This is a genomic window from Paenibacillus sp. 1781tsa1, assembly GCF_024159265.1.
In the GTDB taxonomy this organism is placed as follows: domain Bacteria; phylum Bacillota; class Bacilli; order Paenibacillales; family Paenibacillaceae; genus Paenibacillus.
The window spans coordinates 5,594,130-5,824,815 of record NZ_JAMYWY010000001.1 but is presented as its reverse complement, the minus strand read 5'-3'; the positions used below and the strand labels follow the sequence as shown (position 1 = coordinate 5,824,815).

Annotated in this window: 205 protein-coding genes, 4 pseudogenes, 1 riboswitch and 1 other annotated feature (2 of these 211 only partly in view); of the genes and pseudogenes, 163 read left to right on the top strand and 46 right to left on the bottom strand. The window is 46.8% G+C overall.

Annotated elements, in window-relative coordinates:
- The 10 genes and pseudogenes from NKT06_RS26190 to NKT06_RS26140 all read left to right on the top strand — a co-directional run.
- Window positions 1-211, top strand: the 3' end of a protein-coding gene (locus NKT06_RS26190; RefSeq protein WP_253440749.1) for a hypothetical protein. The gene continues 494 nt to the left of window position 1, outside the view; the window shows 211 of its 705 coding nt (coding positions 495-705); its start codon lies off the left edge, out of view; the stop codon is at window positions 209-211.
- Between the two features lie 88 nt (window positions 212-299).
- A pseudogene (locus NKT06_RS32020) lies at window positions 300-1,161 on the top strand (DUF5704 domain-containing protein); the annotation flags it as partial.
- Window positions 1,162-1,206: 45 nt separating this feature from the next.
- A pseudogene (locus tag NKT06_RS26180) lies at window positions 1,207-3,018 on the top strand (DUF5704 domain-containing protein); the annotation flags it as partial.
- Between the two features lie 176 nt (window positions 3,019-3,194).
- Window positions 3,195-3,476 carry a hypothetical protein gene (locus NKT06_RS26175; protein WP_253440743.1) on the top strand — a complete coding sequence of 94 codons (282 nt, stop codon included), beginning with the start codon at window positions 3,195-3,197 and terminating at the stop codon, window positions 3,474-3,476.
- A gap of 21 nt (window positions 3,477-3,497) precedes the next feature.
- A complete protein-coding gene (locus NKT06_RS26170) occupies window positions 3,498-4,793 on the top strand; it encodes a Tle-like phospholipase domain-containing protein (RefSeq protein WP_253440741.1) in 1,296 nt (431 codons plus the stop codon).
- Window positions 4,794-4,883: 90 nt separating this feature from the next.
- The gene (locus NKT06_RS26165) at window positions 4,884-6,200 is read left to right on the top strand and encodes an S-layer homology domain-containing protein (protein ID WP_253440739.1); all 1,317 of its coding nucleotides are present in this window, start codon (window positions 4,884-4,886) and stop codon (window positions 6,198-6,200) included.
- Window positions 6,201-7,081: 881 nt separating this feature from the next.
- Window positions 7,082-9,572, top strand: a pseudogene (locus NKT06_RS26155) (DUF5704 domain-containing protein); the annotation flags it as partial.
- Between the two features lie 170 nt (window positions 9,573-9,742).
- On the top strand, window positions 9,743-10,024 hold the full coding sequence (locus NKT06_RS26150; RefSeq protein ID WP_253440733.1) for a hypothetical protein: 282 nt from the start codon (window positions 9,743-9,745) through the stop codon (window positions 10,022-10,024).
- A gap of 78 nt (window positions 10,025-10,102) precedes the next feature.
- Window positions 10,103-11,416, top strand: coding sequence for a Tle-like phospholipase domain-containing protein (locus NKT06_RS26145; RefSeq protein ID WP_253440731.1), 1,314 nt, complete (start codon window positions 10,103-10,105; stop codon window positions 11,414-11,416).
- Between the two features lie 31 nt (window positions 11,417-11,447).
- Entirely contained in the window at window positions 11,448-11,723 is a 276-nt protein-coding gene (locus tag NKT06_RS26140; protein ID WP_253440729.1) for a hypothetical protein, read from the top strand.
- A gap of 821 nt (window positions 11,724-12,544) precedes the next feature.
- Here NKT06_RS26140 and NKT06_RS26135 read toward each other — a convergent pair.
- Window positions 12,545-12,865 (bottom strand): winged helix-turn-helix transcriptional regulator, encoded by a 321-nt coding sequence (locus NKT06_RS26135; protein ID WP_036605715.1) that lies wholly within the window; start codon window positions 12,863-12,865, stop codon window positions 12,545-12,547.
- A gap of 415 nt (window positions 12,866-13,280) precedes the next feature.
- Here NKT06_RS26135 and zwf point away from each other — a divergent pair, with 415 nt between their 5' ends.
- The 4 genes from zwf to yunB all read left to right on the top strand — a co-directional run bounded on the left by zwf (window position 13,281) and on the right by yunB (window position 18,040).
- Window positions 13,281-14,735, top strand: a complete 1,455-nt coding sequence (gene zwf / locus NKT06_RS26130) for a glucose-6-phosphate dehydrogenase (RefSeq protein WP_253440728.1) — start codon at window positions 13,281-13,283, stop codon at window positions 14,733-14,735.
- A gap of 537 nt (window positions 14,736-15,272) precedes the next feature.
- Window positions 15,273-16,166 (top strand): phosphogluconate dehydrogenase (NAD(+)-dependent, decarboxylating), encoded by an 894-nt coding sequence (gnd, locus tag NKT06_RS26125; protein ID WP_062838007.1) that lies wholly within the window; start codon window positions 15,273-15,275, stop codon window positions 16,164-16,166.
- Between the two features lie 86 nt (window positions 16,167-16,252).
- The gene (gene fsa, locus NKT06_RS26120; RefSeq protein ID WP_036605718.1) at window positions 16,253-16,897 is read left to right on the top strand and encodes a fructose-6-phosphate aldolase; all 645 of its coding nucleotides are present in this window, start codon (window positions 16,253-16,255) and stop codon (window positions 16,895-16,897) included.
- A gap of 261 nt (window positions 16,898-17,158) precedes the next feature.
- Window positions 17,159-18,040 carry a sporulation protein YunB gene (gene yunB / locus NKT06_RS26115; RefSeq protein WP_253440727.1) on the top strand — a complete coding sequence of 294 codons (882 nt, stop codon included), beginning with the start codon at window positions 17,159-17,161 and terminating at the stop codon, window positions 18,038-18,040.
- 175 nt (window positions 18,041-18,215) lie between these two features.
- Here yunB and NKT06_RS26110 read toward each other — a convergent pair whose 3' ends face one another.
- The gene (locus tag NKT06_RS26110; RefSeq protein WP_367399876.1) at window positions 18,216-19,286 is read right to left on the bottom strand and encodes a M23 family metallopeptidase; all 1,071 of its coding nucleotides are present in this window, start codon (window positions 19,284-19,286) and stop codon (window positions 18,216-18,218) included.
- A 241-nt stretch (window positions 19,287-19,527) separates the two neighbouring features.
- Between NKT06_RS26110 and lipA the strand changes: the two genes are divergently transcribed.
- Both lipA and NKT06_RS26100 read left to right on the top strand, forming a co-directional pair.
- On the top strand, window positions 19,528-20,427 hold the full coding sequence (lipA, locus tag NKT06_RS26105; RefSeq protein WP_253440726.1) for a lipoyl synthase: 900 nt from the start codon (window positions 19,528-19,530) through the stop codon (window positions 20,425-20,427).
- A gap of 14 nt (window positions 20,428-20,441) precedes the next feature.
- Window positions 20,442-20,861: a YutD family protein gene (locus NKT06_RS26100; RefSeq protein ID WP_253440725.1), complete on the top strand. Its 420-nt coding sequence runs from the start codon at window positions 20,442-20,444 to the stop codon at window positions 20,859-20,861.
- A 28-nt stretch (window positions 20,862-20,889) separates the two neighbouring features.
- On the opposite strand, the gene NKT06_RS26095 is transcribed toward NKT06_RS26100, so the two are convergent.
- Both NKT06_RS26095 and ylbJ read right to left on the bottom strand, forming a co-directional pair.
- Complete coding sequence (locus NKT06_RS26095) at window positions 20,890-21,693, bottom strand: NAD kinase (protein ID WP_036673293.1); 804 nt, start codon at window positions 21,691-21,693, stop codon at window positions 20,890-20,892.
- Between the two features lie 104 nt (window positions 21,694-21,797).
- On the bottom strand, window positions 21,798-23,051 hold the full coding sequence (ylbJ, locus tag NKT06_RS26090; protein ID WP_253440724.1) for a sporulation integral membrane protein YlbJ: 1,254 nt from the start codon (window positions 23,049-23,051) through the stop codon (window positions 21,798-21,800).
- 152 nt (window positions 23,052-23,203) lie between these two features.
- Here ylbJ and NKT06_RS26085 point away from each other — a divergent pair, with 152 nt between their 5' ends.
- The 3 genes from NKT06_RS26085 (at window position 23,204) to NKT06_RS26075 (ending at window position 24,765) form a co-directional block, all read left to right on the top strand.
- Window positions 23,204-23,368 (top strand): hypothetical protein, encoded by a 165-nt coding sequence (locus NKT06_RS26085; protein WP_253440723.1) that lies wholly within the window; start codon window positions 23,204-23,206, stop codon window positions 23,366-23,368.
- 244 nt (window positions 23,369-23,612) lie between these two features.
- The gene (locus NKT06_RS26080; protein WP_253440722.1) at window positions 23,613-23,990 is read left to right on the top strand and encodes a globin domain-containing protein; all 378 of its coding nucleotides are present in this window, start codon (window positions 23,613-23,615) and stop codon (window positions 23,988-23,990) included.
- A 43-nt stretch (window positions 23,991-24,033) separates the two neighbouring features.
- A complete protein-coding gene (locus tag NKT06_RS26075; protein ID WP_253440720.1) occupies window positions 24,034-24,765 on the top strand; it encodes a DUF2225 domain-containing protein in 732 nt (243 codons plus the stop codon).
- 12 nt (window positions 24,766-24,777) lie between these two features.
- Here NKT06_RS26075 and NKT06_RS26070 read toward each other — a convergent pair whose 3' ends face one another.
- Together NKT06_RS26070 and NKT06_RS26065 are read right to left on the bottom strand one after the other, a co-directional pair.
- Window positions 24,778-25,011 (bottom strand): hypothetical protein, encoded by a 234-nt coding sequence (locus NKT06_RS26070; protein ID WP_110002373.1) that lies wholly within the window; start codon window positions 25,009-25,011, stop codon window positions 24,778-24,780.
- Window positions 25,008-25,178 carry a YycC family protein gene (locus tag NKT06_RS26065; protein WP_074096390.1) on the bottom strand — a complete coding sequence of 57 codons (171 nt, stop codon included), beginning with the start codon at window positions 25,176-25,178 and terminating at the stop codon, window positions 25,008-25,010. The genes NKT06_RS26070 and NKT06_RS26065 overlap by 4 nt, the downstream gene beginning before the upstream one ends.
- Window positions 25,179-25,517: 339 nt before the next feature.
- On the opposite strand from NKT06_RS26065, the gene NKT06_RS26060 reads away from it, so the two are divergent.
- Both NKT06_RS26060 and NKT06_RS26055 read left to right on the top strand, forming a co-directional pair.
- Window positions 25,518-27,314 (top strand): M3 family oligoendopeptidase, encoded by a 1,797-nt coding sequence (locus NKT06_RS26060; protein ID WP_253440718.1) that lies wholly within the window; start codon window positions 25,518-25,520, stop codon window positions 27,312-27,314.
- Window positions 27,315-27,601: 287 nt separating this feature from the next.
- Window positions 27,602-28,015, top strand: coding sequence for an O-methyltransferase (locus tag NKT06_RS26055; RefSeq protein ID WP_253442809.1), 414 nt, complete (start codon window positions 27,602-27,604; stop codon window positions 28,013-28,015).
- A gap of 78 nt (window positions 28,016-28,093) precedes the next feature.
- Here the strand turns inward: NKT06_RS26055 and NKT06_RS26050 are convergent, their stop codons facing one another.
- Together NKT06_RS26050 and NKT06_RS26045 are read right to left on the bottom strand one after the other, a co-directional pair.
- Complete coding sequence (locus NKT06_RS26050; protein ID WP_017692382.1) at window positions 28,094-28,327, bottom strand: alpha/beta-type small acid-soluble spore protein; 234 nt, start codon at window positions 28,325-28,327, stop codon at window positions 28,094-28,096.
- A gap of 204 nt (window positions 28,328-28,531) precedes the next feature.
- Window positions 28,532-29,506: an aldose 1-epimerase gene (locus tag NKT06_RS26045; RefSeq protein WP_253440717.1), complete on the bottom strand. Its 975-nt coding sequence runs from the start codon at window positions 29,504-29,506 to the stop codon at window positions 28,532-28,534.
- Window positions 29,507-29,750: 244 nt separating this feature from the next.
- Window positions 29,751-30,018, top strand: a binding site (T-box leader).
- Between the two features lie 74 nt (window positions 30,019-30,092).
- Here NKT06_RS26045 and trpS point away from each other — a divergent pair.
- Window positions 30,093-31,085, top strand: a complete 993-nt coding sequence (gene trpS, locus NKT06_RS26040; RefSeq protein WP_210109824.1) for a tryptophan--tRNA ligase — start codon at window positions 30,093-30,095, stop codon at window positions 31,083-31,085.
- A 115-nt stretch (window positions 31,086-31,200) separates the two neighbouring features.
- Here trpS and NKT06_RS26035 read toward each other — a convergent pair whose 3' ends face one another.
- Complete coding sequence (locus NKT06_RS26035) at window positions 31,201-31,401, bottom strand: hypothetical protein (RefSeq protein ID WP_253440716.1); 201 nt, start codon at window positions 31,399-31,401, stop codon at window positions 31,201-31,203.
- Window positions 31,402-31,522: 121 nt separating this feature from the next.
- Between NKT06_RS26035 and NKT06_RS26030 the strand changes: the two genes are divergently transcribed.
- Entirely contained in the window at window positions 31,523-31,741 is a 219-nt protein-coding gene (locus tag NKT06_RS26030; protein ID WP_017692386.1) for an alpha/beta-type small acid-soluble spore protein, read from the top strand.
- A 116-nt stretch (window positions 31,742-31,857) separates the two neighbouring features.
- Here the strand turns inward: NKT06_RS26030 and NKT06_RS26025 are convergent, their stop codons facing one another.
- Window positions 31,858-32,838, bottom strand: a complete 981-nt coding sequence (locus NKT06_RS26025) for a metal-dependent hydrolase (RefSeq protein WP_253440715.1) — start codon at window positions 32,836-32,838, stop codon at window positions 31,858-31,860.
- A 423-nt stretch (window positions 32,839-33,261) separates the two neighbouring features.
- Here NKT06_RS26025 and NKT06_RS26020 point away from each other — a divergent pair, with 423 nt between their 5' ends.
- The gene (locus NKT06_RS26020) at window positions 33,262-33,873 is read left to right on the top strand and encodes an SCO family protein (RefSeq protein WP_192135858.1); all 612 of its coding nucleotides are present in this window, start codon (window positions 33,262-33,264) and stop codon (window positions 33,871-33,873) included.
- A 67-nt stretch (window positions 33,874-33,940) separates the two neighbouring features.
- Here NKT06_RS26020 and NKT06_RS26015 read toward each other — a convergent pair whose 3' ends face one another.
- Window positions 33,941-34,288, bottom strand: coding sequence for a toprim domain-containing protein (locus tag NKT06_RS26015; protein ID WP_062837991.1), 348 nt, complete (start codon window positions 34,286-34,288; stop codon window positions 33,941-33,943).
- A 532-nt stretch (window positions 34,289-34,820) separates the two neighbouring features.
- The gene (locus NKT06_RS26010; protein ID WP_253440714.1) at window positions 34,821-35,996 is read right to left on the bottom strand and encodes an MFS transporter; all 1,176 of its coding nucleotides are present in this window, start codon (window positions 35,994-35,996) and stop codon (window positions 34,821-34,823) included.
- Window positions 35,997-36,184: 188 nt separating this feature from the next.
- Between NKT06_RS26010 and NKT06_RS26005 the strand changes: the two genes are divergently transcribed.
- From NKT06_RS26005 to NKT06_RS25970, 8 genes are all read left to right on the top strand, one after another.
- Window positions 36,185-36,667 (top strand): ATPase, encoded by a 483-nt coding sequence (locus NKT06_RS26005; protein WP_253440713.1) that lies wholly within the window; start codon window positions 36,185-36,187, stop codon window positions 36,665-36,667.
- A gap of 69 nt (window positions 36,668-36,736) precedes the next feature.
- Window positions 36,737-37,831, top strand: coding sequence for a transglutaminase domain-containing protein (locus NKT06_RS26000; RefSeq protein WP_301290460.1), 1,095 nt, complete (start codon window positions 36,737-36,739; stop codon window positions 37,829-37,831).
- A 105-nt stretch (window positions 37,832-37,936) separates the two neighbouring features.
- Complete coding sequence (locus NKT06_RS25995; RefSeq protein WP_253440711.1) at window positions 37,937-39,973, top strand: peptidoglycan D,D-transpeptidase FtsI family protein; 2,037 nt, start codon at window positions 37,937-37,939, stop codon at window positions 39,971-39,973.
- Window positions 39,974-40,342: 369 nt separating this feature from the next.
- The gene (locus NKT06_RS25990; protein WP_483311598.1) at window positions 40,343-42,319 is read left to right on the top strand and encodes a peptidoglycan D,D-transpeptidase FtsI family protein; all 1,977 of its coding nucleotides are present in this window, start codon (window positions 40,343-40,345) and stop codon (window positions 42,317-42,319) included.
- A 664-nt stretch (window positions 42,320-42,983) separates the two neighbouring features.
- Window positions 42,984-43,619, top strand: coding sequence for a helix-turn-helix domain-containing protein (locus NKT06_RS25985; RefSeq protein WP_253440710.1), 636 nt, complete (start codon window positions 42,984-42,986; stop codon window positions 43,617-43,619).
- 672 nt (window positions 43,620-44,291) lie between these two features.
- The gene (locus tag NKT06_RS25980; RefSeq protein ID WP_253440708.1) at window positions 44,292-44,873 is read left to right on the top strand and encodes an NPCBM/NEW2 domain-containing protein; all 582 of its coding nucleotides are present in this window, start codon (window positions 44,292-44,294) and stop codon (window positions 44,871-44,873) included.
- A 375-nt stretch (window positions 44,874-45,248) separates the two neighbouring features.
- Window positions 45,249-45,644, top strand: coding sequence for a hypothetical protein (locus NKT06_RS25975; RefSeq protein WP_253440706.1), 396 nt, complete (start codon window positions 45,249-45,251; stop codon window positions 45,642-45,644).
- Entirely contained in the window at window positions 45,644-48,793 is a 3,150-nt protein-coding gene (locus NKT06_RS25970; protein WP_253440704.1) for an S-layer homology domain-containing protein, read from the top strand. Before NKT06_RS25975 ends, NKT06_RS25970 begins: the two co-directional genes overlap by 1 nt.
- 287 nt (window positions 48,794-49,080) lie before the next feature.
- Here the strand turns inward: NKT06_RS25970 and NKT06_RS25965 are convergent, their stop codons facing one another.
- Together NKT06_RS25965 and NKT06_RS25960 are read right to left on the bottom strand one after the other, a co-directional pair.
- Entirely contained in the window at window positions 49,081-49,575 is a 495-nt protein-coding gene (locus NKT06_RS25965; protein ID WP_253440702.1) for a hypothetical protein, read from the bottom strand.
- A gap of 1,014 nt (window positions 49,576-50,589) precedes the next feature.
- Complete coding sequence (locus tag NKT06_RS25960) at window positions 50,590-52,257, bottom strand: SMEK domain-containing protein (RefSeq protein ID WP_253440700.1); 1,668 nt, start codon at window positions 52,255-52,257, stop codon at window positions 50,590-50,592.
- A gap of 103 nt (window positions 52,258-52,360) precedes the next feature.
- On the opposite strand from NKT06_RS25960, the gene NKT06_RS25955 reads away from it, so the two are divergent.
- The 9 genes from NKT06_RS25955 to NKT06_RS25915 all read left to right on the top strand — a co-directional run bounded on the left by NKT06_RS25955 (window position 52,361) and on the right by NKT06_RS25915 (window position 61,560).
- Window positions 52,361-53,305 carry a metal ABC transporter solute-binding protein, Zn/Mn family gene (locus NKT06_RS25955; protein ID WP_301290458.1) on the top strand — a complete coding sequence of 315 codons (945 nt, stop codon included), beginning with the start codon at window positions 52,361-52,363 and terminating at the stop codon, window positions 53,303-53,305.
- A gap of 31 nt (window positions 53,306-53,336) precedes the next feature.
- Window positions 53,337-54,158, top strand: a complete 822-nt coding sequence (locus NKT06_RS25950; RefSeq protein WP_253440698.1) for a metal ABC transporter ATP-binding protein — start codon at window positions 53,337-53,339, stop codon at window positions 54,156-54,158.
- Window positions 54,159-54,160: 2 nt separating this feature from the next.
- Entirely contained in the window at window positions 54,161-55,120 is a 960-nt protein-coding gene (locus tag NKT06_RS25945) for a metal ABC transporter permease (RefSeq protein ID WP_091037906.1), read from the top strand.
- On the top strand, window positions 55,120-55,992 hold the full coding sequence (locus tag NKT06_RS25940) for a metal ABC transporter permease (protein WP_047841304.1): 873 nt from the start codon (window positions 55,120-55,122) through the stop codon (window positions 55,990-55,992). Before NKT06_RS25945 ends, NKT06_RS25940 begins: the two co-directional genes overlap by 1 nt.
- 243 nt (window positions 55,993-56,235) lie before the next feature.
- Window positions 56,236-56,745: a hypothetical protein gene (locus tag NKT06_RS25935; protein ID WP_253440696.1), complete on the top strand. Its 510-nt coding sequence runs from the start codon at window positions 56,236-56,238 to the stop codon at window positions 56,743-56,745.
- Window positions 56,746-56,764: 19 nt separating this feature from the next.
- Window positions 56,765-58,126, top strand: a complete 1,362-nt coding sequence (locus NKT06_RS25930) for a S1 family peptidase (protein WP_253440694.1) — start codon at window positions 56,765-56,767, stop codon at window positions 58,124-58,126.
- 499 nt (window positions 58,127-58,625) lie between these two features.
- Window positions 58,626-59,375, top strand: coding sequence for a Cof-type HAD-IIB family hydrolase (locus NKT06_RS25925; RefSeq protein WP_091020802.1), 750 nt, complete (start codon window positions 58,626-58,628; stop codon window positions 59,373-59,375).
- A gap of 54 nt (window positions 59,376-59,429) precedes the next feature.
- On the top strand, window positions 59,430-59,870 hold the full coding sequence (locus tag NKT06_RS25920; protein WP_047841365.1) for a DUF456 domain-containing protein: 441 nt from the start codon (window positions 59,430-59,432) through the stop codon (window positions 59,868-59,870).
- A gap of 61 nt (window positions 59,871-59,931) precedes the next feature.
- Window positions 59,932-61,560, top strand: coding sequence for a putative polysaccharide biosynthesis protein (locus NKT06_RS25915; RefSeq protein ID WP_253440692.1), 1,629 nt, complete (start codon window positions 59,932-59,934; stop codon window positions 61,558-61,560).
- A gap of 201 nt (window positions 61,561-61,761) precedes the next feature.
- On the opposite strand, the gene NKT06_RS25910 is transcribed toward NKT06_RS25915, so the two are convergent.
- Window positions 61,762-63,048 (bottom strand): DUF2515 family protein, encoded by a 1,287-nt coding sequence (locus NKT06_RS25910; protein WP_253440690.1) that lies wholly within the window; start codon window positions 63,046-63,048, stop codon window positions 61,762-61,764.
- Window positions 63,049-63,190: 142 nt separating this feature from the next.
- On the opposite strand from NKT06_RS25910, the gene NKT06_RS25905 reads away from it, so the two are divergent.
- The 6 genes from NKT06_RS25905 (at window position 63,191) to NKT06_RS25880 (ending at window position 68,698) form a co-directional block, all read left to right on the top strand.
- Window positions 63,191-63,535, top strand: a complete 345-nt coding sequence (locus NKT06_RS25905; RefSeq protein ID WP_017692403.1) for a thioredoxin family protein — start codon at window positions 63,191-63,193, stop codon at window positions 63,533-63,535.
- 301 nt (window positions 63,536-63,836) lie between these two features.
- On the top strand, window positions 63,837-64,775 hold the full coding sequence (locus NKT06_RS25900) for a COX15/CtaA family protein (protein WP_253440688.1): 939 nt from the start codon (window positions 63,837-63,839) through the stop codon (window positions 64,773-64,775).
- A gap of 191 nt (window positions 64,776-64,966) precedes the next feature.
- A complete protein-coding gene (locus NKT06_RS25895; RefSeq protein WP_253440686.1) occupies window positions 64,967-65,683 on the top strand; it encodes a Cthe_2314 family HEPN domain-containing protein in 717 nt (238 codons plus the stop codon).
- Window positions 65,684-65,821: 138 nt separating this feature from the next.
- Window positions 65,822-65,963, top strand: a riboswitch (SAM riboswitch).
- Between the two features lie 125 nt (window positions 65,964-66,088).
- Window positions 66,089-67,123, top strand: coding sequence for a methionine ABC transporter ATP-binding protein (locus NKT06_RS25890; RefSeq protein WP_253440685.1), 1,035 nt, complete (start codon window positions 66,089-66,091; stop codon window positions 67,121-67,123).
- The gene (locus NKT06_RS25885) at window positions 67,124-67,783 is read left to right on the top strand and encodes a methionine ABC transporter permease (RefSeq protein WP_253440684.1); all 660 of its coding nucleotides are present in this window, start codon (window positions 67,124-67,126) and stop codon (window positions 67,781-67,783) included.
- Between the two features lie 75 nt (window positions 67,784-67,858).
- Window positions 67,859-68,698, top strand: coding sequence for a MetQ/NlpA family ABC transporter substrate-binding protein (locus NKT06_RS25880; RefSeq protein ID WP_253440683.1), 840 nt, complete (start codon window positions 67,859-67,861; stop codon window positions 68,696-68,698).
- 374 nt (window positions 68,699-69,072) lie between these two features.
- On the opposite strand, the gene NKT06_RS25875 is transcribed toward NKT06_RS25880, so the two are convergent.
- Window positions 69,073-70,071, bottom strand: coding sequence for a DUF2167 domain-containing protein (locus tag NKT06_RS25875; RefSeq protein WP_253440682.1), 999 nt, complete (start codon window positions 70,069-70,071; stop codon window positions 69,073-69,075).
- A gap of 173 nt (window positions 70,072-70,244) precedes the next feature.
- Between NKT06_RS25875 and NKT06_RS25870 the strand changes: the two genes are divergently transcribed.
- On the top strand, window positions 70,245-71,024 hold the full coding sequence (locus tag NKT06_RS25870; protein ID WP_253440681.1) for an SDR family oxidoreductase: 780 nt from the start codon (window positions 70,245-70,247) through the stop codon (window positions 71,022-71,024).
- A gap of 146 nt (window positions 71,025-71,170) precedes the next feature.
- Here NKT06_RS25870 and NKT06_RS25865 read toward each other — a convergent pair whose 3' ends face one another.
- On the bottom strand, window positions 71,171-71,416 hold the full coding sequence (locus tag NKT06_RS25865; RefSeq protein WP_062837977.1) for a NifU family protein: 246 nt from the start codon (window positions 71,414-71,416) through the stop codon (window positions 71,171-71,173).
- Window positions 71,417-71,496: 80 nt separating this feature from the next.
- On the opposite strand from NKT06_RS25865, the gene NKT06_RS25860 reads away from it, so the two are divergent.
- On the top strand, window positions 71,497-71,751 hold the full coding sequence (locus NKT06_RS25860; RefSeq protein ID WP_036605750.1) for a YuzB family protein: 255 nt from the start codon (window positions 71,497-71,499) through the stop codon (window positions 71,749-71,751).
- Here NKT06_RS25860 and NKT06_RS25855 read toward each other — a convergent pair.
- A complete protein-coding gene (locus NKT06_RS25855) occupies window positions 71,748-72,809 on the bottom strand; it encodes an NAD(P)/FAD-dependent oxidoreductase (RefSeq protein WP_253440680.1) in 1,062 nt (353 codons plus the stop codon). The two genes, NKT06_RS25860 and NKT06_RS25855, sit on opposite strands and share 4 nt — an antisense overlap.
- A 242-nt stretch (window positions 72,810-73,051) precedes the next feature.
- On the bottom strand, window positions 73,052-74,158 hold the full coding sequence (gene mqnE / locus NKT06_RS25850; RefSeq protein WP_091020813.1) for an aminofutalosine synthase MqnE: 1,107 nt from the start codon (window positions 74,156-74,158) through the stop codon (window positions 73,052-73,054).
- 668 nt (window positions 74,159-74,826) lie between these two features.
- Between mqnE and NKT06_RS25845 the strand changes: the two genes are divergently transcribed.
- The 5 genes from NKT06_RS25845 to NKT06_RS25825 all read left to right on the top strand — a co-directional run bounded on the left by NKT06_RS25845 (window position 74,827) and on the right by NKT06_RS25825 (window position 79,594).
- Window positions 74,827-75,183, top strand: a complete 357-nt coding sequence (locus tag NKT06_RS25845) for a HesB/IscA family protein (protein ID WP_253440679.1) — start codon at window positions 74,827-74,829, stop codon at window positions 75,181-75,183.
- A gap of 219 nt (window positions 75,184-75,402) precedes the next feature.
- The gene (locus NKT06_RS25840; RefSeq protein ID WP_253440678.1) at window positions 75,403-76,443 is read left to right on the top strand and encodes a tyrosine-type recombinase/integrase; all 1,041 of its coding nucleotides are present in this window, start codon (window positions 75,403-75,405) and stop codon (window positions 76,441-76,443) included.
- 77 nt (window positions 76,444-76,520) lie between these two features.
- Window positions 76,521-77,399 (top strand): tyrosine-type recombinase/integrase, encoded by an 879-nt coding sequence (locus NKT06_RS25835; protein ID WP_253440677.1) that lies wholly within the window; start codon window positions 76,521-76,523, stop codon window positions 77,397-77,399.
- Window positions 77,400-77,525: 126 nt separating this feature from the next.
- Window positions 77,526-78,134 carry a hypothetical protein gene (locus NKT06_RS25830; RefSeq protein WP_253440675.1) on the top strand — a complete coding sequence of 203 codons (609 nt, stop codon included), beginning with the start codon at window positions 77,526-77,528 and terminating at the stop codon, window positions 78,132-78,134.
- Window positions 78,135-78,298: 164 nt separating this feature from the next.
- Entirely contained in the window at window positions 78,299-79,594 is a 1,296-nt protein-coding gene (locus NKT06_RS25825; protein WP_253440673.1) for a V-type ATP synthase subunit I domain-containing protein, read from the top strand.
- A 176-nt stretch (window positions 79,595-79,770) separates the two neighbouring features.
- Here the strand turns inward: NKT06_RS25825 and NKT06_RS25820 are convergent, their stop codons facing one another.
- Entirely contained in the window at window positions 79,771-79,983 is a 213-nt protein-coding gene (locus NKT06_RS25820; protein WP_253440672.1) for a helix-turn-helix domain-containing protein, read from the bottom strand.
- Window positions 79,984-80,173: 190 nt separating this feature from the next.
- Here NKT06_RS25820 and NKT06_RS25815 point away from each other — a divergent pair, with 190 nt between their 5' ends.
- The 19 genes from NKT06_RS25815 (at window position 80,174) to NKT06_RS25730 (ending at window position 90,871) form a co-directional block, all read left to right on the top strand.
- Window positions 80,174-80,458 carry a hypothetical protein gene (locus NKT06_RS25815; RefSeq protein ID WP_253440669.1) on the top strand — a complete coding sequence of 95 codons (285 nt, stop codon included), beginning with the start codon at window positions 80,174-80,176 and terminating at the stop codon, window positions 80,456-80,458.
- Window position 80,459: 1 nt separating this feature from the next.
- On the top strand, window positions 80,460-80,915 hold the full coding sequence (locus NKT06_RS25810) for a hypothetical protein (protein WP_253440666.1): 456 nt from the start codon (window positions 80,460-80,462) through the stop codon (window positions 80,913-80,915).
- Window positions 80,881-81,012 carry a hypothetical protein gene (locus NKT06_RS31765; RefSeq protein ID WP_301290143.1) on the top strand — a complete coding sequence of 44 codons (132 nt, stop codon included), beginning with the start codon at window positions 80,881-80,883 and terminating at the stop codon, window positions 81,010-81,012. Before NKT06_RS25810 ends, NKT06_RS31765 begins: the two co-directional genes overlap by 35 nt.
- Window positions 81,012-81,371, top strand: coding sequence for a hypothetical protein (locus NKT06_RS25805; RefSeq protein ID WP_253440664.1), 360 nt, complete (start codon window positions 81,012-81,014; stop codon window positions 81,369-81,371). Before NKT06_RS31765 ends, NKT06_RS25805 begins: the two co-directional genes overlap by 1 nt.
- A 1,214-nt stretch (window positions 81,372-82,585) precedes the next feature.
- Window positions 82,586-82,969, top strand: a complete 384-nt coding sequence (locus tag NKT06_RS25800; RefSeq protein WP_253440662.1) for a hypothetical protein — start codon at window positions 82,586-82,588, stop codon at window positions 82,967-82,969.
- Window positions 82,966-83,400 (top strand): hypothetical protein, encoded by a 435-nt coding sequence (locus NKT06_RS25795; RefSeq protein ID WP_253440660.1) that lies wholly within the window; start codon window positions 82,966-82,968, stop codon window positions 83,398-83,400. Before NKT06_RS25800 ends, NKT06_RS25795 begins: the two co-directional genes overlap by 4 nt.
- A gap of 245 nt (window positions 83,401-83,645) precedes the next feature.
- Window positions 83,646-84,605 (top strand): hypothetical protein, encoded by a 960-nt coding sequence (locus NKT06_RS25790; RefSeq protein WP_253440658.1) that lies wholly within the window; start codon window positions 83,646-83,648, stop codon window positions 84,603-84,605.
- Between the two features lie 79 nt (window positions 84,606-84,684).
- The gene (locus NKT06_RS25785; protein WP_253440657.1) at window positions 84,685-84,909 is read left to right on the top strand and encodes a helix-turn-helix transcriptional regulator; all 225 of its coding nucleotides are present in this window, start codon (window positions 84,685-84,687) and stop codon (window positions 84,907-84,909) included.
- Between the two features lie 435 nt (window positions 84,910-85,344).
- On the top strand, window positions 85,345-85,650 hold the full coding sequence (locus tag NKT06_RS25780) for a hypothetical protein (protein WP_253440655.1): 306 nt from the start codon (window positions 85,345-85,347) through the stop codon (window positions 85,648-85,650).
- Window positions 85,647-86,003 (top strand): hypothetical protein, encoded by a 357-nt coding sequence (locus NKT06_RS25775; RefSeq protein ID WP_253440653.1) that lies wholly within the window; start codon window positions 85,647-85,649, stop codon window positions 86,001-86,003. The genes NKT06_RS25780 and NKT06_RS25775 overlap by 4 nt, the downstream gene beginning before the upstream one ends.
- Window positions 86,003-86,329, top strand: coding sequence for a cold-shock protein (locus NKT06_RS25770; protein ID WP_253440651.1), 327 nt, complete (start codon window positions 86,003-86,005; stop codon window positions 86,327-86,329). Before NKT06_RS25775 ends, NKT06_RS25770 begins: the two co-directional genes overlap by 1 nt.
- The gene (locus NKT06_RS25765) at window positions 86,326-86,775 is read left to right on the top strand and encodes a hypothetical protein (RefSeq protein ID WP_253440649.1); all 450 of its coding nucleotides are present in this window, start codon (window positions 86,326-86,328) and stop codon (window positions 86,773-86,775) included. The genes NKT06_RS25770 and NKT06_RS25765 overlap by 4 nt, the downstream gene beginning before the upstream one ends.
- Window positions 86,768-87,388 (top strand): hypothetical protein, encoded by a 621-nt coding sequence (locus tag NKT06_RS25760; protein WP_253440647.1) that lies wholly within the window; start codon window positions 86,768-86,770, stop codon window positions 87,386-87,388. The genes NKT06_RS25765 and NKT06_RS25760 overlap by 8 nt, the downstream gene beginning before the upstream one ends.
- A gap of 12 nt (window positions 87,389-87,400) precedes the next feature.
- Complete coding sequence (locus NKT06_RS25755; protein WP_253440646.1) at window positions 87,401-87,853, top strand: hypothetical protein; 453 nt, start codon at window positions 87,401-87,403, stop codon at window positions 87,851-87,853.
- The gene (locus tag NKT06_RS25750) at window positions 87,846-88,322 is read left to right on the top strand and encodes a hypothetical protein (RefSeq protein WP_253440644.1); all 477 of its coding nucleotides are present in this window, start codon (window positions 87,846-87,848) and stop codon (window positions 88,320-88,322) included. The genes NKT06_RS25755 and NKT06_RS25750 overlap by 8 nt, the downstream gene beginning before the upstream one ends.
- 43 nt (window positions 88,323-88,365) lie before the next feature.
- On the top strand, window positions 88,366-88,686 hold the full coding sequence (locus NKT06_RS25745; RefSeq protein ID WP_253440642.1) for a hypothetical protein: 321 nt from the start codon (window positions 88,366-88,368) through the stop codon (window positions 88,684-88,686).
- Entirely contained in the window at window positions 88,676-90,136 is a 1,461-nt protein-coding gene (locus NKT06_RS25740) for a tape measure protein (RefSeq protein WP_253440640.1), read from the top strand. The genes NKT06_RS25745 and NKT06_RS25740 overlap by 11 nt, the downstream gene beginning before the upstream one ends.
- Window positions 90,137-90,204: 68 nt before the next feature.
- Window positions 90,205-90,594: a phBC6A51 family helix-turn-helix protein gene (locus tag NKT06_RS25735; protein ID WP_253440638.1), complete on the top strand. Its 390-nt coding sequence runs from the start codon at window positions 90,205-90,207 to the stop codon at window positions 90,592-90,594.
- Entirely contained in the window at window positions 90,581-90,871 is a 291-nt protein-coding gene (locus tag NKT06_RS25730) for a phBC6A51 family helix-turn-helix protein (protein ID WP_253440637.1), read from the top strand. Before NKT06_RS25735 ends, NKT06_RS25730 begins: the two co-directional genes overlap by 14 nt.
- A gap of 695 nt (window positions 90,872-91,566) precedes the next feature.
- Here NKT06_RS25730 and NKT06_RS31975 read toward each other — a convergent pair.
- Entirely contained in the window at window positions 91,567-91,653 is an 87-nt protein-coding gene (locus NKT06_RS31975; RefSeq protein WP_367399904.1) for a putative holin-like toxin, read from the bottom strand.
- A 704-nt stretch (window positions 91,654-92,357) separates the two neighbouring features.
- Here NKT06_RS31975 and NKT06_RS25725 point away from each other — a divergent pair.
- The 6 genes and pseudogenes from NKT06_RS25725 to rarD form a co-directional block, all read left to right on the top strand.
- Window positions 92,358-92,453 (top strand): annotated as a pseudogene (locus NKT06_RS25725) (iron-sulfur cluster assembly accessory protein); the annotation flags it as partial.
- A 225-nt stretch (window positions 92,454-92,678) separates the two neighbouring features.
- Window positions 92,679-93,320 carry an NAD(P)-dependent oxidoreductase gene (locus tag NKT06_RS25720; RefSeq protein ID WP_253442806.1) on the top strand — a complete coding sequence of 214 codons (642 nt, stop codon included), beginning with the start codon at window positions 92,679-92,681 and terminating at the stop codon, window positions 93,318-93,320.
- 254 nt (window positions 93,321-93,574) lie between these two features.
- Complete coding sequence (locus tag NKT06_RS25715) at window positions 93,575-93,970, top strand: hypothetical protein (protein ID WP_253440635.1); 396 nt, start codon at window positions 93,575-93,577, stop codon at window positions 93,968-93,970.
- A 158-nt stretch (window positions 93,971-94,128) separates the two neighbouring features.
- Window positions 94,129-94,650: a hypothetical protein gene (locus NKT06_RS25710; RefSeq protein ID WP_253440634.1), complete on the top strand. Its 522-nt coding sequence runs from the start codon at window positions 94,129-94,131 to the stop codon at window positions 94,648-94,650.
- A 103-nt stretch (window positions 94,651-94,753) separates the two neighbouring features.
- On the top strand, window positions 94,754-95,332 hold the full coding sequence (locus NKT06_RS25705) for a hypothetical protein (RefSeq protein WP_253440633.1): 579 nt from the start codon (window positions 94,754-94,756) through the stop codon (window positions 95,330-95,332).
- Between the two features lie 149 nt (window positions 95,333-95,481).
- On the top strand, window positions 95,482-96,360 hold the full coding sequence (gene rarD, locus NKT06_RS25700) for an EamA family transporter RarD (RefSeq protein ID WP_253440632.1): 879 nt from the start codon (window positions 95,482-95,484) through the stop codon (window positions 96,358-96,360).
- A gap of 535 nt (window positions 96,361-96,895) precedes the next feature.
- Here the strand turns inward: rarD and NKT06_RS25695 are convergent.
- The 3 genes from NKT06_RS25695 to NKT06_RS25685 form a co-directional block, all read right to left on the bottom strand.
- Window positions 96,896-97,351, bottom strand: coding sequence for a hypothetical protein (locus NKT06_RS25695; RefSeq protein ID WP_253440631.1), 456 nt, complete (start codon window positions 97,349-97,351; stop codon window positions 96,896-96,898).
- A 685-nt stretch (window positions 97,352-98,036) separates the two neighbouring features.
- Window positions 98,037-99,086 carry a glycoside hydrolase family 53 protein gene (locus NKT06_RS25690; protein WP_421891712.1) on the bottom strand — a complete coding sequence of 350 codons (1,050 nt, stop codon included), beginning with the start codon at window positions 99,084-99,086 and terminating at the stop codon, window positions 98,037-98,039.
- Between the two features lie 347 nt (window positions 99,087-99,433).
- A complete protein-coding gene (locus tag NKT06_RS25685) occupies window positions 99,434-99,661 on the bottom strand; it encodes a hypothetical protein (protein WP_017692425.1) in 228 nt (75 codons plus the stop codon).
- Window positions 99,662-99,909: 248 nt separating this feature from the next.
- Between NKT06_RS25685 and ppk1 the strand changes: the two genes are divergently transcribed.
- On the top strand, window positions 99,910-101,991 hold the full coding sequence (gene ppk1, locus NKT06_RS25680) for a polyphosphate kinase 1 (RefSeq protein WP_253440630.1): 2,082 nt from the start codon (window positions 99,910-99,912) through the stop codon (window positions 101,989-101,991).
- Here ppk1 and NKT06_RS25675 read toward each other — a convergent pair.
- Together NKT06_RS25675 and NKT06_RS25670 are read right to left on the bottom strand one after the other, a co-directional pair.
- Complete coding sequence (locus NKT06_RS25675; RefSeq protein WP_253440629.1) at window positions 101,951-103,480, bottom strand: Ppx/GppA phosphatase family protein; 1,530 nt, start codon at window positions 103,478-103,480, stop codon at window positions 101,951-101,953. The two genes, ppk1 and NKT06_RS25675, sit on opposite strands and share 41 nt — an antisense overlap.
- Window positions 103,481-103,506: 26 nt before the next feature.
- Complete coding sequence (locus tag NKT06_RS25670; protein ID WP_062837940.1) at window positions 103,507-103,761, bottom strand: hypothetical protein; 255 nt, start codon at window positions 103,759-103,761, stop codon at window positions 103,507-103,509.
- A 237-nt stretch (window positions 103,762-103,998) separates the two neighbouring features.
- Between NKT06_RS25670 and NKT06_RS25665 the strand changes: the two genes are divergently transcribed.
- Window positions 103,999-104,658, top strand: a complete 660-nt coding sequence (locus NKT06_RS25665; RefSeq protein WP_253440628.1) for a YheC/YheD family protein — start codon at window positions 103,999-104,001, stop codon at window positions 104,656-104,658.
- A gap of 355 nt (window positions 104,659-105,013) precedes the next feature.
- A complete protein-coding gene (gene sda, locus NKT06_RS25660) occupies window positions 105,014-105,157 on the top strand; it encodes a sporulation histidine kinase inhibitor Sda (RefSeq protein WP_017692430.1) in 144 nt (47 codons plus the stop codon).
- Window positions 105,158-105,178: 21 nt separating this feature from the next.
- Here the strand turns inward: sda and NKT06_RS25655 are convergent, their stop codons facing one another.
- Complete coding sequence (locus NKT06_RS25655; protein ID WP_253440626.1) at window positions 105,179-105,430, bottom strand: hypothetical protein; 252 nt, start codon at window positions 105,428-105,430, stop codon at window positions 105,179-105,181.
- 75 nt (window positions 105,431-105,505) lie between these two features.
- Window positions 105,506-106,480 (bottom strand): NAD(P)/FAD-dependent oxidoreductase, encoded by a 975-nt coding sequence (locus tag NKT06_RS25650; RefSeq protein WP_253442802.1) that lies wholly within the window; start codon window positions 106,478-106,480, stop codon window positions 105,506-105,508.
- 565 nt (window positions 106,481-107,045) lie between these two features.
- On the opposite strand from NKT06_RS25650, the gene NKT06_RS25645 reads away from it, so the two are divergent.
- Entirely contained in the window at window positions 107,046-108,239 is a 1,194-nt protein-coding gene (locus NKT06_RS25645; protein WP_036605766.1) for an NAD(P)/FAD-dependent oxidoreductase, read from the top strand.
- On the top strand, window positions 108,236-108,490 hold the full coding sequence (locus tag NKT06_RS25640) for a hypothetical protein (protein ID WP_036673350.1): 255 nt from the start codon (window positions 108,236-108,238) through the stop codon (window positions 108,488-108,490). The genes NKT06_RS25645 and NKT06_RS25640 overlap by 4 nt, the downstream gene beginning before the upstream one ends.
- A gap of 330 nt (window positions 108,491-108,820) precedes the next feature.
- On the opposite strand, the gene hemQ is transcribed toward NKT06_RS25640, so the two are convergent.
- The gene (gene hemQ, locus NKT06_RS25635; RefSeq protein WP_253440625.1) at window positions 108,821-109,567 is read right to left on the bottom strand and encodes a hydrogen peroxide-dependent heme synthase; all 747 of its coding nucleotides are present in this window, start codon (window positions 109,565-109,567) and stop codon (window positions 108,821-108,823) included.
- Window positions 109,568-110,018: 451 nt separating this feature from the next.
- Between hemQ and NKT06_RS25630 the strand changes: the two genes are divergently transcribed.
- Together NKT06_RS25630 and NKT06_RS25625 are read left to right on the top strand one after the other, a co-directional pair.
- Window positions 110,019-110,312 (top strand): YuiB family protein, encoded by a 294-nt coding sequence (locus NKT06_RS25630; RefSeq protein WP_017692435.1) that lies wholly within the window; start codon window positions 110,019-110,021, stop codon window positions 110,310-110,312.
- 383 nt (window positions 110,313-110,695) lie between these two features.
- Window positions 110,696-112,231: a replication initiation and membrane attachment family protein gene (locus NKT06_RS25625; RefSeq protein WP_253440624.1), complete on the top strand. Its 1,536-nt coding sequence runs from the start codon at window positions 110,696-110,698 to the stop codon at window positions 112,229-112,231.
- Window positions 112,232-112,350: 119 nt separating this feature from the next.
- Here NKT06_RS25625 and NKT06_RS25620 read toward each other — a convergent pair whose 3' ends face one another.
- The 4 genes from NKT06_RS25620 to NKT06_RS25605 form a co-directional block, all read right to left on the bottom strand.
- A complete protein-coding gene (locus tag NKT06_RS25620; protein WP_253440623.1) occupies window positions 112,351-112,896 on the bottom strand; it encodes a GerMN domain-containing protein in 546 nt (181 codons plus the stop codon).
- A 31-nt stretch (window positions 112,897-112,927) separates the two neighbouring features.
- Window positions 112,928-114,316, bottom strand: coding sequence for an N-acetylmuramoyl-L-alanine amidase family protein (locus NKT06_RS25615; protein WP_253440622.1), 1,389 nt, complete (start codon window positions 114,314-114,316; stop codon window positions 112,928-112,930).
- Between the two features lie 228 nt (window positions 114,317-114,544).
- Window positions 114,545-115,351: a hypothetical protein gene (locus NKT06_RS25610; protein WP_253440621.1), complete on the bottom strand. Its 807-nt coding sequence runs from the start codon at window positions 115,349-115,351 to the stop codon at window positions 114,545-114,547.
- A 316-nt stretch (window positions 115,352-115,667) separates the two neighbouring features.
- Window positions 115,668-118,484, bottom strand: coding sequence for an endo-beta-N-acetylglucosaminidase (locus tag NKT06_RS25605; protein ID WP_253440620.1), 2,817 nt, complete (start codon window positions 118,482-118,484; stop codon window positions 115,668-115,670).
- 399 nt (window positions 118,485-118,883) lie between these two features.
- Here NKT06_RS25605 and NKT06_RS25600 point away from each other — a divergent pair, with 399 nt between their 5' ends.
- The 11 genes from NKT06_RS25600 (at window position 118,884) to dnaI (ending at window position 140,296) form a co-directional block, all read left to right on the top strand.
- Window positions 118,884-120,713 (top strand): sensor histidine kinase, encoded by a 1,830-nt coding sequence (locus tag NKT06_RS25600; protein ID WP_483311597.1) that lies wholly within the window; start codon window positions 118,884-118,886, stop codon window positions 120,711-120,713.
- Window position 120,714: 1 nt separating this feature from the next.
- Window positions 120,715-122,235 (top strand): response regulator transcription factor, encoded by a 1,521-nt coding sequence (locus NKT06_RS25595; protein WP_253440619.1) that lies wholly within the window; start codon window positions 120,715-120,717, stop codon window positions 122,233-122,235.
- Window positions 122,236-122,515: 280 nt separating this feature from the next.
- Window positions 122,516-123,988, top strand: coding sequence for an ABC transporter substrate-binding protein (locus NKT06_RS25590; RefSeq protein WP_253440618.1), 1,473 nt, complete (start codon window positions 122,516-122,518; stop codon window positions 123,986-123,988).
- 77 nt (window positions 123,989-124,065) lie between these two features.
- Window positions 124,066-124,995 carry an ABC transporter permease gene (locus NKT06_RS25585; protein ID WP_253440616.1) on the top strand — a complete coding sequence of 310 codons (930 nt, stop codon included), beginning with the start codon at window positions 124,066-124,068 and terminating at the stop codon, window positions 124,993-124,995.
- Window positions 124,996-125,018: 23 nt separating this feature from the next.
- Entirely contained in the window at window positions 125,019-125,939 is a 921-nt protein-coding gene (locus NKT06_RS25580; protein ID WP_253440614.1) for a carbohydrate ABC transporter permease, read from the top strand.
- Between the two features lie 36 nt (window positions 125,940-125,975).
- Window positions 125,976-128,330, top strand: a complete 2,355-nt coding sequence (locus tag NKT06_RS25575) for a glycoside hydrolase family 3 N-terminal domain-containing protein (RefSeq protein WP_253442798.1) — start codon at window positions 125,976-125,978, stop codon at window positions 128,328-128,330.
- Between the two features lie 4 nt (window positions 128,331-128,334).
- Window positions 128,335-131,550, top strand: coding sequence for an alpha-mannosidase (locus tag NKT06_RS25570; RefSeq protein ID WP_253440613.1), 3,216 nt, complete (start codon window positions 128,335-128,337; stop codon window positions 131,548-131,550).
- A 255-nt stretch (window positions 131,551-131,805) separates the two neighbouring features.
- The gene (locus NKT06_RS25565; protein ID WP_253440611.1) at window positions 131,806-133,125 is read left to right on the top strand and encodes a glycoside hydrolase family 125 protein; all 1,320 of its coding nucleotides are present in this window, start codon (window positions 131,806-131,808) and stop codon (window positions 133,123-133,125) included.
- Complete coding sequence (locus NKT06_RS25560; RefSeq protein ID WP_253440608.1) at window positions 133,122-136,301, top strand: beta-galactosidase; 3,180 nt, start codon at window positions 133,122-133,124, stop codon at window positions 136,299-136,301. The genes NKT06_RS25565 and NKT06_RS25560 overlap by 4 nt, the downstream gene beginning before the upstream one ends.
- Window positions 136,298-139,093, top strand: coding sequence for an alpha-mannosidase (locus NKT06_RS25555; RefSeq protein ID WP_253440606.1), 2,796 nt, complete (start codon window positions 136,298-136,300; stop codon window positions 139,091-139,093). Before NKT06_RS25560 ends, NKT06_RS25555 begins: the two co-directional genes overlap by 4 nt.
- A gap of 252 nt (window positions 139,094-139,345) precedes the next feature.
- Complete coding sequence (dnaI, locus tag NKT06_RS25550) at window positions 139,346-140,296, top strand: primosomal protein DnaI (RefSeq protein ID WP_253440604.1); 951 nt, start codon at window positions 139,346-139,348, stop codon at window positions 140,294-140,296.
- A gap of 125 nt (window positions 140,297-140,421) precedes the next feature.
- Here the strand turns inward: dnaI and NKT06_RS25545 are convergent, their stop codons facing one another.
- Window positions 140,422-140,577 carry a hypothetical protein gene (locus NKT06_RS25545; protein ID WP_017692450.1) on the bottom strand — a complete coding sequence of 52 codons (156 nt, stop codon included), beginning with the start codon at window positions 140,575-140,577 and terminating at the stop codon, window positions 140,422-140,424.
- 265 nt (window positions 140,578-140,842) lie between these two features.
- On the opposite strand from NKT06_RS25545, the gene trxA reads away from it, so the two are divergent.
- A complete protein-coding gene (trxA, locus tag NKT06_RS25540) occupies window positions 140,843-141,160 on the top strand; it encodes a thioredoxin (RefSeq protein WP_036605788.1) in 318 nt (105 codons plus the stop codon).
- A gap of 510 nt (window positions 141,161-141,670) precedes the next feature.
- Window positions 141,671-143,758, top strand: a complete 2,088-nt coding sequence (gene uvrC / locus NKT06_RS25535; protein WP_253440602.1) for an excinuclease ABC subunit UvrC — start codon at window positions 141,671-141,673, stop codon at window positions 143,756-143,758.
- On the opposite strand, the gene NKT06_RS25530 is transcribed toward uvrC, so the two are convergent.
- Window positions 143,727-145,424, bottom strand: a complete 1,698-nt coding sequence (locus NKT06_RS25530) for a CPBP family intramembrane glutamic endopeptidase (RefSeq protein WP_253440601.1) — start codon at window positions 145,422-145,424, stop codon at window positions 143,727-143,729. The genes uvrC and NKT06_RS25530 overlap by 32 nt on opposite strands.
- 444 nt (window positions 145,425-145,868) lie before the next feature.
- On the opposite strand from NKT06_RS25530, the gene NKT06_RS25525 reads away from it, so the two are divergent.
- Window positions 145,869-147,188, top strand: a complete 1,320-nt coding sequence (locus NKT06_RS25525) for a TrkH family potassium uptake protein (protein WP_301290456.1) — start codon at window positions 145,869-145,871, stop codon at window positions 147,186-147,188.
- A 49-nt stretch (window positions 147,189-147,237) separates the two neighbouring features.
- Window positions 147,238-147,909, top strand: coding sequence for a potassium channel family protein (locus NKT06_RS25520; protein ID WP_091020848.1), 672 nt, complete (start codon window positions 147,238-147,240; stop codon window positions 147,907-147,909).
- Between the two features lie 59 nt (window positions 147,910-147,968).
- Here NKT06_RS25520 and NKT06_RS25515 read toward each other — a convergent pair whose 3' ends face one another.
- The gene (locus NKT06_RS25515; protein ID WP_253440599.1) at window positions 147,969-148,892 is read right to left on the bottom strand and encodes a LysR family transcriptional regulator; all 924 of its coding nucleotides are present in this window, start codon (window positions 148,890-148,892) and stop codon (window positions 147,969-147,971) included.
- 295 nt (window positions 148,893-149,187) lie between these two features.
- Between NKT06_RS25515 and NKT06_RS25510 the strand changes: the two genes are divergently transcribed.
- The 6 genes from NKT06_RS25510 to NKT06_RS25485 all read left to right on the top strand — a co-directional run bounded on the left by NKT06_RS25510 (window position 149,188) and on the right by NKT06_RS25485 (window position 155,565).
- Entirely contained in the window at window positions 149,188-149,856 is a 669-nt protein-coding gene (locus tag NKT06_RS25510; protein ID WP_253440598.1) for a succinate dehydrogenase cytochrome b558 subunit, read from the top strand.
- A gap of 43 nt (window positions 149,857-149,899) precedes the next feature.
- Window positions 149,900-151,642 carry a succinate dehydrogenase flavoprotein subunit gene (sdhA, locus tag NKT06_RS25505; RefSeq protein WP_253440597.1) on the top strand — a complete coding sequence of 581 codons (1,743 nt, stop codon included), beginning with the start codon at window positions 149,900-149,902 and terminating at the stop codon, window positions 151,640-151,642.
- Between the two features lie 419 nt (window positions 151,643-152,061).
- Window positions 152,062-152,826, top strand: coding sequence for a succinate dehydrogenase iron-sulfur subunit (gene sdhB / locus NKT06_RS25500; RefSeq protein ID WP_253440596.1), 765 nt, complete (start codon window positions 152,062-152,064; stop codon window positions 152,824-152,826).
- Between the two features lie 175 nt (window positions 152,827-153,001).
- Window positions 153,002-153,976: a metallophosphoesterase gene (locus tag NKT06_RS25495; RefSeq protein ID WP_253440594.1), complete on the top strand. Its 975-nt coding sequence runs from the start codon at window positions 153,002-153,004 to the stop codon at window positions 153,974-153,976.
- 57 nt (window positions 153,977-154,033) lie between these two features.
- On the top strand, window positions 154,034-154,765 hold the full coding sequence (locus NKT06_RS25490) for a metallophosphoesterase family protein (RefSeq protein ID WP_253440592.1): 732 nt from the start codon (window positions 154,034-154,036) through the stop codon (window positions 154,763-154,765).
- Window positions 154,766-154,932: 167 nt separating this feature from the next.
- Window positions 154,933-155,565, top strand: a complete 633-nt coding sequence (locus tag NKT06_RS25485) for a GNAT family N-acetyltransferase (protein WP_253440590.1) — start codon at window positions 154,933-154,935, stop codon at window positions 155,563-155,565.
- A gap of 448 nt (window positions 155,566-156,013) precedes the next feature.
- Here the strand turns inward: NKT06_RS25485 and NKT06_RS25480 are convergent, their stop codons facing one another.
- On the bottom strand, window positions 156,014-156,823 hold the full coding sequence (locus NKT06_RS25480) for a histidinol-phosphatase (protein WP_253440588.1): 810 nt from the start codon (window positions 156,821-156,823) through the stop codon (window positions 156,014-156,016).
- A 30-nt stretch (window positions 156,824-156,853) separates the two neighbouring features.
- A complete protein-coding gene (locus NKT06_RS25475) occupies window positions 156,854-157,756 on the bottom strand; it encodes a LysR family transcriptional regulator (protein ID WP_036605798.1) in 903 nt (300 codons plus the stop codon).
- Between the two features lie 456 nt (window positions 157,757-158,212).
- Here NKT06_RS25475 and NKT06_RS25470 point away from each other — a divergent pair, with 456 nt between their 5' ends.
- The 5 genes from NKT06_RS25470 to NKT06_RS25450 all read left to right on the top strand — a co-directional run bounded on the left by NKT06_RS25470 (window position 158,213) and on the right by NKT06_RS25450 (window position 163,270).
- The gene (locus tag NKT06_RS25470) at window positions 158,213-158,671 is read left to right on the top strand and encodes a chemotaxis protein CheX (protein WP_036605799.1); all 459 of its coding nucleotides are present in this window, start codon (window positions 158,213-158,215) and stop codon (window positions 158,669-158,671) included.
- A gap of 56 nt (window positions 158,672-158,727) precedes the next feature.
- Complete coding sequence (locus tag NKT06_RS25465; protein ID WP_253440586.1) at window positions 158,728-159,501, top strand: SDR family NAD(P)-dependent oxidoreductase; 774 nt, start codon at window positions 158,728-158,730, stop codon at window positions 159,499-159,501.
- Between the two features lie 395 nt (window positions 159,502-159,896).
- Window positions 159,897-161,270, top strand: coding sequence for a DEAD/DEAH box helicase (locus NKT06_RS25460; protein ID WP_253440584.1), 1,374 nt, complete (start codon window positions 159,897-159,899; stop codon window positions 161,268-161,270).
- 27 nt (window positions 161,271-161,297) lie between these two features.
- Window positions 161,298-162,050: an ABC transporter ATP-binding protein gene (locus tag NKT06_RS25455; RefSeq protein ID WP_253440582.1), complete on the top strand. Its 753-nt coding sequence runs from the start codon at window positions 161,298-161,300 to the stop codon at window positions 162,048-162,050.
- Between the two features lie 2 nt (window positions 162,051-162,052).
- A complete protein-coding gene (locus NKT06_RS25450) occupies window positions 162,053-163,270 on the top strand; it encodes an ABC transporter permease (RefSeq protein WP_253440580.1) in 1,218 nt (405 codons plus the stop codon).
- 167 nt (window positions 163,271-163,437) lie between these two features.
- On the opposite strand, the gene NKT06_RS25445 is transcribed toward NKT06_RS25450, so the two are convergent.
- The 3 genes from NKT06_RS25445 to NKT06_RS25435 all read right to left on the bottom strand — a co-directional run bounded on the left by NKT06_RS25445 (window position 163,438) and on the right by NKT06_RS25435 (window position 165,921).
- Window positions 163,438-163,563, bottom strand: a complete 126-nt coding sequence (locus tag NKT06_RS25445; protein ID WP_206759599.1) for a YjcZ family sporulation protein — start codon at window positions 163,561-163,563, stop codon at window positions 163,438-163,440.
- Window positions 163,564-163,826: 263 nt separating this feature from the next.
- A complete protein-coding gene (locus NKT06_RS25440; protein WP_215075721.1) occupies window positions 163,827-165,125 on the bottom strand; it encodes an aminotransferase class I/II-fold pyridoxal phosphate-dependent enzyme in 1,299 nt (432 codons plus the stop codon).
- Between the two features lie 178 nt (window positions 165,126-165,303).
- Window positions 165,304-165,921 carry a pyridoxamine 5'-phosphate oxidase family protein gene (locus NKT06_RS25435; RefSeq protein ID WP_253440578.1) on the bottom strand — a complete coding sequence of 206 codons (618 nt, stop codon included), beginning with the start codon at window positions 165,919-165,921 and terminating at the stop codon, window positions 165,304-165,306.
- A 128-nt stretch (window positions 165,922-166,049) separates the two neighbouring features.
- On the opposite strand from NKT06_RS25435, the gene pdxR reads away from it, so the two are divergent.
- Together pdxR and NKT06_RS25425 are read left to right on the top strand one after the other, a co-directional pair.
- A complete protein-coding gene (gene pdxR, locus NKT06_RS25430) occupies window positions 166,050-167,534 on the top strand; it encodes a MocR-like pyridoxine biosynthesis transcription factor PdxR (RefSeq protein WP_367399875.1) in 1,485 nt (494 codons plus the stop codon).
- Window positions 167,535-167,712: 178 nt separating this feature from the next.
- Window positions 167,713-168,498 carry an AraC family transcriptional regulator gene (locus NKT06_RS25425; RefSeq protein WP_105601246.1) on the top strand — a complete coding sequence of 262 codons (786 nt, stop codon included), beginning with the start codon at window positions 167,713-167,715 and terminating at the stop codon, window positions 168,496-168,498.
- A gap of 348 nt (window positions 168,499-168,846) precedes the next feature.
- Here the strand turns inward: NKT06_RS25425 and asd are convergent, their stop codons facing one another.
- A complete protein-coding gene (gene asd, locus NKT06_RS25420; RefSeq protein WP_253440576.1) occupies window positions 168,847-169,638 on the bottom strand; it encodes an archaetidylserine decarboxylase in 792 nt (263 codons plus the stop codon).
- Window positions 169,639-169,723: 85 nt separating this feature from the next.
- Window positions 169,724-170,851, bottom strand: a complete 1,128-nt coding sequence (locus NKT06_RS25415) for a YheC/YheD family endospore coat-associated protein (RefSeq protein WP_253440574.1) — start codon at window positions 170,849-170,851, stop codon at window positions 169,724-169,726.
- Window positions 170,852-171,369: 518 nt separating this feature from the next.
- Here NKT06_RS25415 and NKT06_RS25410 point away from each other — a divergent pair.
- The gene (locus NKT06_RS25410; RefSeq protein ID WP_253440572.1) at window positions 171,370-176,592 is read left to right on the top strand and encodes a WIAG-tail domain; all 5,223 of its coding nucleotides are present in this window, start codon (window positions 171,370-171,372) and stop codon (window positions 176,590-176,592) included.
- A gap of 172 nt (window positions 176,593-176,764) precedes the next feature.
- Here the strand turns inward: NKT06_RS25410 and NKT06_RS25405 are convergent, their stop codons facing one another.
- Window positions 176,765-178,330: a M4 family metallopeptidase gene (locus NKT06_RS25405; protein WP_253440570.1), complete on the bottom strand. Its 1,566-nt coding sequence runs from the start codon at window positions 178,328-178,330 to the stop codon at window positions 176,765-176,767.
- Window positions 178,331-179,098: 768 nt separating this feature from the next.
- Here NKT06_RS25405 and NKT06_RS25400 point away from each other — a divergent pair.
- The 27 genes from NKT06_RS25400 to rpsN all read left to right on the top strand — a co-directional run bounded on the left by NKT06_RS25400 (window position 179,099) and on the right by rpsN (window position 209,640).
- Window positions 179,099-180,055, top strand: coding sequence for a glycosyltransferase family 2 protein (locus tag NKT06_RS25400; protein ID WP_253440567.1), 957 nt, complete (start codon window positions 179,099-179,101; stop codon window positions 180,053-180,055).
- 41 nt (window positions 180,056-180,096) lie between these two features.
- Window positions 180,097-181,212: a glycosyltransferase family A protein gene (locus tag NKT06_RS25395; protein ID WP_253440565.1), complete on the top strand. Its 1,116-nt coding sequence runs from the start codon at window positions 180,097-180,099 to the stop codon at window positions 181,210-181,212.
- A complete protein-coding gene (locus NKT06_RS25390) occupies window positions 181,209-181,982 on the top strand; it encodes a glycosyltransferase family 2 protein (RefSeq protein WP_253440563.1) in 774 nt (257 codons plus the stop codon). The genes NKT06_RS25395 and NKT06_RS25390 overlap by 4 nt, the downstream gene beginning before the upstream one ends.
- Complete coding sequence (locus tag NKT06_RS25385; protein WP_253440561.1) at window positions 181,979-182,710, top strand: sugar phosphate nucleotidyltransferase; 732 nt, start codon at window positions 181,979-181,981, stop codon at window positions 182,708-182,710. Before NKT06_RS25390 ends, NKT06_RS25385 begins: the two co-directional genes overlap by 4 nt.
- 704 nt (window positions 182,711-183,414) lie before the next feature.
- Window positions 183,415-184,254, top strand: coding sequence for a GT-D fold domain-containing protein (locus NKT06_RS25380; protein WP_253440559.1), 840 nt, complete (start codon window positions 183,415-183,417; stop codon window positions 184,252-184,254).
- A 66-nt stretch (window positions 184,255-184,320) separates the two neighbouring features.
- The gene (locus tag NKT06_RS25375; protein ID WP_253440557.1) at window positions 184,321-186,045 is read left to right on the top strand and encodes a glycosyltransferase family 2 protein; all 1,725 of its coding nucleotides are present in this window, start codon (window positions 184,321-184,323) and stop codon (window positions 186,043-186,045) included.
- A 352-nt stretch (window positions 186,046-186,397) separates the two neighbouring features.
- Window positions 186,398-186,676, top strand: a complete 279-nt coding sequence (locus NKT06_RS25370; RefSeq protein ID WP_253440555.1) for a glutaredoxin family protein — start codon at window positions 186,398-186,400, stop codon at window positions 186,674-186,676.
- A 323-nt stretch (window positions 186,677-186,999) separates the two neighbouring features.
- Complete coding sequence (locus NKT06_RS25365) at window positions 187,000-188,343, top strand: LLM class flavin-dependent oxidoreductase (protein WP_253440552.1); 1,344 nt, start codon at window positions 187,000-187,002, stop codon at window positions 188,341-188,343.
- 211 nt (window positions 188,344-188,554) lie between these two features.
- A complete protein-coding gene (locus tag NKT06_RS25360; protein WP_253440550.1) occupies window positions 188,555-190,201 on the top strand; it encodes an ABC transporter substrate-binding protein in 1,647 nt (548 codons plus the stop codon).
- A 261-nt stretch (window positions 190,202-190,462) separates the two neighbouring features.
- Complete coding sequence (locus tag NKT06_RS25355) at window positions 190,463-191,395, top strand: ABC transporter permease (protein WP_036605816.1); 933 nt, start codon at window positions 190,463-190,465, stop codon at window positions 191,393-191,395.
- Window positions 191,396-191,455: 60 nt separating this feature from the next.
- On the top strand, window positions 191,456-192,373 hold the full coding sequence (locus NKT06_RS25350; protein ID WP_091037784.1) for an ABC transporter permease: 918 nt from the start codon (window positions 191,456-191,458) through the stop codon (window positions 192,371-192,373).
- A 25-nt stretch (window positions 192,374-192,398) separates the two neighbouring features.
- Window positions 192,399-192,947 carry an NADPH-dependent FMN reductase gene (gene ssuE, locus NKT06_RS25345; RefSeq protein WP_036605818.1) on the top strand — a complete coding sequence of 183 codons (549 nt, stop codon included), beginning with the start codon at window positions 192,399-192,401 and terminating at the stop codon, window positions 192,945-192,947.
- 69 nt (window positions 192,948-193,016) lie between these two features.
- Window positions 193,017-193,889 (top strand): LysR family transcriptional regulator, encoded by an 873-nt coding sequence (locus tag NKT06_RS25340; protein WP_253440548.1) that lies wholly within the window; start codon window positions 193,017-193,019, stop codon window positions 193,887-193,889.
- Between the two features lie 142 nt (window positions 193,890-194,031).
- Entirely contained in the window at window positions 194,032-195,093 is a 1,062-nt protein-coding gene (locus tag NKT06_RS25335) for an LLM class flavin-dependent oxidoreductase (protein ID WP_253440547.1), read from the top strand.
- A 38-nt stretch (window positions 195,094-195,131) separates the two neighbouring features.
- Window positions 195,132-196,343 carry an amidohydrolase gene (locus NKT06_RS25330; RefSeq protein ID WP_253440545.1) on the top strand — a complete coding sequence of 404 codons (1,212 nt, stop codon included), beginning with the start codon at window positions 195,132-195,134 and terminating at the stop codon, window positions 196,341-196,343.
- Between the two features lie 338 nt (window positions 196,344-196,681).
- Complete coding sequence (locus tag NKT06_RS25325) at window positions 196,682-197,542, top strand: histidine racemase CntK family protein (RefSeq protein WP_253440543.1); 861 nt, start codon at window positions 196,682-196,684, stop codon at window positions 197,540-197,542.
- Window positions 197,543-197,585: 43 nt separating this feature from the next.
- A complete protein-coding gene (locus NKT06_RS25320; RefSeq protein ID WP_253440541.1) occupies window positions 197,586-198,542 on the top strand; it encodes an SAM-dependent methyltransferase in 957 nt (318 codons plus the stop codon).
- 75 nt (window positions 198,543-198,617) lie between these two features.
- The gene (locus NKT06_RS25315; protein ID WP_253440539.1) at window positions 198,618-199,919 is read left to right on the top strand and encodes an opine metallophore biosynthesis dehydrogenase; all 1,302 of its coding nucleotides are present in this window, start codon (window positions 198,618-198,620) and stop codon (window positions 199,917-199,919) included.
- Window positions 199,920-200,134: 215 nt separating this feature from the next.
- A complete protein-coding gene (cntA, locus tag NKT06_RS25310) occupies window positions 200,135-201,763 on the top strand; it encodes a staphylopine-dependent metal ABC transporter substrate-binding lipoprotein (RefSeq protein ID WP_253440537.1) in 1,629 nt (542 codons plus the stop codon).
- A 13-nt stretch (window positions 201,764-201,776) separates the two neighbouring features.
- Window positions 201,777-202,709 carry a nickel/cobalt ABC transporter permease gene (gene opp1B / locus NKT06_RS25305; RefSeq protein WP_253440535.1) on the top strand — a complete coding sequence of 311 codons (933 nt, stop codon included), beginning with the start codon at window positions 201,777-201,779 and terminating at the stop codon, window positions 202,707-202,709.
- Window positions 202,709-203,605 carry a staphylopine uptake ABC transporter permease subunit CntC gene (cntC, locus tag NKT06_RS25300; protein ID WP_253440533.1) on the top strand — a complete coding sequence of 299 codons (897 nt, stop codon included), beginning with the start codon at window positions 202,709-202,711 and terminating at the stop codon, window positions 203,603-203,605. Before opp1B ends, cntC begins: the two co-directional genes overlap by 1 nt.
- Window positions 203,586-204,395, top strand: a complete 810-nt coding sequence (cntD, locus tag NKT06_RS25295; RefSeq protein WP_253440531.1) for a staphylopine uptake ABC transporter ATP-binding protein CntD — start codon at window positions 203,586-203,588, stop codon at window positions 204,393-204,395. The genes cntC and cntD overlap by 20 nt, the downstream gene beginning before the upstream one ends.
- A complete protein-coding gene (locus NKT06_RS25290; RefSeq protein ID WP_253440529.1) occupies window positions 204,396-205,148 on the top strand; it encodes an ABC transporter ATP-binding protein in 753 nt (250 codons plus the stop codon). It abuts the gene before it with no gap.
- Window positions 205,149-205,162: 14 nt separating this feature from the next.
- Window positions 205,163-206,356, top strand: coding sequence for a staphylopine family metallophore export MFS transporter CntE (cntE, locus tag NKT06_RS25285; RefSeq protein WP_253440526.1), 1,194 nt, complete (start codon window positions 205,163-205,165; stop codon window positions 206,354-206,356).
- A 41-nt stretch (window positions 206,357-206,397) separates the two neighbouring features.
- Window positions 206,398-207,618, top strand: a complete 1,221-nt coding sequence (cntE, locus tag NKT06_RS25280; RefSeq protein ID WP_253442795.1) for a staphylopine family metallophore export MFS transporter CntE — start codon at window positions 206,398-206,400, stop codon at window positions 207,616-207,618.
- A 436-nt stretch (window positions 207,619-208,054) separates the two neighbouring features.
- Window positions 208,055-209,251, top strand: coding sequence for a GTP-binding protein (locus NKT06_RS25275; protein ID WP_253440524.1), 1,197 nt, complete (start codon window positions 208,055-208,057; stop codon window positions 209,249-209,251).
- Between the two features lie 119 nt (window positions 209,252-209,370).
- Window positions 209,371-209,640, top strand: coding sequence for a 30S ribosomal protein S14 (gene rpsN, locus NKT06_RS25270; RefSeq protein WP_253440522.1), 270 nt, complete (start codon window positions 209,371-209,373; stop codon window positions 209,638-209,640).
- Window positions 209,641-209,827: 187 nt separating this feature from the next.
- On the opposite strand, the gene NKT06_RS25265 is transcribed toward rpsN, so the two are convergent.
- A complete protein-coding gene (locus NKT06_RS25265) occupies window positions 209,828-210,685 on the bottom strand; it encodes a helix-turn-helix transcriptional regulator (RefSeq protein ID WP_253440520.1) in 858 nt (285 codons plus the stop codon).
- A gap of 175 nt (window positions 210,686-210,860) precedes the next feature.
- Between NKT06_RS25265 and NKT06_RS25260 the strand changes: the two genes are divergently transcribed.
- On the top strand, window positions 210,861-212,933 hold the full coding sequence (locus NKT06_RS25260) for a beta-galactosidase (protein ID WP_253440518.1): 2,073 nt from the start codon (window positions 210,861-210,863) through the stop codon (window positions 212,931-212,933).
- A 141-nt stretch (window positions 212,934-213,074) separates the two neighbouring features.
- Here the strand turns inward: NKT06_RS25260 and NKT06_RS25255 are convergent, their stop codons facing one another.
- The gene (locus tag NKT06_RS25255; protein ID WP_253440516.1) at window positions 213,075-214,118 is read right to left on the bottom strand and encodes a substrate-binding domain-containing protein; all 1,044 of its coding nucleotides are present in this window, start codon (window positions 214,116-214,118) and stop codon (window positions 213,075-213,077) included.
- A 238-nt stretch (window positions 214,119-214,356) separates the two neighbouring features.
- Here NKT06_RS25255 and modA point away from each other — a divergent pair, with 238 nt between their 5' ends.
- From modA to NKT06_RS25155, 20 genes are all read left to right on the top strand, one after another.
- Window positions 214,357-215,229 carry a molybdate ABC transporter substrate-binding protein gene (gene modA, locus NKT06_RS25250; protein ID WP_253440515.1) on the top strand — a complete coding sequence of 291 codons (873 nt, stop codon included), beginning with the start codon at window positions 214,357-214,359 and terminating at the stop codon, window positions 215,227-215,229.
- Complete coding sequence (modB, locus tag NKT06_RS25245; protein WP_253440512.1) at window positions 215,226-215,912, top strand: molybdate ABC transporter permease subunit; 687 nt, start codon at window positions 215,226-215,228, stop codon at window positions 215,910-215,912. The genes modA and modB overlap by 4 nt, the downstream gene beginning before the upstream one ends.
- 271 nt (window positions 215,913-216,183) lie before the next feature.
- Window positions 216,184-216,516, top strand: a complete 333-nt coding sequence (locus NKT06_RS25240; RefSeq protein ID WP_253440509.1) for a hypothetical protein — start codon at window positions 216,184-216,186, stop codon at window positions 216,514-216,516.
- A gap of 298 nt (window positions 216,517-216,814) precedes the next feature.
- Window positions 216,815-217,654 (top strand): transporter substrate-binding domain-containing protein, encoded by an 840-nt coding sequence (locus tag NKT06_RS25235; RefSeq protein ID WP_253440506.1) that lies wholly within the window; start codon window positions 216,815-216,817, stop codon window positions 217,652-217,654.
- 23 nt (window positions 217,655-217,677) lie between these two features.
- Entirely contained in the window at window positions 217,678-218,421 is a 744-nt protein-coding gene (locus tag NKT06_RS25230; protein ID WP_253440503.1) for an amino acid ABC transporter permease, read from the top strand.
- Window positions 218,422-218,425: 4 nt separating this feature from the next.
- On the top strand, window positions 218,426-219,136 hold the full coding sequence (locus NKT06_RS25225) for an amino acid ABC transporter permease (protein ID WP_036673453.1): 711 nt from the start codon (window positions 218,426-218,428) through the stop codon (window positions 219,134-219,136).
- Complete coding sequence (locus NKT06_RS25220; protein ID WP_076319760.1) at window positions 219,133-219,885, top strand: amino acid ABC transporter ATP-binding protein; 753 nt, start codon at window positions 219,133-219,135, stop codon at window positions 219,883-219,885. The genes NKT06_RS25225 and NKT06_RS25220 overlap by 4 nt, the downstream gene beginning before the upstream one ends.
- A 121-nt stretch (window positions 219,886-220,006) precedes the next feature.
- Entirely contained in the window at window positions 220,007-220,294 is a 288-nt protein-coding gene (locus tag NKT06_RS25215) for a nucleoside-diphosphate sugar epimerase (protein ID WP_253440501.1), read from the top strand.
- Window positions 220,295-220,317: 23 nt separating this feature from the next.
- Entirely contained in the window at window positions 220,318-220,659 is a 342-nt protein-coding gene (locus tag NKT06_RS25210) for an alpha-helical endospore appendage domain-containing protein (RefSeq protein ID WP_017692510.1), read from the top strand.
- Window positions 220,656-220,952: a hypothetical protein gene (locus tag NKT06_RS25205; protein WP_253440498.1), complete on the top strand. Its 297-nt coding sequence runs from the start codon at window positions 220,656-220,658 to the stop codon at window positions 220,950-220,952. Before NKT06_RS25210 ends, NKT06_RS25205 begins: the two co-directional genes overlap by 4 nt.
- A gap of 4 nt (window positions 220,953-220,956) precedes the next feature.
- Window positions 220,957-221,298, top strand: a complete 342-nt coding sequence (locus NKT06_RS25200) for a hypothetical protein (protein WP_253440495.1) — start codon at window positions 220,957-220,959, stop codon at window positions 221,296-221,298.
- A 421-nt stretch (window positions 221,299-221,719) separates the two neighbouring features.
- Window positions 221,720-222,814 carry a CgeB family protein gene (locus tag NKT06_RS25195; RefSeq protein ID WP_253440492.1) on the top strand — a complete coding sequence of 365 codons (1,095 nt, stop codon included), beginning with the start codon at window positions 221,720-221,722 and terminating at the stop codon, window positions 222,812-222,814.
- 60 nt (window positions 222,815-222,874) lie between these two features.
- Window positions 222,875-224,014, top strand: a complete 1,140-nt coding sequence (locus NKT06_RS25190; protein WP_253440489.1) for a CgeB family protein — start codon at window positions 222,875-222,877, stop codon at window positions 224,012-224,014.
- A gap of 66 nt (window positions 224,015-224,080) precedes the next feature.
- On the top strand, window positions 224,081-225,706 hold the full coding sequence (locus NKT06_RS25185; RefSeq protein WP_253440486.1) for a glycosyltransferase family 4 protein: 1,626 nt from the start codon (window positions 224,081-224,083) through the stop codon (window positions 225,704-225,706).
- 14 nt (window positions 225,707-225,720) lie between these two features.
- Entirely contained in the window at window positions 225,721-226,812 is a 1,092-nt protein-coding gene (wecB, locus tag NKT06_RS25180; RefSeq protein WP_253442794.1) for a non-hydrolyzing UDP-N-acetylglucosamine 2-epimerase, read from the top strand.
- Window positions 226,805-227,791 (top strand): polysaccharide biosynthesis protein, encoded by a 987-nt coding sequence (locus NKT06_RS25175; RefSeq protein WP_253440484.1) that lies wholly within the window; start codon window positions 226,805-226,807, stop codon window positions 227,789-227,791. Before wecB ends, NKT06_RS25175 begins: the two co-directional genes overlap by 8 nt.
- Window positions 227,788-228,615 (top strand): dTDP-4-dehydrorhamnose reductase family protein, encoded by an 828-nt coding sequence (locus NKT06_RS25170; RefSeq protein ID WP_253440481.1) that lies wholly within the window; start codon window positions 227,788-227,790, stop codon window positions 228,613-228,615. Before NKT06_RS25175 ends, NKT06_RS25170 begins: the two co-directional genes overlap by 4 nt.
- Window positions 228,597-229,538: an NAD-dependent epimerase/dehydratase family protein gene (locus tag NKT06_RS25165; protein WP_253440478.1), complete on the top strand. Its 942-nt coding sequence runs from the start codon at window positions 228,597-228,599 to the stop codon at window positions 229,536-229,538. Before NKT06_RS25170 ends, NKT06_RS25165 begins: the two co-directional genes overlap by 19 nt.
- Window positions 229,535-230,251, top strand: coding sequence for a glycosyltransferase (locus NKT06_RS25160; protein WP_253440476.1), 717 nt, complete (start codon window positions 229,535-229,537; stop codon window positions 230,249-230,251). The genes NKT06_RS25165 and NKT06_RS25160 overlap by 4 nt, the downstream gene beginning before the upstream one ends.
- Window positions 230,252-230,453: 202 nt before the next feature.
- Window positions 230,454-230,686 carry the start of a glycosyltransferase gene (locus NKT06_RS25155; RefSeq protein ID WP_253440473.1) on the top strand. Its footprint extends 484 nt past the window's final position, so only the first 233 of its 717 coding nucleotides appear in the window; the start codon lies at window positions 230,454-230,456; its stop codon lies off the right edge, out of view.

Below are 230,686 nucleotides of genomic sequence, written 5' to 3'. Positions count from 1 at the left end.
GACAACGGAATTCCAAGGCAAAAAATCTCTTATTACCAAACTCGAACTGGATCCTACAAAAACAGTGGTAACCTTAACTTCGGATACAGGAAAAAAAGATTCGGATTTATACGTGCAGGAATACACAAAAGATTATGGGAAAAATCCCAGTGGAAAAATCAAGTACAGTACCTTATATTTAACGCCTTTTAAATATAACATGGCGAAGTAAGTGGACGGAGCAGAAAAAAATTCGACTTACAGGTACTCAGCGATTAAAAAAAGATGAAGAAGCCAATCTCAAAGGTGAAGTGGCTACGATGAGTCATGGAGCTAAGCAATTTGGCAACTGGGTAGATATCTCCACTCGTTCGGGTGTGGAATGGAAATCAGATCAGGAAGGTATCGTTGAAGTGAACCCAAGTGGAAAGATTAAAGGCGTAAGCCCGGGAACCGCTACAATTTCTGTTCGTTGGAAAAGCGACGATTCATATAAATACGATCTTATAGCTTACTTAAAAGTCACGGTGGGTGATGGGACAGCCCCACCAGGGGGAGTCGCAGGCTGTACATATACCATTAATCCACCGAATGAGGTAGCTGCACCCGAAACTGCGTTTATGGAACCTGGTGCCCAAGGGCATATTCTGGCGGATGATCCAACGAACGGCATTCATTTTGATGCCACGCGCGGGATTCCGACGTCGGAGCACCTGTATGCCAATACGTGGGCGATGAATTATCTGTTCCAGCATACCTTTGGCAAACAGCAAGGCACGATTACCTATGATTGTACCGCGGACCTTACGTATGCCCGGACCTGGAAAGTGAAGCAGCCTGACCTGCCGGGACCGAATGGCACGTCTATCCCGCAACCCGATACCGAGGATTCGGATACAGTTGATGTGACGTACAGGTTCAGCTTTGACCGAAACTATAGCTACTGGAAAATTAATAACGTTGAACTGTATTCGATCGAACAGGCTAAAATGGAAAACTATGCTGTTCCCGGATGGAAGTCGAATTACACTCTGGCCTCAGGGATATACACCGCCGGAGCTAGAGATGGAACATGACGAAGATGTGGAGATTCATGTCATGCCGCAGGAAACGGGTGAGATCAGCTACGTTCCCGAGGTGTTGGCGAGCTCTGGGTATACACCCTTACCCGTACCGAATGATGAGGGATTATTAAAAGGTATAGCGGAGGGTCAGACGGGGCCACCCGATGTGAAAAATGATGCATTGGACTTTACCTGGGAGGGTTCAACGACAAACGTCATGGATGGCAGCACGGTGGTTGAAAATGGACCGGATCCGACGCAAATCCCGGCACCAACGAAGATCGGCTCGTATAAAAATACCGGGGAGCAGGTGCTGTATGAAGATCAGCTGTTGATTCCCCAGACACTCTTGAATAAAGCGGATACGGACTCCACAGGGGAGATTCAGTATGCCCTCCATCCAACCACCTTGGGAGGCAGCGGAGGAAAAACCTTTCCAGTCGATCCGATCAACACCGTCACCGTCCATACACCAGTGGTGAACTACTCGCTTGTCTCGGATGATCAGCCCCATAACCAGAAAACGGTGCCGAACATGAACCGGTCGGCGCTCATTTTGGAGCGACCATTCACGGTTCGCATCCCGACCAGCGGACAACATCTGGATGCAGGGTCCTACCCGGGATATGGCGATCGAGATTACGCTAAATATTATCGGGTTAAACAAGTCCGGTTTCCATTTGATGTGTACAGTGCCGACCGAACGCAGTTCTATCCAAGGAATACATGGATTGATGTTCAGGTCCCGGTACTGGATACCACCTTCTATCTACCCGTGTGGGTAGATGAGGGAGACTACCAGGTGCAATTCCGGAATATCGCTGAAAATGCTCCGTCGCATTTTAGTACCGAGCCGGAGATTGATGCCCAGCCCGATGCCAACACAGACCTGTACTACCACGCCGCTTCGGACGAAGTATCTGTGGAGGTCATTGGGCGACTATACGACTTTGAGATTACCGATATTGCCGATTATAACTGGGAGCTGGTCTTCCGCCGTTTCAAAAATAGCTTGGCGCCGACCTGGATCAGTTACTGGAGCGGCACGCAGGATATCGATGGGGACAAGCGGGGGAACAAACCCCAGTTTACCGTCCCGATTCGCCCGGGCAGTCACCCCCTGCAAGGGTATCAGAATGTGGCGGTGAAGACGGGATACCACTTCAAGTTTGATTTTAAAACGAAAGGCAACATGTTTGGTCCACGAGACGGCATTCGTCTCACCCCAACCTTTGATTTTGTGAGTAAGGATGGCCGTACGCGTATGCCCGTGGATCTGTATTACTCCACCAATCAGCGGAACTTTATTCGCATCGGTTCGACAGAAGATCAAGTGAAGCGGTTCGTGATTTTAAATGATCGGCTACGTCAAGTTCCTTCCGAACAACTACGAGATACAGCGACGTACAAATACAACCGATATGGTGAAATCCATCCGGGAATGATGAGTGAACGAGCGTATCAGGAGTATTACCGAGACAAGTTCACGAAAATGAAAACTCCGGTAGGTGGATACAGCCTACTCTTGATGCCAGAACAACTGCGAACATTTATCGGTCCGAAAACGAATATTCCCACCACCGCCAGCGCAGATGTCCTGCGTGCGAATGCAGCCATTCAACAGTGGTACGGGGAATACAGTCTACCTGCCGAGCCCTATGTGGTGCAAGCGGGAACAAACTTGGCGGAGTATGGGCGTACGCATGGCGGATTGGATGCTAAATCGCCAATCTTCTTGAAGGATGGGTATATCGTGGTGAACTTCAACTTCGAATCGATCCGTGAAGGAAATCTGGCGGCACCACATCTGCAATATATCCATGCTCCGCTGATGAACCAATGGTTGATGGAAGGATTTCAGCGTCAGGTAGAGGATAGCTACGGAAACAGCTTTACGTTGCGGGACGGAGACGTGGTCTTTTACCATGCCGATCGCTCTAGCCGTGATGATTTCAGTGCGCAGGTACCGCATTAAAGAACACACAAGTTAGTTTTATTGATTAGATCCTGATAGAAGAAATCCTTTTACCAGAGTGTTTCTTCTATCTATTTGCAAATAGATTGATAAAGTGAGGGATGGTTGTGTCCCGGATGATAAAGATAATTACATTTACCATAATGATAGTTTTCATTTTAGGAGGGTGTTCAAGAGTGGATACAAAAGATAAAGAAATTATAGACCGTTCGAGGGCCACTGCTATTCAGTATTTAAAAGAAACATATGACTTGGATGTGACAATTACTAGGGAACAAATGCAACCTAAAATGGCAATGAGTTGGGTTACTTTTTATGGCTATGTTTCTCAACATGAAGAACAATCTTTTAATGTTTCCATTAATTATGAAGAAAACAGAGCGGAGTCATTTAGTTTTAGCCCAGAATTAGAAAATTTTTTGTTAAATGAAGGTTACGATCCATACAAATTGGAATGACAATGAAAGGTGGACATTTTAATGAATAAAGAGAGTTCAAATAATAGAGAGATTACTGATCTTGTTTATAAGAAAATGTCGCAAGAAGCGTATAAGGATTATGAAACTGGTAAGAAAATAGGCGTTCTCCCTGGTTGGGAAGTACTAGATCAAAAACATAATTCATCGGGTATGGATGCTGTTACTTTTTATAATCCTGAAACTAAACAAGCCGTCATTGCTTTCCGGGGAACCGAGGGGAGTGCTCCTCTGGAGAGGGCGTACCCTGATCTTAAAACGGACGTTCTAAATATTGGTCTACCGGAAATAAAAGCTACGTTCGATAGAAAATATAATCCATGGCCTGAATCCTGGGGGGGAGTTATTCAGGGTACTGAAGATGCACTAGGGATTACGTGGCTTAACAATTTAATGGGAGATACTCGAAAGAGAATGAGTAAAGATATCGGACCCGATAATCAGTTATACGAAGCGGAAGATTATGTGAAGGAGTTGCAGGGCAAGTATCCGGATGCAGACTTCACACTCACGGGGCATTCACTAGGTGGGGCTAATGCACAATATGCAGCAGTGTATACGGGATTAGATGCTGTCACGTTTAGTGCACCAACCGTCGTGGCATCATTAACACCAGAAATGCGCAGGAAAGCAGAAGAAGGGGCTTTCGATGGTCAGGTGACCAACTTCATTCATCCTGGGGATTTCATTGCAAGTGGTATGCTTGGAGGGTATGAGAGGCATGTGGGCTCAACCCTTGTGATTGATAAAAATTATGACGATTTTAATGCAAGTTACGGTGCTGTGGATAAAATAAAGGATACACTGGGTGGTCCTGGATATCACGATATGAAACATTATAGCTTCGATGAAGATGGATATATCGATAATACGTTGTATGATGAAATTACGGGAGAACAAGTGAGTTACTCTCCTCGGAAACCTTCGGATCATAACATCCTGGATCATGCACGTGAAGCGTGGGATACCCTATCCAAAGGTTTCAAGTCTGTGGTTAACGTTGTAGGTGGGTACTCGGCAGGAACCATCGAGTTAACGCCAGAGGAACTGAAGGAGATTGCAGGGAAATGGAGTCGCCAAGCACAGGATATGAGCCGTACCTTCGAGCGAATCCAACGGAACTTTTTTGAGTACACCGAGAGCAGTCATAGTCAGCGGCTTGTGCCAATTGTATGGGATCTTCAGATGAGTATTAAGCAGTTAGATGAATGGCATCTGGAACATACCACTGATCTTGTAGATTATATCCAGAACAAGGCAGATCTATTTATCCAGGCCGATAGCGGTGTGGGAATTTAGTAGTTCTAAAGTTTATTTATAGCATATGTGACAGCAAGAAATTACATATTGAAGAAATTAACTATTGTTATAGAAATGAGGACAACACAGATGAAAAAGAAAGTAATTGTCTTGAGTACGATAATAGCCCTTTTAGCAGCGACAGTTCAGGTTCATGCGGAAACATCAATTTCCTTGGATGGTAGCTTAAATAGCAAGCCATTGAATTCAAATACAGATCGTGACGCGAGACAAAAAATATCATTCAAGGATATTCAAGGGCATTGGGCAGTATCCAGTATTCAGGCGGCGCTGGATAAAGGGATTGTTAGTGGTTATCCCAATGGCATGTTTTATCCGGAAAATAAAGTAACGCGTGCAGAGTTTCTAAAGCTCATAGTTAGTTCACTGGGCTATGAGGTAGAGCCTACAAAGTCCAGTGTGCAGTGGTATGATACATACGTCACATCTGCTAAAGTCAATCATTTGTATGTTGAATCCGATTTTCCATCCTCAGATTGGTCTAAACCCATGACGCGCATGGAAATGGTACACGTGGCGGCACGGGCCATTGGGAAGATTGGTACAGATGATTATGATTTTCTATATCTTGCTGTAAAAAATGGGTTACTTTCGGGTACGGGAAACGGAAAGCTCGATCCCGAGGGTACAACCACTCGTGCTCAAGCGTTAACCGTTGTAGACCGAATTGGTAAAGTGCGAAGTGGACAGACACTGAAAGTAGATACAGTGGCTTTAAAGAATGCAGAAAAAGCGAAGAATGCGGAGCGCGATCCGTGGGGACGTGTCATTCGAACCACCAATTTGCCTAGAAATGCAAAAGACTTCCCGTATATTTTGGAGGACTATCCGAACGAGATGTATGAGATGAAGCCCAATATTATTGTGGATACAACTTCTGCTCAACTAGCCAAGATGGATAGAAACTTTAACAACAAGGCTCTAATGGATCAATGGAAACAAACAACGGAGAATTACTATAACTTAATGCTTAACGTAGACTACAGAACAATTGATGAAGAATGGGCCAATACATTATTTACATATCACAATCAGGCTTTCAGGGTGGTACTTGCGGATATGAGACGATATGTGAAGTGGGTTAAGGAAAACAAAATCATCATGACAGGGTCTTTGGTAGCAGAACCTTCTATGGTGACTGATGCGGATAAGTTAGCTGGTTATTTTATTCGAACTAAGTTTAGTTTTGAGATCAAATCTTACATTAAATACGAAAACATCATATTTGATGAACGTTTCATAGATGCTGATACCTTTAAAAAAGGAAAAAAATATGCAGGATATGCAGATATTCCGTTATCTACGAATTCAAATACGTATGATTTGAAGGTCAGTGGCATGGCTACATTATTTAGTGACAACTCTATAGTACGTGAAGTGAAATGAAGAAGCTTCTCAAGAGATTCGTCTTATGTTTTTTGATGGTTTCATTAATAATAGAATTACTGGTTGTGTTCAGTATCAAACCTGTAGCATATGCTGCAGATGATATTCAATTTGAGCCGTCAGGTTCAATTAAATTTAGTACAACCTCAACAGGAGCAACCACATCCATTCGGTATAAAACGGTCGGATTCACAATAGCTCGTAATGCAAGATGCACCTCAACCAATTGTGCCCCTCAACAAGGGGGGCCGCATGGTGTAGTCAGAATTACTCAGGTAGGAGAAGTACATAATACTAATGGAACGGTTACTACATATTTCAATATTCCTGTTAATCAAGTGAATGATGCTTTAGAAGCTGCTGGACTCGAGAAGATAACCAATGGTGGACAGATTTGGTTAAGCTCTATATTTCATGTTATTAACGGATCCAGACCTAATACGGATTTCGTGACTCTTCAGAGTATAAAGAATGCTGAAAGTTGGGCTGACCCAAGTAAGTTCAGACAGTACTATGATATTCCTGTAAAAGTGAATGGATTCTATCCAGTTACCAAGATATATCGAACTAGTGAAGGGACAGAGATGTATTCTGCAAAAGTAGAGAGCGACATTGAAGATGTAGATAAAAATTGGCCAGTAGGTAAACCAGTAGATACAGTAATGTTAGATAAAACTTATCCGTTTCAAGGTGATACCTATAAGCTAGTGAAGTCGTATGTTCAGTCTAAACGGAAGTTAAATGAACAGAATTTTGTACAAACGGGTGATCCAGAGAGAAATGCAAAGTTATCAGAAAGAAATTTTACAAATTATCTTGGAGGTACGAATGTAGTAGGTGTATATCGTAAAGTAACGACAGTTATTCCTGATGATCCTATCCCAGACGGGAGGGCAGTCTGCAAACCTACCATCAATCCCCCGAATGAAGTAGCTTCACCACAAACTTCATTTATGGATCCGGGGGCCCAAGGGCATATTCTGGCGGATGACCCAACCAACGGCATTCATTTTGATGCCACGCGGGGGATCCCGACTTCGGAGCACCTGTATGCCAATACGTGGGCGATGAATTATCTGTTCCAGCATACCTTTGGCAAACAGAAAGGGACGATTACCTATGATTGTACCGCAGATATTACCTATGCCCGTAATTGGAAGGTTAAACAACCAGCTCTACCGGGCCCTAATGGCACAACAATTCCGCAACCAGATACTCAAGGTTCCGATGAATATCCACACCAGTACAAGTTCAGCTTTGAGAGGAATTACAGCTATTGGAAGATCAATAACGTGGAACTGTATTCCATTGATCAGGCGGAGATGGAGAATTATGCTCTCCCTGATGGTGGTCGGATCACGCTCTGGCCTCAGGGGTATACACCGCCCGACCTGGAGATGGAGCATGATGAGGAGGTGGAGATTCATGTGATGCCGCAGGAAACGGGGGAAATTAGCTTCATTCCCGACGTGGTGGCAGGCGATGGATATGATCCGCCTGAAGTACCGGATGATACAGAGCTGCTTAAACGCATAGCTGAGGGTCAAACGGGCCCGCCTGATGTGAAGAATGATGCACTTGACTTTACGTGGGAAGGTTTAACCACGAAGGTAATGGATGGCAGCACTGTCGTTTGAAAATGGACCGGATCCGACGCAAATCCCAGCACCGACCAAGATCGGTTCGTATAAAAACACCGGAGAGCAGGTGTTGTACGCAGATCAGCTGTTAATCCCCCAGGACCGCTTGAACAGGGCGAATACAGAGTCGACGGGGGAGATTGAGTATGCGCTTCATCCTACAACCTTGGGAGGTAGCGAAGGAAGGACTTTTCCGATCAATTCCATCAACACCGTCACCGTCCATACGCCAGTGGTGAACTACTCGCTCGTATCAGATGATCAGCCGCATAACCAGAAAACGGTGCCGAACAAGAGTCGGTCTGCGCTCATTTTGGAGCGGCCGTTCACGGTTCGCATCCCGACCAGCGGACAACATCTGGATGCGGGGGCCTACCCGGGATATGGCGATCGGGATTACGCTAAATATTATCGGATCAAACAAGTCCGGTTTCCATTTGACGTGTACAGTGCTGACCGAACGCAATTTTATCCGCGAAATACGTGGATCGATATCCAAGTACCGGTACTGGATACGACCTTCTATCTGCCCGTGTGGGTAGATGAAGGAGACTACCAGGTGGAATTCAGGAATATTGCTGAAAATGCCCCGTCGCATTTCAGTACCGAGCCGGAGATCGACGCCCAGCCCGATGCCAACACAAACCTGTACTACCACGCCGCTTCGGACGAAGTATCTGTGGAGGTCATTGGGCGACTATATGACTTTGAGATTACCGATATCGCCGACTATAACTGGGAGCTGGTCTTCCGCCGTTTCAAAAATAGTCTTGCGCCGACCTGGATCACTTACTGGACCGGCACGCAGGGTATCGACGGAGACAAGCGGGGCAACAAACCCCAGTTTACCGTCCCGATTCGTCCGGGCAGTCACCCCCTGCAAGGGTATCAGAATGTGGCGGTGAAAACGGGATATCACTTCAAGTTTGATTTTAAAACGAAAGGCAACATGTTTGGCCCACGAGATGGCATTCGTCTCACGCCAACCTTTGATTTTGTGAGTAAGGATGGAAGTACACGTGTGCCGGTGGATCTGTATTACTCCACCAACCAGCGCAACTTTATTCGCATCGGTTCGACAGAAGATCAAGTGAAGCGGTTCGTGATTTTGAACGATCGGCTACGTCAAGTTCCGTCCGAACAACTACGAGATACAGCGACGTACAAATACAACCGATATGGTGAAATCCATCCGGGGATGATGAGTGAACGAGCCTATCAAGAGTACTATCGAGACAAATTCACGAAAATGAAAACTCCGGTAGGCGGATATAGCCTACTGCTTATGCCAGAGCAATTGCGAACGTTTATTGGTCCGAAAACGAATATTCCAACGACCGCCAGCGCCGATGTCCTGCGTGCGAATGCAGCCATTCAACAATGGTACGGGGAATACAGTCTACCCGCCGAGCCCTATGTGGTTCAAGCGGGAACAAACTTGGCGGAGTATGGACGTACGCATGGCGGATTGGATGCTAAATCGCCAATCTTCTTGAAGGATGGGTATATCGTGGTGAACTTTAACTTCGAGTCCATTCGAGAGGGAAATCTGGCGGCACCGCATCTGCAATATATCCATGCCCCGCTGATGAATCAATGGTTGCTGGAAGGGTTCCAGCGTGAGGTAGAGGATAGCTATGGGAATAGCTTTACGTTGCGGGACGGAGACGTGGTCTTTTACCATGCCGATCGCTCCAGCCGGGATGATTTCAGTGCGCAGGTACCGCATTAAGGTAATATTAAATAGTGAAATGATCGAAGAAAGCTATTTATCGAGCATTCTTCGATCTGCTTCGCAATAATACAACGATAAAGTGAGGGATGGTCATGTCCCGGATAATTAAGAGTGTCGTATTTGTCACAATAATCTTTGGGATATTAGGATTAGGAGGGTGTTCAGGAGTGAATAAAGAAGATCGGGATCAAGAAATTATAGACCGCTCGGAAGCAGTTGCTATTCAATTTCTAAAAGATTCTTACAATTTGGAGGTAACCATAACAAGGAGACAGTTGCTCCCTAAAATGGCTATAGCCCGCGTGACAATATATGGTTATGTAACAGGACATAAAGATCAGCATTTTAATGTCTCAGTAAATTATGAATCTAATGTAGCGGAATTGCTCTCGTTCAGCAAAGAATTTCATAATATGCTTAAGATACGGGGATTCGACCCCTATAACTGAGATGTTTTATTTTTTTATTAAGTTAGGGGTAAGGGGAAGTGACTATGAGTCTATTCAATTTGGGGGTCGGCTTTAAGAATGAGTAAGGATGGTAGTGGAAAAAGTAAAATAGAGCTAACGGATCAGGTTTATCAGAAAATGTCTGAAGCAGCTTATAGTGATTATGTAACAGGAGAAGAAATTAGAATACTCCCTGGATGGGAAGTACTAGATCAGAAGCATAACACATCAGGAATGGATGCTGTTACTTTTTATAATCCTGAAACCAAACAAGCCGTCATTGCTTTCCGGGGAACCGAGGGAAGTGCTCCTCTGGAGAGGGCGTACCCTGATCTAAAAACTGATGTTCTAAATATTGGTCTACCCGAAATAAAAGCCACGTTCGATAGAAAATACAATCCATGGCCTGAATCCTGGGGGGGAGTTATTCAGGGCACCGAAGATGCACTAGGGATTACGTGGCTTAATAATCTCATGGGAGATACTCGAAAGAGAATGAGTAAAGATATTGGACCAGATAATCAGTTATATGAAGCGGAAGATTATGTGAAGGAGCTGCAGGGCAAGTATCCTGATGCAGACTTCACACTTACGGGCCATTCCCTTGGCGGTGCCAATGCGCAATATGCAGCGGTGTATACGGGACTCGATGCTGTCACGTTTAGTGCACCAACCGTTGTGGCCGCGTTGACGCCAGAGATGAGAAGGAAAGCCGAGGAAGGGGAGTTTGATGGACAAGTAACCAATTTCATACATCCTGGCGATGGTATTGCGAGCGGTCTCTTTGAGGGGTATGAGCGGCATGTGGGATCTACGCTTCTTATTAATTCAAATTATGCAGATGCGAATAAGAACTATGGGATGAATGTTTGGGCCAAGGTTAAGGATACATTATTTGAGGATGGTCCTGGATATCACGATATGAAACATTACAGTTTCGATGAGGATGGATATATCGACAATACATTGTATGATGAAATTACGGGTGAACGAGTGAGTTACTCTCCGCGAAAACCTTCGGATCATAACATCCTGGATCATACACGTGAAGCATGGGATACCCTATCCAAAGGTTTCAAGTCTGTGGTTAACGTTGTAGGTGGGTACTCGGCAGGAACCATTGAGTTAACGCCAGAGGAACTGAAGGAGATCGCAGGGAAATGGAGTCGCCAAGCGCAGGATATGAGCCGTACCTTTGAGCGAATCCAACGGAACTTTTTTGAGTACACCGAGAGCAGTCACAGTCAGCGGCTTGTGCCAATTGTATGGGATCTTCAGATGAGTATTAAGCAGTTAGATGAATGGCATCTGGAACATACATCAGATCTTGTAGATTATATCCAGAACAAGGCTGATCTATTTATCCAGGCCGATAGTGGAACAGTAGCTTAACGAACATGTGTAGAAAGGCAGGAAGATGTAAATGAGTGGAAGCAGTATAGCCATGGATTTGGATCAGTTATTACAGGCAGAACAAGAGTTGGATCTTATCCTTAGCGAATTAAGAGAAAACGAGAGAGAAGCACGAGGATTGTATGAGAAGCTAAATACCTGGAAGGGACAATCAGCAGATAAACTTCGAATCAAGGTGGAAGTGTTCTTCTATCAGTTGGATACTCGGACACAGTTACTACTCAAACAAAAACAGGAAATGTTAGATGCCATCAAGAGGATAAAGGATGCTGATGGAAATTATTGATTGTGTATTGAGATTTTAATTTTACATAAAAATCAGTTTTTTTATAAGAAATTGGCTAAAACTTAAAATAATAATCTAATCCAAAATAATAAGTTATTATTATGAATATCTAAAAAAGCCACCTTACGTAATAATGAGGTGGTATCTTTTTGTGCTTCATTTGTTGAGTCTATAACTCCCTAAACCAATAGACCCGATGCTTCCATCCAATTAAATTTGAGATCAATTCCAGATAATAATAATCCCTCTGGTGATGACCAACAGAAAGAGGGATCAAAATTAAGTGCTACTAAAATTAGCGGACTTACGCCATTTGTAGTATAGGAAAAGATGATGAAATGAATTAAAAAACATTTCAAATATGACCTCGAATTAGATTAAATGGCAGTAGATGTTCACTTATCCAAATCGTATGATTTCCGCATTTTTTGCCAAGAGACAGGTAACGGCATTTCGGAATATGTAACAGCTTGAAGCTTGAAATCAGCCTATTTGTTGCCTGATACAACTACGCTTTCGGTGAAGAGATAGGCAGGCGTGTCGGTTCCAAAATGGATCGTATTGCATCTAGTTATTTCCCCAATGAGCGGGGATGACCCCGCTACAGTATCAGCAACAATTTAAATGAAACAGTTAGCTTGAATTTGGATTGCAAAAAAAATAGCGTTATTACGTGTCTCAATATAATTAGTATTCACCATTTGAATTGAAAAAATCCCGGATGCGGATTGCACTAGCCAGTTGCTAAATGCGATACTCCACCTCCGGGATTGCACATCGGGACCTTCAAGTTATATAAACAATATGGATTTCTCAAAAGGTTATAGCCACTTATCAGCCCAACGTTCCACAGCGCTTAGTGCTCTCCCTAGTTCCGTGCCTTTTCGTGACAACATATATTCAGTCCGAACTGGACGTTCCGTGACCACATGACGAACCACGAGTCCTTCTTCCTCCAATTCCTTCATTCGCTCATTTAACACACGTTTGCTCAAGTCAGGGATATAAGCGTGAATCTCACTGAAGCGTTTGGGCTCCTCCATCAATGCATGAATAATGAGGGCTACCCATTTTCGGCCAATGATCTGATAAGATTGTTCCACTTTTGTGCATATTTGCTTGGCATTCTCATCATCGCTCATGATTGTACTCCTTTGATTTAGTATTGCCTGTAATATCATTAGTATACTTATTGTAACCTACTTGTCCACAGGCCATATGTGTAAAATGTCACATACCAATTGTTCTTAATCTTACCACATAAAGCGTTATCATCAAATAAAAAGCCTATAAACACTGGAGTTCACAGGTTCGACACGATTATTGACGAATTGTGACGACAGGTGTAATATGGGTAACGTTAATTCAAATGGTTACAATTTATAACCTAAATACAGGTTGTGGAGAGAAGGAATGTTCCATGGTTAAATTCAGGTGTGTTATATAAACGGAGGCAAGGCGGGGAACACACCCACTTATTCCGTCTTTTGTCATGCTTGGATTTGAACATTTTGCAACATCATATACTATACTGCACAGATCACAGGAGGCACTCCAATGGATGCAATGACATTTGTCCTGTTCGGGGCAACAGGCGATTTAGCCAAACGTAAGATTTACCCTGCATTATATAACTTGTACATGGATCAGAAAATGCCGAAATCCTTCTCCGTTATTGGTTTGGGACGGCGTGAATTGTCGGATGCGGACTTTCAGGCAAATGTAGAAAAGTCACTTCATGAATTCTCTCGTCAGACCCCTGAAGAAGCATCTCAGGTTCGTGATTTCATTGGCGCTTTCCGTTATTGTTCTTTAAATAATACGAAGCTTGAAGATTACACCAAATTGTTGGAACTCGTTCAACAGCGTGAACAAGAGCTTAACATTCCCGAAAATCGCATGTTCTACATGTCGGTGGCACCGGAATTCTTTGAGCCGATCGCATTGAACATTCAAGAAAGTGGCTTGGGTAACACCAAAGGCTGGAAAAAACTGATTATCGAAAAACCTTTCGGACACGATCTGCAATCGGCTCGTGATCTGAACGAGAAACTGAGCAATACCTTTGCGGAAGAAGAGATCTATCGCATTGACCATTTCCTTGGTAAACCAATGGTTCAAAATATTGAGACGCTTACCTATGCGAATCCGGTAATTCAGGCCTTGTGGTCTAACCGTTATATTGCCAACGTACAGATTACGGCAAGTGAGACGGTGGGTGTTGAAGAACGTGCTGCGTATTACGACCAAAGTGGTGCGCTTCGTGACATGTTCCAAAACCATATGCTCCAGTTGCTTATGATGATTGGTTTGCATCTGCCAAAACGTTGCACACCGGAAGAAATTCAATTCAAAAAACAAAAAATTGCTGAAGCGCTTCGTCCTTTGACGAAAGAAAATATTGCCTCTGAAGTTGTTCGTGCGCAATATGCAGCAGGTGAATTGCAAGGTTCCTCGGTTGTTGGATATTTGGACGAGCCTGGCATCCCTGCCGGATCTCAGAACGAGACCTATGTTGCCGCAAGACTGTGGATCGATGATCCATTCTGGAGCGAGGTACCATTTTATATCCGTACAGGTAAACGTCTGGCTGAGAAATCCACGAGAATCGTGGTTGAATTCAAATCGCCACTCAAAACGGGTCATGAATCCGAGAACACAACGGAACCTAACCTGCTTACGATTGAAATTGGTCCGGGAGAAAGTATTTCCCTTCAATTAAATGCGAAGAATCCATTGAACCATGGTGAAGTGGAACCGATGCATATGACCTTCAACTCAGGCAAACGTAACATCCCTGAAGCGTACGAGAATCTGATCTTTGACGCTATGCGTGGTGATTCCACCTTCTTCGCTCACTGGAACGAAGTGGAGCTGGCATGGCAGTGGGTTCAACCGATTCAGGAAGCATTCGAAGCTGGCAGCGTGCCACTGGATACGTACAGTGCAGGTTCGCATGGACCAGATTCAGCAGATCGCCTGACAGCCGAAGATGGCTACCGTTGGTGGTAAGTGAAATCGAAAAAGTGAGCACAGAGATAAGAGCGGTATAATCCGTTCTGGTCACGAATGAACATTTTGCACAACCCATATGCGTCTTCCAAGTCAGCAGGATACAGAACGACATGTTTCTATTCGCCTAGAGCGTTTATACTTGGGAGCGAACTGGATCGATGAAGCAAAATGCGGATATATATGAAGTATTTTTTACGAATTATACCGTTCCAATTTTGCATAAGCCCTTCCGGTTATGTGGCCGGAAGGCCGTGAAAATTTTTGAATATAGATTAGCTGCTCAGTTTTGAAAATGGGTTGGCTTAAACGCTGAGAATGTAGTGTAGGGGACGAAATCGATTCTGTAGAAGCAAAGCGTTCGCCTTTATCCCCGGATTTTCTCCTATATAGGAGATTCAAAAAAAATCTGGGGATAACAGCGATCAAAAGAACGATTCGTTACCGGAACGGTTACTTCGCCAAACGTTAAGCACTTATTTTTAATATTGAGCGCACATGAAATTTAAACAATGTTCATAACAGGAGGATTTTAAAATGAAACTTGGACTAGTCGGATTAGGAAAAATGGGATTGAACCTGGGTAGAAACTTGATTGATCACAAACATGAAGTGGTTGCTTTTGACCTGAACGCTGAAGCAGTAAATGAAATGAAAGAATACGGCGCTGAAGGCGTATCTTCTTACGCAGAGATGGTGGCTTCGCTCGAATCCCCACGTGTATTGTGGATCATGGTTCCTCACAACGTGGTAGATGCTGTATTGGCTGAAGTTAGCCCATTGTTGTCCAAAGGCGACATCATTATCGAAGCGGGTAACTCCCACTACAAAGAATCCATCCGTCGCTACGAAGAGATGAAAACCAAAGGCATTCACTACATGGATGCAGGTACATCTGGCGGTATGGAAGGCGCACGTAATGGAGCATGTTATATGATCGGTGGAGACCCTGAAGCTTGGGCCATCGTTGAACCGGCATTCAAAGATACTTCCGTAGAGAACGGCTACCTGTATGCTGGTAAAGCGGGCAGCGGTCACTTCCTGAAAATGGTCCACAATGGTATCGAGTACGGTATGATGGCATCCATCGGTGAAGGTTTTGACGTATTGGAGAAAAGTGGATTTGATTTCGACTTCGAACAAGTAGCACGCGTATGGAACAACGGTTCTGTTATCCGCTCTTGGTTGATGGAGCTGACAGAACGTGCCTTCTCCAAAGATGCGAACCTTGATGAAATTAAAGGCGTAATGCACTCTTCCGGTGAAGGACGTTGGACGGTAGAAACGGCGTTTGACCTTCAAACCGCTACACCGGTTATCGCTTTGTCCTTGCTGATGCGTTATCGTTCCCTGGAGACAGACACATTTACAGGTAAAGTGGTAGCGGCATTGCGTAATGAATTTGGCGGTCACGCTGTAGAGAAAAATTAATTTTATATATAACTGTTAACATATGATGGACATCGGGTAATAACTTATATCGTGTTTACGAATTCATCAAGTGGAGGGAACATATCATGAAATTTTTCTTGGATACAGGGAATGTGGAAGAAATCAAACGGATCGAACGTCTGGGTCTGGTAGATGGAGTCACGACTAACCCGTCTTTGATTGCCAAAGAAGGTCGCGTATTTAAAGAAGTCATTCAGGAGATCTGTGGCGTTGTTAAAGGCCCGGTCAGTGCTGAAGTTATCGGTCTCAAAGCCGAAGATATGTTGAAGGAAGCTTATGAAATTGCAGAATGGGCACCGAATGTAGTTATTAAACTGCCGATGACCGAAGATGGGCTGTATGCTTGCCATGAGTTAACGCAAAAAGGGATCAAAACCAATGTAACGCTGATCTTCTCCGCAGCACAGGGTTTGATGGCAGCGAAAGCTGGTGCAACTTATATCAGTCCATTCGTTGGGCGTCTGGATGATATTGCGGTGGATGGTATGAAACTGATTCGTGATCTGCGTCTTATTCTGGACATGTATGATCTGCCTTCCGAGATTATCGCAGCAAGCATTCGCAATATCAAACATGTCGAAGATGCAGCCCTTTCCGGTGCGCACATTGCCACCATTCCAGGTTCGCTTCTGCCGACACTTTGGAAGCACCCACTGACAGACAGCGGGATTGAACGTTTCCTGAAAGACTGGGAATCTGTTCCGAAATAAATGGCTACCAGTGCTCAAGTCTTTGGGCGGTCTGAACATAAAACCTTTCGCTTTGCAGAGGAATCTGCGGGCGAAAGGTTTTTTTATCTCGGTTTACATAGTTTCCGATTACCGATTAGGTTAGCCAATGAGGAGTACTTGTCCCTTTAATGTTATTGTTACTTTCTGTCCAGTGTCCACGTACTGTCCTTCTTTTTCGGGACAACAGTGCATAAGGTTAACTATAGCCTATAGCTCATCCCGCAGGGGAGGGACACTTCGATGATGAGAAGAAAATGGCGAAGCCGGAAACGCCGTAAGCCGCCAAGCGGCAAGCGCAAAATGTGGTTGATCATTTTATTGGTCACTGCGTTTTGTTTGATGCAGGGCTTTGCTTATGTGGATAAGAAAATGAAGCCCCCCATCATGCACTTGGCCAAGATCAGAGTGAAGCAAATTGCGACCGAAGCGATCAACAAGGCGATTACAGCACAGGTTGCAGATGGCAAAACCAACGAAGGATTGATTGATTGGAAGACGGATACCGCCGGGAAAGTGTCCGGTTTCATGCTGAACTACAATGAGCATATGCGAATCACCGCAAGTACGATGAACATTGTGCAATCCACACTGCAGAATGTACACATGTTAAAAGAAAAAATTCCACTGGGGCAGGCACTGGGGAGTCCGGTGATGGCTTCATTTGGCCCGAGTATACCGGTTCGTATTGAGCCCCAAGGCGCTGTCAAAGTGGACCTGAACACCCGTCAGCAAAATGCGGGTATTAACATGATTTTGGTGGAAGTGTACATTCACATCATTGCTGAGGTCGCCGTCGTGGTGCCCTTCGACATGGAGCCCGAAACGGTCGATACGGAAATCCCGATTTCCTACCTTCTGGTTGTCGGGGATGTGCCGATGTATTATTACGATAATCAGGGCAAGCCGGTAGGCAGTAACGGAAGTAATGCCCCAGCTATTGCGCTGCCATCAGGTCATACGGGTGTTTCAAGCGGTAATGGAGTGACTACGAATCCCCCTAGCCAGAACCAGCAACAGACCCCGTCAGACCATTTGCAAGGGAACGAGCTTGAACAATTTGAGCCGGATGATCTTCCTGATGTGAATGGGGGCTTGCAGTCTAACAAGGATACGCAGCCGTGATACACAAATTTTAAATGCAAAGCAAAGAAAGGGGCCTCTATTAAAGAGGACCCTTTTTCGAATGCTTATCGTACTCTCAGCCGAAGAAAATCGACTTAATCCCGCCAGTTTACAGGTTTGGATCAAGACTGAGGTGTACTCCGAATTCCTTCCGCATATCGTGCTTATCCTCGTCTCACTTACTTTTCTTGTTCTTTTGTTTGCGTTCATCCTGTTCCCAATGTTTCAGCTGTGGATAAGGATCGAACGACCATTCGTGCAGTCCGCTGTCCCGGTAGATCCCATAGTGCAGATGCGGAGGGAATTTGCCCTGTGTCCCAGGTTTACCGTAACCCGAACTGCCAACCCAACCCACAACCTGACCAGGAATAACAACTTCACCGATGCGTGCACTTTTGTCAAAACCCGAGAGATGGGCGTAATAGTGATAATGATTGTTCAAATCCCGGATACCGATGCGCCAGCCGCCAAACGGATTCCAGCCTTTAATCTCCACGACCCCATAACAGGTGCTGCGTACCGGCAGACCATGTGGAGCGAAGATGTCTGTTCCCTCATGAATGCGATAACCGCCCCAGCTTCTTTTCGTCCCCCAGGTGCTGCGATAGGAGTAATTGGTTCCGAGCGGAACCGGGAAGGCATGTCCAAACAGATCCAGATTGTCAAAATGCTCATATAACTTCGCGAATTGCTGTATCCGTTGCACAGCACGGGAGTTGTGATAATATTCCCACAAGGCAATGTTGAAGTCCTCTTGCTTGTTTCCGTAACCTTGAATAACAGAAGCCATGCTGTACAGCACATCCTGATCATTGTTGGCATCCGCAATACCGTCTCCTGATCCATCACGTCCATATCCTTTGAAAAAAAGAATGGATTCCGGATGTTGATCCGTCTCATCAGGATTTAGCCATCCTCTCCAGGCTGGAGGAGTCATGAAGATACCTGTAAGCCGCTCTGGATGCTTGCGATCCTTTGGATGTGCGCGAGTAATCGTTCGTTCATACTGATCAATTGCGGCTAGCCTGTACCAGGGAATCTGAGTCATCTGACCGATGGTCTCATATAAATGGCGACGTGCAGCGAAAATTTCTGCAGGCTTTAACTCGGCAGCCTGTGGTTTGGGAGCGGCCCCGACAGGTTCACTGTAAACGTCAACAGATAAACATGGGAGAAGCAGCGTACCTGCAAGTAATGTTTTGATCCAAAATCGGTACGTGTGCCTGGAGGTCAAGCGTTGTTGCACTGGGAAGCAGCCCCTTTCCAATAGAATGATACAAGGTACCCGATGAACCAAGCTAAAGGTTAGCGTTCTTCAAAAGTCCTCATTTTATCCATGTAAGCACTTGGGATGAATCGAATGCAGCAAATTGTCCATATCAGGCATGAATGCAGAAGATGTGACAAATGGGGGTTTTTCCAACGCTTTCATGGTATAATATGTTCCGAGCAACAGCCTAACTTCAGTTAGAAAGAAGGTTTATGCATTGGCTAAACGTGTTAAAGAACCGAAGCCGGATTGGATTCGGATCAAATTGACAACCGGCGATAACTATCAGGAAATGAAAACGATGATGCGTTCCAAAACGCTGCATACGGTATGTGAGGAAGCGCGGTGTCCGAATATCTATGAATGCTGGGCCAATCGAACGGCCACTTTTATGATTTTGGGCGATATTTGCACAAGGGCATGCCGTTTTTGCGCGGTGAATACAGGCTTGCCAACGGAGCTTGATTTGCAGGAACCAGAACGTGTGGCGGAAGCAGCAGAGCAGATGAATCTGCAACACTGCGTCATTACAAGTGTAGCCCGTGATGATCTGAAGGATGGAGGAGCTACGATTTTTGCAGAGACGGTGAAGGCCGTACGGCGGCGGCTGCCATTGTGCAGCGTTGAAGTGCTCATTCCAGACTTTCTGGGCGATCGGGAATCTTTGCAGATTGTAATGGATGCCAAACCGGACATTCTGAATCACAATATTGAGACGGTTGAGCGGTTGTCAGACAAAGTGCGTGCCAAGGCAAAATACAAACGTTCACTGGAATTGCTTGCTCGTGCCAAAGAAATGCAACCTAACATCCCAACGAAATCAAGCATTATGCTTGGTGTAGGTGAGGAATATAATGAAATTTTATCAACAATGGATGATCTTCGTGCGGTGGACTGTGATATTATGACGATTGGTCAATATTTGCAGCCATCGGAGAAACATCTGTATGTTGAAAAGTATTATCCGCCAGAGGAGTTCGCTGCATTGAAACAGGAAGGATTAAAACGTGGGTTCAGCCACGTCGAGTCCGGCCCGATGGTACGCAGCTCCTACCATGCGCATGAACAGGTGAAATCGGCTACCAAACATGCTGAACAGGCGGCAACACACGCGTGATGGAGGATACCGGATTGGAAGAAGAAAAAAGCGCAGAACAGATTCAGGACCAACTCCAGGAGCAAATCCAGGAGCCAGTTCAGGAATCGGTTGTTGAAACGGTTGAAGAAAAGCCCAAAGAACCGGTCATTGTACAGATCGGCGGCAAAAATTATGAAATCGTCCAGAACCATAAAGAAGGCTGGAATCCAGAAGTCTTCCGTGATCGTTACAGTGAGGTGCTGGAGCGTTATGATTATATTATCGGAGACTGGGGTTATAGCCAGTTAAGGTTAAAAGGTTTTTACCGTGATAACCATCCAAAAGCGACAAAGGATTCCACGATCGCCAGTATGGTGGATTATATTAATGAATATTGTAACTTTGGCTGTGCGTATTTTGTGCTTCAGAAGAGCAAAGATCAGCCTCAAGCCAAAGCAAAAAGCGGTTCCTGAGAAGGACCGCTTTTTTGGTGTGTTTATTTTAGTCAAGAAATGCTGTGCGAACCCGATTCCAGAATGGATATGGACGGAAACGCGCGAAACTGACCTTGTGACTGGATACCTGACAACGGACGGATATCAGATCCTCCACCATCACATTCACATGATCAATGGTCATCAGTAAGCGCTGATCCTTGCGGGAGAAAATATCACAATGATGATGCTTGGGCAAAATAACCGGTGAACCAAGTGTCCGATAGACCCGGTTATTAATTGAAGCAATCTCCGCAATCTGAATGGCCTCGATGGTCGGATGAACCATGGCACCGCCAAGGGCCTTGTTGTATGCCGTGCTGCCTGAAGGCGTGGATACACAGATTCCATCTCCACGGAACATCTCGAATGTCACATCGTTAATATCGACCTGGGCTACGACGGTACCGTCCACACCTTTTAACGTAAATTCATTAAGGGCGATGTAAGAGGAATTCCCCGACTTTTTCCGAATCTCAAGCTCCAATAGCGGATATTGAACAATGCGTGGTTTGAGACGCTCCGGATCTCCCTTGCCACTCATCAGCCTGACTAATTCCCGTAATTCTTCTTTCTTCCAATCGGCATAAAAGCCGAGATGGCCTGTATGAACCCCAACAAAAGCAATATCCGGAATACGGTCGATGAAATTGTGAAATGCCTGCAGCATCGTACCATCGCCCCCGATGGAGATGACAATCTCCGGCGATTCTGCATCCAGCTTGAACCCTTCTTCCTTCGCCAGCGCATGAAACTGCTGACTGAGATCAATCGATAACTGGTCTCCGCGGTCTTGAACATAGTATCTCAAGATGAAAGCTCCTTTGTGGTCATTATACTACCGATGATAATCAATTCCGCGGAAGAACACAACGTTTGGATGCATATTCAGTTAAATATAGATGAATGATTGACTTATTTTTTGACATGTCGTCCAGGCTTGAGAATGGAACTTAATATCGCAAGAAATAACATCAACACAATGAGGCTCACAAAAATAATGATTCCTGTCAAGAAGATCAGTCCCCAGTCCGGTGTATACGTCGAAAAGGATGGGATGAAACCTGGCTCCATGAGAACGGGTGAAGCGGAACGCCCCATCATGGGGGTCCATAATAGCAGGACCAACACAGGTGCGATTAGCGCATGAATCGCTCTGGCAAATAAAAAGGGACCGTATCTCATGGGTGTGCTGCTAAGAATACTCATAATCTGTGCATGGACGGATAATCCGCCCCAGGAGAGAACAAAGGCTGCTGCCGCCACTTTATATACAAGTGGAATGGAAGTGCTGACACCTCCGGCCTCTTTGGCCCCCAGTGTGACTTCAAATAACCCCCCGACCAAGCTAGGAGATAAGGATGGAGGAAGTCCGCTATGTCGAAGCAATTGCTCGGTTATCCCGTATAATCCGCCAAGCCAACCGGTCTGTACAAGCAACTCCATCATGACCGAGAAGAATACAACCAGCCCTCCTACGATAATAATAAGGCGAAGGGATGAGGAGACTGCCTGGCGCAGCAGTTCACCGAATGCCCGTCCGTCAGCTTTTCTTGCCTCATGCATTGCATAGATGGCCCGGACCAGTCTGTTTCTAGGTATTTCCTCCGATGGAGATGCAGAAGAGATGTCTGGCTGTGAGCCTTTCGCTGTACCCCCGTGAAAACGCATGAGCATACCCACCAGAAAAGCTGCAGCGTAATGACTTGCAACCAATAACGGAGCAATGGCGACATTATGGAAGAACCCAACCGATACAGCTCCAATCATGAAGATCGGATCGGATGATGTGGTGAAGGCAACGAGCCGTTCTCCTTCTTCCCGGGTAACCAGCTTTTGTTCCCATAACTGGGCGGTCAGTTTCGCTCCTGTAGGATAACCGGATGCACAGCTCACGGCAAATACAAAACCACCGCTTCCGGGAACACGAAACAATGGACGCATTAGTGGATTCAGCAAGGTACCTAGAAAATGAACAATGCCAAAACCGAGCAGCAGCTCGGACAGCACCAAAAAAGGAAAAAGGGAGGGAAACAATACGTCCCACCAGATGGACAATCCGCGTACACCTGCATGCCAGGTTTCCGCTGGATACAAGACCATTAACACACAAAGGATCAGGAGAGCGAGTGTGACCAGGACATGGGTGAGTCGTTGTGAAGCAGCCATGAATTCTTCTCCTTTACTTTTGGAATGGTCGGTGTGCGGAAGTCTGTGATGCTATTGCCATCAATATATGAAAAAAAGTGGACAAACAGTACAAAATTATACGTAGAAAGCGCTTGCAAAAGTGGCTGTGTTTTTGAGTGATGTGTGCTAAAATGAGAAAAACGCCTGAACGTCACCTAATTGTCTCCAAGGTGGAATTCAAATCGGATGGAGTGATGATCATGAGTCTTGTCACCGGAATCCTGGTCTGTGCTTTTGTATATGTGATACGTGCCTCGCTGGTACGCTCTGAGGAAGAGGACTGGCGGAGTTATTAATGGAATATCTAGTGCGCCAACCTATGTGGTTGGCGCTTTTTTTGTGTTAGGTTTCGAATAAGGTCCTATATACAGATGGCAGGTTATGCGTCCTGATGATTACATGTTATATAGGACTTTTTGGTTTTTTTTGATAGAATGGAGATAAAGGCTTTTGTGGCCTGGATATTGTTACTGTTTTCACAATGTTCACGGAACGTGTAATATATGGCAAAATTCGACATCAGAAAGGGGAATCAGACGAATGAATCCCAGTTTGAGTATTTATGACAATCTTGGCGGTGAGAAAGGTGTTCGCGCACTGGTCGAGGCCTTCTATCCAATCGTTCAGCAGAACGGGCTACTGGCTCCGCTTTTCCCGGAAGATATTCAGCCGGTCATCGACAAGCAGTATATGTTTTTGTCTCAGTTTTTTGGAGGACCAGGGCTGTTTTCCGAGGCGTTTGGACATCCGATGATGCGTGCCCGTCATATGCATTTTGAAGTGACGGTTGAACGGGCTGAGGCTTGGCTTGCATGTATGGATCAAGCCTTAACTCAGATCGGTGTGGAGGAGCCCTTGCACTCGTTTATCCTGCAGCGTTTATCCGGGCCAGCACATCATTTTGTGAATACACCGTAGTTCCGAATATGATTATAAGTGTACGGGAGAGGGATGGAAGAGATTGGAATTAGAGCCGCTATATAAGGTGAAAGTGACTTGTCATTATTGCGAAACCGAGTATGACACTTCACGGGTAAGACCGAGTTTAAAAAGGCCATACCGGACAGATTCAGATTTTTGTGCTTACTACAAGCTGGAGAATCCGGATTTTTATGTGGTTCGCATCTGTCCACAGTGCGGGTTTGCCTCCACGGAGAACGCAACGGAGCATTTAAATGATGCTCAACGCAAGGCTTTTAAGGAACAGATCGGTAATCGCTGGGTAAAACGTGACTATAGCGGAGCTCGGACACTGGACCAGGCGCTGGCTACGTACAAGCTTGCTTTGCTGTGCGCACAGGTTATTCAGGAGAAAGACCGTGTCGTCGCTGGTCTGTTACATCATATAGCTTGGTTGTATCGTTATATGGAGGACCATGCACAGGAACATCGTTTTCTCGAATTTAGCCTTGAAGCTTATGTGAAGGTGTTCGAACGGGAGGGAACGGGTGGCAATGAAGCCAAACTGTTGTATTTGCTCGGGGAATTGAACCGCAGGGTAGGACGGTTTAATGAAGCAGTGCAATGGTTCAGCAAGGTCATTCATGACAAGCGGATCACCGATGCGGCCATGATTCGTGCTTCAAGGGAACAGTGGGCCGTGCTGCGTGAACAGATGATCTCCGGTAAGATGGAGTTGCCTGAAGAGATGCTTGAAGTAGACAAAGAGGCTGCGAAGCGCAGCCCCCTCTAGGTTGATCTTACATTAGTTACGGACAGGACGGCTGGATAACAAATAGTCGCTGTCATTGTCGATCACGGTCATGCTGGTATTACAGCAAGGAAAGACGAGTAATTTCTTTTTCCCTTCGCGGATGCGCACAAGCTCTTTCGGTTTGAGGGGGAGCAGTACGTTGTTTGCATGACAGTAGGGACATTGCTGTACATAGATGTCTCCCATCACAATATCGTAAGGCCAGCTGTTCTCAAAGGGAATCATTCTTGTTCGCCTTCTGGTGCGGAAGGTTTGGAGGTTTCTTGTTTGGCGAGTTCCGCAATTTTCTGCATCAGGATATGTTGGGGCATGTGCATCAGGTGTTCCAAAGGTACGCCCAAGGACTCTGCTAATTTGACGGCTGTATCAGCCGATACTTGTAAAGGTTTCATACGTTTACCTCCTGAAAGTTACTATGAATACATGTTCAAAAAGTCTGGTTTTCAGTACCGAGAAGATGGAATGAAGCTAGAAATGGAGTAGCGGAGCGTAGGCAAACTACGTGAGCAACTACATTGTTTCCAAAGGAAACAACCTTCGTAAGCATCCGCTTATTTCGGCTGAATTTCATATTCGATGCTGATGATGCCGTTAGGCATGATTCGTAATCAAAAGTGGACTTTTTGAACAACCTCTGTAGCTATTTCTCTAGTATAGAGATATGGCACGCATAAAACCAGTTTTTAATTCATTCCTAACCATCCAATTTATAGAGAGAGGTGCCTTATTAAATGAAAACGCCATTACACCCCGTATGGGATCTGGAGTCCATTTTTAGTGGAGGTTCTTCCTCCGAGACATTCGCTGCGTATCTGATTGAACTGGAAGAGGATGTACGTAAACTGCAACTTCTGTTGAACGAAACACCTGCACCGACTTCATTAGAAGAGACGACAGCGTTTGATCCCATTTTGGAACTGCTGCAAAGCTGTTATGTCCGCATATCGGAAGGGTCTGCGTTTGTATCCTGCCTCTCATCGCAAAACCAGAAGGACAAGAAGGCAACCCAGCTTCAGGGGGCCATCAGTTCTATTGCTGCGATGCTGAACGGCAGCAAATCGAAGTTCGATAATACACTCAGTCAGACGTCAGATTCGGTGTGGGACGCTTGGATTGCTCGGGAGGATATTCAGCCGCTTGCTTTTGTACTGAATGAGAGTCGCACGTTGGCTCGTGAGAAGCTGTCGCCAGAACTTGAAGGCCTTGCACTGGATCTGGGTGTGGATGGTTACCATGGTTGGGGCAAATTCTATAACACGATTGTCAGCAAGGTGAACATTCCATTTGAGCAAAATGGGGAAACGGTCATGCTGTCGGCAGGACAAGCTGCCAACAAGCTGAGCGATAGTGATCGGAATGTACGCGAGACGGTATTCGCAAATTGGGAACAGGCTTGGACGGATGTCGAAGATTTCTGTGCAGACACGCTGAACCACCTCGCGGGATTCCGTCTGAAGTTATATGAGAAACGTGGCTGGGATGATATCCTCAAGGAACCTCTGGCCATCAACCGGATGTCACGTCAGACACTGGATACGATGTGGGATGTAATTAATGGTGCCAAACCTGCACTTGTTCAATATCTGGAGCGCAAGGCAGAACTGCTGGGGGTAGACAAGCTCAGTTGGAGCGATGTAGACGCACCTGTAGGTAAGTCGAGTGGCAAAATCACTTACGATGAGGCAGCCATCAATATTGTTGAACAGTTTGCCAAGTTCAGTCCTAAACTCTCCTCGTTTGCAGAGATGGCTTTTGAGAAACGCTGGATCGAAGCAGAAGACCGCCCAGGCAAGCGTCCAGGTGGATTCTGTACGTCTTTGCCACTTAGCAAAGCAACCCGAATTTTCATGACCTTCTCCGGGACACCATCTAATGTGTCGACTCTTGCGCATGAACTTGGTCATGGATATCATCAACACATTATGGAAGAGTTGCCTGCGTTGAATCAACGTTACGCCATGAATGTGGCTGAGACAGCTTCCACGTTTGCTGAATTGATTGTAGCAGATGCCCTTGTGCAGGCGGCAACAGATGAGCAAGAGAAGCTGGCTTTGCTGGAAGACAAGATACAGCGAAGTGTGGCTTTCTTCATGAATATCCATGCCCGGTTCCTGTTTGAGAATCGTTTCTATGAACAACGCAAAAAAGGTCTGGTAAACGCGGATGAACTATCCAAATTAATGGTGGATGCTCAGCAGGAAGCGTTCTGTGGTGCACTTGCTTCAGATCATCCGCATTTCTGGGCATCCAAGCTGCATTTCTATCTGACAGGTGTGCCATTCTACAACTTCCCATACACGTTTGGGTACATGTTCAGTGCAGGAATCTATGCGAGAGCACAGCAAGAAGGAACAGCATTTGCAGATAAATACGATGATTTGTTACGGGATACAGGGCGTATGACGGTCGAAGAACTTGCTCAGAAACATCTGGGTACGGACCTGACACAACCGGAATTCTGGCAAAATGCTGCGGACTTGGTTATTGCCGATATTGAGCAGTTTTTGCAGATGACAGCAACCAAATAATAGGTTGAACTTAATATTATGAATATATATGAAAGGCTGCAATTCCGTGTTAACAGACACGGGATTACAGCCTCTTTTGGTTCGCAGTCCAAACTTTTGATAATTAAATATTTTGTCGCAAATGAGCGAAATAACTCACTTTAAGGAAGGAGAATGGCAATTAATTATGCAAATTATAGTTAAAAATACCCAAGTTTTCCGTTGTTTGTTGAACATGCGCAAATGATGTCATATAATGAGTCGTAAGTCCTTGATGAATAGGACTATAAGCATGTAGGAGGAGTGTTATTATGAAAATTGAACAGCTTTCATTAGCACGTCAGTTAGATTTGGTATTTAAAGAGCTTGATCATGAGTTGTCAGGGTTAGATTCAGGGGTAGTTTTTGTGCAAATACGAAACAACGTAATTGGGAAGTTCGGTATTCGACATAATCCGATAACTGGACGGGATGGGCAGATGGATGTGGAAGAAGGGGGACTAAACGAAATCCAGAGAACTTCTTTTCGGGCGATGGCACTAGAAACTTTGAAATTCAAACGCAATTGGACACATGGCGAAATATCGTACGACTTCACAGTAAGACAAGGTATGATTCTGGTAGATGCAACAATGGAGTCCAATTACAATATGGCGAGCCTCATGATTCGTTACCCTAGAACCAATACATACAAGGATTCAGATATGGAGTCGACCTCATAATTTGTTGCACAAGAGAAAGCGGCACTTCCGAAGAAGGCCGCTTTTGGATTCTGCTTAGCTCAAGCAATAATTACGAGCTTACGAACGACCCGATAATTGCTGCTCAGCGATTTGCACCAGACGTTTAGTGATGTATCCACCCAGAGAACCTGTCTCACGGGAAGTATAGTTACCGTAGTAACCATCTTGTGGAATAGTTACACCCAGCTCTTGTGCAGCTTCAATTTTCAATTGTTGCAATGCTGCAGTTGCTTGGGGAACGACCAGGTTGTTGGAGCGGCTGCCGCTACCTTGGTTTTGACCTCCGTACATATGTGTCACCTCCTTATGGGTTGGTGATGTTAGTATGGTTAGAGAATAAGGAAATATACATGATATGGCGTAAGGAAATATATGGTTAATTATCAGCGCACAGATCACATAAAAAAGCCGACCCAATGCGGGTCGGCAAGTTGTATATGGTATCAAAATAGTTGGTGATATGCGTAAAAGCAAAATAGGAGATGATCAGCTCGTTTAGTCTGTAGGAGGTATAACCTCAATACGTGTAAATAACTCAACAGGCTGTTCCGGTTCCAAGCGAATCAACCCGGTTTGTTCATCCGATAAAGCCAAATTAGGTGCATCCGGGAGCCACGTGTACGGTTCAATGCACAAGAACTGATCGGATTCACCTTTGGTAAAGAGAACCCAGTGTTTGAAAAATGCTTCATCTGCTGAATATTTCAGCGTATATCCATCTTGCCTCCGTAAGTAAGCCGTAGCCGGTTCACCTTCGGTAGCTTTCAACAGGGTATCCCAGTTACGTCCCTGCAAGTTGATGCCTTCGTTAAGAGCAGACCATTCACCCAGGGATTCCAGTTCACCTGTTGGTAGTTGTTCTTCATTCTGTCCGTATATTCCGGAAACAGGCAGTTGCAGTGTCCAGTCGGCAGGTTTGCCGTCTAACAAAAACCATGTATGATAGCCCATCCCAAAAGGAGCAGGCGTTGAGCTCAGATTGGTGACTCGCAGACGCTGGCTAAATACAGCGTTTTGCAGACTGAACGTCATCTCAAGTTTCAGAGGAATCGGGAATTGAGCCATCCAGTGTTCTTCATTTTCAGTCAATAATTCGGTCGTAATTGCACATCCGTCTTCATCTTCCTCGATATCACTGACACACCAGGATTGGGTACGGTGGAGACCGTGAATATGGTTGTCATTCGCCGTGTTCTGATCGAACTGGTAACGGACACCTTCATATTCGAATTGTCCCCGATGAATGCGTCCTGGTGGAATCAGGAGAGGAACGCCAAAATGGTACGGCTTCTGCAGATAAAAGGCAAGATCGTCTTCATCCGGACGGCGGACGATATCCCTGTCCTGCACTAAATCGCGAATAGAAATAATATTATTTCCAAGACGCGGCAGCAGGGTGATTTCCAATTCACGGCTATGTAGGATATACGTGTCGTAACCATTCCATTGGCCTTTGGTCACTTGTTTCATATCGATGCTCCTTTTCCCACTTGAAATCTGTCTGCAAGCAGTTGTAATGATTGTACTGCTGCAGGCGTGTCATTGTGTACATGCCAGCTATTTCCTGCGCTGCTTCTTGTGAAGCAGGCATGTGAATAAGCAATTCCATCATAACAGATTTCAGTGTCTCGGGTAAAAAAGTTCAACTCATTTTGACATTCGCGCCTGTGCGCATTAAGATGGAACTCTGAAAGAATTATTCAAATTGAATGATATGAAATCGATGACAGGGATAAGTAGGCCAAGAGAATTCTCCTCAGAAAGCCGGTGGTTGATGCGAACCGGTGTGAACTCTTTACCGAATGGACCCTTGAGTGTGGATTTGAACAGGTTAAGCCAGAGACGGGCGTGCCTCACTAGAGTCTGCCGTATAATCCACGTTACGGAACAATGAAGGCATTTCTTCAGCTTGACTTGATTGAGGGTCAGGGGCAATGGGAGAAAAGCGAATAAGGGTGGCACCACGGTCTCACGTCCCTTGCGGATGTGGGGCCTTTTTGCGTTCGCAGAGAATGACAGGATCTTTTTATATACAATCAGGGAGGCGTTATGTGCAATGAAAACAGTACTTTCAGGTATTCAACCAAGTGGTAAGCTCACATTGGGCAACTATATTGGTGCAATCAAAAATTTTGTGAAACTCCAGCATGACTATCAATGTCATTTCATGGTGGTTGATCTTCATGCCATCACCGTGGCTCAGGAGCCAGCAGCATTGCGTGAACAGTCAGAAGCGGTAGCTGCGCTGTTTATTGCAGCAGGTATCGATCCTTCGAAATCTAACGTATTTCTACAATCCCATGTACCGCAGCATGCCGAATTGGGCTGGTTGATGACAACGCTGACCTCCATGGGTGAGCTTGAACGCATGACTCAGTTTAAGGATAAATCATCCGGTAAAGATTCCGTGGGTGCCGGACTGTTCGTGTATCCATCATTAATGGCGGCTGATATTTTGTTATACAATGCTGATCTTGTACCCGTAGGTGAGGATCAGAAGCAGCATCTGGAGCTGACACGTGATCTGGCAGGACGTTTTAACCATCGTTATGGGGAGTACTTCACGATTCCAGATCCATATATCCCACAGGTAGGTGCACGGGTAATGTCTCTTGACGATGCCTCTTCGAAGATGAGTAAAAGTAACCCTAACGCTGGCAGCTATATTGCCCTGTTGGATCCGCCGGATGTCATTCGCAAAAAAATCAGCCGTGCCACTACAGATTCGGGACGTGAAGTCGTATATGATCCGGCAAACAAACCGGAAGTTAGCAATCTGATGAGTATCTACGCTGAATGTGCGGGTATGACGCTTAAAGAAGTAGCTGAGCGTTATGAAGGCAAGATGTACGGTCCGTTCAAAAAAGAACTGGCTGAAGTGGTTGTGTCTGTTATTGAACCGCTGCAACAACGTTATAATGAGATTCGCGAGTCTGGCGAATTGGCCGATGTTCTGGAGACGTCAGCTCGTCGTGCAGAAGAGGTTGCTTCTCAAACGTTGAGTGCCGTGAAAGAACGTATGGGGTTTGTTCCTAGACGTAAACTGTAGTGCTGCTGAACAAAATTATAGTTAAAGAAATGAATAGTTAACATAAATAAAGAGGAGCCCTATTAAGGGCTCCTCTTTATTTATACGTTCAAACTTGCGTTAGAAAATGACCTGCTCAAGAAGTGGGCTCTGAAGTAGCCGAGCGAACTTCCTGACGTTCTTTTTTGGCACGAATTACAAAGCCCCAGCCAATGTTGGCAATGGACAGGACGAACAGGAGCGTAGCAAGCCAACCGGAGTAAGAGATTGTAATTGCTGTAACCGTTAACAAGATAATGGATGAAAATGCGAACCATAAGGATAAACCTTTGCTCATTGGGAAAAACCTCCATCTACAAATTTAGTAAAACTCCGTATAACCTGAAGCCTACGAGCCATAATAATCTTGCAAGCTTGCAATTAACATTACAGACACAGATTGAAGGGAGATTATAAATATGGCTCAAGGATCTCGTTCTAACAACTTGGTGGTACCTCAAGCAAATTCAGCATTGCAACAATTGAAAATCGAGGCTGCACAGGAACTGGGTGTAACTATCCCACAAGACGGTTACTATGGTAACTACACTTCCCGTGAAACAGGATCTTTGGGTGGATATATCACCAAACGTCTGGTACAAATCGCTGAGCAGTCTCTGGCTGGGTCTGGCAAATAATTCATCTTAACCAACAGCAATAAAACAGGATAAACAGAAAGCCCGGGGCGGAAACGCTCCGGGCTTTCTCGCGTATCAGTTCCTATGTCTGATTGTGCCTTGCCATGCTCACTTCGTCAAGGGCGTGCGGATAAAAGTTTTTTATCCATCTTCTCATCGCTTAACCAGCCTACATACGTATCAATCGTTTCAAAATTCCGATCCATCACAATTACCGCGACAAATGGATATTGTTTCCGGTGTCGATAACGTACATCTGCCCAGCGGACCTTGTAACCAGCAGGTAGTTCTTCCACTTCTGCCACCGCATAGGAGGTAAAATAGAGGAAAGCACTGACTTCCGGTGATTTGCGTGAAGCAGCAACGGCGGCATGAGTAGAAGACGAGGCGTGCAGACTCCATACCAGATTAGAACCGTCCATTTTACCAATCACATAACTGCCGTCCTCAACTCGTTTAACCACATGCCAGCGATTCCAGGATATCGTTGGAATGACGATGTATTTTGCCTGTTCTGGGCTGTTGTCGAGACGTCTGACTTTTCTGACCGCCTGTGCACGAGCAATCGTTCGCCATATATAATACAAACCGGTCAAACTATACAGCGTAACGAAGAGTGGTGCAGGGGCGATCAGATCAAAGGCCCATAACAGGATAGCTACGACATGCGTAGTGAATAGAAACGGATCAAAAATATGAATGATATTCCAGGCGATCCAGCGTTCCGTAAAAGGCCGGGCGGCTTGGGTTCCATAGGTATTGAACAGATCGGTAAATACGTGAACGCCTACGGCTACAGCGGTCCAGGTGGCAACGTGCCCAATGGGGACACCAGGGAATATCAGGGCAATGACGCCGGTGATGAGCAGAACCCATAACAGGAGAAATGGCAGAGAGTGTGACAAGCCCCGATGATTCCGAATGTAAAGCGAATTGCTCTTGAGACGTAACGCAGTATCGATGTCAGGGGCCTGGGAGCCAGCGATTGTGCCAACCATTACCGCAGCTGCAAGCATGGGGCTCGTCGCGACAACAGGATCGACATAAGCCAGACCAGCTAGACCAATCCCCATGACAAAATGTGTAGAGGTATCCATAAACGTCTCCTTTGTGTGGTGTATCGTTCTAAGGCATATTACTTCTCTATCTAGGTGATACCCATATATAGTGTATAATATCCGTCTGTCCGGATGCAAAACATCCCTAATTTCAAAGTTATGACAATAACCTGGTCCATACCCAATAAATGTACGCAGTTTGTCAAACTATTTTGGCATTTCCTATGATAAACTTTATATCGGATAGAGAGAGAATTTTTGTCGGAGCATACACGGTCAGCATGTTTCATAAATATTTATGGGCATTGTTACGTCAAACCGTTACAATAATATAGAATCTCATAAAAAGTAGGTTTATTTGAATACATATGTCACAGTAGATGGATGAAGCGAAACAAACGTGATTTTAAGTTCGCATATGTATGCGTATTCATAAGAGAAGATACAGAAGGGACGAGGAAGATGCTGAAAAAGTACAAATGGACATGGATACTGCTTGGGCTCGCACTCATTATGGCTGTGTATCTGATGTGGGGCACCGTATTTGCCAGTAAGGAAAAATTACCCGAGATTCGCGAGATCCAATCCTTTTCCATGGAAAATGTTGATGGCAGTACGGTATCACTGGAGGATACCCAAGGGAAAGTCCGTTTGTTCTACTTTTATTTCACCAGTTGTCCAGATGTCTGCCCTATTACGACGTTTACGTTATCCCAAGTGCAGGATCTGTTGAAAGAGGACGACACCTTCGGTAAAGATGTCTCGTTTGTATCCATTTCATTCGACCCGAAAGTCGATACGAGAGAGAAGATTAAGACGTTTGCGGACCGCTTCCATGCGGATTATTCCGGATGGTACTTCTTGCGAGGGGATATGGACAAAACCAAACAGTTCGCCAGGGATTCATTCCAGATCCTGATTGAAGGCGAGAATAAGGACGATTTTGCCCATATGAACATGATTGGCTTGGTGGATCAGAATAACCAGCTGCGCAAGGTATATAATGCGTTTAATACAGAGGACGTTGTGCCTGCTGTCATTGCCGAGGATATTCGCAATCTGATCAAGGAATAATCATCGATAACTGTAAAGGCTGCCTTCAGGTTGGATATCAACCTAAGGCAGCCTTTTGACATTTCTTTTAAAAGGAAGGATGTTCAGGGTATTGGATGTATGTCTCTAACCCGGCTTTCTCCAGCTGGGCAATGATATACTCATCAGGTGTTCCTTCCACACCCGCATATCCTCGTCGTGTATACATCTGTACTGCATCCGGGAAAGCATCCCGAAGTACACCTCTAATTTTTTTGCCGGAACTGTCATTATCCATAAATAAAAAGACTTCATCGTAACCGACTTGCTTGCGCAGGGTCTCCAACTTGAGGGAATTAAGTGTTCCAAACGTGCATAAAATGTTGATTTCGGGTCCAACCAGACGTTTCAGTTTGCTTCGATCATTCTTACCTTCCACAATGACATGAATAGGCATGATATTCACCTCTTGTTCGAGAGCTTGTGTCGACATTCCCCGGGAAATGTTACAGCGAAAATCGACTGATTATATAAAATGGACTCCTTTTCTTTACACGACTGCTAACTGGATAGAACAACCCATCAAGTTTGAGGTCTTATTTCATAAGTGCATCATTAGGGAAGTAATAGCTTGCAGTGGCCGTTCCGGTTACGGATCGTTCTTCCGATCGCTGTTGTCTCCATATATTTCTGAATTACTTTTATAAAGTTAATATTTGGAGACAAAGGCGAACGCTATCGCTTCTTCAGAATCGATTCCGTCCCCTTCACTACTTTTGGCTAATTGTTCAACCTTAATGATCTTCAATAATCAATAAGATAAAACCTTCGGCGATGTGAAGGATAGATTTCCCAGTTAGCTTTTATCAACGTGTAAAACGTTAGTCCATTTTATATAGTTTAGCTGTAAATGGGGGAATGATGCAAAGCTAATGAAAATACAGGCCTAATTGCTGTCATAACGTAAGGAGACAGAGACTGATCGTAATTTAGTTGAATATACTTTTCGGATCGGCGAGGGAAGCTTCGCGTCTGGATGTATAGTATGGAAGCAGCAGCATACCTATCATTAACAAAACAAAGGCGATGAAATAGGGTGATAACCCGACACGAAGTTGCCCGGCTGTAATGGGGCCAATGAAAGAGCCAATGGAAGTGGCGATGGATTGCAACGAGAAAATGCGGCCCAACCTGCTTCCTCCACTTAGACGAATAAATAGGGTTGCCATAGCTGGAAAGATAACGCCTTTGGACATCCCGAGTACAAATAATACGGTAGACAACGGGATTTGCGGAATGGCGGCCATTGCAAAAAAACACAAGGACATCAGCAGCACACCCGCAACCAGACGCAGCTTGGGGGAATACCGGTTAAGAAATAACATGCTCAGTGTGAAGAGAGCTCCAATACTGATAATGGAAAATAACAACCCGGTTGACATGATGGACGAATGCCCTCCTCCTCGCAGGGGCAGCTCGAAGAAGAGAATCCCTTGAGCACAAGCAATAACCAGAGGCAGGGCAAAGTATCGCCAAGACACCGGCAGGAATGCACTTTTGGCATCTGCTGGTGAAACGTCAGGTTTGGCAGGTTCAGTTACTCTCTCATGCTGCTTGACGATGCCACGAGGCATGGTCATGAAAGCAATCACACCTGTAAGAATGAGCAAGTAACCCAAGCCTGAGAATGTAGCGGAGAATCCCATGGAACCCACAATGATCGCACCGGCTGCGGGAGATACCACAGAAGCGAGTGTATGTACTACCCCGTGTCCTGACATATACTTTCCCTGTTTCACTGGATCACTGGATAACTGTGCAAGCAGGGCAAGACATGCAGGAGACAGGAAGGCCAGTACAAAACCGCTGATGGAACGCAGCGCCAGCAGTTGCCAAGGTGTCTGAACATAGGCTTGCAAGAGCAGGATGATTCCTGCCCCGAGCAGACTGAATACAATGTAGCGGCGACTGCCATGTTTATCGATTTGTGTTCCGGCAATGAGATTGCCAGGAAGATGCGTTAAGGAATAGATACCCATCATCCAGCCAATGAAAGTAGGGGCAGCTCCCAGCGAGATGGCAAAAGGGGTCAGAATGGGATACTGGGCGTGCAGATCAAATACAGCAAGGAACAAAAACAGGTATAGCCAGATGGCCGTTTTCACATAAGCCCCTCCTTGTTAAGCGATGCATGTGCAAACTACAGGTCTTGAACGTGTTCCCGTTCGCCAGCAGATCCTTATGGTACTACTTGTACGCCTGGCAGGACGAACTTAGACCGTTTATTTTTAAGGGAGAGGGCTTAGCTGACAGCAGCTTCGGAAATCATGTATAATATTCGGGAGTGTTACAAATGAATTCTAATACGGAAGGTGTAATCATGAACATAGAAGTAATCAAAGAGTTTCTGATGCAGAACTGGTTGGTGATCGTGGTTGCATTGATCATATTGTTCTTTGTTCTGAATGTGGTCAAAACCGTATTGAAATGGTTGATTGCCATCATCATTATTGCGGCTCTACTGATATACAGCGGCATCTCCATTGATCAGATCAAACAAACAGTGACAGACGTGCAATCCCGTACGATGGACACATTGAAGAAAGAAGCAACCAGCATGATGCTTAAGGAAGCTTCCAAAGCGACATACGTCAAAGGACAGGATGGAGCTTTCACTATCACAAGTCCCAATGTGGAGATTAAAGGCAGAGCGCAATCGGATAAAGTCGATGTGACCTTCCGCGGCATTTCACTTGGCGAATGGAAACTCGACAATGAAACCATCCGTACGTTTGTCGAACAGGCACAGGAGAACAAAACAGCACCAGCATCGTAGTAAAGGGGGAATCGGTACGTGCTGCAGAATTGGCTGGACAGCCTGAAGGAATTGAATGGCATCACGATTATGCTGTTGCTGATTGTGGCTGCTTCATTATTGCAGGGTTGGTCCAGAGGGGCTTCGCGTTCAGCAGGCAGACTCTTTGGGTTCCTGATGGATGGTATTATGGCGGTCATTGGTATTCTGTTGTCAATCGGTTTAACGTTGTGGCTTGCACCATATGTACAGCAGTGGTTGTCTGAGTATGCTTCAGCCATGCCTAACCGTGAGTTGAACCGGTGGGAACAGATGTATTATACGTTGGTTACGGCGATTGCAGATTTTCCGCTGATGCGGTTCGCTGTATTATTTGTACTGAGTTATGGACTCATCCGACTGATTCTCGGATTTCTCTCTTCATTTATTTTTAGCAGCAGGCAGGGGTCAGCTGAGGAAAGTGCGCCTAAGGGTATGTTTAGTCGGTTGACGGGGGCAATCATTGGCACAATCATAGGCTCCGTCCGCGGAATGATTGTCATTGCGGTGTTGTTCATGATCGTCAGTCTTTACCCTGGGAGCATGTTCAGCCGATATGTGGAGGCATCTCCAATCTATATGCAAGGGGCCAAATCGGTAATTGAACCGTTGTCGGGCACGTTTATCAAGGACAAGCTTCCCGTATTTACCCAGGCTGTACAGAAGGAACTGGGCGGCATCCTGCAACGCAAATATGAAGTCATTGACCATAATATTCCGACGGACATTGAATCTGCCGCGCGTGAGGTTGTCAAAGGCCAATCGACGGATGAAGCCAAAGCAAGAGCGTTATACGACTGGGTAGGTTCACGTATTCAGTATGACTATGGTAAAGTGGATGACTATGAACAAAAGGGCATATGGCATGAACAGAATCCGCAGAATACATTTGATACACGCAAAGGCGTATGTATTGATTATGCCCGTCTCTATGCTGTGATGGCCCGTTCACAAGGGCTTGAAGTCAAAGTTGTTACGGGACTGGGTTATAACGGCCAGGGAGGGTACGGTCCGCATGCGTGGAATGAGGTGTATTTGAGTGATTCCGAGAGCTGGGTTCCGCTTGACCCGACATGGGCGATCAGTGGAGACTGGTTTAATCCTCCGAATTTTGCCGACACCCATCTAAAGGATCAATCAGCATAACATTACAACGGACATGGGTCCGGAATATGACGACGTTGCCAGGTTATCATGCCGCGAGGAATCAGTTTAAGTGGTATGCATCAAGTCATGAAAGAGGTAGGGTGGATGAAAAAGCATTCCAATGAGAAGGATGAACTTACAGACAAACGGCGATTCAGCTACCGGATGAATGTATTTTTCTTCGCTTCCTTTGTTATTTTTAGCGTTATTATCGTACGTTTGGCGTTTTTGCAATTTGTTGAGGGTCCTGAACTCAGTCAGGAAGAAGCAAGTAACATTACCAAGGATGTACCGCTTCCTCCTGTGAGAGGTACGATCTATGATTCTACTGGTGAGGTGAAATTGGCTTACTCCAAGCCCATTCAGTCGCTGTACCTGACGCTGTATAAAAACTATGGGGATGTTGATGGGAAACCGAGTCCCAACATAGGGGAAGTGCAGGATATTGCCACCCGGTTGCATGATGTGTTTGAACAGTACAAGCTGAAGGATTCAGAGTCACTTACGGTGGAGAAAATTATTGAAGAGATGGACTTGAACTCCCGCAAAGCGAACGGTTTTATGCCGCGTCTGATCAAGAGCGATCTGTCCGAGGAAGAAGTCGCTTATTTCCTGCAACATAAGGACGAGTTCAAAGGTATTCAGATCGTCGAGGAGAGTGTACGATTCTACGATCCGGATACGGTAGCAGTTCAGACCATCGGTTATTTGAAGAAATTCAGAAGTTCGAAGTCCTTGGACAAATACAAAGAGGTGGACGAGGCCAATAAAACGCAAACGGATCCAGGCCTGGTGTACACGGAGAATGAATTTGTAGGCTTTGATGGACTGGAACTGCAATATCAGGATGCTCTCCGCGGCAAAAGCGGATATACATCCGTTGATGTTGATTTGCGTAATTTGCCTGAAGGTGTGGCTGGTTCTACCCCGCCGCAGAAAGGGTACGATCTGATATCCAGCATTAATAAGAACGTTCAGGTGAAAACAGAACAGGCCATCCTGGACCAGTTAAGCTGGCTTCATCGGAACCCGGTTTCCGGTCGATTGCATCCAAATGCCAAGACCGGATTTGCAGTTGCGATGGAAGTGGATACGGGGAAAATCGTATCTGCTGCCAGTATGCCAGATTATGATACCAACATCTGGAGAACAGGTAGCATTACAAATGATCAGTATGATGATATCAAATATGTGTATCAAAATGGTACGATTCGTTCATTCCCTCCGGATGACTCTAAAAAGCGAGCTGAATCAATCGTGTTACTCGGCTCGACGATCAAACCGCTTAGTGTCTTAATCGGTTTGAAAGAAGGTTTCTTCACTACCAATACAGTTTATTCGGATAGAGGTTCAACGACCTTTGGTGGGGACAACCGAAGAGTGCAGAACTCATCAGGGCATGTGTATGGCGCCATGTATCCTCGTGATGCGATTCGTCATTCCTCGAACGTATTTATGATTGATGAGATTGGGAAGAAGATGTACTCGAAATACGGTGCGACCGGAATTGACAAATGGGATGAGTACATGAAGCAGTTCGGCCTTGGGATATCTACAGGGGTTGATCTGCCGAATGAATTCCTGGGCATACGGGATTACATGAACGAAACGGAAAGCTCGCTGACTCGTCTCGTGTATGGTTCATTTGGACAGCAGGGAAAATACACAACCATGCAGTTAGCACAGTACACGACAATGCTGGCGAATAAAGGCAAGCGGATGGAGCCACAACTGGTTAAGGAGTTCCGGGATTCGGAAGGCAATGTGGTCGAGAAAGTAAAACCGAAGGTACTCAGCACGGTGGAGTTTAACGATGCCTACTGGAATGAAGTACAACGAGGCATGGCAACCGAGGTATCTGCATTTAGCGGATTCCCTTACGATTTTGCCAGAAAAACAGGAACATCGACACAGGTAGTAGGTGGTAAACTGGTGGATAACGGGGTGTTTATCGCGTATGCACCACGTAATAATCCCAAGCTTGCTGTCGCTGTGGTTATCCCCGAAGGGGGCTTTGGTTCGAACAGTGCGGCTCCGGTTGCGCGTGCGATTTTCGATGCCTATGACGAGGAATTCGGTCTCGACGGTGTACCGAAAAAAGACAAAAATAAAGATTCAGAATCGGAAACAGGCGCACAGTGATGTAATGCATTGGTTACAGAGAGGACCCTTAGTGGGTCCTCTTTTTTGTTTTTGCAAGGAGAATGGATCGTAAGAGTGAACTATTTAGTTGCATTAATATGTAACCATATGAGCTATACCACGTTTATATAAGGGAAAGGTAAAAGCGATCCGGAGGACGGGATAACGTTGATATGTCAGTGTTTACATTGAAATCAGTAATTGGTTAGTGTAACGGTTCTGTTTACGAAAATGTAACCAAAAATTGAAAGACGTGACAGCTAACCTTTGGTAAACTTGTATGAGATAGGATTAAATAGGGAATTGAACACGTTCACAATATGGATTAAATATTTTATTTTTATAGAGGAACGGGAGAGGCTTAAAACGATGTTTAACCGATTGAAAAAGAAACCCATGACTGAGGAAGATACACCCGTCAACAAGCCTTCCACCGCAAGGCTGAATCTGTTTTTTTTCGCGGCATTTGTCATATTCAGTATCCTTATTTTCAGATTAGCCTTTGTGCAGTTTGTAGAGGGTCCTGAACTGACGTATATGGAAACGAGTCGTAATACCAAAGACATTCCACTCGCACCTGTTCGTGGTCCCATCTATGATGCGACAGGGGAAGTCGCGCTCGCTTATTCCGAACCTGTACAGTCCCTGTATGTGCTGTTATATGAGGATTATCGGAATGATGAACGTAGACAGGAAGCAGAGGAACTGGCTCATGATCTGGCGGCTGTGTTTAAGCAGTTTAATCCAGGGGACAAAGAGCAGCCGGATGCTGAAGAGATCATCAAACGACTGGATCTGGATTATCAGAAAACGTTCGGATATGTGCCAAGATTGGTGAAGTCGGATCTATCGACCAAAGAAATTGCCTTTTTCATGGAGAAAAAAGCGGATTATCCGGGCGTTATGGTGCTGGAAGAAAACATCAGAAAATATGACCCGGATGGTGTAGCAGTTCAGATTGTTGGTTATACAAGAGAGTTCAAGCGAGCACCTGATTCCATTGCCAAATACAAGGCCATCCGCGAGGGGGCAAGTACCCAGCGTGATCCTGGTCTCGTGTACCATGAAGAAGAGAAGGTTGGTTTCGATGGGTTGGAGCTTCAATACCAGGAAGAACTCCGTGGACGAAGCGGATATCAGTCCATTGATATTGACGCACGTAATCTGCCGGATGGAACGATGCTACAGACTCCACCGGAGAAAGGTTACAGTCTGGTTTCCACCATCAACAAGGAAATTCAGATGGCTGCACAAGAGGCGATTACGGACGAACTGCGCAGGCTGCCCAAGGCAATTACCGGATACGCAGTAGCCATGGAAGTGGATACGGGAAATGTGGTGGCTATGGCAAGTATGCCGGATTATGATCCGAACGATTGGGATTATGACAAAATCAAATATGTTTTCCGGAATGGAACCACCGAGTCGTTCCCACCGAATGATGACAAGCCTAGTCGGGCGGAATCCGTTGTACTTCTTGGATCAGTAATCAAGCCGCTAAGTGTGCTTATTGGATTAAAAGAGGGACTATTTACAGCAGGAGAGACCTATCACGATCAGGGATATGCGGTTTTGGGGAAAGACGGACGACAAGTGAAGAACTCGCATTCTGCTTATAATGGTTCTATTACGGCGAGAAGAGCGATTGAAAAATCCTCCAATGCCTTCATGATTGATATGGTGGGTAAACGTTTGTTACGTAATTATGGCTCAGAGAAAGGCATCGATGTCTGGCACAAACACATGCAGGAGTTTGGCTTGGGTGTGTCCACTGGTGTAGATCTGCCTAATGAATTTCTGGGTAGGCTAGAATATAATAATGAAGACGAATCGGCTCTAACACGTTTGGCGTTTGCCTCATTTGGTCAGCAAGCGAAGTACACTACAATGCAACTCGCTCAATACACGACGATGCTTGCCAATAAAGGCAAACGGATGGAGCCTCACTTGGTGAAGGAAATCCGTGATGCGGACGGCAATGTTGTGAAAGAGATCAAACCTAAAGTACTCAATGAAGTTGATTTTGCCGATGCGCACTGGAATGAAGTTCATAAAGGAATGGTTACCAAAGTAAGTTCATTTGACGGTTTCCCATACGATTATGCACGGAAAACAGGAACATCAGAGCAGGGGACCGGACCGAACAAAAAAGAGAATGGTGTATTTATTGCCTTTGCCCCACGGGATAATCCAAAGCTTGCTGTAGCTGTTGTTGTACCGGAAGGTGGGTTCGGGTCAGTCAGTGCCTCGCCAATTGCACGGAAAATCTTTGATGCATATGATGAAGTGTATGGTCTCGATGGGACTCCTAAAGGGAAGAAAGACGAAGGTAAAGATAAAGAGTAACGTCAAAAGAACCGTGGCAGACATAACTCTTTTACAATATGACGAAACAGCTTGACGTTCAATAGTAAACTCGGTGATTACGAAAGAGAACCTGGGTTCATATTATAAACAAGGGGTTAGATAAAAAATGCTAACTAGAAAATTTGAAGCAGATCTCCCTCATTTTATTTCACATAATGAAATGCGAAAATTCCCCAAGGGTCTTTTTGCTGGGAATTTTGTATTACAAAGCAGTGAAGGCGAGGGTGCGGATAAAATATATTTTTATACGTTAATCCACAATCGACCTATATGGGAGGCGGGTATTAAGGAGTTAGAGGCATCAGGAAGCTTGACAGGAATAGAGTTCGTGATGTCATCACAGGACGTGCAGGTGTATCACGATGGAAGGGTTCACATTGTATACTGAACCAAGGGATTTATAATCGTAAGACAATAGCTTTCTATGACCTCTGGTATGAGCTGCTAATCTATACTAACTTACAGTGGTTAGGCATTATTCATCATTCATTTTTATTTCTATAGATTCATTTACTTATGCCAGCTCTTGGAGTTGGCTTTTTTTGCATACCTGAATTATATGAGTTTGACAAGCGTATTGGCGTACTGTGTAGTCTGAATATGCATAATAATATGCTGTATATTAAATGAATTCGGAGGGCTAATGACTGATTTTGGTGTATACCTCAAAGAAAGACGAAAGAAGGCAAATTTCAGGACACAAGAACATTTAGCCAGTTACACTCTAATTTCCCAAGCACTTATAAGCAGAGCAGAGGCTTCAAAGATTCGCCCCAATGACGAGACTCTTATGATTCTTGCAATAGCACTTAACTTGGACTATAGGGAAATATTCACAAGATCCAAGCCACGAACGGATGAGGATTTCGGAATAATACTTGAACAAGAAAAGATAGACAAGAAATTGTTTGAATCAGTGGCTTCTATCTTCACCTATCTCCTAAAAAATGACGATAGCAAGCGTCAAACACGTTTTTTAAATGGGCCACTAAAGTTAATAAATGGGGAGATTCTGAACGGGGTTAGGTATAGGCTAGAGAAAGCCCAAGAGCACTTAAGAGATACCCCTTCAGTAAAAGAAGAAACATATATTTACATTGCTCGAAGAGAAGCGACACGGATGTTTTACTCTAATCCAGTGCGCTATGCTTCAGGTAGAAAGGTGCTAGTTGATTTCGGTTATGGTACTGATCGAGAACTCTTGCAACCACACCCAGCCATTGTCATTGGAGATTTTAAAGAATTATTGGTTGTTGTTCCTACCAACTCAGATGACTGATCAAGCTTCCCAGGGGATTTGGAAAAAGCTCTGATACGGATACCAACTGACAGCTATCCTTCAAAGAAATACCCTATATTTCCGAAGGACACGATTATCAATTTACATCAAATCAGGCATATATCCAAAAATAGAGTGAAAAAGGATCTCAGAGCTAACGTCTAACTTTATAATTGCCAAAGAGCAATATAACACAGCTTAATGGATATTTGTCTTACCCCGTTTTAAACCACGGAGATAGCTTACATAGGGCTATTATGGTTCAGTTGGCCCAAATATACTCCCCAGATGTTCTGTTTGAAATTAAGCGCCTTCAAAATCATATTACAACACTTGAGGCGCAGGTTGAGATGCTTACTTCTCAATTAGCAACAATGAGTCAAGCTGCACCCTAATGGTAATTGTGCTTGAAGGGCCTCCTTTTAGGAGGCCCTTGTTCTATGTATTAGAGAAATTATATAATGTAAACTAAAGGAAGAAATTAGCCGATATATAGTAAAAACCATACAAATACGATTTATACCCTGGGAGGTAACATGAAGGACAAACTAAAAGGTCTAATTATCGGAATGGCCATTGGCACGGTAGTCACTGGCGCAACGGCGTATGCTGCTGGTGGAAAGATGATAGAAGTCTAGCGTCAATGACATTAAAGTGGATCACATATCTAAAATGCCCAAAGGCGATCTAAAACCCTTTTTATACAATGGGAGTACATTTGTACCTTTGGCTTTTATGAGTAATGCACTTGGACAGCTTGTGAAATGGGATGCAAAGAATAAGACGGTGCTGATCGGAGAGGATCATGGGGGAGAAATAATATATCCTGGGAAAGACATCAAACCAATGAATACTCAATCTGCACTGGGGATCTATAATACCTTTGAAGTAGTCTATGATGGACCAATTGCTACAGATAACATCGGCAATGAATATTCTAACTATCATACATACAGCTTATCATCCAATCGGGACAATTGGAATTTCGACGAATATTATTTAAATGGTCAATATAGCGAGTTCAAAGCCACGGTAGGATTGTTTGAAAAATTCAAAAATACACGCGAAACGCTTACATTCACAATCACTTTGGACGGGAAGGAAGCATATTCTAATGATTTCAAAGCAGGAGATCCACCTACTGAAATTAAGGTTAATCTGAAGAACGCTGCAAAAATGAAGATTCAAGTATCAAATGGTGATGGTTCCGACATGTCTGCTTTAGGTCTATTTGATGGATATTTTACGAAGTAAACAACTTTAGATCAAAGTCTAAATACAACTCTCTCGAGTTCAAAGGCGGGTATGAAACAAACGTGTTGAATCGAGAAGATTTAACTAAACATGTCTTCTCGTGGATTTGATGGCTAATTTCCCCTGTGAGCGAATGACTACAGCTGCAGGATTAAACGAATGGTCAATATATAGACCATAAATAAGGTAGGGGTGAGATCAATGAATAATCATGGTACCGGACATTAAACTGAAGCTTAATACTTAATATAATACTTGGGGTTACCTAGTGTGTGGAACATCCATCGTTGCGTCAAAAATGGAGGTCGGTCTTATGCCGGCCCTTATTTCTATTTCGATGACTATATTTTGTATCGTTCCTAAGGAGGATTAAGCGTGTCAAAAGCTGATGATGAGTGTTCGTTTATGGATGAGGTCGCTCAATATGAAAAAGATAATCCAATTAATTTCGACCTCATTGGTAGAAAGATGCTTAAACAGGCAGAAAGGAGGGTTAGATCTAGCAGAGAAAAGTATCGATTCAAAAATCAATTGAGAAATATTACACATAATGAGATCAAGGATCATGTTGGGAAAATGAAAAAGTTGTTCTCATTTACACTAGTGAAGATTGAAGCAACCCGAGTAAAAGGCAGAATAGATATATTAGAAGTAGATCGGAACAATCGATATGTTGGGGTTGAAATCAAAAAGTTCGCAAACAAGGCCGAGCTTGGACGCTTTCAGCAGTATAACAAATTTTTTTTTTTGGTTGAAATGGAGAGAATCTGATGAAATATTTCACTAAAGTTATGACACTCTGCACTGTTTTTATGTTGGTATTCCAGTCTATAGGTCTGTCTTTTAATCCGATCTCCTTTGCAGAAGGTTCGGTCTCCCCCAATTTAGTCATTAAACATGGAAACCCGGATTACATTCTGGTGGGTGAGGAAAGGCAGTTGCAAGCCGTATGGTCTTCTCATGAAGATGCCCCTATGGAGGATTTGACCACATTAAGTATCTGGTCCTCCCATGATGACACCATTGCGGTTTTCAATCAGCCAGGTGTACTCCTAGGGAAATCCATAGGAGAAGTTACAGTGACTGCAGATATATATGGAGAAACCGCTTCAAGTACATTGAATATCGTTGATTACTTAAGGCTTGAGGCGCAGGTTCCTAATAACATGTTAACAATCGGCGATTCTATTCAACTCACAGCACAAGCCGTCCTCACAAATGATAAATACATAGAAGATGCTGTTCCCATAGCCACCTTTGATTCAGAAGATTCAAGCATTGCGGATGTTAGCACAACAGGAATGATCAGTGCTATTAGCGAAGGTGAAACATTTATCAACGTCCGAGTAGGGCAACTTCTCAAAACGCTTTACATCGTCGTTTCGAAAGTAGAGGAAGAACCTATCCCACAGATAAAATCAGGGACGGTTTTACCTGAAGATTTGGGGAATATAGATCGAGTTATCGCCAATATCGATAAGCTTGGCTTAAATACGGTAGTTGTGCCGGTGAGATTTGATGTTCCCGATGCCCGCGGCCATGAATTAAGCATGCATCCAGGCGATGTGGAACAGGCGAAGGCGCTCATTGATGTGCTAAATGATAGGGGCGTGAATGTAATCCTGGAAGCCTTTCCGTGGATCGCTGAGGGAACTGTATCGGAAATTGAATATGATCCGACCGATTTGAACGGATTCTTCTGGAACTATAAATCAGTAGTATGGTCCACATTGCTGCATGAGATCGCCATCCCTAAAGACGTATATGCTGTTATCGCTGGGTCCAGTTACACCAAGATAGAATCCCACCTTTGGTACTGGCGCGATGTCTTCACTTTTATCCGTGATGCATATCCTGGTAAGCTCACGTATAAAACTTCCTGGTGGCTCACGGCAGATTGGGACCCATCCACTAAGAATCAGTACAATGAAAAGAAGACTAACCTAATCTTTGGATATGTTGATTTTATTACCATTGCTGCGTACTTTGAGTTGAATGAAAATCCTGCTCCAAGTACTGCAGATCTGATTGCTGATTTAAGCAGCTCTAGCATCTACGCAAGACATCAAAATGTCTATGATGAGGTCCGGTCTTTTTCAGAATTCTGGGGACGGGATATATTCTTAGGAGAGCTTGGAATACCAAGCGTGGATTATGGGACATCAACTCCTTGGAACCCCGTTGTTTCTGATGACCTTAATGAAGAATTACAACGTAATGCGTATGAAGCGTACCAAGATGTTTTTGGTGGAGAGAGCTGGTTTAAAGGATACTCTATCTGGCAAGTTTCGAATGATACAAACAACTATTATCCCGTTGGAAAAGAAGCAGAGTCTACTATTCGTGACTTCCATCCGGAGCTGGCGAGCCCGATCCAGTCATTAACTAGTAATGCAGCTTCTCTACAGTTCATACCAGGTGAGAGCCGGCAGCTTCATATACAAGGGAAATATTCGAACAACGGTACAGCGGATCTAACACGTATTGTGTCTTTCAACGCTTCTAACCCTGATATTGCATCTATCACGACCTCTGGTATGGTAAATGCTCATCACGTTGGAACGACTACAATCAAAGTGAACTACTTCGATGTTACACTTGAGATCCTTGTTGAGGTTAAACCAGATACCAGACAGGAAAAGCAGCTTCTTTCGTTTCGAATTGACGAGATTAACGGGAAAATCAATGAAGACTCCCATACCGTTCATGTTTCAATGCCTTATGGGACTGATCTGAGAGAACTGGTTGCTAACTTCGATATGAAGGGTGTATCCGCCGAGGTAGAAGGACATATTCAAATCAGCGGCATCACTGTGAATGATTTTACTTCACCTGTGATTTATTCTATTCTCGCTCGTGACGGGTCCGTACAAACATATACCATCATCGTTGAGATGCTGACAGAAGACGACATCTCTAAGTTGCAGATCACAGGATTGCCTGAGAAGATGATTATTGGTGAAGCTCATACGTTGGTTGTGAAAGCACTCTTTCCGGATGACTCATCCATAGAAGTCACAGAACAAGTTGCTTGGGAAGTATCTAACCCCAACATCATCCGAATAAAAGATGGCCAGCTACAAGCCATGAGAGCTGGAACGGTAAACGTGTTCGCCCAGTTGGGAGGAATCCACTCTGAGGAGTATTCAATTAGCGTAGAAGGAAAAACGATAGATCTGCCTTCTCAGCCAGGTGGGGGTTACACGACCACATCACAAGATATAAAAGACTCAGGACTGGGGATCGAAGATAGTGGGGAGGATGAAGAAGAGGTTTTTCCAGAAGTTGATAAATCCATCTTCACTTATGTGATCAACCGATCAGGCTTAGTACAATCGATTCAATCTGAAATGTCCGCAAACAAGCCAAGTAGAGTGTATTCGGATCTGCTCGGCCATTGGGGAGAACGTTATGTGCAGAAGCTCCAATCTGTCCAAGGTGTAACCGGATATCCGGATGGAAGCTTCCGGCCTAACAATGCTGTCACCCGAGCGGAATTTAGTATGATGCTTGATCGCGTCTTTTCCCCTTCGGAAGGCAGTTCGAAACCCAAGTTGTTTAAGGATCTGACTACTCACTGGGCGAAAGATGGTATTCTTCATCTCACAGAGCAGGGGGTTATCCAGGGCTACGCAGATGGTACGTTCAAACCTAATCAGTATCTTTCCCGAGCTGAAGCGGTCGAACTGGTTGGAAGGATTGTTGAGCTTAAAAACTTCACATCAACGACTGTCCCTTTCCAGGATATCAATCATACCTGGAATCAGGGGAATATCAGAAAAGCGTTTGCTGCTGGCTTGATCGAGGGGCGGACCGTTGATCAATTCGTCCCTGAAGGAATAGTTACAAGAGCAGAAGCAACTGCGCTTCTTATTCGGATGTTGTCTCTTGATCCAGAACTAAACCCTATATTCAAATAAAATGATATGGCCACTACAACTGAATTTCAATTGTGTAGTGGCCATTTTTTTTTCGATATGGTTGGGTTGAAGGTAGGTCTATAGTGCTTATATTTGGGCCCAATTGTGATAAGAATAACAATAACTGAACATCACACTTGTAAAAGCGCTATCAACTGCAGAGTAACTAATGGTCCTTCCCCAGGCTTGGAGGAGACACTACATTTTCAAGACTAAAACAAGAGATCTGGCAAAAGGAAAAGCAAGACTCAGGAAAAAGTACAATAATTCTACCAAGCCTTCTTCTTTTAAAATTGTCTAGCCGAGATATTAAATTTATTCACTGCACCAACACTGTTGTAAACATAGATTTTATAGCTATGAGCAACCGTACCATACAAATTGATCGTCTTTTGCTGTCCGACAGCAAATGGAATTTCCATATCTAAGTTATTATCAACATATATCTTCATATAGATAGTCGAGGTCCCAGTGTTTTGTAACCAAATATTTGCCTCCAATCCGTTTCGGGGATCGATATAAAAGGTATTTTCGTAAGCATTAACAGAATCGTATGGGAAGGGACGAATAAGAGTTACATCAAATGGTGTTATGATAGGGTCCTCCGGAGTTTCGAACACATTGCTTGTGCTGATTGATGAAGATACGCGCGCTTCAATATCATTCACCGTTGGTGTAACTAAATCGTTGTTAGGTGAACTAATAGGTTGGGCATAAGCTGCTGAAGCCAGTGATCCTAGTAATAATAAAGAAGACATTACAACAGTCAATTTCTTTTTCATATTTATTCCTCCTTATAAGTTATGAACTAAACATAACACCGAGATTATTTCTAGTCAATTCAATTTTTTACATATATTTGAATATAAATTATTATAATTTTACTGATTCAATTTATAAGTATTTTTATGTTGTAATACGAGAGCATATGAAAGAATGGATCATACTGAATCGACCGGGACCAGAGTGATTTACGAGAAAGTTATGAGGATATCCTTTCAAAATTTTGGAAAAGAAAGAAAATAGGCTACCTTTCCTCTCAAGACACATCCCAAAACGAAGGAACACGTAGCTACAGAGAAGGAATAGTATTACTTTCATTACTGAGGATATACTATATTTTATTATGATATTGATAGAGGAGGATAACATTGAAGAAGCGGACTACATGTTTCAGTCAACTGCCCCCTTGAAGCTTTTGAGCTCTATCCAAGAATAACTCACTTTCACTTAAAGCTAAGGGTATCGGGGCACTTCTACTATTAGAGATCTATGTTGACGTTGGGTCAAGGACCGATTCAGAGGCACAAAAGAAATTGGTCCAAGAATACTCGAAACAAAAAAAGTGAGTCTTTGTATGATTGGTAAGGTGAATTAAAGTCTACAGTAACAAAAGCACTATCAGCTGCAGCTGCTTGCTGATTCTCGACAAACCATAACTTTTCACCCAGCTCATTTGATCCAGCCATGATCCGAAAGTTCAGACAACCCCTTCTCTATTGAGCTATTAGGATTGAGAATGTCTATATCTATAGCACGAAGCGGTCCATATATATGGAGATATAGGAAGACCCCTTTTGCTTTCCACGATACATCAGTACTACGCGGAGCATCAAGGAGTAAATTACCTTCTTCATATATCAAGGTTAGTTCTTAAAACTAAATCACTTTTCACACTTTCAATAAGATCATCGGACCAGCTGTTAACCTCTTTGAGGATGCTTCCCGAGTTCAGCTCCATAAGTACAGGTGTGCCGACTGAGCAGAGTAGATTCCTTAAGGGTTAGTGTTCGCCGTTAATGTGATTCAAAAAAGTAGAACGCGATATTACTACGGTTTTGAATTTCGTATAATTTTTCTTTTTGTTTATCACTGAGTTTATATAGAAAAATGAGTGGTGATGGGACATGAAAACCACCAGAAGCAATGAAGTCATCTTCTGGACCTACACTCTCATTTGTATAAGCGATATAACGTGAAGCCTCTTCGAAGCCTAAATGTAGATCAGTCCATCCTAATACATGAAAGAATTGTTCATCGGGTTCAATATGGTCTGTCTCAAGCATGAATACATCTATTCTAAATGGATCTGGTTCACTCAATTTAATTAACAAATGAAGCAGTTGATTATTTCTATCCGTAACACTTTCATATTTAATGGTTGTTCTAACCTGCTTAAAGCGGTTAATGATCACTTCCTCATGTTGATATCCTAAGAGATCTCTTATAAAATTTAGATTTAGAATCAAATTGTCTATTAGCATTTCAATTCCGCTTCTCATGTGATTTTGAAAATCTTTACCTGTCTCTTTGTATAGTTCTTTAGGATGGCGTTTCAGGTTTTTATATGCCTCTTTTAGAACCTTTTCTTCGAAAAAAAGAAATTCTTCAAATAATGCTTTAATGGGTGAGGGGATTACTGATTGTGGGTTCTCAAGGTTTTTGAGCAATATATCCAATTTTGTCTCTATACCTTGGTCTAACTTCGTCAGTTTTTCTAAAGATGAATTAAACATAATATCTAATTTAGGATAACTTGAAATATGTTCGTCGTAAAACTCTTCGAATTTTTTAATCCGATTAATAGTCCTGTTAACTAATAATTGACCCCAAACCTGATTTTGGTCTGTCCGCGTTTCGTAGGGGCTGTAATAATGAATATTTTCACGTAGTACCTTAATGATCGAATTGAGTTGTTCGCTATTTTCAATAGAATTAATTTTTTTGAGTAGTTTCTCGTATGTTATTATGTCTTCCTCAAATGAGAAGTTTGGGTAATTGGATAGCATTTCTTTCTTTTTTTTAGCAGTGAAATTAGGAGTAATTTCAGAGAGATAGAACATCTTTACGCCAGAATAATAAACCTTACTATAATTAGTATTTGGATCAACATAAAATTTTAGGGTTTTCTCGATTTTTGCTATGTCCAAATTAGAGGTCACTTGTACACAAAGAAAAGAAGTACTGTCGTCTCCGAGATCAATTCCTTTTACATTTCCATTTTTAGAATTTAGATTCTTTAATTTGTAGTTTGATATATTCTTGGCCCTAGAGTTCAAAGTACTTTTCTCTTTGTAAACCGGGATTTTTTGCATAACATTTCTGTGAAAGTAAGGTTCACCAATATCTTTGTTCTTGAGACATGGGTATTTCAGTTTTTTTTCCATTGTGATCTCTGTCTCGGTCGTCAAATATTTGAAAAGTGAGCGAAGAGAGGATATCTTGCGGCTAACAGAGTTTTCCTCGGGCTTCTTCATTTCCTGATCAGTAACTTTGATATCCGTTCTTCGTAAATGTTTAAAGAAATTTTTAGCATTTTCTAAGGAAAGGACATCTAAATCAGATAGTTGAATTTCTTTAATATCCGTATCCAAAAAAGTTAATGAAGTAAACAACATATGAATCTGGACAGGCAGGGGAAATAATCCCTTGCCTTTTTTTTTAGCTTCGGATAAAATTTGCACAAGGGAAACATTATTAGTCTTGATTAAAACTTAATACCTTGTACAACAAAATTAGATGTGGACAATACTTTTAGGATAGGGAAAGGGGACGATTGAATTGTTAATGGTGAAGATGAGGAGTATTCAGAGGGGGTTCATCACGCTAGCGGCTCTGGTGCTGGTTGTCATACTTTCAGCATGTTCAAGTGATGCGGAGACGAGTAGCGACGGCAAGCTGCAAGTAACAGCTACAACGGGCATGATTGCGGACGTAGCACGTGAGGTAGGCGGAGCATATGTTGATGTTACCGGGCTCATGGGCCCGGGAGTTGACCCCCACTTGTACAAGGCATCCCAAGGTGATATTCGCAAGCTGGAACAAGCAAAAGTCATTTTCTATAATGGACTGCATCTCGAAGGTAAAATGACAGACATTCTGGAGAAAATGTCCTCAAGCAAGCTGGTTACAGCCGTTACAGATACTATTCCAGTTGAGGAGTTACACTCAGGCAAAGATACAGGCGGTACGGAATATGACCCACACGTCTGGTTTAACGTCAGCCACTGGATGCATGCGGCAGAAGCCGTGCGCGATACGCTCGTGGAGGCGGACCCGGATCATGCGGAAGAATACAAGGCTCAGGCTGAGGCGTACCTGGCGAAGCTCGAAGATCTGGATACCGAGGTACGTGAGAAGATTCTGGAGATTCCGGAAGCAAGCCGGGTATTGGTCACGGCACATGATGCATTTGGATATTTCGGTCAAGCTTATGGCATGAAAGTGATGGGGCTTCAGGGCATTAGTACAGCAGCCGAATACGGTGCAAAAGATGTTAGCGAACTGAGAGATTATCTCGTGGATAACCAGATCAAAGCCGTTTTTGTTGAATCGAGTGTACCTGCAAAAGCGATGGAAGCCATTATTGCCGGAGCAGCTCAAAAAGGGCATACGGTGAACATTGGTGGAGAACTGTTCTCGGATGCCATGGGGGCTGAAGGAACGGAAGAGGGCACATACATTGGTATGATTCGCCACAATGTTGAGACGATTGTAGAAGCCTTGAAATAATGAATCATATGAAGAGAGGAGTTACAGGATTATGAATGATACAACTTTATCGGAACAAACTCCTACGAATCTGAACAACAGCCACTTGCAGGGAACATTGCCTACGTCTGCTCCTCTTAGTGTGAGGGATCTGGCCGTTGCGTATCACAAAAAGCCGGTGCTTAGCAGCGTATCCTTCGATATCCCTGAAGGGCAGCTTATCGGAATTCTTGGACCGAATGGAGCCGGAAAATCAACCCTGATCAAAGCCGTTCTGGGACTGGTACCGAAGATGCATGGTGAGGTACGGATCTTCGGACAATCGTACCGGGAACAACGTCGTCGTATTGGATATGTACCCCAACGTGAATCGGTGGACTGGGATTTCCCTACGCATGCACTCGATGTGGTCATGATGGGACGGTATGGTCATCTGGGCTGGTTTCGTCGTCCGGGGAAAAAGGAGCGGGACCTGGCGGCACACTGCCTGGAGCAAGTCGGCATGGGCGATTACATGTACCGCCAGATCAGTCAGCTGTCGGGTGGACAGCAGCAACGTGTCTTTCTGGCGAGGGCACTCGTGCAAGACGCAGATCTGTATTTCATGGATGAGCCGTTTGCAGGTGTGGATGCTACCACGGAGAAAGCGATCATTTCCCTGTTGGAGCAGTTGAAGAAACAAGGCAAGACGGTGCTGGTTGTTCACCATGATCTGGCGACAGTCGAGGAATACTTCGACCATGTGCTGCTGCTCAATGGACGACTGGTGGCAGGTGGACCGACAAGCGAAGTATTTGTACCAGATACACTGCAAGAGACGTACGGAGGCCGGATTGCCATGATCGGAAGCCGGACGGAGAAAGGCCAGGTGTAGTCATGTGGAACTGGATCGTTGCCATCTTGTCCGACCCCAATACACGTTGGATATTGCTTGGCTGTCTGCTGCTTGGATTCAGCAGTGGAATTATTGGCTCTTTCACCTTCCTTCGTAAGCAGAGTCTGATGGGGGACACCCTTGCTCATGCTGCTCTGCCTGGGATTTGTATTGCATTTATGTTGACGGAAACGAAGTCTGTAGGGCTATTCCTGTTTGGTGCGCTGGTGGCTGGTATCGTTGCTACCTTCGGAATTTCGTGGATTACACGCTACTCCCGGATCAAGCAGGATGCAGCGATGGGCATTGTGTTGACCGTATTTTTCGGGATTGGTGTAGTGATGCTGACGCGTATCCAGCATGGAGCGAGCGGAAGCCAAAGCGGACTTGATAAATATTTGTTTGGGCAGGCGGCATCCATGGTCATGACGGATGTATATGTCATGGGGGGCGTATGTCTCGTACTACTGATCGCCTGTCTGGCTTGGTTCAAGGAATTCAAACTGGTGAGCTTTGACCCGGGATTTGCACGAGGTATGGGACTGCCAGTTGCCATGTTGGAGCAGCTCATTCTGCTCTTGACGGTAATCGCGGTGGTGGCCGGGATTCAGGCCGTTGGTGTGGTGCTTGTTGCAGCCTTGCTGGTAACTCCGGCAGCAGCGGCACGTTGCTGGACCGACTCACTCGCATTAATGGTAGTGTTGGCAGGCATATTTGGTGCATTGAGTGGAGCGACAGGAACCATCTTCAGCACACTTGTACCTAATCTGCCGACAGGTCCTGTAACCGTTCTTGCGGCTACGGTGTTGTTTGCCGGATCAGCCTTGCTCGCTCCGCGTCGTGGATTATTAGCTCGACGCTTACGCAGTATTCAGGCCAAATCCGCGTATATGCGTGAAGAGCGGGCTACACTTCAGACTCTCGCCACACAGCGAAATCAGCAGGAACGGGGGGAGATGTAATGGCAACGTTTTGGATTATCTTGACGGCTGTATTGGTATCTTCTGCTTGCGCCATCCTCGGTTGTTTTCTGATTCTGCGACGAATGGCTCTGGTCGGTGATGCGATCAGTCATGCGGTTCTCCCCGGTATTGCGATTGCTTTCCTGTGGAGCGGTTCCAGAGATTCATTGTGGATGCTGCTCGGTGCAACGGTGTTTGGACTACTGACGGTATTCTTCATACAGAGTTTGCAGGCGGGTGGACTCTCGTCTGATGCCTCCATCGGAATTGTGTTCACAGCACTCTTCGCAGTAGGCGTCATTCTGATTAGTCTAAACGCTCAGCACATCGATCTGGATCTGGACTGTGTCTTGTTCGGCGAGATCGCTTATGTGCAGTGGGATACGCTAACCCTTGGGGGCACAGATGTTGGGCCGAGGGCAGTCTGGATGCTGGGTATCACTTTGCTGGTCATCCTCGTCGTCATTGGGCTGTTCTACAAACAGTTCAAGCTATGTGCCTTCGATCCGGCGCTGGCTGCGGCTTGCGGCATTCCAGTCGTGCTGTTCCACTATCTGCTCATGGGGCTCGTTTCCATGACATCCGTAGCTTCATTTGAAAGTGTTGGTTCGATTCTCGTGGTGGGCATGCTGATTGTACCTGCGGCGACGGCTTACCTGCTCACAGATCGTCTGGGCAAAATGATTCTGTATGCCGTCCTGATCGGAGCAGCATCTTCGGTTGGAGGTTACATCATGGCATACGCCCTTGATGCTTCCATTGCGGGCTGCATGGTAGCTGTTGCCGGAATTCTGTTTGTTCTCGCACTGCTGCTGTCTCCGAAACATGGAATTGTATTCCGTTACGCTCGTCGCAAATTCGCAGCACGTTAATTGAAGTTTAAAGTGAATTACACGAGGCCGTCTGCTTGCAGGCGGTTTTTTGGTAGGTCTATATAATTTAATGACTAAAATTATGTGGAGGCGAAATAACTGGAGAATATACTTACAGTATTAAAAGTGAAACATTACTATTTTTTTGATAATTTTATCATTTAATGAAACATTATGGGATATTTCACGTCTTAACTTATGATGTGTTTTATTTTAATACTCTGATTAAAAGGAGGCCAAACTTTGAAGCAAGTATCCATCATCCTTATGATTTCTCTTATTCTATTTGGGTGCTCCAATCCTTCAATGGACAATTCTAATGCTCCTGATCAAATGCAAAGAGATGGTGATCAAATGATAGCGAGCAAACAAATTGGGGAATATGAGCTCCAATTGATCATTGAAGAAACAAAAGATCATACCTTCATTTTTCAACCAGGAATAAAGTATATAGGGAGTGAAGCAGATAATGAAATTCTTCATTCCAAGCAAATCCTCGATGTAGATTTGCAAATAGATGGCGAGACAATTCTGCCACCAAGGTCAAGCACAAGTGAAGGGTTAACAACGAAATTAATGAAAGACCACTGGTATTCCGAAAAGTATGAGATCACATTAACATCAGAGCAAATTGAACAAATTAAAAATTCAGACGTAGATATTGTTCTAAATGCAGTATTCCAATCTGATCAGTCAAGCTTTGAAGACGAGAAAAAAATAATAATTAGTGCAGAAGAAGTTCTAGTAAACTAAACACTTGTAGGAGGTAAGTATGGGTCTCAAAAGAATCATTGCATTATTATTTAGTGTGTCTCTTACATTATCTATTAGTGGAGTAATGTATGCTGAGAACGTAGAGAAAGATAGTCAAGCCCTTATCAATCAAAAGTACAACTTAGAGGAAAAGTTCAGAGATGAATTTGGCTTTAAAAACAATAATTATCAACTCCTATCTATTGAAAACGAGTCTTCTGTTCAAAAATATGGAGTTCATTTAACAGCTCAGGAAGAGGCGGAAATGGACAGAAGAGTTGAGGTTGAACAAAAATTTATACCGGACTTTGAAAAAGCGATCAGGGATTCATCTTTATCCAAAAATTACGCAGGAATGTATATACAACAAGCTCCTGAACACAAAATTATAGTAAGATTTACAGGGGAACCAACTAAAAGTTTTATTAATAACAATCAAGAAGGAGAGTCATTTGTCGAAAATTTAAATCTTATTGTATCCAGACAAACTTTAGATGCTGCTTATTTACTCTCCCCGAATGAGATTGTATATGAAATAGTCGAATATAGCGAAGAGCAACTAATGGGATTTGCAGATAATATCGTTAGTAAACTCAATCTTTTAAAAGAGAAAAATGTAAATGTTACAAAAATTCATTCTGACTTTCCTAACCAAAAAGTTGTGGTGTCGCTCGGAAATGATCTAAGTACTGAAAATCAAGAAATTATTCAATCCATGTTTAGCACATATCCACTTGATTTTAATGGGGACCTTGGACTAATTGAAGAAACTGCAAGAAATACGTATACAGGAACGATTATGGGTGGTCATGAGATAAACAGCACGGGAAAGTGTACGGCTGGTGTACCGGCAAAATCAAGATCAAATGGAAATCTGTTTCTCATAACCGCAGGCCATTGCGCAGATCAAGGAACAAATTTTCGTCAAGGAGGATATCTTCTTGGACCAATGTCTAATGTTTTCATGGGCTCCTATGTAGATTCAGGGGCTATAAGGTTAAGTGGTGGAAATCATACCCCAAGTAATGTCATTTACAATACCTCGGGAATTAATCCTGGGAACCCTACTAGACTCACGGGAGTTCAAGCTATTTCCTCCAGTAAAATAGGTGAAACTGTCATTAAATCAGGAGCAACGACAGACACAACTACTGGAACATTACAGGGCAAAGATGTATATTTCACTAGTAGCACAGGCCCTGGCAGATATCTTTTTGAAACAAGCACAATTTCACAGCCGGGTGACAGTGGATCACCTGTATTTGCAGGATCCGGTTTTAAAGGAATTGTTCACGGAAGAATTTTAAGCAATGATAGCATGTTATATTCTCATGCAGAAAGAATTTTGAATGGATTGAATATGGACCTCTATGTTCCATAAATAATCGTTTTGAATAGACAAACATTGAAATCGAAAATCTAGAGTCGTTAATCAACGACTCTAGATTTTTTTTATAGCGTTCAGGAAAGCGGCATTCACGAGGGGAAAGCGTAGTGTGGAATATACATTTGTAACTAAGCGTCATCCTGCCGATTACGGGTTATTTTGTTGCATACAGATGATCTGTGGTAAAATGTCGTTAGCTGTGACGTCCGGAGCGTCCGTTTTTACGGATGCCGGGCGATCTTGTTGTGAAAGGATTTTTAAAATTAGATAAAAAGAACCTTTAAGTTGAACTGGAGAACCACTGTGGAACGGAGAGGGCAGAAAGGACCTAGAGAAACGAAGTGGTCGCGTTTATAACCGGATTGTCTCCATTGTAGATGGAATCAAGAAAATCAGGGGATAACAGCGATCGAAAGGTTTTCTGCCCGCGTAGTGCCTGAATGGATATCCATGAGTTCAATTTGGAGAGAGACAACCTAGGAGGAACTACTGTATGAGTGAACTGAAATACAAATTGCTTGCATTGGATATGGATGGAACATTGCTTAATGATAATCATGAAATTACGCAGGAGACCGCCAAGTGGATTCAGATTGCCATTCGTCGGGGCGTGCATGTGTGCCTATCCACGGGAAGAGCCGTATTCCACGCGATGCCTTATGCGGTGCAGCTTGGGCTGGAGACACCGATGGTTACCGTTAACGGCAGTGAGGTATGGAAAGCCCCGCATGATCTGCATATGCGTCATCTGATGGACCCGGTATTGATTCGCAGAATGCAGGAGATCGGTGAGAAATATAACAGCTGGTACTGGGCATACTCCGTGGAAGAGCTGTTCAACCGTGATCGCTGGACGGACAATATTGAAGGTCTGGAATGGTTGAAATTCGGCTTCAATACCGAAGTGGATGAAGTTCGTCACCAGATTATGATGGAACTGCAACAAATGGGTGGTCTGCAAATGACGAATTCCTCACCCGTTAATATTGAGATCAACCCTGCTGGCGTATCCAAAGCCAGTGGTGTAGCTGAAGTCTGCAAGCTGCTGGGCATCGAGATGTCCGAAGTTGTTGCGGTCGGAGACAGCTTGAATGATCTGGCTGTCATTGAGGCCGTGGGTCTGGGTGTAGCGATGGGCAATGCGCAAGAGCAGGTGAAGGAAGCGGCTGATCTGATCGTAGCGAGTAACAATGAAGACGGCATCGTCGAAGTGATTCGTGAACATATTTTGAAGGGGGAGTAACCTTTGCTCGCAACCGTTGCCTGGATTATAATTGTGCTGCTGTTTGCAGTGGGGATGGCCGGAACGGTATATCCCATACTACCTGGTGCTGTAGCGATTTTCTTCGCCTTTCTGGTCTACGGCTGGTTCTTCAGTTTTGATCCGTTCGGTGTGTGGTTCTGGATCATCCAGATTCTGATTGTGGTTGTGTTGTTCGTGGCTGATTATGTCGTCAGCGCATGGGGCGTGAAGAAGTTCGGTGGCTCCAAGTTATCAACCACGCTGAGTACCATTGGTGTTATCATTGGCCCTTTCGTCATTCCGGCATTCGGACTGGTACTGGGACCATTTATCGGTGCTTTTATCGGGGAACTGATCGGTGGGTCTTCACCTTCCAAAGCGTCAAAAGTCGGATTTGGTTCCGTGGTGGGGCTATTTACGAGCACCGTGATGAAAATTATTTTGCAAATCGTCATGATTGTTCTCTTTATTATCTGGGTGGTAAGATTCGCCTAAACGTTCAGGATTAGCTTCAACGTTATGCACGTCCGGTGTGGAGGAAAGAAGGGGAATTCGTTTGTCTAAGAAAGAAACATTCATTAGGGGTACGCTCATTCTGGCGGCCGCTGCGCTGATCGCGAGAGTACTCGGATTGGTTCAGCGGGTGCCGCTGGAGCATATCCTCGGAGATGTCGGTAACGCATCGTTCACCATCTCCAATACGGTATATTTAATGCTGTTAACTGTAGCAACGGCGGGCATACCGAGTACACTTAGCAAAATGGTGTCGGAACGCTATGCGCTCGGACGCGCGAGTGAAGCCCAACAGATCTACCGTGCAGCCCTGATCTTTGCGGCTGTCGCCGGGGTAGTCATGTCTGCTTTATTGTGGTTCGCTGCACCTTATTATGCCACGTATGTCTCCAAAGTACCGGCATCGGTCAGCGCCATTCGCGCCTTGGCTCCAGCCTTGCTGCTTTTCCCGGCCATTGCGATGATGCGTGGATATTTCCAGGGACGCGGCAATATGACAGCAGGTGGTATTTCACAGATTGTGGAACAGTTCGCTCGTGTAGGTACAGCCATTATCGTGGCTTATGTCATGCTGCAATGGAATTACGATGATCAAACGATTGCTGCGGGTGCCTCATTTGGTGGGGTATTAGGAAGTGTGGGTGCCTTTGGTGTCATGCTGTACTTTACCTTGAAGCTGCGTCGTAGCGACCGTGCGGCCCAATTGAATTACGAACGTGCAGAGCAACTGCCAATGCGCGGCATCTACAGTGATATCTTCAAGCTGTCTATTCCCATTGTGCTGTCCTCACTTGCGGTTCCAGCCATTAACTTTATCGATTCATCCCTTGTGGTCCCACTGCTCAGTGGCCAGATCGGACTCGAAGAAGCGACTGGCGTTCTTGCGATCTTGGGTGCTAAGGCCCAAAGTATTGCGGGTATTCCTCCGATTCTCGCTATCGCTTTGAGTCAATCCTTGGTGCCTGTCATCTCGGCAGCATTTGCCCGCAAGGATGAAGCGCATCTGAAGAGTCAGGTTACACTTGCGTTGCGTATTTCGATTCTGACAGGTATGCCGATTGTCATTGCACTTTGTGCAGCTGCGTATTCGGTCAACGGATTGTTGTTTACCAATCTGGATGGAACGCCGATTATTGCCTTGCTGACATTCGGTACCATTTTCCAGATTACGATGATGACCACCAATTCCATTTTGCTTGGCGTAGGGAAACCGCGGATTACCATGATCAGTGTAGCAGCAGGTGTTGTGGTCAAGCTGGTTGCAAGTCTGATCCTTGCGCCGTTGTTTGGCATATACGGCATCATTATTGCAACGGCGCTGTGTTTCCTGGTTATCACATATCTGAATCTGCGTGTCCTTCGCAAAATCGTTGATTTCTCCATCATGGGAGATCGTTGGAAAGGGTTTATCATTACGGTCTTGCTTGCAGCAGGTGTAGGATTTGCAACGAACTGGATAGGAAATATGATTTTTGGACTGTTCCTGCCAGCGCGTGTATCCTTCTTGCTTACCTGCCTTGTGGTTGGTGTGCTTGTTGTGGTGGTGTATCTGGTTCTCATGGTTGTGCTGCGTGTATTACGCAAGGACGAGCTGGGCAGTTACCCCCGTATTCTGCAAAAAATTCTCCGTCCACTTATGCGTCTTCAACGTGAAGCCGGGCAAAGAGGATAAGAATACAAGCAGCATCATTCAAACTCCAATATGTTGTGAAAATAGGATACAAGCTCTGTCTGCTGTTAAGCGGACAGGGCTTTTTGTATCGCTAAGGCGAGCTGGATTGACTGCGTTGAATACTAACCCAGCAGGCGAGAATTAGCGGTACATCAGATATTCACATCATTCGGTTTTGCCTGCTCCATATGATCTTCAGCATTAGTGTGTGATGGTTTTTGCATCATGAGCCAGTGCTGTTTTCAGCATGCCATACCGGTGTTCGTGACTCATCTCAAACAGCCATGGCCGGCGCGGTGCCGTCAGATAACCGAGACAATCCCGAGTCTGAAGCCAGTCTTGTCTGGTAATCGGTTCATAAGGCGTGTCGCCCCATACGGAGAGCAGTTCCGGACTATATAATCGTTGCCCTTCTGGAAGCCATTCTTCATCAAGTAGCGCCTGAGTGTATAAGGTGTGATCACCTGCCTCGTCTTCATGATGGGTAAACAGGCCAGGCCAATATTCGGCCCGCGAGCCAAGATGGGGAACCGAACGTACGAACGCCATCACTTGTGTGTAGACTTGCTCCACCCCAAACAACAGAGCATATAGGCTTTTGCCAAACATGATTCGCTCATCCAACTTGCCAAAATGTTCAATGACGCGCCCTGCGATTCCTGCTCCCCGTCCAAGAGGAAAGACGATATGATTCAGACCCGCCAGATTGTGCAGATGGAATGCGGGTTTGGAGAGTACTTCTTTTTGAAAATAAGGATGCTGCACCACCCTGCTCTCGATATAGTTCTGCTCATTAATAATTAATGCGACACTTAGCAGTGAACTGCACCGTTCCAGCCAAAAGCGTTCCCAAAACGGCGTCATAAACGCAGATACGTGAAAGTGCGACAAGAGATGGAAACAGCTTCGTCCAATCCGACGACTGTTCATATACAGCTGTAGCTGGGGATATGCATCCTGGAAAATGAGTGCATTGCATCGCTCCAGCAGCCGATACATATGCTCGCGATCGCTCTGATTCTGCAGATTATGCATTAAGTCACTCTGAAGATCTGTCATGTGATATCCGCCGTTGCGAGAGACCATATGGGCCAGCAGTGCCCAATGCAGTTCAGGGTATTGCTCATAACATTCCAGATAAGCTGCCGTGCGGGTGATATTACTCCGATTATGCTCCTGGGTCAGCGTCTTAATCTCTTCCAGGATGATGCAATCTTCTTCGCAGACGAGTGCGCTTTGAACCTGGTCCGTACGTGCAAAAGACTTGCTGCTGGCAGGTAACAGACGCTCCACCTCAGACTGTAGGGCAGCTGCCGTATCAGTATCCCACTCGATGTCACGCAATGGGTGACGAAGCTGTGCTGAGGCTTGCCATGCAGCCTGTTTGCCACGCCAGATTTCCCGGGCAGCACCCGGAATGGAACGGACAATCTGCAAGAGGGACCCGTGATGCTGTTCGCTGGAAGAATCGGTTCTGGTGGAAGTCATGACGTGACATCCTTTCATGATGTTCTGGGTTTAGATTCACAGACCATGTGGTTTATTCTAAGTATGCGCTGATTATTTGACTTCCACTCGCCAATTTGCTTCACTTAGGGTATGACAAGGTACAGAAAGGGAGATGAACTGAATGGAACAGATTACTTCCAAACCGGCTTTTGATGTAGCCATCCAATCCCCACGTTTGACGATTGCCGTATTCAAGGCAGACTGGTGTGGTGACTGCAAATACATCGATCCGTTTATGCCTGAGGTTGAAGAGAAATATGCACGTGAACTGACTTTGATTGAGGTCGACGTGGATCAGGTTGGAACGGTTAGTGAAGAGCAGAATATTCTTGGCATTCCAAGCTTTGTGGCGTATACAGATGGGCGCGAACTCGTACGGTACGTGAACAAGCTGCGCAAGTCGAGAGAAGAGATTGAGCAGTTCCTGGATCGCGCAGTCGAGGTGTACAACACGATCCATAAATGATTATAAAAGTATGACAGGTTCATGTTGTAAAAGGGTATAATAAAAAGAACGCCATTTCTCTTGAAATAGGGAAATGGCGTTTGTGTGTTCGACACGTTTCTATGTTAGAAAGTTTGATGTACATAACCCCAATGACCTATCGGTCATTATTTCAGCAGACGTTAACATTTTGTCACAAAGCGCGGGCGTCAATGAACATTTTATCCGGTATAATGAATTTAGTTGTGAAATAAGTGTCAAAGTATCGAAACAAGCGGAGAATATTCTTCGCCATCTTAAACCAACAGCGGGTGAGAAAAAATTGAAACACTTAACTTTATTTAAATGGTTAACCGTATTAACCTGTCTTGTCATGTTTCTGGCCACTTTTGGTGGAGGCATCGTAACCAAAACGGAATCGGGCCTTGGCTGCGGAACGGAATGGCCTTTATGTAACGGGAAACTCGTTCCGGCACATACTGTGGCTTCACTTATTGAATATTCCCATCGCGCTGTAAGCGCACTGGCTGGATTGTTGTCCATTGCTTCGTTTGTTGCTTTTCTGCTGTTCGGCAAGTCACGCCGTGACCTGCAATTGTTTTCTTTCTTAACCTTGGTATTTGTTATCGTCCAGGGAATCATGGGGGCTTTTGCCGTCGTCTTCTCCCAATCTTCAGCAGTCATGGCACTGCATTTCGGCTTTGCACTGATTGCTTTTGCCAGTTCCCTAATGATGGCGCTGGGCATAAGGCAGGAGGCAAAAGATGGCGGATTGGAGCGTTTGAATAAATACCCTCGGGTGAGCAAAAAATTCAGGAATCTGGTCTGGTTCTCCACCATATACACATACCTCGTGGTATACACGGGTGCATTTGTGAGCCACACGAATTCTGCTGGCGGATGTTCTGGATTTCCGCTCTGTAACGGGCAGATTATTCCTGAGCTTTCGGGTGGGGTAGCGGTTGCTTTTGCTCACCGTGCAGCAGCAGCATCGCTCGTCATTGTTATTGCAGTTCTGGGTCACTTCGCTTACCGTAATCATCCGGACAACAAGGAAATGCGTACCCTTGGCGTGGTATCCGTTGTTCTCATCCTGATGCAAGTCGTCATTGGTATTTTCATGATGGTGACAATGAACCGCCCGGAAGTATATATGTTCGTAGCTCTCGCTCATATGCTGGATATCGCCATATTGTTCGGAGTTTTAACGTATATGAGTTTCCTGGTGTACAAGCTGCATCGACCGGTTAATCGGTTCTAGATACAGATACAGTTCTCTTGAAAGTACTCGGCCTAATATGAAAGTCCACCATCCAGTGATGTACATCATTGGACAGGTGGACTTTGTTTGATGTCAGGGGGATCAGGGCAACCTATGGCAAGCAGCAATTACACGGAATGGATGAAGTTTTATGGTGATGAAATGTTGATTCGGAAAAGAGGAGGTTAAATATGCTGCGAACGTTGTTGGGGGAAAAACCGCGTATAAACGAAGGTAAATTGAAGGAAGCGATGGACTCCATGGCGCATACACTTGAGCTGTTTCAGCGGCAAATGCATGTGGATCATGATCCCACGCACGACTATCGGAAACTGTATGTGTGGACTCAGGGACTCATCTCTTCACTGGATGAACTGGAGCAAAGCAGCTTCGCTGCAGCTCATTTTCGCAAAAAGGTCGTTGCAGGCTCAACGGACGACATGACACCGACTGAAAAAGCCGAGTATGCCCGATATGTGTATTTCTACAAAGATGGCTTCATCCGCTGCTTTGCCATTCTGGATAAAGTCGGTACCGTATTGAATGAAATATTCCAACTGAATACTTCAAATACAAAAGCGCATTTTTCTTATTTTACAGTGTTAAGGCAGTTCGATTATGCGAGGGAGCATCATGATCTTGCGTTGAAATTAATTCAGATCAAGGACTCATACCGGGAGCCGATGAGTAAGCTGCGCAAACGACGTAATATGGAAATTCACTACATGAACTCAGAAATGCACGATGACCTGTGGCAGTTACACCAGACCTTGCAAGGTAAAGTAAAGTTAGAGGATCTCAATCAGCATGTGCAGGAAATGCGTCAGGGCGTGGATATGGTCTGTGAAACGTTAACAGCCTCTTATCGTTATATTAATAAAATATGGCAAAGAAATAATTCCCTTTGACAAATCGGAATACTTGGAATATACTGAGTTTCAATTAGAGTGTTACAATGACAAAGAATGAACAGATATTTCTTAAAAGTTACATTCACATTATAAAGCATGAACTACATGAACTTATAAAATCCTACAACAACATATTTCTTATCGAGAGCGGCGGAGGGACAGGCCCGATGAAGCCCGGCAACCGATTTGTAATGACATGATACATGTATCATTCGTTATAGATGTTAGGTGCTAATTCCTACAAAATGGTGCAAGGCACGATTTTGGCAGATGAGAAGGTATATTCTTTCACGTGAAGAGCCCTCTTTGTTTCTGCAAAGGGCTCTTTTTTGTACTTTAAGGGGAGTTTTCCTTTAGATCGGGTAAAGATACATGTAGGTGGTTGGAAAGGGGCAAGTGCGATTGATTGAATTAAAAGGTCTAACAAAAACGTACGGCAAAGGAAAAAAGTCTACAACAGCGTTATCCGAGCTGAATTTGAACATCCAAAAGGGTGAAATCTACGGCGTGATTGGCCATTCCGGAGCGGGTAAAAGTACACTGATTCGCTGTATTAATTTGCTGGAGCGGCCTACGGAGGGTGAAGTATGGGTTGACGGAATCAACCTGACTGAACTGAGCAAAACCGAATTACAGCAACAGAGACGCAAGATCGGAATGATTTTTCAACACTTTAATCTGTTATCTTCGGCAACAGTATATGATAATGTGGCTTTTCCACTAAAGCTTGTGAATACACCCAAGGATGCCATCGATCGTAAAGTGAAGGAAATGCTCAATCTCGTTGGTCTGGAGAACCATAGCAACAAATATCCAGCTCAATTATCAGGTGGACAGAAACAACGTGTGGGGATTGCGAGAGCACTTGCGAGTGATCCGAATGTACTTCTCTGTGATGAGGCTACTTCAGCACTTGATCCGCAGACGACAAATTCAATTCTGAAATTATTGCTCGACATTAACGAAAAGTACAACCTTACAATTGTGCTGATTACACATGAGATGCATGTCATTCAGAACATCTGTGACAAGGTGGCTGTCATTCATCAAGGTGGCATTGTGGAACAGGGACCTGTAACAGAAGTGTTCCTGAAGCCGCAACATGCGATTACGCGGGATTTCATGATGCGTGACCATGAAGCTGGACTGGCTCTGGAAGAGACCGCTCTGGCGAATGCAGGCGTTGAATTGCAGGCAGGTGTTGCTTCCAAACTTGTGAAGATATCCTTTCTGGGGAACAAAACGTATGAAGCGATTTTGTCCAGAACGGTTCGTAAGACGGGTGTGGATTTTGCCATCCTGCAGGGAACGATCTCTACGATTAAACAGGTTCCTTATGGACAGCTGACCGTTCGGTTCGAGGGTGATTCTAATGCCATTGATCGGACGATATCCGAATTAACCGCTGAGGGACTTGATGTGGAGGTGCTACGTTAGATGGATTTTTCAACCGTACGTTGGGAAGAGATTGGTAAAGCTTCAATAGAGACACTACAAATCCTGGGCGCTTCTGGCTTGTTCACCATTATCATTGGTTTGCCGCTTGGCGTATTGCTATTCATGACGGCGAGATCCGCCTCAATACAGTCACGTGTGGTGTATACGATAATATCGTTTATTGTTAATATTCTGCGGTCAGTTCCTTTTATCATACTGATTATAGCCATTATTCCGTTCACACGAGCACTCGTTGGTACGGCTACAGGGGTATTGGGTGTGATACCGCCTCTAGTTATTGGAGCAGCTCCATACTTCGCTCGTTTAGTGGAAACTACTTTGCGAGAAGTTGATCGTGGTGTAATTGAAGCGGCACAGGCGATGGGTGCATCAACCGGACAGATTGTAAGACGGGTTTTACTGCCTGAGGCACTGCCTGGTCTGCTTGCTGGTATAACAATCACCATCGTTACGCTTGTCTCTTACACGGCGATGGCGGGCATGGTTGGTGGTGGAGGACTGGGAACGCTGGCAATCAATTATGGATACTTCCGTTATCAGTATGAAGTTATGATAATTTCCGTTGTATTTATGGTCATTCTAGTGCAAATTCTCCAGATGGCTGGAGATCGCTTAGTTACATTTTTCACCAGGAAATAACACATAGATAACATGATGGCCTATGCATTCGTGCGGACGCCACATGAAAAATTGATTAGAGAAGGGGTTTTACACATGAAAAAATGGTCTTTCGCTCTACTTAGTCTTATGTTGATTGCAGTTCTCGCAGCTTGCGGAAACAACAAGGATGCCGATAGCGGCGCAGACAATTCAGCAGGTGCACCACGCACGGTTGAATTGAAAGTTGGAGCTTCACCTACACCACACGCTGAGATTCTGGAAAGCATCAAGCCTGAACTGGAAGCACAAGGTATTCGTTTGCAAGTCGTTACGTTCAATGACTATGTTCAACCCAACCAGCAACTTGCTGATAAAAAATTGGATGCAAACTTCTTCCAGCATCAACCTTACTTGGACACAGAGAATAAAGAACGTGGATTCAACCTCGTTGCTGTAACTCCTGTTCATGTTGAACCTTTTGGCGGATACTCCAAAAAGATTAAATCTTTGGATGAATTGGCTGACGGCGCAAAAGTAGCCATTCCAAATGACCCATCCAATGGGGGACGTGCTCTGTTGCTGCTCGCGAAAGAAGGCATCATTACGCTGAAAGATAACACAAATATCACATCTACGATTCAAGATATCACAGCCAATCCGAAGAACCTGGATATCATCGAGCTGGATGCAGCCATGATGCCTCGTCAATTGGATGAAGCGGATCTGGTATTCATCAACGCTAACTATGCGCTTGAAGCGAACCTGAATCCGGCGAATGATGCTTTGCTCATCGAAGATCTGCAAGGTAACCCATACGCGAACATCCTCGTTTCGCGTGAGGACAACAAGGATTCAGATGCAATTCAGAAATTGGCTGCTGCCCTGCACTCCGAAGAAGTGAAAACATTTATCAAAGAGCGTTATAAAGGTGCAGTTGAACCTGCAACTGAATAATTCAATATGAATAATATGATGTAAAGCTTATAAGAAGAGGATGTCCCTTTAGTCATGAATATGACGGAAGGACATCCTCTTTTAGTGTTATTTTGTTTTAATGAACCTGACACACGCTAATCACTCCCATATGCCCAGATCTGAGATCCAACGAATCCCAGAGACGTTATTTCGTCGATTTACTCAATTTTTTAGGTTTTTAAGCCCTTTTATGACGAATTAGCGTTAGAGAGGTTCGTTAAATCTTGCAACCGTTGATGATCTGCCTTTTAAGGTGCGGTAGGTTCATTAGGGCTTAGAGCAAGGTGCAACTTTTGAACAGCCACTCCCTAAGTCTGTGCTGAAGCATGGATCAACATAAGTCACAACATAGGTCAAAGTTTTTCTGATGTATCAGTATTGGAGTGATGTCCAGATTGGCGGTAGTAGGATAATTCATTCTGATCAGCATGCTGCTGTTCATCCGCTTCCTGCAAGTACGTCCTCTCGGAGGGAGAGAGTTTTTCTTCATCTCCGTGTGAACTTTTGATTTTGTATCTGATCCAACCGATTAGCCCAAGAACGACAACCAAGATTAAGGCCCATCCTTTTTTGAGCAAAAGAAGGGCGCTGAATTTTTGGGAAGCCGTGTACCCGATTCCGCCCATCAGAAGGCTGTTGAGTCCTATGGTGGATGTTTTGTCAGTCGAAGCATTATATTCCTCGTAGGTATGTCCTGCATTAATGTGAAGTTGATTAAGGACGGTTTCCTCGAATGCCTGGCGGCTCTGTTGAAAGTTGGCCGTATCAATAACCAGAATGGCTGTAATGTACCCTTCGCGTGTCAGGAGTTTTACATTGTAATTCACCATGGCTTGCTGATCAGCATTCTTGAAACCAAGGGAGTAGACTAACTGATGTTTGGTCTTGTCGTATGCCGGTTCAATTTCCCAACCTGTTATGTACGTTCTATATTCAGGATCGAGCTCTCTGTTCTCTTCTTCTGTGCCTCGGATATAACTGCTTAACAGTTCTTCGGCATTCAAATTTTGATCATCATCATGAATATGACCTGTCTTCACGTACTCGAACACGACATACCACGAGCCGGATTCGCTATTGCTGGTCAGGCTTCCGATTTCATTCCCGTTAGGTTTTCCACCACTGTTAAGTATCGAGCGTTGGGTATTGGCTTTATCCAGAAAGGAATGACTTTCAGGGACTTCGAGTGTGGCTTTACCGTCCAGAGAGACCGATGCTGGTCCACTAATCCAATCGTATTCATCAGGTGCCTGGTCACTCTCACTTGCCGCTGATACCTGCAAGGCACTGGAGACTGTTAATACACTCACCATTAGAAGTGTAAGAAAAGATATCCATCTTTTGTTCATCATATTCATGTAGAGGTCCTTTCAGGTTATATCCTCGACAATACCATAGGTGTTCAATTTGATTCAAGATATATTTGGAATTAAAGGTGGATAATTCCTTGTGGATAAGCGAGTTGTAGGCGGACGATAAATCTTTTATACTGGATAGTGACTGCTCTTTGAAGAGGGGGATGAACGTGAAGGGAAAGATTGCCCTCATAACGGGAAGTGCCAAAGGTCTTGGTAAAATGACGGCCCTCAGTCTGGCAGATCAGGGATGTCATATTGCCCTCAACTATGTACACAGCAGAGTAGAAGCTGAGGCTTTAAGGGCTCAGATTACAGCCAAGGGTGTGCGGTGTATTGCTATCCAGGCTGATATATCCAAGGTAGAAGATATCTCTTCATTGGTTGAACAGGTGGAAGGCAACCTGGGCAGCATTGATATTTTGGTGAATAACGCGGGTCCATTTGTCCGTGAACGACGATTATTTGCGGATTATTCTGAAGCTGAGGTCCAGATGCTTGTGCAGGGAAATCTGTTAGGACCGATGTTGCTGGATCAGCGTGTATTGCCAGAGATGAGACGCAAGCAATGGGGACGCATTATCCATTTTGGCTTCAGTCATGCTGGAGAAGCGAGATCATGGCCTCATCGCGCCGTATACGCGGCTGCCAAGGTAGGTCTGGTCTCTTTTACAAAGACACTCGCCGTTGAGGAAGCTCCTTATGGAATTACGGTCAACATGGTATGCCCGGGAGATATTCGCGGTGCCAACAAAGAGAAAACGATTGATGAAATGGCAGGCATCACCGACGAGGAAACGCCAAGAGGGCGTCCTGGCAGCGGTGAAGATATCGCACGAGTGATTACGTATCTATGCCTTGATCATTCCGATTTTATAACAGGCAACATTATGGATGTATCTGGAGGACTTGATCCGATTCGTCCGACCATACAGCGCGAGGATACTTAAGGTGAGTTATAGGACTGGACGTTGAAGCTCGTTGATGCGGGTCTAGGGGACAGATGAAATAGAAACGCTGAATATGTACACAAAAAAAGAGCCCTCCGCTTCATGCGAAGCGAAAGGCTCTTGAGGTTTATTTCGTGAAGGATTGATTAGAATACTTGTACGACTTCTTGTACACCCTCAACTTCTTCAAGAAGGGCGCGTTCAATCCCGGCTTTTAAGGTAATAGTGGAGCTTGGGCAACTGCCGCAGGCACCGACTAGTTTCAGCTTAATGATGCCGTCTTCCACGTCAACCAGTTCCACGTCACCGCCATCGCGTTGCAGGAACGGACGAAGCTTGTCAAGAACATCAGATACCTCATCATACATGGTGTCTTGTGCGTTTTCGCTCATATTTTTCAACTCCTTTCCTTCCTATATTATATTACAAATGGCCATAAATTAAAATGGTCAAACAAAGCAGGTGAACCTACATGAGACCGATTATTGAATTTTGTGCCAACAATATGCATTTTGGCACAGATGAAGTCATGGATCAACTGGAAGAAAATCCAGACTATGACGTGATTGAATACGGCTGCCTCACCAACTGTGGCCAATGTTCTATGACTCCATTTGCACTGGTGAATGGTGAAGTGGTCATCACGGACAAAGTGGAAGATCTATATAACGCCATTCTGGCCAAAATTGCCGAAGCCGATGTCTGGGACGAGCTCGATCTCGACTAACCGAGATGGCGCTTGGACATCCAGAGCACACCACTTTTCAAAATACGAGGTACACGTCCCATCATAGACGTTTTGCCCATCAGCCCAAACCCAGACTTCTTGCCGAGTGCACCGAGTGTGCCACGAAGCTTGAGTGGATGTGGATTGGGCTTTTCGCCTTTCCAGAGGGCATGCTGAATATGGGCGATCTGCTCACCCTGTACTTCCGCAGCTTGACCGCTAGGTGCATAAGGCACACTGGCACAGTCACCAACCACATATACATCGGTATATTCCGGGATTTGGTAGTATTCATTCAGGACGACACGACCTTGGGGATCTTTGGTCACGTCCAGATCCTGTACCACTTTTACAGGCTGAATGCCTGCCGTCCAGACAACAGCATCCGTTAGGATCTGTTCATCCCGGTTATAGATGGCATTAGGTTCAACGCGTGAAATGGCGATATGTCCGCGTGTCTCTACCTGATGTTCGTTGAACCATTCATGCACATACACGGACAGACGTTGCGGGAAAGCGGATAATACACGTTCACCACGATCCAGAATGCTGATGTTGAGATCCGGTCTGCTCTCACGAAGTTCGGCTGCCATCTCGACACCACTTAATCCACCGCCTACAATATGCACGTTGCCATAGGCTTTGACTTCATTAAGTCGCAGGTAAGTCTCACGTGTTTTGCTAAAGCTCTGAATGGTACAGCTGTAGTCTTCAGCGCCTGGTGTGTTGTGGAAACGGTCTGTACAACCCAGTCCAATAACAAGTTTATCGTATTCAAGCGGGTCTTGGCCTTCAAATTCAATCTGACGCTGTTCCAGGTCAATGGAAGTAACTTCTCCATAACGGTAAGTGACTTTATCGTTCACTGGAAATTGGATACGCAGGTCATAATCGGATACGGTTCCTGCTGCGAGTGCGTAATATTCGGTCTTTAATCCCTGAAAGGGGCTGCGGTCCACCAAAATAATCTGTGTATCGGATGGAATCTTACCTTCCAGAAGTTCCTTGATGATGGTGAGGCCGCCATAACCGCCTCCAAGAATGACAAAATTTTTCATGACTCGGCTTCCTTTCTGCATCAGTCCCACTGAAATGGGGCTGTAAACTGTGGAGCAGCTATGCAAAAACATAGCTGCTCCTTTTGTTAGGATTTGATTAGTTGAAAAGTAGGCATTGAAAATTGAAGATATTATTCAGCAGTTTGCACCACCCGAATTCAAACGTCTTCCTAACATGAAAGCTGCGTTCTGGAGTGGTGCGGTTGCAATATTGATTGTAGAGGGTGTGTTCTACCTATATCCTATTCGTACACTTGAATTTCATTGTAGAACGTATCACGTTCTACGGGAATACGTCCTGCACCCTTAATGAGCCATATAAGCTCTTTACGTGTAAGGCCTTCAGGTGTGAGTGCACCCGCCGCATGACTAATCCGTTCCCGAACGATCGTACCGTGTGCATCCGAAGCACCGAAACCAAGAGCGACTTGAGTCAGCTGTGGACCGATGTTAATGAAGTATGCTTTGATATGATCGATGTTATCCAACATCAGACGGCTAATCGCAATTGTTTTGAGATCCTCATAAGCCGAATTACGACGCATAATGCTCGCGTTTTTACTTTTTGGCTGCATGGAAAGCGGGATAAAGACCATAAATCCGTTGGTTTCGTCTTGCAATTCACGAATCTGCACCATATGGTTAACGCGATCCTCATAGGATTCGATCGATCCATACAACATCGTAGTATGTGTACGCATGCCGAGCTCATGAGCTGTGCGGTGCACCTCAAGATAACGGTCCACGTTGGCTTTGTCTACACGCATTTTTTTGCGATATTCATCGGACAGAATCTCAGCGCCGCCACCAGTCAATGTTTTCAGACCTGCTTTTTGCAGCTCTTGCAGAACTTCTCTGATGCTGAGTCCGCTAATCCGGGTGAAGAAATCAATCTCGGCTGCCGTGTAAGCTTTCAGTGTAACATCCGGATATTTCTCGTTTAAAGCGCGCAGGGAATCGACATAATATTGAAAAGGAACATGGTTGTTATGTCCGCCTACGATATGGAACTCACGTACGCCCGGATGAATATGCTGTTCCACATAATCAATCATTTCCTGACCGGATAATGTATAAGAGCCTTCTTCACCCTGGTCTTTGCGGAAATTACAAAAAGCGCAGTGGGCTTCACATACGTTCGTAAAGTAAAGACTCATGTTCTCGATGAAATATACTTTCTTGCCATTCTTCCGCAGGTTGGCCTCATTGGCCAGCTGGCCCAAAGTCAGCAGATCATCTGTTTCATACAGATATACGCCATCTTCTACGCTCAGCCTTACGCCGTTCTGCACTTTCTCAACGATCTCAGCCATTCTTTTGTCTGTGAACGGTGTTACCAATGTAGACATATTGTTTCCTCCTGTTCTTAACCGGATTTGAGTTGTGTGTAGGATCTGCATACAGAACTACATAGAAAAGATGCGGTCAACTGCCGCCTTCTTAGTTGGACTAACTCTTATTTACCCGGTGCAGCGTGTTGCTGCATATGAAAGCTAAATTTTTTCAAAAAATGGAGTCTGTTGACTCATATATGCATTGGGGACTGCGTTGCAGTCTCGAAATGTGAAAAAAATTACAACTCCAATTATGACCATCGTCTGAATAAGTCATGACAAAATAACGACATTTCAGTGCGACCACCTATTCATTATAAACCTCGTGTCCCGGGGGTTCAATACACTGGGAAGAAAAAGGAGTACAGGGGGAACGCGGAAAGAGGCAAACATGACTTGAGACCCTTGACGGGGTGGAGTATAATTTAAAGAAGAGTTAATGAAAGGTTGTTCAAAAAGTACACTTTTGATTACGAAGGATGCCTAGCGGCATCTCAGCATCGAATATGGGATTCAGCCGAAATAAGCGGGAGGCTTACGAAGTATGTTTCCTTTGGAAACATTTTAGTTGCTCACGTAGTTTTGCCTACGCTCCGCTACTCCATTTCTATCTTCATCCCATCTTCTTGGTACTGAAAAGCGTTTTGAACATGATTTTATATGAAAAAGGAGAGTGACCTGGCATGATTAACATCAGCGAAACGGCTGCTGACAGATTGAAAGAGATGCTTGCACAGCAAGAGACACCTGGTATGTTCCTGCGTCTTGGCGTAGCACCGGGCGGTTGCACCGGATTTTCGTACGCCATGGGCTTTGATGATAAAGAGTCCGATGAGGACCTGTATATGGATATTCAGAACATGAAGGTTGTAGTCGAGAAGGAAAACCTGAAATATCTGAACGGACTTGAAATTGATTTTGAAGAGTCCGGTATGTCGGGTGGCTTCACCATTCATAACCCGAACGCGGTAGCTACTTGTGGCTGTGGATCTTCTTTCCGTACGAAGGAAGATGCGGGTGTGCCGGATAAGGATTGTTAATCTGGCGCGGGTTTGAGCGTGTTATAGGACGCTCGACGGACGCAAGCCTTTAACGGTAGCCTTAACGGTGCAGATTGTGAATTGCGCAGGTATTTCGGTAGGTTAACAACCCCGGACGATGAACGTTATCAATCCTTGAAATGGCATTTCAGGGTTGTGAATCACGACCTCTATGACGTATTAGTTTCGTACTAATTACGTTATGGAGGTCTTTTTGTTATGGCGTTAAAGAAGCGAGAACGACGTGCTCCGGTCGGCGCGCGTGATGTAAAGTTGTTCCCGGAGCTCACATTAGAGCAAGCACTGGATTTTGTAACCAACGCAAAGAAAGTGGAGGGGTTACGCGAAAGCACCCTTAAGGATTACACGAAACATTACGGATACTTCGTGAAATGGCTTAACGAGTTCCATCCGGATATCACGTTAATTGAGCATATCGAGGTCAGCACTATTCGGGACCACATTTCGTATATGAAGTACGATCGGGTCCGATACGAAGGACATAAGCACATACCAACGGAGGGGCAACGTGTAGGCTTATCGGATACGACCATTAACATTCGTATACGCACGCTAAAAGCAATCTTCAATCAGCTTGAGCGCGATGACTTAATCGAGTTTAATCCGATAAGCAAAGTGAAGTTGCTGCGCCAAGACGTAGACTTAACGAATTGTCTGACGGATGAAGAGATTATTGCCATCTTAGCACAACCGAATCGTAGGGACTTCGTGGGATTTCGCGATTATGTCGGCATTATGTTGATGCTCGATAGTGGTTGCCGCGTTTCTGAAATGCTCGGACTACGGATTGGTGACATCGATTTTCAGACGCGGTTTATTACTTTATCCGGTGAGGCCAATAAAAACCGTAAGCCGCGCATGGTTCCGTTCTCTGCGGCAGTGGCGAAGTTACTTCTGCAGCTTATAGAGGAAAACCGACAACACTTTACTACGGATCGGATATTCCTTTCATGCTTCGGTGACCCAGTATCGGCGAACCAATTTAATAAGAGGTTGAAGTATCACGGTGAGAAGGCAGGCGTTGAAGGGAAGAAGATGACCGCGCACGTCTATCGGCACACATGGGCGCGAGCTATGGTCATTAACGGAGCTGATCCGTTTACTATTCAGAAGATGGGCGGATGGTCTGATATTCGCACCATGCGCAGATATATTCAAATGGATACGGAAGATGTTCGGCGTAGTCACGATCAATACTCTCCTACGAGTAAATTTATTAAGAATCGAGTAGACAGATGAGAAAACGAGATCGGCTCAAAATCCGAACGTGGGAGGAATGTCTTAATGAGTTTCTTAACTGGAAACGAGTTCAGGGGTTGAGTAAACAAACGATTAAGGATTATAGGCAGAGCATGAATCTCTTTATGTCGCGCTATCCTACGGCTTGGGATTCTCCACATAATCTAAAATCGATGTTATACGATCATCTCGCTCAACCTGAAATAGCGCCGGCCACTTACAATAGCCGTCTTGTGTATCTGCGTTCATTCCTGAATTGGTGCATGGAGAACAATTATGTTCGAGACAACCCGATCGCTAAGCTTAAAAAGCGCTACGAAGAAGGCCGCCGGGTTAGCGTTGATATCGAAGTTCTCCGTGAATTACTAAAGGTTCCCGATAGATCAACATTCGTCGGCCTACGTGACTACGCGTTAATCTTATTGACGCTAGATACCGGTATTCGGCCATCGGAAGCCCTGGCGCTGTTACCGAGCAACTTCCGTCCCAAGGCCCGCGAGATCCACGTTACGGCGTTAACAGCGAAGACACGGCGGTCCCGGGATCTTCCGATATCAGATGCGACGATAAAGGCGATGGGCAGGCTAATACGTGCGCGGCCGCTGAGTTGGGCGGATAAGGTTCCGATATTTTGTACGAATGAAGGGAACGCGCTGAATCGTCATGTATGGGGCGATAGACTTGAGCGGCACAGCAAGAAGATAGGCGTCCACATCCGGCCTTATGATCTGCGGCACATCTACGCGTTGGAGTCGATTCGTAATGGTTCATCTACCTTCGCGGTACAAAAGACACTCGGCCACTCCACGATGGAAATGACTAAGCGATATGTTGCGTTGATTAACGATGACTTAAAGGTTGAACACGCGAAGACTTCACCGCTCAATAAGATCGCGGACGAGGAACCGAAGAGGAGGAGGTTAACGAAGATTAGTGTGGAGGAAGACGAAGAATAAAAAGAGGGCGCAGTTCTCGCGGGAGAGATTCCGTTGAGGGCTGCATTTTTTTGTCGTTTCTATATAGTAAAATCTTCCTGCACATAGTAGAATTGAACTACGAGAATATAGGGAAGAAGGTACATAATGGACGAATTAACTTTATCAGAAATCAAACCTAAGCCGCGACTTAACGTATTAGGCGCAATAGCATTGGGAATATCGCTTGTAGCTGTCTCTGCCTCCATTTATTTATTTGTTCAAAATTCAGAATTAACAAACAAAACTAATCAGCTTTCCGAGAAAATTGTATCCCTTTCGGAGAAAAATGATGCATTACAAAAAGCTACAGATGCACAAACAGCTTTCAACACTGAGCAAGAAAGATACCGCAAACTTACATACTTAACAGCGATGGCTCATGATATCGAGGACGGAATTGTTACGGATGATTTCGTCGTAAACAAAGTTAGATTCAGTTGGGGAGATGACGGTAACCTTAGCAATGTAGTAATTGATGTGGAAAACCAGCCTAGTCTGGCTCTCGCGTATAAAAGTAAAGGTGCTTATGAACTTTCTGATCGCGAGGTGCGCGCTAAATCTGACGGGATTATCAAAGCAGTAAAAGACTATTATGCTACGGCTTCGGATGCGCCAGCATGGAACGATTCCACTTTCGTACAGCTCACGGTTCAAAATTATAACATCGGTGAGTCGAAGGGCGGAACGTTTAAGCTCGTAGGTGAGACGAAGTAATAGGCGTAATGAGGTCCCCCGCAAATGGACCGGACGCCCATCGTAGTATTTGTTGGCGCGGAGCTCGTTGTCAGCGGTGTTTGCGGAGATGAGCGTTATGCGCGGAATTCGTACGTTTAAATATGCGTGATGAGACTAATGTGACTTAGAGGGATGGAATGTTTATGAAAATAAAAAGTATTGCAAGGGACTTTAGTAAGAATATGAAATTTGGTTCTACATTGTCTTTGCTGGAATACGATGTATTGCTCATCGATTTACTTGAAATAGTTAACCAGTATACTTTCGAAAAACTTAAGGAATATCCTGTAGGTATCATCAATTTAGATGATCTTGGACCATTCGAAAGAGACTTGTATAGGAAAAGGAAAGAAATAGAAGAGTTCTTAAATTTAGGAAGGACTATATTTGTTTTTACTCCGCCTCCTGTTTACGTACGTCCTCATAGCGATTATGCCTCAAAAGAGCCATTCGATTTAAGAGAGGCGCTGTTACCATCATATCCTAAGACAGATATTTCCAAAGGGTATAGTGTTGAACTTGTAGGTGACTCGCTATTAAAACCGTTATTCACTAAATACGAAAAATTATGGTGTTATGAATCATCTTACAAACATAATTTCGGTAAGCCATTACTAAAAATAAAAGATACAAATACACATCTAAGCGCTCACAAAAAGGTAGGTGAAGGAAACCTTATTTTTATTCCGAAGCTAGTGGGCAATTCTTTCGATGAACCCGAATTTCTTGATGAGCTCAAGAAGATAGTTAAGAATATTAATTTAAAATCTGAACAAGATTCTAAGATGACACTTCCAGATTGGAGCCTTTTAACACAGGTACCTGGCGAAAAAAATGTTATTGAGAAAATATCCAAAAAAAATGATGAATTAAAAATGTTAGAAAATGAAATAGAGAGACTGAGCTCTGATTTAAAATCTCTAGAAGAGTTGAAGGTTCTGTTTGCTGGTTCAGGCACAGAGTTAGAAATTATGGTGGGGAGGGTGTTTCAAAGCCTTGGATTTAGCGTTAGTGAAGGAATTCCGGGGAGAGACGATCTTATCTTAGAATATAATGATCAAGTAGCAGTAGTGGAAGTAAAGGGGGTTAAAAAGAGCGCAGCAGAAAAACACGCTGCACAACTTGAAAAGTGGGTAAGTGAATATATTTCAACTAATGAGAGAACACCTAAAGGTATTCTGGTTGTAAATGCCTTTAATGATACTCCTTTAGAGGAACGAGTTGAAAAAGTCTTTCCTGATCAAATGATGAAGTATAGTACAAATCGAAATCATTGCTTAATCTCTGGGTTAGATTTATTAGCGTTATACTTCTATACTCGGGAAAATCCAGAAGAAACAGAGCAAGTGATAAATGAATTATTAAATACTTGTGGTCATTTTATTAAATATAACTGGAAAGAATATATCTCCTTAAATAGTATGCAGCATCCTCACTAATCCAAAAGAACCGCAGCCCGCACGCAGGGTTAGCGGTTCTTTCGCGTTCTCCCCGTCGAATCCCCGTACAAACGCCGCGTTCAGCCCGTCCAGGTACGTTCCCCTTACCGAAGCTTAAACACGCTGATTCGACGGCAAAACCACGCAAAAAAAGAACCGTATGATTAACGGCTCTCCTAGTCCTTCTCTATTACGATAAGCTCCGATATGTCGTCGATCTCAAGCGCGTCAGCTATTTTGATTAGCGTCTTAATGTTGATTTGTTCGCGGATATTCCGAGACATCTCAGAGATAGCCGCTTGTCTAACGTTTGATACCTCCGCAAGCTGTGTCTGTGTTAACCCACGTTCTGCCATTACTTCATTAAGGCGGATTCGAATCCTTCTCATATGTACACCTTCCCTTAAACCCCATTATAACGAATATACAGATAAGCGTAAATAAAGTGTTGACTCTATACTAGAAGTCGTATATACTCATTAACAGATAAGCGAATATACGTATAACAGTATAATAAGTTTCAACTTTCGCAACACTGTACTCGAACGAATCGCCACTCACGCAAGGAGGTACGCAATTATGCCGATCACTATCGTAACCAAAGGCGTAGACGTCGATGGACCGTGGCGGATTGAATACGCTGGCACGCTTATAGATGAACATCACGCGATTTACGTTGACACTGAGTTTAGCCTCGCAGTTATGGAATGCGTAAACTTTGACGGAACAGAGTACGTTACAACTTACGGCGAGCCCGCAATATTCGATTTAAAAGTCGCTGACCATAGTTTCATTAATAGTATCCGCGACATGAGCGCGATTGAACTACTTCAAAAACTTATCCCCCATAAGGAGGCACAATAGTATGAAAATCGTCCCAACGGTAACACTTCCGTACACACGCGATCGAATCGCCGCAACCTTCATCGTCACTCTTAACGGTATCGAACGCAACATTCCGCACTCCCTTTTCCTCGCAGTATTCCCGCGCATCAAGCGGACTAAACGGACAGCCAACGTTGAGGCATCCGCGGCGGAGCTCGAAGCGCTTAGCATCATCGCAGACTTATCCGATCCGTTATCTTCGCGGATTACATACGAATTAAGTCCGAAGCACTGTGACAATTTCGTCGTAACGCATCTCACATCCGGACAGCAGCTCGTTATTCTGCCGGGAGCACTGCGGCGGATTCTCGGATTGAGTCCGCGTACAACCGAAGGAGTCGCCGCACTGAGTTTCGCAAAACTCGGCGAAATCGGATTTATTATTGAAGGAGGAAACAACAATGATTGCAACTACCAATATGCCAACTACGCGTAACAACGAGGAAGTAAACACTTCATATAAACGTAACTTCATCCGCATGCTCAAGTTTGTATACGCGCTGACCATGATAATTAAGGAAGTGATCGCCTAATGGCCGCGAAAGTTGAACTCGAATTAGCGTCAATGGTTATGGGACCCTGGGATAATCCCCACGTGTACACTCTTTACGAAGGTTACGTATTGAACGAGCGTCACATTTTTATTATCGACGAGGGCAATATTTGGTTGCGCAGTGTCCATAAAGCTCCTTACCTCGATCACCTTTACTTAGACGGAGATTCCGGCGGATTAATAATCGCGGATGAAGTAGAAGGCATGGACGCACGTGTTCAAATAGAAACGATTATCACGGCACTTACGCAGGTAAATGGTCTGCAGTTTTTACTCGATATTATAATGTGCACCAAGGATCTCGGCGACATTAACCTCAAGCTTGACCGCCTTCAATGAACCTAATGGCGCGGGAACGCCTAATGGGGAGAAGACGCACGCCTTGAATACGTACTGTACTGAGTTGACGGCGCCAAACGTTAACTTGGATCGCTATGCAGTGCGGTAACTTATCCGGCCTTTCAGCGCCAACTGTCGGGCCGGAGCTCTTATAACGCGGTGGGGAGCGGCTACTCCCTCAGGCACATCGCTTCACATAGATTCGGAGTGTAGCGGCAACTGCGCTTCTATAGCTGGAAGAGAGTGGCGATTAGCTATCGCATTCAGGCACGCTCTCTTCCGTTTGTTATATAAATTTATACGAACGTACGTTCCGAATGGTTTCAAAAACTCTAGTATGTTCACAATTCAGACATATTTAATAAGTAGTCTAACATTAGTCGGTCCCAGAATCGCGCATCAGTGTCCAAATATATTATGTAGAGAATTTTACGAATGGGAGGTGTACGACATCCTACTGGCCGTCGTCAATATTCGTAAGGGTTGATTCTCGAGTATACAAAAGTATTTCGAAAAGTGTGTCAAACCAGATTGAGGATCGTTAGTACGGATATACCCGAGATTGGAGGTGAGCGTAGTTACGTTTTAGAGAAATTTATTCGTAAAGTGTGCGAAGGGCGATCGGTAGTCGTTAATACAAGTATAGCGTTGTGCGAAAATCTTTTGACCGGCAGCAAAGTAATATAACGAAATTTCCGACTGACTGTGCGAAACGCGATCGGCCGGCAACAAGGTAGTATAGGCATTCCGCGGAACATTCCGTTTCACATAAAACCAAAACGAAAAAGGGAGCGATTTATTATGACAAACCAATTGATGACGCGTGAGCAACAAGTTAAAAAGAGAAAGACCCTTACTCGACTAACGTCGAAATAAAGGTCTCGCAGCTAAGAAACAAACGAGGACGCGAAGAACCGTGGTAACGATCTCCGTATCCAACCAAAACATAAGTTCCGGTGTATGTACTAGCATGCGCTCGCCTCCTTCCACGGGGACTGAAATTAGGGAATCAGGCATGATCTCTAATCTAATCCACACGTTTCCGGGGTTAACGGAAGTATACCATTTATTAGGAGAGGGTGTAAACATGTATTTGAAGCTATCTGACGAACCCGCGTACTATATCACATTTAGTGAAGGGATTCTTGAAGAAATCATGTTTCTAAGTGTATTTGTTCTTGTCATATACCTTTTGCGGAGGAAGGAGCATCGCAATGACAATCGACGTAACAAAACCACTCGCCCACGATGACGGATTTGCGCGCATGCCAAATATCTTATTTCGGATGTACCCGTTACTCGACGGGTTCACTCTGGAAACGGTGGGCCTATACGGGTATCTACTGTCTTGGCGCCAGAATAAGTCGGGACACACGATGTACGGTATGGCATGGCTCCGGCAGGCGGATATCACGGCAGAAACGGGCATGTCCGCGCATAAAATACGCCAACATACGGAAGTATTGTGCCGGTATGGATTGCTACGCGTCACGAAGTCGGATCGGATTGCGAATAAACTCGTATACGAACCGATTGAGCCGCTGACTTACGAAGAGTTTCGGCGGACTTATTGGAGAGAGGAGGCGCAAAGCTCATGAGTAGTCTCGGAGAACTCGCACAAATTGCGGTTAAGCAGAAAGCGGACGTGCTTGAGAGTGGGCGGGGCGGGTATTCTCCGTCTCTTCACTCACTATTCCGCGTTCACTTGAAAGAGCTCAGCGATAAGTATGAAAAGATTAAGTCGAGAGATGCGATTTTTCTTCTTCTCTATCTTCACTCGTATGTGAATGGTACAGAATCGAACGATCTCTATATGTGGGCGTTCCCTACAGTAAAACAGATACGCAAGGAAACAGGCATACACGGTGACCGCCTCTCCACTCTCTGCAAAATACTTGAGAGCGAGGGGCTGTTGATTACGAAGATGGTTCCGTGGAGAGGAAACACGAAAAAGCTCTACCTTCCACTGTTCTATCCGCAGAATCAGGGAGCCCAAGTACCAGCGATTCCCGTAAACGGAGTGGCTTAAATCCCGTAAACGGATCGCGACGGTTCCTGAATACGGGAAGGTAAAAAGAACGAACTAACAAGAACGAACTAACAAGAATAAACATTACCGCTCGGTTAAATTCGCATACGCTCATTGAACCTCACGGGACAGTGTTCTGACGCGCATAAAGGTATGTAGGGGATTAATAGCGCGGGGAAAAAGAAGAGTAAGAACAAACGATACGTGGAAGTTAAATAGCTCAACAACCACAAGGAGGGATTCTCATGGAAGTAGCCAAACAGCTAGTCGAATACACCGCCGGCCCAAAGCTCGAACTCATCGTCACGCCCGATGTCGATCGCTACGACTACTCCGGTAATGACTGCGAGCTGTTCCCGAATTGGACGCGTGCCAATTATCGAACGTACGCCAAACAACCACTCGATCAACGCTTGCAGATAACGGAGACTATGGCCGAGGTTTATGACGAGCATTACTACGATATCCACGTAGGCGGTGACGGCCGCTTCCGGACGGAGATCGAAAAGCAACGTTTGGAGCGCCTGGCCGACTATATTCTCGCAGAGGACCACGTTAACGGCTTATCTATCATGCGCGATCCGTACGACATGCCGCGCGACCGTGACCTAGATAACCCAATCGGAGAAGGTGCGCGGGAGTTCATACGGAAGCATAACGTCTCGATCTTCTGCGAGGCTGACGCGGAAGATATCGCAGAGAAGATGGGCGTTAAGCTCTGCCGTGGGTGCCTACATCCATTTGAGGGCCGCGCAACACAACTCGATTGTGGGCCGACATGCAGACGTAGATATAAAACAATGTGGGAGCGCGTGAAGCGATTCGGAACAATCGACCTGGAAGGAGAGCGCAATCGCACGAAGCTCGAATATGGGTTCTATAATCCGCAGGAAATGGAGAACCTGCAGGAGCGATCGGAACAATCGTACGGAACTGCGAAGAAGCTTGCGGATATGATTGACGCTAAGAGACGAAAGGAAGGGCACGGCCGGAAGAATACCGTACAGCTCGTAGATAAGAAAGGTACAGAGGGCGCGGGGTACTTAGACGGGGAGTATGGCTGGACGAGTGATCGCAATAAGTACAAGGGCAATAATCATTCGATTTGGTGGGGCGAGGTTCTCAAGTACAACATGTATGAGCAGCCTTTGACGAAGAAGTTTGTGGACTGTCGTAAGCCTCGTACTGTCCACATTTCCGCTTAAGTAGGGAAGGGGACGAAGTTTCCCGATTAATTATTTCGGACGTATGCGTTAATCCAAATGAGCTAAGGAGGTATGTGATATGGACGGATCAGGAGTACGCGGTATCCGGGTAATGGCCGGCATGACGCAGGCGCAATTTGCCGAAGTATTAAACGTCAGCCAATCGTGTGTGAGCGATGTGGAGAACGGACGCCGTAATGTTTCGCGAGACATGCGGATTAAAATTGCACAGAAGTTCGGCACAGGCGAAGACGTTCTAACAGCTATTCAGAGAGCGAGGGAGTCCGACAAATTGGCGCTGTAAAAGGCGCTTATTATTTTGCACACTGACTTTCACGCTTTAAAACGTTAATTTTAGGAAGTGAACGATATGGAGAACGCAATCTGGCGATTAGACAGCGACAACCTAGCCGCGTATACAGAAAGTGAGGACGTATGGCGCCGAATAGAGCGTAGCTACTCTGACTTTATCGTCATGGCAACGTATGAGCGCGAGGGCAAAGTTACAGGTATTCAATACCAAGTACCATCCGCTAGGAAAAGGTCAATCAGGCGGCTGCTCGGCGTAAATGTCAGCGAATAGTAGTGGTACGCAATATGGAAGAATAGCGCGGAAATAGCGCATGGAACAAGCGGAGGAACTATGACCCTCGGCTTCTTTTTGGTGCGCTTAAATCACGCATAAGACACGCAATAGCGGACAGATTGTGCACGTAATTAACGGGAGGTAGGGAACGGAATGAGCGAAGATACTAAGCGCGTGTTATGCACCAAAATTAAACATACGCAAGAGGACGGAATCGATACCGTTGTCATTACGGCGGGTGACGGATGGGTTACCTACACCGCTAAAGAACCGATTATCACCGATATGACGCCGTTCGAAAGCGCCGTGTCTTCGTTGTGGAGTGGTTACTTTCACGCTACGGAAAATAGCCGCGAGTTAGGCAGGTTTCCGTTAGCCTTTGCGTCGACGGTGCCTGGCGCGGTGGATGCATTTTTTAACGAGCTTCATGAGAGCCCGGAGGAGGAGGCCGCAGAATGAATATGATCGTGTACCAGCAAGTGTATGTAAGCGCGGATAAGACGAAGGTTCTCGTAATCTTAGTCGACGGAGAAGGCAGCGTTATCGATCGCCGTTTCTTTACGTACGATGCGTACCCGCTTGCCAAGGTAGCGCGGGAAGCTTTTGAACACGTTACGAAGGTGCTACGCCGCTGTTTTGACGCGGACACAATCGATTACCACTGCAACGTACTCGGCCGTTACCAACTTACGAAGCAGGAACGCGGCTATGCGCGGCAGTTACTTGAAAGTAGATTGACCGGTAAGAAATCAGACAAAAAAGTCTCGTGGGTAGAACCTGCGGAAGAAAATTTAGAGGAGAGTGTTGAGTAATGGGATACGCAAATAGGGTTTGGGACGGTCTTTTTGGAGAGGAGCAGGAAGAGGTGAACGCGCTGATCGGGCCGAGTCTGGGGAAATCGCCTACCAAAGCTCCTAAGCAACCGAAAGTTAAGCGCAGTTCCGGCGTCGTAGCTCACTTTAATGACGAGCGCGGATGGGGCTTCATCAATGCCGGGAAGTCTCGTTTGTTCTTTCATATAAGTGAGTGTCCCGACTATGACAGCGCGATTGTGCCGGTGGGTTCCCGCGTTACCTTCGAAACGGGAGAGGACAAGAAGGGCCGGGAATGCGCGGTATCTATTAAGGTGTTTGAATGAGGCCCCTCATCCTAGCAGACTGGATAATTGCGGACGACATTGCGCAGCTCCTCCATATTCAGCTATACGATGCGCGCGGTCAGTTACAAACGTCGTCAATCGTTCCGTGCTCTGATCCGGTGCTTGCGGTGCAGCTTGCGCTAGAGGTGGTTGAGTTTGCTGAGATCGGCGGAGGTTTCGACCTGCATACGAGCGACCGGGAGATATTCCGTCACGCGCTGGCCGATCCGGAGATTAACGCTCAGATCGTTCACCCGTTAGACATGGCGCAGCTCTCCCGCATCGTGAAGGAGAGTCCGGATGTTTACCGGGAGCTGTTTCCGTCGGAGAGCCATTCCGTAGAAGCGCCAGCAATACCGGAGTTAACCGGATGGCGCGGTCGGCTTGTGCGCTGGCTCAAACGTATCATCCAAATAATCGAACAGGGAGAAATGACAAATGATTAAATTCGATAAGTTAGATCAATTCAAAAAACAAAGCGAGGTAAACAGTGCTAAGCAGGATGAGTTGTACACCAAGCAAGCGCAGGCAACGGAGGCAGTAGTAGAGGCTAAGCGAAAATATACGGAACTGGTGGAGATGTCCATTCGTGATGGAGTTGACCTTGACGCGGAGATTGATAAAGCTGACGTAAATGTATCTGACGCGCAACGAGCAGCTCGACGGATCGAGGCACAAATCCAGGCGACATCGGTATCGAAAGGGTTGAAGGTTACACCGGAGGATGTGGCGACCGCTTGGAACGCTGACGTTGCTCCGGTTTACTTTGAGTCGGTACTGAATCCTGCAATCGATGAGCTCGCCCAAGCTGCAGAAGCTTACCGTCAAGCGTATGAGAAGGCCGCCGCAGCCGCTAAAAAGATCGAGGACGAACGATGGGAGATGATTAGAACAATTGATCCAGCGGGGTTTAATGCAAGGATAGGTAGGGGCAGATTCATGTATAACACCAAATCCCCGGACCTAAGCAGTCCCGCCAGTCCATTTAATCAAGCAACGCTAACAGACCGCGACTTGCAGCAATTGGATAACCAGAGACGCGCAGCAATTCTAATTTAAGGAGATGGAAAAATGACAACACAATCAATCAATTACAGCGCAGTAACCGAGGCGCTCAAGATGGCGCCTGGCAATCCCCAGAAAATTGTCCAAGCAAAACGCATGGAACGGGAGTATAACGAGACGGTTGCGCTGATGTTTAGCGAAGAATCCGGAGTGAGCTTCGTTCCGGTGCCTGACGAAAAGGACGTTGAGCGGTTCGATGCGCGCGCAAAGGAAACGAACGATCCGGAGGACATTGTCCGCGCTCACCTTATACGTGATCGGTTCGAGTATTACGAAGGGGAGAAGACGGCGCACATCGACCACCGGGTACTCGGCAGCCAACTCCGGACTAAGCTCGCGGAAGGCACCGTAACAAAGGCTGACGTCAAGGCGGCGGAACAATACGCGAAGATCAATCCTACGCCAGACAATATCGCGCTATTTACGAAGATTAAAAGAGGGGTGTCATCTAATGAGTAGAAAAGTGGTCACAGGAAAAGGTATCGGAGTAACGGACATCGACACGACGGGGTATAAGTACGCGAAGTTCTACGGAGAGTCTAGGGTTATTTTAGTCTCTCCGGACCCAGACGAACCACTTTCCGGAGTATGGGTTTCGGATGACGGAGGCGGAGCGTTTGTAACAGGAAAGACCATTCGTATAGATAGGAAATTTCCGGGCTCATGGTCAGTCGTACTGTTTAAACAGAGACCGGCTACAGATCAGTCTACGATCTCGATCACCAAGCTTCAAGACGGAACTAATATTCTGGAAGGTGACGAAGATGTTGTATTTAAAAACGAGGGAGTCGATATTTCAGGCGTTGACATTTCAGACGTAAGACATGATTTTGACTCACTCAGCCGCCTGTATCAGCGCGCAACAAGTACAAAGACAGCAAATGACCAAGTACGTTATCTGAAACTTAAATCACTGCTTATCAAGTAGGGGCCGGAAGGCCTCTTTTCTATTTTAAAAAGGAGGCGATTATATGAATACGCATCAATTGGATTTTAAAATGGTTAACAAGACACTCGCGCTCATTGAACAGATACTTACGTATATAAAACCGCAAGACTGGACGTTCACCGCGCGTTTCCCCGGACAGTTTAAGGAGTTTCGCATGGCGGCCGGCAGACTGGCGCGCTCAAAAGACCATAAAGTCAAAGCGTATGGCCGCGCGCTCGTTGAATATGACCGGTGCCTAGCTGATTTCGACCGGGGATTTACGCAAGCAAAGGCCGCAAAGACTGTGAAGACAGGAGCGCGCGTAGTTGCGGCGATGAAGGAGGTGCCCGGACTTGAGCTTTGACATTGTAGGACATATGCGTATTATCGACAATGCTACGCGGCCCCTGCGGAACATGAGCTCGGGCCTTTTGAGTTTCGGAGCATCTGCAGCAAAGGCTGCGGGGGCAGTTACCGGCATTGGAGCCGCGATTGCAGCAATAAACACCGCAGACAAATTCCTCTCAAAAACGATTGAAGCGGCCGCTCAGTTCGAGATGCGGGAGATCACCCTGTCCGCAATGTTTGGAAAAGAAGCAGAGCAAAACGTCGATAAATTCTTGAATTACCTGGGAGAAAGAGCAGACGTAAGTCAATACTCCATGGACGATTTCCTAGACGTAGGTAAGTCTTTCGTACCAACTACGAAGGATCTACGACAACTTGAGCGCGCCACTAACCTCGCGGAACGTCTGGGAGCGATCGACCCGGAGCAAGGAATAACCGGTGCAGCCTATGCCTTAAAGGAATTCTTCTCCGGCGATGCCGTGTCACTCGTGGAGCGTTTCGAGCTGCCTCGTTCTGCGTTGAATAAGATCAAAAATCTACCTCTCAATGACCAACTCGACCAACTCGACAAGTTCTTGGACCAACTCGGAGCTACAAACGATTTGATAGACGCGCAATCTAAGACTGCAATGGGACAGTGGCGCACAGCAATCGGAGGCGTTAACCGTGCGTTCCGGGAGATGGGTACGGAGGCACTAACGAGTCTCAAGCCGGTTCTAGCGGAGTTTAACGCATGGTTGAAGGGGCCACAATTTGCCGCACTTAAAGATTGGGGTGTGGATGCGTTCGGTGGGCTCGTGAATGGCGCGGTTAATGCGGTCCAGAAGGCTACGGCATATCTCCAAGATAACTTTTTTAACAACGAGGAGTTCAAAGCACTGCCCGATATCGAGGCCAAGATTAAATACGTCTTTGATACCCTGGCAGCAGACTTCCAAGCTTGGTATGACTCATCTGGGTCGGGTATTATCAAGAATATGGCAAGTAAGATGGTAGACACGTTGGGCAATGCGTTGAAAGCCTCTAAGCCTATTCTTGATGCTGCGACTAAGATCGGTGTCCAGGTCGGTGCATCTATTCTTGAAGGTATCTGGAGTAACGCGGGTATTAAGGAGTTCTTCTCAACTGATATAAAAAGCGTAGCCAACAAAACGCTTACCTCAACCGAGGAGCTCGAAATTGTGAAAGAGTTTGGTGGAGTCGGTTCAGCCGGAGGGAAATCAGGAGGCCTGTCAAACGCTACGTTGGGCTACTCCGGCGGACTTGATCGCGTCCCATACAACAATTACCCTGCGCGACTTCACCAAGATGAAATGGTACTCACTTCGCAAGAGGCGCGTGATTATCGCACCAATGGTACAGGCGGTAAAACTGCGCCAAGTATCGTTATACAGAGCGTTACTATCTCGAACGGGATGGACTACGATACGTTCGTTGGCAGATTAGCGCGTGATTTGGCGATGTAACACACCGGGCGGGCTTCGGCTCGTCTTTTTGTTGTGTACGTTATGAAGAGAAAGGGGAAGAAGGACATATGAGATCTCTAACAGCAGGACAGTACACGGCCATTCAACACTTATCACTTCCGAAAGCGGAGCGTCCTTCCGTTGACAAAATTGCCGAAGAGATAGGAGTGAGCCGCTCAACTATCTACGCGTGGCAGAAAGATCCGGAGTTCATTGCGGAGCTCAAGGGGCAGATTGTCCGTAATAACGTTGGAGAGCTGCCGGAGCTCGTTGGCGCACTAACACGGATGGCGCTCGAAGACAAATCCGCGGCCATGGCGAAGTTAGCGCTACAGGTACACGGCATGTTAACGGATAAAGTCGAAGTACAGACGCAGACAAGTCCGCAGACTACCGACATCGAGGCGTTGAGACAGCGGATTGAAGCGATAAAGGGGCGTCAACATGAGAAGGAGTAAGCAGAAAGGGAGGCCCGTCGCTGAGCTTGATGCGCGCCATTATCGGGCAATTGCGTTGCTTGTGGATGGCAGCTTGAGTTACGGTGAGATTGCGGATAGCATCGGGATAGATCGTCGTACGCTGCATCGGTGGCGCAAGCGTAAAGACTTCGATAGGGAGCTACGTAAGGTATTGACGCGAATTGAACGAGAGTGGAGGAGGACAACACGCGATCGATTACGCCTGAGATCCGCGTATGATATGACGTGGTTCTTTGACGCAGTCGGACGCGTGTAAACTAACGTACAATTAACGAATTGGCCGTGTCATCGTGGTTAAACGCTACGGTGGCGCGGCTTTTTCTGCGTTTATGGCGAAGTACTTAACGTCCTATTACTGGACAAAGGGCGACATTACCTGCACGGGGCGCCTGGCGGACGGCCCCTCCGGAAACTCACGGGGTTTACGATGCATAATCGATGCATACTGCGCGGATGACCGGCTGCATAAACTGCCAGTAGGTTACGGCCGATATACGCCATTAGTCTGCGCGGCTATGCGGTTTGTATGCGTATAAGACTGGAAATGTATATGCAATGAATAACGCGGTATTATACATATGGATAGGTAACGCAGCAGTGGCGCGGGTTTACGGAGTGTACGAGGGATTGATGATCACATATCCACAATCGTACATAACTGTATATTTATGCGGAAGGTGAGGAAGTGACGGGTTCAGGATGGCACTACCCCAAGGACCCCTCCGCGGACTACCAAATCAGGTTATAACTAGATCCAGACGGCAAAATTATCTTACGGGGTTTATTAATCTAAACCGTGCACAATCGTCTGAAGTTAGCTTCATGGTATATGTAGTGGATAGACGCAGTCTCAAGAGAGAGTTGCGTCTGTGTGGACCTTGCAGGCATCTACAATAAGCGTTATGATAAATATTGAAAAAATCATCGTGGTAGCAGCTCTTGGCGGGGGTGCTACCTCTTTTTTTGTGTCAAATTAAGTAGACCAATTATGACTAATCCAAACTGCAACATAATCGTAAGTGCTTCGTACGTGCTCATCTCATCACCTCCATTTCGAAAGTATATACATAGTTTAACTTCGGGAACATAAAGTGAAAAGCTCTTTTAGTAGCCGACTAAAAACTGTTGACAATTTAAGTTTACTGTGAATTAGGTATTCATTCCCTTCAAAGCTTGGTTTAACTTTCCCCTTTCTGCCTCTTAATTATAGTAAATTTAGTATGCTTTCTACAAAGTAGATTACGCGCAATTTTTGATATAAAACCTATAGGACATTAAGGTGAAATCACTTCAAAATCTGACCGGATCTTAAGATAATAACGAATAACTCCATTTTCCTGTGATTTGGATAATTACCCCAAATTATAATCGGACTAGTGAAAACGGTAAAATGTCAAATTTGGCGATTTTCCATTTTCGAGCATAATCTAAAAGTCAGTAAAATGTGTGATCAGAGTTAATCAGGAAGAAACAACGTTAATCAACAGGAAAAACTTTTATGTAATATATTTACATGTAAATAAATATACAATGTTCATTATCTACCGTATACTCGCGCTCTCTTATAATTTCATTTGTACTGCGTTGACTTCTCCGGTTCTATTAGGGTAGAATGCGGTTAACGAGATTATGCGTCATAGTGGCGCGTGATTAACAAGTAGTCGTGCGGATTCACAATCCCGGTCGTAACCGAGAAACCGCGTAGTGACGGGCGTTAAGCCTTCCGAATAGCCTAGCGTAGATTCACCATTCATAACCCGAACGCGGTAGCTACTTGTGGTTGTGGATCTTCTTTCCGTACGAAGGAAGATGCGGGTGTGCCGGATAAGGATTGTTAAGAAACTGAGTTGTACAGCGGTTTCCCAATCTTGTTTTAAACTTAGCAGTTTGCAATCCCTTTAATAGATAGCCTCTGAATTGTATCCGTTTCGCACGGGCATGATATCAGGGGCTTTTTTGCGTGTACTGAAAGTTGTATGGTTGACAAACATAGTTGTAACAACTATAGTTACAATATGAATTTCAAACATAAACTATATTGATAATTTAAAGGAGAGATCATGATGAACATTGCAATCATTGGTGCAACAGGCAAAGCAGGAAGTGTAATTTTGAAAGAAGCAGCAGACAGAGGGCATGAAGTGACGGCGATCGTTCGTAATGCATCCAAACTGGAAGATAAAAGCTTGAATACGCTGGAGAAAGATGTATTCGATCTTACAGCTGAAGATGTTAAAGCGTTCGATGTGGTTGTAAATGCATTTGGTGCACCAGCGGGTAAAGAAAACCTGCATGTGGAAGTAGGACAAGCGTTGATCAACATCCTGAAAGATGCACCAAACACTCGTCTGATCGTCGTGGGTGGAGCAGGAAGTCTGTTCACAGACGAGTCCAAAACATTGCGTGTCTTTGAATCCCCTGGATTCCCTGATGCTTACAAAGCAACTGCAACGAACCAAGGTCAGAACTTGCAGGATCTGCAAGCATCCTCTGGTATTCAATGGACATTCCTGAGCCCGGCTGGTTTCTTTAATCCAGAAGGTGTACGCACAGGTAAATATCAAGCTGGTAACGATGTAATTCTGGTCAACAGCGAAGGCAACAGCTACATCAGTTATGCAGACTATGCGATTGCTTTGGTGGATGAGATCGAGAATCCGCAACATCAAAACGAGCGCTTTACCGTTGTTGGCGAAGTGAAATAACACTTTTAAATTATCATATTGAACATATAAACGGACGCTGATCTTCACAGATCGGTGTCCGTTTTTTAGGTTATCGAAGAAGGATGTTCTGCAATAAAGGTTAGGCAGGTTAGATTATTATCGTTCAATGTCCAACTACTCCTTTGAATCTATGTTATATTATTCTAAATATGGAATTGGAATGCGATTATATGAGGACTACTTCTCTTAATCGGAATTTCTGCGAGCTTAAAAGTATAAGGGAGTGAACAGTTGTGAAAATGTATTCTAAAGGAATTATACTATTGATCTTTGTGGTTTTAATGATTAGTGAATCGAGTGATTCGGGGTTATCCCAGTATGCAAATGTTAAAAATGCGATGAATCAAATTCACATCAATTCTCTCTATCCGAAAAATAAGAATGGACAGACATATGGCTCTGCCATATATGCGACTTCTCTAGAAACAAAACCTGACTTAATTTTGGCTATTGGTGTGGATGGTACAGAAGGATATCTGCTGAAAAAAGACATGGAAGGCGAGCTACCTAATACACCTGAAGAAGCTATTGCAATGCAGAACAACAGATCACCAGATGGTTATGATATTCCACTGTATGACAAGGATGGTGAAACCGTCATTGGTGTATTTCATGTTGGAGGAGAGTGAAAATAACCAACATAGATCCAAGGTGACGTTACCAAGAAACGTTAAAGAAATGAACACTATTCTGCAGTTGATCAAAAGGGTCGGCTGCTTTTTGATCTTAAGATTTATTTAGTTTGCTAAATGAGGAATAACTACTGCGCGTTGTGGAGGGGAATGTAGTGTATTTTAAACCTATCATTATTTTATTGGGGCTAGTTTTTTGTATCATTGCTGGATGTAATAATGAGGTTAAGAGGTTGGGTGCAGATGAGTCTGTGGTAACCGGTGATCAAAAGACTGCGACAGAATATGTTAAGGCACAAGGTTATAAAATTTTTTCGTACGATGGTCAAGTTCAGAAGTACACGTTACACAAAGACAAACTACTCTACGGGATGACAGAAACGATACCATATAGACAGACATGGGGAGTCCAAAAAGTAGAACCGGAGCAGTACTTTGGAATGGAGATAGCGGTATATAGCTTTACAGTAACTAGCCATCCTTTGGAAAAGCTTTACGATACTAAAACCAAAATTTCAATAATGCTTAGTGGTGGCAAAGTTATAGGGGGGACTTCCTTCCCAAATGCAGCAATAGATGGAGCACTATATTCGTTGGATGGAAAAACATTGGAAGAAGTAACGGGGAAAAGTTTTAAAAAATGGAGTGAAGAATGGAAAAAGAAATACGGTACCTGAAAGTCCAAGCTAACGGACGAAAGAATTTGCTGTAAGAAAAATGCAACATTATCCCTTATAGACAGGTCAATAAAGATGTACGAATTAAGATGATGAGAAGAAGGTGGGAAAACTGAAGCTTCGTATACTCGCGTTAATATTTTGTTTCTCTGTCGTGTTTTTTATCTCAAATGCGCAAGATGTTAACGCTTTATCATGTGCCGAATCGGGAAGTCCCCAAGAAGAGTTAGAAAGAGCTACTGGAGCTGTTTATGGAGAAGTAAAGCAATTAAAGGTGGACTTAAAGCAAGAGGGGTTTACGGGCACAAAAGAGAAAATTAGATATATTTTAGTGGAAGCTGAGAGGAGTTGGAATACTGAAGTTGACTCTCAACTAATTATCGGAACGAACTATACTTGGGGGTTTGATTTCAAGGAAGGTAACAAATACTTAATCTACTTTAGTGAGGCAAATGGTGAGTTGAGCAGTAGTCCGTGCAGTTCGACCATCGAAATGAACAATATTAATCAAGCAACTGAACTATTCGGGGAAGGATATCCACCCAAACAACAAGTAAACCTAGAACACAAAATGTGGTTTATGTTTGAGCAAGATATTGATATGTATATCGTAGGTATAGTCGTATTAGCGGCGATCTTTCTCCTCTTTATGTTAGTAAGAAAGAAACAGGGAAAAGTATAATCTCGCTGTATTAAAGTGAAACTTTTGCTCAAAGAATAGTCTGCTGAACGAGAGTATGGCAGCTTGCAGGACCTATTACCCCTTTACTTAAACGAGGATGGAGGCGTATAATCCGTTGAGACATTAGAGCAATAAGAGGGGATATCGTTATGAATAATGGATTAATCAACGCAATCATTGCGTATATCATGTGGGGGGTTCTCCCGCTGTATTGGAAGCTGTTTGAAAATGTACCGGCAGGCGAGATTTTATCGCACCGAGTAGTCTGGTCATTTGTCTTTATGGGAATTTTCGTGGCCGTCCAACGTCGTTGGGGTGACATGAAGCGCATTCTGACCAGTCGTTCGACGCTGCTGTCACTTACCGCGAGTGGGCTGCTAATTGCTATTAACTGGCTGATCTTTATCTGGGCAGTTAACAACGGTCATGTGGTTGAGACAAGTCTGGGCTATTATTTGAACCCGTTACTGAATGTGCTGCTGGCGGTTGTCTTCCTTCATGAAAAGCCAAACCGTGGACAATGGCTCGCGATTGCCATCGCTGGTGTCGCGGTGCTTATCATTGCCATCGACTACGGGCGTTTCCCATGGGTTGCGATTTCGCTGGCTGTGTCGTTCGGCTTGTACGGTCTGGCGAAGAAGAAGATTAAGCAAGACGCTTCTGTGGGCTTATTTTCGGAGACCGCTGTAGTTCTGCCCATCGCACTAGGCTACTGGATCTACTTGGCCATAGTGGGAAAAGCAACGGCATGGACGCTGCCTGCACCCATGTTCATCGAATTACTTCTAGCCGGCGTGGTGACGGCACTGCCGCTGTTGTTCTTTGCACGGGCGGCAGCTCGGATGTCGTTGTCCACACTCGGTTTTGTACAGTATATTGGGCCGACAATCATGCTGATCCTAAGCGTGTTTGTGTTCAAGGAAACGGTCTCGCCAGTTCTGCTCGTTGGTTTCGCGCTGATCTGGATTGCGCTTATCGTATATGCAACCGCATCGATGCGTGCCATGCGACTTGCTAAGGTAAGCTGAAGATAGAGCTATCCTGGTATCACCATAGTTGCCCTGTCTGCCAATAAGGTGGACAGGGCCATTTTTTTGTTTATTTATGAGGAACGATAGCTTAAAAAAACAAAAAGGAAGCTGATCAACATTATGGTAAAATACAGGAGTAACAACTAAAAAGAGTAATCAAAAACGAGGAGGCAACAGATATATTATGGTCAATGACCTGTGCCGTAAAGGTGGCTTGTTCTTTAAAAGGAATGATGTAGTTCAAACATTATTTCAGTTTTCTATTTCAGCGATAATCGGTATTATATATGGGTTTATGATGCTCAACGAAACGATAGGTGGATATATTAATAAATTGCTCCCGAGCACGGATGGTCCTGATCTTCATTTATATCTGCCCATTGTGGTGACAGTGTTTGTCTACTCGTGCTTTATCCAGAAGAAACAGCGAATTGTTCTTGAAAAAATCTCATTTAGTTGTCTACATATTTTTGTAGCTCTGCTAAGTTGTGTTTCTGCAGTTGTCGTGTTATTGGTGATCTAATCCGGATTCCTACGTATCCATACCTTCAGGCCCATCCACTGCATCAATGACACCGACAGCGAGGGTTGTTACCGCAGCAGCAGCTAAAAGATTCTTGGCACCAAGCTTGACTCTGTCCTTATCTTCCTCTTTCATGCCCACAACAACATCTTTACCGCTGTTATATACATACTTAGCTGATATCGCTACACCTTTTGCCGTAGTGGTTACAGCACCTCCAATATCGGCAAGCCCTGCGTCTATGGCAGTATCGTCTTTTCGAATTGCACCACTGGCCAGATCATATGTCCCGCTAGCCAGTTGCCCAACGGTCTTGCCTGTATTGATCGTAGCTTTCTCTACGCCGTTCCCGATTTCTTTGATAAAGGGGCTACCTGCGATCTCACCAACAACCCTCACGCTGCCACCCAACACTTTTCCGGTAACTTCCCCAGCCAATTGACCTATCCCTTTTAAAAAACTCATCCATTTTCCCCCGCTCCAATAAGAAGTTGATCCTATGTGTTATCTCAATAGACTTATTATATTCATATGTAAGCCAAAAGAACATCAGTCTCCAGCCTGAGTGTGCACCCCTCCTCGATTGATCGCGAAACTGTTTTAGAAGTGCCTCATAGAAGCAGCAACGTAGTGGAGGGGGCGGAATCGATTCTGAAGAAGCGGAGCGTTCGCCTGAAAGCTTTCTGCAAGAAAGCTGCATCGGAAGCATAAGCTATCCCCAGATTTTCCCCCTATAAGGGGAATTCATAAAAATCTGGGGATAACAGCGATTATAAGAACGATCCGCCCCCGGAACGCCCACCACGCTGCAACCTCAACGCACTTCATCACAAAAAGGCGCTACTCCCACCGGAATAGCGCCTTCTGCCCTTGTTTTACCTTACTATACTTAATCCATTTGCCTACACACGGTTTTAGAAGTGCCTCATAGAAGCAGCAACGTAGTGGAGGGGGCGGAATCGATTCTGAAGAAGCGGAGCGTTCGCCTGAAAGCTTTCTGCAAGAAAGCTGCATCGGAAGCATAAGCTATCCCCGGATTTTCCCCCTATAAGGGGAATTCATAAAATCTGGGGATAACAGCGATCATAAGAACGATCCGCCACCGGATCGCCACCACTGCTCCCATCCAAACTTCTAACCTCTCCGTGTTCTAGTCAATAAATCCTTCCATGACCGCCGTTGGCATCATGTTGGACTGCCATGCGCCTTTGCCGTAGCCACCGTTGTATCCTGGTGTAGCCTGAGGCTCCCAGTAGAATACACCTTTACCTTTGCCATTTGGCAGATTGCGGATTTGATTTTTCATCGCGGCAACAAAACTTTTACCAGCTGCAGCCTGGTTATTGTCCATGCCAATTTCGGAGATCATGATCTCTTTACCATAACGGTTGATCATATCCTTGGCGTTGTTTACCGTATTTGTCACAGCGGTGTTCCAGCCGGAAGCTGAAGGATAGAGGGACATGGCAATCATGTCAAAGTTAGCTCCGTTATTAATCAGACCACCAATATTCCATACATAGAGGGCGTTATCATCTCCACCTGCCAGATGCACAATGGTTTTGGTTCCGCTGCTCAGGGATTTCACTGCATTATGGCCCGTGTTCACCAGCCACGCATAGTTTTTCATGTTGGTGGATGCTTTGCCATCTTCCCATAACATGCCGTTGCTTGTTTCATTCCCGATCTGTACCCAGTCCGGGGTAACGCCTTTGCTTTGCATCGCCGTCATGACATCACGTGTGTGATTCCACACTGCATCCATGAGCTGTTGGAAGGTATAGTTTTTCCAGGCAGCAGGTTTAGTTTGTTGACCAGGGTCTGCCCAGGAATCGCTGTAGTGCAGGGTGAGCATTACACTCATGCCGGCATTCTTGGCACGTTGTGCGAGTGTAGCCGCACGATCCTTATTCATGTAACCGTTCCCATAGTCATTCGAAGGATTAACAAAGACCCGAATGCGAACGGAGTTGATTTGATAGTCGTTTTTCAAAATATCAATGATGTCGCGCTGTACCCCGTTTTTATCTTTCCATTTGTAGCCTTGGGCTTCCATTCCGGGAACCCAACTGATGTCGGCTCCTTTGGCGAAACTTGGTGCTGCGCTGGCATGCTGACCTGCGGGTAACAGGATGGAGGTGAATAACAAAACAAAAGCCAACATGATGGATGTCTTGAAACCCCTTACATTTTTGAACATTACAAGATGCCTCCTCGGATTTTGGTTGAGTTGCATCCTAATTATATCCATCTTGGTTTACGCTACTAAAGGGTCTATTTCCAATATTTTGGGTGTTTTCTCAACCTCTCTACAGAAAAAGAGAAAACAAAAAGCCGTCCGAAGACGGCTTTTCTACCCGTGGCGCTTTTTGAAACATTGATCCGTATCCCGCGCCTCCACCAGACTCATTTAATTTGAGCTAGTGGATCGGGTAAGGGACACGTTCAACATGACATTAGAAATGTTGACGCACCTCCTTTCCTTGTGGCAAGAGTATACAACACCTTGTTTCGGAAAGCTAGTCTTTTTTACGTATTTATGCAAAATTATTTTTCAGTCTGGAACATCGTGATATCTCGTGCATAATGACTCTTCGTTCCGTCATTGTTTCGGATGCGTACACTGTCTTCACTGATCCGCTCTACAATGCCACAACCGACCTCGCAATAGACGCCAGCCGGGTCTTCCTGCCATGCGCTTACCATACATTGCGATAGTGCCGCCGTGAAAAACTCTATATTTTTTTGTAACGTTCTAGGTTTGTTGGATTTCATTATATACTCCTTTAATCAAATATATTTGGAATGAGAACAAGCAACCGGACCAAATCACACTGTACTTCACTTTACTCTGTCTATTGACCTTTGTAAAGGGATGGAAAAAGTTGCGGCCATGAGGTATCATTTACATAAATTTTACGTAGCGTTTACACTGCGCTGACGCTTGATGTTGATTACGAATAGTACAATTACAGGAGAACTTCTAACCAAGTATAGATATGCAACACATTCGGAGGCCATACATGCATAGAGACGTCAAAACAGGCAACTACGTTAATCGTGATTTGAGTTGGGTTGAATTTAATCGGCGCGTACTTCAGGAGGCCCAGGATCCAACAACGCCTCTGCTGGAACGCATGAGATTTCTCGGCATTGTCGCTAGTAATCTGGACGAGTTCGTCAGTGTAAGGGTGGCAGAGACGAAAGAGAAGATCAAGGCCGGATTCACGCAAAAGGATTTTACAGGATACACGCCTTCGGGATTGTACCGCAGATTGATCAAACGAACCGGGACCATGGTCGCCGAACAGTATAAAACGTATCGTGAACTCATTCGTCTACTCGCCAAAAAAGGCGTAAACATTCAGGAATATACAGATCTTAATGTGACACAACAGCGCGCAATGGACCAGTACTTTCATGATATTATTTTCCCGGTACTCACACCGATGGCGATTGACCAGAGCCGTCCGTTCCCATTGGTACACAACAAGTCGGTCTATCTGTCCGTAATGCTGCAGAAGGAAGGGGAACAAGAGGGTGAGCCGTTTATGGCTATTGTTCAGGTACCTTCCAATCTGCCGCGGGTAGTTCAGGCTCCCATTCGGGCGAATAGCAAAAAGAAAACGTTCATCCTGATTGAGGACCTCATCAAACATCATATTCATACACTCTTTAGCGGTTATATCTCGCTTGCTGCACAGGAATTCCGGGTGACCCGCAATGCGGATCTGTTTATTAATGAAGAGGAAGCGGAAGATCTGCTTGAGGCTATTGAAAAAGAATTACGGCGCAGACGCAGAGGCGCTCCTGTTCGACTGGAAGTCTGCAAGGATTTTCGTCCGGATGCCTTATTGGAATTGCAGGATGAATTCGATATTCAGGACCCCGTGTACGAAATGGATGGCCCACTTGATCTGAGTTTTCTGGCGGGATTCGTGGACAGTCTGGAAAGTTTCTCACATCTGAAATACAGTCCGGTAAAGCCAGTCTATCCACCGGAGTTTCTGCCAAGAGAAAGTCATTTTGAGCTGCTGCGCAAACGCGATGTACTGGTGCATCATCCGTATGAATCGTTTGAACCGGTCACTGATTTTATATTGGAGGCTTCGGAAGATCCAAGAGTTCTGGCTATCAAGATGACATTATATCGGGTCAATGGCGATTCACGCCTTATTCCGGCACTTGCACTTGCGGCTGAGAGTGGTAAGCAGGTCACAGTGGTGGTGGAACTGAAAGCCCGGTTTGATGAAGAGCGTAACATTGCTTGGGCACGTAAGCTGGAGAAGGCCGGTTGTCACGTGGTTTATGGACTGGTTGGACTCAAGACACATGCCAAAATCATTCTTGTCGTACGCAGGGAACAGCAGGGGCTGAGACGTTATGTTCATGTAGGAACCGGTAACTATAATGAGAGTACAGCCAAAGTCTATACGGACGTAGGTCTGTTCACCTCCAATCCGATTATTGGGGAAGATGCATCCGAGTTGTTCAATGAGATTACCGGATATTCCGGTCCGAAGGCATTGCAGGCGTTCCGCGTAGCTCCGGATGGTATGAAGGATGAGCTGTTCGCACTGATTCGTCGAGAAACGGAACACGCCCTGAAAGGCAAACCTTCCAGAATCATTGCAAAGATCAATTCCTTATCCCATCAGGATATGATTGATGAGTTGTACGAGGCTTCTCAAGCCGGTGTGCAGATCGATCTGATCGTGCGTGGCGTATGCTGTCTGCGTCCGGGGGTAGAGGGGCTCAGTGAGAATATTCGGGTCATTAGCATAGTGGATCGTTTTCTGGAGCATTCACGGTTGTTTTATTTTGAAAATAGCGGCAACCCGGATGTATTCATCTCCAGTGCAGACTGGATGACACGTAACCTGAATCGAAGAATTGAACTGATGTGTCCCGTGTTCGATCCAGAGCTGAAGAAGATGCTGGTCGATATTCTTAATCTGTCCCTTAATGATAATGTCAAAGCCAGAGAGCTTATGCCTGGTGGCAATTATGTATTTGTAAAAAATGAAAAGCCCCCGCTGAGAAGTCAGACGGAGGCTATGGGAATTATCCCTTGGAAACCTGCTGAATGGAGTACGATAACGTAACTCCCCAGGCTTCCTGCAGATCCTTGACGGCCTCTTCCAGGCCATCAAGTTCCAGTAACGGCTCTGCTGTACAGGTGAACTGCACCTGCAGCGAGTCGTTTTCTTTGGTTGCTTCGATCGCAGCGATGCTCTCCGATCGATTAATGGCTTCGGCTACGCGCAGCAGAGAGCCTATACGATGAGCATGTCGCTCATCCGAGTTTTTCAGAATGTCCCGGTGCTTATTCAGCAGTTGGGGCGTTCTTTTTTTTGGATGATAATCGGCCGCGCTGGCACTGAGGATCGTCTCTCGGTGAGAAAGTCCATAGATGCTTGCATTCATAATCCAATAGGCCGAGTGCTGTGTATAACGGAAATAGTTAATCTGCTTACCTGCCATGTGCAGCATGGAGGACGCATACAGGATTCGGGCATCTGCCTCATCAGGAGCAGTGCCTTGTAGTGCAGTATACAGGGTAACCGCATCCTGATGAATCCGTTGCAGACGTTTCTCTGGAATAGGCGGACCGAAATGGATAAAGTTGCGGATGCTGTCCTTCAGCGCGTCCGGAACGACCGGCTGACCTCCAGCCATATAATCACGCAACAACCCGTCTCGTAGACCCGCACCACTAACCACATAACGATCTCCCTGTATTAACTGGAAGACGGTTCGTAGGATCAGTACGCCGGGCACAATGATGTCTGCGCGATCTTTAGCGAGTCCAGGCACCTTTTTGCGCTGTGCCGAGGTGAGATGTGGCAGGGAGCGAGCGATGTTCTCCATTGCTTGCTCACTGATCTCATAATGATGGGTGACAGGCAACGAATACTGGGTTCGTTTCTGCTCCACTTTGGCGAGTGTACGCATCGTTCCGCCAAGTCCAATGAGTGGCAGTCCAGGATGCTCATGAATCCAATCCTGTCCACGAAGAGCTTGAATGACTTCATTGCACAATGCATTCGCATTCGCTTCGCTCCACTGGTCTTCACCCCCATAACGGGCATGTGAATTCACTGCACCAATGGGGAGGGAAATGCTATGTAACCTCTTCCGATCCCGAAAGACTGTGATCTCCGTGCTGCCGCCTCCAATATCTACGACGAAACCGTCTGCCAGATCAATGGATTGAGTAACACCAAGGAAACCGTAATAGGCTTCCCGATCTCCGGATACACATTCAATGGTAAGCCCCGTCTCTGTCTCCAGCCATTCGATAATCTGCAGGACATTGCTTGCATTACGAATGGCTGCCGTAGCTGCTGCACGGATCAGTTTGGTCTGATACGCTTCACAGGTCGCTTTGAATTGACGCAAGATGGTGATGGCTTTATCCAAAGAATGGCGAAGGATGGTACCATCCGGCTCAACAACGCTGCTCAGACGAGCGGCGTATTTGTCTTCATGAATGATGCGATAGGCTGCGTCCTGATCCAGTTCATAGATAACTAGACGAATGGAGTTTGAGCCGATATCAATAATTCCTAAGGTTTCATTAGTACGTGTCATAAGCATCTCCTTCTACAGAGGTTCAACTACCCGAAGTGAAGAAGGGCAGCCATGGCTTCCGGTGAACCCGGCGGTGTGGCAGAGAAGGGCGTAGTTAACATAACAACAATGATAAAGACGATGAAACAGGCAAATATAAGACAACTCACGGCAAAGCCGCGATTGCGCTTTTGAATAAACAGTCGAATACCTGTGACAAAGAGAAGTACCGTAACGGCTACCAGAACGATCGACATTGCAAAATAGGCTACGCCATAAAGTGATTTGAAAAATGCTTCCATTTGTTCTAAACGCTCCTTAGATCCTCATATTTAAGCCCTTCCAAGCCGTTCCTTAGTAGCATACGACAGATTGACTTGTTTGAAAAGCAAACCGGGCGCTTGTTCCCGTTTCCGCCATCACCCTGGGACAAGTTTCATGGAAAAGGGGCCCCTGCCGTGGACAGACATCCAAGAAAGCAAGGCTTCTGTTGAGTATGTATAAGGAAGGACTATTGTTTCAAGGAAGGAGATCAACCCATGTCGAGACAGCTTGCAAGCAAATGGCGGAAGACAGCGGCATTGATGAAATACCCGGTAGCCGCGGTCCATATTCCACAGACCAAGGCATTCAACTCGGGTAATCTGCTGCACATGCTCAGTCGTTATGGAATGGTGTATGTCAAACCTATTGTAGGAGGCGGAGGTTATGGTGTCATCCGGGTATCGGCGAGCGGTGGGGCTTATCGATACACCCATATGAAAACGACACGTTCTTTCGCCAGTTTCAGCCAGATGTATCGCTCTCTGGTGCGTGTAAAGGCTAGACGCAGGTACTTGATCCAGCAAGGCATTCATCTGGCAACGATTCAAGGGAGACCTGTTGATTACAGAGTCAAAGTTGTCAAAACCGATCGAGGCTGGGTATTCCGTTCCTTGGTTGGACGTCTCGCTCGTCCCGGGCTCTGTGTAACGAATCTGAGCAAGGGTGGCACCATGTTATCAGGAAGGCGAGCTCTCGGTTTATCCCTGCCCCATATATCTGGTCGGCACAAACGCAGGGAGATGCGTTCACTTACACTGACATGCACGTACATTATGGAACGGCAGTTCCCTGGTGTAGGTCAGCTTGGATTTGATTATGGACTGGATTATTCAGGCAAGATCTGGATTTTGGAAGTGAATACCAGACCTCAATAGAAAATGAATGGGAAAGCTCAAGAAAATCCAAGAAAAACCGATAATATATAGAAGAAAATGGGTTGAAAAAGGTTTGAAATTTTACATTACTGGGTAATTTACTCGCAACAAGTCTTGAAACTATGAATTTATTCCAAAAAAAATACGCAGATAAACGTTCTGATAGTAGTACAACATGCCTGTGCATAAATATTGTCCACACTATACACGTTGATTACTCTACATTTTTTCCATTTATCAACAAACTATGCACAGGATTTCCACATATCATTGTGGATAACAAGAACGCTTGTTCTCTATATGAATCTCTGATATGATAGTTTTGAGGAAAAAAAAGGAAAGGTTGTGGCGGGAAATGGCTATGTTATCCGATGAGATGTTGTTGGATTCCTACCATAAAGCGATTGAGTTGAATCTCGAACGAGATTTCATCGCACTGCTGTTGGCAGAAATCCATAAGCGCAAACTGGGTACCGACGTATCTGCCATTCTTCACTAGAGATCCTCATTGCAGGCAATGTTACAGGTTTCCGGACAAGTCCCATAGTGAGACAGCCCATGGCGTGCTCGTCTGACAATGGGGACAGTACATCACATGATTGCAAACGTTTTCGACTTCGTCTGCCGTGTCAGAGGAGGATTGGAATACGTAGGGGCTGTATGGTCCGGTGTAGTCGTCCAATTTGCCGCATTCTAACAGTCCCTGAAGGCAGTGGGGGCAAGCCTGCTCCGGTACAACCAGACCGTTACACAGCGGGCATATATAAGACAAGGGTATCCCTCCTGATATGGATTCACTCAGGAGTAAGATACCCTTTTTTGTATCAAAATATGTTATTTCAGCGAACTAGCGTTTCATGTTACTGCTGTGCCCTGGAGACAACTTGGCGTCCGGATCGAAGTATACCTTTGCATTATTAACTGCTGTTGGGGCTTCGCCGAATCCGACAGCGATCAGCTTCAGTTTACCCGGGTATGTTGTAATATCCCCGGCAGCGAAGATCCCTGGAATGGATGTTTCCATGCGGGAATCAACAACGATGGAGTTACTCTCAATTTCGATACCCCACTCGGCAATGGGTCCGAGAGAAGAGACAAATCCGAAGTTAACGATCACGTCATCTACTTCGATTTCCTGAGTTTCTTTGGTTTTTACATGGGCAAGGGTTACCTTGGTTATGGTGTCATCCCCATGAAGTTCCGTGATTTCGGTCGGTGTAACGACATTCACCTTGGAATTCATCAGATTTTCGACACTGTGCTCATGCGCACGGAACTTGTCCCGGCGATGGATCAACGTCACTTGCTCAGCGATGGGCTCGAGCATGAGTGCCCAGTCTACCGCAGAGTCACCGCCGCCACTGATCAGTACCTTTTTGCCAGCAAAGGCATTCAGATCACTGATGAAGTAGTGCAGGTTGCTCTTCTCGAACTTGGCAGCACCTTCAAGCTCCAGGCGACGTGGTTCGAATGCACCTACACCAGCCGTAATAATGACGGCTTTGGCATGATATTCATTCTCATCCGTCTTCACGATGAAATGTTGCTCATCCTTTTTCTCCACCGATACAACCTTTTCCTCAAGGCGGATATTCGGGTTAAAATGACTCATTTGCTCAACCAGGTTATTCACCAGTTCCTGAGCAGTTACTTTCGGGAATCCGGCTACATCATAGATGTATTTCTCCGGGTAAAGAGCGGCAAGCTGTCCGCCAAGCTGTGGCATACTTTCAACCAGTGTAACGGATGCCTGACGCATCCCACCGTAAAATGCGGCGAACAGACCCGCAGGGCCTCCACCGATAATAAGTAAATCAGTCATATCATGACTGGAATTCTGTGCAGTCAAGAATCAACAACACCTTTCATATTTTAATAGGTAGTTAACAGGAAAAATGTGCAGGCTCGTATCGGAACCGGCATTGGTACTGAACTGTCTTTCCTATTATAAACGGTGTATTCAGGGTTGCAAAGTTAGCGGCGTCACGAATCTAGGAACAATTGATGAAGATCAGATGAGAATAGGATGAAATTGGAAATGAAAGGTTATGAAAAATAACAAAAAAAACCTTGATCTTTACTAGAAATACAGATATCCTTGACCTGTACTATGTGTTTTTTTGTCTAATTTAGAGTCAATATGTAATATGAACACAGATCCCGTGTTTTATAGAATCTTGTGGTTAATTTCACAACTTGAATCGATAACTTGCGTGCAAACGAATCAATGGAATGAGTTATGAAATTGATGCAAACGTTTAAATAAATTCGCGAAGTTAACATTTGTCGTCATAATGGGCAAGACCTCATCAATATTTGTAAGTATGTGCATTTTGCATCTCAACCAAGATTGGACTGATGCAAGTGAAACCGGAAGGGGTATAGACATGAGCAGTATTCCCAAAATCGTCATCCTCGGCGCGGGCTATGGCGGGATTCTGACAGCCCAGCGGCTGCAGAAGGAATTGAATTATAACGAGGCCGACGTCACATTAGTGAACCGGCATGATTATCATTATATTACTACACATCTACATATGCCGGCAGCCGGCACGGATACCATTGAGCATGCAAGAGTCCCTATTTCGAAGCTGATTGATGAGTTCAAGATTGATCTGGTTAAATCTTCCGTCAAGGAGATTCGTCTGCAGGATCGGAAGATCATTCTGGAGGACGGCACGTTATCCTATGATTATCTGATTATTGGACTAGGCGGTGAGCCTGAGACCTTCGGTATTCCGGGTATGCTCGATCACGCCATGACCATCCGCAGTATTAACTCGGTCAGACTGATCCGAGAACACATCGAATATCAATTTGCGATGTACAAAAACGATAACAAACGAAATCGTATTCGGTTTGTCGTAGGTGGAGCGGGGTTCAGTGGCGTTGAATTCGTAGCTGAACTTGCAGATCGTATTCCACAGCTGTGCAAGGAGTTCGATGTGAATCCAAAACATGTGCACATCTATAATGTAGAGGCAGCGCCTTCGGCCTTGCCTGGATTTGACCCGGAATTGGTAGAACATGCCATGAATGTGCTCAAGAAGAAGGGCGTTACCTTCAAAATTGGTGTTCCCATCAAACAGTGTCTCCCGGATGGGGTTATTGTGGGTGAGGGTGAAAAGCTTGATGCTGCCACAGTGGTATGGACGGGCGGTATTCGCGGTAATTCACTGTTGGAACAGGCAGGTCTTGAAGTGATGCGCGGACGTGTAAAGGTAGATGATTATCTGCGTGCTCCTGGACATGAGCATGTCTATGTGATCGGTGATAATTCACTGGTCTTCAATGCGGAAGGACGGCCTTATCCGCCAACAGCCCAGATTGCAATGCAGCAAGGTGTGAACTGCGCCAAGAACGTCGTGGCATCCATTCGCAAGAAACAGCCACAACCTTTTGTATTTACGAGCAAAGGCACGGTTGCTTCATTGGGTAAAGGTGAAGCGATTGCTGTTGTAGGCGGCAAGAAATACAAGGGCTGGAAAGCGGCTCAATTGAAGAAACTGGTTGATCTGCGTTATCTGTTCATCATTGGTGGTATTCCGCTAGTCCTGAAGAAAGGGCGGTTTTTTGGATGAGACATTGCAGTGTTCAGGTCCGGGGATTATTAACGCGTGAGGAACTGGATCGATACAACGCCCTGATGCAGGTCGGTGGTTATCTGGAGGAACAGGATCAATATGATCTGGCCTACATCGTGCAGAAAGAAGTGGATATTCTCATTTTGCCCGCGATTGAGCGGCTTAAAGAGAAGGGGCGTGACCGTGACCGGGCCACAGCCGAATTCCTCGAATCACTGAAAGCTGTTGATGAAGAGGACGAGGATTAGAGACATAACCTTCCAATCGCCCCAGATTTTTTTGATTCCCTTTTGTTAAAGGGAAAATCCGGTGATAGCATATGCTTCCGATGCAGCTTTCTTTCAGAAAGCTTTTAGGCGAAGTGGGTGCTTTCGAAGTAGCTTTCTTGCAGAAAGCTTGTAGCTTCGCTTTTTCAGGTTTTTTCTGTCCTTTCCGTTTTTGTGTAAATAAATAGTTCAAACAATATAGATCTAAATCAAGCTTGAGGTAGTAGAATATTGATAGATAATAAAGCACCGCAGACAATATCCTTAAAAGGAGATGTCGCGGTGCTTTATTGTTTTGTTCGTTGTACTATTTTAGAGCTTAAGCATTTCTTCCAACGTACCTTCGTTCAACAGACTTCCCACATAGAACGAACCGAATTCGCCATAACGGGCGCTAACTTCATCGAAACGCATCTCATAGACGAGTTTCTTGAACTGAAGTGCATCATCCGCAAATAGCGTTACGCCCCATTCCCAATCGTCGAAACCGACAGAGCCGGTAATAATCTGTTTCACTTTACCCGCATAGCTGCGACCAATCATGCCGTGACTGCGCATCATGGTACGACGCTCGTCCATAGACAGCATGTACCAGTTGTCATTCAGCTCACGTTTTTTGTTCATCGGATAGAAGCAGATGTATTGCCGTTGTGGCAGAACAGGTTTCAGGCGGGCGATAATCTCCGGATTTTGCATCGGGTCTTCGCCTTCTTTGCCAAGGTAGTTGCTCAGTTCCACTACACTAACGTAGGAATAAGACTTCGTTGTGTATTGGGCAAACATCGTTTTGTTAAACGCGTTCTCAACAGCCTTCAGATCTTCCAGCGTTTCACGCAGGTGCATCATGACGAGATCGGCTTTTTGACCTACAACCGTATATACAACGGTACTTCCTTTGGATGAGTCCTCGACTTCTTTCCATTCTTTCCAGAATTCCTGAAGCTCGTCCAGTGCTACAGCACGTTCTTCATCATCTGCTGCTTTCCAGGCGGCCCAGTTAATCGAGCGAAAATCATGCAGGGCATACCAGCCCTCCAGTGTTGATGCGGCTTCGTTCATTGGTTTCGTTCCTCCTGCAAGGTATATTTCCAAATCCCTATAAGAGGTTGTTCAAAAAGTCCGCTTTTGATTACGAATCATGCCTGGTGGCATCATCAGCATCGAATATGGCATTCAGCCGAAATAAGTGGGAGGCTTCCGAAGTATGTTTCCTTAGGAAACATTGTAGCTGCTCACGTAGCTCTATCTACGCTCCGCTGCTCTATTTCTAACTTCATTCCATCTTCTCGGAATTGAAAACCAGTCTTTTTGAACACGCATTATAAGGGACGGGTGAGTGCTTTATCGTTTACATTGTATCCCAACATGAAGGAGAAGGGCAAATGAACAGTACATAAATATAGGGAAATTTGTCCAGAAAGTTCGTTGCTTCGCCACATTTTTTGCGGTACACTAACTACTATCCAGAAGTGAAACCCGAAAGTGTGAAAGAAGAGGTGAATGTCGCCCGATGCAATTTATACCTGTGTTGGTATTAATGGTATTATTTTTCGTTATGATGTTTGGTATCGGTTTCATTCTGAACATGCTGATGAAGACCACCTGGTTTCCTTCCTATCTGTTCATCATTGTAATTCTGCCTGTTGTTGTATACTCTCTATGGGATCATTCGTCGTCTCTGATGTCACATCTGGGTTCTTTCCAGCTTGTGGACTATATGACGGGCATCGCTGGACTGGCTGGTGCGGTAATCAGTGGCTGGACGATCCAGAAGTTACGTTTGGGTGGGTACAGAATGTTTTAGATTGTTGGAACGAGGTAACGCATGCCTGTAATCGCGTGAAAGTCTTGTCTTTGTCGTAAACGCTTACGAGTACAAAGGGAAGGCTTTTTTGCTGTTCATTTATATTCGGAGGATTATTGTACACTTGTACTTCATATACATCTGGAGAACATTCTCTTTAGATATTCCCTTGTATTCTGCGGCTACAGCTTTTATAGTATTCTAGCGGCACTCGACATTTTTATTTTAGAAATTTACTTAATACGGCGAAAACGTGAATGATGTCGACCTAGGACGAAACGGAGCGAGAACAGGCCATCTTTTTACCTGTTTTTGAACATTTGAGGATCAGACATTTATGATAGAATAGATAAACACACATTTGGGGAGAAGGAGATCAGGCTATGCGCATGAAGAATCTGCACCATTATACTGAACATCATCGCTACTGCGTATACAGGGAGTTTGGACTTAGCGCCCTGGATGACCGTATGCTTACAGGAGCATATCAGCCCATGGTAGGTGCTTTTGCGGTTGGCTTGTATCGGCTGTTGTTTCAGCATCTTCCCGGTGAACAGGTCGGTTATTCGCCGCTTGAACAGCAACGGAGGCTGTTCATGACGCTTGGCCTGGAGCCGAGCGAGAAAGGGCGTAAATATCTGGTAGAGCAGGCATCCAAGCTTGAAGCGGTGGGACTACTTCAGACTTCACGGCTATATATACCGGAAAATGATGATTACATCTACGAATATGAGTTGCAACCGCCGCTTTCTCCGGCAGAGTTTTTCCGGACACAGCATTTGACACTGCTGCTTCGTGACAAGATAGGCAAATTCGCCGTCCTTTCCCTGCGTTCGGGTTTCTCTGCAGTGGAAAATGGGGACGCGCCTTATCCGGCAGCCAACAAAGAGAATATTTCCGTTCCCTTTTACGATATATTTGAATTGAATACCCATGTGATTGATTACGAGTTGGAGCAAGCATTGTCGGAAGTATCAACGACAGCTCAGCGGACTGGCACGAACGATGCAGCGGAAGAAAACAGTTTGAACTATGCCGACATTATTTTGCGTTTCCCTCGCGAGTCGGTCAATCGCCGTCATGTAGAACAGTTGCGGTTCGATCATGAACAACTGGGCATTGTGAATTATGTGGTGAACAAGTTCAACCTTAGTGTGCAGGATGTATGCCGTCTGCTGGATGAAGATGATATCTTCACTCCACAGGGCCAGCTGATTCTGGATGATCTTCAGCATAAAGCGAGCATGCAGTTCAGACAGACGAAGAAGCGCCATGAGCAACAGACTGTACAGGCAGCCAAGGTCGTGGCACTGAGGCAGCATATGGAGGAGCCAGAGCGGAAAGAAGACTCCGGTGAACCACCTGTTGAGCATGGGGTACAGATGGAATATTACGTCGAAGTACCCCCGCAATTTATGACGAAGTGTGATATTCATCAATACAATATGATGTTGCGTAACGAGCCGTATACCCGCCTGTTGCAGACATTCTTCCCAGGTGCAGTACCGGACAATCTGATTGATATATTTGAGAAAATTGATCTGAGCTACAAGTTGCCTGGTGAAGTTATCAATGTATTGATTCATTATCTGATGGCATTACTTGTATCTGGCGGAGAGCAGCGGATTAACCGTAACTTCGTTGAGGCCATTGCCTCCAACATGTTGCTCAAGCAGGTGAACTCATATGAGAAAGCTGTGCAATATATTCGTGATCAGGCCAAGGTTAAAGGTAAACAGGCTGCTGGTGCAGCTGGAACCCGTACCCGTACATACGGCAAAGGAACCAAAGCTAAGCCCGAAATTCCGATTGTACAAGACATAAGCAACGATGGGGATGCCGTATCTGAGGAAGAGTTCGAAGAGATGATGAGATTTGCCCAACAGATGCAGGCGAGTAAACAAAAAGGAACTTCATAACTCCCTGACCAAGAAGAATTGCAAATCCACGTTCACCGACAAAATAAGAGCCATTCGCAAAGTATTGATGCGAATGGCTCTTATTTTTAAACATGCTTTGTATGTTCCATCGGATGGATCTATTCACGGGTTAGTGGATGTTCTAATTCTGCATGACCCATTAAACTGTCAGTTGCATCTCCATCAACGAGCAAATCAATACTGGTTACTTCGTCAAACTGAAAAAAGGTTCCTTTCAAAGCATCGATCGCTAAAAGCTCCCCGCCAGACCCTAATCTTGCTTCATCCGGAATATGCACATCCAGCGTTAATTTCCCTTGATCAAAAGTAGCAGAAAGTAGTTCAATATTACTCCACAATGGAATTAGTTCGGTTTGATCACTACTTTGAAGGGCCGCATAGGTCTTACTGTATTTTTCGGAGTCATCTTTGAATGTGATCTCCTTCTTATGTTGTTCTATCTGTAATAGTTGATCATCCGCGTAAAAAACCCCAATTTCTTGAGATTCTTCATTTTCTTCGCTTGGGTTAGTTATTGGCGCTGGTGTCGTATTTGCAGGATCGGAACCCTGCACTGGACCAGTAGAAGTAGGTTTGTTACCACACCCTACCGCTAGTATGCTTATTGCACATATTGCGATAGCCACATAGATTCTTTTTTTCATAGAAGCACATCCTCTTGAATTATTCACTGTCCTATAGCTTCAAATATTCTTTTATCCCATCCACAATGGCCTGTGCAGCTTTATTTTGATTGCTTTCTAACATCATGGCCTCCTCCTCCATCTGGTTGCTTAAGAATCCGATTTCTAGAAGAACCGCAGACATCGTGGTTTCTCGGATCACCTGGTAGTTTCCGTTCTTAACGCCACGATCATTAAATCCCAAGGCATGGATCAGATTTTTATGGATGAGAGTCGCCAGTGCTTTACTGCTCTCACGTTGGTAATAATACGTTTCAGTTCCCGATATCTGAGGAGCAGCAGTTACACTGTTACCGTGTATAGATACAAACACATCTGCATTAAGATCGTTGGCAAGTTTGACACGTTCCGGTCTTGTAGGGTAGATGTCCGTTTCCCGAGTCATCATTAGTTCTATGTCAGGTTCCTTTTCTAAAAGAGCCTGCACCTTTAGCCCTAAAGCAAGGGCAAAATGCTTCTCTTGCTTTTTGGTAAAACTTATTGTACCTGGATCACTTCCTCCATGTCCCGGATCAATAACGACTATTTTTTTGCCGCTGTTCACAGGAGTGGCAGGTGCAGGTTCATTTGCCATACTTAGATCAAGGATAAATTTGCCGGCGATTGTCTGTTGTGTGTAATTCACCGAACTTATATTGTTTAATTCAATTACAATTCGAATCTGAGGAGGATCATTTTTGAAAAGAGAATAACGTATCTCAGTAACACTTGGGAATTCGTTAACATCCAATCTTCCCATGGATCCTCCAGAGGGGACCTGTCCCATATTTCCGAAGTTGGTGGATGGGAAATCTAAAATAATTCGTTCGGGATTTTTAAGTGTAGATATGACTGGAGCAACTTCACGGTCTAATGAGACAACGAGTTGATTATTAGCATACGTTATATCATGAACCAGGTTAGAGCCTGCATCATTTCCATGAGAAGGTGAAGCTGGTTGTGATACATTATTGCTGGTTAGCGTAACAATCTTGTTTTTGTTATTCCAGCCCACTCGCAGACCCATCTCTTCACTAACAAAACGTAGGGGAACAACAACCGTATTCTTGATCATTTGTGGAGCGATATTAAGTTGGACGGTGTTGTTCTGGACTGTAGCTTGATCCTTTCCAACGGTCAAGGAAATTGCATTGGAAGCTTGTTCGATATTTACATTTTGTGTTTTTTGATCCCATTTCACGTTGAATTTTAAATTCTCAGCGACTACCCGAATCGGAATCATAATATTGTTTCGTACATTAACGACTTCAATATCATGGGGTAAAACTAGCTCCTGGCCATCTAAAATAATTTTAGTTTGATTCTTAGCTGCATGGGTGTGCAGGGGAATTAGCAAGAGTAGCAGCGTACTGAATAGTAACAGGATGATAGATTTCTTCATTTTACACCTCGGTTTTAATTTGCGTAGTACTAGACTCCTAACGGGGGAAAAACCAATCACCTCCTGTTTCTTTGATGAAAACCAAATTTTACTATAAATTTCCGTTCACTAATATGAACGCTACAAACGACATAAAAGTCGTAAAGAAAATCGGTTTACTACAAAATATGGACAAGAGAACTGTTGTCAGTAGGTAGGGGATAAAGGAAGGGGAGTTAAATAATGATGTTATTTATCTAATTCAAACCATTGCTGAGATTCATTCCGAGTTATTTTTTTTACAGGTTTAACTTTTTTGCTAGTGGTATCGTATCTGAAAAGAATCCATTGATCTGAAGGATACTCGCTAATGTAATCCATATTTCTTCCGCTCTTATGCCACAAAATTAAACCGGTGCTAATATAGTTGGTTGCCCGAGGGAGATAAACAAAACGGTCTTTCTTCGTATCGTATATTGCTAAAATGCTCTTCTCCGTATTTCCATAAGCAAATGCAATGATGTCTTCTTTTGGTGACCAATTATAAGATGTAATGGTTTCGACATCTTGTTTACCTGCGTTTTCAAGACGTTCGTTTAAAATGGTGTAATTTCCTGTTTTAACGTTCACAAGAATAAGATTGCTGCCGGCACTTTTTTCTGCTCGGATAGCAATCCAGCTATTAGATGGAGATTCAGCAACACTTGTGATATCCAATAATTTCACTCCAAAGTCTTCCGTATGCAGGATGTGTTTTTCTTTACCATGAGCAACTGTGATCGTGTCAATAATGTTGTGCTCAAAGTCGGCAGCAGCATCTAGCTTTAAGGTGTTCGCGGTTACAGTGATGTTGTCACCTTTCCAGACCATTTTGTTTGAGCCTATCGTTTTTATGAACTTAGGTATACTCTGGTATGTCGAAGCGTTCATAGAAGTTGATTTAGCGGCAATGTGTGCTACTTTCTCAGAAGGATGAAACGAAGATGATGCAGTGGATAACGTGCCCATGCTTCCTAAGACAATTACGCTTGATAATAAAACATTGGTGTATTTCATGATTATCACTCCTTCAGTTGGGGAGGCAGATACGTGATGTGATTCCCTCCAGATCGTTGTGACTGATGAAAACAAATGGCTCGTATGTACTCCAATCTTTGCTTATCATGATTAATTTGTAAAGATATGAAATTTTAGAGATCATTTGAAGTGAGATTTTAAAAAGGATATTAGTAACGATGAAGGGTTTTCAGTTTCGTTTCTAAACACATTGATCCGTAACGTAACCCTCAACAAGTACAGCCCTTCAACTTCCTTTGGGAAGTGAAGGGCTGTAAGTATCTCAACTAGCATACAGGCGTGCACGAAATTATAATTACCTCAAAATTGTAGTGGCCTGATTGCCCGCATAATCCTCAATGACCAGCTTCAATGAGCTGTTGTTGGACGATGGCGTGAAGGTCAGTTCACTTAGCTTTGTTCTTCCCCGAATGATATACGGAAATTTCTGCGAAACGTAAGTGACTCCGAACTCGCGCGGCACCCCATTTTCATATACATAGATTTTATACCAGTCCTCCAGATCCGGCAGGGCAAGCGTGTATTTCCCATCTTTTACCGTGACCTTATCCTTGGCGTATGGTGTAATCTGAAGATCTGCGAGCTGTCCGGTATGGGTAACCGGATTCTGCTCGCCAATGGCGATGTTCAGTACGTAATGTTCACCATTGGTCGGAAGTCCCGTCAGAACGGCGGATGATTTTCCTTTTTTGACCTGAAGCGACTTGGTGAAGGGTTCATTGGTGTATTCGGTTTCTAGTGTGAGCTGAATGGACTCGTTGCCTTTACCCTTGTCTTTATTTTTATCCTTATCCGTATTCTTATCTTTATTCTTGCCTGTATCTTTTGCTTTCTTCGGGTTGTTCCAGCTGACAATGGCATCGCCATTCTTTTTGAATTTCACATCAATATTCTGAACGGCTGTATTCAGATCGTAGGGTAGGACGGTTGCTTCACTTTCGGTACCATCTGCACCAACAGCACGTATGGACAGTTCACCAGAAGGCTGTTTTAGTGATTTAATATAAAAAGTGGAATCATACACACCCCCAACATAGGCACCATTTTCATATAAATTGTATTGTTTGACCTCTGAATATTCTTTCATGTCCCAGGCGACAACCAGTTCATTCGTGTTGGTCAGTGCTTTGGCAATATGGAATCCAGTCGGTGCATCCGGTACAGCCGCAGAACCGTCGAACATACGAATCTCGCCAATATTCATCTGATAATTCTCAATGGTCTTACCGTTCGGGTCAAAGGATAATCCTATAGCGGCAATGGTCTTGCCTTGATATGCACTCAAATCCAGTGTAGCTGTCTTCCAACCTTCGGTATGCTGGCCTGCATTAGGCACATTTACGTTGACCACGTTGGATGGATCATCTTCGAAGATCAGTCCAACATGCAGGGAAGAAGCATCGCTGGTGGACGGTTTGTTATACGTCAGCTCCAGTTTGGATTGTCTGTTGACGGACAGGTCGGTCTTGTACAGGCGCAGGAAGTTCTCCGCGTTCAGTGTACCGTTTACCACGAGTGAGCTGCCGCCCTGGAATGCGCCAATGGAATCGTAGTTGTACCTTGCGCCTTTCTCATAAGATGGGCCATAATCAAAATCGACACTCAGCTTGTCGCCTTCGCTATCCATCCACCATTGCCAGGTAACAGGGATGTCCTGAATGTTGATATTGGACCATTCCTTATCGTTCGAGACAGCGCCGTCTTCATAATATTTCAGACCGTGACCCGTATTGAAGCTTGTCGCAAAATTAGAGCCGTTGATGACGGATCGCTCCGTAAGATATGCAGCGATTCCATCCCAATTTGCACCGGAAGCATACACGTCCGACAGATCGGCAGATGCATTACGACGTGCATCCGTTGGGTCCTGATTTGGACCAGACCACCAGGCACGATCGCGCACAAAGGTCATCCATTGGTACTCATCCTCAGCTCGATAATTGGTGCTGCCATCGCCCATCTCTTCATCCAAGGCGTTGTGGGTGAAATCGGCACCCAATGTCGCGATACTATTCATGGGCTGACCGTGTTCGTCCAGGTTATGGCGCAGGTCGTAGGATTGCTTCCAGCGACCGAACTTGTCATGACCACCTTCGACACCAGCAAATACAGTTTCCAGTGGATCCAGTCCCAGACTAAGGGCATGATCACGGGAATCGCGGAGCATCTTGTGGTTCCATACATAGTTCAGGAAGATGGAATCCGAGACTCTGCCGAGAACGGAATCCTGTACAAAGGGGCTATTAAGGCCGTTAAACTGGTTCTGGTATTGAATCTTGCCTGTTGTATTGATGGTGGAATCATACCACTGAACGTACAGGCCTTTATCTCTTAGATATTTCATGAATTTCTTGTAGGAAGCGATATCCTCAGGGGCTACACCCCGGGCAACTTCTTCCTGATTGAAGAAGTATCCATCGTAGTTGTAGTACTCTGCCATCTCCGCCAGTTTCTCGGCAACAGGGAAATTACCGTTTTCATCCTGGATCAGCATTTGTTTGTAGGTCTGAGGGCCACGGTCATTGTCCGAGAAAAAGATGTTGGCAATGGACTTGACGCCATTTTTGTGGGCTGCATTGGTATAGGCCGGATTCGGAATATTCAAAATGCCAAACTCGAAGTATTTCTCCGTCCATTCCTTACTGGGATCGTATAATTCCTCCGGCACTCCGGCAGAAGCCATGCCATGCCAATAGCTGTAGTAGTCTGTATATTGCCAATAATTAAAGAGATATTGGCTGAATTCATTGGTATAGGGTGTGCTATCGAAGAATGCATTGCCGTAATCGCCACTCATCGTAAATAGCTGGGTGTCGGGACTAAGCTCAGGATAAGCCTGCGTGGCAGCGAACGGTTCATTACGGGGCTGCAAGGGGACATGGGCACGAAGCAGATCACCATGGATGTCACTTTCAGGTGTCCAGTTCAGAATCTGGGATGAGGTATACCCGTGCTGATAGGGCTGATTCACCCCTTTGGCGCTTTCACCTGTGTAAGGGAGCGTGTCTCCTGCATAAACGGATGATGCAACAACTTGTCCAAGCAATGCCGTAGTCAATACCATGGCAGTTACCTTGGGTATGAGGCCTTTTGGTTTCAGTTTGCGTGTCATGATGTTCCTCCTTCAAGTGGAATGAATGGTTGGCATTCTTTTACACAAAGCTAAACTTATGGTTAACGATAGTGGATGAAAGCGTTTTTAAATAGGGTGAAATTAAAGAAACGCGAGTACAAACTAAAGAAAAGTTACAGGTGACAAGTTAATGTCAGAAGCCGGGTGATATAATTCTATATAAGTTAAACTAATTTTTTACACGATAACGGAGAGGACAGAAGAAACCTGAAAAAGCGAAGCGTTCGCCTTTATCACCGGATTTTCCCTTGGGAAAAAGGAATCAAAAAATCTGGGGATAACAGCGATTGGAAGGTTATTCTGTCATCGTAGTGTCAGTGTAAATATCTTTAGTTCAACTTAATAGTCAGGAAAACAGCATCGGAGGGAACATGCGACTTGAAAATTGTTAGCGTTTACAATAATTTCTTCAAAAATAATATGTTTATGAAAATGCTGTTGATCTTCTCGATGATATCGATTGTCACGATCATTACATTGTCTTATATCATCTTCCTGTCGGTGTCCGACTCCACGATTCGCCGGGAACTGGCGATCCAGAAAGCGGCGATGGAACATGTGGATCGTTATATTCATCAGCAGTATGAATCGGTACAAAACATGGTGAGGGACATGCATCAGAATGAGGCACTCTCCGCCAACATTACGTATCTGATGAACCACTCCTACGCTGAATATGTTCAGCACATGACAAATGGATATTATGCCAATCAGGACGACTATTCGGCCGATGTGTTAAAACATTTTCAAAACATCATGGATCGCAATTCGCAGATTAACCAACTCATGTTGTATAGCGCTGAGCAGCAGGATCTGTCTGCCTTTAATCAACACAAGCAGTTCCGCAAGCTGGACACCAATGTAGCCCATTCCTATATTCCTGACGTGATGGCGATGGAAACGCCCAATATCAGTGCACCTAATTACTGGATTCGCAAAGAGATCAATCAATGGGACCCTGCGCTCTATTCCATCCGCGTACCGATTAACAATACACAGACGCTTCGAAATCTGGGGCAGTTTCTGGTGTTTTTTGACTCGGAGGGAATCGGGAATGCACTGGATAACTACGAAAGTAATCTGAAGGGAGAAATCGTGGTGTTATCGGCCAAAGGAACGGTCTTGTTCGACTCCAACAATCAGTATTACGGGAAAAAGTACCCTTACGTGAATGTGGCCGATTCCCTGTTTGATCAGACGGATATGGATTCGATGAAAAAGGAGCAGAACATGTATGTGAACAAGTTTGTCTCCGCGGATCAGGGTTATGTGGTCATGGGTACCGTTCCGGTGGAAGAGATGGCCGAGACCTATGCGGGGATTCGCAATACCATCATCTCCATCAGTATCGTCTGTATTCTGTTTGCCGTGTTGGTTCCGGCGTTTTTCATTATTAATTTTGCAAAACGAACCCGTCGAATCATTCGCTTTACCCAAAAAGTAAAATACGGCAACCTGACGGCTCGCATCGACGATCCGCGCGATGATGAACTGGGGCAGATCTCGCATAGCTTCAACGACATGCTGGATGAGCTGAATCTGTACATTGAACGCGTCTACAAAGCCGAGATCAAACAAAAGGAGACCGAACTGGTCGCGTTACAGGCGCGTATCAATCCTCACTTTCTCTACAATACGCTTGAAGTGATTCGCATGAGGGCCATATCCCAAGGGGCGAGAGATGTCGGCGAGATGATCTATAGCCTATCTGTATTGTTCAAGAGCCTGGTACAGCAGAAGAAGAATTACACGCTGAAGGATGAGATGGAAGCTTGCCGCTTGTATCTCGAGTTATTCCGAATCCGCTACAAGGATATTTTTATATACACGATCCAGATCGACGCTGCTTATTATCAACACCCTGTGGTCAAACTTTCGCTGCAACCCATCATTGAGAATTATGTCGTGCACGGCATTCAGACGGAACGTTCGGATAACCGATTATCGATTGTTGTGGAAGAGACGGATAATGTCATGCAGGTGGAGATCAAAGATAATGGCAAAGGCATTGATCCTGCACGCCTGACGGAAATCCTTGAAGAACTGGAACGTCCAGAAGAGTCTGGTCAGATGTTCGGACTGCGCAGTGTTCATAGTCGATTGCGCTTTCTGTATGGGCCGGAGTTCGGTATCACCATAGAGAGCACCCTCGGTGAGGGAACTCGGATCAGGGTGCGTTATCCACATACAGAAGGGACGGGAGTTTAACATGTACAAGGTGTTTATTGTAGACGATGAGCCGTTCATCATTGAAGGGTTATACGATATTGTGGATTGGTCTTCATTTGGTATGGAAATTGTGAGCCATGCAGGTAATGGGCAGGCCGCGTTACAAGCGCTCTCCTCTCAGCCTGTGGACATCCTGATCACGGATATATCCATGCCACTCATGAATGGTCTTGACCTGATTCGGGAAGCAAGGCGAGTGCAACCTGAGATGAAAGTCATTATCCTGAGTGGTTTCAATGAGTTCGAATATCTGAAGGAAGGCATGCAGCTGGGGATCGAAAACTATCTGCTCAAACCGATTAATGTGGAGGAATTGGAATCCACGCTGAGCAACACAGCGTCCAAGCTGGATCATACAGTGGCACCTCAAGCCGATGATGCTTATGGCATTCAGATTCTGAAAGATAACATTCTTCATCGATGGCTTACGGGACAGATTGCAGCTACCGAATTTGAGGAACGTGCCCGGTTTATGAACCTTTCTCTAGAAGCCTCGGATGTGGCTGTCGCCATATTGCGTGACAAAGACAAAGGGCAAACATTCGGCATGTTTGAACGTGTGGAGGAGATGCTGAAGGACAAGTCCCATCTGAATGTCTTTCATGACATCGATGGTGATCTCGTCATTGTTGCCAATGTCGACGGTAACGAGGATGAGGAACAGAAGTTAATGGATGGCCTTCAGGCTTTATCCGATGCCATCTCAGTAACACATCCTGCGGTACGTATTGGTGCGGGCAGGTTGATGAAGGGCATATACCATGCGCCTGCCAGTTATGAAGAGGCAAAAAAGGCGCTCCAATACGTGATGATCTATCCCGATCTGAAAGTCATCGACCATGCCATTCTGGATCGTTGCGGCAACTCGGCAGCGTCCTTTTTCATCGACTGGAGGGATTACGCGAAACTGATTCTGTCCCGGAATACAGAACAACTTGCGGAACGGATTCGTATGGATTTTGAACAGCATCGCAATGGGCTTACGCCCGGGGAGCTACAGAATACCGCATTGGAAGTGGTGATTCGCTTCAAAATGGAACTGGAGAGCATCAAACACTCGGATGAGTCTGCCATATACCAACAAGGGCTTCAACTTGTACTGGACAGTGGCACTTTTGATGAACTCGTGCGGGCGCTTCAGCAAGTTGCGGCGCAGACGATCCAATCCCTATTGCAGGATATGAAGAATCCAATTGTGAACCAAGTCCTTCAGCATATCGACAAACACTACGCAGAAGAACTTTCCCTGAAGCTGCTGGGTGCCCACTATCATCTGCATCCGGTGTATTTGGGACAATTGTTCCATAAGGAGACCGGGGAGACATTTGCCGAATACATCAATAAATACCGGATTGAACGTGCGAAGGAACAACTGCGCAATACCAATCTGAAGGTACATGAGATCGCCCGAAATGTGGGGTACTGGGAGACGGGGTATTTCTATAAACAGTTCCGCAAGTATGTGGGAATTTCACCGACGGATTTCAAGGTGTTTGGTTAATTCGGTGACAGGTATATCCAAATGTGCGGACGGAGCTCGAAGAGACATATCGGGAACAGGAATGGCAGCATGAAGATCATGCCATACGTTACCCGGCATGTCTCTTTCATGTAAGCGATTTATTTAAACAGGTACAAAATAGTTGTCCAAGGATGATTTCTCTTTAATTTGTACCTCGAAAACTTAAGTTTATCTTCTTTTTGTAAATGCTTTCATTCGATAAGGTTAAAGCAGTTAGTAAGTAGAGCCTAAGGGAACACGAAAAGGGAGGATCAAAGAAATGAGTAAACAAAGAAAACGCTTCTCACTCGTTCTTGCATTGTTAATGGCCGTTACACTTGTTCTTAGTGCCTGTGGAGGAAGCAAAGATGCTTCGGAATCCGGGGGAGCTGGAGATGACGCGGTAGAGTTGATCTGGTATACCATCGGTACCCCTCAGAAAGACGTCAACAAAGTGATGGAAGAAGTGAGCAAGTATACCAAAGAGAAAATTAATGCCACGGTAACGATGAAGATGGTTGACTGGGGTGACTACCCGCAGAAGATGCAGGTTAACGTAGCATCCGGTGAGCCAATGGACATTCTGTTCACCTCTTCCGGTGGATTCGATTATGTACAAAATGCCAGAAAAGGAGCATTCCTTGAACTGGATGACCTGCTTGCTGAATACGGTCAGGATCTCACCAAGACCATTGATCCTGCATTCCTCAGCGGTTCGAAGGTAGACGGACACAATTACGGAATTCCAGCCAACAAAGAGCTGCCTCAACAAGAGGTATGGCGCTTTAACCAAATGCTGGTTGATAAATACAAGCTGGACACCTCTGGTGTCCGTACGTTAGACAGTCTGGAGCCTTTACTGAAAACGATCAAGGAAAACGAGTCGAGTGTAACACCTTTTGCCATGGATAAAAACTATGTTCCTTACGTGCCGTATGACTATGTCATTCAGAATCTGCCGATGGCAATCAAGCTGGATACAACGGACTATAAACTCGTGAACATATTGGAAACACCTGAAATGAAAGAAGCACTTACGACGATGCACAAATATTATAAAGCCGGTTATGTATCTGCTGAAGCAGCTACAACAGGTTCCACGAACGACCTGACAACATCGGGCAACTGGTTCCTGGATCGTGCACAGACACAGCCGCTCGCGGACAACCAATGGTCTGCAAGTTACGGTTATCAAGTTGTTTCAACACCTGCAAGTGAACCGATTATAACGAATACATCTGTACAAGGTTCCATTATGGCCATCTCGGCCAACTCGGAATATCCAGAGAAAGCGATGGAGTTCCTGAACCTGCTGAATACAGATCCTGTGCTGCGCAATATGGTGGACTCCGGTATCGAGGGTACACACTACAAAAAAGTGGATGACACGCATATGGAAAATCTGCCTGAATCGAAAAACTACGATATGCCTTCATACTCCCTTGGGAATAACATGCTGCTCTATCTGAACAGTAATGACCCGGACAACAAATGGGATGAGTTCAAGAAGTTTAACGCTGAAGGTACCAATTCCCCGATCCTCAGCTTTAACTTTGATTCAAGCAATGTATCTGCCGAACTGACGGCGGTACAGAACGTGAAAGAGCAGTATTGGGCAGCACTGATGACAGGTACACTGGACCCGGCAGCCAATCTGGATCAAGTGATTGAGAAGTTCAATCAAGCCGGACTGGAGAAAGTAATGGCGGAAGCCCAAAGCCAGCTGGATGCCTGGAGAGCAGAAAACAAGTAACAGTACATCGTAAGGATCGGGCGGCTGCTTATCGCGTCCGGTCCTTTTTCATTCAAGCCTGAAGGAGGAACTCCACAATGACTACATTTTTGAAAAACCTGATTAGAAACCGGGTCATGCTGTTCATGGTGCTGCCAGGCGCCATCTGGTTCTTCTTCTTCTCCTACTTGCCCCTTGTGGGTACAGTGGCTGCCTTTAAGGAATATCGGTTCAGCCGTGAAGGGTTCTGGGCAAGTCTGATGAAGAGCGAATGGGTAGGCTGGGACAATTTCAAATTCCTGTTCAGCACAAGTGATGCATGGCTCATTACACGCAACACCCTCTTTTATAACATCGCCATTATCTTCCTGGGACTGGTATTCGCTGTGGCACTGGCAATCCTGCTCTCGGAACTGGTTAACAAACGACTCGCCAAACTGTATCAAACCGGCATGTTTCTGCCGTATTTTCTATCCTGGGTTATCGTTGGTTACTTCGCTTTCAGCTTCTTGAGCATGGACCGCGGGATGTTGAATCAGATTATCGGCTGGCTCGGGATGGAACCAATTCAGTGGTACTCCGAGGCAAAATATTGGCCGTATATTCTGGTGTTCGTAGCGTTATGGAAAACGATCGGTTATAGCAGCGTTGTTTATCTGGCTTCGATACTTGGGATCGATAAATCGCTGTATGAAGCAGCCATGATTGATGGAGCAAGCAAATGGCAGCAGATTCGCAACATTACGATTCCGTTGCTGTCGCCGATCATCACGATTATGACCTTGCTGGCCGTAGGCCGCATTTTCTATGCTGACTTCGGACTCTTCTATCAGGTGCCAAGGGATTCGGGTACGCTTTATTCCGTGACAAATGTTATTGATACGTATGTATATCGTGGTTTGAAAACTAGTGGTGAGATCGGCATGAGTACAGCAGCGGGATTGTATCAATCCGTGGTGGGCTTTGTGCTTGTTATTATCTCCAACTATGTTGTTCGCAAAATCGATAAAGACAGCAGCCTATTCTAGGACAGGGAAAGGAGTGAACCACTATGGCTCAAGCAGGGCTTGTTAAAAAACGCGACTTCCACCACGTATCCAGCGGCTGGAACGTGATCATGAACATCATCGCCGGTCTATTTGCTCTGATCTGTGTATTTCCTTTTGTATTTGTAGTCATTATCTCGTTTACGGATGAGAAAGCACTGGCCCGTGATGGGTATCGTCTGATTCCGGCAGAATGGAGTCTCGCGGCATATCAGTTTGTCTGGCAGAGTGGGGACACGCTACTGCGGGCGTATGGAGTGACCATTCTGGTGACGGTACTCGGTACTATCATCAGTCTGATTCTCATGTCGCTGTATGCGTATGCGATTTCCCGTAAGAGCTTCAGATATCGGAGATTTTTCTCCATCTTTGCGATTCTGACCATGTTGTTCAACGGCGGGATGATTCCAACTTATATGGTCGTATCCCAGTTGCTTGGACTGAAAGATACGTTATGGGCACTGATTCTGCCGCTGGCAATGAATGCCTTCTACATTATGATTCTGCGTACATTCTACTCCACCAGTGTGCCAGATGCAGTCATTGAATCGGCGAAGATCGATGGCGCCGGTGAGTTCTATACCTTTATGAAAATCGTAATTCCACTCTCCTTGCCGGGACTGGCAACCATCGGGTTGTTCAGTACACTTGGTTACTGGAATGATTGGTTCAATGCTCTCTTATACATTGATAACCCCAATCTGGTGCCGCTGCAATCTATGCTGATGCGGATTGAGTCGAGTATTCAGTTCATCCAGCAGAACTCTGCTAACAGTTCGATGAGTCTGGCAGCCATGCAGTCCATTCCGCAGGATACGTCCCGAATGGCGATGGTTGTGCTTGCCACGTTGCCAATTATATTCGCTTATCCGTTCTTCCAACGTTATTTTGTACAGGGTCTGACGGTGGGCGCGGTCAAAGAATAACCGGATCTTGCTATAGGATTGGAGAGATGCAGATTGATGACTTACAAGGACCAAAGCAAATCCGTAGAGGAACGGGTACAACACTTGCTGAGCCTGATGACTACGAAAGAAAAGGTAGGCCAACTTACGCAGCCATTTGGCTGGCAGACCTATACGAATGATCAGGGAAACATCACATTAAATGAATCCTTTAAGCAGCAAGTGGAGAATGGCGGCATTGGCTCCCTCTATGGTGCACTTCGTGCAGATCCCTGGACTGGCGTTACGCTGGAAAATGGACTTTCCGCCAGAGAAGGCGCGGAGGCGGTTAATCTCATTCAACGCTATGCGGTCGAGCATTCCAGATTGGGCATTCCCATCCTGATTGGGGAAGAGTGCTCGCATGGTCATATGGCGATTGACGGAACGGTTTATCCCGTCCCCCTTTTACTGGGGAGTACGTGGAATCTGGATCTATACCGGGAGATGTGCCAGGCAGTAGCGCGGGAGACACGTGCTCAAGGCGGTGCGGTTACCTATTCTCCGGTACTGGATGTTGTGCGTGATCCGCGCTGGGGGCGTACGGAGGAATGTTTCGGTGAAGATCCGTTTCTCATTGGAGAACTGGCAGTTGCTTCCGTGGAAGGACTTCAAGGTGAAAGTCTGGATCGGGACGATGCAGTTGCTGCTACGCTAAAACATTTTGTCGGTTACGGCAGCTCGGAAGGTGGACGCAATGCAGGACCTGTGCATATGGGCTGGCGTGAACTGCTGGAAGTGGATCTGTATCCATTCCGTAAAGCGGTAGAAGCAGGCGCAGCTTCCATCATGCCGGCGTATAACGAAATTGATGGCACACCTTGTACGGTAAATACGGAATTGCTGGAAGATGTTTTGCGTAAGGATTGGGGCTTTGATGGTCTGGTTATTACGGATTGTGGCGCGATCAACATGCTGGCAAGTGGGCATGACGTCGCGGCAGATGGACTGGATGCATCGGTGCAGGCGATAGAGGCAGGCATCGATATGGAAATGTCCGGTGAGATGTTCGGGCAATATCTGGTGCAGGCGGTGGCAGAAGGCAAGCTTGATGTGCAGGTTCTGGATCAGGCTGTCTCTCGCGTGCTGGCATTGAAGTTCAGACTGGGCTTATTCGAACAGCCTTATGTGGATGCTGATCGGGCAGCAGAAGTGATTGGCAGTGAGCAGCATATTCAACTAGCACGCCAGTTGGCGGCGGAAGGGGTTGTGCTTCTCAAAAATGAGGCCGACACGCTACCTTTATCGATAGGAAATTTGGGCCGGATTGCCGTCATTGGCCCCAATGCCGATCAGGCCTACAATCAGCTGGGTGATTACACGTCTCCGCAACCGAAGTCGAAAGTGGCGACGGTACTGGACGGGATTCGCAGTAAGCTTGCTAATCGTATGGATATGCAAACGGAGAAGAGTTCTGTTGGTTTTTTGACTGGTGACAGCAGTGTAGATCAGGTTCTCTATGCACCAGGATGCCGGATCAAAGGTGATTCAAAAGAAGGATTTGAGCGTGCTTTCGAAGTTGCCAGTCAGGCGGATACGGTGATTATGGTGGTTGGCGGCTCCAGTGCGCGTGACTTTGGAGAAGGAACAATCGATCTGAAGACGGGCGCTTCCAATGTATCGGATCACTCATGGAACGATATGGAGTGCGGTGAAGGGATCGACCGGATGACGTTGGGGCTTGCCGGAGTACAGTTGGAACTCATTCAGGAGATTCACAAGCTCGGCAAAAAGCTTGTCGTTGTCTACATTAATGGTCGTCCCATCACTGAACCTTGGGTGGATGAACATGCCGATGCGATTCTGGAGGCATGGTATCCGGGTCAAGAGGGCGGGCATGCCATTGCAGATATTCTGTTCGGTGATGTGAATCCGTCAGGCAAATTGACGATCTCCATTCCGAAGCATGTCGGCCAATTACCGATCTATTACAACGGCAAGCGTTCCCGAGGCAAGCGTTACCTCGAAGAGGATTTGCAGCCACGTTATGCATTTGGATACGGACTGAGTTATACCACATTTGAGTACAGTGAACCGCAGCTGAGTGATGCATCCATGACAGCGGGTGATTCAGTCACGGTATCTGTGAATGTGACCAACACCGGCCCTTATGCAGGTGCAGAAGTTGTACAGATGTACATCTCAGACGTGGTTAGCTCACTGACTCGTCCCGCCAAGGAACTGAAGGGGTTTGTGAAAGTGAACCTGGAGCCTGGAGAGACACAGACCGTGGAATTCCGAATTGGAGCGGAGCAGTTACAGTATATTGGTCGTGATTTGAAGCCTGTCGTTGAACCGGGCCTATTCCATATTCATATCGGCAGCAGCGTAAACGATACGCATATGACCGAACTGACCGTAAGGGAGGCGTAAGACATTGGAACGTATCAGACGATTTATTCGCGAGTTGTCCGAACATCAGTGGCTGGAGCAATTACAGCTGCGTAGCTGGGACATTACCCGCGCTTATTATAATGTGCCAGGACAGTATAAGGATCATGGTGAGTACCCCGAAGGGCAAGATTTTGAGCGTTTTCCGAGCAAACAGGGAATGACTTATTTTTTTAGAACACGTTTGGAGATCCCTGCTACATGGCAGCAAGCACCTTATGGGCTTGTATTTGAGACAGGCGGAGAAGGTTTGCTTCGGGTAAATGGGCACTCTTATCAGGGCCTTGACCGCAATCATACCTACGTCACGCTTGATCCAACCAAAGTCGGGACCAACCCAGAACTTGAGATCGAGATGTTTGATCCAGTACCTGAACCTGTGGACCCCTTGAATCAACAGGCTGTTATTCAACCGCCGATTACATCAATTACGAGCCTGCTGGTAAGACCAAATGAAGCCGTTCGCAGTCTCATGTATACCGTCATTATTGTACGTGATTCGGCTGTGCTGCTGTCAGAAAGTGACTTCAGGCGGGTTCGTCTGCTGGAAGCCATCTATCGTGCAATGGACCAATTTGTAGGCATGACAGCAGAAGAGATCCAGCAGGGAGAAGGTATTCGCCACATCGAGGAGAGCCTGAGGCATCAAGTCGTTGAGATTGGCGGTAACGCGGAAGGTCTGGAGCATATGGTGGGACAGTCCCATATTGATATTGCGTGGCTGTGGCCTGTACGTGAGACGGTACGCAAAACGAGCCGTACCTTCTCCACCGTGGACGCACTCATGAATGAATATCCCGACTATGTGTATTCCCAGAGCCAACCCTTGTTATATGCATTTCTGAAGGAGCATGATCCCGAACTGTATGCGCGAGTGAAGCAGCGCATTGCAGAAGGGCGTTGGGAGCTTGTTGGCGGTATGTGGGTTGAGCCGGATCTGAACATCCCGAGTGGGGAGTCCCTGATTCGCCAGATGTTATATGGTCAGCGTTTCTATATGGAGGAATTCGGCAAGACATCACAGATTGAATGGCTGCCGGATACATTCGGGTACTGTGCCTCACTGCCGCAGATTTTGAAACATGGCAATGTGGAGTATTTCATGACCACGAAGCTCGGATGGAATGACACAAATGTGTTTCCATATGACCTGTTTCACTGGGTGGGGATTGACGGCACACCCATTCTGTCTTACCTCAATCATGGTGTTAATGAGAACACCCTGCCAAAAGACATTCACGACCATTGGCAGTCCTACCGGGAGAAAGCAGCGCATCCGGAGCACATGCTTCTATATGGACATGGAGATGGCGGAGGCGGGGTAACACGCGAGATGCTGGAGTATGTCGATCGTGCAGACCTGATGGTTGGACAGCCTGCAAGTCGTTATAGTACAGCCGGAGCTTTTTTTGCCGGAATTGAAAAGGAGCAACCTGTACTTCCGAAGTGGCATGGTGATCTATATCTGGAATTACATCGGGGAACCTACACGACACATGCGCGCAATAAGCGCAACAATCGGAAAGCGGAGGTTCTGTATCGAGAAGCTGAGTTGTGGAATACACTCGCTCAACCGGATATGGAGGCAAATGCAGAAGCTGAAGTGCGTGCGGCACTGCATGATGGTTGGAAACTTATTCTGCTGAATCAATTCCACGATATTATACCGGGATCGGCGATTACGGAGTCCTACGTGACTTCGAATGAGGAATATGTACAGGTATTTGAATTGGGTAGAACCGGACTGGATCAAGGCATTGCAGCATTGACAACGGGGATCAACACCGAGGGACCAGAAGGTTCAGTAGCCTATGTTGTATTCAACAGTCTGGGCTGGAAACGGAGTGCAGTCGTTCAACTTTCTGTGCAGGATGGTTTTGATCGCTACGGCATCGATGAAGAAGGCCAGCGCCTGCGAATGGATCGGGAGGATGGTAGCATCTCTATTCTCGTGACAGACATTCCGGCGTTTGGATATAAAACAATCTGGCTGGTACCGGAAAACACAAGGGAAACGAATGTACGGGAAATGACCAACCTTGCCGTACAACCAACCTTTAATGATACATGGGATACCGCTCTTTATCATATACAGTTCAACGAACGCGGGGAGATCACCCGTCTGTGGGATAAGACCGCGGAGCGCGAGATGCTGAAGCCAGGTGAACGAGGCAATCAGCTTCATTTCTTCCATGACCGTCCGACACTCTGGGATGCATGGGATATCGACAATCGTTATGAGGAACAGGTTGCTGGCGAAGTGGAACTGGTGGAGAAAAAGCTGGTGCTGGCGGGTACAACGAAGGACGTCCTGCGCTTTCACTGGAAGCTTCATCAATCGGTGATTACACAAGATATCGTCTTTTATCACGACTCACGGCGAATCGACTTCCAGACACAGGTGAACTGGAATGAAGATCACAAGCTTCTGAAAGTTGGTTTCCCTATTGATGTGGTGACCTCCAAAGCGACATTTGAGATTCCATTTGGCGCACTGGAACGTCCAACGCATCGCAACACAAGTTGGGAACAAGCCCAGTATGAGGTCTGCGGACATCGCTTCGCGGATGTAGCCGAATATGGATACGGCGTGAGCTTGCTCAATGACTGCAAATACGGTTATGACGTGCAAGGCAGCACGATTCGTTTGTCCTTGTTGCGTGCCCCAAAATGGCCTGACCGAACGGCTGATCTGGGAGAACATGAATTCACATATTCCCTGTACCCGCACGACGGAGACTGGAGAAACGCACACACCGTACGTCAGGCAGCTGAACTGAACACGGAAGTGGTCGTGCAACAAGTAGAGCAAACACAACACCCACAACAAGTGCAATCGATGGAACAGGTGCAGCAGATGGATCAATCACAACAAAGCACAGGGGCTGAAGTATATCCAACGGCAGATGCAACAGTAACTGTTGCACACCCACGTCCAGCAACTGGATCATGGATTAACTTCGAAAGCCAGCATGTCATTCTGGATACCGTCAAACTGGCAGAGGATGGACACGGCACCGTACTGCGTTTCTATGAGTCGTCAGGCAAACGCGAAAACATCACATTGCAATGGCCACATGCGTTCGAGCAAGCCTATCACTCTAATGCACTGGAAGAACCAATCAAACCACTGGCCCACACTAACGGCCAGTTTACACTATCTTTTAAACCCTACCAAATACAAACCGTGCTACTGCGGTAAACCTTTTTGAAATTTTTCTGAGCTATACATGTTCAATTAAAAATTTATACGATAACGGAGAGGACAGAAAGAATTCGAAGAAGCGAAGCGTTCGCCTTTATCCCCAGATTTTACCCTTTAGAAAAGGGAATCAAAAAAATCTGGGGATAACAGCGATCGGAGGATATTTCTGACCGCGCAGTGGTCCCGTGTAAATTTTTTGTTTCATCCTGTATAGCTACACCATTCAATTTGTTTAAGGAGTTGCACTCATCCATGGAACAGTTCAGATTACCCAAAATACCCATGCCGCCTGTTGCTTTGCCACAATCCATTCAGGCCGTGCTCGAAGAAGCAGAACAGAAACTGGCTCACAGGCCGAAGCTGCTACAACTATTCAAAAACTGTTTCCCCAATACTATCGAAACAACAACCAAGTTGATGGAGGACGGTACCACTTTTGTCATCACAGGAGATATTCCGGCTTCCTGGCTGCGTGATTCGGTGGAGCAGGTCATACACTACATTCCGTTTGCAAAAGAAGACGAGGACCTGCAACGCATCATTGGCGGGCTGATCAAACGTCATATCCAGTACGTTCACATTGATCCGTATGCCAATGCCTTCAATGAGACGGCCAATGACTGGCACTGGAACACCACGGACGAAACCGACATGTCACCTTGGGTGTGGGAACGCAAATTCGAGATCGATTCATTATGTTTTGTTGTGCGGCTCGCCTATTTATATTGGAAGGAAACCGAGCTGACCGACATTTTTGATTCCAGTTTCAAGGCAGCGATGCGTAAAATCGTGGATCTGTTCAAAGTCGAACAGCATCACATGGAACAATCTCCATATCGCTTCACTCGCAATAACGGCATCCCGACAGACTCCCTGCGCAATCACGGAAAAGGTATGCCGGTCAACTACACGGGTATGATCTGGTCCGGTTTCCGTTCCAGTGATGATGCGTGTGATTTTCACTACAACATTTCAGGCAACATGTTCGCGGTTGTCGCTCTGCGTCAGATGCAGGAGTTTGCCGAGTGGGTGTTCAGGGATATGGATCTTTTGCAGGAACTGAAGGATTTGGAGCAGGACGTGGATCACGGCATTCAGCTGTATGGAATTTATCGTCATCCGGAATTTGGACCGATCTATGCGTACGAGACGGACGGTTATGGCAACTACTGTCTCATGGACGATGCCGGTACACCGGGACTCATGTCCATCCCCTATCTGGGCTACGTCACGGCGGATGATCCAATCTATCAGAATACGCGCCGCTTTGCTCTGAGCAAAGAGAATCCATTCTACTATGAGGGCAAGGTTGCCAAAGGAATCGGTAGCCCGCACACCCCGCCGAATTATATCTGGCATATGGGATTGTCCATGCAAGGACTGACTGCGCAGTCTGCCGAGGAGAAACTGGAGATTATTCGCATGCTCGAAGCGACAGATGCAGATACCGGGTATATGCATGAAGGCTTCCACGCCGATGATCCAACGATTTTTACACGAAAATGGTTTGCATGGTCCAACAGTCTGTTCTCCCAGTTGGTCTATACATCCATGAAGGATGGCCTGTTATGAGTATCCAACCTAAGGATCAAAAGCTGATTATCTTCGCTGACCCTGCGTTTCCAGTGAATGGTGCTTTTCCAACGGAGCTGGCTCTGACTACATGGGAAGCAGTCGAAGAGATTACTGTTGTAAACGCTGAAGAACTTGCAGAGGTGTTGAAAGCAACAGCAGGTGAAGGTTGTCTGGTGAATCTGCATGCACCCTATTTCCCCAAGTCCGCCTGGACGGAGATTACAGCTTACTTGCATCAGGGCGGAAGCTTGATCAGTGTGGGGGGCGCACCCTTTAAACGTCCAGTTCGATATGAGAATGGCGCATGGGTCATCGAGTCCGAACAGACCGCTTATCATCAGGAACTCTACATTCATGAGGCGTTGAACGTATCTGCTGCCAATGTGCAATCGTTAACTTCATCTGAACAGATCCCGCTTCTGGCCGGCAAAGAAGGACTTTTCGAGATTTCAGATACATGGAATCTGGTTCCGCATACGACCAAAAACAGTGATTTGCCGCACCAGATGGGTTCAGCAGGCACGATGAGTACACAGATTCACTCTTTGCTTCGCGGGATCAACAAAGATGATCGGAGCATTGCTGCTCCAATCGTCCTATGGGAGAATTCCCGCGGGACTTTCGTTGGTTCGCGCTGGATGTTTGTACATCTGCCGTTGAGCCCTTCATTCTGGGAGCAGAATGGCGCTGACGAGATGGTGAAGTGGGCACAATTCTGTGCACAAGGTGTAACCGAACTTTCCTTGAAGACGAATTATGCTTCGTATGAGCCAGATGAGCGGGCAGTACTCACACTTCAAGGTCAGATTTTACAGCGAGCAGGCAACAGATGTACAGCCTCTGAGCTGTGGACGTTTGACATAACGGTCGAGCATGAAGATCGTACTAGCGGCATGACGGAAAAGGTATGGAACCATCGACTGGAGATGGAACTTTCCGGTGAGCAGCGTTTTGAACGCATACTTCTTCCGGTTTCCATTGAAAGTGGGCTGTACCGGATCGTATGCCGCGCGCAGGCACCTGACGTGGAAGTTCGAATCTTGCGTCAAGGCTTCTGGGGACAAGATACCGCATTGCTGGCAGAAGGGGAAGTGATTAGCCGCAGCAGGGACTATTTTGTAAAAGACGGACGTCCTCTCCCTGTTGTGGGCATGACCTACATGACCTCGGATGTGGCACGGAAATTTCTGTTTCTGCCGAACGCGGATGTCTGGGACCGAGACATGGCACAGATGGCGAAAGCCGGTATTAACTGGATTCGAACCGGAATCTGGACCGCTTATCGCAATATGATGCAGGTGGACGGTCACATGGCGGAGGACGTGCTGCGTGCCATTGATGCATTTATTCTAACGGCGAAACGCCACGGCTTACAGGTTACGTTCACCTTCTTCTCCTTTACACCGGAGACATGGGAAGGGACGAATCCTTATTTGGACCCCCAGAGCGTCGAAGCACAGAAACGTTTCATCCGCAGCATCGTCAGTCGTCACACGCATACAACGCATGTGGACTGGGATCTGATTAATGAGCCATCGATGTTTGATCCGGTGCGCATCTTCTCGGCTGGCCCACGCTCGGCGAGGGATACGTATGAACAGAAAGCCTTTGTCGAGTGGCTTCAGCAGCGACATGAGACGATAGAAACGTTGCAGGAGGCATGGAACATGTCACCGAAGCAGCTTCCCAACTTTGCAGCCGCGGTCATCCCTGAGCCGGAAGAGATTAATTTTGATGTACAGGATATGCACAAGGCCAAGAAAGGAACGCGCTGGCTCGACTATTGTCTCTTCTCCATGGAGATGCATAATGTTTGGGCAAAAGAGCTTGTAGGTACGATCAAGGATCTGGTACCGAATCATCTGGTCACCGTGGGACAGGACGAAGCCCTTGGTGCACAGCGTCCTTCGCCGTTCTTCTATGAACGTGAAGTGGATTATACAACGGTGCATTCCTGGTGGTTAAACGATGATCTGATCTGGGACGGCATTTTCGCCAAAACGCCTCATAAGCCAAATCTCATTCAGGAGACGGGCATCATGTATGTGGAAACCCCGGACGGACGAGCCAAACGCACAGAGGAAGAACTTCGCGGCATTCTCGAACGCAAGTACGCCTATGCTTTCTCGACAGGCGGCGCAGGAGCAGTGCAATGGATCTGGAACACCAACTTCTATATGGATAATGCCAATGAGTCTCATATCGGAGCGCTGCGTGCAGATGGTACGGAGAAGCCGGAGGCAGATGTGTCTTATGATTTTGGCCGATTCATGCATGGCATTCGTGATCTCTTTGAAGACCGCGAGCTGGAGGATATTGCAGTGGTGTTCCCGTATTCCAATGATTTCTCCAACCGTGCCCTGGCCTATGATGCCACAACAAAGCTGACCCGTGTAATGTCCTATGATCTGAAACTGCCATTCCGTGCGTTATCCGAATATCATCTGGAAGCGTTGGAGCAGCAGCCTCCGAAGCTGATTATCGTGCCGAGTCCGCATAATATGGACAGCGACGCACTGCATCAATTGCTCACGTTCGCAGAGAAGGAAGGCACGAGCCTGCTTATTACTGGACCACTGGGGCTGGATGCGTACTGGAAGGTAAGTGACCGGGCAGATCATATCGTAGGCAAACGCAGTCTGGGTAACGTGCAGCGGGAAGAGCTGCTGAATATTAATGGCGTGAATCACCGGGTGACCTATGGACGACGTCGGATCGCCGAGGTGGCGAAGGAGACGTTGCTTCATGGGGATAAGGGTACACCAGATGAAGTAACCGTTTTGCCTTTGGGTAAAGGGAAATTAATCTGGACTCCACTGCCGGTGGAGTTAAACGGACGGGATGAGCCACTTGCTGCATTGTATCGTTATGCGACTGAAATTTCGGGCATCGAACAGGAGTTGGAATGGATATCTGGCGGAGATATCGCAGGGATTTACGGACGGAAGCTGAGTTTTCCAAAAGGCAATCTGTATGTATTTGTATCGGAGTTTGCCTTAAACCATGAAGTTCATGTGAGAGATCAATGTACAGGTGTGTCGTACAAGTTCCAATTGGAGAAAAATCGTTCGGTGTTATTTGCGACAGATGCTTCTGGAAAGCTGAATGCCATATATCGCCGGGATGAGGTTGAGATTATACAACAAGAGGAAAGAGGTGGCGTAACACGATGACCAAACAGACAAACAAGTCGAAAAGAGCACATATTATTTCGCATACCCACTGGGATCGGGAATGGTACTTGCCGTATGAGAAGCACCATATGCGTCTCATTCAGCTCGTGGATTCACTATTGGATCAGCTGGATGAGGGATCAGACTATAAAAGCTTTTATTTGGATGGACAAACGATTATCATCGATGACTATCTTCAGGTTCGCCCTGAGCAGAAGGAACGACTGGAGAAACATATCCGCAATGGGCGGATTGTGATTGGACCATGGTACATTTTGCAGGATGCTTTTCTGACGAGTGGAGAAGCCAATGTGCGCAACATGCAGGTTGGACATAAGGACGCCAAGCGTTACGGTACCCCTTCGAAAATTGGTTATTTTCCCGATACATTCGGATTGGTCGGACAGACTCCGCAGTTGATGCAGCAATCGGGCATTGATAATGTGTTTTTTGGCCGTGGTGTGAAGCCCACAGGCTTCAATAATACGGTATCGGATGCCGGATATGAATCAAGCTTCTCGGAGCTGATGTGGGAAGGGCCAGACGGATCGAAAGTGCTCGGCGTATTGTTTGCCAACTGGTATTCCAACGGGAATGAAGTTCCAGTAGATGAGGCTTCAGCCCGCAAGTTCTGGGAAACCAAGCTTGCTGACGCAGAGAAATATGCATCCACCAATGAGCTGTTGTACATGAATGGATGTGATCACCAGCCGATTCAGCGAGACCTGCCGGAAGCGATCCGTATGGCTGAGCAATTATATCCCGATATCGAGTTCATTCACTCGAACTTTCCAGATTATCTGACTGCCCTGAGAGCATCGGCTGAACATGAGTTGTCCACGGTCAAAGGAGAACTGCGCAGCCAGCGTACCGATGGCTGGGGGACCCTGGTGAACACTGCCTCGGCTCGTGTGTATCTGAAACAGATGAACCAGCTGGGCCAGACCATGCTGGAAAAGGTGGCTGAACCCTTGGCATCCTATGCCTATCTGCTTGGGCATGCCTATCCACATGATCAGCTCACATATGCCTGGAAAACGCTCATGCAGAATCACCCCCATGACAGCATCTGTGGATGCAGTGTGGATGAGGTGCATCGCGAGATGGTAACACGATTTGATAAGAGCCGCCATGTGGCAGAAGCATTAATTGAGGACAGCACCAACCAGATTGCCACAGCCGTAGATACCTCCATATTTGAGCGTTACGGTGAGGGTGCTAGGCCTGTTGTGGTGTTTAATACAACAGGGTGGGAACGAAGCGGTGTAGTTCAGATGGAACTGGATGCGGCTCGGTTGTATTTCCGGGATGGATATACATTGGAAGAGATGGCGGCACAGATGAAAGCCGTTGAACTGTCAGATCGCATACTTGTAGATGAAGATGGTAACCACATTCCATGTACGGTGGAGGATCTGGGTCTGCAATTTGGCTATGATCTGCCAGATGATCGCTTCCGTCAGCCGTATAGCTGTCGGCGTGTACGTATTCGTTTTGAAACAGAAAATGTAGCTGCATTTGGACTAAAAACCTATGCATTGGTCAACTTTGTGGATCATTCAAAGAGTGGCTCTCCATCGAAAATAAATACCTTGTTGCGTGGTGAACGTGGCATGGAGAATCAATATTTGATCGTCACGATTGCAGACAACGGTTCATTCACAATCACGGATAAACGAACAGGTCGGACTTATAAGGACCTTGGGGTGTACGAAAATGTGGGTGATATCGGTAATGAATACATGTTCAAGCAGCCAGAGAACGAAGTGGCTCAAACAACTGAAGCACTTCAGGCTGAGATTCGAATCCTTGAGGATACATCATATTTGGCCTCGTTCGAAGTGATTCATCATTGGGAAATACCGGAGTCGGCGGATGAGATGTTGGATCAGGAACAGCGAGAACTGATTTATTATCCACATCGCAAAGCTCAGCGTTCAACTAAAATGATTCCACTTCAGATCCGTACTGTTATATCGCTTAGTCGTAGTGGAAAAGGAGTGCAAATGGAGACAACCTTCAACAATCAGGCGAAGGATCATCGGGTGCGCGCCCTTTTCCCAACCGATCTTGTATCTGCTGTTCATCATGTGGATTCCATGTTCGAAATTGCAACACGTGATAACACACCTGCACCGGAGTGGCAAAATCCAAGCAATACACAGCATCAACAGAGTTTTGTGGATGTGAGTGAAGAAGCGTCGGGATTGGTCGTGGCCAATCTGGGTCTGAATGAATATGAAGTCCTTCAGGATGGACGCAATACCATCGCGGTTACGCTGCTTCGTGCTGTGGGCGAACTTGGAGACTGGGGCTTGTTCCCGACACCAGAAGCACAATGCCTTGGTGAACATACATTTCAGATCGAGATCATTCCCCACGATGGAAATGGTGCAGCGTCAGGTGCATATATTGAGGCCTATCAGTTCCAAGTTCCTTGGACGCTGGCACAAACCGAAGTACACCCAGGTTATCTGACACCTAGTAACACACCGTTTGCATGGCAAGGGGACGGCTTGGCGTTTTCCTCCCTCAAGGTAAATGAGGATTCCGGCGATGTCATGCTTCGCTGGTTCAATATGACCACTGACTCTGCCACGTTGAATCTTGCTTCATCACAAGCGAATCCGCAGCCATTCGAAACGGCATACAAGAGCAACATACTGGAGGAAGAGGGTGAGATGCTTCATGCCCGCAGCATAGAAGAGGCATCGACATTATCATTTGCCAGTAAGGAATGGAACATACAGACAGGTTCATGCGAGATCATCACTGTCGGCTTGCGCCGCTAATTGAGGTTGAAAAACAGATTTTTGGACATGCACTAAAAGGTGCAGGACTGCAAGTATGCTCTAAACTAGGCATTACGTACGGTGGCGGAAGGGTTACGCTATTTACCAGATGTATCTGTTGAGTTATTGGTTGTTTTTCTATAGAATGAACAGTAGAATTGCAAATGATCGAAAGTTCCTATGCCATCAAGATGGCCATGGGTACACTTCAATTGTTCATTCTATATTGAAACATTAAGGGGGCTTGAAGCCATGGAATCCTTGGGAGGACTGCTTCAGCAGCTGAACCCTGCCTTTCGTGAGCAATCGCGGCGGATTGCGGCGGAATTGATGGAAAATCCGTACGTACGCGAATTCCGCGCAGGTCATCCTGAACTGCAAGATGCACAGCTCATGACCGATCTGAGCAAGCTGTTTCAGTACGCCAAAGACTCTAAGAACTGTGCGAATTGTCCGGGACTCGACAACTGTCCTAACGATTTTCAGGGCCACTTTTGCAAACTGGAAGTAGAACATTTTAACGGTAAACCCGAAATCATAGATATAAAAGCACCTTGTTCCAAACATGTCGCCCGGCAAAATGAACATATCATTAAGCAACGCATTCGCAGTTTCTATGTGGATGAGCGTGCGCTCAGTGCTGGATATAACGACGTGGAGATCATGGGCAAGGATCGGATGCGTGCTCCGGCAGTGAATCAGGTGCTTCGTTATATTAGGGAGACCAAGGAGAACGGATTATCTCCGCAAGGACTATTCCTGGAAGGGACATTCGGGACAGGCAAGACGTTTCTGATGTGTTATCTGTTGCACGAATTGGCGGTTGCAGGCCACACGGGTGTCATTATCTATATGCCTGACTTTGTGGAGGATCTGAAATCCATGATCAGTGAAGGGCAGAAGCTAAAGGAAATGACGGATGTTCTGAAAAGTTGTGATCTACTCATCTTTGATGATATCGGGGCAGAGAATCTGAATCCTTGGGTTCGGGATCATGTGATGGGGTCCATTCTGAACTATCGGATGAATCGCAAACCAACGTTCTATACGTCCAATTACAATCTGGATGGGCTTGAAAAACATCTTAGCTTCACCAATCGGGACGGCGAGGAAATGAATAAAGGCCAGCGTCTCATGGACCGGATTCGTCCATTCGTGGATGTCATCTCCGTTCGGGGTGAGAATCAGCGTGGCAAACGTTAACCGGTAATTCTTTTGGTCTGATCGGCAAAATGTACTTTTTACATTATAAGTAGTCCCAAAAAAAGCCTGGCTTTCGCATTGTCGCGAAAACCGGGCTTTTCTGGTCCTGCGTGAGCCTGAGCAACCTATTCGGTGAGGAATTTGAAGATGACCATACCGAAAAAGATCACTGTCATCAGGCCAGCCATGCCGGCAACACCCGCGATCAGATCAAACAGATCGTTGCGGGGTTCCTCGTTCACATGTTCACGCGGGTCGCTGATCCGCACATTTGCATCCATGTTATTGCCTCCTTATGGGGAATGACAGCTTGGCCTGAAGCGGCTGCAAACCCGGAGTAATTTTAGTATACTTGGAAAAGAAAGCGTTTGTAAAGATTTTGCAGTGGGTATGCCACATCCTGTAATTGTGAAGATTTCATGTTGGGAAGATGAACATTGCAGCGTTCAATTCACAAGTTTAATGTACCTGTGTTATACTGGAAGTGTCGTTCACGACGTTACAGGTTAAAATAAAACCGTAAGTATATATAAGGAGGACAATTTCATGGCTATTGTTAACGTATCCGATCAATCCTTCAACGCTGAAGTAGAAGGCGAAGGAACGGTTCTTGTTGATTTCTGGGCGCCTTGGTGTGGTCCTTGTAAAATGCTCGCTCCAATCCTGGAAGAGCTGTCCACAGAAGTTGGCGATGCAGTGAAAATTGCTAAAGTTAACGTGGATGAAAACCCGGAATCTGCTTCCCGCTTTGGCGTAATGAGCATTCCAACTTTGATCTTCTTCAAAGATGGTCAACCGGTAGATAAAGTGGTTGGTCTGAACTCGAAAGATGCACTCAAAGGAATTATTGAAAAACACCAATAAGTTACAGGCTTTCACATACGCCTCCGGTTTACATACCGGGGGCGTTTTGTGTCGAATACCTTTATATAGGACAATATAAAGTAAAAATATTTTTTACACTTGAATGTAGAGTACAGAACCGATCTGGAGAAGCGAAGTGCTCGCGTTGATCCCGGATTCATCTCTGATATATAGTTGGAACTAATTATTTACACAGTAACGTAGAGGACAGAAAAAACCTGAAAAAGCGAAGCGTTCCCCTAAAAGCTTTCTGAAAGAAAGCTGCATCGGAAGCATACGCTATCAACAGATTTTTCCCTTGAGAAAAGGGAATGAAAAAAATTCTGGGGATAACAGGGATTGGAAGGTTGTTCTGTCATCGTAGTGCCAGTGTGAAATTATCTTTAGTTTCTTCTTAAAAAAGTGAATCAGAGACAATCTGATAACGGATTGGAAGACGGTACTGTAATCGGAATGGCTTAGTGTAACCTCATATTTATACTTTTTTCGGGAAGGAGGATTCACTGCATTATGGATCAATTCATGAATGATTTGCAGGATCAGGAGAAGGCATTGGAGCAGATTCGCCATAAGCTCGCTTTGCTGCCAGATATGTCTGGATGTTACCTGATGAAGAACAGTGAAGGCACGATTATCTATGTCGGTAAGGCCAAAGTGCTGAAGAACCGTGTACGCTCTTATTTTATCGGCAGTCATAACGGAAAGACCCAGCGTCTGGTGTCCGAAATCCGTGATTTCGAATATATCGTGACGGGCAGCAACATGGAAGCACTCATTCTGGAGTGTAACCTGATCAAGAAACATATGCCGCGTTATAACGTGTTGCTTAAGGATGACAAGACTTTTCCGTATCTTAAAATTACAAATGAAAAGCACCCCCGTCTGGAAGTAACCCGGCGTGTGCTGAAAGATAAAGCCAAATACTTCGGACCTTATCCGAACTCGTATGCGGCACACCAAACGAAAAAATTGCTCGATCGTATGTATCCACTGCGCAAATGTGGTGTAATGCCCAAAGAAGTGTGCCTGTACTATCACATGGGACAATGTCTTGCCCCTTGTGTGAAGGAAGTGGAGAAGGAGCAGTACGACCAGATTTCACAAGAGATTGGTTCATTTCTGAGCGGTGGTCACGAAGAGATCAAGAAGGACTTGCAGCGTAAGATGCAGGAGGCCGCGGAGGATCTTTATTTTGAACGTGCCAAGGAACTGCGCGACCAGGTAATTGCCATCGATGCGATGATGGAAAAACAGAAGATTACGATGGCCGATGCCAGAGACCGTGATGTATTTGGTTTTGCCATTGATAAAGGCTGGATGTGCGTCCAGATCCTATACATGCGTCAGGGTAAAATGATTGAACGTCACGTATCCACCTTCCCGTTTTACGGTGAGGCGTATAGTGACTTCATGTCCTACGTTACGCAATATTACAGTGATAATCCGGCATTGCCACAAGAAATTTTGTTGCCGGAAATGCCCAAAGATATGTCAACTGGTGATGACAGTACAGATATGGTACCTGACGCTGATGGATCGGTGCCCGCCGCAGTTACGGTAGAGTTCGAACAAACGCAACAAGTGGAGCAAAGTACCGCTAACCAGCCACTGGTTGCTGAGACCCGTGCACCTTATGGAAGTTCCGCTGAGTCAGAAGGTGAACAGCCTGACAGTATGCAAGAGGATGTTCCCACAATGGATACAACTGCTTCAACTGAAAAGCTCCCAGCAGGTCTGGAAGACCCCACTCAGGTTGCTGCTGCTTTACAGGAGTGGTTGGAGATCAAAGTGCTTATCCCGCAACGTGGATTGAAACGCCAGATGATCACCATGGCTGTGGATAATGCACGTGTAGCACTGGAAGAGAAGTTCCGCCTGATTGAGCGAAATGAAGAACGGACATCCAAGGCTGCTGAAGGACTGGGACGTTTTATTGGACTGGATCAGCTTCACCGTATTGAAGCGTTTGATAACTCGAACATCCAGGGTACAAACCCGGTATCCGCCATGATCGTATTTACGGATGGTAAACCGGATAAGAAGGAATATCGGAAATACAAGGTCCGTTCGGTTGAAGGACCGGATGATTATGAAACCATGAGAGAAGTCATCCGTCGCCGTTACGAGCGGGTATTAAAAGAAAACCTGACCCAGCCTGACCTGATTGTGGTCGATGGTGGTAAAGGACAGATCTCGGCTGCGGTCGATATTTTGGAAAATGAGCTGGGGCTGTTTATCCCGGTATGCGGACTGGTGAAGGATGCGAAGCATAAGACTTCACAGTTGATGATCGGTAATCCACCGGAAGTCATCTCCCTGCCAAGGGATAGTCAGGAATTCTACCTGTTGCAGCGGATACAGGAAGAGGTCCACCGTTTTGCGATCTCGTTCCACCGGGAACAGCGTGGCAAATCGATGGTGACATCACGTTTAGATGCCATTCCGGGGATCGGAGAGAAGCGGCGTAAACTGCTGTTGAAGCATTTTGGCTCTTTGCGCAAAATAAAAGAGGCCAGCGTCGAAGACTTCCGGCCTCTATCTATTGGTGACAAGCTGGCAAATCAGATTATTGCAGCACTTCGGGATGAGGAGTCGTAACATACGGCTTCTCTTTTTGTTTTGGATTGAATTTGTAGATCACATATCCAACGATGGCCGGGAGTACAATCCAGAAGAGTCCGGCAGCCATATTCAGGGCGTCTCCCATAAAGACCAGGCTGAGTCCCATCAGTAAGCTGTCGAAGATCACATGGGCGAATACAACGGCAATGAAGCCGTGACGCAGCATGATCAGACTGAACAGCAATCCAATGACCATCAGCTCAATGGGCCGGGTGATGACCGGGTAGATCGGATATAAAGTATGTCCAAGTGCCCAAATGATCGTTGGGATCAGACAGGCAATAAACGTGTTACGCACAATTTTTTGCATCATACGAATGCCGAACAGTCGATAGACGGCTTCTTCACCAATACCGGCCATCCAGGCCATGATCGGAAAGAGCCAGGCATAAGTCATATTAAATGTAGATTGATCTGCTGACGTCGTTGACCATGTGCCGATGCTTCGCTCCAGAATGAAGAACAGGATGGATTGAACACCCAGCAGAATGAATGCCCACAGGTAACCGGCAAACATACTTTGAAGTACATATTTTCCGTATCCCGGTTCGGTGGCACGAGGCCAAGGATTAAGACCTATTTTACGCCACATGCCGTCACCGGCAACGAGGGACAGATAGATGGTTGCACTCATGACCAGCGTAATACCTGTCTGCAATAACATCAGGAACGCTAACATGAAGCTGGAGAGCCCTTGTGCCTGAAAGAGTGGAATCATGTTCAGCGTACCAATAACCGAAGCTGCGAAATACACCAGCGAGAGAATGATCCCGCGTTTGAAAGACGTATGTGCTCGGGTCAGAATGCTATAGATGATTGCCAGCACGCCCAGAACAAAGGTCAGGAATGCATAACCGCCATAAGTCATCCAGTTGGCTTGGCGCGTTTGAGCTTTTACATAGTCGGTATGGGATTCAGGGACCGAGAAGCCAGGATCGAATGATCGTACGGCACCATCTTCAAACGTAAAATTCAGTTCAAGCTTGGAGTCTCCGATGGCTTTTGCAGGATCTGTATACTTCAGTCCCGCTTCACCATCGCGAGTATCCAGTTGAAGTGTGGGCACTTCATAACCGAATTCGGTCAGAACGCCAGCCGCCAACCGTTCTTTCTCGTCCAGTGACATATTGCCTTCGGCAAGTACTTGTGATGTGGTCACTTTCCCGGTGCTCTGCTCCGCCTCAATGGCGGTGTAGAGGGAAGAAGGCAGTTCCCGTTTGAAGCCGACCACTTTTCCTGTTTTCATATGTACGTCAACATGAAGATAACCGCCCTTGTCCTGATCAGGCAAACGAACGCGGTATACATCGTAAGGATAGCTTGTTTCCCATTTCTGGTTATAGGTATCAAGTTGTTTGGTTTTGGCCATATACCCGTAGATATCGGAATGTGTCTGGTAGGTTACCAGGGGTTTCTCGCCATCATTTGGCAAAGTATAGTCATCCACAGAAGCTGCGAATGATCGTGCAGATTGTGTCGCCTGCTCCTTGCTTATGAAGGACGTGGACGAAATTTCTGTTGTTTGCGATGAGGTAGCAGGAAAGATCTGAAATACAAAAAATAGAATCAGGCCAATCGCCGCAAGCAACCCCAGACGCTTGAAGTTAGCCTTGAGTAGCAGAGGCTGCCCTAAGGGATTCATGTAATGGTGTTCCTCCTTCATTAATATGGATATTAAAGTTAACATAGCACAGGCCAAGCACCGAATGCCAATGATGTAACGAAAACTGGTGTAAATCCTTGAAAATGAATGAAAAGGACCGAAAGAATCTGATCCATCCGTCGCCATATCTGAGTTTTTCCCTTTTTGGCTGAATTCGATGCTATTTACACAAAAAACGTTTTGTCTGTAAACGTCGCAGCGCTTATAATTTTGAAGCAAATGTGCAATGATTCGCATGTCTTTCGCCCAACAAGGGAACGAATAGAATATATTCCAACTTCATTATATATGTCGTTCTGATCTGGATCATACATGTTTAACGTTTGGTAACAGCATTTCATATGAAGAAGGCTCCACGGGTGTGGAGTTATTTTCATTGTAGAAGAGGTGGAAGATACTCAAGTGAAACTGAATGTTCAATGGATGCGATTATCGCCACCCCGTATTCTTGTCTTAGGGTTTGCTGGCATCATATTGGTAGGCACACTGCTCTTGATGCTTCCGGCATCCAGCAGTAGCGGCGACAGTCTTGCGTTTATTGATGCGCTCTTTACAGCAACTTCGGCTGTTTGTGTTACTGGTCTGGTTGTGGTGGATACAGGCACTCATTTCTCGGTGCTGGGTCAGGTTGTCATTGCGATTCTGATTCAGATTGGCGGACTGGGCTTCATGACGATGTCTACATTGGTTGCCATTGCGTTCAAACGGCGGATTTCGCTTAGAGAACGGTTGATTCTGCAGGAAGCGATGAATCAGAGCACGATGGAGGGCATTGTCCGGCTAATTCGAAAAGTTGTGATCTACTCGCTTATTATCGAAGGCATATGCGGCACATTGTTTGCAATTCGCTGGTCATTTGACATGCCGGTCGGACAGGCCATCTATTATGGATATTGGCATGCCATCTCTATGTTCAACAATGCCGGATTTGATATGTTCGGGGATTTTCGCAGTTTGACTGGGTTTGTATATGACCCGCTGGTGAATTTTACAGCGATGTTCCTGATTGTCTCTGGCGGTATCGGTTTTGTAGTGCTGTCAGACCTGGTGGATTACCGCAAAACGCGAAAGCTGTCCCTGCACTCCAAAGTTGTCCTGTTAATGACTGGATTGTTAATTGTGTTTGGTGCACTTGTCATTTTCGTATTCGAATTCAGCAATCCTCGGACACTGGGTGGCCTGAACTGGGGTGGCAAAATTCTCGGTTCATTCTTCCAGTCCGTTACGCCGAGAACCGCAGGAGCCAATACGGTAGATATTGCGGGGCTCAGACAGGCAACGCAGTTCTTTATGATCATCCTGATGTTCATTGGGGCATCACCGGGCTCTACCGGAGGCGGGATCAAAACAACGACATTTATGATTATGGCTGGTGCCGTCATCGCGATGATGCGTGGACGTGAAGATATCGTGTTTTTCCGCTATCGTCTCGTACAGGAACGGATTTTCAAGGCGCTTACCATTACATTACTGGCGCTCTTGTTCATCATAGCCGTAACAATGGCGCTGAGTACCACAGAAGAAGCCAGTTTTATGATGATTTTATTTGAGACAACATCGGCCTTTGGCACCGTGGGATTATCGCTCGGACTGACGCTGAAGCTGACCACCATCGGGAAGCTCTTGATCTGTTTTACCATGTTTGCAGGAAGGCTTGGTCCCATTACATTAGCGTATGCACTTGGGCAGAAAAAGGGTAAAGAGTTATACAGGTATCCGGAAGGCAAAATGATTATTGGATAAAATTTAGTGAGTTATGAATTTGATTTGGATAAGGGGTTCGTGAAGAACAATGAAAACTCAGCAGTTTGCGGTGATTGGGCTTGGGCGTTTTGGCTCCAGTCTAGCACAGGAATTAATGGAACTCGGCTACGAGGTGCTCGGAATCGATAAAAATGAAGAAGTCGTCGAAGACATGAGTGAATTGGTTACCCATGCCGTTGTAGCCGATGCCACAGATGAGGAAGTGTTGCGCTCTCTGGGTATTCGCAATTTTGATTGTGGTATCGTAGCCATCGGGGATGATATTCAGACGAGTATTCTCACCGCGATCCTGTTAAAAGAGCTGGGCGTCAAGACGGTCGTAGCCAAGGCCATCTCCGTTCTTCACGGAAGAGCACTGGATAAGCTGGGGATTGATCGTGTTGTTTATCCTGAGCGGGATATGGGCATTCGGGTTGCCCACCAGCTGGTTACCCCGAACTTGCTGGATTACATTGAATTATCCAATGATTACAGTATTGTTGAGATGAAGGTTCCCGCCTGTCTGCACAACAAAACATTATCGACCCTGAATGCACGCGTACGCTTTGGTTGCAGTATTGTGGCGTTACAGAAAGAAGCCGGGGTCATTATTGCTCCGACAGCACTAGACTCGCTTCAGATGGGGGATATCATGGTCATTATTGGTAATAATGCAGATATCGACCGATTTGAAGAAGAGGTTATTAGCCAGGAGAGCTGATAATCATCATGAGTTAAAATGGAAGCCAGGCGTTGGAGCCTGGCTTATTCAGATCAAAGCTAAGGCGTCGTAGTCCTCCGTGAGGGCAATGGCGCCTTTGCTGTAAAGAGTGCAACCGTCTCCTTGACCCATTGTCTGGAGGTCTCGCTGAGGTCCTCCTTTTCCCCATAGATCATGCAGGTTGTTCTTCGGGTCTGCTGTAATTGTGGCAAATGAACAGAAACAAGATCATTGTCCGCGAGCAATTGTGGACGAAGATATGACTTGGGCAATAGCGCAGCGGCTTTGGCGGAAGGCAGAAGTCGGATGATCGCTTCGAAGGAATCAATCTCCATACGAATATCCGGCATTACGGCACAGCGCTGGAAGAGGTCGTCCGTTAATTTGCGATACCAGGTACCTTTGGAGAACGTGATCATCGGCAGATCCTGCAGATGCTCCATCCCGGCTTCCTTACCGGACAAGGGATGTGTGAGCGGCACAACCAGTTCCAGGTGATCGTCAAAGAGCGGCACACAGTTAAGTCCCACTTCACTGATGGAAGAGGCGACAATGCCCACATCGGCTTTTTTGTCACGCACAAACGAGACAATCTCATGTGTTTTTCCCGTCAACAGTTTCAGTTCGGCATTTGGATGTTTCTCCATAAAGGCATTGACGAGAGGTGGCAACGTGGTTTGAAGCGTCGTCAGACTGGCTCCGAGTGTAATGGTGCTCTGTTCTTCGTCTTTATACTGGGCGAGCATGGTGAGAAATTTCTGCTGCTGCTGTTTCTGCTCTACCGCGAAGGTATAGGCGAACTGGCCCACACTGGTTAACTCCAGTCGTTTGCCGCGGCGGTGAAAGAGGGCAACCCCGAGTTCATCCTCCAATTTGGAAATTTTGCGTGAGAGTGCGGGTTGAGACAAGTTCAGTAACTTGGATGCACGGTTCAGGCTGGACTGCTCCACAACCGCTGCAAATGCATTTAACTCCTCGAACATGAACGATGACCTCTTTTCCATGAGTGTGATTCTTGCCCTTGAATAATCGGTTTGCATGTTGTATGGCCTGTAAACCCAATGTTTCACTGCTTATACCTATAGGTTATAACATTTAATAATTATATTGCAATTCCCTTATAAGAAAAAAAGGAGTAACATGAACCGTGACACAAGTTGTTCACACCTGGGGAAAACGGAACAATTTGTCGAACCTTTTCATGGAAAAGGATTCGTGTCATGATAAGTAAAATTATTTATGAAAACGTTGTATTTAGCGAAAGGGGATCGACATTTTATGAAAGGGTTTTACTCCAGAAAGCTGCACTCCTTGCTTGGCGTCATTCCGCTCAGTTTGTTTTTTGTTGAGCATTTGGTGACGAACTTCTCGGCAGTTGAAGGCGGCAAAGAAGCTTTTGACGGTGCTGTTGCATTCTTGAACAGTCTGCCACTGGTTATTGTTTTGGAAACGCTCCTTATCTGGTTACCGTTGTTCTATCACGGTGTATACGGTCTGTATATTGCATATCAGGCCAAACCTAACGTGGGACGTTTTGGCAATGAGCGCAACTGGCGTTATACGTTACAGCGGGTCAGTGGTGTCATTACGTTTGTATTCGTTATCTGGCATGTATGGGAGACGCGGGTACAGGTTGCGCTGGGTACAGTCACCCACGAACAACTGGGCGGTGTTATTCACGATATCGTGATGAATCCGGTAACATTTATTCTATATCTGATCAGTGTAGTTGCGGCATCCTATCACTTTGCCAACGGTCTGTGGTCGTTTCTTGTTAGCTGGGGGATTACCGTGGGTCCGCGTGCGCAGCGTGTGTCCTCTTATGTATGCATGAGCTTGTTCGGTATTATCTCCATTATGTTTATTGCTTCCTTGTTCGCTTTCCGGAGCATGGATTTCCAAGCAGTAACTTCGATGGTTGACGTAGTAAAAACAGTTCTAATCTAAGCATTTAGTGATTGAATGCTGACTTATAAGGGAGTGAACATCAATGGCATCAACGAATGTAATTATTGTGGGCGGCGGTCTCGCGGGCTTGATGGCGGCGATCAAATCGGCTGAAGCCGGAGTCCATGTTCATTTATTTTCACTGGTTCCTGTTAAACGATCCCACTCTGTATGCGCACAAGGCGGCATTAACGGAGCGGTGAATACCAAGGGTGAGGGTGACTCCCCATGGGTACACTTTGACGATACGGTATACGGCGGTGACTTCCTTGCGAACCAACCTCCGGTTAAAGCGATGTGCGAAGCAGCACCTGGCATCATTCACTTGATGGACCGTATGGGCGTAATGTTCAACCGGACACCGGAAGGTTTGCTTGATTTCCGTCGTTTCGGAGGAACGAAGCATCACCGTACGGCATTTGCTGGAGCAACAACAGGACAACAATTGCTCTATGCATTAGACGAGCAGGTACGTCGCTGGGAAGCAGCGGGTCTGGTTACGAAATATGAGAACTGGGAGTTCCTGCAGGCGGTTTTGGATGATGAAGGCGTATGTCGCGGGATCGTGGCTCAGGATCTGAAAACGATGAAGGTACAGACCTTCCCGGCAGAAGCAGTTATTCTGGCGAGTGGTGGTCCCGGAATCATCTTCGGTAAAACGACGAACTCGGTCATTAACACAGGTACAGCGGCAAGTGCGGTGTATCAACAAGGTGTAAATTACGCAAACGGGGAGTTCATTCAGATTCACCCAACAGCCATTCCAGGGGATGACAAGCTGCGTCTCATGTCTGAATCCGCGCGTGGTGAAGGTGGACGGATCTGGACGTACAAAGACGGCAAGCCTTGGTACTTCCTCGAAGAAAAATATCCTTCCTACGGAAACTTGGTTCCGCGTGATATTGCAACACGTGAGATCTTCAGCGTCTGCGTGGATATGGGGCTGGGCGTGAACGGCGAGAACATGGTTTATCTCGATTTGTCTCATAAAGATCCGAAGGAACTGGACGTTAAACTGGGCGGAATCATTGAGATCTATGAGAAGTTCATGGGCGATGACCCGCGTAAAATCCCAATGAAAATCTTCCCGGCAGTCCATTATTCCATGGGCGGCATGTGGGTAGATTACAACCAAATGACCAACATTCCGGGGCTGTTCGCAGCTGGTGAATGTGAATATCAATACCATGGTGCAAACCGTCTGGGTGCTAACTCATTGGTATCCGCGATCTATGGTGGTATGGTGGCTGGACCAAAGGCGGCTGAATATATCAAAGGACTCAAAAAATCGTCCGCAGATATCCCTTCTTCCGTATTTGAGAAACACACCAAACAACAAAGCGATAAATACGAAGGCATCATGAAAATGCAAGGTACAGAAAATGCCTATGTTATTCATAAAGAGCTTGGAGAGTGGATGACAGCCAACATGACGGTTGTGCGCTACAACGACAAGCTTGAAGCCACGATTGGCAAGATCAAGGAATTGAAAGAGCGTTATGGCAAAATCAACATGTATGATAGCTCCGGTTGGAACAATCCGGGTGCAGCGTTTACCCGTCAATTGTGGAACATGATTGAACTGGCAGAAGCAATGACTCTCGGCGCTCTGCTCCGTAACGAAAGCCGCGGTGCGCATTACAAACCGGAATTCACAGAACGTAATGATGAAGAGTTCCTGAAAACGACCATTGCAAGCTGGTCGAAGGAAGGCCCGAAAATCTCGTACGAGCCAGTAGATGTATCCCTGATCCCACCACGTATCCGGGATTACTCCAAGGATTAAGAAGCACCACACTATTCATGCAATGAATAGTTAAACACCTGAACGGAGAGGCAGGAGAACTTTGGAGAAGCAAAGCTTCTTCAAAGTTACTGCCATCAACGTGAGGGAAATGCCCAGAAGAAGCAAGTGCCTAGCGAAGCTTCAGAACTTGAATACTGCTCATCCAGCATGAATGGAGTGCAGTTTCCAGCAAAGTGACCCTGCGTGCACGACGTAGCGGAGGAAGCGGAAATGCCCAGAAGAAGCGAAGCGCTCGCCTTTATCACCGGATTTTAACCCTAGAAAGGGTTGATCAAAAAAATCCGGGGATAACAGCGATCAGAGGGGCATTCCGCTGACGGAGCGCCACCCGTGCACCAAAAGAGTAACTTTGCGCATCAGCAACACCAATCATCGTCACCAGAGGAGGGGACTACGATATGGCGGAACAAGCTACAGCCAACAAAACCGTCAAGTTTATCATCACCCGTCAGGACAGCCCGGAGTCATCTTCGTACAACGAAGAATTTGAGCTTCCGTACCGTCCCAACATGAATGTGATCAGCGCCCTGATGGAGATTCAGCGGAACCCGGTCAATACAGATGGCAAATCCATTGCTCCTGTATGCTGGGATTCCAACTGTCTCGAAGAAGTCTGTGGTGCCTGCTCCATGGTTATCAACGGCAAGCCACGTCAAGCATGTGCAGCCTTGATCGACAAGCTCGAACAGCCCGTTCGTATTGAACCGATGAAGACCTTCCCGGTGGTTCGTGACCTGGTCATCGACCGTAGCCGGATGTTTAGCGCTCTGAAACGCGTAAAAGCATGGATTCCAATCGATGGTACCTATGACCTCGGTCCAGGTCCACGGATGCCTGAGAAGAAGCGTCAGTGGGCATACGAGCTGTCCAAATGCATGACATGTGGTGTATGCCTTGAGGCATGCCCGAACGTCAATGAGAAAACAGACTTTATCGGTCCAGCAGCACTGTCCCAAGTGCGCCTGTTCAATGCTCACCCAACAGGGGAGATGAACGCCGACGAACGTCTGGAAGCGTTGATGGAAGACGGAGGCATTGAGGGCTGTGGTAACTCACAGAACTGCGTGCAATCCTGTCCGAAAGGCATTCCATTGACAACCTCCATTGCCGAAATGAACAAACAAACAACCAAGCATATGTTCAAACGCTGGTTGGGTGTATAATCTCGTCATAACATGTGCAGAAGTGTAATCTGCAACATAGTAGAAGTCGTGATTCCGTGCAGCAACATGCCGGAGATCCCGGCTTCTTTTTGTGATGAAGCAGAGGAACCGGGCTACCCATGCAGAATATGATATACTAAGGGGATGGATATGGAGCGTAGAAGGAGGGGGAGATATGGCAGAGACACCGCGTCAGGGTAGCAAAAACTCGCCGTCCCAGCGCTCGTACAAGGTAACAGGTTCAGAAGAGTCTGTGTTTCCTGGAGAGGAAAAGGACCATGATCCCTCTCGCCGAAGTTTCTTATTGCGCATGATTTTGATGACGGCGGGTGCGAGCTTGCTCACCGGAGGTTATGCCTGGCTTTGGGAGCCGCGTCGTCTGGAAATCAAGCAAGTGGAGCTGGAACTTCCGAAGTTCCCAAAGGCGTTTGACGGATTACGTGTAGTTCAGTTCAGCGATGCCCATCTTGGTTTTCATACCGGGGTGAAGGAACTGAAGAAGTTGTCAGCAACGATTGAGGAGCAGCAACCGGACTTGATTTGTTTTACCGGAGACATCGTCGAGAGGGAAGCAGAGCCGATGCGTGAATGTATTCCGGTACTCGCCTCCATGCAAGCGAAGTATGGCAAATTTGCGGTTTTGGGGAATCATGATTATCGGGGCGGACAGCAGAATGAAGTGGCAACCATGTTCCGTGAAGCTGGATTCACTTTGTTACAGAACGAACATGTAGTGATTGAACAAGGGGGCGAACGTCTGGCCATCGCTGGTTTGGATGACGCACTTACAGGCAGGCCTGATCCTGCCCAAGCCATCAAGGGATTAGATCAAGATGTATGGAAATTGCTGCTTATGCATGAACCGGATTATGCCGATATTGCCACACCCTATGGTTTCGGATTGCAGCTTTCCGGTCATAGCCATGGTGGGCAGGTACGTTTTCCCTGGATCGGGGCACTGACAACTCCGCGAGGTTCACACAAGTATGTTCAAGGGTTGTATTACACGAATGTCCAGGGGGTATATTACACCACCCAGACACAGATGCCCGTGTATGTGAATCGTGGTTTTGGCATGACTCAACTGCCCATTCGTTTTCTGTGCAGACCCGAATTAACAGTTTTTGAGCTCAAAGGATCAACCACATAAAAGAATATAAGATGAACGTAAAACATAAAGGATTTAACATGAATGGAGGTTATCCAGATGGAACGAATTGCGATTGTATCCGACATTCATGGCAACATGACTGCCTGGGAAGCGGTGCTGGAAGATATCAGAAGTCGCGGCGTAGAGCGAATCTTTTGTCTTGGTGACCTCGTGGGCAAGGGACCAGAACCAGTACAGGTTGTGGATCAGGTGAGAGCGACGTGCGAACTTGTCATCCGCGGTAACTGGGATGAACTGGTTGCGGTTAACCAGGACAACGAGAACTTTACGTGGCAAGCAGAACGGTTGGGTGAGGAACGATTGGCGTATTTGGCGAGCCTACCCTTCAGTTATCAGTTTCAACTGAGCGGTCGCACCATCCGTCTGGTCCATGCTTCACCTCAAAGTGTGTACCATCGTGTGCAGCCGTGGGACGCGATGGAAAAGAGGTTGGCAATGTTTGATTCTCCGACTGATGAGCCTGAGCAAGGTGTTGCAGATGTTGTAGGTTACGGGGATGTGCATAACGCATATTTGCAGTATATGAATGGAAAATTACTGTTTAATGCAGGTAGTGTCGGCAATCCGCTCGATCTTCCCCAGGCTTCCTACTGTATTCTGGAGGGTGAAGATAGGAACGATATCAATACCCCGTTCAATGTTCAATTTGTGCGGGTACCTTATGATATTGAGCGAGAAGTACAGATTGCGCAGTCCGCGAATGTTCCTGCATTGGATTTCTATATCCGTGAGATTCGTACGGGCATCTACCGCGGGTTGCAGGAGTAGTCAGCATTTGGGCTCTTTAGCGTTAGGAATTGAATGATGCATGATGTTAATACTACAATGCGAATACTAAAGTTCGTGGATCAGTTTATATGATATTACGCCGGATCACCTTCAGAGCATGCTTGTCTTACCGGACTCAAGCCCGTTAGGCAAAAGGAGCGATAGTCATGCTTACCCGAAAAATGCTGGTTCAAGGTCTGCCGGCTTTGTGGACAGAGCGTCTTGTCCTGCGATCATTACGTCAAAGTGATTACAGCACATTATCGGAACTCTTTTCCGATCCTCAAGTCATACGATATGTGAATAGGGGAAGCCAGCCCACGCCGATCAGGGCGAGACGGTTATTGAACCAGATACGGAGCAGCAGTGCCAAGCTGGATTCGTTACATTATGGGATCTGCTGGAGAGGCAAGGAACAGGTCATTGGGATTACCTCATTCCAGCACTGGAATGATCAGAATGGTACCGCACAGATTGGTTACATCCTGAACAGGTCCTGTTGGGGCACAGGTGTGGCTACCGAAGCGGTACAGCGGCTGCTGCAGTTTGGATTTGATGATCTGCATCTGTGGAGGGTGGAGGCACGTTGTTATGAGGCCAATGTTCCGTCACAACGGGTGCTAAGCAAAATAGGGATGACTTACGAGCGGAGTCTCCCCTCGTTCGGACTGCATGATGAGGATGACGAAGGATCAGAATCCCTGATGGATGTCAAAGTGTATAGCATGTATCGGGAACAATACGTACGCCCGCTTCAGGAGAAAGACTTGCACACACTGGTATCTGACAAGCCGCAATAACATAGAGTAAGAGTAGTAAAACATGAATGAATCGAACTTCAATCATTTGTTACACAAATGAAATATAGCTGCAATTGAACTCTAACAGACAGGGGGTAAACTTATCTCATGACCCCCTTTTTGATAATAGATAATGCTGTTGGGACCCGCGCGAGCGGGTTCATTTTTTTTGTCCATATAAGTTAACTGTGGAGTATTTACACTGGCCACTCCGATGACAGAATAACCTTCCGATTGCTGTTATCCCCAGATTTTTTGACTCCCTTTTGAAAAGGGAAAATCCGTTGATAAACGCGAACACTTTGTTTCTTCTGGTTATTTCTGTCCTCTCCGTTATCATGTAAATGTTCAGTTGAACTTATATAATATTTTTGATTTAGAATTAAACCCAAAACCCCCACAGCGTAAACAAGCGCGCTGTGGGGGTTTATCTGTGGTTCTATATTTTTTACAGTGGCACAACCTGCATCTGTTTCTGCTTGAAGTATACCCAGTCCGTGAATCCGATCTCCAGCAGACGTGTACGAACGTCATCCAGCTCATCTGCTACCCGCTGCGGTTTATGAGCGTCCGATCCAAATGTCACCTTCACCCCATAATGATGGGCGCGTTCCAGAATGGCATCCGAGGGATACCAACCACCGCTAAGTTTGGTTTTGCCAGATGTGTTAATTTCGATCGCTACATTGGATTCTGCAATGACCTGTAATGTTTCATCAATGGCCTGATCAGCGATAATTTCGGAGAATGGTGGATAATTACCCTTCATCGCATCAATGTGTCCAAGAATCTGGAACATGCCGCTGCGAGCCGATTGCCGAATTAATGAATAATAGCTTTCTTTCACTTCAACTTTGCGAGCATCGCTCAGTCCGTTCCACCGCGTTTTGTTGAAGATGCTTACATCCTCGGTATGATGAACTGAACCAATAATATAGTCAAAAGGATACTGTCCTAGTGTAGTACGGTACAATTCTGCATGAACAGGGAAATAATCCGATTCAATGCCGAGTAACACATCAATTTTACCAGCGTACTCTTCTTTCAGAGCAAGAACTTCTTTCACATAATGCTGCAATTCAGACTTGCCCATTGCGATCCGTGGAAATGCCTGCTCAAGCTCACTGCCAAAGTATGGCGTATGATCCGAGATACCGATGGCCTGGAGCCCTGCCTTAATACCTGCCTCTATATAATCGCGGATGTTGCCGTCTGCGTGACCACAACGAAAATGATGTGTATGAAGATCAAATTTCATATGGAATCCTTCCTTTCTCATGGCTCATTGTCATTCTGAACTGATGAATTGGGTTTCCGGCATGCCTTTGAGATCACTAATGAATTGCTGCATCGCTGAGTTGAGGTATCGGCTGGACTTATAGATCACACCAACAGGATGACTGACCTCCAGCTCACTTAAGGGTATCATACGCAATGTACCTTGACGCAACTCATGCGCAACAGATTGTTTGGAGATGACAGCTGCCCCGAGATCAATCTCGACCATCCGTTTCACTTCTTCGCTGCTGGATAACTCCATTACAATATTAGGTTCAATATTATGTTTCTTGAAGATGGTTTCTGTAAATCGTCTCCCTACGGTATCAGGGGACAACAGAATCAAGGGTGTGCTCCGGAGCACATCCACTGCAGCATGTTTTTTCTTCGCCAGTGGGTGGGAAGGAGATACCACGAGTTCAAATGTGTCATAGTACAGCACAGATGTATTCAGGTTGGGATTACGCTCGGTGAGATAACCGATCCCAATATCAACCAGACCATTTTCAACCTGGGTATAGATCTGTGATGAAGGAAGGGATTGAATACTGGTTTTGATCAGCGGGAATTGATCTTGGAAATAGGATAACACCCTTGGCAAGATCTGAATAGCAATGGAAGTCGTTGTGCCTAACACGATACGTCCCTGAGGCGTTTCATCGAGATCAGACAATTTTTGTTTCAACTCATCAACGATGTCGAGCATCCGTTCAGCGTGCTCCAGAAATACCTGGCCACGGTCTGTAAGGGTAACGGGTTGGTTACGATCCACAAGAACGGTGCTGAATTCGTCCTCCAGACTTTTGATCTGGGCCGAGACGGCAGGCTGAGTCAAGTTTAGAAGTTCACCCGCTTTGCGGAAGCTCATCGTTTTGGAAATGGTAATTAGTGTCTCCAGTTGGCTTATGTTCATAGGTGACCTCCTTGCAGGAAAAGTATCTTCGATATGTAGATGTGGTGCGATGAAATCCCGTAACTGGTTATTGTTCCGTTATCATAAATTATAGGTGATTCAGGACAGCAGAGCAATGAAGGTAATCGTCAGGAGAAAAAGTAGTTCAAGAGACTGTGAAAAAAACGCGAATACAAGAATTTGATTTTTTTAACAGTTGGATGAAAGCAGTAATAAAGTCCTAAATGCCTTTTGCCACGCACGATGATCGAAATGCTTTCTTCAAAAGAAGTGAAAAGCTCCGTTTATTCGCTAGAATCAGCTATAAACATTTGCCCCACGGATGACGATAAATTATAGTACACATGATTTAACGAATTCTTAATGAATTCTTGTACGTGATAAAGTATAATAAATTTAATGAATATGGGACTTTTGGTGTGTGACCAATAACCCAGTGTGAGGGGGACATAGACAGTGAAAGCGGAAGTGATTAATCCTTTCCTGGAATCGGCACGGAACGTATTCGAACAGCTCATCCAGGTTTCGCCTTCCACCGGGAGTCTTGGCGTGAAAAATGTAGAGTACATTGCAGACCATGTCTGGATCGTGATCGGAATGACCGGGCAACTTAGCGGAAACATTGTATTTGGAATCAATGAACAAGTTGCATTGAAAATTGTATCTGCGATGATGGGCGGTTTTGTCATTACAGAAATGGATGAAATGAGCAAAAGTGCTATTTCGGAACTGGGTAATATGATCAGTGGTAATGCCAGCACCATCCTGTCGAACCAGGGTGTTGTGGTCGATATTACACCTCCACAAGTGATGAAATCCGAACATCTGACTACATTTAGTGCAACGAAAGCACTGAGCATTCCTTTGCTGATGGATGGCATTGGTGAGATGGATATTCAGGTCATGATCTCGTAGAATAGAGCCATATGCCTCAAGAGGCAATATGTGTTCAATACGGGAGGACATCGGGTATGCTGAAAGATCAGGTAGTGTTTATTACAGGTGCATCGAGTGGTATCGGTGCGCTGTGTGCGCAGATGCTGATAGAAGAAGGAGCCATCCCGATTCTGGCTGCCCGTTCGCGGGACAAGTTGGAAGAGATTGGTGCCTCGCTGAAAGGGCCGCATGAATTACTCACGCTCGATGTTACGGATAGTGAGCAGGTTCAGGCAGCTGTGGAGGCGGTATTGCATAAATACGGACGAATCGACATTTTGTTGAACAACGCAGGTTACGGGAAATTCGCAGCGATGACAGAGATGTCTGTACAGGAATTCGATGAGATGATGGACGTTAATTACATGGGCATTGTCCGCTGCACCAAAGCAGTGCTTCCACAAATGCTGGAACGGGGCAAAGGTCAGATTGTGAACGTGGCCTCGATGGCTGGCAAAATCGGTACAGCCAAATCCGCTTCCTATACAGCTACGAAACATGCTGTACTCGGATTTAGTAATGCGCTGCGTCAAGAGCTTCGCAAGACTGGCGTCATGGTGACAACGATTAATCCGGGTCCGATTGATACACCATTTTTCCATCGGGCTGACCCATCTGGCAATTATGTGAATAATGTACGTTGGATGATGTTGAAACCGGAAGATGTTGCGGGTCATATGATTCGGGCAATGAAAAAGCGCAAGGAAGAAGTGAATCTGCCAAGACTTGCTTCTGCTGGCATATGGTTGTACCAGCTATTTCCTCGTCTTGCAGATCGATTGTCGCACGGTGTAATGAATCAGAAGTAAATGTGATACGAGGCATCATATACGGAATGAAAGAAAGGCTCCGCCGAGGGGCTTTTCTTTTTTTTGGCGTGTATACATACAATTCTGGAATAAGATTTGGTACACGGGCTTTTTTCGCATATAATGAAAGGTAATGTGATGACAGGCTTCGGTTTTATACAAGCAACTTATATGTTCAACTAAACTTTTACACAATAACGGAGAGGACTGAAATAACCTGAAGAAGCAAAGCGTGCACCTTTATCCCCGGATTTTTCCTTTTGGAAAAAAGGAATCAAAAAAATCTGGGGATAACAGTGATCGGAAGGTTGTTCTGTCCTCGAAGTGTCAGTGTAAATAATGATTAGTTGAACTTATATAACATCAAAATGAATAATTTAAAAGGATGGACATACATGACGAATCAAACATTTGCTTCAATTGGCGTGGAACAGGATCTGGAGGCCGTTTTGGCGAAACATGGCATTAACGAACCTTCACCTGTACAGGCTCAGACCATACCGGTTATTTTGGAAGGCCGAGATGTCGTATCCAAATCCCAGACGGGAACAGGGAAAACGCTGGCATATCTGCTGCCAATGTTACAATCCATCAAAATGGATATCAAAGGTACGCAGAAACTCGTTATTGCACCTACACAAGAGCTGGCGATGCAGATTGTACGTGAGGCTCAGCGCTACGGGGAAGAACGCAAGATCGGCGTATTGGGTCTGATTGGTGGCGCAGCGGCAAAACGTCAGATCGAGAAGCTGCGTGAGCATCCACAATTGGTTGTGGGCACACCGGGACGACTGAAGGAATTAATTACACTCAAAAAACTTAAAATGCACAACGTCTCTACGATTGTTATCGATGAAGCGGACCAAGTGTTCCAACTTGGCGGTGTAAGTGACGTGAACTTTGTACTCAAGAGCGCATTGCGGGACCGTCAGCTGATCTTCCTGTCCGCAACGATTGATGAGCATACGGCTGGACTCGCGAAGCGTGAGATGAAAGAGCCTGTTCAGATCGGAATTGAACCGGATCGCGCTACGGCTGCGGGCCTTGAGCATTATTATTTTGTAGAAGAAAACCGTAACAAAATTGACATGCTGCGTCGTCTGGTGAGACAGTACAATCCGGATCGCGCAATCGTATTTGTGAATGCAACCGAAGATATTGGTGAAGTGGAAGCAAAAATGAATCATCTGGGCTTGTCTGCTGCTGCGCTGTATGGGGATGCTGACAAAGTGACCCGAAGTAACGTATTGTCTGCCTTCCGTAATGGCAAACTCCAATTGCTGATCGCCAGCGAAGTTGCTGCCAGAGGACTGGATATCGAAGGATTGCCAATGGTCATTAACTATGACCCTGCCTTTGACTCGGAACATTATGTTCACCGTGCAGGTCGTACAGGCCGAATGGGACGTTCGGGTATTGTGCTATCCATTGTGGATGAAACTCAGATTTTCATTATGCGCAAATTCGCTCGGGAGCTCGGAATCGAACTGTCAGAACGTGTACTCTTCGGCGGTAAAGTATTGGAGGCTGATCCGCGTCCGGATACGCGTCCTGAGGGACATTCGTTCTCCAGAAAACCAGGACAATCCAGAGATCGCAAACCAGGTCAGGGCAGCCGCAATGGCGGTCCCCGAGCTACTATCTCCAATTCGCGTCCATCGGGTAGCAAACCTACTGGCAATGCAGGACGCACGGAGCGAGATCAGGATCGTAAAAACAAGGGAGCACCCAAGTGGAGTAAAGACAAAACGCCACGCTCCGAAGAATAGAATCTGACGAAAGGGGTGCAGGGATAGATGGAAAACGTTCAATCGCCTGTTCTGCAAATCAGCGGGTTAAGCGGAGGTTATAGTGCCAAACGGCCGGTCCTTCACGGCATCGATCTGGAAGTCGGACGTGGAGAGATGGTCGGACTAATCGGCTTAAACGGTGCTGGCAAAAGTACAACCATGAAACATATCCTCGGCTTGATGACACCTCAACAAGGCGAAGTACGAGTGATGGGCAAGAAACGGGATGAGGATGCGCAGATCTACCAATCAGCCATGGCATTCGTACCGGAATCACCCGAACTGTATGATGAGATGACGGTAATGGAGCACCTGGAGTTTACGGCAAGAGCGTACAATGTGTCGGAGGCTGACTTCAAGCAACGTACGGAGAAATTATTACAATTATTCCGTATGAATGAAAAAAGTACAAGTCTGTCGACTCACCTGTCCAAGGGCATGCGGCAAAAGGTCATGATTATGTGTGCTTTTGTGGCAGGACCGCCACTGTACATTATTGATGAGCCTTTCCTGGGGCTTGACCCGCTGGGTATTCGCTCCTTGCTTGATTTTATGCTGGAGATGAAAGCTTCGGGATCATCCATCCTGCTGAGTTCACACATTCTGTCCACGATTGAAAATTACTGTGACCGTTTTATCGTTCTGCATCGTGGACAGGTTATTGCTCAAGGGACATTGAATGAATTGCGCCTTCAATTCGGGGAATCGGATGCCACGCTGGAGCACATGTTCTATTCCCTCGTACAAGGCAGGGATTGAGCATGGATCTCAAGCTGCTATGGAAGCAAAGACGCACAGGATTCTGGAACGGAATTCTTCCTTATCTGGGATATGTCATCCAGAGCGGTGTAGCTATGGTCTTTTTATTTCTCGTCATTGCGTTCTCCGCCTGGTATACATCATTTGTTCAGAACATTCCCGCAGAATTCCCGATTCGCTGGATTGCATTGTTGCTGCTGGCGCCACTGGTGCTGTTTAGCAGTTATCGTACATATCTGCTTCCGGCAGATATTGTGTTCCTGCGACCACAGGAATACCGGATGCAGGAATATTTGAAGAACAGCTTTGCCCGGGGCATCATCTATAAAAGTCTGGGCCTGCTGCTTGTGTTTGTTACACTGTGGCCTCTCTATGTTAGAGCAGATCTGGATGCACGGCCATTTGGCTGGTTCATCGTATTCCTGCTGCTGTGGAAAGGGCTGTCCAGTTATGGAGCATGGCAAGAGCTAAGAATGGTTCAGGTCGGAGCATCAAGAGGATATCGTCTCTTGCGTTGGGCTCTGGCAGTGCTGGCGGTTGGCGCATGGCTGTGGCAACCACCTCAGCGCAGCGTATGGTTCCTTCTGTTACTGGCTGTCGTCTATATCGTCGCCTTGCGTATACCGGTGAAACATCGGGTAGCGTGGGAACGACTGATTCAGGTGGAGCAGGGTCAGGCTGGCAGGGTTATGCGGACGCTCGGCTGGTTCGTGGATGTACCTTCATCCGGACAGAAAGTAAGTTCGCGTCGTTGGCTCAGCAAATGGGGGAGCGGTCTTCCATGGAACGCGGGGAAAGCTTACCGTTACTTAATAACCAAAACGTTTATTCGAACCGAAGTGTTCTCAATCGTGTTGCGCCTAGTTGTACTGGGCATGTTACTATCCTGGTGGACAGCAGGCAGCTACTTTGGTGTAGGCGTGTATCTGTTCTTCCTGTTGCTTGCAGGTGTACAGCTTGGTGCGCTGCGCCGCAGTCATAGTGAATCGTTCTGGATCATGATCTATCCGATCTCGGGAGAGAGTCGTCGTTCTCAGGTGTTGGGATTCATATTCTATCTACATGCGCTGGCTGCGTTGCTCATGTGGCTGCCTATGCTGGCTGCCGGAGCAAGCGGACTGACTGTCACCGGAGTAGCACTTATTTTGGGGATACTGGTGATTGTGATCATGCGGCGTTCGCAAGGTAACAAGTGGTTGAAGGAAGAAGAGGACGAGTAAACAATTGAGCGTACCTTTCCACCTCTCGCCAGCCCAGATGGTGGTTCGAGTTGGACGGTGCTTATTATTTAACCAACACAGAGAAGGGTATTCCGGGCTGTGTCCCGGAATACCCTTCTTACTGCTGCAATCAGATCACTTGGTTCTCGCGCAAGTGTGTATTGGTACTAACAGAGGAACGATTTCGTGATAATAACGAGCAAGATGAACAGAACGAGAATGGCACCTGTGTTCGTAAATCCTCCGTAACCGCCGCATCCATAACCGCCTCTTGTATCTTCAACTCCAGACATGGTCATTCCCCTTTCAAGTGGTTGTTTGGCACGCCCTTGCGTACATCGTATATTATGTGCCTTGGGGTTAGGCTGATTGGGCCGATGCCCGGTAAAGCCAGAAATTCGAGCTTTTGGGCAGCTGTCCGGGTGTGGCGAGTGATATCTGGCGAGTTGTAAAACACAAAAAGGACCAAAAGAACCCTCTGTATATTCGGAGACATGTAACGTCGTCCCGGCATACAGAGGGTTCTTATATCATTCAGGGTTCAGGTCTGTTTTAACTAAGTCGTCCGCAAATCCTGAACTCCACGATAGATGGTTTCATACAGATCTTCCAATCCGGATTCTTCAATACAGGAGAAGGCGATTCGCAGATCTGATTCACCCAGCGCAATTGTACCCACACCATATTTGTGCAACAAATGGCTTCGAAGTTCTTCAGCGCCAACTTCTTTCAGCTTCAGGCACATGAAGTAACCGGAGTTGAAGGGATAATAATCCCATGCATCTTCATACTTGCCGCTATCGAGAATGGCCTTCACTTTATTGGCGCGGCCTTTCATAATCTCGAACTTCTCCTGTTTCTGTGCTTCAAACTCCGGTGCTTTGAGCGCATCCAGTACAAAAGTCTGGGAAGGATGCGGGCCACTGGAGATCGTTGCCCGGATAATACCGAGTGTTTTTTGTTCCAATGCATGCAGAACAGCTGCATCCTCATGGGCATACGTAATGAATCCAACGCGGAAGCCCCATACGAACTCTTCCTTGGTTGCACCATCCACTTTTACGGTCAACACACGTGGATGAATGTTGGCAAGTTTGCCAAACAGGGATTCATGAATGGAATCTTCGAAGAACAGCCCGAAGTACGCATCATCTGTTACAGCAACCACGTTAACGCCGGCTTCAGCTGCCTGACGAATCGTGTTTACAATGGCATCTGCTTCTTCGGCTCCAGGCGTATAACCTGTAGGGTTATTCGGGAAGTTGAGCAGCACGATGGCTTTACCTTTGTCCTTTTGATCAAGCAACGCCTGAAGCAGACCGTCACTGTTGAAGTTCAACTGATCATCGAACAGGGGATAATGAACCAACTGGCCATGACGACGAATTCCGAAGGTCAGCTCGTAATTTTCCCAGTTTTTATCCGGATATATGACAGCGTCCCCTTCATCGGCGAACAGGTCGGCTACGATACTTAGTCCATGGGTTAATGCATTGGTTACAATCGGATTGCCGAACGTTTTGCCTTCCAGAGAAGGCGTTTCCTTCAGCATCTTGTCTCTCCAGACGGTCCGCAATTCAGGTTTGCCTGCAGGTGGAGCGTAAGGATACAGATCCTTTGGCTGGAATGCAGACAACTTCTCCTGAATAACCTGAAGATGCATCGGCACACCACCCTCCAGGGCAATACCAATCGTGGCATTATGGGTCTTGGCCAAACTTGCTGCTTCAGCAGATTGACTCAAAATCCCCTCTTTAGGAAAATAAATTTCTTTGCCAAGCTGTGACAGCATGGAGTAGACGTGACTGCTGCCTGTCTGAATACTTTCGTTCAACTGTTCAGCCAGTGGATTCATTCTTTTCATCCTTCCAAGTCTTTGTGATTCAACTGCCTAACATTATATCACCTTGACATGCCCCCGTCACGGAAATTACGCAATATGACAGTTATATCGCTTTACCGCGTTGTTGCAGAGGGTTTTGGCGTGAGTTATCGTTGAATTCAACCTTGGAGGAATACTTATAAAATGAAACTTATTGCTGATGAAATGGACAATATTTCCGCATCATTTCAGCAGTTTCGGTATCTCTTCCTTCATTGCGCTGTTCCAACTGACCACTGATATGATCGAATCGTTCACTGGAGAGGTTTTGTCCAAATTTAAACTTGGCAGTGACTCGTTCCGGGGTTATTCTTACAACGGCTACAGCTTTGAGGTTGCCTGTGTAACGCGAGTCAGTAGCGTCAATCGGTACATATCCGCCTTGCGGTTGAAGTTTCTCCATGAATCGTTGCAGCACTTTACCCTTAATGTCCAGATCCTTAACCGGTTCTGCCTGACCGAAGGCCATGACACTTTTGAAGAATGAAGTTGCCGGACAAGCAAGCTCAGGATCACTGAAATAGGATGGAATCAGGGAGAATTCTTCAGCCACCGTGAAACTGACTGAGGAATCCTGTTTGATCTGTTTCATCTTCTCGCCAGCCAGACTGCCGTGGAAATAAAAGCAACCGTCCATATAAACGAAATTCAGCGGTGTAACCCGTGGTTGTCCATCCGGACTGACCGTTCCCAGAAACCCGAAGGAGCACTGATCCAGAAATGCCGTAATCTCTTGTTCTTCATCTACTGTGAATTCTTTCCGTCTCATGTGTATTCCCCCATCATTGAATGTATAATAGAACGCCATATCTTATGCATAACAATAGTTCATACATTGACAATGAAATAGATCCAATTTACATTCACTTTAGTAGGCCAATTTGTCAGGATCACATAATGAAGACGAATGAAGAGAGGTGCATGATGGAATTGTGGCTACCGATGGATACTTATGAACTTCAGCATCGATACAAGTATGAGGCATTGTACCATGCGTTACGTGATGCCATTCATGCAGGCACATTGGTGGGAGGTACGAGACTTCCTTCCACCCGTGAGTTGGCAAGGCAATATGAGATGTCACGTGGTTCGGTAGCTCAGGTATACGACATGCTGCTTGCGGATGGTTATGTCCATGCACATCGGGGAAGAGGTACCTTTGTAACCGAAACATTATCCGCCCAGGAAAATGAGAAACAGGAAGCCGTTCTCAGTCTGTCTCCCTGGGGCGAGCGGGTACAGAGGTTGAATACGCAACATGAAGTCCTGCGGACTCCGATGTCTTCACCGAAGCCGTCCGTCATTGATTTTCAAATGCAGCGCATGCCTGCCGAACATTTCCCGCTAGGGGAGTGGAAGAGTGCACTCGCTGCTGTTCATCGCAGTGGTTGGCGAGAATCTAGCGGTGCAGCCGGTGATCCGGAACTGCGTGAGGCCATCGCTTCCCATCTCAGATGGACACGTGGTATCCAGGCAGAAGCATCTCAGATTGTATTGTTCAGTGGGTCAATGCAAGGCATCACCCTACTGTCTCAACTGCTGATTACGGAGAATGCAGCAGTTGTATTGGAGAATCCGGGTTATCCGGGTATTGCCCATGCCGTCAAGTCCTGTGGTGGGTACATCATCGCGGCAGATGTGGATGCCGCAGGCATTATTCCGCAGCCTTGGGAGGCACAGACGTTATTTGTCACCCCTACCCGGCAGTTTCCAACAGGTGCCGTGCTGGGGTTGGACAGAAGACGTGCCCTGCTTGCGTGGGCCTCGAAGCGGAATGCGGTCATTATTGAAGATGATTATGACAGTGAATTCCGATGGGGTGGAAGACCAATTGAACCCCTCAAAGTGCTTGATCGTGAACAGCGGGTCATCTATGTCGGTTCATTCTCACAAACGATGGTTGCTTCGTTCCGACTTGGCTATGCCGTACTGCCACCTGGCCTGGTAGAACCTCTCCTCGCCGCCAAGGCGCTGTATGAGCCGGTACCTCCTGCGCTGTTAGAGCAGCGCGCACTGGCCAAATTTATGACCAGAGGAGGTTACCTGAGGCACTTACGGCGGTTAACCCGTTTATACGGGGAACGGCATGATTTTTTTGTCCGAGAGATGGAGTTACAGTTGCCGGAAGCATTCAAGATGCAGCTTGGTGATGCAGGACTGCATATCTACGCTACCTGGAATGGGGATGCAGACAGTTATCAGCGGTTTAAAAAGCTCACTCAGGAGGATGGCATACTGTTTCGTGATGCAGAGCGATATCGGCTGACTTCAGGTCATCCGGCGGCCTGCTTTGCTTTTGCACATCTGGAGAAAGAAGAGATGACAGAGGGAATCCGGCGAATGCGGCTGGCCTGGGAGAAGTGCACATTTTCGTTTCGGTGAATTCCGCTGTATAATGGGAGAAGACATTTCGCTCCTGTAAGAGCAGAGATTATATATGAGCAAGTTGTATTGCATGATGCAAGATGCTGAAATACATATGGCCTTGATTGAAGAAGTGAGATTCAGATCAGAATGATGCCATATGCAGAGAGATTAACTATCAAGGGGGAGTGGCGACATGCTGCAGGCATCGCCGTCATCATTTGTTATTTTGCCCGCTGTCGCCAAAATTGTCTGTGAACCGGGCTGGAAGTGGCAGAAGCGGGAAAAACCGATGCAAAACTATGATTTATTTTATGTATGGAGTGGTGAAGGAACGCTTGTACTGAATGACCAGTCGTATGAAGTTGGCAAGGGTAGTTGTTTTTTGTTCAGGCCAGGAGATCATCCTACTGCAACACATAATAAACAAAAACCGTTGGTACTCACGTATATTCACTTTGATGTGGACGGACCTGTGACTGATGTGCCTCAGTCCTATCGGGAGGTACAGGAAACGGTGGAATTTGAGCACTTGCTGGCACGTTATGTAAGACTGTTCTTATCGGATGTGTACGGACGTGATGAAGAGAGTCGATTGATTCTGAAGCAATTGATGATTCATTTGCTGCGCGCCGATACAGAAGAACCTGTGGAGAAAAAGGTAAGCAACCAGTTGTCCGATGTCATCCAGGAGGTTGCCAATTATGTGCGTCAGCATCCAGGGATTACACATCGGGTGGAAGATCTGGCTGCCCGGGCTGGCTTATCGCCCCGATACTTCTCGATCAAGTTCAAGGAATTGGTCGGATCATCGGTGCAATCTTATATTATCCGCATGCGTATTGAACGGGCGGAACATCTGCTGGTGCATACCGGCATGAATGTGACCGAAGTGGCTGATGCTCTGGGATACCGGGATATTTTCTTCTTCAGTCGTCAGTTCAAGCAGTATACAGGCAAAAGCCCGTCCGAAATTCGTTAAAATTCGGATGGGAAGAACATGACAACGTTTCAAGTCTGGAACGCAAGGGTAATTATCTAGCATTCCAGATGACCAAAAAGGGGGAACTTGTGATGAACGGAAAACGTCGGGTCCGCAACCGGGGATGCTCTACGAAGGGATGCAATATTTTCCGGAACCGTCTGCGTCGCTTCAAACCGGCAGAGGACTTGCAAGATGTGTGGTTTTGAGGAGAACTCAGTAGACCAATAACGACGGAGCGAAGCTTCGTATTGCATGTATACATGGATCAATATGAAGACATAAAGAGGATGTCGCAATACCTGGTTACAGGTGCTGCGCCATCCTCTTTATTTGCGTATGGACTCATTAGTTCTTTGGTTTTAAGCGACCAAGCAATGCTCCCATTTTGACCGAATCGCCTGGCTGTAAGCCGGGGTTTGGTTCGAATGTGCCACTCTGCGTCAGCAGAACAACGGTGGAACCGAATTCAAAATAGGCCAGATCATCGCCTTGTGCCCAGGTACTTGTGTCCGTGTCCGCATATTGTATGCTACTCACGTTCATCGCACCTACTTTGACAACCGCCACTTCACCGTAATCGTGTGCGATATACGTAATGAGCCGTTCGTTTCGACTAAGCACGGATTTCATATGGGTCAGCCCAAAGTCATTCACGGGATAAACTTTGCCCTTGATGTGTTCGCTCTCTATTTTGCGGCCGCTGACAGGTGCATGAATGCGGTGATAGTCGCGAGGGCTGAGATAGAGAACGAATCCGTACCCGTGCTTGTACTTCTCCAAATGGGGAGAATGGTTTAATAATTCAGCAAGTGTATAATTTTGTCCCTTAACATTCAGGAGTGTCCCTGCAGATATTGGACCGGCTGCCGTAATCTTGGCATCTACCGGGCTGATCAGTGCATGCTCTGAAAGTTCCAACGGGCGCATGCCCGGCTTTAACTTGCGGGTAAAGAAATCGTTCAGTGAACGGTATTCCTTCCAATCTTTCTCGGCCTCCTGAACAGGGATGTCGTAGGTCCGGACAAAATAAGGGATAAATGCCTTACTTCCCCGGCTTTTGGAGAAGGCTCCCACAGTCCGGGAGATCCATTTGCGCGAAGAAAGCTCGGTCATTAATCGCAACAGCGTTTTTGCCATGAATATCCCCCTTAGGGTTAATGCGAACTTCAAGGCCGGCAAGACCGGCCGTTCTGCATAATATTGACACAGAATGCACACGAAATCAATATGATCTCCTATCGTATGTCTGCGGTTGTCTCGGAATTCTCGAATTCTGTTCCAGCAGCAGACGCCCATAAGCCATGGGTTTGCTGTACGTTGTCTTCCAGTGTTCCGACATTCCCGCCTTGCGAAATCCGTAACGCTGATCACGTCCATTGCATTCAATAAAATAGATCTGACCGCTGCGCGTTATCCCGAGATCAAGGCCCAGATCAGCCAGATGTGGAAGACTGGCCGCTAATACCTGGGCAATTCGGAGTGCTACGAATCCGATTCTGTATTCCAGTCGAGCCAGGTCGAAGCTGGATTCTAATCCAAGGGCCTCCTCGAGCTTCATGACTTTACCACCCTGGGCGATATTGGTGACAAACGTATGAGCAGGAGCCGCTTTGGCAAACATGCCCGTAATTCCCCACAAACCATCGCTGCCACGCTGTACGGATACCCGCAGATCGACCGGTCTGCCCTCATAACGAACCAGTGGGATACGCTCTTCAATGAGGTAGGCATAACGAAAGATCCGCCTTAGGGTGGAGGAAGGAAGCTGTCCTTTGCTCAGTCGGAAGGTTGCCCATCCTTTGCGTGCAGCCTTCGTCTCACAGGTTAGTTTCCACTGTCCATCTCGCTCAAAGACTCGCATAATCCCATGACCGATGCTGCCGCTGCACGGTTTGATGACCAGGTCATCATAATGTTCCATCATATAGGCCAGAGATTCTGGCGTAGCTTTAACTGCATGGGGCAGGTGTTCTCGCAAGGCGAGGTCCTGATGAAGCATGTCATGAATGTGATCTTTACGGTACCGGTTGCGAACGTTGAATACCTGGATACCCTGCAACATCAGCTTGGTAATCTGATGCTGTTCCGTCCGGCGAAGCTGGAGTGATCGGTTATGAATGACGGAGGGCAATAGCATGCGCTCGCGAACATATCTGCCTTCTTTTTTTACATAGGCAAGACATGTTTTTTGATCGGAATCAATATCTTCCAGCCGCAAAAAGCAGGGGGTTAATCCATAACTGGCTGCTGCCTGTTCATAATTCGCGAGTGATTCCTGACCGGTCCTTCCGGCCGGTATCCCCCGGTACATGCGTGAATCGAACATAATGCCGATCGTTTCTTGGAGCATGACCGTTCCTCCTTCGATGTTATCGCGACCATGGATCGTCCATTCATGGAATGCCGGCCTGTCACCGCATGGCTCAGACATCGCGATAACCCAGACCGGTGTGTAAGTGCATCGCTATGCACGAGCGTTAGCTCAGGTCATGTCTGAAAACTCCGAAGGAAGCAGGTTTTACCGAATTTTCGTTCCAAGCAAGGAAGTTTTCCGCAGGCGTGCCGGAGCACATCAAGGGAAAGTGACGCAGCAGGGGGTGAAAAGACGGTGAAAGATGTACTTCTTCAGCGAGTTCTCAGACACGACATAGACATAATATTCTATGACATGACTGGGACGGGGGCGTGGACAGCCGCCTTTCCTCTACCATCCTGACACGCCTATTTCCACGAAGATCATCAAACCTTCCTGTCTTGATGCCTATACATTGTTGCTTTGGCTTCCGCAAAAGTCAGAAATGAAGTGGCAGATGCCCATATGGAAGCATATGATGCCGGAGACGAACGTTAGAGGAAGGAGCAAGCTGCATGAGTAAAAATGGCAAAAAGAAGGTTCCAACGCCGAAACTGCGGCATGTGAGCCCGAAATACAAGGAATTGGAACTGACTGATCGCCGGGCAGACAAGATGAATTCAGGTTTCACTATGAATAGGGAAGAACGCTTGAATACGAATAAAAGGGATTCAAAGGCTGTTCAGGAATCGGAAGAATTCCTATACGAATCAACGGAACTACCTGCTACAACGAACGAGCTGGAAGAGCTGGAGATCACATCCAAAATCAAGCCGGAACCTGTAGAGTCTGATCGCAAGGAAGTAGAGACACAAGATAGCTTGGAAAAGCAGATTCAAGTTAGCAGCGTGGCTCCACCTGCTCTGGTAGAAGAGCAGGACATCAACAAGCAGGAGATAACAAGCAAGGATCGGCTTGAGATCCTGAACCAGAACCAAATGCCGGGTCATACTGGACATTACATCTACACGGATGACTTGAGTGAATTTGCTGTTACGGAGAGCAAACTGGCTCCTTTCTCTGTGGATGCCTCGAAGCTGAAACCGGATGCGGTCGGCAGTGAAGCGTTGCAGGATTATGCAGTGACCAGCATTCACATTGCAGACGGGGCCATTGTTTCGGCGAAACTTGCCGAAGCGTCGGTATCTGAGGAGCACCTGATTGACGGCTCTGTGTCTGGACAAAAAATACGAAATGCTTCTATTGCCGGTGAGAAAATCAGAGATGGCAGTATTACTTCTCAGAAGCTTGGCAACCAGGTCATCGATTCGACCAAAATTGCCGATGGTTCCATCGGCACAAGACATCTCAGCCGCATGCTGGTAACGGAAGAATTAATCAAAAATCATGCCGTGACTGGAGACAAAATCGCGATTAGCGGCGTGGATACAAGGCATCTCACGGGAGGAGCTGTGAATACCTCCAAGCTGGCTGACGATGCAGTGACTACATCCAAAATTCGTGAGTCTGCTGTCACAGGCAGCAAAATCGAAGAACTGTCCATCGAGTCTCAACATATCCAAGCAGGTGCTGTTAAACAGACACATCTGGCAGAAGGATCTGTCGGTCGTTCACAACTATTAAATGGAAGTATTGGAAGTGACCAGATAGAGGATGGGTCCATACAAACAAGACATCTAGCTGAGGGTTCACTAAGTGGAAGACATCTACTGGATGGTTCAATCGGTTCAAGCCAGATTCGCGCTCATTCCGTTGGCAAGGATCAGATTGGCAATGGAGAAGTGGGCAGTGAACATTTGACGGAAGGTGCAGTAACGAGCAGCAAACTGGCAGACCAGTCTGTTGGAACAGCAAAGTTGCTGGAGCAGTCCATTACGGCCTCCAAGATCGCGGATCAAAGTGTCATTTCTTCCAAAATTGCGGATGAATCCGTGCAGGGTAAACATCTTGCCAAAGGGTCCATTCGTGCGGAACACATTGCAAATCGGGGAATCACGCCAGTACATGTGGATAATTCCGCAATTCACTCCATTCACATTGCAAGTGGAAGCATCGAGGCAACTCATCTATCTACCGGAAGTGTGTCCGGAGATGCTCTTGCAGATGGCGTGGTGAGTGAGCGGCATCTTGCAGAGTCCGCCGTAGGTACGTATGAATTGCAGGATGCTGCGGTTACAGACGTTAAGCTCGCGGATGGAAGTGTGACAACAGAAAAGCTTGGAACGGCATCGGTTAATAGCAGGGCGCTTGCCCCGGGAAGTGTCATATCCTCACATCTTGCAAGTGGTGGAGTCACAGGCACACATCTGGCTCCAGGGAGTGTGGGTTCCGAGGCCCTGAGACCTTATGCAGTGAAATCAGATCACCTGACGGAACATGCCGTAGGGGCACCTCATCTTCAACCAGGCAGTGTTGAAACGGATGCTATTGCACGGGCGGCAGTCACAACAGACAAATTGGCTCCTGGTAGTATAACTTCAGCCCAGCTGGCTGGTGGGTCCATTTTTCCGCCTCATCTAACAGATCATGCAGTTACCTCCCCTAAGCTCTCGCCAGAGAGTGTTGCCACAGATAAACTGGCAGATTTTGCTGTTACGTCGGCTAAACTGGCAGACGGGAGTGTGACTTCTTCCAAAATTATGGCAGAAAGTATTAACGCCAAACATATTCCAGCAGGAACGATTCGCGGATATCACCTGAAGCAGCATGCCGTTTCCCTGGAACATTTGTCAGAAGAAATACGCTCACCGGAACTTTTCGCTGATGGCAGTATTACGGGCAACAAACTTCGGCATGGCTCCATAAATGCGGACCATTTGACAGCAGACTCGGTATCCGGAACAGAACTGCAACAGGCTGCTGTAGGTAGCGAGCACTTGCAGCCATCCGTTGTACAATCCGTGCATCTGGCTGAAGGCAGCGTGAAATCTGACCATTTGGGAACTCAAGTTGTAGGCTCCCAGCATCTGAAGGCAGACATCATTCATGAGGAGCATATTGCTGAACAGGTGGTCACATCCCATCACTTGGCACCTGGATCTGTGGAAACAGACCATCTGGCCCCTTTATCCATTACAGCGGCGCATCTTCAGCCAGGTTTGATCAGTGGTTTGCATCTTCAGGCAGAGTCAACAAGTGCTGTTCACCTGCAGCAAGGAGCCGTACATTCCCGTCATATTCAAGATGGTGAAATTCTGCCTCATCATATCCATGAACGCAGCATCGGAACATCTCATCTGGAAGAAGAAGCGGTAAGTACGATTATTTTGCAGGATGAATCTGTAACCCGATCCAAACTAGCAAGTGCTAGTGTTGATGGCAGCAAATTAGCCGCAGGTGCAGTATCGGCTACTCACATTGCCAACGAAAGTGTGCAAACCCGTCATATCCAAGAAGGAGCGATCCTGGCTGATCATATTCAAGAGTACAGTATTGGCTCAATTCATCTGGATGAGGAGTCTGTAAGTACGGTTCATTTGCAAAATGGATCTGTAACGAGTGCCAAACTGGCGGACGGCAGTATAAACGGCAGCAAGTTACTCGAAGGTACGGTATCGGGGATTCATATTGCATCCGAAAGCGTGGAATCCGCGCATATTCAAGCAGATGCCATTCATGCTGACCATATTCAGGAGCGCAGCATCGGCACAACCCATCTGGAAGAGGAAGCAGTAAGTGCCATTCATCTGCAAAATGGGTCCGTCATCAGTGCCAAACTGGCCGACAGCAGTGTAACCGGCAGCAAGTTGCTCGAAGATGCGGTGTCGGGAATCCATATCGCATCCGAAAGTGTGCAATCCCGCCATATCCAGGAAGGAGCGATCCTGGCTGACCATATTCAGGAGCACAGCATCGGCATGCTTCACTTGGAAGAAGAAGCGGTAAGTGCCATTCATCTGCAAAATGGATCTGTAACAAGTACCAAGTTGGCCGACGGCAGTGTAACGGGCAGCAAGTTGCTTGAAGGAGCGGTATCGGATATCCACATGGCAGACGATAGTGTGCAATCCCGTCAGATTCAGGCAGGAGCCATTCATGCTGATCATATTCAAGAGCGGAGTATTGGCACAGCACATTTGGAAGAGGAAGCGGTAAGTGCTATTCATTTGCAAAATGGATCTGTAACGAGTGCCAAACTGGCGGACGGCAGTATAACGGGCAGCAAGTTACTTGAAGGTACGGTATCGGGGATTCATATCGCATCGGAAAGCGTGGAATCCGTGCATATTCAGGCAGGAGCCATTCATGCTGATCATATTCAGGAGCGAAGCATCGGCACAACCCATCTGGAAGAGGAAGCAGTAAGTGCGGTTCATCTGCAAAACGGGTCCGTAACAAGTGCCAAATTGGCTGACGGCAGCATAACCGGCAGCAAATTGCTCGAAGATGCTGTACTGGGGAGCCATATCGCATCCGAAAGTGTGCAAACTCGCCATATCCAGGCAGGCGCGATCCTTGCTGATCATATTCAGGAGCATAGTATCGGCACAACCCATCTTGAAGAGGAAGCAGTCAGTGCTGTTCATCTGCAAAATGGGTCCGTAACGGGGGCAAAACTGGCCGATGGCAGTGTGAGCAGCAGCAAACTGCTTGAAGATGCGGTGTCGGATGTCCATATTGCCAATGGAAGTGTGCAATCCCGTCATATCCAGGAGAGAGCCATACAGGCTGACCATATTCAGGAGCGCAGCATTGGGATCTCTCACCTCAAAGCGGAATCGGTAAGTGCGATTCACCTGCACAATGGTTCCATAACAAGTGCCAAAATGGCGGATGGCAGTGTGAACGGTAATAAATTGCTTGAAGGTGCGGTATCGGCTATCCACATTGCAGATAAAAGTGTGGAATCTCGGCATATTCAGGATGGAACGATTCATGCTGATCATATTCAAGAACGCAGTATTCGCACAACCCATCTGGAAGAGGAAGCAGTAAGCGGTGTTCATCTGCAAAATGGGTCCGTCACAAGTTCCAAATTGGCCGATGGCAGCGTGAACGGCAGCAAACTGAGTGAGCAGAGTATTACCTCTAACCACTTGAATGCGGGGATTGTAGGTCCAGCGCATTTGAGCGAAGAGATATGGAATGCGATTCGTCAGTTCAGTGGAGAAACGCTGGAGCAGTTGGCAGCGATCAAAAGACAAGAGGGATTGCTTCAAACAGAAAATGAGGTTGTACAGCAACCACAGCAGGCAATCGTTGAGGCATTACCGAGCGCTGGTCTGGAGGAACAGCAAGAGCTGATATCCCAAACAGATCAGCTTGGCGAACCATCGGCAGTTTTGTTCACGACAGAGCAGGCAGAACAGGCAGATCAGAAAGATCAGAAAGATCAGGTTCAGCAACCACAGCTTGAACGGTCACAGGAGATTGCTGGAACTACGGAGTTTATGTTAAGTGAACAATCGATTACACAAGAGCATCTGTGTAATGATGCCGTGGGCAGCAGCCAGTTGCAATCGGGTGCAGTTCAGGCCAAACATCTGGCCTTCCAACCCGTTCGCAGCGTAAGCAAGCAACCGGTTGTACAACAATTCGGAATGGAAGCTTTTGTACTGCCAGAGAGTGAAGTAAGCACAGAGGTAACCGTTGTTTTTGAAGAGTCATTTGCTTCAGAACATTATGTAATTGTTGGCATGAGCAATGATCGGGGATTCCAGATCTCCCTGCTCTCGCAAAGTGAGGACGAAGCAGTACTTGAGGTGTCGCGTACGGCAGATTGCAAACATACGTACGGGTTGTTATCATGGATTGCTGCGGGACCTTCACAAGGATAGTGCAGGTTGTTGTATCCGTAATAATGAATGACAAAAGCGGTGTCCAGAGTTGTCCGGGACACCGCTTTTCGTTGATATAAAGCTTAATCCGTTCGGACGGTGAGGGGTGTCTGAACGTTTTGTTACCATTAGGATGAGTACATGATAAGTTCAACAACATTAAAATAAGATTTTACAGGCCTACAGCTTGATACGCTTTGGTAATAGCAGTAGCTTCAGCGGAAGTTGCTCCGTACAGATCTTTGGCTGCTTGAATGGTAGCTGTTTTGGCAGCGGCAAATTTGGACGTTGGTGTCAGGTAGTTCACCAGTGTGCTGTAGAAAATCTGGATCGCTTTATCCCGGCCGATTCCGGTAACAGTCACACCATTGTGTGTTCCGCCTTGAGCTGCAAGGTAATAGGCTTTGTTGATAATACCACTGTTGATATGGACACCGCCGTTATCCTGTGTGCCTGTGTAGCGATCGCTGTATTTGTCAGGTTGACCATATAATGTAGGATTGGAGAGGGAGCGCAGTGCATCTCCTGGAATGTTAGGTGTGTAGATATCATCACCGAGCAGCCAGTTTTTGCTTTGAATCGTATTACCGAAAATATCGGCAAAGGCTTCGTTGAGTGCACCTGGTTCATTACGATATTCCAGATTGGCTGTATATTCAATGACACCATGCGTCAATTCATGACCGACAACATCCAGATCACCAGACAGGGATCGGAACGTCGTTCCATCTCCGTCACCAAAGACAATCTGTGCTCCGTTCCAGAAGGCATTATTGTAGTTGGAGCCGTAGTGTACGGTGGATCTAATCAGCAATCCGTTACCATTAATCCCGTTACGATTGAATTTGTTTTTGTAGAAATCATACGTGGCAGCTGCATGGGCGTGAGCATCTACACCTGCACGATCGGTCCATACATTATCCGAATCCGTGAGCAAGGTACCAGGCAGCGAGGAGCCATTGTTCGCTGTGTACGTTTGGATGCCATTGCCGCGAGTAGTGTCTTTCAATTGGAAGGTGCTGCCGGATTGGGTGGTTGTCAGGGTTTTGGTATCACCGAGTACACCTGTGCCTGTTCCAGTGGCAAAATTAATGAGGTCAAACTGGGATACGATACTGCCATCCACTGCATTGATGAAATATTTGGTCCGTAGAGGGGCGGGTTCCAGTACGTTTACTTCCGTAATGTAAACCAGATACGTCTGACCATCTTCTTCATGATGATAGATGTTCAATTCAGCTTGAGGTGTGATCTCTGCGGCACCAAGCTCTCCAATCCGCGAGGTTGCTTCTTCGGTTGCAATGCGAATCGCGTCTTCTCCGCTGATCTCGGCTACACCATCATTCGGAATGGCCTGCTCTTCAATCGGTGGAAGATCGCCAAGTGCGGAACTCACGGCACCAGTTTTGTCCAGGTGGACCGTCTGTTCTGCGCCATAAACCGGGATACCTTTAATATACTGTTTCAGGCGGAAGTGTCTTACGCCAGATGTATCTGTGTTTCTTTTGACAATTTTGAGCTGGGATTTCACATCGGAATTCAGGAATTGTTCCTGCTGTTCAAGGTAATTAAAGATGGTTTCATCTGTTCCACTGTTCAATGGAATACCCTCCTCAGAGGCATAAGGGGCCTGAAGTGGAATGGATTGATCAGACAATGGAGCTGCAGTAGCAGAGGATACGGAAGCGAGCAAAAGAGCTCCTCCAAGAATTGTTGGCATAACTTTGGCGAATTTCATAGTAAACTCTCCCATTCTTTAACTTATTTTTTGTTGGATAACTATCATGCCAATCTCGGTTGGAATTCCGTCTGCAACTTAGGCAGCGCGGAGCGTGGGGCTGAACCTGAAGCGTGGAATGAGACAAGAAACGATTGGAACAAAATCGGCTTGGCCTTGGCTCGGGAAGTGTGAAGTACGACACCAAACGAAAGGATAACCGTTTATTCAGTTCAGCCCGAAGGTTTAATCGTCTATTGTGTTCCTCTTTCAGAAAGCCGGGGGTTGTCCAATTGCGCAGGTAGAAGATTCGTTCACGGAAAACTGGGGTGTTCAATCCGGGTTTGCGTAAATGACGAAGGCAGTGTGTTCTGAACGGCATCACTCCTCTCAAGAGTAGAATGAATCGGTTTAACAGTTTCTGTGAATGAGGTCCTCATCTAATCAACCTAAGGTCAATAAATTCAGTCACAAAGATAAATGGGAACTTATGTTCACGATAAGGTTATTTTTGTAAATAAAACTGCTTGGAACGTATATTATCACAGTGTAAAACTTTGGAAAAGATGCAAATTTAGATTTTTTCTAAAATTGTGTCTGAAGTAGGGGAGAGGTAGCGATTTTCACATATTTTGACGTATTTTGTCTAAAATCAAGGCCTGTACCCTTGTGTTCACAGGGAGAACCTGCTTCGTACAAGGACATACGCCGTTTCCACTGCTCCACGAATACATAGAATAACGTGTACTCCCTTGGCATGCCGATGATTGAATGCGGGAGGTGAAACTGTTGCGCAAAACCCGTACCACAGCACGTTATGCAACCCGCTCAAATGTGACACGCAGAAAAACAGTGCTGAAGAAACGAAGATGGAAGTCTGGACACAAAAAGGGTACAAAGGCCTATACGTTCGTTATTCCATCCAGAAAGCTGATGTCACAGGCTAAGGATGGAGTAGAGAATGGAGCGGAAAATGGCATGAGTGATGCTCTTGCACAAAGGGATGATTCTCAGCGTCCGCTGCTCTCGGTGATTATCCCTGCTATGAATGAGGAGAAAACGATTGGCGCAGTTGTACGTGAAGCGCTGCGGATATGCCGTGATGCTGAAGTGCTTGTCATTGTGAATGGTTCAACAGACGGTACGGCTAATGCAGCCAAACGGGCTGGAGCACGAGTGCTTACGTATGCAGAAGCGCTAGGGCATGATGGAGGAAGAAAAGTAGGCGCAGAGGCGGCCTGTGGTCAGGTATTGCTTTTTACTGATGCAGATATCGCAATTCCTGCAGAGCACCTGGCACCTTATGTGAAGGCAGTGCTGAAGGGAACCGATGTGGCGCTTAACGACTACCATGGGCCGGTCACTCATCATCCTGTTCATCCGGTAGTGGAGGCCAAACACATGTTGAATAGCATACTTGGAAGATCCGATCTCCGTGGGGCATCCATGACAGCTATTCCACATGCAATAAGCCGAAAAGGACTTGAGGTCATGGGAATATTCTCACTGGAAGTTCCGCCACTCGCACAAGCCAAGGCAGTGATCGGCGGACTTCGGGTACGCGCAGTTCATCACGTACCCGTGGGTAGAATGAATGCAGTACGAATCAAGAAGCGAAGCGGACCTGATCCGTTAAGTCAAGTGGTGCTGAATGATCATATGGCAGCGATCAAATGGATTACGGATACGCTCGGTCCCCGCGGAGGTTATACTGATCTGAAACGTGTTCGCAACCTGGCGAGGTAAGCATGTCGCATCAGATGATGCAGCATGCTGGAGGTGAGGAAATGAAGGGACGTTCAGGAATTGCCCGCCGCAGGCGGACAACAACTAGACGAACGACAGCGGGAAGAACAGTCATTAACAAGCGTCATGGGAACAAGAAGCATGTAGCTATTCAAAAAACAAGAAGAAGCCGATCAACTTCGGGCCAAGTGGATCTGCACTTGATGTGGAAAGCGGGGCAAGTTGCAGGAAACGAGGCGAAGGCGAACAACACAGCATCAGACAAACACGCACGTCTCGTGTGGAATGTACACGCGGCGAACGTTACGGAGCTAAGCAACTTTGATCTAGCCCTGAAGGCAGGTAAGGCATTTATGCAGGGTTATGCCCATGCCTCGGGACATTCATTCCAGATTGTGCCGCTACCCCTTCGTCATTCGGCTGCTGCCATTGTCTGTGCCTGTAATGAGGAACACACACTGGGGCAGGTGTTATTGCAACTAAAGCGGCTGCCTCTGACGGATATCATTGTCGTACTGAATGGAACGACAGATGACAGTTTGAAACAGGTACTGAAGCAGCCTGGACTTACCGTAGTCTATGAACCGGATCGGGCAGGACATGATGTCGGGCGTGCACTTGGAGCCAAGATGACGGATGCGGAGTCGGTACTTTTTGTGGATGGAGATATGGTCGTCTCGGCTGAAGAGCTTGCACCCTTCCTGTTCGCAGTTGATCGAGGGCAGGATGTAGCGTTGAATAATCTGACGTCTTTGCTTCCTGCGTTTGCAGGGCAGGATGAGGTAAGCCGGATCAAGGCATATCTGAACCGAACATTAGGCCGGGCAGATCTCGGTTCCAATTCCATGACGGCCGTGCCCCATGCATTGTCTCGTCGCATGATTCAGACCGTGAAGCCAGCGTCACTGGCCGTTCCACCTAAGGCACAAAGCCTGGCTATTCAGCATGGAATGAGCGTATCTGCACCAAGTCAGGTGGATGTTATTCGTTCCAATCGGTTGCGTCCTGGTAACACGGGAAGTGGGAATGATGTCGCCAGATTGATCATCGGTGATCATCTAGAGGCACTGGCTACATTGCTGGGTACGGGTTGGAATCCAGCCCAGGCACATACACTCTCCCGTGCAGAAGTGGCTTACAGGAGGAACGCCAGATGACACTGACGAGTATGATTATCCCAACGTACAACGGTCTGGATCTGATTAGGCCCTGCATCGATGCCATACGTCAATACTCGGGCGATCCTGCGTCATATGAAATTATCGTTGTAGATAACGGTTCGACGGATGGAACGGCTGAATATTGCGCGTTGGAGCGAATTCGATTTGTAAGGTTCCCGGACAATCGTGGATTTCCGGCAGCGTGTAACGCTGGACTTCGTGCAGCTTGCGGGGATGAGCTGTTGCTGTTGAACAATGATGTTACGGTCACGCCCCGTTGGCTGGAGAACCTGCGAACGGCTCTGTACAGTGACGCAAGTATTGGGATCACGGGTCCTGTTACGAATTATGCAAGCGGCATCCAGCAGATTGAACTGGCGTTTCGGAACATGGAACATTTTCAGGAGTTGGCCCATTCCAATAATGTTGCGGATTCTTCAAGGTGGAGGGAAGTACGCCGGATCGTCGGTCTGTGCATGCTGATGAAACGAGATGTCGTGGAATCGGTTGGACTGCTTGACGAGGCATATTCTCCGGGACACTATGAGGATGACGATTATTGTTATAGAGCAAGATTGCAGGGATATCGCTTGCTGGTATGTGGAGATGTTCTTGTGCATCATCAGGGAAGTGCCAGCTTCCAGAAGACAGATCCGGTAGCGTGGAAACAGCTGCTTGAGCGTAATCGTTCGATTTTTATGAACAAATGGCATGTCGATCCGCTTGAATATATGGACATATCCGATGAAGGAGGGAACGTGGAATGAAAGGTGTAATTCTTGCCGGCGGAACAGGAACTAGACTGTATCCGCTGACCCGGCTCATTAACAAACATCTGCTTCCAGTCGGTAAACATCCGATGATTATGTATGGCATCGACAGGCTCCGCCAGGCAGGCATTGATGAACTATTGATTGTAATTAACAAACATTCCGCCGGTCTGTATACAGAGTATCTTGGTGGCGGAGCGGATCATGGGGTCAAGTTGACGTATCGCATTCAGGAAAAGGCAGGCGGGATTGCGGAAGCATTGGATCTGGCCACCTCCTTTATTCTTCCCGGCGAAAGATTTGTTGTGCTTCTCGGGGATAATCTCTTCAGCGACGACCTGAAGCCTTATGTGGACCGCTACATGCAGCAACCTGCGGGTACAGCACGAGTTCTGCTCAAAGAGGTGGATGATGCACGACGTTACGGGGTGCCGGTATTTGATCCCAAGCATCCAGAGCGAATCTCGTACATTGAGGAGAAGCCAAGCCAGCCAAAAACCTCTTATTGTGTGACGGGAATATACATGTATGATGATCATGTATTTAACCTGATTCGCAATATCTCGCCGTCTGCGCGCGGAGAACTTGAAATTACGGATGTGAATAATCACTACGCGTCTGCTGGCGGACTGGAATACGATATTTTGCAGAAATACTGGAGTGATGCAGGTACATTTGATTCGCTCCAGGAAGCAGCTGTCCGCATGAAAGGACAATTGCCCTAAAATGAATGCGCCTGATGCTGCCGCTGTGCGGTGCCCCATGGGAGCAGAACACCCTGCGCCGGAGCTGGAAGGATGCTCCGGCGCTTTGCGCAGCGACAATCGTGCATGCCAAAGGAGGGAATGGCGTGAGAGTAGTGACACGCACTGAGTCTGCCAGGGCCACCGTGTCAGGTAAGCCCCGGGGCATCCACCCGACCGTATTTATGGGCAGTGGTACTCCGGCAGCAGCAGGTACCGGGCCTACTGGAGTCAGAGGTGTAAAGTCAGGGAAACGCAGTACCCCGACCAAAGTGGGTACCTCTGCCGGCGCAGCGCATAAGGTCCGTGCAGGCAAAGCGAGCAGCACAGGCAGTGTTGTTGGCAGAGCAGGCAAAGCTGGCCGTGCGAGCGCGAGCAAAGCGGCAAGAGCCAGCCGCCCCGGCAAAGGCAAAGCCGGCCTGCGCCAGGCCACTGCTGGGCGCAGGCCTGCACCAGCGCGGGGCCGGCGTGCCGCTGCCCGCGCCAAGCAGCGCACGGCGATGCGCCGTGCGCCCATGCCAGCACCGCAAGCCAGCACGCCACAGGCGATGCCTGCCAGCGGTGCTGGCCCCGCCCCGCGCCAGGCGACACACCCGAAGGGTGTCGCTCCCACGGGGCGGGGAGGCGCTGCCGCCGCGCATGCGGGCAGCGCGAAGGGCTTGCCGCCTCCGCCTGCGGAGCACGCAGTGCAGGCGGAGGTCGTGCCCGGCGGCTACGCCGAGGGCTACCGCGACGGCGTATTCGCCGGCGGGGAGGCGCTGGTGGCGCAGCACATCCCGCCGGATCACATTCTGCCTGCCGTGGCGGCGGCAGATCTGATCGCGGCGGGATTCCGCCAATATGCGCCCAGCCTGACCCGGCTGTCCAGCCCGCATGAGATGGCTGGACACATCGTGGCGGCGCTGGATGCACAGCGCCCCTTGTCTGTTGTTCGCCTCGGAGATGGCGAACTGCTGACGCTGGCAGCCGATACGGTGCTGCCAGGCCAGGAAGTGCAGGAGCTGGCACCGTTTCTGCCCTATGCAGGGGTGCCATGCTCAACCCCCGACATCCGCGCCATGCTTGCGGAAGCCATTCAGGCCGCCGACTGGGTTGGCGTCCCGATCTCGCGGGCGCCCACATTCCAGGGGCTGCTCTTCCCTGTATTTCGCCACTTCGGAATCGACTGGTCCCGGCTGAAGTTGACCAGCTCCACGATCAATTACAGTCTGCACCAGTCTGGCTTGCTGCTGCCGGTGCTGCAAGGGCGCCGGGTTTTGCTTATAGGCAGCCAGGCTGCAGAGCTCGGAGCACTGCTGCATAACCGGGGGATTCATGTCACAGGCATCATTGGTTCTGTGGCGGGAGTCATAGATATTCCGAGGGTGATGCAGCTAACCGCAGAACATGCCTTCGATATCGCATTGGTGGCAGCGGGTATTCCGGCGGTTATTCTGTGTCGGCGAATTGCGGGTGAACTCGGCAAGGTCGCTCTTGATTTTGGACATTTGGCTGACAAACTGGTAAAAGGAGAGCTTCAACTCTAGTGGACCGTCCGGAGGCTGGTCAAGTGCACATTGGCCTCACGGACGAGTGGAAATGGAGGGAGCAATATGAGCACACCCGATCAACAGCGCGGGGGAGAACGTCATGGCCGCAGCAACAAGGTTAATGCTCGAAACGTCATCCGTCGAAATGGTCACAGTCATCACAACATCACGCCAAATATCAGCACTCGTAATGACAACAGTCGCAGTGAAATCAACCGGAATGGCAGCATAAACAGCGGAAAAAAAGCGGCCCGTCCTGCCACACAGCGCGATGTCTCGCGACCTGCCAAGGCCGTCCTGCATGCAGCAGGTCGTCGCTCAACGCGGAGATCCAGACGTAATGGTAGAAGCAGCCGCACAGCCAGAGCCAGGCTTTACAAACAGGGTTATCGTAGAGGATATGACGAAGGTGTCCGCCAGGGACAGAGTTCATTTGGTCTTGTTTTTGAAGGAGTTAGCATCATTATTCCCACGTACAATCAGCGGGAGTATGTGCTGCAATGTGTGTCCAGTATCGAAAAGCATACCCCTGCCCCCTTCGAAATCATTGTCGTGGATAATGGCTCCAAGGATGGAACTGCTAAGGCCATGCTCCGCAAAGGCGGCATGGTGAGGGTTGCTGCCCTGGATCAGAATCGGGGGTTTGCCGGAGGAGTTAATCATGGGCTGATGATGGCGAGAGGGCGACATATCGTCGTACTGAACAACGATACGCTGGTTACTCCGGGCTGGCTGGATAACATGATGACTTGTCTTGCCAGTGATCCGAAGATTGGTGTGGTAGGTCCGGTGACCAACTATATTGGCGGGGATCAGCAGATTGAGGTTCCATATCGTGAGGTAGGAGAGATGTGGTCTTTTGCCGCCGCACAGAATCGTCCGGATGCAGACAAACATCGAATCACTGATCGGCTGGTCGGATTCTGCTGGCTGTTCTCGCGGGAGCTGCTGGAACGGGTAGGTTATCTGGACGAAGGTTACGCAGTGGGGAATTTTGAAGATGACGACTGGATCATCCGGGTGAAGCTGGCAGGATACCAGCTTGCGGTAGCCGGTGATGCCTTTATCCATCACTTTGGAAGTGTCAGCATGAAAGCATTGGGTGAGCAGGACTTTGCAGTAGTGAACAAGGATAACGAGCAATTTTATAGTCAAAAGTGGGGAGATCCTCATGCGCTGGTTGCCGAGACGTCCCGGTTGGCGAAGCAACAATCCTCGGGTACCTCATCCGGTCAACTAGAGGACAGAGACACAAGCCCGATTGATCCGCGTCAGCGAATCTCGACGCAGGGTAGCCAAGATCCGGCACTACAGTATAGACGCAGTTGTGATTTCTACCCGGAAGGCTCGTTCCTGTCGGATGCCAAAGGTGATGTCTATACGTTAACTGGCGGTCGGCGGCGTAAGTTGAACATCCCTGTACCGCGTGGAATATCTCCTGTTCAGGTTGCCAAACCGGATCTGCTCGCCATTCCCGCCGGAGAAGCACTGATATTAGCGGGTGAAGTGCACGGCTGGCCGATGGAGGCACATCAGTTGCAGAACAAAGTGGTTCAGGGTTCTCCCCAGGTCTGGGCAGAAGGAAGTATTGTCGCCACAGTGGATGCACCTGAGATTCGATATCAGATCAGCGGAGGCAAACGGAGACGATTTGTATCGGTCTATGCCGCAGAACGTTGGGGTATACATTCCGGGCATATTCTCAGCGTGTCTGCGGACCAACTGAATTCGATGGAAGAAGGCTGGCCGATTATCGCCCCACCACAGCTCTTGAACCCGGATCTGTAATGTCAGGCGATCTGTATATGCGAATAAGCAGCATGATGCGGAATGGAAGATGCAGCGATATCCTGTGTAATCGCTCTGATTCATTCCGCATCCGAATATTACATATGAGTGGGTAGTTGGACGACTGGAGCAGAGCGATTCATTCCAGTAAAATGTTTTATCTTTCAAATTTAAAATTTAATCTTTCTATTTGGTTATAGGTTTATTCTATTAGCAGATCCATTGACGCAGGAAGGGCACAGGAGTACATTTAGAGCCATAATTCTTATTTAACAGATGGGAATTGAAGGTCTAGGGCGTTCATATTCAATCGCCCAGATCTTGATCTCAAAACTAATCAGGAGGTATGTCGATGTCATCATCAACCAAAAAAGTCGTGCTGTGGAGCAAAACAGGCTGTCATTTCTGCGGGGAAGTGAAAGCATTTCTGACAGAGCGAAACCAGCCTTTTGAGAACATTGAAGTGCAGGGTAACGACGTACTGCGTGATGTGCTTGAAGCAAAATATGGCATTCGGCATGTACCCGTTATTGAAGTGGGAGGGGACGGCAAGTTTGAAGCCTTGCTGGAACCTGATCTGGAAAAGCTGGCTGAACTTCTGGCACAACCGGACGAAGCAGCAGCGGTCTGACGGAAATCAATATGTACCTGTGAATCAAGCGTTTCCGGCTGCTGCATGATGCAATAGGGTGTTGTACAGCAGTTGGAACGTTCAACACTCAAAACTTTTGTGAGATGTAAATGATTCTAATTCACATCTTCAATGCTCATATAGAAAAAATCTATTAGTCGCGCTGTTGACCCTTTTACGGGGCAGTGATAGGATTTGTGAAATTAAAACAAACCAAACTCATAGGAATAGTTAACTTTTAGTTAATTCGCATACGTAAACCCTTCAGAATGGCCCTTGCTAACTCTCTTTGAAGATTTTAATCCAAGGAAGGCGGAATGCACATGACAGCGAAACGCAGTTTGAAATTCGGAGCGATTGTACACGGCGTTGGAGGCAGCAATACGACATGGAGACACCCGGAAGTCCAGGCAGATGCCAGCGTTAACTTTGAGTTCTACAAACGTCAGACGCTAAAAGCGGAAGAAGGCAAGTTCGATCTTGTATTTATCGCAGACGGTCTGTATATTACCGAGAAATCCATTCCTCATTTCCTGAATCGCTTCGAACCAATCAGTATCCTCTCCGCTTTGGCTGCTGTTACTTCACGGATTGGACTGGTGGGTACCCTCTCGACATCCTATAGTGATCCGTTCACCGTAGCCAGACAGTTCGGTTCCCTGGATCAGATCAGTAATGGCCGTGCAGGCTGGAACGTCGTGACCTCTCCGCTGGAAGGTACAGCGAAAAACTACAGTAAGAGCAACCATCCTACGCATCCGGAACGTTACCGCATTGCTACGGAATATCTGCAGGTAACCAAAGGATTGTGGGACTCATGGGAAGATGATGCCTTTGTAAGAGACAAAGAGAGCGGTGTATTCTTCGACCCATCGAAGCTGCACACCCTTAATCATGAAGGAGAATTCTTCTCCGTACAGGGTCCACTCAACATTGCGCGTTCACGGCAAGGACAGCCAGTGATATTCCAGGCGGGTTCTTCGGAAGATGGCAAAAACCTGGCTGCGCAAGAAGCGGATGCTGTCTTTACCGGACACGATACGATTGAAGATGCTCAGGCATTCTATAAGGATGTCAAAACACGGGCCGCTTCCTATGGACGTTCTTCACAGGATATTGTCATACTGCCAGGTATCAATCCTATTGTTGGACGGACAGAAGAGGAAGCTGAACAGAAATATCAGGAAATCGCAAGCCTGGTCACGATTGACAAAGCATTGGATTATCTGGGACGTTTCTTCGAACATCATGATTTCTCCCAATATGCACTCGATGAGCCTTTCCCGGAGCTGAACGGAATTGGAAGCAACAGCTTCCGCAGTGGAACCGACAAGATCAAGAAGGATGCCAAAGAGCAAGGATTGACCTTGCGTGAAGTGGCTCTGCGGGCAGCAACACCGCGTAGCAAATTCCTGGGAACACCGGAGCAGGTCGCTGACAAAATTCAGGAATGGTTCGAGACGGAAGCGGCAGATGGCTTCATTATTGCTTCCGAACTGCCAAGTGGATTGTCTGATTTCGTAGAACTGGTTGTTCCGATTCTACAAGAGCGCGGCCTGTATCGTACGGACTATGAACACGATACATTGCGAGGTAACCTTGGGGTGAAAATTCCGGTTAACCGTTATACGGCTGCGAGGGAGCAAGTTGTATCTGATCTGGCATAATTGAGCGGAGTCCTATTCAATTTACACAAACGCGTTGCTTCTTCGGATTGGTTCTGATCTCTTCGTTAACGTGTAAAGTCTGGAGTTTAACTTATAAGCCATGAACTCAACCATTTGCACTATCTTAAAACCGACTTAACTCATAGGATATATCGATTATTGGTATAAGCATCAATATAATGACACCTGTATACACAGAGGGGGAAGCGATATGAACAGGTCTATCTCATGGATGAAATATATGGCATTGGCAGCAGTATTGGTGATGGTATTATCCGGTTGCGGAGCAGCGGCGGGAGGCAGTACGAACGGTGCTGCTCAGGCTTCGGGCGGGGATCAAACCGGGCCAGCGGAAGGTGGCAACCTGACTTTTGCACTCGCGACTTCCCCGGATACGCTGGACCCTCATCGCAGTGGGCTTGCCGTAACGGTACGCGCCATCCGGACGATCTACGATAATCTGGTTGTGCAACTGCCTGATGGCTCCATCAAACCTTGGCTCGCCACGGAATGGAGCGTATCCGAGGACGGCAAGAGTTATACGTTCAAGCTGCGTGAAGGCGTGAAGTTCCATGATGGTACGCCGTTTAATGCGGAAGCCGTGAAATACAATCTGGACCGAGTGATTGATCCGGCCACCAAAGCTGCCAATTCTCTAGCCCTGATTAGACCCTATAGCTCCTCCGAGGTCATTGATGAATATACCATCAAGGTAAATCTGGAATCACCATCACAAGCCTTTCTTGGCAACTTGAGCCAGGCGCTACTGGGGATCGTATCCTCTACAGCTGCCCAAAAATATGGCGATCAGCTGGGTAAAAATCCGGTGGGAACAGGTCCGTATACCTTTGTGAAATGGGATGAAAATGCGGATATCGTCGTTGCCAAAAACAAGGATTACAACTGGGGACCTGAGACGGTTGAAAATAAAGCTGCGCCACATGTGGATACGATCACATTCAAAATTGTACCGGAAGAAGCGACGCGCATCGGAAGTGTTCAGAGTGGCCAGGTACTCGCTGCCGAGACCGTTCCGCCGCAAAATATCGCTGCATTGAAAAACGATCCGAACCAGCAACTGTTGCAGGCTAACACGGTGGGATTGCCATATACACTCTTTTTCAATTTGCGCAAAGCGCCTTGGGATGATGTGAAAGTAAGGCAGGCAGTGCAATCCGCCGTAGATGTGGAATCGATTGTCAAAACATTGTATCTGGGCAACTACGAACGTGCGTGGTCTGCACTGTCTCCTGGAATTCTGGGTTATGATGCATCGCTGGAAGGAAGCATTAACCCTGACATTAACAAAGCCAATCAGCTGCTCGATGAACAAGGCTGGGTGAAAGGTGCTGACGGCATTCGTGCCAAAGACGGCCAGAAGCTGACCCTGCGTTATGTTGATGGTTCGCCCAATCGGGAGAAACGCAATGACATTGCCGCCATTATTCAGCAGCAGTTGAAGCAGGTGGGCATCGCTGTTGAAGTGGAAATTACAAAAGACGTAGCAACGGTCATCTATCAGAACTGGGATTATGATCTCTATGGCAACAGTCAGGTCAATTCTGATCCAAATGCCTTGTACGCTTTCTATCATACGAGTGCAGAAGGCCAGCGTCCGACATTGTCCGGTTTGTCTGATCCGAAGATCGATGAACTGCTGGAGCAGGGAGCCGTTGAGAGTGACGCGGATAAACGTGTCGAGATCTACAATCAGATCCAGCAATATCTGATTGATCAAGCGGTAATTTTGCCGATCTATGTATTCCCGTATACCGTCGCAGCATCCAAAAAGGTCGAAGGCATCAAATTCGATTCACTGGGGTATCCACTCTTTAACGACGTCCGCATTCAGCCCTAACAGAGGTTGTTCAAAAAGTCCACTTTTGATTACGAGGCAAGCCTAATGGCATGATCAGCATCGAATATGAAATTTAGCCGAAATAAGCGGGAGGCTTACGAAGTATGTTTTCTTTGGAAACATTTTAGTTGCTCACGTAGTTTCCTACGTTCCGCTACTCCATTTCTAGCTTCATTCCATCTTCTCGGTACTGAAAACTGGTCTTTTTGAACACGCACTATAGGAACGACCAATCCAGATTCAGGAAGGAGATATCCCGGTATGGTTCAAACGATACTGTCACGACTCGCAACATCGCTCCTGGTTATATTCGGAGCTTCGGTGCTGGTGTACTGCATCATGTATCTTCTGCCGGGTGATCCGGTTCTGCTCATGCTGGACCCGTCCTCGGCTACCCCGGAGATGATCGAGAATCTGCGGGTTCAGCTAGGACTGGATCAACCGTTTTATATCCAGTTTGCGAACTATTTTGGTGATATGCTGCGTGGCGATTTTGGCAAATCAATGATCAATTCGGATCCGGTTTTGCCCAAAATCCTGGAACATTTCCCAGCGACACTGGCTTTGACCGCACTCAGCTCGATCATTGCCATTACGATTGGAATTACACTTGGTGTATTGTCTGCGATTCATCGCAATGGCGTGATCGATTTCGTCGCCCGGCTCGTTGGACTGTTCGGCATTTCCATGCCAACCTTCTGGACGGGGATACTGCTCATCCTGTTATTCTCGGTACAGCTTGGCTGGTTCCCGGCGATGGGTTCCGACGGATTCAGCTCACTGGTTCTTCCGGCTGCCACACTGGGTCTCGTGGGTGCAGGATTTATTGTACGGATGGTACGAAACAGCATGCTGGAAGTGATCAATGAACCGTTTATTGTGGCGTTACGGGCCAAAGGACTTTCGGAACGAGCCATCATGTATGGTCATGCACTGCGTAATGCACTGATCCCTGCCGTAACAGTAATCGGCATGCTGATCGGTGATCTGCTTGCTGGAACCGTTGTGGTGGAGACCGTCTTCTCCAGACAAGGAATCGGCCGTATTATTGCAGATGCGCTAATGGCCAAGGATCTGCCCGTGGTGCAAGGTGTCGTCTTTTTCACATCAATTATCTATGTCGTCTTGAACTTGCTGGTGGATATCTCGTATTCGTACATTGACCCCCGGGTTCGGCGTGCAGTCCGAACATGATATTGGATGGAACAGTCAGAAGAGTCCTGACAAGGAGTATGGAAGGAGGCGTTGTTGCTCATGAGCATGAAACCTTTGGCTGGTGACAAAAAAGCATGGGCGGGCAGTGTAGGACGTATCCGTCTGTGGAATCGCCGCCCTTGGCGTTATCGCGTCTCATTCGCGGTATCCCGATTATTCTTTTATGCAGCGTTGCTGGTGGTGGTATTTACCGTGGCATGTGCGATTGTGCCAGGCTGGATTGCGCCCTATGATCCAACTCAGATGATGACGGATGCCATTCTGCAGGCTCCCTCTGCCGCGCACCTGTTCGGGACGGACTATTTTGGCAGGGATATCTTCAGTGTGGTTGTGCATGGAAGCAGGGATTCGCTGCTCATTGGATTTGCTTCCGTTCTGGTGGGCGGTATTGTCGGTAGTGCTCTTGGTATTATCTCCGGTTATGCCGGAGGAATTGTTGATACCATCACGATGCGGGCTGTGGATATTCTGATGGCTGTACCCGGTGTGCTCCTGGCATTGTCTGTTGCAGCTGCTCTTGGGCCAGGACTGATGAATATTGCACTGGCTGTTGCGGTTTCCTCCATTCCGGGGTACGCACGGGTCATGCGTGGGCAGGTCATATCGGTCAAAGGTCTGCCTTTCATTACAGCGACACGTTCACTGGGCGGTTCCAATACGCGTATTTTCTGGAAACATGTACTGCCGCATTCGTTGTCACCGTTGCTGGTCATGGCTACGCTGGGCGTAGGGACATCCATTCTAACGGGCTCCGGACTCAGCTTTCTGGGACTTGGGGTGTTGAAGGAAATTCCGGATTGGGGAGCATTGCTCTCCCAAGGAAGAGGTTATCTGACGGTTGCCTGGTGGATCTGTACGTTCCCGGGGCTGGCGATCACTTTGTTTGTACTGGCGGTTAATCTGATTGGAGACGATATTCGCGATCGGCTGGACCCGAAAGTAAAAGGAGCGGCTTGACCGCTATTCCAAGGAGGAGATATTCATGTCACATGTCGTCATTATTGCAGGATCACCTTCCAAGCGTTCGCGTTTGACAGGTCTGACGGATTACAGCAGCCAAAAATTAACGGAGGCAGGCATCACCGTTGAAGTCATTCATGTTGTGGATCTACCCGCTGAGGATCTGGTGCAAGCCCGGTTCGACAGCTCATTCATTCGTGATGCACTTGCTGTCGTGGAAGCGGCGGATGCAGTTATTGTGGCTACGCCGGTATATAAGGCCTCGTACTCGGGCGTACTCAAGCTGTTCCTGGATCTGATTCCGCAAGAAGGGCTACGGGGGAAGTTGACACTTCCGCTCGTTATCGGTGGCTCTATTGCTCATCTACTCGCGATTGATTATGCATTGAAGCCTGTTCTGGCAGCCCTTGGTGGAAGACATATCCTGGGTGGTGTGTATGCTGTGGATCAGGGAATTGAACGATTGGATGATGGGAAGTTTGTACTCTCGGCAGATGTTACTACACGTCTGGATCGCTCGCTGGATGAATTGATATTGACACTGGAAAAGGATGGGATTACGATATCATAAAACCAAGTAAGTGTATTGGATAAATCAATATAAGATCAAACGTCTGCGGACGTGGATACGGAGGCGCTCATGAATATTGAGAATATTGAAGCATTTGTATATATCAATCATTATGGAAGCTTCAATAAGGCTGCCGAAGTACTCTTCTTGTCCCAACCTTCGGTCACAGCTCGCATTCAGTCACTGGAAAGGGAGCTGGGCTGCAAGTTGTTTGATCGGCTTGGCAAACAAATTGTCCTGACAGAGGAAGGCCGTAAATTCCTGCCATATGCGCAGCAAGTGCTGCAAGTGATTCAGAAGGGCAAGCAGAAGATTCAGCAACGCCGGACAACACCGGACGCTCTGAGGCTTGGCAGTACAGTATCGGTATCGAATTACGTCATTCCTGATTTTCTACCCAAGATCAAGGAAGCTTACCCCGAAATTAATATCAAACTGACGACTGCAACGACGGATCAGCTGATTGCCAAACTGCTTGGTCAGGAGATCGATCTTGCTTTTGTACGCAAGGTGATGCATCCTGCGATCCGTACGGTTGCTTTTTATGAAGATCCGATCCAGCTCTATGTGTACAAAGGACATCCATTCATTGAGAGCGGGCATGTCAGCATGGAAGCGATCCGGCAGGAGCAACTGGTCTTTTTTGAATGTGGTTCATTGGACTGGCTTCGCATTCACCGGGCTTTCGACTCGCTGGAACATCCGCCGAATATTACATACCATGTCGATAATTCGGAGACAGCGAAGAAACTGGTTATGCAAGGGGCAGGCATTGCTTTTCTCCCGGGACTCACGGTGAAGAAGGAAGTGCAGAATCAGGAGCTGTTCCCCATTCAGGTACATGAGGTCGCAGGTGTATCGCTGCAGATCAGCGTTGTCACGTTAAAGGAAGAATATTCGCCATTGGCAGAGCCCTTCGGGGAACTGCTGCGACAATTATAGAGCGTCTAATGTTGAATCTGACTTTTACACTAAAACGGAGAGTGCAGAACCAATCTGAAGAAGCGAAGCGTGCGCATTTATCAACGGATTCTTCCCTTGGATTAAGGGAGTACAGTTCAGCACAATCAAGGAGGAGAAGGATATGAGTATTCGAGTTGGCATTTTGGATCAGACTCCCATCTATGAAGGGGAAACGGCGGTGGATGCTTTTCGGCATACAATTGAGCTGGCACAACGGGCAGAGCAGCTTGGATTCCATCGGTTCTGGGTATCGGAGCACCATGATTCGGGGCATGTTGCAGGTTCCTCCCCGGAGGTACTCATCTCCCACTTGCTTGCGCATACGAAGCGGATTCGGTTGGGATCTGGCGGAGTGATGCTCCAGCATTACAGTCCATACAAAGTCGCCGAGAATTTCAATATCCTCTCAGCGCTCGGACCAGGAAGAGTTGACCTGGGAATCGGTCGTGCACCAGGCGGGTTACCACGTTCGACACAGGCGTTGCAGGAAGGTATTCAGGAAGCCGCATCTCTTCAAGAGAAAATTGTTCAGGTGAAACGATACATCCACAACGAGCCGCTTGAAGATAAATCGCATCCACTTGCAGGTCTCAGCGCTTCACCTGTGTCCGCCATCCCAGCGGAACTGTATGTGCTCGGAGCCAGTGTCGATAGTGCAGGCATGGCTGCGGAGCTGGGACTCCCGTATGTCTTTTCACTGTTCATTAACAGTAATATAGAGGTAGCGCTTCAAGCGATCCGTGTATATCGTGAACAATTCAATCGTTCCCAGGGACGGGAGCCTTACGCTGCATTAGCCATATCGTTAATTGTGGCCGAAAGTGAGGAAGAAGCGGAAGGACTTGCGAGCGAGCATATGCTGGTGAAGATCCATCTGGAGAGTGGAAAGGTTCTGACGGTTGGTTCTGTGGAACAGGCGGAAGAATTCGGACGTCAATCGAACGAAAGCTATCGGATCGAGATTCTGGAGCCAAGTGTGACCCGGGGTACGAAGGAGACTGTAGGTCAGGCGCTGCTGAAGTTCCAGCAGGATTTTGCGGTGGAAGAGTTCATTGTGACTACAGCTACACGGGACTTTGCCAAGCGAATTCGTTCATTTGAATTGTTGCGAGAAATTCTGGCAGAGCAGGGACTAAGCGAATTTGCACTGGAATCCAAGGAAGAAGAAGCTGCAATCGGATAGAAGTAGATCGTGAATATATACGAATGGGAGGCCATGTGATGAAAAGTGATCTGGAACAGCCCAAGCAGCAGACTGAAGAGCAAGTACAGGGCCCCGAGCATGAGCTTCACGGTGAACGGGAGGAAGCATTCGCGGAACGTTTAATCACCATTCGGCGACACCTGCATCGCAATCCGGAATTGTCTGGCGAGGAAAGGGAGACGACGGCTGCCATTCGCAGTTGGCTGGAAGAAGAAGGCGTCCGTATTGCAGACGAATATGTGCTTCGGACAGGGCTCGTCGCTGAAGTAGGTCAAGGGGATGGCCCAGTGGTTGCCCTAAGAGCAGATATTGATGCACTGCCCATTCAGGAAGAGACAAAGCTGGAATTTGCCTCCCAGGTGGCTGGGAAAATGCATGCCTGTGGACATGATGCACATACCGCTATTCTGATTGGTGCTGCACGATTACTGAAACAGCGTGAGTCCAGTTTGCCGGGAAAAGTACGGTTGATATTCCAGCCGTCGGAGGAAAAAGCTACAGGTGCACGGCAAGTGATCCAGAGCGGCGCATTATCCGATGTTCGGGCTGTATTCGGGTTGCATAACAAGCCTGATCTTCAGGTGGGTACGGTGGGTATTCGGGAAGGCGCATTGATGGCAGCAGCAGACGGTTTTGTTGTCAAAGTGGAAGGTGTAGGCACCCATGCAGCCGTGCCGGAAGCAGGCATTGATCCGATTGTGGTTGCCGCACATATCGTTACGGCTCTTCAGGCGATTGTGAGTCGTAATGTAGGCGCACAGGAGAGCGCCGTCATCAGCGTTACTAAGCTCCACAGCGGCACAGCCTGGAACGTCATTCCGGATGAAGCGATACTCGATGGCACAGTACGTACCTTTGATGAGAAAGTGCGTGCACGGATTCGCGAGCGTTTCAATCAGGTGGTCGCCGGTGTGGCGGCAGCTTATGGCACACGGGCTACGGTTCGCTGGATTCAGGGACCACCTGCCGTGGTCAACGATGAATCTCTCGCATCTGCGGCGGAACAAGTTGCAAGTGAGATTGGATTAAATAGCGTTAGACCACTGCCTTCTCCGGCAGGAGAGGACTTCTCTTTTTATCAAAAAGAAGTTCCGGGCCTCTTCCTCTTCCTGGGTACCTCTGGCCCGCATGAGTGGCATCACCCTGGCTTTGATGTGGATGAACGGGCATTGCCGCTGGGAGCACATCTTCTGGCTGCACTGGCTGAGCAAGCATTGCGTAATCTGTAAGCATATCAAGAGTGATAGGTACAATGAATCTCTGGATCCTATCCAGATCGAAACGGTTCCGTCTGCGGCAACTGTTTTTGTATTTCTTTTATAACAAGAGCGAGAGCACCGATTCGTTGAATCTTATCAGACGGTGTATTTATGCAGGGCTGGCGCAGAAGCGTCAGCTCTGTTTGGTTTTTTTTGCAGGAGTTGAAATGAAGGAACGAATGAGGTGCAGTCTTTTTAAAATGGAAATATTTGTTGACGCTCCCCAAAAGGATGTGCTATATTTTTCTCGACCTTTAATCGTAATAATTACTATTAATTAAAAATGATGAACAGGAGTAACTACTGCGATGAAACAGGAGATCGATTTTATCAAGTTCAGTCCCACTCAAAACATGACGATTCTGGTTAGAACGGATCATGCAGCCGAGCAATACAGTCATATTGCTACCCGCTTAATGTCGTATGATAACGTTTACGCTGAGCAAGTGGGATTCATTGAACCAACGAGGAGACCGGAGGCTGTGGCCCGTCTGGAAATGGCTGGAGGAGAATTCTGTGGCAATGCTTGTATGGCACTTGCGGCACACCACGCATTTGAAGCAGGACTGGCACAAGAGGAATCTATGGACATCGTGCTGGAAGTTTCCGGAATCGATCAATTGATCATGTGCCATGTGAAGAAACAGCAGAATGAATATGACTGCCAGGTAACCATGCCGATTCCGAAGCAGATTGAACAACGAACCATCCGTTACGAAGGCATCGAGCTGGATATGGTGATCATCCGTTACGCCGAGTTCATCCATATCGTGATTGAAGTGAATAACTTCGACGATACGATGAAGAAGAGGGCACAGACCCTTGCGAGATTACTGGGAGTAACCCTGGGAGATAAGCTGATCGGTATCTTGTTATATCAATCCCACTCGGAAGAAATGGCCCCACTCATCTATGTTCCGGAGTTGGATAGTCTGATCTGGGAGAGAGGGTGTGGTTCGGGTACGGCCTCCGTGGGAGCCTATCTCGCATGGAGCCAGCAGAGGCAGATTACGCAGTACATCAAGCAGCCTGGTGGTGCCATCAAAGTGATGGTCCAGTGGAATGGTACGGAACTTGAGAGTATTACGATTGAGGGATCGGTTGGCATTGTGGCACAAGGCAAAGCATTCATAGATGCTCCAGCAGAATGGAGCGTTGTAAACGTATGAGGTACATGAACCATGATCGAGACAACGTATAGGGGGAAAAGAAATGATCACATTGGTCCATTTTCAGACATGTTTGAGTGAGTTTGCAGAGAAATTCGATAAGCTCGCGAGCAAGTATGATCATACGATTCAGCATAGTGCGGAGCTGGAGGCTGTGATCAATGACTACTCCCGCTTTGTGACTGATCAGGAGAATAAGGCAGCCTGGGAACAGTTGGGGCATTCGGAGCTGGAAGAACTGGATTCGCTTATATGGCAGTTAAGAAATAAATCCGCACAGTGTGTGGCGATCATGGAGAAATATCGTGCATTGAAGTTAGGGCGTGTCTCGAAACTCGCTGAAGTGCATCTTTTACCGCCTTTTCGCCCCCTGCTGCGTCACTTTCCCTTGACGTGCCCCGGCACGCCTGCGGAAAACTTCCTTGCTTGGAACGAAAATTCGGCAAAATCTGCTTCCTTCGGAGCTTCCAGACACGCCCTAGAGAACGGGGATGTACAGATTGCCGATTATTTCAAAAACATCGAAGAGTGTATTGATAAAGAATTCGGCTGCTTCCAAGTTACCTCCAAATCCAAAGTATTGTTGGTAGGTTCCGGTTCCTTCCCCATGACACCATTACTCATCGCCAAGCGAACAGGTGCAGAGGTCGTCGGGATCGATATTGATGAAGAATCCATTACACTCGGGCAGAAGGTGGTGGAGACGCTGGGCGCAGGCTTGAAGATTCGTTTGGAGTCAACATTGCTGGAAAATCTGGAGTATACCAAGGAAGCAACACATATCATTTTCAGCTCTACCGTGGCCCCTAAATATGAACTGCTTGATCAACTGCATGCCCTGACGAATGCACAGGTGGTTGTAGCCATGAGATACGGTGATCAGTTGAAGTCCTTGTTCAATTATCCCATGAAAGAGACGGACAGCAGCAAGTGGAAGCTGGTGGACAAGATTCTGCGCCCGGATGATGTGTTCGATATTGCGTTGTACCAGAAAGCATAGGATGCAAATGCATCCAAGTGTATCCAAGTACGTCCAGTTGGATTCCAGGTTGAACTCTGAAAATAGGAGGTTAATATGAGCAATCTTCAGCGAATTCTGATACTCGGAACTGGACCTGCATCCATTCAGCTTTCGGTAACACTCAAAGATCATCTCAACTGCTGCATTGGTATTGCGGGGAGACCATCGGTTCGTTCAGCGTCCGTATTCGAAGCCCTTGAACAGAGCAATGGGCGTGTTGAGGTCAGCATTCAAAATGAGAAACATCAACCGCTCGCAGGTAAATGTTTCGTTGATCACACGTTCAAGGGATATGACACCATTGATGGTGAATGGGACACACTCATTTTGGCGGTTACCACCGATGCTTATATCAACGTGTTGGAACAAATGAAAAATGAATTCATCAAACAACTGAAATGTATCATTTTGGTATCTCCAACGTTTGGGTCGAATCGACTGGTGACCCATTACATGAGAGAGCGTAATGCAGTGCCGGAAGTGATCAGTTTCTCGACCTACCTTGGAGATACCCGTTGGATGCATGGACATCCGTTCAATCATGTAATCACAACAGGGGTCAAGAAAAAGGTCTATATCGGTTCCACTCGTTACCCGTCTGAACAGGTCCGTAAGCTATGCCAAGTGTATGAGCGTTTGGGTGTTGCGCTGGAAGTGATGCGATCTCCATTGGAGGCGGAAACGAGAAATATCTCGTTGTATGTACATCCGCCCTTGTTCATGAATGACTTCTCATTAGAAGCCATCTTTGGAGCTCCAGATACTCAGAAATACGTATACAAGATGTATCCCGAAGGTCCGATCACACAAGTTTTGATTGGGGAGATGCGGGCACAGTGGCAGGAGATTATGTATATTACGGACCGACTTGGTATTCAGGGAGTCAACTTGCTTCAATTCATGACGGATGACAACTATCCGGTTCGATTAGAGAGTATATCGCGCCAGGATATCGTGAATTTTAATCAGCTGCAGGTTATTCATCAAGAGTATCTATTATACATACGGTACACTTCACTATTGATTGATCCATTCTCAGAACCCGATTCGGAAGGCAAATATTTCGACTTTTCAGCGGTCCCATTCCGCAAAACCTTCATGAACCGCGAAGGAGAGCTGGACATTCCCCGCATGCCCAAGGAAGATTACTACCGCATCAAAATCATTCAGGGCATTGCCAGTCACCTGGATGTGAGCTGTCCAACCATGGATCAGTTTATCGCCACATACGAGGCGAAGATTCAGGAAGTCGCCCGTACGAAAACAGATCAGCGTTTATCCGATGCTTTTGTTATCCAATCTTTTGATGAAGACATTCGCATGATCTGCACCGGGCTTGTTAGTAGTAGGGTCTAGTTACATTTAAATAATGCAAATTAAATTTTGTTTTACACAGTAACGGAGGGGGCAGAAAGAACCTGAAGAAGCGGAGCGTTCGCATTTATCCCCGGATTTTCTCTTTGGAAAAGAGATCAAAAAATCTGGGGATAACGGCGATCGGAAGGTTGTTCTGACCACGTAGTGGTCTCGTGTAATGTTTGAATTTTATTTGCTCATCGGGAGGAAATGTTGTGAAAAAGGGTCTTACTTTTACATCCATACTATTGCTGGTGTCTGCCATTGCGCTGCTCGCCGGATGCGGACAGAGCCCGAAAGAGAAAGAGGGCGCACAAACCCAGTCCGTTAATAGCCAGGTACAAACAGAACTCATCTATGCTTCTGCCAAAGATATTAATGATATGAACCCCCATCTATACACGGGTTCCATGCCTGCACAAGGGATGCTATACGAGTCTCTGGTGGAAAACACACCTGACGGAATCAAGCCATTGCTGGCGGAATCATGGGATATCTCGGAGGATGGCAAGATATATACCTTTCATCTGCGACAAGATGTGAAATTCCATGATGGAGAGCCGTTCAACGCAGAGGCGGTTAAACAAAATATCGATGCAGTACAGGCGAATGCCGAAAAACACGCTTGGATCAAGCTGTCTACCAAAATCACGAATGTGAAGGTTATCGATGAGTACACAATAGAGCTGACACTGTCAGAAGCTTATTATCCGGCTCTGGTGGAACTGTCCATGACAAGACCTTACGTCTTCATATCCCCCAAGGATTTCAAGGATGGAGGCACCAAAGACGGAGTAAGTGGTTTCCACGGCACAGGACCTTACAAGCTTACTGCTCATAAAGTTGAAGAGAATGCCACGTTTGAAGCTAATGAAGACTATTGGGATGGTGCGCCTGCAATCCAGAAAATCACATCCAAGGTTCTTCCGGCAGGCGAAACAACATTCCTGGCATTACAAAAGGGAGAAATCAACTTTGTGTTCACCGATGACCGGGGAGCAGACAGCATTGATGTCGAGGCTATGGACCAATTGGCTGAATCCGGTGATTATCAAGTGGTCCGAAGTGAAGCGATGAATACGAGTATGATTGTTGCCAACAGCAGTCGAGAGAATAGTCCGGTTCAGGAAACGGCAGTTCGGGAAGCGCTTTGGTTTGCCATTGATCGGGAAACGATCAGTAAAGATATTTTTAATGGCACACAAACCGTAGCGGACACGCTATTTTCAACCAATGTTAATTACGCCAAGGTAGACCTGAAGAAACGGCAATATGATCCGGAAATGGCTAAAAAGCTTCTGGACCAAGCTGGCTGGACATTGACAGACGGTGAAGGGGTGAGAACGAAGAACGGTCAGCCTTTAGCCATGAAACTATACTATGACAGCAACTCGTCCTCACAGAAAATACAGGCTGAATTGATCCAGTATTCGATGAAAGAATTGGGTGTGCAGCTTGAGATTATGGGCGAAGAGTCCACTTCGATCGCGAATCGGAGAGCAACCGGGGAATATGATCTGCTCTTTAATCAAACCTGGGGACTGGCTTATGATCCTCAGAGTACCATTGCGGCATTTACGTCCGATTCGGCATACAAGCATACGACAAGCGGAATTGCCCAAGCAGATGAATTGTATAAGAAAATCGATGCGGTCATGGTTTCCACGGATGAGGCTTCACGCCAATCCCTGTATGCCGACATTATGAAGATCGTCCATGATGAAGCAGTTTTCATCCCAATTACCAATGGACGTGTCACCGTAGTCGCTCCCGAGAATCTCGATGGAATCTCATTCAAGCAGACTCAATATGAACTACCTTTTGAACAAATGAATTTTAAATAGAGCGGAGATGGATATGGGAAGTTATATCGTCAAAAGGATTCTGTTAACCGTCCCTTTACTGATTATCATTTCATTTATAACGTTTGTTCTGATTAATCTATCTCCCTTGGACCCGGCGGTTGTTGTGTTACAGGCACAGGAAGTTCCGCAGATTACTGATGAATTAATTGCCCAGACCAACAAGGCATTGGGATTCGATCAGCCATTCATGATCCAGTATGTGAACTGGATCATGGCTGTTGTGCAGCTGGACTTTGGCAACTCTTATGTATCTGGTGAACCTGTATGGTCATTGATGGGGCCTGCTTTTATGAACACATTGAAGTTAACACTTGTCTCATCGGTATTCATTATTGCGCTGTCCATTCTGCTGGGTGTGATCTGTGCCATGAGAGAAGGTAAGCTGCTGGATCGATCGGTCAGAGGCGTATCATTTTTCCTTACCGCCATGCCATCCTACTGGCTTGCAGCCATGATGATCTGGTATTTTTCCGTCAAGCTGGACCTGCTGCCTACCAGCGGCATGGATTCGTATCGAAGCTACATTCTACCGGTGATCGTGATCACGGTGAGTTATACGGGCATTTACTTCCGAACGGTTCGAAGTTCCATGCTGAGCAATATGAATGAGGACTATGTGTTATATGCAAGGGCAAGCGGTCTGAGTGAGAAGAAAGTTACCCTGCATATTCTGAGAAATTCATTACAGGTGGCCGTGTCCATCTTTTGCATGGCGATCCCGATCGTGCTGGGCAGTACGGTGGTCATCGAAAATGTGTTTGCCTGGCCGGGGCTCGGGAGACTCAGCGTGAAATCCATTTTAAGCAGGGATTTTCCGATTATTCAGGCGTATGTTCTGATGTTGGCTGTCACCTTTGTCTTGTTTAATACGTTATCCGACATCATTAATGCGGCGATGAATCCCCGTTTGAGAAAGGAATTCTGATGCGAATACTGATAAATCTGAGCAAAGACAAACTGGCCATGACCTCTTTGGTGGTGATTATGGTCACGATCATGGCGGGGATGTTGGCTCCGCTTATTGCGCCGCATGACCCTGGCCAAGTGAATATGAAGCTTCGTTATGCCTCCTCGTCCTGGGAGTATCTATTAGGCAATGATCATCTGGGCAGATGTGTATTATCCCGGCTTATCTATGGCATCCGTCCAAGTGTGTTATGGGTTCTGGTTGCGCTCAGTCTATCTGTTCTGATCGGGGCTATTGTTGGATTTGTCGCGGGTTACTTTAAGGGGAAAGTGGATGCGTGGATCATGAGGGTCTGTGATATCATGCTGTCTTTTCCCGGATACGTGATGACACTGGCGGTGGTTGGCATTTTGGGTGCAGGACTGGAGAATATTTTGATTGCCTTTGTGTGGATGAAATGGGCCTGGTTTGCCCGCGTTATTCGCACATCTGTGATGCAGTTCTCCGATATGGATTATGTAAAATTCGCCAAAGCCTCCGGCACACCCAATCTGAGAATTATAACCAAACATATTGTTCCGGTTACCTTTGCCGATATTGCCGTCATTGCCAGTGGCTCCATGTGTTCAATGATGTTGCAGATCTCCGGCCTTTCCTTTCTGGGGCTTGGCATTCAGGCTCCGCATGCGGAATGGGGGATGATGTTGAATGAGGCGAGGGAAGTCATGTTCTCCAGACCTGAATTGATGTTGGCACCGGGCCTGGCTATTGTGGTGGTCGTGTCTGCTTTTAATTTTCTATCGGATGCGCTTCAAGTGGCTCTGGACCCCAAATTGATGACCTCTCAAGGTAAGTCTGACAAGTCTTACGAAAGTGAGGTGAGAAAGACGGCTTATGAATATAGTCGAGGTTGAACATTTGAAAGTATGGGATACCAATACACGCAAAGTGATCATTCATAACAGTTCATTCGAAGTTAAGCAGGGAAGCTGTATGGCCATCGTGGGGGAAAGTGGTAGCGGGAAGTCCGTTACGTGCAGGGCTATTATGCGACTGAACAAGCCATGGATTCGCCAATCGGGCACAATGTTATTTCAAGGAGAAGACTTGAACCAGCTTTCTGAACCGGAGATGCGGCGTAAGCGAGGCAAGCATCTGTGTATGATTTTACAGAATGGCATGAGTGCATTTGATCCTTCTTGTGTCATTGGTGTGCATCTCCGGGAGACACTTCAGCAGCATTTTGGCTGGAACACCCGCGAGATTGAACGAAAAATCATCAATGCTATGGATAGCGTCATGCTCAGACATCCGCGCGAGATTCTGAATCAATACCCACATCAACTGTCCGGTGGAATGCTGCAGCGAATCATGATTGCACTGGCATTGGTGCTTGAGCCCGATCTGATTATTGCGGATGAGCCGACAACAGCGCTGGATACGATCTCCCAATATGAAGTGGTGGAGCAATTGATTCAATTACGCGAACGCATGGGCTGTTCCATGATGTTCATCTCCCATGATCTCGGCGTCGTGCAGAAGATTGCAGATGACGTGATGGTCATGAAGGACGGAGAGATCGTAGAGCGCGGCAGCATGCATTCTGTTTTGACAGAGCCGAAGCATGCCTATACGCAGTATCTGGTCTCTACCCGACTGGAGCTGAGCAATCATTTTAAGGCGTTGATGCAGGGGGACTCGTAGATGCTAAAGGTGGAAGGTATTGAAAAATCATATAACCAAGGCGGACTGTTCTCCAAGTACAAACAACAAGTTTTGAAACAGGTTACCTTTGAATGCCAGCATGGCGAATGTCTGGGCATCATCGGTGAAAGCGGAAGCGGCAAATCGACGTTGGGCCGTCTGATTCTAGGTATTGAACGACCAGATCATGGAACGATCTCGCTGGATGGTAAAGACGTACAGGATCGACGTGTACGGATGGGTAACATCAGCGCCGTTTTTCAAAATTATACGTCCTCTATCAATCCGTTTCTTACCGTGGAAGCTGCCATTATGGAACCCCTGCAAGCGCAGCAAAAGCTGCGAAAGGATCAGGGTAACTCAGAGAAGGTGGATCTGTTGCTGAGCCAAGTTGGACTGGACCCTTCCTATAGATCCAAATATCCGCATGAACTATCGGGCGGGGAGGCTCAGAGAGTGTGCATTGCCAGGGCCATCTCCACCGCCCCTAAATGCATTGTGTTTGATGAAGCGATCAGCTCACTGGACGTATCTGTTCAGATTCAGGTGTTGCAATTGTTGAAAGAGCTGAAAGAAATCTACAAGCTGAGCTATGTTTTTATCACGCATGATATACAGGCGGCAGCTTATATCTGTGACAGGGTAATCATTTTCAGAGAGGGACAGGTTGTAGAAATCGTTCCGACCAAGCAACTTAAGGACGTACAGTCCGATTATGCGAAGCGATTATTGAAGCATTTAATACCATTTTAGGAGGAACACCCATTGTGAGTGGAGCGATGTCTTGGCCTTTTCTGCGCTTGTACATATTGGTTCTTCTATATTTTAGCGCCAATGCCATTCTTAACGTGATCATCCCATTGCAAGGGGAGTTCTTGGGCGCCAGCGGTACAACGATCGGACTGATCATGGGCGCTTATATGTTCACAACGATGTTTTTCAGACCCTGGGCAGGTCGGATTATTCAAAAGCACGGACCAATCAAAATATTGCGTCTGATTCTGATTATCAATGGATTTGCGCTGATTTTATATACCTTTACGGGACTCGGCGGTTATTTGGTTGCTCGTATTTTGCAGGGTGTATCAACAGCATTCTTTTCTATGGCTTTGCAGATTGGCATTATTGATGCCCTTCCGGAGAAAGATCGCTCTCAGGGGATTTCGTATTATTCGCTGTTCAGTTATATTCCGGGAATCGTGGGACCAGTGCTCGCTTTAGGGATATGGCAGGCGGGAGGCATGGATTATTTTACAGTGGTTCTGATCGGCATTGCCGTCTGTACGGGCGTCTTCGGATACACCGCCAAAATGGAACCAAACAAGGAGCAACCTGCTGAGAACCTTTCGGTGCAGAACGTGAGTATGTGGGAATCCTTTGCTCAGTTGGTGAAGAATCCATATTTATTTCGTTGCAGTGTGTTAATGCTTGCTGCTTCCGTTGTATTTGGTGCAATTACCACTTTTATTCCGCTCTATGCGAGCCAAGTACCAAACGGGAATGCCGGCGTCTATCTGATGCTTCAGGCAGGAACGGTGGTGCTGGCTCGAATTATGCTTCGAAAAAGGATTCCTTCTGATGGCAGTTGGCATTCTCCTTTCATGATGGGCACCATGTGTCTGCTCGCCGTAGCTGCGCAGTGCGTCAGTTTTGCCGTGACAGGCGGGGTGGTCTTTTTCTATGTGGGTGCTGTATTCATGGGAATCGGTCAGGCGATCCTGTATCCGACACTCACGACCTATTTATCTTTTGTGTTGCCTAAGCTGAATCGGAATGTCCTGATCGGGTTATTTATCGCGATGGCGGATCTGGGTATTTCTCTGGGTGGTGTGATTATGGGACCGGTCGCTGACTTCTCTTCCTATTCATTTATGTACATGATGTGTGCTATCCTAGGAGCGGTAATGATCGTTTTTGCCTATGAGCGGCGGAGACACGTTACAGGTACATCTGTGAGTTGACTGCCAGAAGAGAAAGTGGTGACGAACGTTTGAAGTCTTCGATGACGGCAACATCCAATGGGAAATTAAATCCGGTATCTTTTTCTTTTATCCGGTTTTATATGCTGGCCTTCTTATTTTTTGCAGCAAATTCGGCTTTGACGATTATTCTGCCCCTGAGAAGCGAGGCCGCAGGATTGAACCAGGCCGAAATTGGTCTGATGATGGGGGCATATATGTTCACCTGTATGCTCTTGAGACCTTTTGCAGCACAGTTGCTGGGTAAGCATGGGCCACTTCGAGTGATGCAATGGTTATTGCTTTTGCATGCCGGGACGTTGCTGCTGTTTGTTGTTTTTGGTGTGGAGACGTATCTGTGGTTGCGGGCCTTGCAAGGGGTGGCTACGGCCTTTTTCTCCATGACGATGCAGGCAGGCATTGTGGAAAAGCTGGAGGACAAAGACCGGGCACAAGGGCTGTCCATGTACACTCTGTTTACGATGGTTCCTTCTCTGGTCATTCCGATCCTCGCCATACAAATCTGGGAAAATGCCAGTGATCTGGCGTTTACGCTGCTGATGATCGGTCTGGCGGCTCTGCCACTTCTGATCGGATACAATGTGGATCTGCCGCGGAGTACGGTGCAGAACAAATCGTATACCTTGGGCGATATGCTGCGTTCGTTCGGCGGCATCTGGCGCAGTACGCCACTACTGATCAGCAGTGTGGTGATGCTGTTTGCTTCCTGCGTTTTTGGGGCCACAGCGACCTTCCTTCCCTTGTATATGGTATCCACAGGAACGGCAAGTGCAGGCGTATTTCTGACGATACAGGGATTGGTTGTGATCCTGTGCAGGTTTATTTTGCGTAAAAAAATTCCGTCCGACGGTAGCTGGAATACCTGGCTGATGGCAGGATTAATGCTGTGTGCTGCACTGGGAACCCAGTTGCTCAGCTTAATGGAGATCATCGGGTCATTGGTGTATCTTTCCGCGGTGTTCAGCGGCTTTGCCCTGGCACTGTTGTACCCGACATTAACCACATACTTGTCTTTTGTGCTGCCTGCGGATTCCAGATATGTACTCATGGGCATCTTCATGTCCTCGTATGACCTCGGATTCTCTCTGGGTGGACTAGCAATGGGGCTTATTGTGCAGGTGAGTTCATATTCGACTATGTTCATGATCTGTACGTTGCTGTCTATTGCAGCGATGGTTCTGGTGCTGGTGTTCAGGCAACGGATGGAAGCGGGCAATAAGGTCAGATCTGTGGCAGCAAGCTGAATAGTATGGTAGTGAAATGATCCTAGGCAGTGATAGATAGCTGGATGTCGCTACCGGGGATCAGGATTGTGAGTTGCGATTGGAGCATGAATGTGGAAGCGTAAAGTAAAGGCTTATGGACTGAATTTTGCGGGACGTATCGACAGGATACGAAACTGCAGGAGACAGACCATAGGTCTTTTTTTTAGATGATTTAATGTATAAGTTTTCAGCGGAGTTGAACAACTCGATTATCGCAAGAAAAACTTCAACTAAACGCGGTCTGTCTTCTGTGAAAGTACGTCGATCGATGTTTTTTTTAATCCATATTCTGAAGTATTTCGTAAAAATAGTTTGACAACGACCGTCCAACAGGATTATAGTCAGTGTTGTTAATCGTAATAATTACTATTAAAGTTCGAATTACGCAGACTGCACATATAAGGAGTCGATATATATGACACAAAAGCAAGTACCGGTAACTGTACTAAGTGGTTACCTCGGTTCAGGGAAAACAACCGTTTTAAATCACGTGTTGAACAACAGACAAGGGCTTAAGGTTGCCGTGATCGTCAACGACATGAGTGAAGTCAATATTGATGCTGCGCTGGTTAAGGGGGAGGCAACCTTGTCTCGAACTGAAGAAAAATTGGTGGAGTTATCCAACGGCTGTATCTGCTGCACCTTACGGGATGATCTAATGCAAGAGATTGAGAAGCTGGTGAACGAAGGCAAGTATGACTATATTTTGATCGAATCCACTGGTATCAGTGAACCAGTGCCAGTTGCACAGACCTTTACATACGCCGATGAGGAGTCGGGTATTGACCTGACTCGCCTGGCCCGATTGGATTGTTTGGTAACGGTGGTGGATGCCAATCGTTTCTGGCATGATTTTGGATCAGGCCAGAGTCTTCTGGATCGTAACCAAGCGACTGGGGATGAGGACACTCGTGACGTCGTAGACTTGTTGATTGATCAGATTGAGACGTGTGATGTGTTGTTGCTGAACAAATGTGATCTGGTCGATGAAACCGAGCTGAACAAGCTTGAAGGCATCATTCGCAAGTTACAGCCTAATGCCAAAATCATTCGCACCGAGAATGGGCAGGTGAATCCGTCTGAGATTCTGAATACAGGCCGTTTTGATTTTGAGAAGGTGAGCATGTCCGCTGGATGGATTCAGGAGCTGGAGAAGGAGTCGCATACACCGGAAACCGAGGAATACGGCATTGCTTCCTTCGTTTATCGCCGCAGAAAGCCATTCCACCCCTCCCGTCTGGCAGAATTCATGAGTTACTGGCCGGAAGAAGTGGTACGTGCCAAAGGCTTGGTATGGCTCGCCGCCAAAGGAGATGTTGCTGCAAGCCTGAGTCAGGCAGGACCATCCATTCAATTTGGCCCTGCGGGACATTGGGTCGCGGCTTTGCCGGAAGCGGATAAGGAAGAAATTTTACGTAACGAGCCGGATGTTCTGGAGAAATGGGATGCTCAGTGGGGAGATCGCCAGACGGAGCTTGTCATGATCGGAATCGACATGGAACGTGCGAGCATTGAAGATGAGCTGGACCAGTGCCTGCTCAGTGATGAAGAAATGCTGGGCGACTGGGGCCATTTTGATAATCCACTGCCATGGCCTGTGGAAGCCGTATAACTCGGGGATAACAGCGATCGGAAGGTTGTTCTGTCATCGGAGTGTGCAGTGTAAATATTCTTTAGTTCAATTTATATAGATAAATAAACATAAATTCAATCAATAAGGGGCTGTAATTCATGGCTAAAAAATCTAAAGTGGTACGTGAGAAGCAACGTCAGGGGATCGTGGCAAAATATGCGGACCTGCGCCGGGAACTGAAGGAAAAAGGGGATTATGAAGCATTGCAGAAATTGCCGCGGAATGCATCTCCAACTCGTTTGAAGAACCGTTGTGAAGTGACAGCCCGCCCGCGGGGTTATCTACGCAAGTTCAAGGTATCTCGGATTAAGTTCAGAGAACTGGCTCATCAAGGGCAGATTCCTGGCGTAACAAAATCCAGTTGGTAAATTGCTTGTTCTGATTTTGAGAATGTGCTCGAGCAGGTTGAACGGGATGAGGCGGGGCTGTTCTGGCGTGAGTGAGGCCGACTAGGATGAAGATACGAATGAACATTCCTGAAAAAATGAGCAAAGAAGACTCTGCATGTTATGTGCAGAGTCTTCTTTTGCGTCAGCTTGTTTAAGGAACATCTGCCTATAACGAATGATTGTGTATCATTCGAAATTGCATGGGTGTTACGTTTTCCTGGGTTTTAAAACATCGGATGAAGTAGCTTGACTGAGAGAACCCCGTTTCCAGCGTAATTTGTTTAATGGAAAGGTTCGTTGTCGCGAGCAGCTGCTTCGCATGGAGTAGCCTGGATTCCAAGAGGAATTCCGGGAAGGAGATGCCAAACGTTTGACTGAACTTGCGGCTAAAGTATGTTGTGCTGTATCCGGCAATCCCGGCAGCGTGGTCAAGTGTGATGTGCTCGTTACTATGGGAACGAATATAATTCCCAGCTTCACGAATTCGCTCTGAAGTGTGATTGAGCGAAACATTGATTTGGCTCGCTGCGGATTGCAATCGGGTCAGAAGCTCATATAGAGTAGCTGCCACACTGTGTTCGTCTTCCACTTGATAGCCTCTTCCGAGCTCCAGTAATCGATCCATGAGCGCAGTAACCATGGGGAAGTTGGAACATTGAAACAGCCATGGCTCGTCAACGCCTTTTCCATTTAACAGTTCTTCGAGACGAACGCCGTAGAAATGAATCCAACGAATACTCCAAGGTTCATCCGAATCGGAGTAGTAGGTTTGTCTGAGACCGGGACCATAGAGGAATCCCTGCCCTTGCATTAACTCATATCGTGTGGTTCCAGTATCAAGGAATCCTTTGCCGCTGAGTACAAGGTGCAGATTGTAGCATTGATCCAAGTTAATTTCAGTGGTGCCATATTCTCGATGCACACGATGCTTCGGAAAGTCACTGTACCCTCCAATAAAATCGGGAAAGCATACATGTCTGGGGAAAATCGGCTTGGGAAGAAAGATATGTTCTTTCACGTGCATCCTCCATTTGAACGCAATATTTTTATGTAATCAATTCAAATAGATTCAGCCAATTGTGATTTGAATCTATAGCAATGACAATATTTTATTATAAGTCGCATAATCTTGTCATTTATTATATGTGAAGGTTCCAATAGAATGGAGGCAATATGGCAGGTTAAGGGGGCAATTAAAGATGGCAAAATCAATACATATGGATGAATTGAAAATGGGGGTCTGTTATTACCCTGAGCATTGGTCGGAAGCGTTGTGGGAGGACGATTTCCGCAGAATGCGAGAGATGAATATTACAGTTATTCGAATGGCTGAATTCGCATGGTCCATCTTTGAACCGGAAGAAGACCAGTTCGATTTTCGTTTTTTCCAGAAGGCGCTGGATCTGGCACATCAAAATGGTTTAAGCGTTATTTTGGGAACACCGACAGCAACTCCACCAGCATGGTTAACCTCAAAATACCCTGAAGTATTAAATGCAAATAAGGACGGCGTATTGTATCAACACGGCATGCGACGCCACACCAACTACAGCAGCCCCATCTACAGACAGCAATGTGAAAAAATCGTGCGTAATATGGTGATTGCCTATAAAGATCATCCGGCTCTCATTGGCTGGCAGATCGATAACGAATTCAATTGTCATATGGATGTGTTCTACGCTGAGGCAGATCATGTCGCCTTCCGTGAATGGCTTAAGAATCGTTATGAATCGTTAGAGAATCTGAACCAGGCTTGGGGAACCGTTTTCTGGAGTCAGACCTATACCGACTGGGAGCAAGTCCACCTTACCCGAAATATGGTTAGTCCATCGCCAAATCCTCATTTGGCATTGGATGAAAAGAGATTCATCTCAGCTAATACCATTTCATTTGCCAAGCTTCAGGTGGACATCATTCGGGAACTGGATCCGAAACATTGGATCACAACGAACGGTACGTTTGGACACTTGGATAATCATGAAATGACAGAAGACCTGTTGGATTTCTTCTCCTATGATTCGTATCCGCAGTTTGCCACGATCTTCCCAGGGACAGACGATAACTCATTACAGGACCGGGCCTGGAGCATGAAACTGTCGAACGTACGCAACATGTCACCGAACTTCTGCGTCATGGAACAGCAGTCTGGGCCAGGAGGCTGGGTCGATAGTATAGGCATGGGCACGCCAAGACCGGGGCAGATCCGATTATGGTCATATCAATCTGTTCTTCACGGAACAGATCTGCTCGTCTACTTCCGCTGGCGGACGGCAACATTTGGCACCGAGATGTACTGGCATGGCATCAATGATTACCATAATCAACCCAACAGAAGGGTACGCGAGGTTGCACAAGTCGGCGAAGAGTTTGCCAAGATGGGGCGCTCTATTGCGGGCACTACATATCAAGCCAATGTTGCGATCCTGCAGGATTACGATAACATCTGGGACGGAGAGTTGGACGAGTGGCACGGTCCGCTTCAGCAACAGAGTGTACGCTCCTGGTATAAGCAGCTCCAGTATCGTCATATTCCGACGGATCTGGTAACCCTGCAATCAACGACAACACTGGAGGCGTTATCCGAATATAAGGTGATCATCTATGCTCACCCGGCCATCATGACAGACGAGACAGCAGAACTTCTGCAAGCCTATGTCAGTCAGGGGGGTACCCTGTTTTTCGGCGCACGCACCGGTTATAAGGATATTAAGGGGCATTGTTATATGAGACCGTTCCCAGGAGCTGTCGCTGAGTTGTGTGGTGTAACCGTAGAGGACTTTACATTGATCAAAGGAACCATTCCAGCAGCCGAACTGCAATGGACTGGGGAGAGTGAGCGACTTCAGGAAGGAACGCCAACAGCCGGATTTAATGAAGTTCTTCATGTGGAGCATCCCGACGTAGAGGTCGTAGCCGAGTATGCATCCGAATATTATGCAGGTAGTCCTGCATTGACCAAGCGTGGGGTAGGCCAGGGGCAGGTATGGTATTATGGGTCGGCTTACAATGAACCGGTCGTAGATGCTCTTCTTGATGAAATCGGGCTAGTCTCACCTGTGGGTGACCTGGTAGAGGCACCGTCCGAAGTTGAGCTCGGAATCCGTTCCAGTAAGGATAAAGCTTATGTGTTTTTACTCAACTACTCGGATCACCAAGTGGCTATCCAGCTTAAAAAGCAAGCCAAAGAGTTGCTGTCGGGTACAACACTTCAGAATGAGATCAACATGCCCGCGTATGGTGTGTTCATTTTTGAGATCGATTTGCCATATTAAAAAATCCATTGATCCATATCAGACTTATATATAGAAAGAATCCAAAAACGCCTTGCATCCATTGCAAGGCGTTTGGTATATGCATGATGCGATGTGTAACACACGTTAAGCATGGGCTGTTATGGACTGCATTTGGTATAACTATGCTTCGTACAAAATTTCACCTGTTCGCGATACATCATAGCCCTCGAATGATTGCAGTTCCTGCCTGAACTCCGGTGATTGGAGAATTCGAAGTACTGATTCTGTCCAGGCTTCATTACCTTGCTTCCTCAGCATGACCAGATCATAGCGTTCCTGAACGAGAGGGACAAAATCAACCTGGCCCACAAGTCGTGCAGCTTTCTCAATGCCAACTCCGACATCGGCTTCGCCAGAACTGACTTTGGCAGCCACGCCCATGTGACTGGTTTCTTCCAATTCATATCCGATCAGGCCTGCGGCAGAAATCCCATGCAACCGAAGTTGCTCATCCAGCAATACTCGCGCGCCAGAACCTTTCTCCCGATTAGCTAGTCTGAGTTCAGCCTTATTCAGATCCGTCCAATGCTGCAAGTTCTGCGGATTGCCACGCTGTACATACAGTCCGGCAGGACGTGATAGCAGGTTCACCACAACATAGGACCGTCCCGTCAGAATCTTGCGAATATACGGCAGATTATACTCACCCGTATCCCCGTCGAGCAGATGAGTGCTGACCAGATCGGACTCACCACGATACATCGAGATAAGCCCGTCCAGACTGCCCATGAACGAGCGTAGCGGACGGATGTCCCGGGTTTGTTTTTCTATATGGCGCATTAGGATATCCAGACTGACATCCTGACCTGTTATGACCAGATGCCGTGGTGCAGAAGTCATTGTATGGGTAGAACTCGCTGGTGTAGTCGCATATGCAGACCCAACGGGTGAAGTTGCTTGTAAGGAATTTTCCTGAGAATCACCATGAACTTGCTGAGTCCCTGATCCCGAGGTCTGAACCGGAGTCGGGAAACGCTGACCTGAGGACTGGAGTTGCTTGGATCGACGTTTATATGCCTCCAGATCCGTTGCATCAATCCGCATTTGTTTACCTACACGGTATGCGACAAGGTCTCCCTTTTTGATCAGGTCATAGACCGTCAGTTTCGATATTTTGAGCAGCTTGGATATTTCTTCGGTTGTGTAGGATTGCTCCTCCGTCATAAGTGAAGATCCTCCTTCAAAGGTAATGATCCGATCATTTATCGTAATGGAATGTTTCTTGTACTATACCATTAATTGAGGGATGCCATAAACCTGAGAACACGCAAGAAACGCAGAAGACAGGTAACAAAAATCAATTGTGATTGAAATCACCTTCCCATTTTTTTTGTCTTGTGTATAATTAGATATAATTAATTATAACTAGTTATAACCAAAGATAACGTTGGGGGAGAAATGAATGAGAAAGAGAATCGGATATGTTTTGGGAAGTATGTCACTGGGACTGGCTTTAGTATTGGCTGGTTGTGGCGCAAGTACGAGTACTACGGATACATCCACGGGTGCAGAAGGAACGACTTCAACGCCAGCGGCATCAGGTGAAAGTTCATCAGCGGGCAACAGTGATCCTCAGGAAACGGTAGATCTGACGATCTCTGCGGCTGCCAGTCTGACCGATGCGATGAAAGAGATTGAAACCAATTATGAGCTAGCTAATCCTTATATAGAACTTAATTTCAACTTTGGCGCCTCGGGTGCCTTGCAACAGCAGATTGAACAGGGCGCCCCGGCTGATATCTTTGTATCGGCGGCAACGAAAAATATGAATGCGCTAGTGGATGAGAACCTGATTGCATCGGGCGATCAGAAGAATCTGCTACAGAATTCACTGGTGGCGATTGTGCCAGCAGATGGGACCAATACCGTAACCGGCGAAACGGATCTCACCAATGACTCCATCAAGACGGTAGCGATTGGCATTCCGGAAAGTGTGCCTGCGGGAACCTATGCCAAGGAAGCTCTGACCAATGCCAAGCTGTGGGATGAACTGGAAAGCAAGCTAGTGCAGGGGAAAGACGTTAGACAGGTTCTTCAATATGTAGAGACAGGTAATGCAGATGCCGGATTTGTATATAAAACGGATGCTCTTACTTCAGATCAGGTGAAAATTGCGTTTGAGGTGGACAAGAACAGCTACACACCCGCCAATTATCCGATAGGCATTATTGAAGGAACGAAACACCGCACAGAGGCCGAACAATTCTATGCATACCTGCAAACCCCTGAAGTACTGGATATCTTCGCGAAATATGGATTCACAATTCCGGAATGAATATGAACGCCATAGACTGGTCCGTATTCTGGTCACCGGTGCGCCTGTCGCTTCAGGTTGCGCTGTTATCCAGCGTGGTGGCCACTGTGTTCGGAATCGCGATAGCCTGGAAGATGTCACGTACTTCATTTCGGGGAAAGATTCTGCTGGAAACAGCATTTATGCTGCCGCTAGTTCTCCCACCAACGGTGGTCGGATTTCTGTTACTTGTCATACTGGGGCGTAAAAGTCTGCTTGGACAATGGATTGAAGCCATATTTTCCGCACCGGTTATTTTCACCTGGTGGGCTGCGGTGATTGCTGCGGTGGTGGTTGCTTTTCCACTTGTGTATCAGACGATGAAATCGGGATTCAGTGGTGTGGATCGGGATCTGGAAGATGCAGGTCGTTCGATTGGGGCCAATGAGTGGCAGGTCTTTCGTTACATTTCCTTGCCGCTCGCAGGGCGAGCACTGATGACTGCCTTCATCCTTGGCTTTGCCCGGGCACTCGGGGAATTTGGAGCGACACTGATGATTGCAGGCAATATTCCGGGTAAAACACAAACGGTACCCACAGCAATCTATGTCGCTGTGGATTCAGGCAATCAGACCATGGCTTGGGCATGGACTGTTTCCATTATTATCATCTCGTTTATCATGTTATTGATGACCAGACAGCAGCGAGATGGTAAAAACGACTGAGATTTAAATATGTGTACAATATATATCATGACGTAAAACCCGTTTTAAGGGAAAAAGTTCTTCCTTAACGCGGGTTTTTATCATATATTTCATATGCATCAATATCAAATGTTAACCGAATTGGAACGAATGGAAATGTAAAGCTGTTTTAACATAAAAAAATAAAAAAAATACCAAAATTTAATCATTCAGCACTCGCTTTCAGTGGGCTTGTTCCTGTAAGATAGAAGTAATTGATTCCAGCCAAGTACTGAAATAAGGAGAGACGACGATGAACACTAAACCTGATTGCGGCGTTTCGTTGCAAATCGATGACTATCTGGATCTTTTGCATTTTGCCATCCAAATTCAAGATCAGGAATGGCAGCAATCCTTAATCCACCAACTCAAAATATTTCAGACGGCAACGGAGCAGCAGCGCACACCTGAAGAGGAATTATGGACACGCTTTGATTATATTAACAGCAAATTAACAGGTCTGTGCCATCAGATTCATGCCGCTCATTCCATGGATGAACGCAAGAAGTTCGAGGAACGGATCGGTCTCTTGCAATTACAGCGAGTGGAAGTTGCGCGTAAAATTAAATGGGCAAGTCGCAGATAGATGAGAGAGTAAAGCACGAAGTGGTGTAACGCCAAAAGGATATAATCTAACGAGAGTCATACATGAAAAAGCCATCCGCCAATGGATATTGGGATGGCTTTTTCGTCTACTATAGAGAAGTTCTATAACCTTATCAGGATGTCCTATTAGTTTAGTTATTGCCCAAAGAGAACTTGTAATGATATTCTTTGTTCAACCTAATTCCGACTATACAAGTAAGAATGGTTTGTTAATAGGATATAGGAATGGGAGCACACATCATATTCGCTGTGATAACAGCCTGTGGAGGAGATTGGGAATGGTTAAAAAACGGGGGATTCAACAATTCCGGACAGCACTGCTGTTCATTACAATGCTGGCGGTCCTGGCTGGATGCAGCACAGGTACTGCAGGCAATGAGTCAGAATCTGCTTCGGCAGCAGGCGACACAAAAGTGAAAAAAATCATTGTAGGAACAGGTACACAGTTCCCGAATGTCTGCTTCATTGATGAGAATGGCAAGTTAACAGGTTATGATGTGGAACTGATCCGGGAGATCGACAAACGTTTGCCTGAGTATGAATTCGAATTCAGCACCATGGATTTCAAAAACCTGCTGTTGAGTCTGGAAACGAAAAAAATTGACCTGATCGCGCACCAGATGGAAGTAAATGATGAGCGACAGGCCAAGTTCCTGTTTAATGATGAAGCCTATAATATTTTCCCAAATAAAATTGTCGTCAGTCAGAAAAATGAGGAAGTAAAATCGATTGAGGATCTGAAGGGTAAAAAATTGATTGTTGGTGCTACAAGTAATGCGGCTGTACTTGCTGAGAAATGGAATGCAGCGAACGGCAACGGGATTGATATCGTCTATTCCGGAGCAGGTGAGGATACCATTACCCAGATCAAAACAGGACGGGTGGATGCAACGATCAGCACTCAGTTTGCCATTGATTATCAGAATAAAGCGGTTGATGCTCAGTTGAAAACGGTGGGAGATGCCCTCTCCAACTCCAAAGTGTACTTCATTCTGAACAAAGATGAGCAGGAGCTCAAAACCAAAGTGGATGAAGCACTAAAATCGATCAAAGAAGATGGAACATTAGGGAAACTGAGCACAGAGTGGCTTGGAGCTGACTATACGGTTGAAGAGTAGTCTGAGAGAGGTGTGCATCGGTAATGGGAAAATCATTTGATCTGTCATTGGTTCTGGATTTCATCCCGGAACTGCTACGATATTTGCACATAACATTGATTGTACTGGGTGGTTCCATCGTGCTCGGACTGGTGGGTGGCGTGCTTCTGGCTGTTCCCCGGCTATATCGGATTCCGGTACTAAGCCAGCTGGCTACCCTATACGTCTCATTCATGCGGGGCACACCAATCCTGATCAAATTGTTCCTGGTGTATTACGGACTTCCCGAGTTGCTCAAACCAATTGGCATCGACCTGTCGAGAACCGACCCGTTGTTATTTGTCATTGTCACCTATGCGCTTAGTGATGCGGCATCTTTTGCCGAGATCTTTCGCGGAGCAGTGCGCAGTGTGGATAAAGGTCAAACGGAAGCAGCCTATGCTGCGGGGATGACGACATTCCAGTCTTTTCGGCGGATTGTCGTTCCTCAGGCACTAATTGTTGCTTTTCCGAACATGGCCAATACGTTAATCGGTTCATTGAAGGATACGTCTCTGGCCTTCTCCATCGGTGTTATGGATATGGTCGGCAGAGGCCAGACGTTAATCTCCGCCACATCCCACGCACTTGAGGTATATATCAGTCTGTCTGTGGTCTATTATGTCATTGTCATTGTACTCGAAAAAGGATTTGCCGTTGCAGAACGCAGACTCCAGCGTCATGAACGCAAGAGGGTTGTACACAAGCCAGTCGTTCGCGCCGAACGCCTGAAACGAATAGCGGGGTGAGCATATGTCGATTGATCTCCAGTTTATCTATACATCTTTTTTTCAAATTCTGAAGGCATTGCCACTGACACTCGTCATTACGATTGTGCCGTTGATTGCAGGCTTCGGAATCGGTCTCGCTACGGCTCTGATCCGTATATATCGTGTGCGGTGGATTCACCGTATTGCTGACTTCTACGTTTCTTTCCTGCGTGGAACACCGATGCTGATGCATCTATTCCTCATCTATTATGGTATTCCGATGATCATTGATAAGCTGGCGGAACGTTACGGTTGGGCTTTCCAATCCTCATCGATCCCAATTCTCGTATTTGTACTGATTGCCTTCTCGCTCACCGCGGGTGCCTATATGTCCGAGATTATCCGTTCTGGCATTCTAGCTGTAGATATCGGCCAGATGGAAGCCGCTCACGCTGTGGGTATGAGCACATTCCAGGCTTTGAGGCGCATCATCATCCCTCAAGCGATCGGGGCGGTCTTGCCTAATCTGTGCAGCATGTTTGTCGGGTTCCTGCATGGATCAACACTCGCTTTTACCGTATCTCAGATGGACATCCTCGGTAAAGCGGATGTGGTGGCATCCGTCAGTCTGAAATTTCTGGAGGCCTTTATCGCCGCCGCGTTTATCTACTGGGGGCTGACCATCATTGCCGAGCGGATCACCGCTTTGCTTGAGCGTCGAGTTGCCGTGTACAGCAAAGGAGGCGTGTCATGATTACATTAACGAACATACACAAAACATTTGGCAAGCAGGAAGTATTGAAGGGGATTGATCTGACCGTTGAACAGGGCGATGTCGTTGCGATCCTTGGACCGAGCGGATCAGGCAAAACAACGCTGCTGCGCTGCGTCAATTTTCTGGAACGTGCCGATGAGGGTGAGGTTCAGATCAGTGGATTGACCGTAGATTGCAAGCATGCACGCAAACATGACATTGTGCAGTTGAGACGAAAAACGGCGATGGTGTTTCAGCATTATAACCTGTTCAAACATAAGACTGTGCTGGATAACGTCACGGAAGGGTTGATCATTGCCCAGAAAATGTCCAAATCCGATGCCCGTACTCGTGCCTTGCGTGTACTTGAACAAGTCGGACTGTCTGCCAAAATCAATGAATACCCGAGTATGTTGTCTGGTGGGCAACAGCAACGGGTGGGCATCGCCAGAGCACTGGCACTGAATCCCGAAGTGATTTTGTTTGATGAACCGACCTCGGCGCTGGACCCCGAGCTTGTGGGTGAGGTGTTGTCTGTCATCCGCTCCATTGCTCAAGAGGGGATTACCATGATTGTAGTTACCCATGAAATGGGGTTTGCCCGTGAGGTGGCCAATCGGGTTGTTTTCATGGATGGAGGTTCCGTTGTAGAGGAAGGAACCCCGGAAGAGGTATTTGTGCGTCCCAAGCAGGAACGTACTCGTCAATTCCTCAGTCGGTATTCTTCTGACTGGAGTTATGTCATCTGACGATATAGGCGCAAGCTGTAGTAACTGACGATCCCGGCCCGGCATATGCTGTAACAGGCAAATGCTGATAGGCCGGGTTTTTCTATGGGTGAAGCAGGCCGTGACGGTAAGGAGGAGGACCATGCAGAGCAAAATCGATGAAATCATCACACATATTGCACACTCTCACCAGCAGATCGCACGTGTGCTGGATGCCAAACGCCAAGTCGCTGTACGCATGTCTGAAATCATCAATCATTTGCCAGATATCGAACCGGAGTTGGATGGCGTTGAGGGTCTGCTGGATAGCTCTGGGCAAATCAACAAAAGCATTATTTCTTACTTGGGTGGCCTTGCAGATCTGGAAGAGGCTGTAGCCGAAACGCTGACCCAAGTCATGCGGGAGATTGCAGTTCAAGAGGAAGAATAAGCCCGGAAGGCGGGTGATGGAACATGAGTAGAGAACAGAGCCTCATTCTGATGCTGGACGCAGCAGCCAAGATGCAGTGGAATATTGCCCTGATCCTGGAGGCAAAAGCGATTGAGGCCGAGAAGGTACGGAACTGGACGCTGAATCATCTGAATGGAGATACCTTTCTGACGCATGGGGATCAGGTAGGCGAGCCGCTCAAAATGCATGATCAGCTGGTGGAGTTGCTGGAAGGATTAACCCGGATGGAAACCGGACTGTGCAACAATCTCAAAGCGGTGATGGTACAGAACGATAGCGAAGATGGCGGCGGTATGGACGGTGGCATGTTTGGCGGCATGGATCTGGGAGACATGGGAAAATGAGTCTGATGCAGCGTGAGCAGGAAGCTAAACTGGCCCTCATTGAATCCATTGCACACAGTCAGCAGGCGCTGGCACGCATTCTGGACAGTGTAGCCAGTGTAACCGCTCATTCGGAAGTATCCGCCCGCAGTCTGGCCGAGAACATTCGTCTGCTGAGTCGTTATCAGGGAGAAATGTCTCGTATGGTTACGGGAATCAGGCTGGCCCGAATCCAGCATGGGGAGCCTGGCTTGCCGTGGCTCAAAGACCCCGGGTGTGCGATACGTATCGTTCGGGACATACAGGAGGAATGATGACATGTTAAAGAAGAAGAAAATACGACTGAGAACCAAAAGAGCTTTGGTAACTCGTGGCGCCCGTCTGCGCAAAATTCGCAAGCTGCGTGCGCTCAGAGCCAAACGTGTTCTTCACAAACGCCCACTTAAAGGACGCAGTGCGTGGCTCAAAAAAAAGAAACGTACGGTACGGCGGCACCGGAGTCCGAAGCCCGTACAACCAATCGTCCCGGCTACCCCTACCGATCCGAATCCGGACGGTGCGTACAGCCAGGGATACAACGAGGCGTACAACGAGGGATTCAACGCGGGTTTCGCCAAGGGATTCGAGGACGGACATCAGCTGGCGTACAAAGCACAGTAACCGAGTAGACACGGTTATTCCTGCATGGAATGATACCTATCCAAGAGTGCGGAGCATAGGGAAGACTACGTGAGCAACTACAATGTTTTCAAAGGAAACATACTTCGTAAGCCTCCCGCTTATTTCGGCTGCATTCTATATTCGATGCTGGTGATGCCGATAGGCATCCTTCGTAATCAAACGCGGACTTATTTGAACATCTTCTAACAAATGATGATAGCCCGGGGGGACAGATCCCTCTGGGCTATTTGCATCGCCGCAAAAGCGGACATGCCCGTACAGGCGGATGTGGAGGGCAAGCGCCAATTTTGCGCCTTGCAGGACACCCGTCCATGATGCATCTGACCCCGAGGCATATCCTTTAGAGGGAAGACCAATCTCGGGGAGAGTCTGGAAGTGAGATCTCCTGAAGGAAGACAGGGTGAAGAATGTGGCAAAACGAAGACACCGTCCGCTAACTGAAGCGGAGACAGCTTACCGCGGCGGATATGCAGAAGGCCGCAGATTTGGCGGCTGTCAAGCCATGATGGAGCGGGTGCAGATGTTTGAACCGACCCTGCGGGACATGAAGGTGCTGTACATTCCGCAAGGGTTCGATGCCATCGATGAAGGTGTCACCCTGGCCCTGCAGCAGTCTGTACGTGAATGCGTTGTTGGATCGCCAGCAACGATGTTGCAGGAAGCCAGTCAGCATCGGCCAGATGTTGTGCTCGTTATGAATGGTCTGCATGTATTTCCCCCGGATCATCTGGAGCAGGTGGAGGGCATACGTGCACTCGGTATTCGAACAGCCGTGTGGTTTGTGGATGATCCGTATTTCACCGAAGATACAGTGTCCCTGTGTCAACACTATGATGTCGTGTTCACGCATGAAGAGGCCGCTGTGCCATTCTATCAAGGACATGGAGCGAACCGGGTTATCTATATGCCACTTGCGGTGAATCCGGGGATGTTTCAACCGCGTCGCGCGGCACCGCAGCATCAGCACGACATTTGTTTTATCGGTACCGGATTTTGGAACCGGATTGCCTTGTTTGATGAGCTGGCTCCTTTTCTTGCGGACAAAAAGGTATTCATTGCGGGTAGCCAGTGGAACCGGCTGGCACGTTTTGATGTACTAGGCCGTTTCATCCACGAAGGATGGATTGCTCCCGGAGAGACAGTAGATTATTACAATGGCGCCAAGATTGTCATTAACATTCACCGGACTTGCGAGAATGGGGAAGACAATCGCAATACCCATCATCTTGAAGGTCACTCCATTAACCCACGAACGTATGAGATTAGCGCCTGCGGCACAATGCAGATTACGGATGCGCGTGCGGATTTGCCCCGTTATTATAAGCCGGGATATGACATCGAGACCTTCACCAACGCAGCAGAACTTCAGCGCAAGATCCACTATTATCTGAAGCATGAAGAAGAACGACAGGCGATGGCATGGCGGGGACTTCTCACCACGATGAACCAGCACACATTCACTCGCCGCATCGGTCAGTTGCTGGAACATCTGTAATCCCCATCTGAAGTACAGCACCAACGAGTAACCTATCCCAAAAAATAAAGGAGTGGCGGTATGTCTCTCAAACACCGTAAAACCAAAAAGGTTCATGCACCTGTACTGAGCCTGGCTGATCAAGCGCGCAAAAATGGGCAACATGCCGGATATGACGCAGGTAAGGAAGAAGGATATCTGCGCGGTCGCGCCAACTATATTGTGAATTGTGCACAGGAACCGTTGCCTTTCCGGCAAATTCACGTGCTGTATGTATCTTCGGGTAAAGGGTTCCCTTACTCTCCGTTGGATGAGGCCATCATGGCCACGCTACAGGGAATGGTAGCTCAGGTAACCCTCACTGATCCGCGTCAACCGGTTTCTGAAATTGCGTTGCAGACGCGTCCTGATCTGGTGCTTGTATTGGATGGAATGGATATACCCATCGAGCATATCGATGCGATTCGCCAAGCCGGCATTCAGACGGCAATCTGGCTGACCGATGACCCGTACTATACAGACATGACGCTTGATATCGTCAAACATTTTGACCATGTATTCACGTTGGAACTGAACTGCATCGATCTATATAGACAAATCGGCTGTGCGTCGGTTCACTACCTCCCTTTTGCCGCATTCACCAATCATTATTTTCCGATTACAACCCCTTCTCCATTAAAACGGGAAATCAGTTTTATCGGTTCGGCCTACTGGAACCGGGTATACTTCTTCAATCCGATCATGCCTCAGTTGATGTCACACAATACAGTATTTAACGGAATCTGGTGGGACCGTCTGCCTGACTATACTGCCTATGGCGAGAAGATTGAACTCGGCCGCTGGATGAGTCCGCAGGAGACCAATGATGTGTACAATGGCACCAAAATCGTCATTAACCTGCATCGATCTCACGAAGATGATTCCGTCAATAATAATCACCTCAAAATCCCGCCAGCCTCACCGAACCCGAGAACGTTTGAAATTGCTGCTTCCACAACGCTGCAGTTGACCGACGCACGGGATGACATCGCGCGTTTCTACAAACCAGGTGTGGAGATTGAGACCTATTCCTCGCCGCAGGAGTTACTCGACAAGGTGGAATATTATCTTACGCATGAGAAGGAACGCCGTGAGATTGCCCTTCGTGGACTCGAACGTACCCTGAAAGACCACACGTATGGCAAAAGAATTAATGAAATGTTAACCATCATATTTCCTTAATCCTGGCCGGGAGGAGGTGTGCACAGTACCCTGTATCGGATATCCGCATACAGGGTCCGTGCGGCCATGGCAACGAAACCTAAGATGATGTTATTTTCCCATGTATGCAATACTCGCAGCATTACAGGTGCAGAGAAGCTGCTGCTTCATTTTATGAGAGAGATCGGTACGATCTTTGAATGTGTGCTCATTGTTCCCCAGGATGGGAAGCTTGCGGGGCTAGCGCGAAGATTCGGCATTCAGGTCAAAATATGCACTCTGCCGATGCTTCACGGTGTGTACACACCTTACCTGGGTATTGCAAATGATGCGGAGCATCTTCGCCACACACCAGCATATCAGGAAGCAGTTTCCCTAATACGGGAGACTGCTCCCGATCTCGTGTTAACGAATACCTGTGTCAATGTGATGCCGGCAATAGCGGCGAAGTCGCTTCAGATTCCGGTCATCTGGAAGATTACCGAGATCATTCATACGAATGACCATACAACTGAGGCGATCCAGATGATTGGTCGTTACGCAGACTGGATTATCGGTATCTCCGAGACAGCGGTAGCTCCATTTCATCAAGCTGGCATGAGTGACAAACTAACCGTCATTTCGCCGACCTGGGAACCCGCGCTGCCCGCTCCGGACCGCTGGGTTCATCTGCGCGAGCGCAAGCGCAAGGAACTTGGTTTTAAGGCATCACAGACTTGTATCGGTTATATTTCTTCCTTTATATATGATGCCAAAGGTTTGAAACCCTTTGTGGATATGGCCTTGAGGATCTGTGAAACGCATTCCCGCTGTCGCTTCTGGATCATCGGGGCACCATCGGATAAAAAGTATTACGACGAGTGTGTATCACGGGTGAAAAAATCAGGGTATTCACGCCGATTTACCTTCACTACGTTTGAAGAGAACGTATCTCTGGCGTATACCGCAATGGATATCGTGGTCATCCCAAGCATGGTCAAAGAAGGATTCGGCATGACCGCACTGGAGGGTCTCTATTTTGCCAAACCGGTCATTGCTTTCGCTCAGGGTGGACTGAAGGAATTAATGGAATCCGTAGGCAGTGGTGCATTTCTGGCCCCGCCGGGTGATACCGAAGCGCTTGTCACCTTGGCGACAACCTTGCTGAATGATTCAGAGCTGGCCTCGAATACGGGGTGGCGCAATCGGACAGAAGCGGAAAGGCTCTACGGGGTTGAAACCTACCGGACGAAACTGCATACGATGGTGACACAGTGGTTATTGCGTTTTCCCGGATGGTTTGCTTATATCCAACCTCCGAATGGACCTGTGTACACCCATGGGGAGGGAGGACTACGCACGGTACTGGTTCTGGAGCCGGCCACGGTTCGGGCACTGTTATTCCCGCTAACTGTCATACAGGCGTTGCCACTTTCCTCATTACCTCCGATCGCATTGGGTCACGATGCTCCTGTTGCCTCAGGTACTGGCCCAGCTGCAAAGCTGATACAACAGAGGGGCAAACCGCGGAAACGCCGTCGCAAGTCACTTGCACCTCATTCTCGCCGAGACCGTGAGGGACTGAAACGTACTTCCGGAACTGGCCGACGGAAGGGGAGAACCCGTACAACGAAGGGACCGCGTCCGCATATGGGGAAATCGGCTAGCCGCAGACGCAAATCTGCCAAGGCGGGACGTAGCCGAGTAGGGCGTAAGGGTTCCAATACAAGATGAAGGCAGGGATTACGATGAAGATCATGACGGTGCTGGGTACGAGACCTGAGATCATACGGCTCAGCCTGATCATCTCCAAGCTGGACCAGTACGCTTCCAAACATATTCTGGTGCACACGGGACAGAACTTCACGGAAAGTCTCAGTGGTCTCTTTTTCAAGGAAATGGGCCTGCGCGCACCGGATTACGTTCTTCAGGATGAAGCGGCCTCTCTGGGACGACAGCTGTCCTCAATGTTTACGCAGATGGAAGATCTGATATTGCAGGAGAAGCCCGATAAATTACTGCTGCTCGGTGATACCAATAGTGCATTATGTGCAATATTGGCTGAGCGCATGGGTGTTCCTGTTATTCATATGGAAGCAGGCAATCGTTGCTTCGACCTGGATGTGCCTGAAGAGAAGAATCGCAAGGTTATTGATGCCATCTCCACTGTTAATATGCCCTACACGGAACAGAGCAAGAAACATTTGGTCAGCGAAGGTGTACCAAGCAGGCGCATCGTGCTCACGGGAAATCCCATCTATGAAGTGATGCAGCACTATGACGCACAGGTAAACTCCAGCAAAATCCTCAAGAAGCTGAAGCTGAAGTCCGGGCAATATTTTTTGGTTACTGCCCATCGAGCCGAGAATGTGGATCATGCCCCTCATCTGCTGGAGATTATGAAAGGACTGAACCAGGTCGCAGAAGAACACGGGCTGCGTGTGATCTGCAGCATTCATCCGCGTACAGCGATCCGGATTGCGGAGCATCTTCAGCTGGAGATGAACCCACTGGTAGAGTTTCACGAGCCGTTTGGATTCTTCGATTTTGTGATGCTCGAACGTCATGCACGTTGTGCGCTCACGGACAGTGGTACTGTGCAGGAGGAGTGCTGCATTATGGGCGTGCCGACCGTAACCATGCGTCGAACGACAGAACGGCCGGAAACGGTGGATTGCGGAAGCAATGTGGTCTCCGGTCTAGATGCGACACGCATCGCTGATTGCGTAAAAGTCATGACGCAGATGTCTACTGATTGGGATTGCCCGCAAGGTTACAAAGCAACAGATGTATCCGGTAAAGTGGTTAAATTTCTGCTTGGAGGGAAAATGCATGTTTGAAAATAAGCGTATACTCGTGACTGGCGGTACGGGATCATGGGGTTATGAACTTGTGGCTCAACTGCTGCCCCAGCAGCCCAAAGAAATTATTGTATATTCCCGGAACGAGTCCAGCCAAGTGGCTATGAGTCGTGAATTTGAAGACCCACGTCTTCATTTCCGGATTGGAGATATTCGTGACAAGGATGCCTTGACGGCGGCTTGCCAGCATGTGGACTATGTATTTCATCTGGCGGCGCTCAAGCATGTTCCGGTGTGTGAAGACCAGCCGTACGAAGCACTCAAAACCAATGTGATTGGTACACAAAACGTGATTGAAGCCGCTATTGAGAACAAGGTGGAAAAAGTAATCTATATCTCGACTGACAAGGCTGCCAATCCGTCCAACTTCTACGGCATGACCAAAGCAATCGGCGAGAAATTAATTGTATATGCCAACTTGTTACACAGTGATACCAAGTTTGTTACGGTACGGGGTGGGAATGTACTGGGAACGAACGGCAGTGTGGTACATCTGTTCAAGAATCAGATCCGCCAGAAAGGGCAGGTCTCCATCACGGATATGAGTATGACTCGGTTCTTTCTCACGCTGAAGGATGCAATTACCCTGTTGTTCAAAGCTTCTGTGGAAAGTGTCGGCGGAGAGATCTTTGTCATGACGATGCCAACCTGCAAAATCGTTGATCTCGCGGAAGTATTAATTGAGGATTCCGGTGTGGAGAATGTGAGCATTGTGGAACGGGGCATTCGTCCAGGGGAGAAAATCCATGAAATATTGATGAGTGAATTCGAGAGCATGACCACCGTTGTCTATGATGAACAGTACCTGGTTATTCTTCCTACCCTGGGTATACCAGGTCTGCGTGAACATTATACCAATTGTCCACCGGTCTCCTTTAACAGCTTCAGTTCTGAACACCAACTGATGACCAAAGAGGAGATTCATGAAATTCTCAAGCGCGGAGGATTCTTGTCATGAAACTGCTGATACTTGGTGGAAACGGAATGGCCGGCCATATTCTGGTCGACTATTTCCGCCGTCAAGGTGTGCACAGCGTCTTCTACACAACTCGTGATGTAACGGACCCCAATGGTCTGCTCCTGGATGTGAACGACAGCTTCATGGTTGATCGATTGGTAGAAGCGGTGCACCCGGATGTGATTATTAATGCAGTAGGTGTGTTGAACAGCTTTGCAGATGAGGACAAAATTACGGCCTATCATATTAACGGGTTCCTGCCGCATCGTTTGCGGCGGGTTGCCGATACGATTGGTGCACGCCTGATTCATATCAGCACAGACTGTGTGTTCAGCGGGGATCGGGGAGCATACCGGGAAGATGATGTTACGGATGGAACTTCAGCTTACGCCATTACCAAAGCACTTGGTGAAGTTCAGGATGAAGGTCATCTGACGATCCGTACGTCCATCATTGGACCCGAAATTCGGCAAGGCGGCATTGGTCTGATGCAATGGTTTATGTCCCGCACAGGTGAAGTCGGCGGGTATACCCGCGTATTCTGGAACGGTGTAACCACACTTGAGCTGGCCAAATGGGTTGACCATTACCTGGCCTCATCCATTAGTGGTCTGATCCATCTAGCTCATCCAACACCTGTCAGCAAGCATGACCTGCTTGTGTTGTTCAAACAGACCTGGAATAAGCAGGATGTGACGATTGTACGTGATGACAGTGTTGTGCAGGACCGTACGCTGGTGTCCACTCGCGAGGATGTGAAGACAGACCTGCCGGATTATTCTACAATGCTGAAGGAGTTGGCATTATGGATGGAGCAGAGCTGACGGGCAAGAAAGTACTGATTACAGGCGCCTCCGGTTTTACCGGGCGACATGCCGTATCTTATTTTCAGGAAGTTGGTGCAGTGGTTGCAGCGGTAGTCCGGAGACCGGGTGTACATTCATTTGGTAAAGGTACTCAAGTCCATGTCTGTGATCTGAACGATAAACAGCAAGTACGTCATCTGATCAGCGAGGTGCAGCCCGACTATGTGCTGCATCTCGCTGGCAAAAATTCAGTGCCTGATTCATGGTCTGATCCGTTACTGGTCCTGGAGACCAATGTGATGGCCGTGCTGTATTTGCTGGATGCGCTTCGCAGTTGTCCGGCAGCACGAACCGTTATTGTTGGATCGAGGTTAAAATATACGCAGGAACCTGGCCGGATTCCCCAGCCTCCGCACCCATACAGCCTCAGCAAAGCTCTGGAAGAGATGGTGTCCTTGTCGTGGATGTCGCTCTTCGGACAGCAGATCATGCTGGCGGAGCCGGGCAATCTGATTGGTGCGGGTCCTTCTACAGGCATCTGTTCCCTGCTTGCGCGCCATGTTGTTGCCTGTGAGCAGGCGGGCAAAACGGAGGCATTCCGTCTGTCCGGACGGGACAATACCCGTGACTTTCTCGATGTGCGGGATGCAGTCAGAGCGTATGCAACCCTCCTGATACAGGGGTCCAGCGGTACAGTATACCCGGTGGTGTCTGGCGTCGAGCGCAGTCTAGGTGAAATTGCAGATCTGCTCTTGTCCATGACAGAAGCGGAAGTCCCTGTTCGCTGGGATGGAGCATCTTCTGGTCCGGACGGTTCGGGGAAACAGGAGGAATTATCACTGCTGCGCAAGCTTGGCTGGCAGCCGATGATTCCATTCGCCACATCACTTCAGGATATCCTGAGTGATGTTCGTGCCCAGCAAGGGAGGACGACAAGTTGAATCCGAGAGTATCCATTGTCATTCCATTCTACAACTGCCCTTATGTGCCTCAGGCAATTCAGAGTGCGCTGAACCAGACGTATTCCGATGTGGAGATCGTTGTCGTGAATGACGGTTCCACCCGGCATGCAGAGCTGCTCCAGCCTTATCTCCCTTATATTAATGTGCTTGGCAAAAGCAATGGCGGGACAGCTTCGGCACTTAATCATGGTATCCGTCATGCCTCTGGTGATTATGTAGCCTGGCTTAGTTCGGACGATGTCCTTTATCCCGATAAAATCCGTTATCAGCTGGAGTTTATGCAGCGTGAGAATGTGCTCGTATCTCATACGAACTTTCACTATATCAACGAGCATTCGGCCGTTACCAAAATGCATGGTGGACCTGAACCGATGTCGGATCTGGACTTACTGCGGCGATTTGTCCACGGCAATCCGGTCAATGGCTGCACGGTCATGATTCGCAAGGATCTGTTCAGCGGAGTAGGGCTGTTCGATGAACTTCTGCCCTACACGCATGATCTGGATCTCTGGATGCGGATTATACTGAACGGTCATCGGTTCCCATACCTGAACGAACCGCTTACGGCATATCGGTGGCATGGGGGAATGGGATCCGTTCGTCATGCGGATGTCATCGGCAGAGAAGCATCCATGGTATGGTCGAGATATCGCGATCCGTTGTTGCAGCGCATAGCGGCGCTTGGCGGTTAGCGTAGGGAGGGCAGTTATGAGGCCACAAGGTGGCTGATTGACGCCCTCTTTGCGCAGCATTTTACCCGATGATAGTAAAGGTGGTATCGGATCGAAATGTGCTTCCGCGACACCGCAGATGTCCAATACTGATCGAATGGATCTTCATAAAATGTAGGAAAGCAATCGCTATGCAGAGATAAGCGGAGGAAGGGGGCCCCGAATGGAGCCGAAAGTATCGATCGTCATCCCTTTTTATAATTGTGCGTACATCGAGCAGGCTGTTCACAGTGCCATTCACCAGACGTATCCGCATATTGAAGTGATCGTGGTGGATGATGGGTCAACCGAGCATGTGGAGCGGCTAGAGCCATTCATGGATTCTATCCATTATATTCGCAAAGAAAACGGTGGAACTGCGACAGCATTGAATGAGGGCATCAAACAGGCAACAGG

Bases quoted from the DNA above. Each gene is read 5' to 3' on its own strand.
- NKT06_RS26170 (WP_253440741.1), top strand. From the start codon at position 3,498: ATGAATAAAGAGAGTTCAAATAATAGAGAGATTACTGATCTTGTTTAT.
- NKT06_RS26165 (WP_253440739.1), top strand. From the start codon at position 4,884: ATGAAAAAGAAAGTAATTGTCTTGAGTACGATAATAGCCCTTTTAGCA.
- NKT06_RS26145 (WP_253440731.1), top strand. From the start codon at position 10,103: ATGAGTAAGGATGGTAGTGGAAAAAGTAAAATAGAGCTAACGGATCAG.
- NKT06_RS26140 (WP_253440729.1), top strand. From the start codon at position 11,448: ATGAGTGGAAGCAGTATAGCCATGGATTTGGATCAGTTATTACAGGCA.
- NKT06_RS26135 (WP_036605715.1), bottom strand. From the start codon at position 12,865: ATGAGCGATGATGAGAATGCCAAGCAAATATGCACAAAAGTGGAACAA.
- zwf (WP_253440728.1), top strand. From the start codon at position 13,281: ATGGATGCAATGACATTTGTCCTGTTCGGGGCAACAGGCGATTTAGCC.
- gnd (WP_062838007.1), top strand. From the start codon at position 15,273: ATGAAACTTGGACTAGTCGGATTAGGAAAAATGGGATTGAACCTGGGT.
- fsa (WP_036605718.1), top strand. From the start codon at position 16,253: ATGAAATTTTTCTTGGATACAGGGAATGTGGAAGAAATCAAACGGATC.
- yunB (WP_253440727.1), top strand. From the start codon at position 17,159: ATGATGAGAAGAAAATGGCGAAGCCGGAAACGCCGTAAGCCGCCAAGC.
- ylbJ (WP_253440724.1), bottom strand. From the start codon at position 23,051: ATGGCTGCTTCACAACGACTCACCCATGTCCTGGTCACACTCGCTCTC.
- NKT06_RS26085 (WP_253440723.1), top strand. From the start codon at position 23,204: ATGAGAAAAACGCCTGAACGTCACCTAATTGTCTCCAAGGTGGAATTC.
- NKT06_RS26080 (WP_253440722.1), top strand. From the start codon at position 23,613: ATGAATCCCAGTTTGAGTATTTATGACAATCTTGGCGGTGAGAAAGGT.
- NKT06_RS26070 (WP_110002373.1), bottom strand. From the start codon at position 25,011: ATGATTCCCTTTGAGAACAGCTGGCCTTACGATATTGTGATGGGAGAC.
- NKT06_RS26065 (WP_074096390.1), bottom strand. From the start codon at position 25,178: ATGAAACCTTTACAAGTATCGGCTGATACAGCCGTCAAATTAGCAGAG.
- NKT06_RS26060 (WP_253440718.1), top strand. From the start codon at position 25,518: ATGAAAACGCCATTACACCCCGTATGGGATCTGGAGTCCATTTTTAGT.
- NKT06_RS26050 (WP_017692382.1), bottom strand. From the start codon at position 28,327: ATGTACGGAGGTCAAAACCAAGGTAGCGGCAGCCGCTCCAACAACCTG.
- NKT06_RS26045 (WP_253440717.1), bottom strand. From the start codon at position 29,506: ATGAAACAAGTGACCAAAGGCCAATGGAATGGTTACGACACGTATATC.
- trpS (WP_210109824.1), top strand. From the start codon at position 30,093: ATGAAAACAGTACTTTCAGGTATTCAACCAAGTGGTAAGCTCACATTG.
- NKT06_RS26035 (WP_253440716.1), bottom strand. From the start codon at position 31,401: ATGAGCAAAGGTTTATCCTTATGGTTCGCATTTTCATCCATTATCTTG.
- NKT06_RS26030 (WP_017692386.1), top strand. From the start codon at position 31,523: ATGGCTCAAGGATCTCGTTCTAACAACTTGGTGGTACCTCAAGCAAAT.
- NKT06_RS26025 (WP_253440715.1), bottom strand. From the start codon at position 32,838: ATGGATACCTCTACACATTTTGTCATGGGGATTGGTCTAGCTGGTCTG.
- NKT06_RS26020 (WP_192135858.1), top strand. From the start codon at position 33,262: ATGCTGAAAAAGTACAAATGGACATGGATACTGCTTGGGCTCGCACTC.
- NKT06_RS26015 (WP_062837991.1), bottom strand. From the start codon at position 34,288: ATGCCTATTCATGTCATTGTGGAAGGTAAGAATGATCGAAGCAAACTG.
- NKT06_RS26005 (WP_253440713.1), top strand. From the start codon at position 36,185: ATGAATTCTAATACGGAAGGTGTAATCATGAACATAGAAGTAATCAAA.
- NKT06_RS26000 (WP_301290460.1), top strand. From the start codon at position 36,737: ATGCTGTTGCTGATTGTGGCTGCTTCATTATTGCAGGGTTGGTCCAGA.
- NKT06_RS25995 (WP_253440711.1), top strand. From the start codon at position 37,937: ATGAAAAAGCATTCCAATGAGAAGGATGAACTTACAGACAAACGGCGA.
- NKT06_RS25990 (WP_483311598.1), top strand. From the start codon at position 40,343: ATGTTTAACCGATTGAAAAAGAAACCCATGACTGAGGAAGATACACCC.
- NKT06_RS25985 (WP_253440710.1), top strand. From the start codon at position 42,984: ATGACTGATTTTGGTGTATACCTCAAAGAAAGACGAAAGAAGGCAAAT.
- NKT06_RS25980 (WP_253440708.1), top strand. From the start codon at position 44,292: ATGCCCAAAGGCGATCTAAAACCCTTTTTATACAATGGGAGTACATTT.
- NKT06_RS25970 (WP_253440704.1), top strand. From the start codon at position 45,644: ATGAAATATTTCACTAAAGTTATGACACTCTGCACTGTTTTTATGTTG.
- NKT06_RS25965 (WP_253440702.1), bottom strand. From the start codon at position 49,575: ATGAAAAAGAAATTGACTGTTGTAATGTCTTCTTTATTATTACTAGGA.
- NKT06_RS25955 (WP_301290458.1), top strand. From the start codon at position 52,361: ATGGTGAAGATGAGGAGTATTCAGAGGGGGTTCATCACGCTAGCGGCT.
- NKT06_RS25950 (WP_253440698.1), top strand. From the start codon at position 53,337: ATGAATGATACAACTTTATCGGAACAAACTCCTACGAATCTGAACAAC.
- NKT06_RS25945 (WP_091037906.1), top strand. From the start codon at position 54,161: ATGTGGAACTGGATCGTTGCCATCTTGTCCGACCCCAATACACGTTGG.
- NKT06_RS25940 (WP_047841304.1), top strand. From the start codon at position 55,120: ATGGCAACGTTTTGGATTATCTTGACGGCTGTATTGGTATCTTCTGCT.
- NKT06_RS25930 (WP_253440694.1), top strand. From the start codon at position 56,765: ATGGGTCTCAAAAGAATCATTGCATTATTATTTAGTGTGTCTCTTACA.
- NKT06_RS25925 (WP_091020802.1), top strand. From the start codon at position 58,626: ATGAGTGAACTGAAATACAAATTGCTTGCATTGGATATGGATGGAACA.
- NKT06_RS25920 (WP_047841365.1), top strand. From the start codon at position 59,430: ATGGCCGGAACGGTATATCCCATACTACCTGGTGCTGTAGCGATTTTC.
- NKT06_RS25910 (WP_253440690.1), bottom strand. From the start codon at position 63,048: ATGACTTCCACCAGAACCGATTCTTCCAGCGAACAGCATCACGGGTCC.
- NKT06_RS25905 (WP_017692403.1), top strand. From the start codon at position 63,191: ATGGAACAGATTACTTCCAAACCGGCTTTTGATGTAGCCATCCAATCC.
- NKT06_RS25895 (WP_253440686.1), top strand. From the start codon at position 64,967: ATGCTGCGAACGTTGTTGGGGGAAAAACCGCGTATAAACGAAGGTAAA.
- NKT06_RS25885 (WP_253440684.1), top strand. From the start codon at position 67,124: ATGGATTTTTCAACCGTACGTTGGGAAGAGATTGGTAAAGCTTCAATA.
- NKT06_RS25880 (WP_253440683.1), top strand. From the start codon at position 67,859: ATGAAAAAATGGTCTTTCGCTCTACTTAGTCTTATGTTGATTGCAGTT.
- NKT06_RS25875 (WP_253440682.1), bottom strand. From the start codon at position 70,071: ATGATGAACAAAAGATGGATATCTTTTCTTACACTTCTAATGGTGAGT.
- NKT06_RS25865 (WP_062837977.1), bottom strand. From the start codon at position 71,416: ATGAGCGAAAACGCACAAGACACCATGTATGATGAGGTATCTGATGTT.
- NKT06_RS25860 (WP_036605750.1), top strand. From the start codon at position 71,497: ATGAGACCGATTATTGAATTTTGTGCCAACAATATGCATTTTGGCACA.
- NKT06_RS25855 (WP_253440680.1), bottom strand. From the start codon at position 72,809: ATGAAAAATTTTGTCATTCTTGGAGGCGGTTATGGCGGCCTCACCATC.
- mqnE (WP_091020813.1), bottom strand. From the start codon at position 74,158: ATGTCTACATTGGTAACACCGTTCACAGACAAAAGAATGGCTGAGATC.
- NKT06_RS25845 (WP_253440679.1), top strand. From the start codon at position 74,827: ATGATTAACATCAGCGAAACGGCTGCTGACAGATTGAAAGAGATGCTT.
- NKT06_RS25840 (WP_253440678.1), top strand. From the start codon at position 75,403: ATGGCGTTAAAGAAGCGAGAACGACGTGCTCCGGTCGGCGCGCGTGAT.
- NKT06_RS25830 (WP_253440675.1), top strand. From the start codon at position 77,526: ATGGACGAATTAACTTTATCAGAAATCAAACCTAAGCCGCGACTTAAC.
- NKT06_RS25825 (WP_253440673.1), top strand. From the start codon at position 78,299: ATGAAAATAAAAAGTATTGCAAGGGACTTTAGTAAGAATATGAAATTT.
- NKT06_RS25820 (WP_253440672.1), bottom strand. From the start codon at position 79,983: ATGAGAAGGATTCGAATCCGCCTTAATGAAGTAATGGCAGAACGTGGG.
- NKT06_RS25815 (WP_253440669.1), top strand. From the start codon at position 80,174: ATGCCGATCACTATCGTAACCAAAGGCGTAGACGTCGATGGACCGTGG.
- NKT06_RS25810 (WP_253440666.1), top strand. From the start codon at position 80,460: ATGAAAATCGTCCCAACGGTAACACTTCCGTACACACGCGATCGAATC.
- NKT06_RS31765 (WP_301290143.1), top strand. From the start codon at position 80,881: ATGATTGCAACTACCAATATGCCAACTACGCGTAACAACGAGGAAGTA.
- NKT06_RS25805 (WP_253440664.1), top strand. From the start codon at position 81,012: ATGGCCGCGAAAGTTGAACTCGAATTAGCGTCAATGGTTATGGGACCC.
- NKT06_RS25800 (WP_253440662.1), top strand. From the start codon at position 82,586: ATGACAATCGACGTAACAAAACCACTCGCCCACGATGACGGATTTGCG.
- NKT06_RS25795 (WP_253440660.1), top strand. From the start codon at position 82,966: ATGAGTAGTCTCGGAGAACTCGCACAAATTGCGGTTAAGCAGAAAGCG.
- NKT06_RS25790 (WP_253440658.1), top strand. From the start codon at position 83,646: ATGGAAGTAGCCAAACAGCTAGTCGAATACACCGCCGGCCCAAAGCTC.
- NKT06_RS25785 (WP_253440657.1), top strand. From the start codon at position 84,685: ATGGACGGATCAGGAGTACGCGGTATCCGGGTAATGGCCGGCATGACG.
- NKT06_RS25780 (WP_253440655.1), top strand. From the start codon at position 85,345: ATGAGCGAAGATACTAAGCGCGTGTTATGCACCAAAATTAAACATACG.
- NKT06_RS25775 (WP_253440653.1), top strand. From the start codon at position 85,647: ATGAATATGATCGTGTACCAGCAAGTGTATGTAAGCGCGGATAAGACG.
- NKT06_RS25770 (WP_253440651.1), top strand. From the start codon at position 86,003: ATGGGATACGCAAATAGGGTTTGGGACGGTCTTTTTGGAGAGGAGCAG.
- NKT06_RS25765 (WP_253440649.1), top strand. From the start codon at position 86,326: ATGAGGCCCCTCATCCTAGCAGACTGGATAATTGCGGACGACATTGCG.
- NKT06_RS25760 (WP_253440647.1), top strand. From the start codon at position 86,768: ATGATTAAATTCGATAAGTTAGATCAATTCAAAAAACAAAGCGAGGTA.
- NKT06_RS25755 (WP_253440646.1), top strand. From the start codon at position 87,401: ATGACAACACAATCAATCAATTACAGCGCAGTAACCGAGGCGCTCAAG.
- NKT06_RS25750 (WP_253440644.1), top strand. From the start codon at position 87,846: ATGAGTAGAAAAGTGGTCACAGGAAAAGGTATCGGAGTAACGGACATC.
- NKT06_RS25745 (WP_253440642.1), top strand. From the start codon at position 88,366: ATGAATACGCATCAATTGGATTTTAAAATGGTTAACAAGACACTCGCG.
- NKT06_RS25735 (WP_253440638.1), top strand. From the start codon at position 90,205: ATGAGATCTCTAACAGCAGGACAGTACACGGCCATTCAACACTTATCA.
- NKT06_RS25730 (WP_253440637.1), top strand. From the start codon at position 90,581: ATGAGAAGGAGTAAGCAGAAAGGGAGGCCCGTCGCTGAGCTTGATGCG.
- NKT06_RS31975 (WP_367399904.1), bottom strand. From the start codon at position 91,653: ATGAGCACGTACGAAGCACTTACGATTATGTTGCAGTTTGGATTAGTC.
- NKT06_RS25720 (WP_253442806.1), top strand. From the start codon at position 92,679: ATGAACATTGCAATCATTGGTGCAACAGGCAAAGCAGGAAGTGTAATT.
- rarD (WP_253440632.1), top strand. From the start codon at position 95,482: ATGAATAATGGATTAATCAACGCAATCATTGCGTATATCATGTGGGGG.
- NKT06_RS25695 (WP_253440631.1), bottom strand. From the start codon at position 97,351: ATGAGTTTTTTAAAAGGGATAGGTCAATTGGCTGGGGAAGTTACCGGA.
- NKT06_RS25690 (WP_421891712.1), bottom strand. From the start codon at position 99,086: ATGTTCAAAAATGTAAGGGGTTTCAAGACATCCATCATGTTGGCTTTT.
- NKT06_RS25685 (WP_017692425.1), bottom strand. From the start codon at position 99,661: ATGAAATCCAACAAACCTAGAACGTTACAAAAAAATATAGAGTTTTTC.
- ppk1 (WP_253440630.1), top strand. From the start codon at position 99,910: ATGCATAGAGACGTCAAAACAGGCAACTACGTTAATCGTGATTTGAGT.
- NKT06_RS25675 (WP_253440629.1), bottom strand. From the start codon at position 103,480: ATGACACGTACTAATGAAACCTTAGGAATTATTGATATCGGCTCAAAC.
- NKT06_RS25670 (WP_062837940.1), bottom strand. From the start codon at position 103,761: ATGGAAGCATTTTTCAAATCACTTTATGGCGTAGCCTATTTTGCAATG.
- NKT06_RS25665 (WP_253440628.1), top strand. From the start codon at position 103,999: ATGTCGAGACAGCTTGCAAGCAAATGGCGGAAGACAGCGGCATTGATG.
- sda (WP_017692430.1), top strand. From the start codon at position 105,014: ATGGCTATGTTATCCGATGAGATGTTGTTGGATTCCTACCATAAAGCG.
- NKT06_RS25650 (WP_253442802.1), bottom strand. From the start codon at position 106,480: ATGACTGATTTACTTATTATCGGTGGAGGCCCTGCGGGTCTGTTCGCC.
- NKT06_RS25645 (WP_036605766.1), top strand. From the start codon at position 107,046: ATGAGCAGTATTCCCAAAATCGTCATCCTCGGCGCGGGCTATGGCGGG.
- NKT06_RS25640 (WP_036673350.1), top strand. From the start codon at position 108,236: ATGAGACATTGCAGTGTTCAGGTCCGGGGATTATTAACGCGTGAGGAA.
- hemQ (WP_253440625.1), bottom strand. From the start codon at position 109,567: ATGAACGAAGCCGCATCAACACTGGAGGGCTGGTATGCCCTGCATGAT.
- NKT06_RS25630 (WP_017692435.1), top strand. From the start codon at position 110,019: ATGCAATTTATACCTGTGTTGGTATTAATGGTATTATTTTTCGTTATG.
- NKT06_RS25625 (WP_253440624.1), top strand. From the start codon at position 110,696: ATGCGCATGAAGAATCTGCACCATTATACTGAACATCATCGCTACTGC.
- NKT06_RS25620 (WP_253440623.1), bottom strand. From the start codon at position 112,896: ATGAAAAAAAGAATCTATGTGGCTATCGCAATATGTGCAATAAGCATA.
- NKT06_RS25615 (WP_253440622.1), bottom strand. From the start codon at position 114,316: ATGAAGAAATCTATCATCCTGTTACTATTCAGTACGCTGCTACTCTTG.
- NKT06_RS25610 (WP_253440621.1), bottom strand. From the start codon at position 115,351: ATGAAATACACCAATGTTTTATTATCAAGCGTAATTGTCTTAGGAAGC.
- NKT06_RS25605 (WP_253440620.1), bottom strand. From the start codon at position 118,484: ATGACACGCAAACTGAAACCAAAAGGCCTCATACCCAAGGTAACTGCC.
- NKT06_RS25595 (WP_253440619.1), top strand. From the start codon at position 120,715: ATGTACAAGGTGTTTATTGTAGACGATGAGCCGTTCATCATTGAAGGG.
- NKT06_RS25590 (WP_253440618.1), top strand. From the start codon at position 122,516: ATGAGTAAACAAAGAAAACGCTTCTCACTCGTTCTTGCATTGTTAATG.
- NKT06_RS25585 (WP_253440616.1), top strand. From the start codon at position 124,066: ATGACTACATTTTTGAAAAACCTGATTAGAAACCGGGTCATGCTGTTC.
- NKT06_RS25580 (WP_253440614.1), top strand. From the start codon at position 125,019: ATGGCTCAAGCAGGGCTTGTTAAAAAACGCGACTTCCACCACGTATCC.
- NKT06_RS25575 (WP_253442798.1), top strand. From the start codon at position 125,976: ATGACTTACAAGGACCAAAGCAAATCCGTAGAGGAACGGGTACAACAC.
- NKT06_RS25565 (WP_253440611.1), top strand. From the start codon at position 131,806: ATGGAACAGTTCAGATTACCCAAAATACCCATGCCGCCTGTTGCTTTG.
- NKT06_RS25560 (WP_253440608.1), top strand. From the start codon at position 133,122: ATGAGTATCCAACCTAAGGATCAAAAGCTGATTATCTTCGCTGACCCT.
- NKT06_RS25555 (WP_253440606.1), top strand. From the start codon at position 136,298: ATGACCAAACAGACAAACAAGTCGAAAAGAGCACATATTATTTCGCAT.
- dnaI (WP_253440604.1), top strand. From the start codon at position 139,346: ATGGAATCCTTGGGAGGACTGCTTCAGCAGCTGAACCCTGCCTTTCGT.
- NKT06_RS25545 (WP_017692450.1), bottom strand. From the start codon at position 140,577: ATGGATGCAAATGTGCGGATCAGCGACCCGCGTGAACATGTGAACGAG.
- trxA (WP_036605788.1), top strand. From the start codon at position 140,843: ATGGCTATTGTTAACGTATCCGATCAATCCTTCAACGCTGAAGTAGAA.
- uvrC (WP_253440602.1), top strand. From the start codon at position 141,671: ATGGATCAATTCATGAATGATTTGCAGGATCAGGAGAAGGCATTGGAG.
- NKT06_RS25530 (WP_253440601.1), bottom strand. From the start codon at position 145,424: ATGAATCCCTTAGGGCAGCCTCTGCTACTCAAGGCTAACTTCAAGCGT.
- NKT06_RS25525 (WP_301290456.1), top strand. From the start codon at position 145,869: ATGCGATTATCGCCACCCCGTATTCTTGTCTTAGGGTTTGCTGGCATC.
- NKT06_RS25520 (WP_091020848.1), top strand. From the start codon at position 147,238: ATGAAAACTCAGCAGTTTGCGGTGATTGGGCTTGGGCGTTTTGGCTCC.
- NKT06_RS25515 (WP_253440599.1), bottom strand. From the start codon at position 148,892: ATGTTCGAGGAGTTAAATGCATTTGCAGCGGTTGTGGAGCAGTCCAGC.
- NKT06_RS25510 (WP_253440598.1), top strand. From the start codon at position 149,188: ATGAAAGGGTTTTACTCCAGAAAGCTGCACTCCTTGCTTGGCGTCATT.
- sdhA (WP_253440597.1), top strand. From the start codon at position 149,900: ATGGCATCAACGAATGTAATTATTGTGGGCGGCGGTCTCGCGGGCTTG.
- sdhB (WP_253440596.1), top strand. From the start codon at position 152,062: ATGGCGGAACAAGCTACAGCCAACAAAACCGTCAAGTTTATCATCACC.
- NKT06_RS25495 (WP_253440594.1), top strand. From the start codon at position 153,002: ATGGCAGAGACACCGCGTCAGGGTAGCAAAAACTCGCCGTCCCAGCGC.
- NKT06_RS25490 (WP_253440592.1), top strand. From the start codon at position 154,034: ATGGAACGAATTGCGATTGTATCCGACATTCATGGCAACATGACTGCC.
- NKT06_RS25485 (WP_253440590.1), top strand. From the start codon at position 154,933: ATGCTTACCCGAAAAATGCTGGTTCAAGGTCTGCCGGCTTTGTGGACA.
- NKT06_RS25480 (WP_253440588.1), bottom strand. From the start codon at position 156,823: ATGAAATTTGATCTTCATACACATCATTTTCGTTGTGGTCACGCAGAC.
- NKT06_RS25475 (WP_036605798.1), bottom strand. From the start codon at position 157,756: ATGAACATAAGCCAACTGGAGACACTAATTACCATTTCCAAAACGATG.
- NKT06_RS25465 (WP_253440586.1), top strand. From the start codon at position 158,728: ATGCTGAAAGATCAGGTAGTGTTTATTACAGGTGCATCGAGTGGTATC.
- NKT06_RS25460 (WP_253440584.1), top strand. From the start codon at position 159,897: ATGACGAATCAAACATTTGCTTCAATTGGCGTGGAACAGGATCTGGAG.
- NKT06_RS25455 (WP_253440582.1), top strand. From the start codon at position 161,298: ATGGAAAACGTTCAATCGCCTGTTCTGCAAATCAGCGGGTTAAGCGGA.
- NKT06_RS25450 (WP_253440580.1), top strand. From the start codon at position 162,053: ATGGATCTCAAGCTGCTATGGAAGCAAAGACGCACAGGATTCTGGAAC.
- NKT06_RS25445 (WP_206759599.1), bottom strand. From the start codon at position 163,563: ATGTCTGGAGTTGAAGATACAAGAGGCGGTTATGGATGCGGCGGTTAC.
- NKT06_RS25440 (WP_215075721.1), bottom strand. From the start codon at position 165,125: ATGAATCCACTGGCTGAACAGTTGAACGAAAGTATTCAGACAGGCAGC.
- NKT06_RS25435 (WP_253440578.1), bottom strand. From the start codon at position 165,921: ATGAGACGGAAAGAATTCACAGTAGATGAAGAACAAGAGATTACGGCA.
- pdxR (WP_367399875.1), top strand. From the start codon at position 166,050: ATGAAGACGAATGAAGAGAGGTGCATGATGGAATTGTGGCTACCGATG.
- NKT06_RS25425 (WP_105601246.1), top strand. From the start codon at position 167,713: ATGCTGCAGGCATCGCCGTCATCATTTGTTATTTTGCCCGCTGTCGCC.
- asd (WP_253440576.1), bottom strand. From the start codon at position 169,638: ATGGCAAAAACGCTGTTGCGATTAATGACCGAGCTTTCTTCGCGCAAA.
- NKT06_RS25415 (WP_253440574.1), bottom strand. From the start codon at position 170,851: ATGCTCCAAGAAACGATCGGCATTATGTTCGATTCACGCATGTACCGG.
- NKT06_RS25410 (WP_253440572.1), top strand. From the start codon at position 171,370: ATGAGTAAAAATGGCAAAAAGAAGGTTCCAACGCCGAAACTGCGGCAT.
- NKT06_RS25405 (WP_253440570.1), bottom strand. From the start codon at position 178,330: ATGAAATTCGCCAAAGTTATGCCAACAATTCTTGGAGGAGCTCTTTTG.
- NKT06_RS25395 (WP_253440565.1), top strand. From the start codon at position 180,097: ATGAAGGGACGTTCAGGAATTGCCCGCCGCAGGCGGACAACAACTAGA.
- NKT06_RS25390 (WP_253440563.1), top strand. From the start codon at position 181,209: ATGACACTGACGAGTATGATTATCCCAACGTACAACGGTCTGGATCTG.
- NKT06_RS25385 (WP_253440561.1), top strand. From the start codon at position 181,979: ATGAAAGGTGTAATTCTTGCCGGCGGAACAGGAACTAGACTGTATCCG.
- NKT06_RS25375 (WP_253440557.1), top strand. From the start codon at position 184,321: ATGAGCACACCCGATCAACAGCGCGGGGGAGAACGTCATGGCCGCAGC.
- NKT06_RS25370 (WP_253440555.1), top strand. From the start codon at position 186,398: ATGTCATCATCAACCAAAAAAGTCGTGCTGTGGAGCAAAACAGGCTGT.
- NKT06_RS25365 (WP_253440552.1), top strand. From the start codon at position 187,000: ATGACAGCGAAACGCAGTTTGAAATTCGGAGCGATTGTACACGGCGTT.
- NKT06_RS25360 (WP_253440550.1), top strand. From the start codon at position 188,555: ATGAACAGGTCTATCTCATGGATGAAATATATGGCATTGGCAGCAGTA.
- NKT06_RS25355 (WP_036605816.1), top strand. From the start codon at position 190,463: ATGGTTCAAACGATACTGTCACGACTCGCAACATCGCTCCTGGTTATA.
- NKT06_RS25350 (WP_091037784.1), top strand. From the start codon at position 191,456: ATGAGCATGAAACCTTTGGCTGGTGACAAAAAAGCATGGGCGGGCAGT.
- ssuE (WP_036605818.1), top strand. From the start codon at position 192,399: ATGTCACATGTCGTCATTATTGCAGGATCACCTTCCAAGCGTTCGCGT.
- NKT06_RS25340 (WP_253440548.1), top strand. From the start codon at position 193,017: ATGAATATTGAGAATATTGAAGCATTTGTATATATCAATCATTATGGA.
- NKT06_RS25335 (WP_253440547.1), top strand. From the start codon at position 194,032: ATGAGTATTCGAGTTGGCATTTTGGATCAGACTCCCATCTATGAAGGG.
- NKT06_RS25330 (WP_253440545.1), top strand. From the start codon at position 195,132: ATGAAAAGTGATCTGGAACAGCCCAAGCAGCAGACTGAAGAGCAAGTA.
- NKT06_RS25325 (WP_253440543.1), top strand. From the start codon at position 196,682: ATGAAACAGGAGATCGATTTTATCAAGTTCAGTCCCACTCAAAACATG.
- NKT06_RS25320 (WP_253440541.1), top strand. From the start codon at position 197,586: ATGATCACATTGGTCCATTTTCAGACATGTTTGAGTGAGTTTGCAGAG.
- NKT06_RS25315 (WP_253440539.1), top strand. From the start codon at position 198,618: ATGAGCAATCTTCAGCGAATTCTGATACTCGGAACTGGACCTGCATCC.
- opp1B (WP_253440535.1), top strand. From the start codon at position 201,777: ATGGGAAGTTATATCGTCAAAAGGATTCTGTTAACCGTCCCTTTACTG.
- cntC (WP_253440533.1), top strand. From the start codon at position 202,709: ATGCGAATACTGATAAATCTGAGCAAAGACAAACTGGCCATGACCTCT.
- cntD (WP_253440531.1), top strand. From the start codon at position 203,586: ATGAATATAGTCGAGGTTGAACATTTGAAAGTATGGGATACCAATACA.
- NKT06_RS25290 (WP_253440529.1), top strand. From the start codon at position 204,396: ATGCTAAAGGTGGAAGGTATTGAAAAATCATATAACCAAGGCGGACTG.
- cntE (WP_253442795.1), top strand. From the start codon at position 206,398: ATGACGGCAACATCCAATGGGAAATTAAATCCGGTATCTTTTTCTTTT.
- NKT06_RS25275 (WP_253440524.1), top strand. From the start codon at position 208,055: ATGACACAAAAGCAAGTACCGGTAACTGTACTAAGTGGTTACCTCGGT.
- rpsN (WP_253440522.1), top strand. From the start codon at position 209,371: ATGGCTAAAAAATCTAAAGTGGTACGTGAGAAGCAACGTCAGGGGATC.
- NKT06_RS25265 (WP_253440520.1), bottom strand. From the start codon at position 210,685: ATGCACGTGAAAGAACATATCTTTCTTCCCAAGCCGATTTTCCCCAGA.
- NKT06_RS25260 (WP_253440518.1), top strand. From the start codon at position 210,861: ATGGCAAAATCAATACATATGGATGAATTGAAAATGGGGGTCTGTTAT.
- NKT06_RS25255 (WP_253440516.1), bottom strand. From the start codon at position 214,118: ATGACGGAGGAGCAATCCTACACAACCGAAGAAATATCCAAGCTGCTC.
- modA (WP_253440515.1), top strand. From the start codon at position 214,357: ATGAGAAAGAGAATCGGATATGTTTTGGGAAGTATGTCACTGGGACTG.
- modB (WP_253440512.1), top strand. From the start codon at position 215,226: ATGAATATGAACGCCATAGACTGGTCCGTATTCTGGTCACCGGTGCGC.
- NKT06_RS25240 (WP_253440509.1), top strand. From the start codon at position 216,184: ATGAACACTAAACCTGATTGCGGCGTTTCGTTGCAAATCGATGACTAT.
- NKT06_RS25235 (WP_253440506.1), top strand. From the start codon at position 216,815: ATGGTTAAAAAACGGGGGATTCAACAATTCCGGACAGCACTGCTGTTC.
- NKT06_RS25230 (WP_253440503.1), top strand. From the start codon at position 217,678: ATGGGAAAATCATTTGATCTGTCATTGGTTCTGGATTTCATCCCGGAA.
- NKT06_RS25225 (WP_036673453.1), top strand. From the start codon at position 218,426: ATGTCGATTGATCTCCAGTTTATCTATACATCTTTTTTTCAAATTCTG.
- NKT06_RS25220 (WP_076319760.1), top strand. From the start codon at position 219,133: ATGATTACATTAACGAACATACACAAAACATTTGGCAAGCAGGAAGTA.
- NKT06_RS25215 (WP_253440501.1), top strand. From the start codon at position 220,007: ATGCAGAGCAAAATCGATGAAATCATCACACATATTGCACACTCTCAC.
- NKT06_RS25210 (WP_017692510.1), top strand. From the start codon at position 220,318: ATGAGTAGAGAACAGAGCCTCATTCTGATGCTGGACGCAGCAGCCAAG.
- NKT06_RS25205 (WP_253440498.1), top strand. From the start codon at position 220,656: ATGAGTCTGATGCAGCGTGAGCAGGAAGCTAAACTGGCCCTCATTGAA.
- NKT06_RS25200 (WP_253440495.1), top strand. From the start codon at position 220,957: ATGTTAAAGAAGAAGAAAATACGACTGAGAACCAAAAGAGCTTTGGTA.
- NKT06_RS25190 (WP_253440489.1), top strand. From the start codon at position 222,875: ATGTCTCTCAAACACCGTAAAACCAAAAAGGTTCATGCACCTGTACTG.
- NKT06_RS25185 (WP_253440486.1), top strand. From the start codon at position 224,081: ATGGCAACGAAACCTAAGATGATGTTATTTTCCCATGTATGCAATACT.
- wecB (WP_253442794.1), top strand. From the start codon at position 225,721: ATGAAGATCATGACGGTGCTGGGTACGAGACCTGAGATCATACGGCTC.
- NKT06_RS25175 (WP_253440484.1), top strand. From the start codon at position 226,805: ATGTTTGAAAATAAGCGTATACTCGTGACTGGCGGTACGGGATCATGG.
- NKT06_RS25170 (WP_253440481.1), top strand. From the start codon at position 227,788: ATGAAACTGCTGATACTTGGTGGAAACGGAATGGCCGGCCATATTCTG.
- NKT06_RS25165 (WP_253440478.1), top strand. From the start codon at position 228,597: ATGGATGGAGCAGAGCTGACGGGCAAGAAAGTACTGATTACAGGCGCC.